Source organism: Simiduia curdlanivorans, from assembly GCF_030409605.1.
Classification (GTDB): Bacteria; Pseudomonadota; Gammaproteobacteria; order Pseudomonadales; family Cellvibrionaceae; genus Simiduia; species Simiduia curdlanivorans.
On sequence record NZ_JAUFQG010000004.1, the window covers coordinates 288,358 to 519,043 of the forward strand.

At 51.7% G+C, this 230,686-nt stretch carries 189 protein-coding genes, 1 tRNA gene and 2 pseudogenes (2 of these 192 running past the window's edge); 82 read left to right on the plus strand and 110 right to left on the minus strand.

The window, feature by feature from the left end:
* Positions 1 to 906: the final stretch of a TonB-dependent receptor gene (locus tag QWY82_RS01550; RefSeq protein ID WP_290259373.1), read on the plus strand. Its footprint begins 1,314 nt before the window's first position; only the last 906 of its 2,220 coding nucleotides appear in the window; its start codon lies off the left edge, out of view; its stop codon occupies positions 904 to 906.
* Between the two features lie 209 nt (positions 907 to 1,115).
* Positions 1,116 to 1,796, plus strand: a complete 681-nt coding sequence (locus QWY82_RS01555) for a Fe2+-dependent dioxygenase (RefSeq protein ID WP_290259374.1) — start codon at positions 1,116 to 1,118, stop codon at positions 1,794 to 1,796.
* Positions 1,797 to 2,266: 470 nt separating this feature from the next.
* On the opposite strand, the gene QWY82_RS01560 is transcribed toward QWY82_RS01555, so the two are convergent.
* On the minus strand, positions 2,267 to 3,220 hold the full coding sequence (locus QWY82_RS01560) for a LysR family transcriptional regulator (RefSeq protein ID WP_290259375.1): 954 nt from the start codon (positions 3,218 to 3,220) through the stop codon (positions 2,267 to 2,269).
* A gap of 169 nt (positions 3,221 to 3,389) precedes the next feature.
* On the opposite strand from QWY82_RS01560, the gene QWY82_RS01565 reads away from it, so the two are divergent.
* From QWY82_RS01565 to QWY82_RS01580, 4 genes are all read left to right on the plus strand, one after another.
* A complete protein-coding gene (locus QWY82_RS01565; protein ID WP_290259376.1) occupies positions 3,390 to 4,577 on the plus strand; it encodes an MFS transporter in 1,188 nt (395 codons plus the stop codon).
* A gap of 64 nt (positions 4,578 to 4,641) precedes the next feature.
* Entirely contained in the window at positions 4,642 to 5,208 is a 567-nt protein-coding gene (locus tag QWY82_RS01570; RefSeq protein WP_290259377.1) for a hypothetical protein, read from the plus strand.
* Positions 5,209 to 5,708: 500 nt separating this feature from the next.
* A complete protein-coding gene (locus QWY82_RS01575) occupies positions 5,709 to 6,089 on the plus strand; it encodes a GreA/GreB family elongation factor (RefSeq protein ID WP_290259378.1) in 381 nt (126 codons plus the stop codon).
* Positions 6,090 to 6,183: 94 nt separating this feature from the next.
* Positions 6,184 to 6,588 (plus strand): GreA/GreB family elongation factor, encoded by a 405-nt coding sequence (locus QWY82_RS01580; protein WP_290259379.1) that lies wholly within the window; start codon positions 6,184 to 6,186, stop codon positions 6,586 to 6,588.
* 57 nt (positions 6,589 to 6,645) lie between these two features.
* Here QWY82_RS01580 and QWY82_RS01585 read toward each other — a convergent pair whose 3' ends face one another.
* From QWY82_RS01585 to QWY82_RS01630, 10 genes are all read right to left on the minus strand, one after another.
* Entirely contained in the window at positions 6,646 to 9,225 is a 2,580-nt protein-coding gene (locus QWY82_RS01585) for a carbohydrate-binding protein (protein WP_290259380.1), read from the minus strand.
* 335 nt (positions 9,226 to 9,560) lie between these two features.
* On the minus strand, positions 9,561 to 11,861 hold the full coding sequence (gene bglX, locus QWY82_RS01590; protein ID WP_290259381.1) for a beta-glucosidase BglX: 2,301 nt from the start codon (positions 11,859 to 11,861) through the stop codon (positions 9,561 to 9,563).
* 163 nt (positions 11,862 to 12,024) lie between these two features.
* Positions 12,025 to 14,583 carry a cellulase family glycosylhydrolase gene (locus tag QWY82_RS01595; RefSeq protein ID WP_290259382.1) on the minus strand — a complete coding sequence of 853 codons (2,559 nt, stop codon included), beginning with the start codon at positions 14,581 to 14,583 and terminating at the stop codon, positions 12,025 to 12,027.
* A 74-nt stretch (positions 14,584 to 14,657) separates the two neighbouring features.
* Entirely contained in the window at positions 14,658 to 17,051 is a 2,394-nt protein-coding gene (locus QWY82_RS01600) for a TonB-dependent receptor (RefSeq protein WP_290259383.1), read from the minus strand.
* A gap of 551 nt (positions 17,052 to 17,602) precedes the next feature.
* Positions 17,603 to 18,799, minus strand: coding sequence for a helix-turn-helix transcriptional regulator (locus QWY82_RS01605; protein ID WP_290259384.1), 1,197 nt, complete (start codon positions 18,797 to 18,799; stop codon positions 17,603 to 17,605).
* Between the two features lie 285 nt (positions 18,800 to 19,084).
* Positions 19,085 to 19,675: an LNS2 domain-containing protein gene (locus QWY82_RS01610; RefSeq protein WP_290259385.1), complete on the minus strand. Its 591-nt coding sequence runs from the start codon at positions 19,673 to 19,675 to the stop codon at positions 19,085 to 19,087.
* Between the two features lie 91 nt (positions 19,676 to 19,766).
* Positions 19,767 to 19,985 carry a DUF6500 family protein gene (locus tag QWY82_RS01615; RefSeq protein ID WP_290259386.1) on the minus strand — a complete coding sequence of 73 codons (219 nt, stop codon included), beginning with the start codon at positions 19,983 to 19,985 and terminating at the stop codon, positions 19,767 to 19,769.
* A gap of 329 nt (positions 19,986 to 20,314) precedes the next feature.
* Positions 20,315 to 22,666 (minus strand): arylsulfatase, encoded by a 2,352-nt coding sequence (locus QWY82_RS01620; protein ID WP_290259387.1) that lies wholly within the window; start codon positions 22,664 to 22,666, stop codon positions 20,315 to 20,317.
* A 302-nt stretch (positions 22,667 to 22,968) separates the two neighbouring features.
* Entirely contained in the window at positions 22,969 to 23,373 is a 405-nt protein-coding gene (locus QWY82_RS01625) for a hypothetical protein (RefSeq protein WP_290259388.1), read from the minus strand.
* A gap of 10 nt (positions 23,374 to 23,383) precedes the next feature.
* Complete coding sequence (locus tag QWY82_RS01630) at positions 23,384 to 24,790, minus strand: S8 family serine peptidase (RefSeq protein ID WP_290259389.1); 1,407 nt, start codon at positions 24,788 to 24,790, stop codon at positions 23,384 to 23,386.
* Positions 24,791 to 25,012: 222 nt separating this feature from the next.
* On the opposite strand from QWY82_RS01630, the gene QWY82_RS01635 reads away from it, so the two are divergent.
* The 4 genes from QWY82_RS01635 to QWY82_RS01650 all read left to right on the plus strand — a co-directional run bounded on the left by QWY82_RS01635 (position 25,013) and on the right by QWY82_RS01650 (position 27,764).
* Positions 25,013 to 25,504: an RNA polymerase sigma factor gene (locus QWY82_RS01635; RefSeq protein ID WP_290259390.1), complete on the plus strand. Its 492-nt coding sequence runs from the start codon at positions 25,013 to 25,015 to the stop codon at positions 25,502 to 25,504.
* Positions 25,501 to 26,277: a hypothetical protein gene (locus QWY82_RS01640; protein ID WP_290259391.1), complete on the plus strand. Its 777-nt coding sequence runs from the start codon at positions 25,501 to 25,503 to the stop codon at positions 26,275 to 26,277. The genes QWY82_RS01635 and QWY82_RS01640 overlap by 4 nt, the downstream gene beginning before the upstream one ends.
* 10 nt (positions 26,278 to 26,287) lie before the next feature.
* Positions 26,288 to 26,797 (plus strand): CC0125/CC1285 family lipoprotein, encoded by a 510-nt coding sequence (locus QWY82_RS01645; RefSeq protein WP_290259392.1) that lies wholly within the window; start codon positions 26,288 to 26,290, stop codon positions 26,795 to 26,797.
* Positions 26,798 to 26,984: 187 nt separating this feature from the next.
* Positions 26,985 to 27,764: a substrate-binding periplasmic protein gene (locus QWY82_RS01650; RefSeq protein WP_290259393.1), complete on the plus strand. Its 780-nt coding sequence runs from the start codon at positions 26,985 to 26,987 to the stop codon at positions 27,762 to 27,764.
* Between the two features lie 479 nt (positions 27,765 to 28,243).
* Here the strand turns inward: QWY82_RS01650 and QWY82_RS01655 are convergent, their stop codons facing one another.
* From QWY82_RS01655 to QWY82_RS01675, 5 genes are all read right to left on the minus strand, one after another.
* Positions 28,244 to 31,207, minus strand: a complete 2,964-nt coding sequence (locus tag QWY82_RS01655; RefSeq protein ID WP_290259395.1) for a TonB-dependent receptor — start codon at positions 31,205 to 31,207, stop codon at positions 28,244 to 28,246.
* Between the two features lie 357 nt (positions 31,208 to 31,564).
* Entirely contained in the window at positions 31,565 to 34,039 is a 2,475-nt protein-coding gene (locus QWY82_RS01660) for a glycoside hydrolase family 2 TIM barrel-domain containing protein (protein ID WP_290259396.1), read from the minus strand.
* 74 nt (positions 34,040 to 34,113) lie between these two features.
* Positions 34,114 to 35,421 (minus strand): alginate lyase family protein, encoded by a 1,308-nt coding sequence (locus tag QWY82_RS01665; RefSeq protein ID WP_290259397.1) that lies wholly within the window; start codon positions 35,419 to 35,421, stop codon positions 34,114 to 34,116.
* A complete protein-coding gene (gene kduD, locus QWY82_RS01670; RefSeq protein WP_290259398.1) occupies positions 35,418 to 36,191 on the minus strand; it encodes a 2-dehydro-3-deoxy-D-gluconate 5-dehydrogenase KduD in 774 nt (257 codons plus the stop codon). The genes QWY82_RS01665 and kduD overlap by 4 nt, the downstream gene beginning before the upstream one ends.
* Positions 36,188 to 37,495, minus strand: a complete 1,308-nt coding sequence (locus tag QWY82_RS01675; RefSeq protein WP_290259399.1) for a glycoside hydrolase family 88/105 protein — start codon at positions 37,493 to 37,495, stop codon at positions 36,188 to 36,190. Before QWY82_RS01675 ends, kduD begins: the two co-directional genes overlap by 4 nt.
* A gap of 174 nt (positions 37,496 to 37,669) precedes the next feature.
* Between QWY82_RS01675 and QWY82_RS01680 the strand changes: the two genes are divergently transcribed.
* Positions 37,670 to 38,965, plus strand: a complete 1,296-nt coding sequence (locus QWY82_RS01680; protein WP_290259400.1) for a DUF4861 family protein — start codon at positions 37,670 to 37,672, stop codon at positions 38,963 to 38,965.
* Positions 38,966 to 38,974: 9 nt separating this feature from the next.
* Entirely contained in the window at positions 38,975 to 39,805 is an 831-nt protein-coding gene (gene kduI, locus QWY82_RS01685; RefSeq protein WP_290259402.1) for a 5-dehydro-4-deoxy-D-glucuronate isomerase, read from the plus strand.
* Between the two features lie 277 nt (positions 39,806 to 40,082).
* Here the strand turns inward: kduI (QWY82_RS01685) and QWY82_RS01690 are convergent, their stop codons facing one another.
* On the minus strand, positions 40,083 to 42,080 hold the full coding sequence (locus QWY82_RS01690; protein WP_290259403.1) for a hypothetical protein: 1,998 nt from the start codon (positions 42,078 to 42,080) through the stop codon (positions 40,083 to 40,085).
* Positions 42,081 to 42,446: 366 nt separating this feature from the next.
* On the opposite strand from QWY82_RS01690, the gene uxuA reads away from it, so the two are divergent.
* The 3 genes from uxuA to QWY82_RS01705 are packed head-to-tail and all read left to right on the plus strand — an operon-like array spanning position 42,447 to position 46,560.
* Complete coding sequence (gene uxuA, locus QWY82_RS01695; RefSeq protein WP_290259405.1) at positions 42,447 to 43,628, plus strand: mannonate dehydratase; 1,182 nt, start codon at positions 42,447 to 42,449, stop codon at positions 43,626 to 43,628.
* Positions 43,629 to 43,673: 45 nt separating this feature from the next.
* Positions 43,674 to 45,062: a glucuronate isomerase gene (uxaC, locus tag QWY82_RS01700; RefSeq protein WP_290259406.1), complete on the plus strand. Its 1,389-nt coding sequence runs from the start codon at positions 43,674 to 43,676 to the stop codon at positions 45,060 to 45,062.
* A gap of 4 nt (positions 45,063 to 45,066) precedes the next feature.
* On the plus strand, positions 45,067 to 46,560 hold the full coding sequence (locus tag QWY82_RS01705) for a mannitol dehydrogenase family protein (protein ID WP_290259407.1): 1,494 nt from the start codon (positions 45,067 to 45,069) through the stop codon (positions 46,558 to 46,560).
* Between the two features lie 232 nt (positions 46,561 to 46,792).
* Here the strand turns inward: QWY82_RS01705 and QWY82_RS01710 are convergent, their stop codons facing one another.
* A complete protein-coding gene (locus QWY82_RS01710) occupies positions 46,793 to 47,500 on the minus strand; it encodes a FadR/GntR family transcriptional regulator (protein WP_290259408.1) in 708 nt (235 codons plus the stop codon).
* A gap of 219 nt (positions 47,501 to 47,719) precedes the next feature.
* Here QWY82_RS01710 and QWY82_RS01715 point away from each other — a divergent pair, with 219 nt between their 5' ends.
* The 4 genes from QWY82_RS01715 to QWY82_RS01730 are packed head-to-tail and all read left to right on the plus strand — an operon-like array spanning position 47,720 to position 51,443.
* Positions 47,720 to 48,640, plus strand: coding sequence for a sugar kinase (locus tag QWY82_RS01715; protein WP_290259409.1), 921 nt, complete (start codon positions 47,720 to 47,722; stop codon positions 48,638 to 48,640).
* Positions 48,630 to 49,640 (plus strand): TRAP transporter substrate-binding protein, encoded by a 1,011-nt coding sequence (locus QWY82_RS01720; RefSeq protein WP_380736119.1) that lies wholly within the window; start codon positions 48,630 to 48,632, stop codon positions 49,638 to 49,640. The genes QWY82_RS01715 and QWY82_RS01720 overlap by 11 nt, the downstream gene beginning before the upstream one ends.
* A complete protein-coding gene (locus QWY82_RS01725) occupies positions 49,633 to 50,136 on the plus strand; it encodes a TRAP transporter small permease (protein WP_290259410.1) in 504 nt (167 codons plus the stop codon). Before QWY82_RS01720 ends, QWY82_RS01725 begins: the two co-directional genes overlap by 8 nt.
* Positions 50,137 to 50,144: 8 nt before the next feature.
* Positions 50,145 to 51,443 carry a TRAP transporter large permease gene (locus QWY82_RS01730; RefSeq protein ID WP_290259411.1) on the plus strand — a complete coding sequence of 433 codons (1,299 nt, stop codon included), beginning with the start codon at positions 50,145 to 50,147 and terminating at the stop codon, positions 51,441 to 51,443.
* A gap of 109 nt (positions 51,444 to 51,552) precedes the next feature.
* Here QWY82_RS01730 and QWY82_RS01735 read toward each other — a convergent pair whose 3' ends face one another.
* Positions 51,553 to 52,524 (minus strand): surface lipoprotein assembly modifier, encoded by a 972-nt coding sequence (locus QWY82_RS01735; protein ID WP_290259412.1) that lies wholly within the window; start codon positions 52,522 to 52,524, stop codon positions 51,553 to 51,555.
* A 126-nt stretch (positions 52,525 to 52,650) separates the two neighbouring features.
* Positions 52,651 to 53,742, minus strand: a complete 1,092-nt coding sequence (locus QWY82_RS01740; RefSeq protein WP_290259413.1) for a hypothetical protein — start codon at positions 53,740 to 53,742, stop codon at positions 52,651 to 52,653.
* Between the two features lie 285 nt (positions 53,743 to 54,027).
* On the opposite strand from QWY82_RS01740, the gene QWY82_RS01745 reads away from it, so the two are divergent.
* Both QWY82_RS01745 and QWY82_RS01750 read left to right on the plus strand, forming a co-directional pair.
* Positions 54,028 to 56,154: a TonB-dependent siderophore receptor gene (locus QWY82_RS01745; protein ID WP_290259415.1), complete on the plus strand. Its 2,127-nt coding sequence runs from the start codon at positions 54,028 to 54,030 to the stop codon at positions 56,152 to 56,154.
* Positions 56,155 to 56,218: 64 nt separating this feature from the next.
* On the plus strand, positions 56,219 to 57,340 hold the full coding sequence (locus tag QWY82_RS01750; protein ID WP_290259416.1) for a PepSY-associated TM helix domain-containing protein: 1,122 nt from the start codon (positions 56,219 to 56,221) through the stop codon (positions 57,338 to 57,340).
* A 157-nt stretch (positions 57,341 to 57,497) separates the two neighbouring features.
* On the opposite strand, the gene QWY82_RS01755 is transcribed toward QWY82_RS01750, so the two are convergent.
* Positions 57,498 to 58,118, minus strand: a complete 621-nt coding sequence (locus tag QWY82_RS01755; RefSeq protein ID WP_290259417.1) for a nitroreductase family protein — start codon at positions 58,116 to 58,118, stop codon at positions 57,498 to 57,500.
* A gap of 182 nt (positions 58,119 to 58,300) precedes the next feature.
* Here QWY82_RS01755 and QWY82_RS01760 point away from each other — a divergent pair, with 182 nt between their 5' ends.
* Entirely contained in the window at positions 58,301 to 59,200 is a 900-nt protein-coding gene (locus QWY82_RS01760) for a LysR family transcriptional regulator (RefSeq protein ID WP_290259418.1), read from the plus strand.
* Between the two features lie 160 nt (positions 59,201 to 59,360).
* Here QWY82_RS01760 and QWY82_RS01765 read toward each other — a convergent pair whose 3' ends face one another.
* Positions 59,361 to 60,695, minus strand: coding sequence for a choice-of-anchor B family protein (locus QWY82_RS01765; protein ID WP_290259419.1), 1,335 nt, complete (start codon positions 60,693 to 60,695; stop codon positions 59,361 to 59,363).
* Between the two features lie 435 nt (positions 60,696 to 61,130).
* Here QWY82_RS01765 and QWY82_RS01770 point away from each other — a divergent pair, with 435 nt between their 5' ends.
* The gene (locus QWY82_RS01770; protein WP_290259420.1) at positions 61,131 to 63,302 is read left to right on the plus strand and encodes a TonB-dependent receptor; all 2,172 of its coding nucleotides are present in this window, start codon (positions 61,131 to 61,133) and stop codon (positions 63,300 to 63,302) included.
* A gap of 184 nt (positions 63,303 to 63,486) precedes the next feature.
* On the opposite strand, the gene QWY82_RS01775 is transcribed toward QWY82_RS01770, so the two are convergent.
* Positions 63,487 to 65,739, minus strand: coding sequence for a zinc metalloprotease (locus QWY82_RS01775; RefSeq protein WP_290259421.1), 2,253 nt, complete (start codon positions 65,737 to 65,739; stop codon positions 63,487 to 63,489).
* A 769-nt stretch (positions 65,740 to 66,508) separates the two neighbouring features.
* Here QWY82_RS01775 and QWY82_RS01780 point away from each other — a divergent pair.
* The 4 genes from QWY82_RS01780 to QWY82_RS01795 are packed head-to-tail and all read left to right on the plus strand — an operon-like array spanning position 66,509 to position 69,856.
* On the plus strand, positions 66,509 to 67,906 hold the full coding sequence (locus QWY82_RS01780; protein ID WP_290259422.1) for a hypothetical protein: 1,398 nt from the start codon (positions 66,509 to 66,511) through the stop codon (positions 67,904 to 67,906).
* Positions 67,907 to 67,934: 28 nt separating this feature from the next.
* On the plus strand, positions 67,935 to 69,011 hold the full coding sequence (locus tag QWY82_RS01785) for a phosphoribosylaminoimidazolesuccinocarboxamide synthase (protein WP_290259424.1): 1,077 nt from the start codon (positions 67,935 to 67,937) through the stop codon (positions 69,009 to 69,011).
* Positions 68,996 to 69,304, plus strand: a complete 309-nt coding sequence (locus tag QWY82_RS01790) for a hypothetical protein (protein WP_290259425.1) — start codon at positions 68,996 to 68,998, stop codon at positions 69,302 to 69,304. Before QWY82_RS01785 ends, QWY82_RS01790 begins: the two co-directional genes overlap by 16 nt.
* Before the next feature lie 24 nt (positions 69,305 to 69,328).
* The gene (locus QWY82_RS01795) at positions 69,329 to 69,856 is read left to right on the plus strand and encodes a P-loop nucleotide/nucleoside kinase family protein (protein WP_290259426.1); all 528 of its coding nucleotides are present in this window, start codon (positions 69,329 to 69,331) and stop codon (positions 69,854 to 69,856) included.
* A 117-nt stretch (positions 69,857 to 69,973) separates the two neighbouring features.
* Here QWY82_RS01795 and QWY82_RS01800 read toward each other — a convergent pair whose 3' ends face one another.
* From QWY82_RS01800 to QWY82_RS01810, 3 genes are read right to left on the minus strand one after another with little or no spacing between them, the layout of a single operon-like run.
* Entirely contained in the window at positions 69,974 to 72,379 is a 2,406-nt protein-coding gene (locus tag QWY82_RS01800) for an ABC transporter permease (protein ID WP_290259427.1), read from the minus strand.
* A gap of 44 nt (positions 72,380 to 72,423) precedes the next feature.
* On the minus strand, positions 72,424 to 73,137 hold the full coding sequence (locus QWY82_RS01805) for an ABC transporter ATP-binding protein (RefSeq protein ID WP_290259428.1): 714 nt from the start codon (positions 73,135 to 73,137) through the stop codon (positions 72,424 to 72,426).
* A 34-nt stretch (positions 73,138 to 73,171) separates the two neighbouring features.
* On the minus strand, positions 73,172 to 74,026 hold the full coding sequence (locus QWY82_RS01810; protein WP_290259429.1) for a DUF2306 domain-containing protein: 855 nt from the start codon (positions 74,024 to 74,026) through the stop codon (positions 73,172 to 73,174).
* 194 nt (positions 74,027 to 74,220) lie between these two features.
* On the opposite strand from QWY82_RS01810, the gene QWY82_RS01815 reads away from it, so the two are divergent.
* The 3 genes from QWY82_RS01815 to QWY82_RS01825 all read left to right on the plus strand — a co-directional run bounded on the left by QWY82_RS01815 (position 74,221) and on the right by QWY82_RS01825 (position 79,093).
* Complete coding sequence (locus QWY82_RS01815; protein ID WP_290259430.1) at positions 74,221 to 75,621, plus strand: sigma-54-dependent transcriptional regulator; 1,401 nt, start codon at positions 74,221 to 74,223, stop codon at positions 75,619 to 75,621.
* Entirely contained in the window at positions 75,611 to 76,981 is a 1,371-nt protein-coding gene (locus QWY82_RS01820) for a sensor histidine kinase (RefSeq protein WP_290259431.1), read from the plus strand. The genes QWY82_RS01815 and QWY82_RS01820 overlap by 11 nt, the downstream gene beginning before the upstream one ends.
* A gap of 717 nt (positions 76,982 to 77,698) precedes the next feature.
* On the plus strand, positions 77,699 to 79,093 hold the full coding sequence (locus tag QWY82_RS01825; protein ID WP_290259432.1) for an alpha/beta fold hydrolase: 1,395 nt from the start codon (positions 77,699 to 77,701) through the stop codon (positions 79,091 to 79,093).
* Between the two features lie 104 nt (positions 79,094 to 79,197).
* Here the strand turns inward: QWY82_RS01825 and QWY82_RS01830 are convergent, their stop codons facing one another.
* Both QWY82_RS01830 and QWY82_RS01835 read right to left on the minus strand, forming a co-directional pair.
* Positions 79,198 to 82,233, minus strand: coding sequence for a BspA family leucine-rich repeat surface protein (locus QWY82_RS01830; protein WP_290259433.1), 3,036 nt, complete (start codon positions 82,231 to 82,233; stop codon positions 79,198 to 79,200).
* A 189-nt stretch (positions 82,234 to 82,422) separates the two neighbouring features.
* Positions 82,423 to 82,581: a hypothetical protein gene (locus QWY82_RS01835; RefSeq protein ID WP_290259434.1), complete on the minus strand. Its 159-nt coding sequence runs from the start codon at positions 82,579 to 82,581 to the stop codon at positions 82,423 to 82,425.
* A gap of 1,252 nt (positions 82,582 to 83,833) precedes the next feature.
* Here QWY82_RS01835 and QWY82_RS01840 point away from each other — a divergent pair.
* From QWY82_RS01840 to QWY82_RS01855, 4 genes are all read left to right on the plus strand, one after another.
* Positions 83,834 to 84,298, plus strand: coding sequence for an RICIN domain-containing protein (locus QWY82_RS01840; RefSeq protein ID WP_290259435.1), 465 nt, complete (start codon positions 83,834 to 83,836; stop codon positions 84,296 to 84,298).
* Positions 84,295 to 85,119 carry a polysaccharide lyase family 7 protein gene (locus tag QWY82_RS01845; protein ID WP_290259436.1) on the plus strand — a complete coding sequence of 275 codons (825 nt, stop codon included), beginning with the start codon at positions 84,295 to 84,297 and terminating at the stop codon, positions 85,117 to 85,119. The genes QWY82_RS01840 and QWY82_RS01845 overlap by 4 nt, the downstream gene beginning before the upstream one ends.
* A gap of 584 nt (positions 85,120 to 85,703) precedes the next feature.
* Positions 85,704 to 86,249, plus strand: a complete 546-nt coding sequence (locus QWY82_RS01850; protein ID WP_290259437.1) for a FadR/GntR family transcriptional regulator — start codon at positions 85,704 to 85,706, stop codon at positions 86,247 to 86,249.
* Between the two features lie 52 nt (positions 86,250 to 86,301).
* Positions 86,302 to 86,424 carry a hypothetical protein gene (locus QWY82_RS01855; RefSeq protein ID WP_290263545.1) on the plus strand — a complete coding sequence of 41 codons (123 nt, stop codon included), beginning with the start codon at positions 86,302 to 86,304 and terminating at the stop codon, positions 86,422 to 86,424.
* A gap of 305 nt (positions 86,425 to 86,729) precedes the next feature.
* On the opposite strand, the gene QWY82_RS01860 is transcribed toward QWY82_RS01855, so the two are convergent.
* Positions 86,730 to 88,211, minus strand: a complete 1,482-nt coding sequence (locus QWY82_RS01860) for a mannitol dehydrogenase family protein (RefSeq protein ID WP_290259438.1) — start codon at positions 88,209 to 88,211, stop codon at positions 86,730 to 86,732.
* On the minus strand, positions 88,211 to 89,626 hold the full coding sequence (gene uxaC / locus QWY82_RS01865) for a glucuronate isomerase (protein WP_290259439.1): 1,416 nt from the start codon (positions 89,624 to 89,626) through the stop codon (positions 88,211 to 88,213). The genes QWY82_RS01860 and uxaC (QWY82_RS01865) overlap by 1 nt, the downstream gene beginning before the upstream one ends.
* Before the next feature lie 311 nt (positions 89,627 to 89,937).
* On the opposite strand from uxaC (QWY82_RS01865), the gene QWY82_RS01870 reads away from it, so the two are divergent.
* Both QWY82_RS01870 and QWY82_RS01875 read left to right on the plus strand, forming a co-directional pair.
* Positions 89,938 to 90,876, plus strand: coding sequence for a sugar kinase (locus QWY82_RS01870; protein ID WP_290259440.1), 939 nt, complete (start codon positions 89,938 to 89,940; stop codon positions 90,874 to 90,876).
* 21 nt (positions 90,877 to 90,897) lie between these two features.
* Entirely contained in the window at positions 90,898 to 91,395 is a 498-nt protein-coding gene (locus QWY82_RS01875) for a YgjV family protein (RefSeq protein ID WP_290259441.1), read from the plus strand.
* A 193-nt stretch (positions 91,396 to 91,588) separates the two neighbouring features.
* On the opposite strand, the gene QWY82_RS01880 is transcribed toward QWY82_RS01875, so the two are convergent.
* The 6 genes from QWY82_RS01880 to QWY82_RS01905 all read right to left on the minus strand — a co-directional run bounded on the left by QWY82_RS01880 (position 91,589) and on the right by QWY82_RS01905 (position 100,423).
* Positions 91,589 to 92,380, minus strand: a complete 792-nt coding sequence (locus QWY82_RS01880; RefSeq protein WP_290259442.1) for a gluconate 5-dehydrogenase — start codon at positions 92,378 to 92,380, stop codon at positions 91,589 to 91,591.
* Positions 92,377 to 93,240, minus strand: coding sequence for a 5-dehydro-4-deoxy-D-glucuronate isomerase (gene kduI / locus QWY82_RS01885; RefSeq protein WP_290259443.1), 864 nt, complete (start codon positions 93,238 to 93,240; stop codon positions 92,377 to 92,379). The genes QWY82_RS01880 and kduI (QWY82_RS01885) overlap by 4 nt, the downstream gene beginning before the upstream one ends.
* A 3-nt stretch (positions 93,241 to 93,243) precedes the next feature.
* Complete coding sequence (locus QWY82_RS01890) at positions 93,244 to 95,673, minus strand: glycoside hydrolase family 88 protein (RefSeq protein WP_290259444.1); 2,430 nt, start codon at positions 95,671 to 95,673, stop codon at positions 93,244 to 93,246.
* A gap of 81 nt (positions 95,674 to 95,754) precedes the next feature.
* On the minus strand, positions 95,755 to 98,424 hold the full coding sequence (locus QWY82_RS01895) for a TonB-dependent receptor (protein WP_290259445.1): 2,670 nt from the start codon (positions 98,422 to 98,424) through the stop codon (positions 95,755 to 95,757).
* A 337-nt stretch (positions 98,425 to 98,761) separates the two neighbouring features.
* On the minus strand, positions 98,762 to 100,150 hold the full coding sequence (locus tag QWY82_RS01900; RefSeq protein ID WP_290259446.1) for a glycoside hydrolase family 28 protein: 1,389 nt from the start codon (positions 100,148 to 100,150) through the stop codon (positions 98,762 to 98,764).
* Positions 100,151 to 100,222: 72 nt separating this feature from the next.
* Complete coding sequence (locus QWY82_RS01905; protein WP_290259447.1) at positions 100,223 to 100,423, minus strand: hypothetical protein; 201 nt, start codon at positions 100,421 to 100,423, stop codon at positions 100,223 to 100,225.
* 262 nt (positions 100,424 to 100,685) lie between these two features.
* Between QWY82_RS01905 and QWY82_RS01910 the strand changes: the two genes are divergently transcribed.
* A complete protein-coding gene (locus tag QWY82_RS01910) occupies positions 100,686 to 102,197 on the plus strand; it encodes a UxaA family hydrolase (RefSeq protein WP_290259448.1) in 1,512 nt (503 codons plus the stop codon).
* Positions 102,198 to 102,241: 44 nt separating this feature from the next.
* Here QWY82_RS01910 and QWY82_RS01915 read toward each other — a convergent pair whose 3' ends face one another.
* Positions 102,242 to 103,252: a pectinesterase family protein gene (locus tag QWY82_RS01915; protein WP_290259449.1), complete on the minus strand. Its 1,011-nt coding sequence runs from the start codon at positions 103,250 to 103,252 to the stop codon at positions 102,242 to 102,244.
* A gap of 113 nt (positions 103,253 to 103,365) precedes the next feature.
* On the opposite strand from QWY82_RS01915, the gene QWY82_RS01920 reads away from it, so the two are divergent.
* Genes QWY82_RS01920 through QWY82_RS01935 form a run of 4 tightly spaced genes read left to right on the plus strand, consistent with a single transcriptional unit; the run spans position 103,366 to position 106,965 of the window.
* Positions 103,366 to 104,340, plus strand: a complete 975-nt coding sequence (locus QWY82_RS01920) for a TRAP transporter substrate-binding protein (RefSeq protein WP_380736116.1) — start codon at positions 103,366 to 103,368, stop codon at positions 104,338 to 104,340.
* Between the two features lie 10 nt (positions 104,341 to 104,350).
* Complete coding sequence (locus QWY82_RS01925; protein ID WP_380736115.1) at positions 104,351 to 104,839, plus strand: TRAP transporter small permease; 489 nt, start codon at positions 104,351 to 104,353, stop codon at positions 104,837 to 104,839.
* An 18-nt stretch (positions 104,840 to 104,857) separates the two neighbouring features.
* The gene (locus QWY82_RS01930; protein WP_290259451.1) at positions 104,858 to 106,156 is read left to right on the plus strand and encodes a TRAP transporter large permease; all 1,299 of its coding nucleotides are present in this window, start codon (positions 104,858 to 104,860) and stop codon (positions 106,154 to 106,156) included.
* A gap of 44 nt (positions 106,157 to 106,200) precedes the next feature.
* Entirely contained in the window at positions 106,201 to 106,965 is a 765-nt protein-coding gene (locus QWY82_RS01935) for a rhamnogalacturonan acetylesterase (RefSeq protein WP_290259452.1), read from the plus strand.
* A 26-nt stretch (positions 106,966 to 106,991) separates the two neighbouring features.
* Here QWY82_RS01935 and QWY82_RS01940 read toward each other — a convergent pair whose 3' ends face one another.
* The 9 genes from QWY82_RS01940 to QWY82_RS01980 form a co-directional block, all read right to left on the minus strand.
* On the minus strand, positions 106,992 to 108,287 hold the full coding sequence (locus QWY82_RS01940) for a pectate lyase family protein (RefSeq protein ID WP_290259454.1): 1,296 nt from the start codon (positions 108,285 to 108,287) through the stop codon (positions 106,992 to 106,994).
* A 184-nt stretch (positions 108,288 to 108,471) separates the two neighbouring features.
* Complete coding sequence (locus tag QWY82_RS01945; RefSeq protein WP_290259455.1) at positions 108,472 to 108,858, minus strand: VOC family protein; 387 nt, start codon at positions 108,856 to 108,858, stop codon at positions 108,472 to 108,474.
* A gap of 23 nt (positions 108,859 to 108,881) precedes the next feature.
* A complete protein-coding gene (pelA, locus tag QWY82_RS01950) occupies positions 108,882 to 110,048 on the minus strand; it encodes a pectate lyase (RefSeq protein WP_290259456.1) in 1,167 nt (388 codons plus the stop codon).
* Positions 110,049 to 110,078: 30 nt separating this feature from the next.
* Positions 110,079 to 111,026 (minus strand): alpha/beta hydrolase, encoded by a 948-nt coding sequence (locus QWY82_RS01955; RefSeq protein ID WP_290259457.1) that lies wholly within the window; start codon positions 111,024 to 111,026, stop codon positions 110,079 to 110,081.
* Positions 111,010 to 111,213 carry a hypothetical protein gene (locus tag QWY82_RS01960; RefSeq protein ID WP_290259458.1) on the minus strand — a complete coding sequence of 68 codons (204 nt, stop codon included), beginning with the start codon at positions 111,211 to 111,213 and terminating at the stop codon, positions 111,010 to 111,012. Before QWY82_RS01960 ends, QWY82_RS01955 begins: the two co-directional genes overlap by 17 nt.
* Before the next feature lie 142 nt (positions 111,214 to 111,355).
* Complete coding sequence (locus QWY82_RS01965; protein ID WP_290259459.1) at positions 111,356 to 113,101, minus strand: pectate lyase family protein; 1,746 nt, start codon at positions 113,099 to 113,101, stop codon at positions 111,356 to 111,358.
* Positions 113,102 to 113,205: 104 nt separating this feature from the next.
* Positions 113,206 to 116,196, minus strand: coding sequence for a TonB-dependent receptor (locus QWY82_RS01970; RefSeq protein WP_290259460.1), 2,991 nt, complete (start codon positions 116,194 to 116,196; stop codon positions 113,206 to 113,208).
* Between the two features lie 54 nt (positions 116,197 to 116,250).
* Positions 116,251 to 118,779 carry a phage tail protein gene (locus QWY82_RS01975; protein ID WP_290259461.1) on the minus strand — a complete coding sequence of 843 codons (2,529 nt, stop codon included), beginning with the start codon at positions 118,777 to 118,779 and terminating at the stop codon, positions 116,251 to 116,253.
* A gap of 95 nt (positions 118,780 to 118,874) precedes the next feature.
* A complete protein-coding gene (locus tag QWY82_RS01980) occupies positions 118,875 to 119,111 on the minus strand; it encodes a hypothetical protein (protein WP_290259462.1) in 237 nt (78 codons plus the stop codon).
* A gap of 503 nt (positions 119,112 to 119,614) precedes the next feature.
* On the opposite strand from QWY82_RS01980, the gene QWY82_RS01985 reads away from it, so the two are divergent.
* Positions 119,615 to 123,283, plus strand: coding sequence for a pectate lyase family protein (locus QWY82_RS01985; protein ID WP_290259463.1), 3,669 nt, complete (start codon positions 119,615 to 119,617; stop codon positions 123,281 to 123,283).
* A 399-nt stretch (positions 123,284 to 123,682) separates the two neighbouring features.
* A complete protein-coding gene (locus tag QWY82_RS01990; RefSeq protein WP_290259464.1) occupies positions 123,683 to 123,853 on the plus strand; it encodes a hypothetical protein in 171 nt (56 codons plus the stop codon).
* 177 nt (positions 123,854 to 124,030) lie between these two features.
* Here the strand turns inward: QWY82_RS01990 and QWY82_RS01995 are convergent, their stop codons facing one another.
* Positions 124,031 to 125,734, minus strand: a complete 1,704-nt coding sequence (locus QWY82_RS01995; protein ID WP_290259465.1) for a protein adenylyltransferase SelO — start codon at positions 125,732 to 125,734, stop codon at positions 124,031 to 124,033.
* Positions 125,735 to 126,415: 681 nt separating this feature from the next.
* Between QWY82_RS01995 and QWY82_RS02000 the strand changes: the two genes are divergently transcribed.
* Complete coding sequence (locus QWY82_RS02000) at positions 126,416 to 127,405, plus strand: transposase (protein WP_290259466.1); 990 nt, start codon at positions 126,416 to 126,418, stop codon at positions 127,403 to 127,405.
* 47 nt (positions 127,406 to 127,452) lie between these two features.
* Here the strand turns inward: QWY82_RS02000 and QWY82_RS02005 are convergent, their stop codons facing one another.
* From QWY82_RS02005 to QWY82_RS02025, 5 genes are all read right to left on the minus strand, one after another.
* Positions 127,453 to 128,361, minus strand: a complete 909-nt coding sequence (locus QWY82_RS02005; RefSeq protein WP_290259467.1) for a competence protein CoiA family protein — start codon at positions 128,359 to 128,361, stop codon at positions 127,453 to 127,455.
* A gap of 148 nt (positions 128,362 to 128,509) precedes the next feature.
* Entirely contained in the window at positions 128,510 to 129,196 is a 687-nt protein-coding gene (locus tag QWY82_RS02010) for a transposase (protein ID WP_290259468.1), read from the minus strand.
* 95 nt (positions 129,197 to 129,291) lie between these two features.
* On the minus strand, positions 129,292 to 129,711 hold the full coding sequence (locus QWY82_RS02015) for an ASCH domain-containing protein (RefSeq protein WP_290259469.1): 420 nt from the start codon (positions 129,709 to 129,711) through the stop codon (positions 129,292 to 129,294).
* Positions 129,704 to 131,809: a GNAT family N-acetyltransferase gene (locus tag QWY82_RS02020; protein WP_290259471.1), complete on the minus strand. Its 2,106-nt coding sequence runs from the start codon at positions 131,807 to 131,809 to the stop codon at positions 129,704 to 129,706. The genes QWY82_RS02015 and QWY82_RS02020 overlap by 8 nt, the downstream gene beginning before the upstream one ends.
* A 977-nt stretch (positions 131,810 to 132,786) precedes the next feature.
* Positions 132,787 to 132,863: transfer RNA gene (locus tag QWY82_RS02025), tRNA-Ile, on the minus strand.
* Positions 132,864 to 133,379: 516 nt separating this feature from the next.
* Between QWY82_RS02025 and QWY82_RS02030 the strand changes: the two genes are divergently transcribed.
* Positions 133,380 to 134,870: an alpha/beta hydrolase gene (locus tag QWY82_RS02030; RefSeq protein WP_290259472.1), complete on the plus strand. Its 1,491-nt coding sequence runs from the start codon at positions 133,380 to 133,382 to the stop codon at positions 134,868 to 134,870.
* Between the two features lie 100 nt (positions 134,871 to 134,970).
* Here QWY82_RS02030 and rpoD read toward each other — a convergent pair whose 3' ends face one another.
* The 4 genes from rpoD to rpsU all read right to left on the minus strand — a co-directional run bounded on the left by rpoD (position 134,971) and on the right by rpsU (position 139,866).
* Positions 134,971 to 136,839, minus strand: coding sequence for an RNA polymerase sigma factor RpoD (rpoD, locus tag QWY82_RS02035; protein WP_290259474.1), 1,869 nt, complete (start codon positions 136,837 to 136,839; stop codon positions 134,971 to 134,973).
* A 108-nt stretch (positions 136,840 to 136,947) separates the two neighbouring features.
* Positions 136,948 to 138,969, minus strand: a complete 2,022-nt coding sequence (dnaG, locus tag QWY82_RS02040; RefSeq protein WP_290259475.1) for a DNA primase — start codon at positions 138,967 to 138,969, stop codon at positions 136,948 to 136,950.
* A gap of 83 nt (positions 138,970 to 139,052) precedes the next feature.
* Entirely contained in the window at positions 139,053 to 139,502 is a 450-nt protein-coding gene (locus QWY82_RS02045; RefSeq protein ID WP_290259476.1) for a GatB/YqeY domain-containing protein, read from the minus strand.
* 148 nt (positions 139,503 to 139,650) lie between these two features.
* Entirely contained in the window at positions 139,651 to 139,866 is a 216-nt protein-coding gene (gene rpsU, locus QWY82_RS02050; RefSeq protein ID WP_290259477.1) for a 30S ribosomal protein S21, read from the minus strand.
* A gap of 220 nt (positions 139,867 to 140,086) precedes the next feature.
* Here rpsU and tsaD point away from each other — a divergent pair, with 220 nt between their 5' ends.
* The 4 genes from tsaD to QWY82_RS02070 all read left to right on the plus strand — a co-directional run bounded on the left by tsaD (position 140,087) and on the right by QWY82_RS02070 (position 142,692).
* Entirely contained in the window at positions 140,087 to 141,145 is a 1,059-nt protein-coding gene (gene tsaD / locus QWY82_RS02055; RefSeq protein ID WP_290259478.1) for a tRNA (adenosine(37)-N6)-threonylcarbamoyltransferase complex transferase subunit TsaD, read from the plus strand.
* Positions 141,138 to 141,509 carry a dihydroneopterin aldolase gene (gene folB, locus QWY82_RS02060; protein ID WP_290259479.1) on the plus strand — a complete coding sequence of 124 codons (372 nt, stop codon included), beginning with the start codon at positions 141,138 to 141,140 and terminating at the stop codon, positions 141,507 to 141,509. Before tsaD ends, folB begins: the two co-directional genes overlap by 8 nt.
* Positions 141,510 to 142,019 carry a 2-amino-4-hydroxy-6-hydroxymethyldihydropteridine diphosphokinase gene (gene folK, locus QWY82_RS02065; RefSeq protein ID WP_290259480.1) on the plus strand — a complete coding sequence of 170 codons (510 nt, stop codon included), beginning with the start codon at positions 141,510 to 141,512 and terminating at the stop codon, positions 142,017 to 142,019.
* 175 nt (positions 142,020 to 142,194) lie between these two features.
* Positions 142,195 to 142,692, plus strand: a complete 498-nt coding sequence (locus QWY82_RS02070; protein WP_290259481.1) for a hypothetical protein — start codon at positions 142,195 to 142,197, stop codon at positions 142,690 to 142,692.
* Positions 142,693 to 142,828: 136 nt separating this feature from the next.
* On the opposite strand, the gene QWY82_RS02075 is transcribed toward QWY82_RS02070, so the two are convergent.
* From QWY82_RS02075 to pomA, 9 genes are all read right to left on the minus strand, one after another.
* Positions 142,829 to 143,392: a PqiC family protein gene (locus tag QWY82_RS02075; RefSeq protein WP_290259482.1), complete on the minus strand. Its 564-nt coding sequence runs from the start codon at positions 143,390 to 143,392 to the stop codon at positions 142,829 to 142,831.
* A 6-nt stretch (positions 143,393 to 143,398) separates the two neighbouring features.
* On the minus strand, positions 143,399 to 144,403 hold the full coding sequence (locus QWY82_RS02080; protein ID WP_290259483.1) for an MlaD/PqiB family protein: 1,005 nt from the start codon (positions 144,401 to 144,403) through the stop codon (positions 143,399 to 143,401).
* Positions 144,400 to 145,167, minus strand: a complete 768-nt coding sequence (locus QWY82_RS02085) for an ABC transporter ATP-binding protein (protein ID WP_290259484.1) — start codon at positions 145,165 to 145,167, stop codon at positions 144,400 to 144,402. The genes QWY82_RS02080 and QWY82_RS02085 overlap by 4 nt, the downstream gene beginning before the upstream one ends.
* Complete coding sequence (locus QWY82_RS02090; RefSeq protein ID WP_290259485.1) at positions 145,167 to 146,300, minus strand: MlaE family ABC transporter permease; 1,134 nt, start codon at positions 146,298 to 146,300, stop codon at positions 145,167 to 145,169. Before QWY82_RS02090 ends, QWY82_RS02085 begins: the two co-directional genes overlap by 1 nt.
* A 94-nt stretch (positions 146,301 to 146,394) precedes the next feature.
* A complete protein-coding gene (locus QWY82_RS02095) occupies positions 146,395 to 147,642 on the minus strand; it encodes a multifunctional CCA addition/repair protein (protein ID WP_290259487.1) in 1,248 nt (415 codons plus the stop codon).
* A 60-nt stretch (positions 147,643 to 147,702) separates the two neighbouring features.
* Positions 147,703 to 148,266 carry an HNH endonuclease gene (locus QWY82_RS02100; RefSeq protein ID WP_290259488.1) on the minus strand — a complete coding sequence of 188 codons (564 nt, stop codon included), beginning with the start codon at positions 148,264 to 148,266 and terminating at the stop codon, positions 147,703 to 147,705.
* Positions 148,267 to 148,637: 371 nt separating this feature from the next.
* Positions 148,638 to 149,255 carry a PilZ domain-containing protein gene (locus QWY82_RS02105; RefSeq protein WP_290259489.1) on the minus strand — a complete coding sequence of 206 codons (618 nt, stop codon included), beginning with the start codon at positions 149,253 to 149,255 and terminating at the stop codon, positions 148,638 to 148,640.
* Positions 149,255 to 150,241: a flagellar motor protein MotB gene (locus QWY82_RS02110; protein ID WP_290259490.1), complete on the minus strand. Its 987-nt coding sequence runs from the start codon at positions 150,239 to 150,241 to the stop codon at positions 149,255 to 149,257. The genes QWY82_RS02105 and QWY82_RS02110 overlap by 1 nt, the downstream gene beginning before the upstream one ends.
* Before the next feature lie 11 nt (positions 150,242 to 150,252).
* A complete protein-coding gene (pomA, locus tag QWY82_RS02115; RefSeq protein ID WP_290259491.1) occupies positions 150,253 to 151,014 on the minus strand; it encodes a flagellar motor protein PomA in 762 nt (253 codons plus the stop codon).
* A gap of 260 nt (positions 151,015 to 151,274) precedes the next feature.
* Between pomA and QWY82_RS02120 the strand changes: the two genes are divergently transcribed.
* The 4 genes from QWY82_RS02120 (at position 151,275) to QWY82_RS02135 (ending at position 155,181) form a co-directional block, all read left to right on the plus strand.
* Entirely contained in the window at positions 151,275 to 151,520 is a 246-nt protein-coding gene (locus QWY82_RS02120) for an exodeoxyribonuclease VII small subunit (RefSeq protein ID WP_290259493.1), read from the plus strand.
* A gap of 2 nt (positions 151,521 to 151,522) precedes the next feature.
* Entirely contained in the window at positions 151,523 to 152,410 is an 888-nt protein-coding gene (locus tag QWY82_RS02125; RefSeq protein WP_290259494.1) for a polyprenyl synthetase family protein, read from the plus strand.
* Between the two features lie 116 nt (positions 152,411 to 152,526).
* Positions 152,527 to 154,428 carry a 1-deoxy-D-xylulose-5-phosphate synthase gene (dxs, locus tag QWY82_RS02130; protein WP_290259495.1) on the plus strand — a complete coding sequence of 634 codons (1,902 nt, stop codon included), beginning with the start codon at positions 152,527 to 152,529 and terminating at the stop codon, positions 154,426 to 154,428.
* Positions 154,429 to 154,461: 33 nt separating this feature from the next.
* Positions 154,462 to 155,181, plus strand: a complete 720-nt coding sequence (locus tag QWY82_RS02135) for a leucine-rich repeat domain-containing protein (RefSeq protein ID WP_290259496.1) — start codon at positions 154,462 to 154,464, stop codon at positions 155,179 to 155,181.
* A 130-nt stretch (positions 155,182 to 155,311) separates the two neighbouring features.
* Here QWY82_RS02135 and ribA read toward each other — a convergent pair whose 3' ends face one another.
* From ribA to nrdR, 10 genes are all read right to left on the minus strand, one after another.
* Positions 155,312 to 155,920 (minus strand): GTP cyclohydrolase II, encoded by a 609-nt coding sequence (gene ribA / locus QWY82_RS02140; protein WP_290259497.1) that lies wholly within the window; start codon positions 155,918 to 155,920, stop codon positions 155,312 to 155,314.
* A 65-nt stretch (positions 155,921 to 155,985) separates the two neighbouring features.
* Complete coding sequence (locus QWY82_RS02145) at positions 155,986 to 156,630, minus strand: retropepsin-like aspartic protease family protein (protein WP_290259498.1); 645 nt, start codon at positions 156,628 to 156,630, stop codon at positions 155,986 to 155,988.
* 11 nt (positions 156,631 to 156,641) lie between these two features.
* Positions 156,642 to 157,136 carry a phosphatidylglycerophosphatase A family protein gene (locus tag QWY82_RS02150; protein WP_380736124.1) on the minus strand — a complete coding sequence of 165 codons (495 nt, stop codon included), beginning with the start codon at positions 157,134 to 157,136 and terminating at the stop codon, positions 156,642 to 156,644.
* Positions 157,117 to 158,088 (minus strand): thiamine-phosphate kinase, encoded by a 972-nt coding sequence (gene thiL / locus QWY82_RS02155; protein WP_290259500.1) that lies wholly within the window; start codon positions 158,086 to 158,088, stop codon positions 157,117 to 157,119. The genes QWY82_RS02150 and thiL overlap by 20 nt, the downstream gene beginning before the upstream one ends.
* 40 nt (positions 158,089 to 158,128) lie before the next feature.
* The gene (gene nusB / locus QWY82_RS02160) at positions 158,129 to 158,581 is read right to left on the minus strand and encodes a transcription antitermination factor NusB (protein ID WP_290259501.1); all 453 of its coding nucleotides are present in this window, start codon (positions 158,579 to 158,581) and stop codon (positions 158,129 to 158,131) included.
* A 3-nt stretch (positions 158,582 to 158,584) separates the two neighbouring features.
* Entirely contained in the window at positions 158,585 to 159,055 is a 471-nt protein-coding gene (gene ribH, locus QWY82_RS02165) for a 6,7-dimethyl-8-ribityllumazine synthase (RefSeq protein ID WP_290259502.1), read from the minus strand.
* Between the two features lie 42 nt (positions 159,056 to 159,097).
* Positions 159,098 to 160,219, minus strand: coding sequence for a bifunctional 3,4-dihydroxy-2-butanone-4-phosphate synthase/GTP cyclohydrolase II (ribBA, locus tag QWY82_RS02170; protein WP_290259503.1), 1,122 nt, complete (start codon positions 160,217 to 160,219; stop codon positions 159,098 to 159,100).
* 13 nt (positions 160,220 to 160,232) lie between these two features.
* Positions 160,233 to 160,904: a riboflavin synthase gene (locus tag QWY82_RS02175; RefSeq protein ID WP_290259504.1), complete on the minus strand. Its 672-nt coding sequence runs from the start codon at positions 160,902 to 160,904 to the stop codon at positions 160,233 to 160,235.
* Between the two features lie 11 nt (positions 160,905 to 160,915).
* Positions 160,916 to 162,067: a bifunctional diaminohydroxyphosphoribosylaminopyrimidine deaminase/5-amino-6-(5-phosphoribosylamino)uracil reductase RibD gene (gene ribD, locus QWY82_RS02180; RefSeq protein ID WP_290259505.1), complete on the minus strand. Its 1,152-nt coding sequence runs from the start codon at positions 162,065 to 162,067 to the stop codon at positions 160,916 to 160,918.
* Between the two features lies 1 nt (position 162,068).
* A complete protein-coding gene (gene nrdR / locus QWY82_RS02185; RefSeq protein WP_290259506.1) occupies positions 162,069 to 162,536 on the minus strand; it encodes a transcriptional regulator NrdR in 468 nt (155 codons plus the stop codon).
* 126 nt (positions 162,537 to 162,662) lie between these two features.
* Between nrdR and QWY82_RS02190 the strand changes: the two genes are divergently transcribed.
* A complete protein-coding gene (locus QWY82_RS02190) occupies positions 162,663 to 164,717 on the plus strand; it encodes an ATP-binding protein (RefSeq protein ID WP_290259507.1) in 2,055 nt (684 codons plus the stop codon).
* Here the strand turns inward: QWY82_RS02190 and QWY82_RS02195 are convergent.
* Positions 164,712 to 166,358, minus strand: coding sequence for an AMP-binding protein (locus tag QWY82_RS02195; RefSeq protein ID WP_290259508.1), 1,647 nt, complete (start codon positions 166,356 to 166,358; stop codon positions 164,712 to 164,714). The genes QWY82_RS02190 and QWY82_RS02195 overlap by 6 nt on opposite strands.
* 191 nt (positions 166,359 to 166,549) lie before the next feature.
* Here QWY82_RS02195 and QWY82_RS02200 point away from each other — a divergent pair, with 191 nt between their 5' ends.
* The 5 genes from QWY82_RS02200 to QWY82_RS02220 all read left to right on the plus strand — a co-directional run bounded on the left by QWY82_RS02200 (position 166,550) and on the right by QWY82_RS02220 (position 170,170).
* Positions 166,550 to 167,332, plus strand: coding sequence for a UDP-2,3-diacylglucosamine diphosphatase (locus tag QWY82_RS02200; RefSeq protein WP_290259509.1), 783 nt, complete (start codon positions 166,550 to 166,552; stop codon positions 167,330 to 167,332).
* Positions 167,333 to 167,491: 159 nt separating this feature from the next.
* The gene (purE, locus tag QWY82_RS02205; protein WP_290259510.1) at positions 167,492 to 167,986 is read left to right on the plus strand and encodes a 5-(carboxyamino)imidazole ribonucleotide mutase; all 495 of its coding nucleotides are present in this window, start codon (positions 167,492 to 167,494) and stop codon (positions 167,984 to 167,986) included.
* Positions 167,986 to 169,077, plus strand: coding sequence for a 5-(carboxyamino)imidazole ribonucleotide synthase (locus QWY82_RS02210; RefSeq protein WP_290259512.1), 1,092 nt, complete (start codon positions 167,986 to 167,988; stop codon positions 169,075 to 169,077). The genes purE and QWY82_RS02210 overlap by 1 nt, the downstream gene beginning before the upstream one ends.
* Positions 169,078 to 169,180: 103 nt before the next feature.
* The gene (locus QWY82_RS02215) at positions 169,181 to 169,621 is read left to right on the plus strand and encodes a thermonuclease family protein (protein ID WP_290259513.1); all 441 of its coding nucleotides are present in this window, start codon (positions 169,181 to 169,183) and stop codon (positions 169,619 to 169,621) included.
* 75 nt (positions 169,622 to 169,696) lie between these two features.
* Positions 169,697 to 170,170: an EVE domain-containing protein gene (locus QWY82_RS02220; protein ID WP_290259514.1), complete on the plus strand. Its 474-nt coding sequence runs from the start codon at positions 169,697 to 169,699 to the stop codon at positions 170,168 to 170,170.
* Positions 170,171 to 170,196: 26 nt separating this feature from the next.
* Here QWY82_RS02220 and QWY82_RS02225 read toward each other — a convergent pair whose 3' ends face one another.
* On the minus strand, positions 170,197 to 170,544 hold the full coding sequence (locus tag QWY82_RS02225; RefSeq protein ID WP_290259515.1) for an Hpt domain-containing protein: 348 nt from the start codon (positions 170,542 to 170,544) through the stop codon (positions 170,197 to 170,199).
* 192 nt (positions 170,545 to 170,736) lie between these two features.
* On the opposite strand from QWY82_RS02225, the gene QWY82_RS02230 reads away from it, so the two are divergent.
* Entirely contained in the window at positions 170,737 to 171,951 is a 1,215-nt protein-coding gene (locus tag QWY82_RS02230; protein ID WP_290259517.1) for an EAL domain-containing response regulator, read from the plus strand.
* A gap of 58 nt (positions 171,952 to 172,009) precedes the next feature.
* On the opposite strand, the gene QWY82_RS02235 is transcribed toward QWY82_RS02230, so the two are convergent.
* From QWY82_RS02235 to bioB, 10 genes are all read right to left on the minus strand, one after another.
* On the minus strand, positions 172,010 to 172,189 hold the full coding sequence (locus tag QWY82_RS02235; protein WP_290259518.1) for a DUF3094 family protein: 180 nt from the start codon (positions 172,187 to 172,189) through the stop codon (positions 172,010 to 172,012).
* 171 nt (positions 172,190 to 172,360) lie between these two features.
* Complete coding sequence (locus QWY82_RS02240) at positions 172,361 to 174,151, minus strand: acyl-CoA dehydrogenase C-terminal domain-containing protein (RefSeq protein WP_290259519.1); 1,791 nt, start codon at positions 174,149 to 174,151, stop codon at positions 172,361 to 172,363.
* A gap of 151 nt (positions 174,152 to 174,302) precedes the next feature.
* Complete coding sequence (locus QWY82_RS02245; protein WP_290259520.1) at positions 174,303 to 175,136, minus strand: putative metalloprotease CJM1_0395 family protein; 834 nt, start codon at positions 175,134 to 175,136, stop codon at positions 174,303 to 174,305.
* A gap of 11 nt (positions 175,137 to 175,147) precedes the next feature.
* A complete protein-coding gene (locus QWY82_RS02250) occupies positions 175,148 to 175,462 on the minus strand; it encodes a hypothetical protein (RefSeq protein WP_290259521.1) in 315 nt (104 codons plus the stop codon).
* A 250-nt stretch (positions 175,463 to 175,712) separates the two neighbouring features.
* Entirely contained in the window at positions 175,713 to 176,396 is a 684-nt protein-coding gene (gene bioD / locus QWY82_RS02255; RefSeq protein ID WP_290259522.1) for a dethiobiotin synthase, read from the minus strand.
* A gap of 28 nt (positions 176,397 to 176,424) precedes the next feature.
* Positions 176,425 to 176,847 (minus strand): arsenate reductase ArsC, encoded by a 423-nt coding sequence (locus QWY82_RS02260; protein ID WP_290259523.1) that lies wholly within the window; start codon positions 176,845 to 176,847, stop codon positions 176,425 to 176,427.
* 78 nt (positions 176,848 to 176,925) lie between these two features.
* Complete coding sequence (bioC, locus tag QWY82_RS02265; protein WP_290259524.1) at positions 176,926 to 177,720, minus strand: malonyl-ACP O-methyltransferase BioC; 795 nt, start codon at positions 177,718 to 177,720, stop codon at positions 176,926 to 176,928.
* Entirely contained in the window at positions 177,710 to 178,507 is a 798-nt protein-coding gene (locus QWY82_RS02270; protein WP_290259525.1) for an alpha/beta fold hydrolase, read from the minus strand. The genes bioC and QWY82_RS02270 overlap by 11 nt, the downstream gene beginning before the upstream one ends.
* Positions 178,508 to 178,511: 4 nt before the next feature.
* Positions 178,512 to 179,684: an 8-amino-7-oxononanoate synthase gene (gene bioF / locus QWY82_RS02275; protein ID WP_290259526.1), complete on the minus strand. Its 1,173-nt coding sequence runs from the start codon at positions 179,682 to 179,684 to the stop codon at positions 178,512 to 178,514.
* Positions 179,685 to 179,695: 11 nt separating this feature from the next.
* Entirely contained in the window at positions 179,696 to 180,754 is a 1,059-nt protein-coding gene (gene bioB, locus QWY82_RS02280) for a biotin synthase BioB (protein WP_290259527.1), read from the minus strand.
* Positions 180,755 to 180,874: 120 nt separating this feature from the next.
* Here bioB and QWY82_RS02285 point away from each other — a divergent pair, with 120 nt between their 5' ends.
* The 9 genes from QWY82_RS02285 to QWY82_RS02325 all read left to right on the plus strand — a co-directional run bounded on the left by QWY82_RS02285 (position 180,875) and on the right by QWY82_RS02325 (position 191,921).
* Positions 180,875 to 181,591, plus strand: coding sequence for a ComF family protein (locus QWY82_RS02285; protein ID WP_290259528.1), 717 nt, complete (start codon positions 180,875 to 180,877; stop codon positions 181,589 to 181,591).
* A gap of 209 nt (positions 181,592 to 181,800) precedes the next feature.
* Positions 181,801 to 182,928, plus strand: a complete 1,128-nt coding sequence (locus QWY82_RS02290; RefSeq protein WP_290259529.1) for a beta-ketoacyl-ACP synthase III — start codon at positions 181,801 to 181,803, stop codon at positions 182,926 to 182,928.
* Positions 182,929 to 183,026: 98 nt separating this feature from the next.
* Positions 183,027 to 184,049 carry a serine/threonine protein kinase gene (locus QWY82_RS02295; RefSeq protein ID WP_380736114.1) on the plus strand — a complete coding sequence of 341 codons (1,023 nt, stop codon included), beginning with the start codon at positions 183,027 to 183,029 and terminating at the stop codon, positions 184,047 to 184,049.
* On the plus strand, positions 184,049 to 184,645 hold the full coding sequence (locus QWY82_RS02300; RefSeq protein WP_290259530.1) for a GNAT family N-acetyltransferase: 597 nt from the start codon (positions 184,049 to 184,051) through the stop codon (positions 184,643 to 184,645). Before QWY82_RS02295 ends, QWY82_RS02300 begins: the two co-directional genes overlap by 1 nt.
* Before the next feature lie 95 nt (positions 184,646 to 184,740).
* The gene (cysE, locus tag QWY82_RS02305; RefSeq protein WP_290259531.1) at positions 184,741 to 185,589 is read left to right on the plus strand and encodes a serine O-acetyltransferase; all 849 of its coding nucleotides are present in this window, start codon (positions 184,741 to 184,743) and stop codon (positions 185,587 to 185,589) included.
* A gap of 194 nt (positions 185,590 to 185,783) precedes the next feature.
* Complete coding sequence (locus tag QWY82_RS02310) at positions 185,784 to 187,562, plus strand: cyclic-di-GMP receptor FimW-related protein (RefSeq protein WP_290259532.1); 1,779 nt, start codon at positions 185,784 to 185,786, stop codon at positions 187,560 to 187,562.
* Between the two features lie 154 nt (positions 187,563 to 187,716).
* On the plus strand, positions 187,717 to 189,813 hold the full coding sequence (locus QWY82_RS02315; protein ID WP_290259533.1) for an EAL domain-containing response regulator: 2,097 nt from the start codon (positions 187,717 to 187,719) through the stop codon (positions 189,811 to 189,813).
* A 4-nt stretch (positions 189,814 to 189,817) separates the two neighbouring features.
* Complete coding sequence (locus QWY82_RS02320) at positions 189,818 to 190,342, plus strand: DUF6436 domain-containing protein (protein ID WP_290259534.1); 525 nt, start codon at positions 189,818 to 189,820, stop codon at positions 190,340 to 190,342.
* 70 nt (positions 190,343 to 190,412) lie between these two features.
* Positions 190,413 to 191,921 (plus strand): methyl-accepting chemotaxis protein, encoded by a 1,509-nt coding sequence (locus tag QWY82_RS02325; RefSeq protein ID WP_290259536.1) that lies wholly within the window; start codon positions 190,413 to 190,415, stop codon positions 191,919 to 191,921.
* Here QWY82_RS02325 and serB read toward each other — a convergent pair.
* A complete protein-coding gene (gene serB / locus QWY82_RS02330) occupies positions 191,905 to 193,053 on the minus strand; it encodes a phosphoserine phosphatase SerB (RefSeq protein WP_290259537.1) in 1,149 nt (382 codons plus the stop codon). The genes QWY82_RS02325 and serB overlap by 17 nt on opposite strands.
* 202 nt (positions 193,054 to 193,255) lie before the next feature.
* On the opposite strand from serB, the gene QWY82_RS02335 reads away from it, so the two are divergent.
* Complete coding sequence (locus QWY82_RS02335) at positions 193,256 to 194,392, plus strand: hypothetical protein (protein ID WP_290259538.1); 1,137 nt, start codon at positions 193,256 to 193,258, stop codon at positions 194,390 to 194,392.
* Positions 194,393 to 194,432: 40 nt separating this feature from the next.
* A complete protein-coding gene (locus QWY82_RS02340; protein WP_290259539.1) occupies positions 194,433 to 195,287 on the plus strand; it encodes an endonuclease/exonuclease/phosphatase family protein in 855 nt (284 codons plus the stop codon).
* Between the two features lie 259 nt (positions 195,288 to 195,546).
* On the opposite strand, the gene QWY82_RS02345 is transcribed toward QWY82_RS02340, so the two are convergent.
* Complete coding sequence (locus tag QWY82_RS02345; protein WP_290259540.1) at positions 195,547 to 196,347, minus strand: DUF2884 family protein; 801 nt, start codon at positions 196,345 to 196,347, stop codon at positions 195,547 to 195,549.
* Positions 196,348 to 196,676: 329 nt separating this feature from the next.
* On the opposite strand from QWY82_RS02345, the gene QWY82_RS02350 reads away from it, so the two are divergent.
* Positions 196,677 to 199,124, plus strand: a complete 2,448-nt coding sequence (locus QWY82_RS02350; protein ID WP_290259541.1) for a two-component system response regulator — start codon at positions 196,677 to 196,679, stop codon at positions 199,122 to 199,124.
* 2 nt (positions 199,125 to 199,126) lie between these two features.
* A complete protein-coding gene (locus tag QWY82_RS02355) occupies positions 199,127 to 200,539 on the plus strand; it encodes a sensor histidine kinase (protein WP_290259542.1) in 1,413 nt (470 codons plus the stop codon).
* Positions 200,540 to 200,639: 100 nt separating this feature from the next.
* On the opposite strand, the gene QWY82_RS02360 is transcribed toward QWY82_RS02355, so the two are convergent.
* On the minus strand, positions 200,640 to 201,623 hold the full coding sequence (locus tag QWY82_RS02360) for an extracellular catalytic domain type 2 short-chain-length polyhydroxyalkanoate depolymerase (RefSeq protein WP_290259543.1): 984 nt from the start codon (positions 201,621 to 201,623) through the stop codon (positions 200,640 to 200,642).
* A gap of 359 nt (positions 201,624 to 201,982) precedes the next feature.
* On the opposite strand from QWY82_RS02360, the gene QWY82_RS02365 reads away from it, so the two are divergent.
* The 6 genes and pseudogenes from QWY82_RS02365 to QWY82_RS02390 all read left to right on the plus strand — a co-directional run bounded on the left by QWY82_RS02365 (position 201,983) and on the right by QWY82_RS02390 (position 209,184).
* Positions 201,983 to 202,360, plus strand: a complete 378-nt coding sequence (locus QWY82_RS02365; RefSeq protein WP_290259544.1) for a MerR family transcriptional regulator — start codon at positions 201,983 to 201,985, stop codon at positions 202,358 to 202,360.
* A gap of 23 nt (positions 202,361 to 202,383) precedes the next feature.
* Positions 202,384 to 203,554: pseudogene (locus QWY82_RS02370) on the plus strand (isovaleryl-CoA dehydrogenase).
* Positions 203,555 to 203,721: 167 nt separating this feature from the next.
* Positions 203,722 to 205,329 (plus strand): carboxyl transferase domain-containing protein, encoded by a 1,608-nt coding sequence (locus QWY82_RS02375; RefSeq protein ID WP_290259545.1) that lies wholly within the window; start codon positions 203,722 to 203,724, stop codon positions 205,327 to 205,329.
* Between the two features lie 15 nt (positions 205,330 to 205,344).
* A complete protein-coding gene (locus QWY82_RS02380; protein ID WP_290259546.1) occupies positions 205,345 to 206,127 on the plus strand; it encodes an enoyl-CoA hydratase/isomerase family protein in 783 nt (260 codons plus the stop codon).
* Positions 206,128 to 206,136: 9 nt separating this feature from the next.
* Positions 206,137 to 208,149, plus strand: a complete 2,013-nt coding sequence (locus tag QWY82_RS02385) for an acetyl/propionyl/methylcrotonyl-CoA carboxylase subunit alpha (protein WP_290259547.1) — start codon at positions 206,137 to 206,139, stop codon at positions 208,147 to 208,149.
* A 117-nt stretch (positions 208,150 to 208,266) separates the two neighbouring features.
* Positions 208,267 to 209,184, plus strand: a complete 918-nt coding sequence (locus QWY82_RS02390; RefSeq protein WP_290259548.1) for a hydroxymethylglutaryl-CoA lyase — start codon at positions 208,267 to 208,269, stop codon at positions 209,182 to 209,184.
* 206 nt (positions 209,185 to 209,390) lie between these two features.
* On the opposite strand, the gene QWY82_RS02395 is transcribed toward QWY82_RS02390, so the two are convergent.
* From QWY82_RS02395 to QWY82_RS02435, 9 genes are all read right to left on the minus strand, one after another.
* Positions 209,391 to 210,710 (minus strand): DUF1552 domain-containing protein, encoded by a 1,320-nt coding sequence (locus tag QWY82_RS02395; protein WP_290259549.1) that lies wholly within the window; start codon positions 210,708 to 210,710, stop codon positions 209,391 to 209,393.
* Positions 210,711 to 210,935: 225 nt separating this feature from the next.
* A complete protein-coding gene (locus QWY82_RS02400) occupies positions 210,936 to 214,298 on the minus strand; it encodes a DUF1592 domain-containing protein (protein ID WP_290259550.1) in 3,363 nt (1,120 codons plus the stop codon).
* A 1-nt stretch (position 214,299) separates the two neighbouring features.
* Positions 214,300 to 215,004: a YceI family protein gene (locus QWY82_RS02405; protein ID WP_290259551.1), complete on the minus strand. Its 705-nt coding sequence runs from the start codon at positions 215,002 to 215,004 to the stop codon at positions 214,300 to 214,302.
* Positions 215,005 to 215,234: 230 nt separating this feature from the next.
* The gene (locus tag QWY82_RS02410; RefSeq protein ID WP_290259552.1) at positions 215,235 to 215,783 is read right to left on the minus strand and encodes a GNAT family N-acetyltransferase; all 549 of its coding nucleotides are present in this window, start codon (positions 215,781 to 215,783) and stop codon (positions 215,235 to 215,237) included.
* 127 nt (positions 215,784 to 215,910) lie between these two features.
* Positions 215,911 to 216,102 (minus strand): DUF3185 family protein, encoded by a 192-nt coding sequence (locus QWY82_RS02415; RefSeq protein ID WP_290259553.1) that lies wholly within the window; start codon positions 216,100 to 216,102, stop codon positions 215,911 to 215,913.
* A gap of 4 nt (positions 216,103 to 216,106) precedes the next feature.
* On the minus strand, positions 216,107 to 216,385 hold the full coding sequence (locus QWY82_RS02420) for a DUF1272 domain-containing protein (protein ID WP_353958672.1): 279 nt from the start codon (positions 216,383 to 216,385) through the stop codon (positions 216,107 to 216,109).
* Positions 216,386 to 216,431: 46 nt separating this feature from the next.
* On the minus strand, positions 216,432 to 216,884 hold the full coding sequence (locus tag QWY82_RS02425; RefSeq protein WP_290259555.1) for a nuclear transport factor 2 family protein: 453 nt from the start codon (positions 216,882 to 216,884) through the stop codon (positions 216,432 to 216,434).
* Positions 216,885 to 216,924: 40 nt separating this feature from the next.
* Positions 216,925 to 217,398, minus strand: a complete 474-nt coding sequence (locus QWY82_RS02430; RefSeq protein WP_290259556.1) for an NfeD family protein — start codon at positions 217,396 to 217,398, stop codon at positions 216,925 to 216,927.
* Positions 217,399 to 217,473: 75 nt separating this feature from the next.
* Positions 217,474 to 218,424 (minus strand): SPFH domain-containing protein, encoded by a 951-nt coding sequence (locus tag QWY82_RS02435; RefSeq protein WP_290259557.1) that lies wholly within the window; start codon positions 218,422 to 218,424, stop codon positions 217,474 to 217,476.
* A 587-nt stretch (positions 218,425 to 219,011) separates the two neighbouring features.
* On the opposite strand from QWY82_RS02435, the gene QWY82_RS02440 reads away from it, so the two are divergent.
* A complete protein-coding gene (locus tag QWY82_RS02440; RefSeq protein ID WP_290259558.1) occupies positions 219,012 to 219,383 on the plus strand; it encodes a hypothetical protein in 372 nt (123 codons plus the stop codon).
* A gap of 998 nt (positions 219,384 to 220,381) precedes the next feature.
* Here the strand turns inward: QWY82_RS02440 and QWY82_RS02445 are convergent.
* From QWY82_RS02445 to QWY82_RS02465, 5 genes are all read right to left on the minus strand, one after another.
* Positions 220,382 to 220,798, minus strand: a complete 417-nt coding sequence (locus QWY82_RS02445; protein ID WP_290259559.1) for a hypothetical protein — start codon at positions 220,796 to 220,798, stop codon at positions 220,382 to 220,384.
* Between the two features lie 381 nt (positions 220,799 to 221,179).
* Entirely contained in the window at positions 221,180 to 221,824 is a 645-nt protein-coding gene (locus tag QWY82_RS02450) for an abortive infection system antitoxin AbiGi family protein (RefSeq protein ID WP_290259560.1), read from the minus strand.
* 586 nt (positions 221,825 to 222,410) lie between these two features.
* Positions 222,411 to 222,752: a hypothetical protein gene (locus QWY82_RS02455; protein WP_290259561.1), complete on the minus strand. Its 342-nt coding sequence runs from the start codon at positions 222,750 to 222,752 to the stop codon at positions 222,411 to 222,413.
* A 74-nt stretch (positions 222,753 to 222,826) separates the two neighbouring features.
* Positions 222,827 to 223,060, minus strand: a complete 234-nt coding sequence (locus tag QWY82_RS02460; protein ID WP_290259562.1) for a hypothetical protein — start codon at positions 223,058 to 223,060, stop codon at positions 222,827 to 222,829.
* Positions 223,057 to 223,434, minus strand: a complete 378-nt coding sequence (locus tag QWY82_RS02465; RefSeq protein ID WP_290259564.1) for a Tse2 family ADP-ribosyltransferase toxin — start codon at positions 223,432 to 223,434, stop codon at positions 223,057 to 223,059. The genes QWY82_RS02460 and QWY82_RS02465 overlap by 4 nt, the downstream gene beginning before the upstream one ends.
* A gap of 185 nt (positions 223,435 to 223,619) precedes the next feature.
* On the opposite strand from QWY82_RS02465, the gene QWY82_RS02470 reads away from it, so the two are divergent.
* Both QWY82_RS02470 and vapC read left to right on the plus strand, forming a co-directional pair.
* Positions 223,620 to 223,814, plus strand: coding sequence for a type II toxin-antitoxin system VapB family antitoxin (locus QWY82_RS02470; RefSeq protein WP_290259565.1), 195 nt, complete (start codon positions 223,620 to 223,622; stop codon positions 223,812 to 223,814).
* Positions 223,811 to 224,212 carry a type II toxin-antitoxin system VapC family toxin gene (gene vapC, locus QWY82_RS02475; RefSeq protein ID WP_290259568.1) on the plus strand — a complete coding sequence of 134 codons (402 nt, stop codon included), beginning with the start codon at positions 223,811 to 223,813 and terminating at the stop codon, positions 224,210 to 224,212. The genes QWY82_RS02470 and vapC overlap by 4 nt, the downstream gene beginning before the upstream one ends.
* 153 nt (positions 224,213 to 224,365) lie before the next feature.
* Here the strand turns inward: vapC and QWY82_RS20020 are convergent.
* From QWY82_RS20020 to QWY82_RS02510, 6 genes and pseudogenes are all read right to left on the minus strand, one after another.
* Positions 224,366 to 225,974 (minus strand): annotated as a pseudogene (locus QWY82_RS20020) (IS1182 family transposase).
* Positions 225,975 to 226,117: 143 nt separating this feature from the next.
* Positions 226,118 to 226,762, minus strand: a complete 645-nt coding sequence (locus QWY82_RS02490; RefSeq protein WP_290259574.1) for a hypothetical protein — start codon at positions 226,760 to 226,762, stop codon at positions 226,118 to 226,120.
* Between the two features lie 796 nt (positions 226,763 to 227,558).
* Entirely contained in the window at positions 227,559 to 227,942 is a 384-nt protein-coding gene (locus tag QWY82_RS02495) for an MmcQ/YjbR family DNA-binding protein (protein ID WP_290259576.1), read from the minus strand.
* Positions 227,943 to 228,227: 285 nt separating this feature from the next.
* Positions 228,228 to 229,304 (minus strand): alpha/beta hydrolase, encoded by a 1,077-nt coding sequence (locus QWY82_RS02500; RefSeq protein WP_290259578.1) that lies wholly within the window; start codon positions 229,302 to 229,304, stop codon positions 228,228 to 228,230.
* A 40-nt stretch (positions 229,305 to 229,344) separates the two neighbouring features.
* The gene (fba, locus tag QWY82_RS02505) at positions 229,345 to 230,409 is read right to left on the minus strand and encodes a class II fructose-bisphosphate aldolase (RefSeq protein WP_290259580.1); all 1,065 of its coding nucleotides are present in this window, start codon (positions 230,407 to 230,409) and stop codon (positions 229,345 to 229,347) included.
* A 262-nt stretch (positions 230,410 to 230,671) separates the two neighbouring features.
* Positions 230,672 to 230,686: the 3' portion of a phosphoglycerate kinase gene (locus tag QWY82_RS02510; protein ID WP_290259581.1), read on the minus strand. It continues 1,149 nt past the right edge of the window; 15 of the gene's 1,164 nt are visible here — the last part of the coding sequence; its start codon lies off the right edge, out of view; the stop codon is at positions 230,672 to 230,674.

Here is a 230,686-nt window from a genome sequence, read left to right on the forward strand (position 1 = left end):
ACCGGCGACACTAAAGCCATTTACCTGTTTGATACGGTGACCCTCAACCCAGAGTGGCAAGTATCGGCGGGCCTGCGTTACGACCGATTCGAAACGGAATATTTCTATCAACTGGACGACGTCAGCGAGCCACAGGTAAAACTCGAAACCAACGATGAAACCCTGAGCTGGAATTTCGGCGTGGTTTACAAGCCGGCGGAAAACGGCAGCATCTACTTCGGCGCAGGCAACTCATTTACCCCCTCGGCAGAAGATCTCACCGCCTCTAGCAACGGTAACGCCGCCAACCTCGACCCAGAAGAAACTCTGAGTTACGAACTGGGCACCAAGTGGGAGCTGATCGACGGCCGGCTCTTTACCAGCGCGGCCATTTTCCGCACCGAAAAAACCAACGCTTTGTCTGATGCCGAAGACGGTATGTTTGACGACGATGACGGTCGCTTCGATACGCTCGATGGCAAACAACGCGTGGATGGTTTGGAGCTAAGTGCGGCAGGGCAAATTACCGAACAACTGTCTATCACCGCCGCCTACACCTATCAACAGAGTGAAGTGGTAGAAGCCACCGGCGACGACGCATCGCAAATCGGCAACGAGCTGCCCAGAACACCAGAGCACTCCTATAGCTTATGGGGCCGCTATGATATCAGCGACGCACTCGCCGTCGGTTTGGGCGCGCAATACATGGGCCAGCGCTACAACAGCTCCGTGCCAGAGAGTCGCGAAATTGCCGACAGCTATTTAATCTTCGACATGATGCTGTCTTACCAAATCAGTAATCAGTGGGGCGTGCAACTAAACGGCTCTAATTTGACCGACGAAGCCTACATAGATCAACTCGGTGGCGGACACTTCATTCCCGGCGAAGGACGCTACTTATCGCTCTCTACTAGCTATACCTTTTAATCGAGCTCAGTAACATCGAGCACTGAATACCGGTAAGCCGTTAGGCGGTTGCCGGTATTCAGCTCAAATATTGAAACTGTGATTCAAATCAGCTTTCGACTCAGTTTTCCAAAACCGTTTGTCGATGCTGTTTGTCGAAATGATTGTCAAAACAGTTCCATCGGCCGGCTCAGCTCGGCCTTTTTCATGTATATGCGGAGATACTTGGCGTGCTTATTACTATCAAAAATGTCCTCAGCAAGGCCCAGGTAGCCGCGGCGCGAAAAATGTTGCTCGACGCCGACTGGACCGACGGCAATGTTACCGCCGGTTATCAAAGTGCCAAAGCCAAACAGAACTTACAGCTGCCAGAAAATTCAGCCACAGCGCGCGAGCTGGGCGATGTTATTCTAGCCGCATTAGCACAAAGCAATCGATTTATGTCCGCCGCACTGCCATTAAAAATATTTCCACCGCTGTTTAATTGCTACCAAGGCGGGCAAAGCTTTGGCACCCATGTGGATAACGCCATTCGCCAAGTGCCGGGCACGCCGGTCAAAGTGCGCACGGATATTTCCATGACTTTATTTTTATCAGAACCCGAGGAATACGATGGCGGCGAGCTCACCATCGAAGACACTTACGGCACCCATAGCGTCAAACTTGGCGCCGGCGACATGGTGCTCTACCCGTCCACAAGCCTGCACCGCGTCACACCCGTCACCCGCGGCCGACGCTTAGCGTCTTTCTTTTGGTTACAGAGCATGATCAGTAGCGATGAAAAACGGGCACTGTTATTTGATATGGATATGGCCATACAAAGCCTGCGCGAAAGCCTAGATGACAGCCAGGAAATTGTGCAATTAACGGGTGTCTACCACAATTTGATTCGCCAATGGGCACAGACCTAAGATGCGTAAACTTGGTGCAAGGTAGAAAATCCAGGCGAAAAATTAACAGCTTAAGAGGTTATGTAAACGCGAATAAACCAGATCCCCTAAAAAAACCAAATACCTAGCCACGCTATAGGTGGCGGTGTCAGCAGCCATTTGCATTAGCGCAATAACACTTCAAGAAGCAGGCGAAGCCCCTTGATAGAGGCGCCAATTACCGGCAGCATATCTTTAAAGACAGCCTGTAAAAGCAGAAAAAAAATATCCGAAACTAGGAAATTAGCAGAATGCGAAAGCAGCCTCAACTGCCAGAGCATTAGATATAGCCGCAGAAAAATTCGTAAAATAGAAGCAGGAAAACAAGCAACAATGAATGTTTTAGCAAGAGTATTCTAGGATTATCTTTCCGTTATTTTTATAATGTTAACGCACACCCAAAAGAATATGAGCTTTAAAAATTAGATTTAAGAAGCGATAAAACCAAAGCGCTATCCAACCAACGCCGGCCACTCTTCCGCCCAGGTACAATGGCTGCTTTCACCTCGTTCAGCAAGCTTTTCAGTTAAAAAATCAATAAATACTCGAACTTTTTTCGGTAAATACTCGCGCTTTGGATAGATAGCGAATACGCCATTGTCTGGCTGAGGTGGTCGATAATATGGATACAGCGACACCAACTCACCGCAATCCAAGCCTTTCTTCGCAAGAAAATGTGGCAACTGCGCAAAGCCTAAACCATCGGTGCACATATAAGCCATGGTTTCACCGTCGTCGGTAATATAGCGGCGCTCTAAATCAACAAATTGGTACTCGCCTTTTTTATCGGGTAAAAATATTGGCTGGAGCTGCTGACTTTGCTTAATTCGAAAGCCAATCCAGCTATGCGTCTTAAAGTCTTCGCTGCAGCTCGGCATACCATAGGCACTAAGATAAATTGGCGAAACACAGGTAAGAAAATCCATTGGGCTCAAACGACGCGCGACTAAACGACTGTCCTTTATGAAGCCGGTACGCAGAGCAATATCAACATTATTTTCAACAATATCAACGTGCAAATCATTAACTTCAAGCTCAAGTTTAATGTCTGGGTAGCATTGACAAAACTCATTTAACAGAGGCTGTAAATATAAGTGTGCATAACAAACTGCCGAACTAATGCGCAAAATGCCACTGGGCGAATCATTCAGCTGCTTCAACTCGTTTTCACAAGAGGATAGATCCTGCATCGCTTTGCGCACCGTGCGGGCGTAGCGCTCACCCGCCGTGGTGATACGCAGCTGGCGAGTCGAGCGCTGAAATAGCGTCAGCCCAAGCTCCACCTCTAAACGACTCACAGCCTTGCTCACGGTAGATGGGTCACTACCGCATAAACGAGCGGCCGCTGAAAAGCTGCCGCCATCACAGGTTGCTAGAAATATTTCTAAAGTACGCAACTTATCCACAACTCCCTCTCCCTTGCACTGCCTAGCTGGCTACATAACCGCAAATATAACAAGAAAGATACATGAATAATATTCATGACTATTTGGTAAATAGCTCTATTTTTCCGATCTAGGCCGAGCAATAACATAGCGTTTTCACTAGACGATGTTTTTGCTGAAGGAAGCCAAGGTGTTTGATCTCTCTGCTGTTAAAAAATTAGAGCCCAATAGCCCGCTGACCTATCTGGGCCTTGCGCTTGTCGCCATGAGTGGCCTGAGTTATATCAACTACTTACCCAGTCTGGTCGCCGCTTTAGCCGGCGGCATGGGTTTTAATGATGTGCAAGCCGGTCAAATTGTCGCCTTAAACGGCTACGGCGGTTTATTCGGCAGCATGCTTGCCATTTTATGGGTGCGTCGCATTCACTGGCGATCAGCCATGATGATCTTACTGCCGTTGCTTGCTGCCGTAGATTTAAGCACTGCATGGTTAACCGAGAGCTATATAGCCATACTGATTTGGCGATTCATCGCAGGAGCGCTCGGCGGGCTATGCGTAGGGATTGGTTTTGCAGCACTTGTTCGCCTACCCAATACCGACCGCGCTTATGGCACCTTGCTCTTTGTGCAATTTTGCCTTGGCTCTCTGGTCATTTACTTTTTTCCAGAACTCGAGCGCGCATCGGGTGCCCATAGTATTTTTTTTGTGATGGCGAGTTTACTCCTTCTGGGTTTAGCCTATCTGGCCTGGCTGCCGGAGCTGGTACACCCAGACAAAATCCAAAACATCGTTCCCTCACAGCAACACAACATTCGTCATAAGCAACTGCTCATGCTGGCCCTTGTGTGCTACCAACTGGCAGCCAGTGCCATTTGGGCTTATGTCGGACTCATTGGCGGCAATGCCAATTTTAGTGACGATCAAATCAGTAGTTATATTGCCAGCACCGGATTACTTGGGTTAATTGGAGCTATGCTGCCGATAATTGCCGGCAATCGCCTTAACCGCTTGCGTTGGTTGGCCACCGGTATCCTGCTTTCAATCATCGCAGCGCTAATACTGACTAGATCACCACTCACCACCACCGTTTATGCTATCGCCATGGCCCTGCTATTTATTGCCTGGCCAGCTGTGCTGGCATTTTTATTGGCGGTGATAGCCGAGATGGATAGCAGCGGCCGACTCGCAACCATTGCTTGGCTGATATCGTCTATCGGCATGGCCTCGGGCCCCATGATGGCCGCCACCCTACTTCAAAAAGGCGACTTTACACTGATGCTTTATGCCTGCGCAGGTTGCTTTGCGCTGAGTTTGACCGCACTCACAATACCCGTGCAAGTTTGTGAAACCGCAAAGTCGCGCCTACAAACGACTTAACCATCAAACATCAACCTACCCACGACTTTTTACACTAGAAAACGCAAACACCGAGACACAAGAAATGATTCGCTACCTATTCAATCAGTCGCTGTTAAGTTTTAAAAATCGCTACGATTACGACATCTCCTACATGCAAGATATATTGCAACACGATCTATCGGCCTTTTTGAAATTTATAGGCTTGCAAATGATGTCGAATCACTCTGCTGGCTTAGCTGCTGAACCAATCTTCGCTGCCAGACTACAAGCCATATTGTGGGACGACTGCGGCCCCTGCACGCAATTAATTGTTAATCTGGCATTGGAGGCCAAAGTGGAATCACACATAGTACGAGCCATTGTTGCGGGCGACCTAGATACACTTCCAGAACCCACAGCCTTGGTGGTGCGCTTTACTCGGTTGGTATTGGCACACGACCCAGAGGCCGATGGATTACGCGAACAAATCATTCACCGATGGGGGCGAAAAGGTTTGATTGCCATCGGTTATGCCATTAGTTCATCGCGAGTTTACCCTGCGCTAAAATATACACTTGGCTACGGCAACGCCTGCAGTTGCATACAAGTCCAGGAGACACAGATAGTACCGAATATAACGACAGTTAAAACAGCAACCCCAATCAAATAAATCAGAATCTTAAAAATACCAGACGGCAGACATAATGAGATGTATTGCTTCCGACTCAAAGAGATCGGAGACGTTAGATTTGACATATACCGAAAGACCGAAATACCGAATCACTACCGCTAGGTTCAAATGTAGTGTCTAGGGGCTCAGCAAAAACTTTGCCTAGCACAGGCCTGGTTTTGCCGCCGTCATCACTCGACCTGTCTATATGCGCTTCTAGATAACGAGCTAAAAACGGCGCTGCCACTGAATTGCCATGAACCACTAGCCACGCTTAACTCAATCCATTGACTTTATATTTTTGTAGGGTAACCTCTAACTTAACGCGACTAACATTGGCTTGATTCCTCAGTGATACATGCATTTCTTCTTTTCTTGATGTGGAGGCTCGCTCCGCTCACCCCCCTACACCGGGTGCTTAACTAGCATCCAGCGCTGTCGCGCACCTCATATTTTTCTTTAAAAAATTTCGTCTAATTTTCAGTAGGCGGGAATCTTTTATGTGCAAAACGTTATCTTTCAGGCTTGCGCGCTTGATGCTCACCCGTGTGCGCCGATTTTACATAAGCACACGCTGGTCGCCAACAAATAGCCCGACAAGCCTGTCTGAAATTATTGATTCGATAGAAATTGCTGGGAGTGCAAATTTTTCGACTATGGAAAAAATAACGCTGAACACCCGAGTCACTATTTTAGATCTACAGGAAAACCAAACGTGCAGCCTTACCCTTGTGGCGCCACCTGCAAGCCAACCTGAGCAGGGCTGCATATCCATACTTTCCATGCTTGGCTCACAACTCATGGGCAAGCGGGAGGGAGACATGGTTGTCATCGCATTCTTTGGCACAACCATGCGCTATCGAATTCTAAAGGTAAATTAACAATACACAACTGGCTGCATAGTCATTCCAATTGGAAATAACATCAAGCCATATAGAAAATCAAACCGCTGACCGAAACTTATGGAGAGCAGACATGAAACAAAGAAAGAACAGCTCGGTGTATTTGAAGAAATCAGATTATCTAAAACTAATAAACCTCCTCAAGGTCGAGTTTAATTCCGATGCCATACGCGCCCTCGAAGATGAAATCGATAGAGCAAAAATTATCGCCGATGATAGTATTGGTACAGATATTGTTTGCATCGATTCACTCGTGACGTTTCTCGACATAGACTCGGAAAAGGAAATTACTGTTCAGTTGGTTATGCCTGCCGATGCTAGCATTGAAAACTCAAAAATTTCAATACTATCTCCCATCGGTAGCGCATTAATCGGTTTAAAAAAGCATGGGTATATTGAATGGCCAATGCCCACGGGGAAAATCAGAAGAATGTGTATTACCGAGGTGGCTCATCAAAATAATGGGATAACTCAGTAGAATGGTGCCGATCAAAGGATCGGCACACGGTACGATCAACCTAAAGCATTCATCGTTCTAGTTATTGACAGCTTCAAAACGCCAGCGTTGATGCGACGCATTCTGCGACGAATCGGTAATAACATTGGCGCCATTTACGCCTGAACCGCCGTTAACTTGCAACACGTCAGCACCATCGCCGGTACGCACAATGTAGCTACCATCGGCTTGCGTCTCCACTTGCCAACGCTGATTTTGATTGCCGAAGCACTGCCATTGATGCACGTTATTAGACCCACTATCGGCATCTAAACAGAGACCACTTTTAACGTTAATCAACTCAAACTGATTCCCGCCCTGGGACTGAGCAAGCCACTGTTGATTCAAACCATCGGAATAATCCCACTGCTGAACGTTGGCGCCATTGGCGTTAGATAAATCGGCAACGTCCAAGGATTTCCCGCTGTTTTCGTTAACAATCACATAAGTACCCGGCGCAAGGTCGAATACGGGTTGCGCGGTTTCAGTGCTGAATTCAAGCCAATTAAGATTGACGCCTCCCGCGCTGAACCTAACACGCAATGAATAACTACCCGCGGCTAAGGTTGTGTTGAATTTTAATGTTTGCCAATTTTGCCAGCCGCCAGTTGAGGAGACATCGACCCCGCCGACGAAATTATTGTCTAACCAAACCTCAGCCCGACCGCCACCACTGTTACTGGCAACCCGCAAACCAACCACAAAAGCAGATGCCTCAGTAACGGCCAGGTCGCCAAAATCCAACCAATCACCGGCATCAGTCCAACCCACGTTTAAGCCGCCTTCGCTGCTGGGCTCAGTTTGAACACCCTGCATAGAACAGTAACTCTCTGCCTCAATTTTTGCTGGCAGATTAGTAAGCAAGCCAACACAAGGAAACTCTGGTTCCGGTTCTGGTTCTGGTTCTGGCTGAGAAATGGCCAGGCCCAAGGACAACCAATTAAGGTTTATACCCGCACTTTCGTAAACTAGGCGAAGTGTTTGCTCGCCTTCGGCAACGGCAATACTAGCCTCCGTGCTTTGGTACACCTGCCAATCACCAGTCACCGGCAAGGTGAGCGTGGCCTGCTTTACCCCATCTAGATAAACACCAACGCGCCCGGGCTGATCATTGACCGCTGCCCGCAATGCAAAGTTAAGATTACCCGCCGCACCTGCCTGCACCTTGTATTCGGTCCAGTCGCCGGTATCTATCCAACCAATATTCTGATTACCGTCCACGTCGCCGGTTTGCTCTTGCTGCACACCAAAGCTGGCACAATAATTTTCCGCTTCGATGCGTGCCGGAAGTAGACTTGCGCTCGCGTCGTCACAAGATGGCAACTCAGGTTCAGGTTCCGGTGCTAGCCCACCGGGCTTCACCGCCTGATAAAAGCCTTCGTGCCAAAGGTGACTGGCATGGCCGTTGACAATATTGTTGCGAGCAAAATTCATCATGCCGTCAAAGGCACCGGCGGGCGGCGTACCGCCTTGGTTGATAAATTGTTTCACCGCCTCGTAGTCACTGTTGGTTGGAATGGTCCACAAGGTTTTATCGTGCGACATTTTTTTGAAAGACCAAGGAAAGTAGCCGGCAAGATTTTGCTTGGCCCAATCGGTAATTGCCTTGAGATTACCCTCATCGGTTTCACCGTATTCACCAATAATCAATGGAATGCCTAGGCGGTTGGTAATTTGTTCTCGCCCTTGGGTTCCAGAAACATGGCCGTAGTGATGAATTTGATACACGAGGTTATGATCCCATTTTGCATTGATTCCACTGGCCGCTTGCACCTGTGGATCTTGCCAATCAATTTTAGTGAGATCTGAACCCCACCAAGAACCTTCGGCCACAATCATGTGATTTTGATCCACTTGGCGAATCGCATTGCGTAACTGCACAAGCGAGCCAAGCAGTTCAAGTTCGCGACCGGGTTGCGGCACCGGTTCGTTAATTAGGTCATAACCCAAAATGACAGGTTCATTCTTATAGTAATTTGCGATATGGCGCCACACCTCGGCCGCTACGGCAATATGATTGCCATCCCAAAATTGCACACTATCGCGCGGTTGGCTAGCGTTAGAATTAACATTGTCGGCATGATCGCCGGGGTTTTGATAACCGGGCGCGGCATGCATATCCAGTAGAATATACATACCTTGCTCGCGACATAGATCGATTAGCTGGTCAAAATATTGAAAGCCGTGATTACTGAGCGCGCCATCATGCCAAAACATATTGTAGTGAAAGGGTACGCGCAGGGTATTAAAACCTAAGCGCTTAAGATCGGCGATGGCATTCTCCTCCACATAATTAAGCCGCCACTCATGCTCAAACTGTCTTGCCTTTTCGGCACTTTGAAATGCGTCTTCAAGGGAGTTTAAAAATTGCGTATGGGTTCGATAGTTAAAGTCACCCATCATGAGGTAACCCTCCCACAACAACCAGTTACCCAAATTAATACCGCTTAAGTAAAGTGGCGCCCCGGTTTCGTCAAGGATTTGCGTGCCATCGGTTTTTACATATTGCGCTGAAGCGGGCAATGCCACTGTCAAACCCAAACCCATAACCAACGCAGAGGCCTTTAAACTTCTGCGCCAATGGGATTTCCATCTTTCTTTCGTATGATTATTTATCATTGCTTTTCTCTTTACATTATTCACTATTATTTTTTTGGCGTAGCGAACCAGGCAAACAAACCTGTAGCCTTCGCTAAACCGCTGTTGCTGTAGGAAAGCTTCCACAACAGGGCGAAACTACGTGAGCAAAGCCCTAGCGTCGTTCGAACTGCGTGTTTTTGGAGTTCGACTGAGGTGTTTCTGAAAAAAAAAGCCCTTCAAGAGTGAAGGGCGCAACGAGGGTATTATCAGCACTGCTGTCCCCCAGTTATGTCGCGGGAGAGTTTGGTACTATCAGTATCTATTAGAGTGACGCTAATAGAGCTAGTTTATTTGAACAGCGTTAGCTAGGGCGATTAATCCGTAAGGGTAAACGATTCCTTTAAGCCAGCCTCGGCATTAGGTGCAATCCACACATCAAACTCACCCGGCTCAGCCAAATATTGCATCTGCGCATTGTGGAAAGCGAGTTGTGATGCCTGCAGGCTAAAAGACACCGTTTTCGACTCGCCCGGCGCCAGCTGTACGCGTTTAAAATCTTTTAATTCGCGCACTGGGCGCGCAACCGTCGCCACCTTATCGCGAATATACAACTGCACCACTTCTTCAATGTCATAGTCGCCGGCATTTGAAACCTTGGCACTAATGTCAAGATTACCCCCGCGCTTAAGTTGCGAATGACTAATCTGTAAATCGCTGTAATTGACCTTGCCGTAGGTCAAACCATAGCCGAAGGGAAACTGCGGTAGGTGACCATAGTCCAATAAATTAGACGAGTTGCCAGGCACATGCTGAAACACGCCCTGTTCAATGTCTTGAATTTTGGTGTAATTATCGTCAGTTGCCGGGCGCCCCGTGGCAAGATGATTGTAATAAATAGGAATCTGGCCGGAGGCCTTTGGCCAGGTAAGCGGTAGCCGACCTTTCGGTGCGTAATCGCCAAATAAAACGTCAACCAAGGCGGGCCCTGCCATAGTACCCGGGTGCCAAGCCATCATCAGCGCGTCGACAATGTTTTCTGCACCTTCTAGGGCGATAGGTCGACCCGCCATGATAACCATCACAATGGGTTTGCCGGTCGTGGCCAGTGCGTCGAGCAGCTGCCGCTGCGCGCCAGGTAAACTGATATCGCCACGGCTATGGCCTTCACCGGATAAAATCGACTCCTCGCCCACCATGTATAGAATGACATCCACATCGGCAATTTGCTTTAGCGTTGTGGCAAATGCTGCGCTGGAAAGATCGCGACTATTTTTTAACGTCGGCGCGAACACAATATTTTCCGAACCACCCAAATACTCTGTTAAGGCGGGCAAAAGGCTGCGGCTATCTTTTTTATCGCCATCGTAGATCCAAGTGCCCAATTGCTCGTGCGGCACATCGGCCAAGGGCCCGACCAAGCCTATTTTCTGCTGCTTTTTCAATGGCAGGGTAGCGGCGCTATTTTTTAGCAGCACAAAAGATTCTCGCGCTGCCGCTCTGGCGGTATCGAGATACTCTTCCGTTAAAAACGCTGGCTGTATTTTTTGCTCGGCGACGCGATTATCGAATAGGCCCAGTGCTAACTTCACTTTGAGCATATGGCGCACGGCTTGATCAATTTGCGCTTCGGTAATTTTTCCCTCGGCCACAAGAGCCGGCAGCTGCTGTTGATAGGTAGCAGTGTGCATCTCGTAATCCACGCCGCCGTCTAGCGCCAGTTGCGCCGCGTGCTTGTCATCGCTTGCTGCGCCATGGGGAATCATTTCTAACACCGCATTCCAATCGCTTACCACGAAACCATCAAAGGCCCACTCTTTGCGCAAGATATCTTTTAATAAAAATTGATTAGCCGTAGCTGGCACGCCGTTGAGTGTGTTGTAGGAACTCATTATGGTGAGCAAGCCTGCGTCGACATTGGCTTTAAAAGGCGGAAGGTAGATATCGCGCAGAAGATTTTCAGGAATGTTAGCCGCGTTGTAATCGCGCCCACCTTCGGCCGCGCCATAACCGGCAAAATGTTTTGCACTCGCGGCCAAGGCATCGGGCCGAGATGGATCATCGGTTTGAAAGCCTTTGGTCATGGCAACACCCAACACCGAGGTGAGGTGCGGGTCTTCACCTAAGGTTTCGGCAATGCGGCCCCAGCGCGGGTCGCGACTAATATCGATCATGGGCGCGAAGGTCCAATTGATGCCAGCACTGGACGCCTCCTTGGCCGCCACCCGTGCACCGGCTTCAACAACCTCTGGGTTCCAGCTCGCTGCCTGGCCGAGCGGAATGGGAAAAATAGTTTTATAGCCGTGAATCACGTCTTGGCCAAATAACAGCGGAATACCTGACGCACTTTCTTGCACCGCCGCGGTTTGTAAATCCGAGAAGGCATTAGGTTGTAATTTATTGAAACTGACGTTGAGAAAGCCCCCAATACGACCGGCTTTCACGTCTACATAGGCCGCCGCAATCGCCGCTTCGGTTTCATAGGTGCCCCAATCGCGCAGCGATAGCTGGCCTATTTTTTGTTCCAGTGTTAGCGATGCGAGAATTTCTTCTACGCGCGGATCAAGCGCTGCACTGGGCGTATTTTGCGGTGCAGGTTTTTCATTGGTGCAAGACGCGCTTAGCAGCGTCGCGGCACTGACGGCTAGTACAGCCAATAGAGCTCTAGCAGTTTTCATTCTCATCTCCCTTGTCAGCCCATGCCTAAAATTTTGCGCAATGGGTTAGCACTCGTGCTTGTGTTAAACCGAGCCACGCCTGACAAATCCATCTACATTAATTACAGATGTGTTCGCGCCCTAAGACGCGAACACTGGTTAGCCGATCTACATATCAGAGCGCTTAGTCGGCGCTGCGAAACTCAATCCAATTTAAGTTCCACTGATTGTCGAGCGAGGTTAAACGCAACTTGGCATTGCCAGCCGGCAAGCTAAGGCTGCGAGTCACCGTGGTGTAGGTTTGCCAACCGCCGGTGTTGGGCACTGTCACTGTGTCTAATACCACACCGTCAAGTTCGACGGAAAAGCGAACATTGCCCACTAAACTGGCTAAGCGGAAATCCACATCAAAATCACCGGCTTCATTTACCTTCACTTCGTATTCGACCCAACGGCCGGTTTCAAAGCTGCCGACGTTGGAGCCACCACCAATATCACCAGCGCCTTCGGTTTTTACTCCTGGGTGCGCGGCGGTATAGTTTTCTGCTTCAATTTTGCTTGGCAGGGTATAGAAAGTAGGACCGCTTGCGGCAATCTCACTGGCATAACCTTCATCGGTGCTATTGAACGCAGCAACATAGTAGTAATAAGTAGTTTCCGGTTGCAGATCAGTATCGCTGTAGCGGGTGTCAGTGACTTCTTCGATAACCGCAAAACCCGAGCGCGGAGCGGTTGAGCGGTAAACGCGATAGCCATCGACATCGCCCGTTGCCGCAGTCCAAGACACATCATTGGCCGTGTCGGATGCCACAACAAGTATGTCGCTTGCCTTGGACGGAATGTTGGTAAAAATTTGCGCCGGTTGCTCTTGTGTTAACGCCGTCATCACCGCTTCGTTGCGCAGGTAATCCATGCTGGCAAAGGCGGCGAAGAAATCTTCGATGGCTTCGATGCTGTCGTTGTTGATATCAACCCGCGGCAGCGCGCGGCCATCCACATCGTTCCACCACTGCGGCTCTTCGGGCACCAGATAAATTTCGGCCCACATGTCGTTGCCACCAGCGCCGTTATCTTTAAACCGGCCCGATAGGGTGTAAGACTGACCACCTTCAACCACCACGGGTTGATAAATTACCGTGTTATGCCCCGCGGCTGCTGTTACCCGTAAACTTGGCGAGCTATCAACGCCGGCCACTTCACCGGCCGCGTAGTTGTAATCGTAATCGTGCGGGTCGCCCCAGATTTGGATTTTGTTCCAGTTCGCATCGGTGCCAAACTCGCCGTTGACAACTATGTTTTCACCCGTGGCATCGTTAGTTAATTGAATGCTGTCGTAGGTAACATCGGTGCCATTAAAGGAACCGGTTTTGATGGCTAAGTACATGGTCTTGTCGCCTTCACCGGCGAAGGGCGTGGTACTGCGCGCGGGAATATCGCAGGCGTTTGCAAAACTGCTTTCCCAGTTATTGCAACTCCAGGTTTGCGCCTTGGCGAGCAATTGATTGCCATTGTTGGTTATCAAGCCCCACTGGCCATTGCCAACACCACCCGATTTAGACGTGGTCTTTAACGACCAAGCGGTAGCCGCCCAGTTAAGTTCATTGTACTTGTCAAAACTGGCGCGGGTAATTTCGCCACCCATGTCGCCGAGGCCGGTCCAGGGTTGCATTTCGCCAACCAATACCGGCGTATAGACGTTGCGCGCAAGTCGCGCCCAATCACACACGCCGCCGGTGCCATCTTCGCCACAGGTAATCCAATCGCGATGTACACCGTAACCAATGTTACCCCAGCCAAACAAACCTGGGTAAAAGTGCATATCAAAGGCGACGTTCTCCATGCCCAAATCGAGTGGATCGCCATAACTGGAGATGCCATCGGCATTGTGACCAGCAAGAATGATGATGTGATCCTGATCGATTTCGCGAATAGCCTTGTACAGCTCTAGCGAAAATTCAGTTAAGGTTTCCGAGTCAGTACCCCAGGGTTCATTCAACAAACCGTAACCGGCCACTGTGGCTTCGCCATTATATTTCTGCGCAATTTGTTGCCACAGCCACACGGTTCTATCGCGATAAACGGCGCTATCCCAGAGTTCATTTTGATCGGCGCAACCGGTGTGTTGCTCTGTACCCTGGCGACCAGCAGCACCGTGCAAGTCCAACACAACGTACATCTCGCGCGCTTTAGCCTTGGCAATTGCCGCATCTAAATAGCTCCAGGCATCGGCGCGCAAGGTTTTTGGATTCTGCTCGTCTTCGATCAGGTCGTAAGGGAAAGGAATGCGAACCACATTAAAGCCAGCTTCTGCCATCGCATCCCAATCGGCATCGGTCAGCCAAGAATCGCGGTGTAATTTAATGATGCGATCTTTTTCATCGGCGCCAAAGCGGTCGGTCAACACCGCTTCCAAAGTGCATTGGTCTGGAATATCGGCTCCTAAGGGATCTTCGCTGGAATCGAACATCCACAACTCCATAGACAACCAGTTGCCCAGGTTAATGCCGCGCAGGGAAACTTTCTGACCCTCCACGTTTTGCCACAGGGTACCCTGCGCCTTGAGTGCGGAATAACTTTCGGTTCCAGCCTTTGGCTCCTCAAAAGCGGGTGGCACCGGCACAATTGGGTTGGGTTTATCGCTGCCACAACCGGGCAGCAGTAATAGCGCGGACAAGGCGACGCAAGTCGGCACAGGTTGAAGGTTTACAATATTTTTTAGGGTGTTTTTCAGTTTGAAGTTCATGTTTTCACCATCGAATTATTAGGTTCGGACGGGCAAGCTCTGCAGCAGAGCTCGCCATCACCACTCGCATTTACTCAGAAGCTCGCACCGAAGCGAACACCCACCGTACGCGGCGCCGAATAGCGGCCAGGGAAGCCAGCGGCGGTATTGTTATCCACCGAAGAGCTCGACTTGGTCATTTCGTCAGTTGCATTATTGACGAACACATCGACATGCCAGTTTTCACCTGAGTCATACATCAAACCTAAATTGACCTTAGTGTGCGCGTCCTGTCCGGCTGGGTTGCCGTAAGCAATACCGGTTTGCTGTACGTTGTTGATCACATTATTAACCGGCGCGCTGTTTTCGTTTTGATCGCGGAAATACACATCATCTAAATAGCGCACATTAATACGCGGTGTCAGCGTGCCCTTGGCCATTTGGAAATCCCAATGGAAGCCAAAGTTGAAATTAAACTCCGGAGATTGGGGCAGGTGATTACCAGCCAAGTCATACAAACCTGTGGGTTCGCCATTTTCATCTAATACCGGCGTGTTGTTGTCGCCATAGCCACCGTTGTCGACGATGTAATCTGTGTAAACCGCATCGAGATAGCCAGCCGAGAAATCAACCACACCGGCATCACCCACCAACCAAGTCAACTCCACCTCCAAGCCGGAAATTTCTGCACCGGCAACGTTGGAGTTAACAATTTGATTTTCCTCTTCGTCGTAACCCGAGCGAATCAAATCGTCGTACTGCATGAAAAATGCGGCGGCATTGAAGCGCACTTTTTCGAAGTCAACTTTATAGCCCACTTCATAGCTGGTGCTGTTCTCTGGGTTAGTGGCAGCGCCACCATCCTGAATAACACCAGCGCGATAACCAGAGCCGACACTGACATAGGCCAGTTGATCATCCCATTCGTAGCTGGCGCGCACTAAATAGGTCACTTGACTATCGTCAACTTCCACGTCGTTGCGTTTATCGGCTTTGCAGCTGCCGCGTGTGCGCTCCAAACCGGTTAAGTCATCGAGGCCGTCTGCACCTTCGGCGCCGGTGCGATTGTTTAAGAAATCTTCGAAGGTGACCAAGGCCGAGCCGCCCAAGGTTGGACGAATATAGCCGTCGCAATCGTCGCCATAATTGCGGCCACCGCGATCGTACTTGAGGTCGTCGGTGTAGCGCAGGCCGCCGGTTAGGGATAGAGCGTCGGTGACGTGATAGGTCAGCTGACCGTAAGCCGCTTGGGACTCAGAGCCACGGGCCGGTTGAATGAAGGTTGCACCGCGGCGATTCAACCAAGGGCCATCGCCATCGAAGTCAAAGCGTATCGCGGTTTCTTCTTCGAAGTAGTAGAGGCCAACGGTCCAGTCGAACATATCGCCAGCGGTGTTTTGCAATTTCAACTCGTGGCTCGCCGCGGTTGAATCTTGGTATTCAGTGCGCGCCTCTTGAAACATAGACAACACGCCGGCATCTTGATCTACCACTTGCTCGCGACTTAAGTTGCTGCCACCGTAAATGTACTCGACATTTATGCCATCGGTAATGTCGTAACTGATTGTCGAGCGCACCACGTCGCTTTGCATATCTAAGGCCACCGGCGAATCGATGAAGGCGCTGTAGTTGCCTTTTTCCACTTCAACTGGGTTTAACAAAACACCGGTGTTACCTTGGTCGGCGAAGGTCTCAAACGACATCAGCCACTGCAAGTTTTCGCTAATATCCCACAGGCCGGTCAAACGCGCCGAGCGCACGTCGGTGTTATTTAATTTCATGCCCACGTTGTCGGCGGTGCGCAGTGTTGTGGGGCCAGACCACTGGCCATCTAAACCGCGCGGATCGGTATCAATTGGCTTTACCCAGCCGTCGTCTTGATCCGAATAGGCTGCCACGCGCACGGAAAATTGCTCGCTAACCGGCAGAGTTACGGCACCCGAAACCTGCTGCCGATTGTAGCTGCCGTAGGTCATTTGGAAGTCGCCTTCCAATTCCTTACCGGGCCGTTTAGTGGTTAGCAACATGGCGCCACCGGTATTGTTGCGGCCAAACAAGGTACCTTGCGGACCGCGCAAAACCTGCACGTTTTCCAAATCGTACATCAGCGCCAACGCGCCCTGCGCACGTGCGGCGAACACGCCATCTACGTAAACGCCAACACCCTGGTCGCCGGTTTCCGTTGGGTTATTGGTGCCCACGCCGCGAATATAAATTTTGATATCGGATTGATCTTCTTGCCCCGACACCACCAAGTTCGGCACAAAACCCGTTAAACCTGTAACGTTTAAGATATCGTTTTCGATCAGCGTTTCCTGGCTCATCGCCGTTACTGCAATGGCGGTGCTTTGCAAAGACGCCGCGCGCCGCTCTGCGGTTACCACAATTTCTTCCAGCCCAACGGACGCTTCTTGCGCCATCGATGACGAGTGCCCAGCCACTGCCAGCAAGCCGGCAATGGCGAGGGAAGTGGGGTGCTTTTTAGACAAGTGCCTAACCATGGAATACCTACCTATTATTAGAATGTGTTTTTGCGTTTCATGCTCGTTGCGATCCGCTTGATTGACTTAAACGCGACCGCTTAGCCCCAGCGACTAACCACCATCACCCATCACTCACCTTGGCAAAGGGCTGATAGTCGGCAGACCCGCTGGAGATCGGCTCTAAACTAAAACGCAAACAAAACCTTGTCGTTCGACCTAAGTTAAAAAGGCGTTCGGCTTATTAAACACGGGTTCTTACGGAATAATTTCGCCGCTGACATAGGTTCGAGTTAAAACGAACGCCAGCCAGCAAGGGCACCATGGTTGGCAAACGCTCACTTGGATGGGGAAGGAGCTGCAAGCTGCAAGCTGCAAGCTGCAAGCTGCAAGCAAGCCTAAAGGCAGAGACTCAGACGCCCAAGCACCAGCTTACAAGTGACCTAAGGCTTGGTTGCCCTTACCTGTTCAGCTAGGGAGCGGGTCCCAACTTGAAGGGGGCGGCGCCGACCTTGCAGCTTGCGGCTTGCGGCCTGCGGCCTGTGGCCTGCGGCTTACAACTAATGATCAAAAATCCCCTTGCCCTGCTTGGCGTTTAGCTCCCGCTGGCTGTCTCGATACTGGCTTGGAGTCATATTTTCCATGCGCTTAAAGAAGGTGTTAAACACAGACTTGGAGTTAAAACCCACCTCATAAAAAATATCGATGATGGACTTATGGTCTTGCGCCGGGTCTGCCAGGCGGATCTTGGCCTGCTCTACCCGGTGCCGATTGACGAACTCATAGAAGTTCATCTTGTAATGAAATTTCAATAGGCCGGATAGCTTGCGTGGGGTGATATCCAAAGCGCTGGCCAGTTTGTCGAGGGTGATATTGGCGATGGCGTATATCTCAGGGTCTTGCATACCCGCCTCCATGCGGGCAATGGCCTCCAGTTCTTCTGGGTCTTCGGCCTCAGCGCCATGAACTTCCGGAGAATCAATCGCTTCAACCGTTTCAAAGCGAGAAAACTTCAACAATACAAGGATATTAATGGCAATAAAGTTCAGGTGATAAGCGCTTACGCCTAAGTCATTGAGCAGGTTCATGTTAAAGTTTTGCTGCCACAGGCCAGCGAGCTTGACCGAGAGCAGCAACGCATCCATACCGTAGAGCAACAGCATGGTCAGCATCATCGCCTTGAGCCACACCAAGTCTTGGCGGTTAATATTGGCCACCGAGTCCTGCAGACGCCGGCCATAGTTCATCACCATCAACAGGCCCACGCAGGCATAAAAAACCCGCAAATATTTACTCGCCGCGTCGAAATAAAGAAACGGCGAAGAGTAGGCAATGTGCTGGGTTTCAATCAGCTGGTAGCGCGAGCTAAAGTCAAGGCTATAAAATGTTATTACCAACAAAAAGGCGTAAAGCGCTAAGGGCAGAAGATGCCAAAGATTTTGCCGGGCTAAGGTAAAGTCTTTATACAGAAGCGAGCGTACAAAGAGATAAAGCAGCGGGCCATCGAGGTAATAGCTGTAGCTACCTAAGAAGAAAAAGTTGGGCGAGATGTCCAGCATCCACAACCTAAACTCTTTGCCCCAGAAAATAAGCTCGTGCAGAGCCATAAAACTATGGCACAGCAAAAAACCCACAAAAAACCAGGTACTCAGCGGTCGATTGGGCTGGCTCAGGCTCAAAATAGCCGCCACCAACAGACACTCAAAACTCAGGAGTATCAACACCACATCGTGAAAATTAAACAGAACTGTATCCATCGCCCCACATCTATTTCTTTATTATTTGGCGATTAGCCTACACCATTTAACGGGTCTACACCAAGATTGGGAGTAGGTTTCGAAGCCGCTAATGCAGCCGTTTTAGGCGCCGTGCTTGGCGCTACCCAACCTGTTAGGACAAGTAGAACAACACCTATACACAGCGACGCCTTATTAAAAGAAGGCTCAGTTAATTGATGTTTTGAAGGCGGCATCTCGCGAGTAGTTGCTCTGGCTTCAACACTGTCGAAAAAGAAGGACACAGCCAGCTCACCTAACAACGCCTCAATTTAAGGCTGGTCTCGCTTGGTTATCTCGAATCCACGTTTCCATCAACGCTCGCTGCCCAGACCAAGTGCTAAAACAGGTCACCCAAACGCCCGGTAAACACGCTTCCTCACCTTGACGCTGCAGTGCAAAGACGGAGCTCGCATCTATACCCACCTGGGCATAGGCCTCGAAATCTGTGGCTGAATCGCCAAAGCCGGCAACAAGCAGCCACCCCCTGTCTTTGTATTGATTCAGTACGCGCGCCTTAAATGCCGCGTGATCACCGCTATCCTCAGTATTTGCTGGCACATGAATGCTGCCCTCCGGAAAGCCGTTGTCAGCTAGCCAGCCAGGAATAGCTCGCTGCAATAGCGCAACCCGAGCACTCAAATAAATAATTTTATAACCGCGCTCGGAAAACAATTGCACTGTACTGGCCGCATCCTCACGCACAGAGAAGACGGCCATAGGTCTTGGCGTTAAGGTGCCGTCAATATCAAACACAACGGCTTTGCTATTAGCATTAGGCGCCTGCTGGATGGGGAAGGATGTCAAAGTACAACCCACGCACAACAGTATGGTTAACAATGAAGTCAAATAATGCATATAGCTACCTTTCGATATCGAAAGCGACTGAAGAATACTTACTAATCAGATGAGAAAAGCAAATTGTCCACTTTTTCAAGGTGAAATTTATTTACATTCCAGCGTCGATCATATCGATAATTTTACGGGCCTTAACAAAATGATCTAGCTTATGGGTTTGTATCCACCAAGTGGCAGCTTCCATAAGTAACTCTGGATCATCGTTTTTATTGGCGAAAAACGCATAGAACGAAACCCCGACGCCCTCACCCTTAGCGGCAATTTTTTTATTGCAAACCGCAACAACCTTCGCTCTCAATTCCTGTCTCATTATCGACCTAATGTAATTAAAGGCTTCAACCAGAATGGGCTCCACTCGGGTTACTGAATCTATTAGAGAAGGCAGGCACTTTGCTACGCCACCTAAGGCGTAGATTAAACCACAATTAATGTCGTATTTAGAGACCGACTGTTTAAGGTAAAATCGAGGCGAATCACGCAACGGCCAAGCAGGTAAAGTGGCTTTGCGGAAAGCAAAAGGACATAGCGAAGGAATTGGCAGGGGCATTTCAATAAAACCTCGCCCCCGAATAAAAAAAGGTGACCCAATTGGGCCACCTTTTATCGGCTTTTTGAAAAAAGCCGGCACTGCTGTTGCGGTTATTTCAGTTCTACGGTGACCTTATTGATCTTGCCGGTAAACTTGGTTTCATCTGGGCCATAGCCGATACCCAGAGCCACAGGGGTTTGGTTGTCTAGGCCCACATCGGCCGTCTCATCGGCCGAGAAAATCATGGGCTGGGTTTTTCCAATTCGCCCTTGCGCCACTTGCTTGCCGTTTACCAACAGCGTTGCCATGCCGCCTTTGCCTAAGCCGTCACCATCGTAGGCAAAGTTCAGCGTTACCGTTGATTTACCCGACGGCAGCGCCTTAGGGCTTTCCACTACAAAGCGCTCAAGGCCTAGCCAGTTGTATTCATAGGCTGGCTTGCCGTCGCGCATGTGCAGAGACCAACCACCGAAACGCCCGCCCTGAACCAAAATGGCACCGGAGGCGCCGGCCTTGGGTATTTCTAATTCAGCGGTGAGGGTTTTAGAGCGATTTTTCACGTTAATAAACGTGTTTTCCATCATCCCTTCCATGCCTTCGTATAAGGTCAATTCTGTGCGCCCGGCCATAAGGTCAGGGCGCCCAGCGAGCGCGGGGTTAACGCGTTCGATGGTGCGGTCGTCAATGGGCAGCACGTTATACTTTTGCGCTTCCTTCATGAACAGCGCCTTCATTTCCTTCAACTTTTCCGGCTGCTCGCTGGCAAGGTTGGTGGCTAGGCTAAAGTCCGCGTTGACGTTGTAAAGATCCCAAGTATCTTCTGCCAGTGGTTTTTGTTTCCCCGTTTGCCAAGGCGCGCGGTGAATGGTGCGAGCAAACCAGCCGTCGTGATAGATAGCGCGGTTACCAAAAATTTCGAAGTACTGGGTGGTGTGGCGATCTTTTGCCGTTGCATCATTAAAGCTGTACACCATGCTGGTGCCTTCGAAGGGTATTTGCGCCGTGCCATTCACCACTTTGGGTTCGGGCAAGTTAGCCGCTTCCATAATGGTGGGGGCCACATCAATCACGTGGCTAAATTGTGTTCTTATGGCATTGCCTTTCTTAATGCCCTTGGGCCAATGAACCACGGTACCGTTGCGCGTGCCGCCGAAGTCAGAGGCGACTTGCTTAGTCCAGGCAAAAGGTGAATCAAACGCCACAGCCCAACCTGCAGACATGTGCGGGAAAGTTTCCTTGCTGCCCCACTTATCCATCAATGGCAGCAGGTCTTCAACTTTTTCCTGCACGCCGTTGAAGTAGGTCATTTCGTTGTACATACCCACCATGCCGCCTTCGGCGCTGGTACCGTTGTCACCGGCTATGTAAAAAATTAGCGTGTTGTCTAGCTCGCCAATTTCCTCAATGGCCGATACCAATCGACCTACGTTGTGATCTGTGTGGCCAACGAAACCGGCAAACACTTCTGCCTGGCGACGAAACAGTTTTTTATGGTCTTCGGGTAGGCTATCCCATGCCGGCAAATCAGCGGGGCGCGCTGGCAGCTTGGTATCTTTCGGAATAATGCCCTCGGCTTTTTGGCGCGCGAAACTGGCCTCGCGTACCTTGTCCCAGCCGGCATCAAACTTGCCGTGGAATTTCTGAATCCACTCTTTCGGTACATGGTGCGGCGCGTGCACGGCACCGGTGGCAAAGTACATAAAGAAAGGTTTGTCTGGCGTCATCGACTGCTGCGCCTTGACCCAATTCACCGCTTGATCGGTCATGTCTTCGGTGAAGTGGTAATCGTCTTTTTTCGGTGGGTTAACTTTCTTCACACCGTCGTAAATAAGCGGCGCCCATTGGTCGGTTTCACCACCAATGAAGCCGTAAAACTTGTCGAAACCCTGGCGTGTTGGCCAGCGATCGAAGGGCCCAGACACGCTGGTTTCCCAAGCGGCGGTTTCGTGCCACTTGCCGAAGGCGGCGGTGCTAAAACCGTTCAAGCGCAACATTTCAGCCAGCGGTGCAACTCTATTGGGAATAGCGCCGGTGTTACCTGGAAAGGCGGTGGCGGTTTCCATGATCGAACCCGCATTGGCGGTGTGGTGGTTGCGGCCAGACTTCAGCGCCACGCGGGTGGGCGAGCAAAGTGCGGTGGTATGGAAGTTGTTGTAGCGCAGGCCAGACTTGGCCAGGCCATTCAAGGTGGGCGTCGGAATGGGGCCGCCAAAAGCACTGGTAGCGCCGAAGCCTAAATCGTCAATCAACACGATCACCACGTTGGGCGCACCCTTGGGCGCGGTCACCTGGAAGCGCGGCGGTGGCGTGGCCTTGCGAACATCGAGTTCGGCGCTAGCCGGGTAAACTGGCTCGGCAATGGGAAGTACGGTGCGGTCTACTGAGTCCGCGGCCACAGTACCCACACACAGGGGCGACAACAGTCCGATGGCAAATAAACCTAGGCGTAAGTGCTTGTTCATCTTTTCTCCTTAAAAATGATCCCTAAAAATACCCACACGCAACTTTAGGATGGTTCGCACAAATGTACCAGTAATAAGTGACAGATTTGTGCTTTCTGTGAAATGAGTAACTCAGAGAGGATGCGTATACTCTGGAAAGCTGCCTGAGGCGGACTTTCTTGCTACCGCCGGTGGTGTTTAAAACATCTTCTAGCGCGGAAGCTTAAGTAATTGGATATCCATCAATGGGCATTCATCTGAACTTTTTTAGCCGCAAGGTGAGGGTAGCCCTGCAAGCTACAAAATAGTAGGTTGCAGGGAACCTATGACGAAGGCGTTGAATGTGTACTTGCTAAGGTTTTGAGGCGGGTATTATATGCAGTTACATAAACAGCATTGTATTCATAACTTGAAATTCGCAACGCTAGATCATCTACATACAAGCCAAAAATACAAAACAGCTGAAAAGGCTGGGCATGATCGTTAAAGAGATAAGTCGCTTCATAAGCTGAAACGCCTAGATACTCACCGTCATACCGCAGAAAGTGCGCATGCCCATCCTGAAAATCCTCCTCCGCATCAGTAAAGCCCCTAGTTAAAGATGCAACAGGATCTTCAGCAGTGTTTATTAACGCTTGGCTTCTATTAACTTCCCAGTAAGCATAGAAAATCACAATAAAGAAGAGCGCTGCGCCTGCGATGATTAAATTTTTATACGAACTCGCCACGAGGTAATCCTCACAAAACCAAACCCGCGCCAAACACCGAATCTCGCCCCGCTTCACCTAAGTCGATGGCTTGTTGCTCTAGTCCCTCGATGGCCTCCGTTAGCGCAGCGCCATTAGCCAGAGCGCAGGCAAGGCGCGCGGTGATGATGGGGGCGGCCATGGAAGTACCGGTTTCCCGGCCGAAGGCTGCGGACTGTTGCGCTGTTTGCGCGCGCGCCGTTACCACCGACACCCCCATGGCCGCGAAGGCGACCTGTTCGCCTTGGTTAGCCCAGCGATAAATATGGCGCTCTTGATCCACCGCCGTCACCGCTAGCACCTGCGGATAGGCGGCTGGGTAAAGCGCTGGCGCTGCCGGCCCCTCGTTGCCCACGGCAGCCACCATGGCGATCTGCTGCTCGGCCAAACGCGCTACAGCCAGCGCCAACAATTGATTCGGCGGCCCGGCCAGCGACAAATTAATCACCCTCACCTGTTCCGTCGCCAGCCAATTTAACGCCCGTAATAAACTCTGGGTGGTGGCGCCTTGGGAATAATCCGAGCGCGCATAGAAAGCGGAGGCGACAAACAATTCCGCCTGCCTAAGCGGCGCCTGCAGGCCCTCGCCACTGCCGATGAGTAAACCGGCAACCGCGGTGCCGTGCGCCGATGGCGCGGTCAGTTGCGCCGGCAAAAAGGATTGACCGGTGATGTTCGCCTGGGCAAAAGCAGGGTGCTCGGTTTGCACCTGTGTGTCCACCATGCCCAGCCGCACCGGCGCAGTGCAAGCCGAGGGCTGATCGCTTTGTCGCTCGGCCGAAGATGCCGCCTCAGTGCGCATGCCCGCCGCGCTTGCCTCGGTTTGGCTGTTAAAAATGTGATTGCGATCCAAGCTCGCCTGCCAAGCCGTGGGCAAGAGTTGCGCTAAGGCGGCGCGGGAATCCAAGGCCTCGTCAACCTGAAAGCGCACCAACGCCAGCCCCAAACCAGGCATGGGTTCGCTCGCCAGCAAGTGAATACCGGGCAGCTTGGCCAACTCGCCTTGCTGCCGCTCCGGCAACCACACCAGCCACTCCCGTGCCACCGCGCGCCAACCGTCCTCCACGATAACCTCTATATGCGCCAACTGGCCGGCGTTATCGAGAATGGGCAAGGCGTTGGGCAATTGAGCGAGGGGATTGTTTAACGCCCGCGCGATGGGGTCGAGCGCGGCCTCGCGCGCCACAGCTTCGGCCACTCGAGCTTCTCGTTGCGCCGCCAGCGCGGCTTCATCGAGCCGGCCGTTAATATCTGCTGCAGCCTCGCTGGCCGCACGCCCGAGCTGGTCAATTTGCCCGGTCACTGTCTGGGTCGCGGGCAATTGGCCATAGCCCGTGGCCGGCACCAGAAGTGCGTAGACTAGCGAACCGGCGATGAGTGCCGTGCGTTTTAGGGTCATGATCGTTATCCTTAGGCCGCCTATAACTAGTCGACGAATTTGGGCCTTAGCCGGTTAACAGCCTACCGATTCTAGAGCTATTGGACTAGAACAATGAAGACCGATGCGAGCCTGACACCAAGCTCTCATTAAGATAACGACCCCGCGCGAAAATTATTCCCTTTTTTTGGAATAAAAACTAAGCCCGCACGTTAACAGGTTGTAACAAGGGGAAACTAACCGATGCACAACGAATTAACAGAACTATTGCCGGCCTTAAGACGCTTTGCCTTCTCCCTCACCGGGCAGATGGCCGACGCTGACGACCTGCTGCAAAACACAGTGGAAAAGCTACTGGCCAAGCCCGCCCCCAACGATGTGCCCTTGGCAAAGTGGGCCTTTCGGGTTTGCCGCAACCAATGGATAGACGACTATCGGGCGCAGAAAACCCGCCACACCGCGGCCCAGTCGCCAGAGCTAACCGAGGGCCAGATTGTCGATGGCGAGCGCGCCATGGAGCAAAAAATGACCCTCGATCGCGTCAACCGTGCCATGGAAACACTGCCCGACGAACAGCGTTCGATTATCGCCTTAGTGTGCCTACAGGGTTTGGCCTACAAAGATGTGGCAGAAATTTTAAGCATTCCCATGGGTACCGTGATGAGCCGACTCGCCCGCGCTAGAGCGGCGCTGGTCAACACCCTGGACACCCCAGCCGAGAGGATTACAGCATGAATATTAACGACGAAACGCTATCGGCATTCTTAGACGCAGAGCTGCCAGAAGCCGAGATGAACACCATCCGCGAGCGCATTGCCGAAGACGAAAGCCTGGCCAATCGGCTAGCCGAGCTGGCCGCCGTAGACAGCCAATTGCAAGCTTGCTATCAACGCATCGACGAGCAACCCATGCCGGCGGCCATCACCGAGATGATTGCGGCGAGCGCCCAACAACAAGCGCAGAAGCAAGAGCAATCAACGCCAAAAACCAGCGCCAAGATTTTTCAGTTTCCACGCTTCGCGCCACAACACTTAGCCATGGCAGCGAGTGTCGCGCTCGCCATTGGCATCGCCATGAACCACTGGCTAGCTCCGGGGCCAAGCGCCGATGCAAACTGGCAAGAGCTGGCGCAAGCACTGGACACCTTGCCCAGTGGCGAAACGCGACAGCTGAAAACCGGTGCCGACCTGACAACCAAAGTGTCGTTCACCAATGGCGACGGGCAATGGTGCCGTCAGTATCAGGCCAGCAACCAAACCGACATTACCCAAGGCATCGCCTGCCGCAATAACCAAGGCTGGCAGTCGGTGGCGGCACTCACAGTCGCCAACACCGAAACCGCAAGCGGCCAAGCATACCAAACGGCGAGTAACGATAAGGCCATCGTAGCGCTGGTTGACGCGATGGCCGTGGGCAGCTTTTTAAACCGCCGGCAAGAAGCCAAGGCAATTGCCGAAGGCTGGGCCAACAACAATCTTATTCAGCAACAACCTGCAACAGACAAGTGAGGATAACACTATGAAAATGTTAATTAGCACCAGCTTGATTTTACTGTCCCTCGTGGGTTGCGCCAGCAACAGCGGTTACAAAGCGGCGAGCGGTAGCGGCTACGGTTACACGGAAACGGAGATCAGCGAAAACCGTTATCGGATCGACTATAAAGACAAAAGCCGTCGCGCCAGCCAGGCAAAAAATTACGCCTTGCTGCGCGCCGCCGAATTAACCTTGGCGCAAGGTTACGATTGGTTTGTGGTAGTGGATCGAGAAACCCAGATAGAAAAATCTGACGACAATATAAGCACCAGCATGACAACCGGTCGCACTGTCACCAAGAGCTGTGGTTTACTCAGCTGCAGCACGCAATCTCACCCGACTACTGAATACGGCGTGGGTATGAACAGTGGCACCGGCAAAGACTTCGCCATCGCCAGCTTAGAAGTGCGCTTGGGCAAAGGTGTTAAACCAGCCACCGGCGACACCTACGACGCGCGCGAAATTAAAGACAGCATGGGTAAAAAAGTAAAATAAAACCGCAAGCCAGCGCTAAAGGACAAAGCAAAACCCATTCATTGCGGAAGCATTCAACGCCTGCTGGCCAAACCTTGGGCTGGCAGGCGTTGCTACAGACCAAGCCAAATAGACAGGCAAGCGGTAATACATAAGGTGTTGTTTATTGAAATACGCAGATAGTCTATGCTTTCAACCTTGGATTTTTATGGATTTTTTAAACTTGGCCGCTCGATCGCTAATCAAAATCTCAGGCACACTGCTACTCCTCGCCTGCTTAAGCCCCCTGAGCGCTCAGGCCAATCAATGCCCCGCCCAACTTAACTCTATACCGCTACAGAACTTCGCCTGTGCCGACCAATGGCTCACAGAGCTGTTCCAAGAGTTAAATTGCCCAATCACTTTTTTACCCATGAAAGTCAGCATGTCGCGCCGCATGCGATTACTGTTAGATGGCCAGGTACAAGTGTTATTAGGTCTCTCGCGTACACCTGAGCGCGAACAACAATTTCAATTCAGCGTGCCGATTGCAACCCATAAACTGAATTTATATGGCCTCAAAGGCTCAACGGTGAGTAGCAGCATCAAACAATGGTGCGACGTCACCATGCGCAGCGCCAAACTCATTCTACCGCCGCGCGGCCACTTTGGCCCAAAGGTCGAGGCGCTAAAGCAGGGCGACCAATGCGCCGCACAACTGATTTACGCACCGCTCGGCACAGAGCAGGCTAGCAAAATGTTGATTGCCGGCCGCGGCGATTTAATTATTGCCTCGGAACATTGGCTAGAGAGCCAGCCACCAGATATCCAAAACGCGATTAAGAAACTCGACATACTGGTTTTGGAAGAGAACACCGAGCTCGCCTTTAAGGGGCTTAATAATGAATTTATCGAGCGCACTAACCACGCCATCGAAGCTAAATTAGCAGCCGGCGCAACACTTTGCGGCCTCGCGCCGCGAAAGGCAGACGCGACATTGCGGGATTAGCTAACAGCTAACAACTAACAGCTAACAGCTAACAGCTAACAGCTAACAGCTAAGCGGTTGGTCTGGCCCGACACTTCGGCCCCCAGCTAACAGCTAAGCGGTTGGTCTGGCCCGACACTTCGGCCCCCAGCTAACAGCTAATTTTGCATTGCTGAAGAGATTAGGTGCGATTGCTTTATGAAAAAAAACTAGGTCTTGGCCCACTGCTGTCCCACAAAAACGACGTGATCATCGTTAGGCTTTAAACCTCACAATAGATGCGGCATTTCGGCGTATAGTTGGACATGAGTTTGGTGCCCGCACTAGCGACACGACGTGAATACATCCATCTAGTCTCAGCACCCGCCCTTTGGGACCGGCCCACAATGACACATTTTTGTCCGATTGCCCGCATATTAACTGACAGGCAAACGACGTTATCAGCAATAAAAATCCCGGCCTTGGCCGGGATTTTTTTATCAACTATCGCCTAAATAAATTTAGAAGAAGTTGTACTTGCCCTGCAGTACGAAGGTGCGACCATCGTAGTGGGTTGCGCGTGGTTGGAACTCGACGTCTTGGTACTCTTCATACAGCGTTTCAGTCAAGTTATAACCTTTCAAAGATACGCTGAAGTGTTTGGTAATGTTGTAGTAGGCGGACATATCCACACGGCCCGCCGCTTTAACATTTTTATTACCTTCACCGTTAAACGTGCCCACGCTTTCTAACTCGTAGTCACTGCGGTAGTTATAGGACAGGCGAATACCGAATGGCCCTTGCTCGTAATAACCAATCACATTGTAAGTATCGTCAGAGATGCCAGGAATTTGCGCATTTAGCGGCGCATCCTGAGAAGTCTTCGAATAGTTCACAATACCGCCAAAGCCATTCCAGGGGTAAGGCAAGAAGTTCAAGTTCTGTTGAATAGAAAGCTCATAACCTTGAACCTTAATTCTCGCATCAATATTCTGCACCTGGCTTACGTTCACTTCGCTACCAGCTGCAATATAGTTAGGGTCTATCGCATCAAAGCTATCGACGCCATCGGTAATACAGCTATCGCCCACTACCGACAAGTTACCCATGTTCAAACCGTAGCTTGATAAAAGGTCTTGATCGCAAGATCCAACAGAGGTGAAGAAATTATCGATATCTTTTCTAAATACGGCGAAGGTTACGGCACTACCTTCACGGTTATACCACTCTAACGAAATATCGTAAGCTTGTGCGGTAAAGGGGTCTACATCCGCACCGGGCAATACCACAGCCGCTTCACCAGTGGTGGTAGTGACCGAGGTAGATGGCGTGGCAGCGCGCACATTTGGCCGAGACATTGTTTCGCTGTAGGCAACCCGCAAGCGCACATCGTCGGTAACATCCATCGCCAAGTTCAGGCTAGGTAAAAAATAATCGTAGGAATTTTTTACGTGGCGATCTTCCGGGTTATTGATATCCGTGGCACCGAATGCATAGAAAGGTGCGCTGGCATCCTGCTCGGAATTGACGTAGCGAACACCCACATTTCCTTGCACGGGCAAATCGGCAACATTAAAGTCTAGGTCGGCCATTAAGTAGGCGGCGCTGGTATTGAGATCGACGTCGTACACCAAACCGGCACTTTGTTGGCCACCGCGCGCAATCAAGCCGCTTGAGGGCACCACAACCGGCAACTCACCGGTTGCTGGATCTGGATTCACCGTGCCTAAGGTTGCCACCGCCGCGCTATTAATTGCGTCTACATCTAGGGCATACCAACCCGAGCCAGCGCCGGCAAAACCACCGATGGTGCCGCCGAAGAAATCGCCTTGCGATGCGTAGGCAGGGTCAATACGCGCAGAGTTCACTAAAATTCCGTTTAAATCGATGCCCGCTGGCGAGTGACGTAAACGGTCAGAGCTTTGCTTATCTTCCGAGTAGCGGTAGCCAAATTGCACGTTAGATAGCACCGGCAATTCGAGTTCGCGTTTGAAATTCACTTCGAAAGCATTCGAGTCAACTTCCAAGGTTTCATAGGTTCCGGTTACCAAGGTGCGCACGTTGCCGCTGCCTTGCCTAACTTCACCGGTGCTGCCAACCGAGTCGAGCACTTGCCAAGTACCCGCTTCTAAATCGAGGTTGTCGTAATCAACCAGGTTGTAAACATAGTCGTCGACATTGCCGTCGCCGGTGTATAAACGGCCAGAAATGCCACTGCTACCAGCGCGGTAGTAAGGCGTGTAAAACAATTCGCTCCAATCATTTTCAGCCGATGAAATAGAAATTAAACCATCCACTGTCCAGGCTTCGCTCACCCACTCGGCATCAAAAATAGCCGCCTGTGATTGCTCTAAGGTATCCCAGATACGCGAGGTATAGCGGTAGTCCACATCGTCGAAATTAATATCGGTAACGGTGTAGATTGGGTCGCCGTTGGTGGTAACAGTGCCGGTATCGCGCGGTGCATTATTGGGCGTAATTTTAGTGCCGCCGCTGCGCGTGCGCATGTCAATTTCTTGCTGGCCGTTTTCATCCATATCGCGTTCGGTATAGAACAAGTTCAAACCTAACGTCAACGCGTCATTGGCTTGCCACTCTAGGCCGCCGGCGAAAGATGTGCGCATACCTTCGTTAATTTCTGAGCCCTGGCGCAACTCACCAGGCATTTTTACCACGGCATTGGCGGGCAAATTATTATCGGCGGCCCAAGTCGCGTAGTTTTCGCCATTACTGCCAATGAAATTGGCATTGGTGGGGATGTTGTCGTAGCGGTTAATTTTTACCGTATCGCGGCGGAAGGTTTGCTCCGACGTTGCCAAGGTTGCGGTAACTGCCAGCGTATCGGTAATCAAATGCTTAGAGCCAGACAAGACTAATTCGCCATCCACTGTGTCGGCCAATTGCTCGCTACGGCCCGAGACAGCAACGCTAAACTTGCCATCTTTTTTATCGAGTGCACGGGCAAGTTTCAAATCGACAACACCGGCAATACCGCCTTCTTGCATAGCGGCTGTTTGGGTTTTAACAACATCGGTGCCGTTAAAAATTGCGGGGTCGTAGGCGCCGAAAGGGTTAGGCGCACCGAAGGCTTTGTCGCTGCGGCTTGGGCTTGCGAAACTCTGACCGTTAGCCGTGGTCAGTACGAAACCCGAGGGCATACCGCGCAAGTTAATGCTGGACTCGCGGCGCTCGCCTTCGCGGTTGAGCTGCACGCCCACAACAGCTTGCAGTGCTTCGCCCATATCCAGCGCTGGCAGGGTGCCGATATCGTCAGCGGAGATACCGTCTACGATGGTCGCCGCATTGCGCTTAACATCGAGCGCGTTATCGAGGTTGCGCTGAAACTGCGCGGTTACCACAATTTCCTCGAGCGCTTCTGCACCTTGCTCTTGGGCTAAGGCGGGTGTTGCGGCGAGCGCAATGAGGGTGCTTAGTAATGTTCGCTTAAAAGCGGGATGCTTATCGTTGTTCCACTGACGATTCATGCTCAGTTCCTCTTAGGGCTATTGTTATGTAATAAATTCTCTCACCGACGACCTTGCGTCAGGCCGCGTTAAGCTCTCCTTTAACGCGATGTGCCATGGTTCACCAAAAATGACTTACTGTCAAGTGGCCTTACCAATTAATTAATAGTTAGTTTTGCGCCTTCCTCAAGGCGCGCTTGAATCAGCGTTATTGGCGCAAAAAGAAGAAAAAGGCTATTAAATACAAAACGTTATGTATTGATATTAGCTAGCTACAGGCAGGCTAATCCGTACCTCAGCAGAGATAGGGGGTCAGGTGGCTGGCTAGCCACCTGACCAGAGGAAGGCAACGAATTTCAGAGTGACCGGGATAAAGAGCTAAGGCCCTGTGCCCGGCAGGCGTATATACACGCCTTTAACATTTTGTGTGCGAAACTCCACCACGGTTTCCGCTCGGCCCGGCTTAAACACAATTTTCCCCATACCGCTGGCCATTTCCAGGGTCGACGAGCCAGTGTATGTGCCTTGATTTTCGAGCAACTGCCCATCGCCTTGCAGCACCGAAAAATAAGCCCGCTCGCTATAATCCACCACGCGACGACCTTGCTTATCCACCGCTTCAGCCACAATTAGCGATTCGCCGTCAGCGCCGGTTTGCGCGCTGAGCACAACGGCCTCAAGACTTCCCGGCGCGCCCACATGGTAAGTTAACGCCATGGCATCGCGCGCAACTTCTTGCTGCTCGTCATCAAAACCAAGCACCTGCAATTGGTTGTCGCCTTCGCGAAACGGTACCAGCCAAACTAAACCATGAGCCGGGTAGTGTCCCGGTTTTCGCTCGAGTGCGCCTAGGCTTTTATCGTTTAGAAACAGTTCGGCCGAATGGGTATTACAAAACACTTTTACCGGCCGCCCCGCGCTTGGGCCGTAACGCACAGCCCAAGTGTGCGACTCGATGTAACACATGGGCGTTGGCGACCAATAGCTGGCGAAAACATAATAGGCATCCTTGGGCGCACCGGCGCGATCAACCAAACCTTTCTGATTAACATAGGGCAGCGGGTTTTCCGGCCGTAGCGGCGTGCCAAAATCTTTAAAGGCCCACTGCGCATTGCCGGCAAAGCCCGGTAGTTTTTCACTCACCGACAAATGCCAATCAAATAAATTCACCATGTAGTTTTCATTCCAGTCGGTGTCTTTAGCAATGCTCGTGACCACTGCCTGATTCATCGCCTCTTCAACCGATACTTGCGCTTGCACCAAGCCCTCTGGCCCAAGCGCCTGTTCCGTGTGCCGGCCACGGTGACTGGAACCACCGTATTCCATGTGCAGGAAACGCGGGTATTGCTGCATCGAATGCTGCAAGGCGGTTTCATATTGACCGAAAGCGCCGCCATACCAACCGGCCCAGATTGACGGTGAAAACGCATCCACCACCTTTGCACCTGGATAATATTTTCGAATCGAGGTCATGCGATCGGGATCTAAACGTTTAGCGAGTGCCTGTAATTTTTCTAGATATGGCAAGATCACCGCGTCATCGCCGCCACCAACAAAATCGCTCTCCCAATAAATTTCATTGCCGAGCGACCAAAAAGCAATACTAGGATGATTCATGTTTTGCAAAATTTGCTGGCGCAATAAACGCTCGGTGTTTTGTTCCCACTCTGCGCCTCCCTTGCCGCCGCGGCACCAGGGCAACTCGTCCCATAGAATCAAACCCAACTCATCGGCGGCGCGATACACTTCGGGGTCTTGCGGGTAGTGGCCGAGGCGGACAAAGTTAACGCCCAAACTTTTCATCTGCTCCATATCGCGCCGGTGCTGCTGGTTACTCATGGCAGCACCAACGCCGGCGTGTTCTTCGTGGCGATGAGTGCCACGCAATAATAAGCGTTGGCCATTAACAAAAAAGCCTTCGTTGTCGCGCATTTCAAACCAGCGGTAACCGAAGCGCTCCTCGCGCTGAAAAATTTCCCGCCCCTGCTCATCAAACAATTGCACGTGTAAGCGGTGCAGCTGGGGTTCAGTCGGCGACCACAAAGCCGGCTTATGCACCGCGGGTAAACTTACCAGCAAACTGTTGGTAAATTCACTCACTGTCTGTTGCTGAGAAATAATTTCTTCGCCTGCTGGCGATACAACGCGCACCCGCAACTCGACACTGACAGGCGCCGGGCGCTGATCGTCAAATACCAGCTCCAGTTCGGTAGTCGCTTGTTCGGCCGATACAGCTGGCGTGCGAATAGAAAGCTGATCGATAAACAGCGGCGGCAATTGCTCTAGCCACACATCGCGGGTAATACCACCGTGGATAAAAAAATCCGCCTTCTGCGAGGGAATTAAATTTGGATTGTAGCGATTACTTACCCGCACCCAAAGCTCGTTGTTGTCGTTAAAGCGCAAACCTTGGCTCAGCTCTATGGCGAAGCCCAGGTAGCCACCAATGTGCTCACCGACTTGCTGACCATTGAGAAAAACCTGAGTTTCCATATTGGCGCCTTCAAAGACCAAGCGATAACGCCCTTGCGCCCCAGCGCGAAAGGTTTTGCGATACCAGCCGGCGCGCCGACTATAGCCGGGCACAGCATCGACTGTGTCGGTGGCATTCCAGGTGTGGGGCAAATTGATGGCCTGCCACTGATCCTCTACTAACTCAGCCGGTGGCGAAGCGGATTCGTCCTGCACAAAATACCAGCCGTCGTTGAACAAGATTTTTGTATTCGCAGCGTCTACCGACTCGACGCTGGCTTTAGTTTCAGTGTCGCCCGAGGTGGAGTTATCACACGCTATTAAGGCAGAACTAAGAGCGAGTACACACAAAATTTTCGACGTGATTTTACCATCTAACATAAAGTCCCCTAACACCAAGCGCCTAAACGCTCTCTAAAAAGAAGCCTAAGCCCGTAAAAAATACGACAGATTCACTAGTAATAGCAGGTCTTGCTTGGCCCGAAGATATCACTAGGCAAGAAGTTATCGCCAGCAAAGTCTGGTTTATTCAAAGCCCGCGCAAAACATTTTTGCGCCAGCGGAAATTGCCAATCCGGCACGGCGATAGGCGCCTCCAACATAATCATGGTGAGCGCGCTCCATTCTAAGCTGGGCTCCTCTCGCCCACCCCATTCGACTTCGCCACGGCGCGCCAAAATATAACGCAAAGCCTTTATCATCTGCGCATTGTCGGCATGCGGATAACGCCATAGATCGCGCTCGACGTGTTTGGCCAATGCCGCAATACCGGCAAAGGCGCGCAAGTTATAGACCGAATACCAATAGGGCCGCGAGCGCGCCAGCTCGTGGGCTTGGGCTCCCGTCGCTGAAATTTGCTTGTCCAAGCGCGTTTCTACTCGGGTTAAGATGGTCTCGGCTGCGGCTTTATCGCCCAGGTGCAAGGCTAAAGCCAACACCTGCAAATCATAAAAAGTGCCGTGGTTATTGTAGGCGCGCTGCTCTTCCAGGCCTAAACTGCTGGTTGTTAACCAGTGGTAAAAATCGGCGAACCATTGATTGACGCCAGCGCGTTCAGCCGGTGAAAAATACTCGGCATCATTTACCAAGCGAAAGGCATCGATGACCTGGGGCAATAGTACGGTATCGATAATGCCGTAGCTTCGGCCCTCGGCCACGCCCGGCACCGCCTGCGAAAAAGCGAGATGCGGATTCATGCGTGTGGCAGGATCTAACATCCACACCTTGATAAAGTGCGCCGCCTGTTGGGCGAAGCGTTTATCTTCGCTGTAATAAAAAGCCAGCGCTAAAACTTCTACGCTGTTAGCAAATTTATTCCATTGCGCTTTCGGCGCACGTGGCTCATCCACCCAGGGATTGCGCCGACCATCTTGCTTAACCCAAGGCAAACCATTCTTGGTGTTGGGGTTGGGCCACCAATAAGGCGCGAGGCTGACATAGTCATTCGGGCTTGATTTTGGCAAGCCTTCCACCTCAACCGTCACGGTTGGCGCACTGATCCCTAACAACTTTTCAGCTTCCACCAATAGATCGTCAACAGCCGCTTCATAAGGCGCCTGCCCCACTTGCCACGCCTGTCGAATATGATTTAATGCGTTGGTATCGAGTCGCAAGGGCGTTTGTGTCGATAGATTTTTCGCTAAAAGATTTTTCGCAAAAGGATTTTGCGCCGCTAGATTTTGCGCTAATAGATCTTGCGCCAATAGGCTTTGACTGAATAACACCCAGACGCCAAACAGCCAAGCCACGTGACGCACTGTCATCGCGCCATCCATCCGCCATCCACCAACATGACGTGGCCATTAACATAGTTGGCCGCATCGGAGGCGAGAAAAATGGCTGCGCCAGCGAGATCCTCGGGCTGGCCCCAGCGACCGGCGGGAATACGGGCGCTAATACTGGCGTTGCGCGCCGCATCCTTGCGCAAATTTTCCGTGTTATCGGTGGCGAAATAACCCGGCGCGATGGCATTCACTTGTAAATTATTTTGCGCCCACTCGTTCGCCAAGGCTTTGGTTAACTGCGCCACGGCTCCTTTACTGGCCGCATAAGCCGGCACCGTAATACCACCGGAAAAACTTAACAGCGACGCAATGTTTATAATTTTGCCGCTGCCTTGGCCGAGCATAATTTTCCCCGCCGCGCGACACATGCGAAACACACCGTTGATATTGGTGTCCATCACCGCGGCCCAATCTTCGTCGGAAAATTCCACCGCCGGCGCGCGGCGAATGGTGCCGGCATTATTCACTAAAATATCCAACCGGCCGGTGAGCGCTTGCACCTCATCGAACAAGGTTTGCACTTGCCCAGCATCGGCTTGATCACAACCGAGCGCCCAAGCAGTAATGCCCTCGTCGTTTAGTTGCGCAACCGTTTCTTGCACGCTGTTGACCGAGGAGCCCACAGCCAACACGCTAGCGCCCGCGCGCCCTAAACCAAGCGCCATGGCTTTGCCTAGGCCCCGGCTGGCGCCGGTAACCATCGCCACTTTGCCGGCCAGGCTAAATTGTTTTGCTAGATAATCGCTCATTGCTGCGCTCCCGTTTGGCTTTCGCTAAAGCGCAGCACTTCTGCCGCAGCCAGTAAAAGTGCACCGGTGCCGTAGAGCTGGGTGTCATCGGCGGTGGCCGAACCCGGCGCGAAGGCGACTTGCTGTACCCACCCTAGTTTGCCATTCGGGTGCACACTGTTTACCAGCGACGCCCAACCTTTTTGCACCGCGTTGCGGTGTTTGTCATCGGTTAAAATGCCTTGGTTTACGCCCCAAGCTAGGGCATAAACCAACAGACCTGTGCCGCTCGATTCCGGCGCTGATACCTGTTCAATTTCAAGTAGCGATGAGGGCCAGCTACCGTCGGCTTGCTGCAGCACAACCAATCGATTCGCCATCGCAGTGAATAGCTCGAGGTAACGGGGTTTGTTGCTGTAATCCTCAGGCAACTCGGCCAGCAACCGCGCAATACCGGCGAGTACCCAGCCGTTGCCTCGGCCCCAATAAATCAACCGGCCCATGCTGTCTTTGCGCTCAAAGTAACGACTGTCGCGCAAATACAATTGCTCTTCCGGGTGATACAAATATTCCGTTGTGGCCCAAAATTCCTTATCCATGAAGGCCAAGTATTTACTGTCGCCGGTCACGCGCGCCAGTTGCGCCCACACGGGCGGCGCCATGAAAATCGCATCGGCCCAACACCAGCGATCGGTACAAGCGGGGTCGACAAAGTTGCGACCGGCCAGTTCGTGCTTGACCTTATTATCGTCATCAAAATACAAGTCACTGGTCAGCGGCGCCGCCAGTACTTGATCGAACACCTGTTGCAAATGCGCAGCTTGATAGGCGTAACCGGAGCGCTCAAACAGGCTGAGATAGACCGCGCCCATGGCGTGATCGTCGGCGTGATAGAGCCTTGGCCCTAGCTGCCATTGATTGGCAGCGGCGTTATTGATAACCGCACCTTCATAGGCCGGTTGCGCACTGGCATCGGCCCATGCCAACAAGCCAATTTGCCAGGTGGCATACATCCAGCCCTGGGGCAAACCGCTGGCGCGGCCTTCACTGCGCATCATATTGCTGCGCAGGTCGTATTGCGCCAGCTGCCAATCGGCCACTTGATTGGCCACGGCTTTGATGGCGGAGGCGTCCAGCGCCGTGGTGTAGGCTTTAGCTTCCGTCCCCGGCGCTTGATAGCTCACCGGTTGCTGCCAATGAATAGGCAAACTGCCCTCCAGGGGTGCCGTGTCGGCAGCCTTGGCATGGCTGTCGCTCGGGGCTTCCCCATTACAGCCAAGTAATAGGCCGGCAAGGCAGGCAAATGTCCAAAGTTTCTCGTTCATGTGACTGGGCTCTTTGTTATTCGTCGTATTGGAACGCGATTAAACGTCAGTAATCGTTAATGCGATTGGCGCGTCTGCTCAATCAGCAGCGCCATGCAATTGGTAATGTGGTAATACCAATTTTTGTAGTGTATATTGGCCTGACCATCATGTCTACACAGGAATTCACTTGCCATGGCCAAACCTTTTAGACCCGCGCTTCGGCCTTCTGCGCTGGCACTGACGCTTCTACTAAGCGCGCCCGCCGCCCTCGCCAACCCCAGTGATGTGTGGCATACACTCAGCTTTGAGGCCCACAACCCCTTAGCCCAAGCGCGGAATCAAGCCCTGGTGTGCATTGACCTGAAACAGATCGAAGGCCTTGACGCGAGCAAGGCGTTACCAAACATTAAAGCCGGCCAACAATGGCTTAAGGTGGGATTGTTTGACTGCGACGGCGATCAGCTAAGCGACAGCCTAGCCGTACATCTCGACTTTGCCGCCAAGGAAACCCAGCAGCTCACAGTGTATTGGCCCAGTAACGGCAGGGCGCAGGCCGCCGCAAATACGCCGCGCAAAACCCAAGCTGAGCTCGCCATGCGCGTCGACGGCGTGGCCAACGCCGAGGGCCAACTGCAAGGCGGTCACTACCTTGCCTTAGATGCCTTAACCTTGCCAAGCCAGCACACCATTGGCGACAAATTATTTAAGTATGAAGGCTTGGGCTGGGAGTCCAGTAAAGTCGCCTACCGCTGGTATTTCGACAACCGCTCCGCCATCGACATCTTTGGAAAGCAAACGCCGGAACTGGTGCTCGATCAAATCGGCCAAGACCATACCGACTATCACAGCCTGAGCCATTGGGGCATGGATGTATTAAAAGTCGGCCCATCCCTAGGCTTGGGCGGCGTGGCCAGTTGGTCGGCGCAGGCGGGCGTGAATGGCGTAAATAGATTCGGCCAAGCCCAGGCGCAAATTCTAAGCGCCGGTGACGCCGCCGGTGTGAAGCTCGATTATCAGCACTGGCAAACCCAAGACGGGGCGGTCAATCTAAGCGCCGAACTGTGGATACAACCCAACAGCACCTTAACCCGCGTCAGCAGCAAAAGCTCTGCCGATTTATCCCACTGGGCCACGGGCATAGTGCGCCACGGCTTGAACACACTTAGCGCAAAAAACACTAAAGGTCTCTGGCGCTACATGGCCACCTGGGGCAAGCAAAGCCTCGCCGACGACAACCTCGGCATGGCGATTTTTTACCGCGCAGCGGACCTGAAAAAATTAACCGAAGACGACTACAACCACCTCGCAATTTTTAACGGTGGCGCAACCAGTCTTTATTATTTAGCCGCCTACTGGCGCCAGTCGGGCATCGATTCAGAAGCCAACTTTCAAGCCGAGCTCGAGGCAGCGCTGGCGCGCCTAAACAACCCTATTGCGGTTAAAAAATTACCCGCTCAATCATCAACTCAGCCTGCGAAAAAACCCTAAGGTGTAACCATGGAATTTTTAAATACCGCCGATCAAGTGCGCTACCAGCGCATGACTAATGCCGAATTGCGCGAGGCCTTCGTTGTAGAAGCCTTGTTTGCGCCAGGCCAACTGCAATTGACCTACACCGATGTGGATCGCGCCATTGTCGGCTCGGCCGTGCCCACCGATTCAAGCCTAACCTTGCCCACCCACAAGGAACTGGCCAGCAACTACTTTTGCGAGCGCCGCGAGCTCGGCATTATCAACATCGGTGGCGCCGGTTTTGTCAGCGTCGATGGCGAAAAGCACAGTATGCACAAGCTCGATAGCCTGTACGTGGCGCGCGGCAGCGAAAGCGTCAGCTTTGCCAGTGACGATGCCGCCAACCCAGCACAATTTTACTGGGTTAGCTACCCAGCCCATCGCGTCACCAAAACCCTTCACATACCACAAAGCAAAGCCAAGCAAGTGGCACTGGGCGATCTCGGCAGCAGCAACGAGCGCGTCATATATCAATCCATTTGCCCCGGTATCGTCGACAGTTGTCAGCTGGTGATGGGTATTACCCAGCTCAACAAAGGCAGCATATGGAACACCAAACCGCCGCACACCCATAAACGCCGCACCGAGGTGTATATGTACTTCGACCTGCCCGACACCGAGCGCGTGTTTCACTTTATGGGCCAACCGCACGAAACCCGCGCACTGGCGCTGGCGCCACGCACCGCCATCGCATCACCCAGCTGGTCCATCCACTCCGGCGCCGGCAGCTGTAATTACAGCTTCATCTGGGCCATGGGTGGGGAAAACCAGCAATTTGACGATATGGACCACCTGACCTTGGCCGAAATAGGCTAACATCAACAACTGGTAATGCCACTTGACCAAAAGCGAATTCAGCGTATAGTGATCTCTGCTCGCTAGACATGTACCAAGCAATACTCTCTCGCCTCGCCCTGCCTTTGCAGGGCTTTTTTTTTGCCAGAAAATACCTTTCATTCGCCAAATTCAAAAGCAAGTAAATGACAAAGCTGGAAGCATGCCGTGCGGCATGTCACCTGGCGTAAAAAACATAAAGTACCAGCGGGTTTATCTAAACCCGCTGGTTAATTGATTAACTCAATAGTTCACTGAATTAATACGCGCGCAACTTTACATAGGCACAAGTGTTATTAGGCGCGAGAGAAAATATTTTTCCCGACAAAGCATTGGACGATGCGTAGTTAGATGTGACAGAGACAGAGCCCGCGCCATCCACCGAGCTAATGCTACCGCGGAAATCACAGCTGCTGTTGGCGTCGCTATCCCATATCTGCAAGGTTTCGCCAGCCAAATCCTGAGTGAAACGGGCACAAGTTCCGGCGGCGATTGTTACTTCCGTGCGCAGATCCCAGCTAATATCCACATAATTGGCACAGCTCGAATCGCCATTATCGCCGCCGTCAGATCCACCATCACCATCACCGCCATCACCGCCATCACCGCCAGTGTAAACCCCCGAAAGCGGCATTTGCCCAGCCACCGCGACGGCATTGTCTTGGGTCCAAGTATCGATAGGTGTGCCGGAAATATTTAGGTGTTTAAAATTAGCGCCGTCCCATGCGAAGGCGTAGCTTAGGTCGGGCGTATCAAAGAGCCCCCAAGGCTGGATGCTGCTACCGGCGCTGAGCGCTTTCGAAAATTGGTTGTTAACAAAAACATTGTTCGGCCCCGTGGGCCCAGACCAGTTAGACGCATGATCGCCAGAGCCGTACCAAATCGGTTGCCAGGTGCCATCGCCAGGCTGACCATTGGTCCAACTGCGATGTTCGAAAGGCACCGCAACGGTATTGTTGCGAATAAGGTTGTTGCGCTCCCATCCGCCGTGCAAGTTGATGTCGCAATCTAGGCTATTGTTTTCCACCAGATTGCCCGTGGCCGACCACTGCAACGTTAAATGGCGCAAGCGGTTTAGGCTATTGCCCTGTATCAGGCTATCAAATAATTTTGAGCCGCGAAAATAACCATTGCCGCCAGCGCCTTTATTCCAAGAACCACTAAATTCGCTGTTGCGGATCGTCATTTGTTTGGCAAACTCAGTCACAATAGGATGCGAGCCCATCATCTCAACCTTGATGTTATCGACCCAGCCGTTCACCGCCCACTTAAAAATAATGCCGTGCAGCGCATCTCTCGGGCATAAATTTTCGTAGCGATGGCCCACGCCGTTAGGGTTTTGCGGGCTAAAATCACCAGCGTTAAATCCTGTACAGGCGGTGCCCTGGGTAGACATGGTTAAGGAAAAATTTCGGAAGCCCACATTGTCGACCGCACTCACCGGCATCACTCGGCTTTTGTAACCGCTGTCATTTTTTAGCGGCACATCGAACTCCAAGGGCTTATCGAGAGTGACCGTATTGTTACTGGTGTTGCGCGCCACCACTTTAAAAATTTGCGTGCGCATATGGCCGGTTTTAATGTGGCTGTTGTCGCGCTTACTCGCCGGCACCTGGCCCTGATTTAAAAATGCCGTGTCGTTTGCCGCCCCCACATAAATCCAACTGCCCACAGAAAATTTTCCGGCGCCACCACTTTCGAGGGTTAGTTGGGTATCGCCCAACTGCGCCGCTTGACCAAAGTCGATACTGTGCTTCCAGTGAAAATTGATACTGCCTTCATAGTTAGGTTCGTTAGCGTGCTTTAAACGGGTCTCCACCCGAAAGGCTGCGAAGCCCGGCCAATACTTTTTATCGAAAGCCGGCGCGCCTTCGCTATCAACGGTATAAGGTTGCCAACTGCGCAGCACAATTTTGGTGCCCTCAGCACCGCTGCCGGCGCCCAGAATAACCACACCCGAGCGGTCCACGTGCACCTCGTCATCGAAATGCAATTCACCTGCGGGCAGCAGTATTGCCACTCGATTGGTGGGCGCATTGTTGAGGGCTATTTGCTGATCGATAATGGCCTGCAAGGCCACGGCATCGTCTTGACCATCGTTGGCGATGACGCCGAAGTTGGCGGCGTTAATGGTTTGGGCAAAGCTGGTGGGTAAATTCGCACCCGATTGATAGCCCGGTGCGGCCAGCGCCATTAAGGGCAAAGCCAAGCTGAGCGCGAGGCCGGTTTGATAAACAAGCGGTTTAACGTTTTTCATTATTGTCATCCACGTATTGTGTGAACGCACGAGCGACCTCGCGCGTAAACGCCGCCTACTACCGCTTTAGCGGCGCGCCTAGCTGGCTGTGCGCAATCACACATAGCCAGACTACACAGGCAAGCTAGTGCAACAAAACTGGCCTTACAACCTTGCCACTCACCCTTTTGGTGCAAAACGCAAGCATTCACCCCAAAATGGAACCGATGAACCATGCCGGCGCGGTGATTTCCACTGTTTTTTCAGCCTCATCGACTTTACTGCTTGCTATTAACGTCACCTTTCGGTTTAATTGGTCTAGTGGTCTTACCAATTTACCTACAGAGTAGCCACCCTAGCCACAGACATTAATAGAGGCGAGCTTTCATGCAAGAAACCTGGCGCTGGTTTGGACCGGACGACGCTATCACCCTAAGGCACATTGCTCAGGCGGGTGCTACCGGCATTGTCTCCGCACTCCACCATATTCCCACAGGCGAGGTCTGGCCCTTGGCTGAGATTCAGGCGCGCAAAGACGAGATTGAACGCGCAGGCCTTACCTGGTCTGTGATTGAGAGCATTCCGGTGCACAACAACATCAAGGCGCGCAGCCACGATTTCCAGCGCATGATCGATAATTATTGCCAATCTATCCGCAACGCAGGTGCGGCTGGCGTTACCACCGTGTGCTACAACTTTATGCCCGTAGTGGATTGGACCCGCACTAATTTAAGTTATTCACTACCCAACCAAAGCCAAGCACTGCGCTTTGAGATGACCGACTTCGCCGCCTACGATGTGTACGTATTACAGCGACTAGGAGCCGAAAAAAGTTATCAGCCAGAGGTATTGGCGAAAGCCAAAGCGCGCATCGATGCCATGAGCGATGTCGAAATTGAATTGCTTGAGCGCAATATCATCGCCGGTTTACCCGGTGGCGAAGGCTCCCATGATCGCGCCAGCGTTAAACAAACACTGCAGCAATTTATCGACTTGGGTAACGACGGTTTCCGGCAAAACTTGTTTGATTTTTTACAGGTAATTATCCCCGTGGCCGAAGAGGCCGGGGTGAAAATGTGCATTCACCCCGATGATCCACCATTCTCATTATTCGGCTTGCCGCGTGTGGTTTCCACCGCCGACGATGCCCGCGCTATTCTCGAAGCTTGCCCCAGCCCGTCTAATGGTCTGACCCTGTGCGCCGGTTCTTATGGTGCCCGGTGCGACAATAACTTGGTGGAGATGGCGCAGGAGTTTGGCCCAGCCATTCACTTTGTGCATTTGCGCAATGTGGTGCGCGAGGCCGACGGCTCCTTTTACGAGTCCGATCACTTGGCTGGCGACAACGACATGGTGGGTTTAATCCATGCACTCTTATCAGAAGAGAATCGCCGGCGCGCCGAAGAAAGTCACTACGCGCCTATTCCCATGCGCCCAGACCACGGCCACCTAATGGCCGACGAAGTAGGCACGCCGGGGGTTAGGCCTGGCTATTCGTACCTAGGTCGTTTGAAGGGTTTGGCCGAGCTACGCGGCGTGATTCACGCCTTGAGTTATCAATTCAAGTAATGCAGCGCCCGTCGCGCGACGGGCCAAATAAATTTAGGAGCAGCCGTGGCGCTTTTACACCCAAATCGTTTATTTTCACCGAATAGCGTCACCCGCGGTATCGCCCGGGAACTTTATCAAACTGTGAAGGATCTGCCGATCATCAGCCCGCACGGCCACACAGATCCCGCTTGGTTCGCGCTCAATGAAAATTTTCCCAATCCTGCGGAACTGATCATTAAGCCAGACCACTATGTGTTTCGCATGCTGTATAGCCAAGGCATCGATCTCACCCAACTGGGTATAGGTGCAGATGTGGAGCCTCAAGCGGTGTGGAAGCTCTTTGCCGATCACTATTATTTATTCCGTGGCACACCGTCGCGCATGTGGCTCGACTTTATATTTGAACAGGCTTTTGGTTTAGATGTTGCCTTAACGCCCGACACGGCAGAGCACTACTATCAGCACATTAATACATTATTGAACCAAGATAGCTTCAAACCGAGAGCGCTATTCGAACGCTTTAACATCGAACTGCTGGCCACCACCGAGTCGCCGCTCGATAATCTTGCGCATCATAAAACCATCATGGACAGCGACTGGAACGGCCGCGTTATTACCGCCTTCCGCCCCGACAACGTGGTTGATCCCGAGCAGCCAAAGTTTGCCGCCAGCATCCAAACCCTAGGTCAAATAACCGGTGAAGACACCAGCAATTACGCAGGCTATTTAAACGCACTGCGCAACCGTCGCGCGTTTTTCAAAGCCCATGGTGCCACGTCTACTGACCACGGCCACCCCACCGCGTTAACTGCAGACCTTGCCCCGGACCTTGCGGAAAAATTGTTTGCCGGCGCCTTAAAAAGCGAGCTAACCCCCCAGCAGGCGGAGTTATTTCGCGCACAAATGCTAACCGAAATGGCGCTGATGAGTTTGGACGACGGGTTGGTGATGCAATTGCACCCAGGTTGCCATCGCAATCACAATAGCGCTGTGCTCGAACGTTTCGGCCGCGATAAGGGCGCCGACTTGCCGGTGCAAACCGAATACGTTGCCGCATTAAAGCCACTGCTCAATAAGCTCGGCAACCATCCTGACTTTAATATAATTGTGTTCACCTTAGATGAAACCAGCTACAGCCGCGAACTCGCGCCGCTAGCCGGCCATTACCCGGCACTCAAACTCGGCCCGGCCTGGTGGTTTCACGATAGCCCAGAAGGTATGCGCCGCTATCGCGAGCAAGTCACCGAAACAGCAGGGTTTTATAACACCGTTGGCTTTAACGACGACACGCGCGCATTTTTATCTATCCCGGCACGTCACGATGTGGCGCGGCGCATGGATTGTAATTTTCTCGCCGGCTGGGTGGCTGATCACCGCTTGCAACTCAATGAAGCGGCCGAGCTCGCCATCGACCTCAGCTACAAGCTCGCTAAAAAAGCCTACAAGTTATAACACCATGAACGACTCGCTAAGTTACGCCACCCTAGACAAACTACCCGCGTCGGTGAAGCGGCCTGGGTATGATCCACATTCGCGCGCAGTTGGTATTGTGCACATGGGTATTGGCAATTTTCACCGCGCTCACCAAGCGGTTTTTATTGACGACCTACTCGGCAAAACCGACGGCGACTGGCGCATTATCGCCGTGAGTTTACGCAGCCCCGCCATGCGCGACAAAATGCGCGAGCAAGATTACCTTTACACGCTAAAAGAAAAGGATGCGGGCCAGGAGCAATTGCGTGTTATCGGCGCTATCGATTCGGTGTTAGTGGCACCAGAAAATCCGAGCGCCGTGATCGACGCGCTGGCAAGCCCCAACACCTATGTGGTCACTATAACCGTGACGGAAAAAGGCTACTGCCTCATTCCCGGCAGCCGCGAACTCGATCTCGACAACCCCGACATTCAAAGCGATATCACCCGCGCCGCCGCACCGAAAACCCTGATCGGTTTTTTATTGGAAGCCAGCCGCGTTCGCCGCGCCAAAGACTTGCCGGGGCTCAATATTTTAAGTTGTGACAACTTACCGGACAACGCGCAACTGCTAAAGCACGGGTTACTCACCGCCGCGCGTTTACAAGATAGCGAGCTGGCGAGTTGGATCGAGACTCACTTAGGTTTTTGCAGCACCATGGTGGATCGCATCGTGCCCGCCACCACGGCGCAACATGTCGATAGCATAAGCCAAGCAACCGGGCTAAGCGACGCCGGCGCACTGCTGAGTGAAACTTTTCGCCAGTGGGTTATCGAAGATAATTTCGTTACCCGCAGCCCAAACTGGCGCTTAGCCGGCGCCTTAGTAGTGGACGATGTTGCGCCTTACGAAGCCATGAAGCTTCGGCTGTTAAACGGCAGCCACTCGGCCTTAGCCTATATGGGGCATCTTTTAGGTTTTGAATTTATTCATCAAGCGGTCGCCGAGCCAGCGCTGAAACAGTTTGTCAGCAATTTGATGCGCCAAGATATGGTGCCCACCTTGGCCAACCTGCAAGACGTGGACCTCGCGCAGTACTGCGACAGTATTCTCGCGCGCTTTGCCAACACAGCCGTACCCTATCGCTGCCAACAAGTCGCGAATGATGGCAGTCAAAAACTGCCCCAACGCATTATCCAACCCCTCAGCCAAGCGCGCGCCGCTGGCAAGTTAGCCATAGGGCCTGCAACTGTGATCGCGGCATGGCTGGCATACCTAGCAAGGAGCTGTAAGCAGGGCGAGGAATTTTCCATCAACGACAGCGGCGCGGAAAAACTTTTACCCATGCTCACAAGGCAACAACTCACCGCACAGTTTCCCAGCCTTGAACACACCCAAGCGCTGCTGACCCACAGCGGATTATTTAGCAAGACATTACTTGATGACACGGCATTGATGACATTGATTCAGACGACCTTCAGCCGAATTTATCGCGAGGGGTTGGCGACAGTGTTGAACGAAAAGGTGATTGGTTGAAGGGATTTGAGAGCTGCAAGCTGCAAGCTGCAAGCTGCAAGCTGCAAGCTGCAAGCTGCAAGCTGCAAGCTGCAAGCTGCAAGACAGGAAGCCTAGTCCGATACTTCTCACCCTACAAGCTTAACGCGTGTAGGGGCGGGCCATCCCGCTTGTAGGGGGCGGCCCCCGCCTTGCAGCTTGTGGCTTGTGGCTTGTGGCTTGTGGCTTGTGGCTTGTGGCTTGTGGCTAATTATCATTCACTCTCTCTGCCAAAATGCGTCGCTGCAGCGGCGGTGGCATTTTCGATGTGATTGCGCATGGCGGCGCGGGCTTTTTCTGGGTTGCGCTGTTCTAGCGCTAAAACGATTTTGCGATGATCATCAATGGAAGGATGCACGCCTTCGCTGCGCAGCCGCTCCATAAATGCCGTACTTAGCTCAGACTGATTTCGCAACTGCCAGAGCCAATCCACAATGCTAATCACCGCGCTGTTTTGCGTGGCCTCGGCAATTATGCGATGGAATTTCCAATCCGCTTGCTCCGAGGCGTCTGGGCGTTTTTCTTCTTCCTGCATTTCTGCCAGGGTTGTTTTTAGCGCGGTGATTTGCTCTTTGCTAATTCTCGCCGCCGCTAGCGCACAAGCCTCGGATTCGACGATAAAGCGAATCTCTAAAATTTCAAAGGGGCCAACACCTTTATCACCTAACTCCAACTGCGGCTGCTGAATCTGCTTCTTGGTCGCGTAGATACCAGAGCCGGTGCGAATTTCGATAACACCGGAAATTTCCAGCGCAATCATGGCCTCGCGAATGGTCGGCCGGCTGACGCCGAGTTTATCGGCGAGCACCCGCTCAGAGGGCAGGCGATCACCCGGTTTTATACTACCATCGGCAATTAAGCCGGATAACTGTTGGGCGACTTTTAAGTACAAACGCTCAGCTTTTACGGTTTGCAATTCCACTGCTTAATGCTCCAGGTCTCATCCGATTAAGGGCGACCATAAAATCTGTCTGACCATCAGTCCCCCTGCAGGGTCTTATACTAGCCAATAACCGCGCAATAGAGAAGTATACCCTTGATTTCTCCATCGGCATCGTCTTATTATGGTCAGGTGGCATGACCAATTAAATCATTGGCATTCACTCTATAATTTTTACACTGACGGTAGATAGAACAACCTATGCAAAGAATACTTGCCATTGGCGAATGTATGATCGAGCTCGCACCCGCGGGCAACCAGCAATTTAGCCTCGGCTATGCCGGCGACACACTCAACACCGCCCTGTATTTGGCACGTTTCGGCGCCCGCGTGGACTATTTTACCGCTCTCGGCACAGATCATTTCAGCAACGCCATGATTGCCCAGTGGCGCGCAGAGGGCCTAGGTACCGAGCACATTTTGCAAGTGCAAAATCGAACCCCGGGGCTGTACTTGATCGAGACAGACGCCGCCGGCGAGCGCAGTTTTCACTACTGGCGCGACCTTGCACCGGCGCGCGAATTGTTTGACCTAGCGCCGCAATTGTTAGAAACCTTTGACACCTTCAATATTATTTATCTCAGCGGTATTACTCTCTCGCTCTATTCCGACTCGGCTCGGGCATTGCTTTTTAAAGCGCTGGCAGACTATCGCGCTAACGGTGGACGAGTCGCCTTCGATATTAATTATCGGCCGCGCAATTGGATCAACCCCGAGCAGGCGAAACACATATTTCACCAAATGATGCAGCGCACCGATATCGCGCTGCCCAGCCTCGACGACGAACAACTCTTGTATGGCGCACACAGCGCAGACCAATGTATCGACCGCTATCGCGCCGCAGGCGCAACAGAAATTGTTGTCAAACAAGGCGTTGCCGGCAGCAGGCTTTACACCCCTGAAGTGCACACAACAATTCCCGTACCCGAAAAAATTTCACCAAAAGATACCACCGCCGCCGGCGACTCGTTCAACGCAGGCTATTTGGCCGCGCGTTTGATACACCAAAGCCCGGAACAATCTGTGTTACAAGGCAGCCGCTGCGCCGCTCTGGTGATACAACACCCAGGCGCCATAGTGCCGCTTCAAGCGTTCAAGGATGCTTTCCCCCATGCAGAATAAAATCATTCCACCATTGTGCTTTGTAGTGCTGCTGTTTACTGGCGCCCTGTTTAGCAGCGGTTGCAGTGAAAGCAACGGTGTTACCACCCTAAGCATGGCGCACAGTCTCGATACTAAACACCCCGTACATTTAGCCATGAAGCAATTAAGCGAAAGCTTGGAAAAAAATTCGGGCGGCACTCTGCGCTTAGAAATTTACCCTTCGGGTCAGTTGGGTAGCGAGCGCGAAGTGATTGAGCTGTTACAAATTGGCAGCTTGGCGATGACCAAAGTGTCTGCCAGTTCACTCGAGGCCTTTGTGCCGTCGATGCAGGTTTTTAGCTTGCCCTATTTATTTAAAGACAATCGTCATTTTTGGCAGGTGCTCAATTCCGATTTAGGTAAAGAACTACTCGAAGCCGGCACACCCTACCGCATTCGCGGCCTAGGTTATTACGACGCCGGCAGCCGCAGCTTTTACGCCACCAACGCAGCCATACATTCACCCGCCGATCTTGCCGGTCAAAAAATTCGCGTCATGAATAGCCAGAGTGCGGTGAATATGGTGCGCGCCATGGGCGGCTCGGCCACGCCGGTTTCCTGGGGCGAGCTGTATACGGCATTGCAGCAGGGCGTGGTCGACGGCGCGGAAAATAACCCACCCAGTTTTTACCTCTCTAAACACTACGAAGTTGCTAAGTTTTATACCCTAGACGAACACACCGCCATTCCCGATGTGGTGGTTATTAGCGAGCGAGTGTGGCAGGGCTTGAATGCCCAACAGCAACAGTGGTTAGCCGATGCCATGGCGGCATCGACCCAATACCAACGCGCACTGTGGCAATCGGCAACCGAAGAAGCGCTCGATGCCGTGCGCCTAGCGGGGGTAAAAATTATTCAGCCCGATAAAAAATTATTTCAAGACAGCGTGAAAAATTACCTAAGCCAACAGACCTCGCTTAGCCCCCTGATCGAACGCATTCAACAACTCGACTCGGCCGAAGAAAATCATCATGAATAAATTTCAGACATTTTGCCGCACACTCGATACCACGCTCGGGCACCTATTAAGCGGCTTATTAGTCTTTCTTGTGGTGGACGTTAGCTGGCAAGTGCTGACCCGCTTTTTACTCAGCCAACCAAGTTCTGTGACTGAAGAGTTGGCGCGTTTTCTGTTGATTTGGATTGGTCTTCTCGGCGCGGTGCACGCCTACCGGGCGCGTTTGCATTTGGGCATTGATCTGTTTACCCGCAAACTCAGCCAACCAGTGCAGGAAAACTTACATCGCCTCGTACATCTAGCCTGTGCCCTTTTCGCCGTGGCTATTTTTATTATAGGTGGCGGCAATTTGATGTTTATGACTTGGTCTTTAGGCCAGAGTTCACCCTCCTTGGGCCTGCCTATGGCTGCGGTGTACAGCGTTTTACCTTTGAGTGGCCTATTGATGTGTCTGTATAGCGCCGAAGCCATCCTGTTAGGCGCCAGCGTTGAGCCTACTGAATCACCAGCGGAATAATCATTATCATGGGCTTAACCACACTCTTACTCATTGCCGTCTTTCTCATCCTATTGCTAATTAATGTGCCCATCGCCATTGCCATTGGCTTAGCCACACTCGCGGCACTGCTCGCCAGTATCGATGCCTTACCGGCGGTAACAACCATTGCCCAGCGCTTAAGCGCCGGCATCGACAGCTTCGCCTTGCTCGCCATTCCGTTTTTTATTTTATCCGGCTATTTAATGGGCCAAGGCGGCATAGCCCGGCGCTTGATTGATTTCGCGCTCGCCATTGTCGGCCGCCTGCCCGGCGGTTTAGCGCTGGTAAATATTATTGCCTGCGCTTTGTTTGGCGCTATTTCGGGTTCGGCAGTCGCCGCCACTTCGGCCATTGGCGGCTTTATGATTCCCGCCATGAATAAAGAGGGCTACCCAAAAGCCTTTAACACGGCGGTAACGGTAACGGCGTCTACCACTGGCATGTTGATTCCACCCAGCAATATTTTAATTGTGTATTCCCTCGCTAGCGGCGGCGTATCCATTGCGGCGCTGTTTATTGCCGGTTATTTGCCCGGCATTTTGGTTGCGCTGCTGTTGATGGCCGCCGCACTTTTTTATGTCAAGCGCATGGGAATTAAACCGCGCGCCAGCGTCGTGCTGGTGTCTCTATCGCAAGGTTTTTTCGGCGCCATTCCAAGTTTGTTACTGATCTTTTTGGTTATCGGCGGCATTATTTTAGGCTGGTTCACCCCCACTGAAGCCGGCGCCATTGCCGTACTTTATTCGCTCCTGTTATCGGTGGGCATTTATCGCGAGATTCGCATCAAAGATTTACCGGAGCTGCTGCGCAAGTCTGTTAACACAACCGCCATTGTGATGCTGCTCATTGGCGCCTCGGCGGCTATGTCTTGGTTGCTGTCTTACGCCACCATTCCACAACAAATTAGCGCCGCACTATTAAGCGTTACCGACAACGAAACAGTTATTTTGTTGATCATTAACCTGCTCTTGCTGGTTATTGGCACCTTTATGGATATGACCCCGGCCGTGTTAATTTTCACACCGATCTTGTTGCCTGTGGCCGAAACCCTAGGCATGTCGCCGCTGCATTTCGGCATTATGATGATTCTAAATCTTTCCATCGGGCTGTGCACACCGCCGGTAGGCAGTGTGCTCTTTGTCGGCTGCAGTATCGGCAAAACCTCCATTGCCGATATGTTAAAACCTATGCTGCCGCTTTATATCGCCATGCTGGTGGCGCTCGCGCTGGTCACCTTGGTGCCGGCCATCAGTGAATGGCTGCCAACGCTACTCGGTCTTATTTAAGTAAAAAGACGCGCGTACTTCCCCATACCCTTTGCACCTTTGCCGGCCTTATCCTCGGATAAGTGCCGGCCTTTTTTTGCCAAGACTAATCGCCTGACCTTCTGCCTCATTAAAACCGAGTCTGCAACTGCACCGAGCTCACGGTTTCCTGGTAGTTGGCGCTGGCCAAGTTTGACTGATAATCGGCGTAATCAATTTTCGCCGCCACGCTGACGTTGGCGTTCAAGCCAAGGGTCCATTTCGCCTCCCAATGCTGTTGCCGGTCGGCGCGATTGTCGACCGCTTCGGTTTCGCCCAGGGCGTTGCTGCTCGGCTCTATCGCAGGGCCTTGATAGTCTCTATCTGAATAGCGCCAACCCAGCTGGGTTTGACTCGCCAAGCCCAAAAAGGTGAACTTGTGCGACCAGCGCGCGCGCAGGTTCACGCCTTCGTAGCTGTAATTATCCAACTGGGCAACTTCGTCATCGCGATCGACACCAAAACTCACGAAGCTGTTGGCTTGATTCATAAACCAGTAGATGTCGCCGCCCCAGATTTTACTATCGGCATCGCGCTCGGGCTGATCGGTAAAGCTCTTATTTTGCTGGGTAAATTGGCCGCGTAGATACACATTTTGGCCGATCAATTTACTGGCGTATAAACGGGTTTGGGCCAACTGTAAAAAATCCTGTTGATCTAAACGCGCCAGCGCAACATCGTGGCTCACCCCCAGGGTTAGGGCGCTGAAATCGTAACTGACTTCCACATTGCCGCGGCTAACATCCAAATCAAACTCATCGAACTCCGTATAGTGTTTGTGGTCGTGAAAAATACCGGCGCGCACATTGAGCTTATCTGTTGCCGCCCAGTGGGTTTTAGCGCCAACATTGATAACGCCCGCCCAATCGCCGGTATTGGTGACCCTATCCAACTCTTTTACGCTGACGTTGCTATCGTATTCCGCGCCTAAGTCGAGCTGTAAATTTAGACTGGGCGTTTGCGCCTGCACGGGAAGGCTCAACAGCAAACTGCCGAGTAGCGCGCCGAAGGCTAAACCCGTTGGCGCATTTTTTGGTTCATATTTTTTGGTTAGCTTGTTCATGGCGACTACCTTTTTAGAACATTAAAGGGCTGTAATAAATTGGGTTTAATGAAAAACGCTGACGGCTAATTTTGGTTGCTAAAAGCGGGGGCGCCAGCGCTCGGCGCCCCTAGGGCTATGCCTCAGTTACAGTTGGCCGGTAATGGCGTCGGTCACCGAGCTGTTCACCGCGGCGGCAACGGCACTGTTAATTTGCTCGTTCACCGATGCGGAGATCTGGTCGTTAACCGCACCAGACACAGCGCTATCGACGGCGGCCTCAACGGTGCCCTGAACTGCGCCTTCAACTGCACCCTTGGCGACACCGGAAACGTCGCCGGCGAGGTTCGCTGCAAGCGCCGAGTCAGCCGCCGAGTTAACCCTGCCATCGAGGTTGGCAGCCAAATCCGGGGCCACAGCACCGGTTGCATTGCCCGATGCATTAGACCTTAGCGCCGATGTCGCTTGCCCAGCTACCTGAGTCGTTTGCTCTGCACCCGCCGCTAGGCCCGTGATTGCCTGCGCCGAGGCATCGCCTTGGGCTGAGCCATTAGCCGCTGTCGAGCCGGCCGCTTGACCTTGCTGGCTCACACCAGCAACGGATTTTTGCGCGCTCAGGGCGGTGCTTTTGCCCGCTTGGCCGGAAGCTGCCAGCGCGTTTTCACCGCTGCCTTCAACCGAGCTCATGCCATCAGCCGCACCGCGCGTATCGGGTGCTGGTGTCTTTGGCGCCGTCGCATTGGCAAGGGCCGAGCCGGTAGCGTTTGCTACAGCGCTCAGGTTGGTCGAGGCCGATGGATTGACCGAAGACGATGGTGCTGAAAGCCCAGAAGTCGCCGCTAGGGTCGCCGCTGAGGTTTGCATGAGCGAACCCGATGCGCCGGCAACCAGACCGCTGGTGTTAACGCTGTGCGCTAGGTCGCTGGCGTGGTTTACCGAGGTTTGCGCCCTGTTGGCAGTGTTGGCCATCAGCGCTTCACCTTTAGGTGCCGACGCTTGCTCAGTTTCCTGAGTGGATTTAGGTGCATCCGCTTTGGCGCTAGCCTTGGTCTCTGCACCGGCACTGGCCTGGCTTTTGGTCTCGGTGGAGGTTTGGTTTTGCGCACCGGAATGCGCCGTTTGGCTGCTCGCTTCGGCGTTCACGTTTACCGACGCTTGCACGCCAACATTTGCACTTTGGCTAAAAGCGGCGGTTGAAATCAGGGTGCAGGCGGTAAAAAGTAATGTGTGCTTAAACATGGGTATATCCTTTTTTGGGTTGATTCACTGAGATAACGACACAGCCAGTGTTTTATTCCCAAAAAAAGTAAAACTCTTTTATCAGCCCGGCCTACAACGCCAGACGCCCACACAAACCCTAAGACTTAGCCCTTTGCCCTTTTGCTTGCGGCTTGTGGCTTGTGGCTTGCGGCTTGCGGCTCGCAGCTCGCAGCTCGCAGCGAAAAACCTTAAGTACAATCATTCTCATTTAGATTTATATTTGGTATCATCGCGCCACTAAATTTGCTGCAACTGGGAATAGCCATGAAAAAACCACTCTCTATCCTCCTATCCAAGGCCCTGTTGGCCGCTACGCCGCTGGCGAGCCCGGTGGTGCTGGCACAAGCTGCCGAGGCCCAATTCAGCGAAGAAATTTCTATTACCGGCATTCGCGAAGACCGCAAAAGCCGTGGCGCCACGGGCTTAGACTTAAGCGCCTTCGAAACGCCCCAGTCGCTCACCATCATCGACGTAGAAACCATCCAAGACTTTGGCTTGGTGGATATCAACTCGCTGCTGAAAATGGCCACCGGTGTCAATGTGGACTCCACCGAAACCGACCGCACCTATTACAACGCGCGCGGCTTCGATATCACCTCCATGCACGTGGACGGCATTGGCATGCCCTTTGGCACCCTGCTGGTGGGCGATAGAGATACAGCCATCTACGACAAGGTTGAAGTCATCCGAGGCTCCAACGGTTTGGTGACCGGCCTAGGCAACCCCTCGGGCACCATCAACTACGTGCGCAAGCGCCCCACCAACGATCTCGATGCTAGCGTGCGCTTGAACCTGGGCGAGTGGAACAATGCACGTGCAGAAGTGGATGTATCCACCCCCTTGACCGATTCCGGCAGTTGGGCAGCGCGCTTTGTGGGTGTTTATCAAGATAAGGAAAGCTGGTTAGACCATTACGGTAATGATCGCCAAGTGGCCTACGTGGTTGTGGATGGTCAATTATCCGACAACCTCACCTTAACCACCGGCTACACCCACCAATCAAACAACAGCGATGGCGTGCTTTGGGGCGCACTACCCATGCTGTACAAGGATGGCACCCAGGCCGATTACGATGTGTCCACTACCACGACCATGGATTGGACCTACTGGAACACCCAAACCGATGAGGCCTTTGTCGAGCTAGGCTGGCAGGTGAGCGACAACTGGCGCCTAGTGACCACCGCCACCTACACCGACTACACCGAAAACTCGGAGATATTCTATATCTACTCCAACACCGGGCTAGATCCAGATACTGGGTTAGGTTTGGTGAGCTACCCCGGCAAATACGACGACGAGCGACAGAACCTGATTCTGGATGCCAGCTTGGTCGGCGACTTCAGCGCCTGGGGCCAACAACATAGCTTGCAGTTGGGTGTCAGTTCGGCGCGTAGCGACTCCGAGTCTTACGCCCACCCGGCACCGGCCAGCGACTTTATTTCCATGCCCGCCTTTCCCGGCTGGCAGGGCAACGAATTGGCTCGCCCCAACTGGGGTGCCGCTTACCAATCGGCCAATGAAGATATTGACCTGAACCGCGTCTATGGCTCGGTGCGCTTGGCGCTGACCGACAAGCTGAACCTATTGCTCGGCGTTAATGCGGTGGATTACACCAACGATGGCATCAGCTACGGTGTGCCAACCAGCTCCACCGAAGACGGCACCAGCCCCTACCTGGGCTTTACCTGGGAGTTGGTCGATGGCCTGAATGCCTACGCCAGCTACAGCGATATTTACCAACCCCAGTATGTCTTGGGCGAGGACCTGCAATCCCTTGGCTCGGCCGAGGGCAAGAGCTACGAGGCAGGCCTGAAAAAAGCCTTTGGCAATAACACCCTAGTGACCTTAGCCCTGTTCCGCACCGAGCAATCCAACTTGCAGGAATTCAAGGAATACGGCGACGGCGACGGCGTCGATGACGATTTTTACGACGATGATTTCGACTTCGCCATCTACCGCGGCATCGACGTAGAGTCCGAAGGCGTCGAGCTGGAAATCGTGGGCGACCTGAGCGACACAGTGAGCATTCAGGCGGGCATTACCCATTTGAGCATGGAAGATCCAGACGGCAACGAGGCGCGCACTTTCATTCCGCGCAATACCGCCAAGCTGTTCTTAACTTGGGACCCATCACAATTGCCAGACCTGAAACTGGGCATGTCTGCGCGCTGGCAAGACAACACCTACTATGGGCCAGAAGGCGCGCGTATTAGCCAAGACAGCTACACACTGCTGGGGGCCTACGCCAACTACCAAGTCACTCACGACCTTAGTATTGGCTTGAACCTCGACAACATCACCGACGAGAAATACTTCAGTTCGGTGAAGTACGATCAGGCTTGGTACGCCGCACCGCGCAGCTACAACCTGTCGGCCAGCTGGCAGTTTTAAGTTTACGCGTTAGTAATACACAACGGGGGCTAAGGCCCCCGCAACTATTTTTACGAGGTACTCCGTGAACAAATCGCTCTTCAAAGTTCACAGCTGGGCCGCACTGCTGGCCTTTATTCCGCTGCTGGTGATCTGCGTCACCGGCAGTTTGCTGGTATTCAAACACGAAATCGACAGCTTGCTGATGCCCGATCAGGTGCGCGTTGAGCCACAGGCGCAACGGCTGCCGCTAGACAGCCTCGCCGCCAACATCAATCAAGCTCAGCCGAACTATGAAATTGTCGGCTGGGTGCTGTACCAAGACCCGGCCCGCGCCGACCAACCCTACGTGATGGAAAAGGGCACCAGCGAGTGGTCCTTCCTGCACCTCAACCCCTATACCGGCACCGTGCTTTCCGCGCCGGTGGCGCACGACCACTATCTCACTGATTGGCTGCTGGAATTACACTACACCTTCCTGCTGGAAGACGCTGGCTTAGTGATTACCAGCGTATTTGCCATTGCACTTTTACTGCTCGGCATTACCGGTATCTATTTGCACCGCAAGTTTTGGAAAAACTTTTTCACCCTGCGCTGGAATAGCCGACTGGTGGTGTACTTTTCCGACCTGCACAAAATGGTCGGCGTGGTTGCCTCGCCCATCCTACTCGTTCTCGCCTTTACCGGCGCTTGGTGGAACATAGCGGGCTTCCTGCACGAGCTGGAAGAGCATGCCGACGGTCACGAGCACCACCTGATGCAAGCGCGCCTATACAGCGATGATCTGTCCTTAGAAAACTTGCGCACGGAGGCGGAATCGAGTGTGGCAGGTTTTACCGCGACTTATATCTCCTTCCCTTGGGAGCCGGGCGCCAACTTTACCTTCTGGGGCGATGTACCCAGCGGCAACTTCCTCACCAGCGAATATTCCAGCACCGTGAGCTTCAACGCCCAAACCGGCGAAAACCTAGGCAGCTACGACATCCGCACGGCCGGCCTGGGCGCCACCATTGTCGATAGCTACCGGCGCCTGCACTTTGGCGACTTCGCCGGTTTGGCGTCAAAAATTATTTGGGCATTACTCGGCTCCGCACCACTAATACTGGCGCTCACCGGCGTCACCTTATGGTGGAAGCGGCGCAAGCAACGGGCGCGCGCGAAGCAGAAAAATTTGGCCACTGGCGCACTCAGCGCCAACCTATCCTAGCGTCGCGCAATTCCGTATGCGCGGCGACCCTGCAGGTGCGGCACGTAAATAAGAGAGGTACTTTTACAAGACTAAGACTAAAAACAAGAGCGGCACTCGGCCGCTTTTGTTGCCATAGTTTTTATTGCGAAGCCCTCGCGCAATCCGCAATCTAGCGTTACACCAGCGCCAGCGCCGAGAATTGATTTTCGAACACCAGCTCACTGAGTGGCAGCTGGCCACCCCGCGGCCAAGCGTCGCCGGCGGCTTTACCCACCGCCACCATCATCACGATGACGTGATCGGCGGGTAAGTTGATCAGCTTGGCCACCGCCTCTTGGTTAAAACCGATCATCGGGCAGCTGTCTAAACCGAGCGACTTGGCCGAGAGCATCATATTCTGTGCGGCAAAGGCGCCAGACCGAATGGCCTCGTCGCGCTGAATCCACTCTCTGCCGCGGTAAAATTCGTCGATCATGCCCAACAAAATGCCGCGCTTTTCCGTGTCGGCACTGGCCCAATAGCGCTCGGGCTCGCGCTCCCACGCCTTCACGTCGGCGACAATCACAAACAGCTCTGAGGCATCGGTGACTTGAACCTGATCCCAAGCAACCGCGCGTATTTCTTTACGCATAGCAGGGTCTGAAATCCGGACAAAGCGCCAGTGTTGCAAATTAAACGACGTGGGCGCGTGAATCGCATCGTCGAGCAGCTGCGTAACCTCCGCCGTGCTCAAACGGTAATTTGGCTCAAACTGTTTTACCGACCGACGCTGTTGAATAAGTTGTTGTAACTGCATGTGATTGACTCCTGTTGATGTCACATATTCTGTGCCCAGCAGTGTCACATCTCACGCTAGCTGCATAAATAACCCACCCTGCAGCAATACTTTTGCGCCAGACGCAGCAATAAACCGTTAGAATACCCGTTTAGCCAGCCAAGGCTGGCTCCTACTCCAAAGCGCAAACAGGGAAGGCCAAGATGTTTGATGCCATGCAACACTTTGTACAGGTGGTCGAAACCGGCTCATTCAGCCTAGCGGCTAAGCGATTAAATAAAAACGCCTCCTCCGTGGCGCGCCAGATAGACAAGCTCGAACAGGAATTGGGCACCGAACTGTTTAGCCGCACCACCCGGCGCTTAGACTTAACCCTGCATGGCCAGAGTTTTTATCAGCAGAGTTTAGACATCCTGAATTCGGTCGACGAAACCCGCCAATCCTTTAAAGCCCTAACCCCCAACATCGAGGGCCAAGTCAGCATCAGCTCGCTCGACTCCTACGGCGACAAAAAAATCATTCCGCTGCTGCCCTTATTTCAAAAAAAATACCCCAACTCCAAAATTGTGGTGAGCCTAGACAACACCATGATTGATTTGCACGAGTCGCCCTTCGATCTCACGGTTCGATACGGCCGGCCGGCGGATTCTAATTTCATTGTGAAGCCGCTGATTCGCAGCCGAGGCATCTTGGTCGCCAGCCCGAGCTATTTAAAGCAACACCCAGCCATAACCCAGCCGGAAGATTTAAAACAGCACAACTGCTTGGCCTTGTTTAAAAATAAACAGCACACCTATTGGCAATTCCAAAAAGCAGATCAAATAAAAAAATTGCGCATAGAAGCCATCTTGTCTGCCTGCGGCGGCAGTGCTGTGATCAAGTGGGCAAAGCAAGATTTAGGCATCACCCTCAACGCGCGCTGGTTCGTGGAGCAGGAGTTAGCAACGGGCGAGCTGGTCGAGGTGCTACCGGATTGGCAAGCCAGCATCAGCGGCCACGAGGAAGCATTGGTTTATTTGATGTGGAAAGCAACCAACGCCCGCCGCCCCGTGGTGCGCGCCATGATAGATTTTTTGGCGGAAAATTTAGCGGAGGTCACCTAGGGAACCTCTAATAACATCAAACGCCCTAGTAAAACTGGCATGTAAAACCACCACTTAAAACCACGCTAAGACCACGCTAAGACCACGAATACAACAAAGTACTAGGGCATCTTTTGGCAATGCCTTTTGATATTTTTGCTGGATTTATGTGGATCTAACGCTACTGCTCGAATTGCGTTTCAGCGCTAGAACAACTGCTATCAGCTGGATAGTCGGTGGCGCCATCGGCATCGTTATCCAGCAAGTCAGAACATTCAGGAATGGCGCTAAGATTTGGCCGAAGAATAAAAAACTCGCCATCGATGTTAGCGGTAATCATCAGGCCGCTATCGAAGAAGGGAAATACACTCCAGACGCCGTCGAACACGGCATTATTATTTTGCGGCCAGGTATCGAAGTAGGCGACTTCGCGCATCTCACCGAGAGCGAGATTACCTTGGCGCAGCACGCGCACCCCGGCGGTGTAGTTGGCCTGAAAAATATGATTACCTTTCACGTACAGATTGTGATCGATGCTATTGGTGGTGTTATTAAACGCGCTAACAAAGGTTGGGTTGGCCAGGTTGCGGGTGTCGAACACGATGGTGCGCGTTTTGATGCCAAAATTTGTTTCATCCAACTCATCGCCCAAGACAAAATAATTGTGGTCATCGGTTAACCAACCCTGATGGGTGTAACCCACTTGGCTGTAGCTGCGTTTGGCGATCAGTTGCGGCGCTGACTTATCGGTAACATCGACAATAGTGAGCGTGTCTTCATTGGCGCCAAAGCAAATTTCCCGGCCGCGGTAATTGCTATCGTCGCCCCAGTAGGTCACGCACTGCACATCGTGGGTGTAACCATCGCCGGCATAACAGCCAGCGAACTTGGGCATGTGAGGCTCATTCATGTCGATCATGTGCAAACCACCACCGCAGGTATTTGAGCCCACCACATAGGCAAAATTGGTATCGTCATTGACCGCAATATTATGGGCGCTGCCGAACTCTTTATAGTGATAAATAGGCGCAATCGTTTCGCCGTCGCTGCGCTCCACCAAGCCTTTGATATGCACCACTTGCATGCCGTGCCCGGCGGCTTCGCTCACCACCACCGCGTGATCATTAATTTGTTTAACATCGCGCCAAGATGAACTGCCCGTTGCCGTAGGTAAAAAGGCGACGAACTCTGGCGCCTCGGGATTGGTCATGCGAATAAACGCCGTGCCGGTGGTCAAGGCTAAAAAGGCGTAGTCATCGCCGTTGATTTGGTCTTGCCAGCCCCAAATGTCCGACGCCTGCACATTAAACTTTAAACCGGAGACTCTATCCACATTCAAACAGGGGTAGTTATCGGCTAGGTTATTAAAACAATCAGCACCGGCTCTCGGTGTTGCCGTTACGTCATTGGAATCCGGCACTGTGGGCATGGGATGATTATGGCCAGCGCTACCACCGCCTCCGCCACAGGCGGAAACCAGCAGGGTGATCATTGAAAAAAGCAGTATCGATTTCATGAGCCAATATTTCCTCAAAACCCGTAAAAAAATCTGCGCTAACGCTAAACGCTCAAGAGCCTTTATTACACTTTTAGCCGATAACGACAAGCCGCGGTTAGCGCCACAGCAAATTTTAAAATTTTATCCTAAGCACTCGCCAACCTCATCCAATCCTACCGGGTTACAAGCTCGGTGAATGTGCAACACCGCTATATTTAGCGCATTTGCATCGCGGCGCCAGAATGCTAGGCCGAGCCTATGGAGTTAGCGATCCACCCTTCTACAGGCCTGGCGCCCCATTTAGACATTTATACATCTATATATACATCTTTAGCCGCTTTATTGCCGACTACCGGCACCACCTTGGCTCTTAAGTTAGCCTATAACCTGATCGAAAAGCGCATTTCTGTTAGGCTGGCAAACCATTTCTATGAGCACGCAAGGAAATATCCAATGGCCCGCCCTCGACTAGATTTAGGTCTTTTGGTTTTCTGTTGCGGCCTCGGTTACGGCCACCTATTAATCGCCGACCCCCTAGCCAAGCATGCGCCAAGCATAGAGACAATCACAGTGACGGCGACGCGCAGTGAACAAGATCTCAGCTCAATCCCGGCCAGCATCAGTATTGTTGACCAAGCACAACTCGACCAAATTTCAGCGGTACATATTAGCGAAGCGCTCGCGACAGTACCGGGGGTGTGGATTACCCGCGGTAACGGCCAAGAACACCTCACCGCGATTCGCTCGCCGGTGTTGACCGGCGCCGGCAGCTGTGGCGCATTTGCGGTCACCGAAGAAGGCGTACCGGTTCGAGCCACCGGCTTTTGCAACGTCAACCAGTTGTTCGACCTGAACTACGAACAAGCCCAACAAATTGACGTGTTGCGCGGCCCAGGCACGGTACTGTTCGGTTCCGATGCCCAACACGGCGTGATTAATGTGATTAGCGCAGCTGCCAGCGACGGGCCAAATCACACCCTGGGTCTAGAGGCCGGCGCCAATGATTACGCGCGTCTGAAGCTAGGCTTTAATCGACAGGAAGGCGAGCACGGCTTGGGCTTGCGGTTCAACGCCGCGCACGACGGCGGCTACAAAGATGACTCGGGCTTTGATCAACAAAAGCTCAGCCTTAGGCACGATTATGCGACCACCCAACTCAAGGCGAGTACGCTCCTGAGCGTGAATAACTTGAACCAGGAAACCGCGGGCTACGTCAGTGGCGCCGATGCTTATAAAGACAAAAGCCGACAACGCGAAAACCCGAACCCAGAAGCCTTCCGGGACTCACAATCTGCACGCCTGCAATCGCGTATCGACATCCCCTTGGGTAATGCGAAACGCCATGCAACAGATCAAACAAATATCGACGCAAATAGCAACCTCAATAACAACGTCAATAACAACGCATCTATCCTGCGCCTAACGCCCTATGCGCGCTACACGGACATGACCTTTATGATGCACTTTTTACCCGGCACACCGGTGGAGCAAAACGGGCATAAAAGTCTCGGCCTGCAAACCCTTTATTTGACCGCGTTATCCGATGACCTAGATCTCACCGCAGGTTTAGATACGGAATACACCCACGCTTGGCTGACACAATCTCAAGTCGGCGGCTTCTCATCTTTTCCGGCCGGAAAGCAATACGATTACACAGTACAGGCATTGCTAGCGGCGGCCTTTACCGCTCTGGAATATCGGATCGACGACGCCACCCTCGTCACCGGCGGCTTGCGCTATGAATACCTGGGTTACGACTACAACAATAAGATGATCAGCGGCGATAGCGCCGAGGACGGCAGCCTTTGCATTAATAATTTTACCGGCGCCGTGGGTTGCCGTTATACGAGGCCGGAGGATAGCAAAGACGCTTTCAAAAACTTTTCCACCAATCTCGCCCTACTGCGCGACCTAACCGAACAACATCGCTTCTTCATTCGCCTAGCCGAGGGCAACCGCGCGCCCCAAGCCACGGAAATGTATCGACTACAAAACGGCCAAATGCACGCAGAACTGCAAGCAGAAGAGATCCTAAGCGCGGAGCTAGGGCTCGGCGGGCAATTCGATAACCTGAGCTACAACATAACGGCCTTTCGCATGGCCAAAGACAATGTCATTTTTCAATCCGCCGACCGACTCAACCTCGGCAATGGAAAAACCGATCACCTCGGCACAGAATACGAACTGCACTGGCAAGTCAGCGAACAATGGCGGCTAAGTTTTTCTGGCACACTTGCCCAGCACCACTACCAATCGAATGTGAGTGCACCGGGTACAAGCAACGAATTAAAAACCAAGGGCAACACCATTGTCTCGGCGCCCAAACATATGCATTCCCTGCGCCTTAACTGGCTGCTCAGCAATGCATCCACCCTAGAGCTCGAATGGCTGGCAATGGGCAGCTACTACACAAACTTGGAAAACACCCATCGCTACGATGGCCACAATTTGGTCAATGCCAGATTTACCCATCGCGTTCACAATGGCCTTAGCTTCGGCCTGCGGGTGAAAAATCTAACCGACAATCGATACGCCGAGCGCGCCGATTTTTCCAGTTTTGACGGCGACCGCTATTTTATCGGCGAACCTAGGTCATTATTCGCTAGTCTCGAACTAACCTATTAATCACTCGGCGCGAACCGCCGAGAAACTGAGGGCAGCTTTTCGCGGGCTTAGCTGTGGCAACAGAAACCAACCCTGATCAAACATCACCCCACCTGAGCAGAGTGATGTTTGTCGCCTTAAAACGTTTATTTACTCAGCTAAAATTCTACAACCAACAACAGGCAGATAAATAAACGCTTCAATTTTAGGCTTTCTTAGCAAATAACTTACGGGTATCTGCTTTTACTTTTTCCATAACATGGTCAGCCACGTTGCGCTTGCTGAGCGTTGTCTCCAAGCTCGTTCTGCACTCTTCTGCGTTCTCCTTGTCGCCTTGGTGCATAAGATCGGCGGCAATGGCTGCCATGGTTTCGTGGTAGCGGATATGGCCGAGGGTTTCGGCAGCCGCCGCACTGTTTTTAAGCAAGGATTTTTTCGTCAGCTGGAAGCCGGATTTTATATCGGCCTTTTGCTTTTTAAACACAAGCTTATCTTTCTTATCCACATCCAACAGTGCGCAGTTCATCATTTGCGGTTGCACCAAGGCCGCGGCCGCGTGAGTAGCCGCATGTAAGGCGCCAAATTTAGCCACCATTTGATGCAGTACATCGTTCGCGTGGGTTAATACATTGGTGCCGCCGAAGGCCAGTGCACGCGCAACGCCATCATCGAAGTAATCTTGCGCCAACACTTGCTCCTCATAACTTTTTGGCGGCATCACCGTTACTGCTAGCTGATTAGACAAAACCATTAAACCTTCGTGCTCTAACATGCACACTACTTCATAGTGGCCCGGCTCGCTAAACAGCCAACCCTCACCACCGGCAAACAATGGCAAGCTGGAGTAAATGGCTTTATCGCTATGCAATATAGAGACGCCGGGTTTGTGGCAGTGGTGCGCGAAGGGCGTCCAGCGCTTGATGTTGCCGTTAGGTTGTTTTACCAGCACCATCAAATGCCCGCCGTCGCTCAACAGCGCCTGATCGAGAATCAAATCCTCGTTGCTGACGTTGTGTAGCTTCAGCTCGAGCGTCACCGGCTCCATAAACTCAAATCGCGTTTGCGGCCTGTTCGCGCGCACCGCTAAATGCAGGTTGCCATTTAATTCGTCTTGGTCTTCCTCGTGCAGGCCATGATTACTGAACCAAGCCTCATTGCCCATCTCGACAAAGCGCGCTGGCGCATGGCGCATAAACAGCAACTCTTCATCGATAAACCGGTAATCGAAGTCGGCAAAAAAGGCACTTTGCCCACCGGCAACCAAGAAGGGGTAGTTCATAAAACTTCTTGCTTCGCTATCCGAGGTCAGCGGCATCCAAGTCGAACCCCAGGGCGCACCAATGTGCTTTTGCCAGGCGTGCGCTAGGTTAAAGGCGTGGCCCATTTCATGCACGGCGGTCCAAAACTTCATGCGATTCACCCAAGCCGCAGGGTTGGCATCGCCCGCAGGTGGATTGGCAATGAAGGAATCGTTAAACATCGCCGTGCCCTGGCGGTGATTGGGGCCTATGTCGTCAAACATGATACCGCCGAGATTAGAGCCGGACTGGTGCCTAGCCGCGAACAGAACCCACATAGCCCACTGAGGTTTATCGGCAAAGCGAGACCAATAAGTTTGCATGGCATCGTGCATTTCCATATCGGTCCACAGGTGATCGGCGCCGGCACCCGCGATCGGTAAGCCACCGCTACCGGGCGATACCGACACGTCAAAACCCGCGCGCTGAAATACCTTTTCTATCGATAAATTTTCCGCTGGCAAACTCGCCGGCCGATTCGGGTGTGCATGGGTGTGTATAGCGGTTACCGCGCTAGTGCCATCCACCACGTCGTACTCAAACTCGACCTTATGATGGTAAAGCGACTTAAAACTAAAAGTGCGCACCAGCGAGGGAGCGCCACCGCCATAGAACTTAACGGTGACTGTTTTAGTACCAAAAAGTACTGGCTTAGCCTGCACATCTACATTGGTATAGGGCAAAAGTGTGGCCTGTCCATCCTTGTGCCAGATGTTTCCCTTCCAGCGATTGGTGGCAATCTTTTTGAGGCTAGCAATCCAATGAGCGCGCTCTCGGTTTAGGCTAAACAGCGTGCCGCTCACCGTGCTTTGCGGAAATCGACCATCGGTATCTAAACGCAATTCTTCTCGCTTAAACGGGAAGAATGGCAAGGCTAGCGCCTCGGTATCTAGGTTATATTCAAACTCATCGGGTTCATCATGGCCAGCCGATAGCGTGGGCACATCAGCATTCGCCACACTCGGGATGGGGTAAGGCCGCTTAATGGGATAGGGAACAGGCTTTACCGTGCCTTTCATTTTCCACTCGTATAAACCACTGACTTGTAGCAGCAGTGGAAAAACAGGAAATGGCTTTAGAGCATCTGCATCCAAATTCTCTAAGCTGGGAAAAACATCGTCTAACGTTTTTGTGCGGCCTGATTCTACGACATGATTCATAGCGCTACTCCTTAGCAAACTTTAGTGGTGCAGCATGCACCTTGTACCAACCAATGCCTGATCATTTTTTGCCTAACCACTCATACCTTTGAAATAGAAAAGCAGACAAGCGTTAACAATCGCAGCAACATACTTCCTCGAAATATCAAAGAAGGTGGCTCGAGTTTAGAACAAAAAAAATGCTAGATATAATATCGTATGGCATGTAGAAAATTTCTTTTTAGCGGGGATAGCTATGTAGCAGGAAGCGACAAACAAATATCACAATGTAGGTATTTAAGTAGGAGGTTATTAGTTAACAACCAAGCAAAACCAACAACAACAAAACAACGACGAAGACCAACGACGAAAAAAGAAAGATAATCACCGCATACTCTAAACCAGTACGAGAGAACCAACCGATAGGAAAAAATTTAACCAAGTTATAGGCCCACACACCCGGCTTTTACACCAAGTAATTCTCACAACAACTTCTGAAAGATTAAATATGAATATCAATCCAACAGACGTTTATCCACCCCCCATTGCCTAGTGAGCTTCAGACGACAAGCTGCAAAAAAACACATATTTTAAAACTGTAACGAGTGCTCCACTGATAAAAAAATTACCTGAAAAATTTTAGCCATAGGCTAGGGTTGTTATCTAAGCATACAGCCAACACGACCAACGGCTATTGCGCGGCCAGAAGTACACGGGAAGTAAAATTCGGAACAATTATTAGACGACTAATTCAGATCAAAAACTCAGACCAAAAAGGAAAGCGGCGACAATGGAAAACTTAGCGCGCCAGATGACAGATAGCGAGGCAAGGCACTTGATGACTCGAGAGCGCCCAGCAGCCCAATCGCCTTTCACCGCCTTCGCTCATATTGTTCTCCCCGCTCGCTGGCTTGGCGATAGCGACAAAACCATTAGCTTTGCCTTTCTAGAACAAGACCTTGCGCTAGCCGCGTTTCAACTCACACCGCGCCAAGCCATCGCGCTCGGCCTGCAAAATCCAAGAGTGATCTCACCTAACGCTGTGCGGCTTTCGAGCTTGTTTCACCCGCTTTTTTTCCGCGCTGCCATACACAATCTAAAGCCTACTGAGTTGGTCGCCCCGCACAGCGCCAAGACTCCTGCGTCCCTAGCCCTGACAGTAAATGCCGCCGACAACATTTGCTCACCCGAGTACTGGTTGCAGTCAACGATGTTTCTCGCCGGCGTTACCTTAGGAGCGGCGATCATTCAAAACCGTTGGTCTGAGGGCACTATCGACAGCAAGTTATCGCGGCTTTGGTACGCGGGCGTTTTCGCTCAAACCCAACCACACACAGCGCTCGCCGCCCTCGACTTGTGCGGCGCGGTAACCGAGCTGGTCGAGCAACGGCGGCTAGGCCTCAGCAGCTTAGAAACCTTCCTTCGTCTGAAGCACCTTTTCTCCCAGATTATCAGGCTGTTATCCGCTAACGTAAGTCACACCACAAGCCTGATGTCTGCCGCCAAGCTCGACCCCAAGCAAGCGAAAAAGTTTGGTTTTATCGACCAGCTCAGACACTTATTAAAGGATCAGATAAAAGCCATTATCGTGTACGGCTCATCCATCAATAGCGATACCTTTTCTGATTATGACCTAGTTGTAGTGGTCAAAGACGAAGTTGAATGCCTGAGAAAACTCGCGGGGAAAAGCCCCACCCATCAAGGTATTGAACTCAATATCGGCATCTACAACCCAGAGAACTTCTTTAACTACCAGCTATTATCTGGCGACAATCTACCAAGCCATGGCCTGTGTGTTTTTGGCGCTGTTGCAACGCCGATAAAACCCAGAAACGAACTCATTGTTAGGAACTTTAGCTTCGGTTTTATCCGCATGCGCCAGTTGATTGGCATGGCTAGCTTTGCCGCCGACAATCCGCTGCACCAAGAAGACGACGACAAACGAAATCTATATCAGTATTTCGTAAAAATACCGCTCAATGTTATTCGCGGCATTCAAGGCGCGCTGGAACAGCCGCTCAGTAAAGAAGCGGTCGTTCAATTGTGCATCGACAAATTTGGCTTTGATGTCCAATACCAAACCCAGCGCTGCTTCAGCGGTGAAGCTAGCCAAGCTATAGCATCGGCCGCGTGGACCACCCAAGCGGTGTTAGAAGAATACAACAAACGTTTGGATGTATACCGGTAAGGACTTACAGAAACTCATGGAGGTAGACATGTCGATAACCATTGGATACAAACAAATGCCAGATAAAGACAACATTTTGGCACTTAAAAATGCCTTGGCAGCGCTACACATTATTCTCCAGCCCGTGGCCGTCACCACGCCGGTGGAGCAGCGACCTTTCGGTCAACCCTTACTAACCTTAAAGCACAAGCCGATTCCCGAATATCACGCCGGAAAATATACCGTTTATTTGCTCGACACCAGCATGTCGGCGGTCGAACAAGTGATACGGCTGCTGCACTTTAACTTTGACGCCCTACCACTGGTGGCCGAAGGCGAAAGTAAGATCATCCGCAAGCTGACTGGAAACCTGGTGATTGAGAAATTTAAGCCCTCGGTGTATTCCTTTTCCAAAAATCGCTATGGCGATGTGGCCGGAACCGATATTTTACGGGCGCGCTTTTCCGCGGAAGTGTTTCGCCGAATGCAACTTTCAGACAACTCGGCTTTAAGGCGCAACGCCTTTGTCGCACTCATCGAACGCGGGGACGAGGTTTACACCGCGCAGCGCTTGGTTGAAAACAGCAATATAGAGGTGCGCGTGAAGCGCTATCACATAGGCTCGCCACTACATCGCTACCTCTACACCGAGAACTACGGTAGCACCCAAGCCTGTGGCTCAATTACGCGCTGGTCGCGGTTCGATCAACCGCTGGTGTGCTTTGATTGGCGTCACCCACTAACGGATGATCAGGGCAAGCGGCTCGCCGACGAGCCCATATCCGACGATTACGCCAGTGTCTGGCTACACGATATGCCATCCGCAAAGGCGTTGGCCCGCTCGAGCTTTCTATTTTTAGAGGATTTATTTCATGACGCTGGGCTACAGCTCATCGACATTTGTTATTTTGTCGATAAAAGCGGCCATATTCTCTATGGCGAAATCAGCCCAGACTGTATGCGTGTGCGCGAGATCAATCAGGATTTTGACCGCGTAGACGCCTACGATAAAGATCTTTGGCGGGAGGGGAAATCTGCCCTTACCCTAAAGCAACGGTACGAAGCACTTTATTATCGTGCTTTTCTTCGCGAAAAAAGTCAGGAGGATGTATGCAACAATTATTAACAGTTAAAAACAAATCTCTGAAAATGTCACCGAGTGGCATCATCACCTTACCCGTGTCAGCACGACGCTGCCTAGGCATGAAAAAGGCCACCAGTGAATTGGTTTACCTGCAGGTAAAAGACAAGCAGATTCTTTTCTCAAACAGCGGCAAAGGCGCAAAAGTGAAAGTTTCACCTAAGGGCAATATCACGCTGGCAGACGAGGCGAAAAGGGTATTGGATGAGAGTAAAGAGCGACACTATTGGCTAGAAATAAACGACACCAGCCACAGTGTTGTGCTACACCCCTTCTAGTTATTAACGGGATGGCGAGCGCCTATGCAACACAAACCATGGATTTTAGCTGTGGATGGTCACGACGGTACGGGTAAAACCACCCTAACCCGCCGCTTAGCACAGGCACTCGACGCTGAATATGTCCGGCCCTATGGAGACCCCTACGGGCCGGCATTGTTAGAAGCCGCAGAAGCAAAAAATTTTACCGCGGTAATGGGTATTGCAGACCAAGCCTACCGGCAGGTATTGGCGCAATACGGTGAAAGCCCCATCTTAGTATTTGATCGCCTATGGATTACCCTATTCACGCTGTTACCCGAGGCCGACCATCATCTTTGGCCACATCGCCCTGCCACCGCTATTTGTTGGATTGACCTACACACAACACTCGAGCGCTTAGCCCAGAGAGACGAGCAAACCTACCCCAATAGTTGGCACAAAAGGTATGTGGATCGCTACCTAGAGCTCGGAAAAAAATACGACTGCACAATTATCAACACGCAAGAAAATGACGAGGAACAGGCCCTCGCGCTGCTGGTTGCTTGGGCCAAAGACGTCATGGCGCGCTAACAATAATTCGCCCAACTAGCGCTCGCCTTAAGAACACGCCTTAAGAACACGTTTTAATAGCACCCTTATAGGCTATGCCTGGATTTAATTCGACCTATATTACCCATGTGCGCCCCATCAAACCTTTTGCAGGCCTCGCCCCGCTGAGCGATTGGCAACTATCAATGCCTGGAGCGCCAAAACGAAGGCGGCAATAGCTAAAGCAGCAAAGCCGGAAAGCACAGTCACCAACCCAGGGTGCGCAAGCTGTTCCGGAAAAAATTGCAGATAGATATGCGAAGAAACATAGGCAAGCGGCAGCGCCAACAGCAGCGAGCTTAGTACCGGCAGGGTAAAAGGGCGCGCCAGCAGCAAAACCAAATCCACCCAGCGTGCACCGAATACTTTGCGCAACGCCAATTCTTGTTCGCGCTGACGCGCTGCAAATACCACCAAGCCCAACAACCCTATAATCGCGAGAAGTGCTGCTATTGCCGCGAACACGCTAATCACTTTGCCTATCATTGTGGGGATTTTAAAGAACCGATTAAAATAGTGATCTAAAGGCTGAACGCTTATGGGGTAGCTTGGGAAATACTGCCGCCAGAGCAGATGTACATTCTTCAGATCCCGCTCGGTTATTGGTGCGCTAAATTTAACCGCCCAATAATTATACGGCTGCCTATTTATAGCGAAAGCGATGGGGCGCTTACGCATATGAACGCCCAAAAAATATTGAGTCGGCATGACACCAACCACAACATAGTCGCGCAGCCGACCATCGACTCTAGCTTGGTAACGATGGCCTAAGGCATGGTCAACATCACTTACACCCAGCAGTTCGGCTGCCATCTGATTAATAATCACAGGTAAAAAATTGTCATCAAGATACTGTTGCACCTGCCCATCATCCAGCTTATCCAGCAGGGGCATTTGATAAAATGAGAAAAAGTTAGGCGCCACCTGCCCCAACAAAAGCTCCACCTCAGCGTTCGGTAAAAAACTGGAGCCACCCACGCGCAAATAGGGCACACTCTCAGAGCCACTGGTCGCCTCCAGCCCTGGTATTTTCTCGAGTGCTTGCTGAAATGCCGCCAGCTTTGGCTGCAATATTGGCGCTGTCATGTCAGACAATATCAATACCCGATCGCGGATGAACACATCACTCACGCGCTGCAAATGGTTGTTTTGTAACACCACTACCGCAACCAACGCCAAAATATAGGTGGCGATAGAAAATTGCCCTGCCACCAATAATTGACGCAGCCAAGGAACCCGACCGCGGCCCAATAGGGTGCTACCGGCCAAGCCTCTACGCAGCGCGTCACTGGCGCCGTAATTAGCCGCTTGCATAGCTGGATAGATGCCAGCGCCTAGGCCGAGTAAAACAACTAAACACACTAATTCCGGTACGAAACTAACATACTCGATGGTAATGGATTTGCCACTCCAGGCGTTAAACAGCGGTACAAGTATCTCTACTAAAGCAAATGCCAGCCAAGTGGCAACCGCCACCAGCATCACACTTTCCAACAACAATTGGCGCACCAATTGATAAGGTTTAGCGCCAAATGCTTTGCGCAACCCCCATTCCCTAGCGCGGCCTGCGTGTTGCAAGCTGGCGAGGCTAGCATAATTCAAGGCCGCCGCTAAAAGCACCAGCAAGCCCATTAGCGTCAGCGTTTCATTGACCGGAAAACCGAGCGAGTCCCACACTTGGGTGTGATGATCTTGCAGGGGGCGAATATTGAGAGCAGAAATATAGGCTCGCTCTTGGGCGCTGGCATAGCGTTCAGCAATCGCATTCACCGCCCGGCGTAGCGCCTTTAAATCAGCTCCCTCGGGCAGCAACAAGTAGGTGAGATCCGTTGGCTCCAGTGACTCCCATTCGCCAGCCGCGGTGAATTCAGACATGGCTATCAACGTCGATAACGAGGTAAAGCTCGTAAGCTCAACATCCGGCATCAATGAGGAATTGAAATGGCTATCAACCGCTACATCTTCAAATACGGCGACCACACGCAGGGGCCAACGCTGATCGAGTAACACCGTTAATCCCACCGCGTTGCTGGTACCGAATAATGTTCGGGCACTACTCGCGGTTAATGCCAGCGTAAAGGGCTGAGATAACGCAACCGGGCTGCCATAGAGATAGGTAAAATCAAATAAGTCGGTAAAGCCCTCGTCGACGAAACGCAGGCCAAGGTGAAAAGCACCCCTGGCTGAATGTACTTTGCGGCGTTCAAACTTACTGCGCACCGCCCGTAAAATACCCGGCACCTGCGCTTGAAATAGTGGCCCGTAAGCCAAGCGCACATTCGGGTATTGGCTAATGGGTTCACCCGAGCTAGGCGAAAACTGGCTACCCACGGTGACAATTTGATCGCGTTTGGCAAACATGTGATCGTGATTAACTTCATAGCGCACAAATAAAACGCTAAACATAAATACCGTGAGGCCAACCCCTAAGCCGAGCAGATTAATCGCGCTAAAGAAGCGATGTTTGCGCAAATTGCGCAGCGCCAAGCGGGCATTAAGTAACATAAGTCACGCGACTATCGACGCTGTTATAGACAGGCGGCAAGAGACTAACCTAACGTCCGCGTGGGTAAACGAGTGCCATCGGTCACTAGTGCGCCATCGTATAAATGCACAATGCGATTAGCATAATCGGCGTGTAGGGCCGAGTGAGTCACCATCACCAGCGTGCTGCCTTGGCGATTGAGATTCTGCAGCATGGCCATCACTTCAGCTCCTTGGGTGCTATCGAGATTGCCCGTAGGTTCATCGGCAAGAATCAAAGACTGGCCACCCACTAGCGCTCGGGCAATTGCCACCCGCTGTTGCTGGCCACCGGAAAGTTGGCTTGGGTAGTGATCGGCTCGGTGCGCCAGCGCCACCTGATCCATCGCGCTCAGCACCTGTTGCTTACGTGTTTTCGCATCGAACTTTCGATACAGTAACGCCAGCTCAATATTTTCCGCCACCGTCAACTCATCGATAAGATTAAAGTTTTGGAAAATAAAACCTATATGTTGTTTGCGCAAATCGCTGAGTGCTGATTCGCTCTGGTTCAACACCTCGCGGCCCATAAATTGATAAGCGCCAGCACTCGGCCGATCGATCAAGCCGAGAATATTAAGCAGGGTAGTTTTTCCGCAACCCGATGGCCCCATGATTGCCACAAACTCACCCGTGTGTACCGTTAAATCAATAGCATTCAACGCCTGGGTGCGCAGGCTAGATGTGTAGTAGGCCTTATCGACTTGGGTTAAGGATAACAGCGCATCAAAATCAGCCATGCAGCGACTCTCTCTTGCAATTGAAGGGCTAAGGTTACAACACTTTCGGCAACCACATGGCAACCGTTGCCGCGCCAACCCCGGCTAAGGTCAATAGAATGCACAGCATGACTGTAAAAGCCATGGCACAAGTAGCAACACCAGTGCCCTTTGCCTTGACCCACTGAAACAACTCCAACAAAAACAAGGGCACCAAATACTGTGCAAAAACCAGCGTATAGGGAAATGGCCCGGTAAAATCCTCGAAGTTAACACCCGCACCACCGGTTAAGACCATCCACAACATAAAGGTGATACGGAAAAACCAAACCGCGCTAACTACCATAAATAACCGCAGCGCCCAGCGCTGGTGCTCGGCCAAACGGCGCTGCATGGCGCAGTAGATCGTTAGCCCGGCAAAGCCGATAATTAATAGGGCGTTAAGGCTGATGCCCCATTGCATCACCACGCCACCGACTGTGCCGCGCCCCCACACCAAGATCAACCCTGCGACGCTGGTGACAACAGCACCGACAATATAGACGCGGCCATTAATGCGGTGAAACTTAGGCCAATGCGAGCGCACTGCCGGCATCAACTGCAAGGAGCCGCCCACCAACACAATCACCGCCAGCGCAATATGCGCCAGCATCGCCATATTGCCGAGCCAGTCACCCGCCACATAGGCGTTTTTATTTTCCACACTCCACCCAGCCAAACCGTTTTCGAGCAACATGCCGCCGTAATGCAGCACCACATAAGCAACGAAAATCCACTGACCTAAAAAGGCAACAGCAAACCAGGCACGCCCTGCGTTACTGAGCAATTTCCGCTGCCACAGTGCAGGGCTTTTCGTCGCGGTGGACGCCTCGGGCATTGCGTTTTGATCCAATACAACCTCTGACAACATGGCCAATCTCCATCCTCGTGAGTCTTAAGGCACTTATTGCAAGCCGCGGGCCAATCCATAAGCTATTGTTTTTTAAAGGTAAATTTACGTCAGCTTAGATGCATCGCGCAATTGTGTTCGAAAACGAACAGCCAAAGCTGTGTTATGCCAAGGGAACTTGTACGATACCGGACACCTAGGGAGGATTTAGCGCCGTGAATAACACCAGCATATTGGTCGTCGACGACGATCAAGACATTCTCACCGCGGCTAGGCTGCTGCTTAAACGCCAGGTGGGCAAGGTCATCACCACCGACCGCCCCGCGCAAATTCCGGACTTGCTCGCCACCCATCAATTCGATGCAATTTTATTGGATATGAATTTTTCACCCGGTGAAAGCAGTGGCAAACAAGGGTTTATCTGGCTCAAAAAAATTCTAGCCCTAGACCCCAATGCGGTGGTGATCATGATTACCGCTCACGGCGACATCAACACCGCCGTGCAAGCCGTTAAAGACGGCGCGACGGATTTTATTGCCAAGCCCTGGCAGAACGAAAAAGTGATTGCCACTCTGTCTGCAGCCGTGCGCCTGCATCAAAGTTTGAGTGAGGCGAGTCAATACAAACAAAGTCATCGCGCACTAGTGCAGGCCCAGCAAACCCATGACCAAATGCTCGGCCAATCAGCGGGCATGACTCGACTAAGATCGTTGATTAATCGAGTTGCACCAACCGATGCCAATGTCTTAATTTTAGGCGAGAACGGCACCGGCAAAGAGCTGGTTGCGCGCGCTTTGCATCAACAAAGCCTACGCGCCCAGCAAATATTTATGGCCGTAGATTTAGGTGCTGTAGCCGAAAACTTATTTGAGTCTGAACTATTCGGGCACAAGAAAGGTGCTTTTACCGGCGCTCATACAGACCGCATTGGCCGCCTCGTTGCTGCGCAGGGCGGTACCTTGTTTTTAGACGAGATTGGCAATCTGCCCTTACCCTTGCAGGCCAAGCTATTAACGGTTCTGGAAAAGCGCGAGGTGACCCCAGTCGGTGGTAACACGCCTATCGCCATTGATGTTCGGGTTATTTCAGCCACCAACCTCAGCCACAGCGACTTGGCCAACGAGACAAAGTTTCGACAGGATCTGTTTTTTCGACTCAACACCGTTGAGATTACCGTGCCGCCGCTGCGCCAGCGCGCAGACGACATTCCCTTACTGGCTGAACACTATGCGCAACTTTATGCACGTAAATATCGTAAGCATAATCGCAATCTCTCGGATCAAGCAAAGGCGCTAGCCCAGCGACAAGCATGGCCTGGCAATGTACGCGCCTTGCGCCACGCCATTGAGCGCGCAGTCATTTTAGCGGAAGGGCAATTCCTCGAGGCGGCTGATTTACAACTCGCTGAAGCAAGCCACCCGCAGGCTAACGCGATACCCGACGCGCCAGAGACAATGGCGCTACCAATGGACGAAGATTTAGATCTCGAACGCATGGAGCAAAAGCTGGTGCAGAAGGCGCTGAGTAAGCATCACTACAATATTAGTCAGGCAGCGAAGGCGCTAGGGTTAACCCGTGCCGCCCTCTATCGAAGGATGGAAAAATATGGCCTCTAACGAACAGAGCGCTACCTTTTTACCTCTTAACGTCAAGCTAAGAGTAACGCTACTCGCACTCACGCTGTGGCTAGCGCTGTGGCTTTGGCAATTGCCGGGTTATTGGGGCGCAACCTTATTCGCCTTAGCGTTAAGCCTTTGGCAAATTTGGCGACTCGAGCAATCTATCAATCAAGAGCGCCAACGCTTTCAACAATTTCTCGTGGCACTCAAGCAAGGCAACAGCAACAATTTTATTTCCCAAGATAGCACCCTATCCGACGAGCTGCTCGAAGCCTATCAACAGGTGAGCCAAGCGCTGAACGCACAAAAAACCGATCAAGCCACACAACTTCGCTATTATCAAACCTTAGTAGAAACCAGCCCTGTGCCTCTCTTTTCCCTAGCTGAGGACAACCACCTCCGCTTGCACAACCACGCCGCGCGACAACTATTGCCCAACCTAACGCGCAGCCAAGAACTAAAACAATTCGGCCTCCCGTTCGCCACAAGTATCACCGCGTTGCAGCCCGGTCAACGCCAGCTGCTGCTGTTTGATGATGGCACGGAACAGCGACAACTGATGGCCCAAATGACATGCCTAAATATCGGCCAAGAATCGGAAAAGCTCTTCAGCTTGCTCGACATTCAGCGCGAACTGGAAGCGGCACAGTTACAGGCTTGGCAAGATCTCGTGCGCGTGCTCACCCACGAAATGATGAACAGCATTACCCCCATCGCCTCGCTAGCAAAAAGCGCACACGACTTAGTGCAACACATGCAGGCGACTACGCCCACACCCAACGAAGATTTACACGACTTGCAGGATGCCACCAATACGGTCGCCCGGCGCGCCGACGGCTTAATGGAGTTTGTCCAGCGCTACCGAAGCCTCACCCTTTTGCCGGAACCTAAAATTCAAACATTTAGCGTGCTGAATTTATTTCAGCGCTGCCTATCGATTATTCAACCAACGCTCAATGTAAAAAACACAACCTGCACCATACAGTGCCAACCAGAAAATTTAACGCTAGCAGCAGATCCACACTTACTCGAACAAGTCATTATCAATTTGCTACGCAATGCCCAGCAAGCGCTAGACCAAAACAACACCCAATCCGGCGCCATTCGCATGCAGGCGAGCATCAATAACAAGCGCGAGATTGCGCTAACCATTTGCGATAACGGCCCGGGGTTTGAAAGCACAAGATTGAGCGATATCTTCCTGCCTTTTTACACGACTAAACCACAAGGTGCAGGAATTGGCCTAGCCTTAGCACGACAAATCATGACCGTGCATGGCGGCAGTATTACGGCGAACAACGCCGCCGAAGGCGGCGCGAGGTTCACACTCATCTTTAATCGCCAAACATGCGCCTAACGATTAACGACACTCATTTTATGACACACCGGCAGATTCAGGATATAACAAGTCAGTTTGATGCCGAAGACAGGTCAGCGGGCAATCAATTTAGCAGTCAATGCATTAGCCACCAGAATGATATTTCTATACTTTCCATTGGAAAAACAAAATTGATACCAAAAGATAACCAAAGGCGGTAAAACTGTACTCAGTTATAGCCACGCGCAGGTATAAGATCTGTCTAATTGTCAATATCTGGTAAGGTAATTTTTAGAGACCAAATAGCGCAACAACAGAAAGGTACTGTAAACTTCGCCCGGCCAACTTAACACTGCACTCCCTCATGCTATATCGTAACCGAGAACTTAATTCGGTCGGAGCTGGTAAATCAGACGAACCCCCCTTAAATCAAAAGTTAACACCTATTTCGATAACCTGTGCCGACACTAGGCTGAGCATAAACAACGGAAGGATAGAGTTCACTGTGAACAGCAACAAAGTGACGAGCGCTACAACAACGACAGACAGGGGCTCGTAAAAATGAGCATCACCCTAAAAACCCTGGGCGAGTTTCAACTGCAGAGAGACAACAAAGAAATAGTGCTGCCAAAATCGAAGCGCGCTAGAGCCCTACTCGCATTTCTCGCCATTACTGCCAGACCTCACAGACGCGACCGATTGTGCGAGGTTTTTTGGGACATCCCTAATGATCCTAGAGGCGCCTTGCGTTGGTCATTGAGTAAAATTCGCCCTCTGATAAATGACGTTGCAACAGAAAGATTGATCGCCGATAGAGAGCGTGTAGCCCTACTAACCTCAGACATTGAAATTGACATACATAGAATAAATGAGGCTATTGAAAATAAAGATTTATCCGCTGACGAGCTCGAGAAAATTCTTAATCTATTAGAAGAGCCATTTCTAATTGGCATAGACCTTCCAGACCAAAGCATTTTTCAACGCTGGCTCGAGTCAGAGCGCCATGAAATTAACAAGATGTATTGCAGAGTTATCGCCAAGCTATCGCTACATGCGAGCCTTACGCAAATAGAGAAATTGAAATGGCAAAAGATTTGGCTAGACAAGGACCCCTATAACACGAAGGCCGCTAGGGTATTATTAAATCAATTAAAGTCATTGAATGAACTATCTGCCTTCGAAAAGACCTCTGAAGAGTTAGCAACCAGGTTCAGGAATGCAGGAATCTGCTGGCCAATTAAGAACAGCCAAAGCATAGAAAACACCACGGACGAAGAAAGTCAAAAACCATCCACGCATGAAATCCTAAGCCGTCAGAAAATTAAATTTTGCTCAACCCAAGACGGCGTTCGTATAGCCTATGCCTCAGTTGGAGAGGGTTATCCCATTGTAAAAGCGGCAAACTGGCTTAGCCATTTAGAACACGACTGGGACGCGCCTATTTGGAGTCCGCTTTTTCGCGATCTAGCAACTGACCACCATTTTCTACGTTATGACGAACGCGGCAATGGATTATCTGACTGGGATGTAAAAGACATTTCATTCAACGCCTTTGTAGAAGACCTCGAAACGGTCGTCGCCACCAGCAAACTCGAAAAATTTGCCCTATTGGGAATATCGCAAGGCGCCTCAGTATCCATTGAATACGCCATCAAACACCCTGAGAAAGTAAGCCATCTCATTCTTTTTGGTGGCTATGCAGCTGGCTGGCGCATTGATTCCAGTGAAGAACAGATGCGAGAAAGAGAAGCCATTTTAACTCTGACGGAAGTTGGCTGGGGGCAAAGTAACCCAGCCTATCGGCAAATTTTCTCATCAACCTTTCTGCCAAACGCCAAGAAGTCAGAGCTGGACTGGTTTAATGAATTCCAGCGCTTAACGACATCGCCTGAAAACGCAGTTCGATTTTTATCGGCATTTGGCGACATTGATGTACGTGAACAATTAGCAAAAATTTCGGTGCCAACACTGGTAATTCACTCCCTTGGCGATCAACGCATTCCTGTTAGCGTTGGCCGAGATATTGCCTCTCGCATTCCAAATGCCGAGTTCGTAGGGCTTGAGAGCGAGGGGCACCTACTGCTTGGTAGAGAGCCCGCTGCAAAGATATTTGTCGACACAATTAGAGAGTTTATAGCGAAGAATAGCTAGGGAACCTCTGAATAACATAGGAGCTGAACTACAACTGGCTGCCACTCAATGCTTATCAGAGCAACAGCCAGCTAAGAACTCAACACCGTAATTTCATGTAGATATTAGGGTGCAGGTGTCACTTGTCCACCATCAGTGATCACCCAGCCGAAGTCGTTAACGAGCTTATCCTTAGCCGCTTGTGATTCCGGTGAAAGAGTAGTGCTGCCCGCACTAAATTTAACACCAGCAACAAGTGACTCTAACTGGCTCCAAGCCGTTAGTATTGCGTCGTAGTTTGGTGTAGAAAGCGCTCCAGCAGCAAACATGTCCTCCATGTTGCGGACCTTTGATACATTCCATTGGCTGATATCTTGATCAAATGTATCGGTCTGTCTAAACATTCTGGACATATTGGTAGCGTTTGATACATCCCAACCCCCGATATTCGCGTTGAACGCATTTGCATCGAAGAACATATCGCTCATATCCAATACTTTGGATACATTCCAATTGCCAATATCTTGATTGAATACCCTATTTTCTCTGAACATCTTTTGCATATTGATCACATTTGAAACGTTCCACGCGCCAATATCCTGATTAAACAGAGCGGTATTTTCAAACATACTTGTCATAAATTGGACGCCCGATACATCCCAAGCACCTATGTCTTGATTAAACCCATCAGCATTTTCAAACATGGAACTCATGCTTCTGACTTTTGATACGTTCCAACTGCCAATGTCCTGGTTAAATTTTGACGCATTCCTGAACATTGAATTCATGCTAGTGACGCTCGATACATCCCAGTTACTGATATCTTGATTAAATGAGCCGTTGGAAAAAGCTGCCGCCATATTTTCTACATTCGACACATTCCAATTGCTGACATCTACATCAAATTTGTCCGCACCGTTAAATATCGAAGAAATATCCGTCACCGTTGAAACATCCCAGTTGTTCATCTCACCCGACAAGTTGTCGGCGTTAGTGAACATAGACGCCATACTCTTTACAAATGTGAGATCTGGGCTTTCAAGATCATTGATAACGAGATTGACGCAGTTGAAAAACGCCTGTTTCATAGACAACCAAGAGCGCTGACCCCACTGCTCTACAGCGAGCAGTTTTGGCGAATCAGTAAGACTGGCATCGAAAGTGTTGATAAAAAATGGCTGTGGAAATTTGCCGGTAATTGAAACCACGTATTCTCCGGCGACAGCATAGGTATGGGTAATATCGGCGGTGATATTGTTATCAACATTCCCATCCCCCCAGTCCACGCTAAAGTCATAATCAAAATCTGGCGAAACTTTGATGGTAATTTGATCATTCGCGCTGGCACCAGGGTTATCGGTTTTCCAGCGAGTAATAAAAGGGGTTTCTTGCAAAATGGTGATGTCGATAGTTGAGCTGGTGCTGCCTATCTTGTTGGTGGTGGTAATGTTGGCTTGTGTAGACGCTTGCGCAACCACTGGGGTGCCTACAATCTCACAGCTACTGCCATCGCTTGTCACCTGAACGCTCAAGCCTGCCGGTAAGTCGCTGGATGTGCATTGATCAGCGTTACCACCATTGTTATTTATCGGAAATATCACTTCATTTTTGGTGTAGGCAGTCATTGATACTGCTTCAAGCTCGGCTAGTACGAGCAGCCCGCCATCCTCGATAGTCCAACCAAATGCATCGGTTAGTAGGTTGCGGGCATCTTGTGCTTCTGCGCTGAACTGTGCGGAACCAGCCCCGAAATTAACATTTGGCTGAACGCCCTGCGCTGCCCATCCGATAAGCAATGAGTTGTAGTTCTCAAGGGATAGCACATTGCCTTCGAGCATTTCCGACATGTTCGTTACGCTTGAAATATCCCAGCCACCGATATTTTGGTCAAAGCTAGTAGCATTTCTGAACATAGATTCCATATTCAAAGCGCTGGATACATTCCAAATTTCGATATTCTGATTAAAGTCATCGGTGAAGGCGAACATGCTAGAAAAGTCTGTGACACGCGATACATCCCATTGGTTGATTTCAGCGTTGAATCTTTTTGCGTCTGAGAACATGCCCTGCATGTTTTCCACATTCGATACGTTCCAGGCACTGATGTCAGCATTGAAGCTGCTAGCTCCCGCGAACATACGGCGCATGTTTGTCACATTCGATACGTTCCAAGCGCTGATGTCTGCATTGAAGCTCCTCGCACCGAGGAACATACCGCTCATGTTTGTCACATTCGATACGTTCCAGGCGCTGAGGTCGCCGTTAAAGCCATTTACCCAAAGGAACATGTCACTCATATCACTGACGTGGGATACATCCCAGTCGCTAATGTCACTGTTGAAATCGCTTGCGCCAAAGAACATCATTCTCATGCTCTCAACACGAGAAAAATCGGGTAGCTGAGTGTCGTTGATCACCAAATTTTCACAAAATAGGAATGCTTGTTCCATCGAAAGCCATGGGCGGTTGCCCCACTGCTCCACAGAGAGAAGCTTACTCGAGTCGGATAAAAGAACCTCCTCCTCTCCATCAAACGTAAAAAAGGGTTGTGGAAAATTTCCGGTGATAGCGACAGTGTATTCACCTGGCGTGGCGTAAGTGTGGGTAATATCGCCGGTTACATTCTCATCAGTGTTGCCGTCGCCCCAGTCAACGGTATAGTTGTAGCTGAACGCTGGTGACGTAGACAGGGTGATTTGATTATCTTCACTTACCCCAAAAGGATTATCGGTCTTCCACTTGGTGATAAAGGCGGTGGCCTCATCTATTTGTATAGTGCCCGACGCTGTCGAAGTACCACTGGCATTTGTCGCGGTAACGCTAAAATTTGTGGCAGCTTGTGCGAGGCTTGCTATACCGCTGAGTTCGCAGGTGCTGGCGTTTGCAGATAGGGCCACAGTAATATCCTGGGGCAAACCTTCCGCACTACACGCCGTAAGCTCACCGCCACCGGTATTTGTAAACGAGATAGAATCAACAAGCGCATTAGCGACAAAAACTTGCGTAGCCAAATCAGCAAGCGCTGGCGCAGCCAACGCAGGCGGGGGAGTTACGGCAGGCCCATCGCCACCATTACCTCCGCCTCCACCGCCTCCACAGGCAGCGACAACCATAACTAAGAACAAAATTCCTATATGCCTAAATGACCTTACGTATTTCATAGATACTCCTGTAACAGTTTTCTGTGTTTAACTTTTTAAATTGCTAAATTTATTTAAATTTTTTATTGGCTCATGAATTTTGGTGATCTATCTATCAAAATTAGCTGCAAGGTCTTTCGAAAAATATACCTTCACCCTATACCTAAGCTTTGTAATTACTGTGATGTTTTAACTGCAAGACATCAATTTTTAACGGGTAGTAGTGTTAGACATAGACAAGCCTGCACAAATACCCCAACGAGTCTTTGAATCAAAAACCGTAACGCGCATCACGGCCATTGACGACTGTTTAAAGTTCCACGGGTGATACCCGCCATAGCCTTCTACCAGAGATTTAAAACTCGACATAGAATTTTCCTGATCAAGTCCGGGGTAAATAAATGTTCGCTCTATAACAACTACGGAGAACAGATAAAAAAAGTTGCACCAGATCACACGCTTTAAAACAGAAGCAACGATTAACTGGCGAACTAGCGCGTTGATCGCAGCTCAGCTTCAGACATTACATGCAGACGATCTAGGCGTTTGCATTCAGGAAACCCCTGCCTTGCACCCTAATCTGATCCGCCCCGGCGATACTCCGACAGCCTGTAATTTTGGCCCCAACATAATCCCATTCACTCACCTACCTAGATGGCTAATCTGGATTGGCCGCAATACTCGTGCACAGCCTAAGCCACTAGCGTGTGCGTAAGCGTGGTAATTACCGTGGTTTTTTTTGTGTGAATAGGCTGCTAAGTATCGAACCATTGGTGGTTAGCAGCGGAAACAGAAGCGAGCAGAAAAGAGGTGAAGAGATAAAGACAGAGATCACTGCAAAACTAACCCTGCGACCCGAACAATCTAAACAAACTAGGCAATGCCCGTCGTGCCGCAATATAAACAAGCATTTTTGTTAAATAGATGTGACGCTAACACTCGATACCGAGCCCTGACGATGATCACCCATGTTTTGCCACACAACATTCCGCCCTTGGACTTAGTCGCTTAACCTAAACACCTAAATCCTCTGCGCTGCCTAGAAACCCTATCTGATAGAAATTAATCGCCCCCAAGAAGCACAACAAACAATCTATCAGACACAATAAAACTAAAAGGCGAGCCAATCTGGTACGGTAGAATCATTTACTGTTTAGCCAACATCCTGAGCAATGCAAAGAACACTAGAAATATGAGCTATAACGCATTGTTATCTAAAGAATTAATTCAAAGCCCCATAAAAAACCCCAATAAAATTGGTTAACCAATTTTATTGGCAACGTGAATTATTTGCATCTCCCGCAAAACAAAACTACTATCGAAACCAATGCGAAACAATATTGGGCGCCCAAAAAAAATAAGCCATGCGCCGAAGGCACACCACACTCAATGGTGCGTATCCCCTATTTCAGAGGTACCTGATGTCCCGCACACCCGGCCAGTGGGCGGATAGGATGAAAGCCGAGGTAAACACGGCCGCTGTCTAATAATCACAACGCATGCGCGCTAGCGTTTAGCGCCGCTGCACAAAGAGCAAAAAATAATGAAAATAATCAAACCCACAGCAATGACCCCAACCACCCACTCTGGCATCGCCAGTCACTAAGCAGGGAGACTCGATATGAACTATAAAAATTTATTCGCCCTGTTGGCCATTTCAGCCTTCGCATCAACGGCAAATGCAGCAACATTTGTGATTGAAAAATACGGTACTGGCTTCTCCATCGACGGCAACGGTGGCGCAATTCAAGGCCAACAAATCTATCTATGGGGCACCAATACAAGCAACGTAAATCAGAAATGGGTGCAACTCGATCGTGGCGATGGCTACTACGCCTACAAGAAAGAAGGCACCAACTTGTGCTGGGATGGCGGCAACGGCGGCTCGAAGCGTCAGGCGATCACATTGCAAACCTGCGATACCAATAACTACAACCAACATTTTTCTAAGGTGAAGATTTATGCCGGCACCGAAGTTTATCGCATTAAAAAGCGCGGCGTATCTTACTCTTTGGACTGGACGGCAATAATGGCGCAGCTAGTCGTCAGGCCATCTACCTCTGGAATTCGTCTGATAGCAACGTGAATCAGCATTGGGAATTTAAATCCGTGGCAGACAGCGGCAGCTCGGGCGGTGGATCTGGATCAGGCGGTGGTTCAACCGGCACGGCAGAAATCCCTTCCGACCTTATGGATAACTGCAACCAATGGAAGATTACCTACCCAAGCGGCGTTGAAGACAAAACTCTTTGCGGTGAATACAACAACGAATACTTCTTCGTTAACGACAATCGCGACGGTATAGTGTTTAAGGCGCCCATCAGAAGCAACAACGGTTCAACGCCAAACTCAGATTACATCCGCTCCGAGTTGCGCGAACGCACCACCACCGGCAGTTCTGATATTTACTGGACCACTAGCGGCACCCACGTTGTTTACGTTAAGCAGGCGATCACTCATTTGCCTATCGTAAAACCCCATTTGGTTGCCACTCAAATCCACGGCAACAAAAGTGATGGTATCGACGACGCCATGGTGCTCCGCCTGGAGAACAAACACTTGTTCCTGAGCTTCAACGGTGGCGTGTTGCGCAGCGACCTAACTATTAAGACCAACTATAACTTAGGCACCAAGCACGAAGTGATTTTCGAGGTAATCAACGGTAAGCACTACGTTTACTACAGCGAAGATGGCAAATTGGAAGCGGCCTACAAAGCGGGTAACGCGAGCAGTTATTTGGTAAAAGATGGTTCAAACACCTATGTGATGAACCGCAATTACGATCAATCCTATTTCAAAATAGGTAACTACACCCAAAGCAATGCCGAAAAAGAAGGCAGCCAGACTGGCAACGCCAATAACTACGGCGAAGTGGTTGTGTATGACTTCTGGGTGGAACACAAATAAGTTGAGCAGTAGCTAAGCTCTCTAAAGACCACACAAAAGCGCGAACAGCGCCCAGCCTAACAACTGGGCGCTTTTTCGTTTGGTAAAGATATCGCTCTGAAAGGTGTATTAGTTACAGCTAGATCAGGTAACTCTTGAGATACTCATCAGTTGCCGCTCACACCGCCCACCTCTTAACCATGCTCGCCTAGGTTACGACAGGGTTAGCTTTGTGCAGCCCAACGCGCTCAACCCCTCTCCCGCTACAATAGATTTATGTCCGCAACATCGCTGAAATCATTGCTGAGGCGTTGGTTAAGCCACTGCTCATTATTCCAATTCAATAGCCCCCCCAACCATCATGACGACTGCTCTCTCGCCTCGTTGCCATCGCCTTAAGCTAGCGCCTATTAACTTATCATTACCAATTCGACTAAAAAAAAAGCCGGCGGCCTTACCAAACTACATAATTGGACATACAATTTTTCCAGTGACTTCTGTTCAGCGGATTGGGCATCCGTTACACTAAGGCCGGAAACTCAACTAAGGAAAATTCATGAGCCTGAACGCCGACAGCCGCCTCTATCAACAGGTTGCAGAGCAGCTTGCCGAAGCTATCACCCGCGGCGACTTCCCTCACCACGCGCCTACCCGTTGGGCACAGTCGCCTACCCGCTGAGCGCAAGTTGGCAGAGCGCTTTAATGTCAGCCGCCCAACGCTGCGCGAAGCGGTCATATCCTTAGAAATTGCTGGCTACGTAGAAGTTAAAGGTGGCTCAGGTGTCTACATCACGGGTCAGGGTGGCGGCGTTAAAGCGTCGGAAAAAGATGTAGGTGCGCTCGAGGTACTTGAAGCACGCATATTATTCGAGTCTGAAGCGGCGGGCTTAGCAGCCAAACATATCACCCCAGAAGAGCTCGCTGAATTGGAGCAAACACTGCAAGAGCTAGTGCTAGAAAGCGACGAGGAAACGCCCGAAGAAAGTGCCGATCGGCGCTTCCACCTCACCATTGCCAAAGCCTGTAAAAACGCGGCCATTGAATCCACCATCGAGCACCTCTGGCGCTTGCGCAATAACTCACCGCTACCCGAGGCTATTATCAGTCAGGGTCAGGCAGGCCGGAGCCAAAACACGCATCAAAGCCCATAAAGATATTTTCAATGCGCTTAAAGCTCAAGATTCTGAAAAGGCCAAAGCTGCAATGCGCAACCATTTAACTCATGTGGTTGAACAATTACTAGAGGCCTCCGAAGCGCAAGCCGTTGAAGAAGCTAAACAAAAAAGCGCCACCAATCGCGCTCGCCTAAAAATGCTAGGTGGCTGAGCGAAATACCGCACAGAAACCAGCCCACAAAAAAGCCAGCACTGCGCTCACTGCTGTCCCACAAAAACGATATGACCATCGTTAGGCTTTAAGCCTCACAATAGATGCGACATCTCGGCGTATACTTGGACATGAGTTTGGTGCCCGCACTAGCAACACGACGTGAATACATCCATGTAGTCTCAACACCCGCTTCCATGCGGGTGACGGTCGCTAGTACGGGCACCAAACTCTCCCCGCGACATAACTGTGGGACAGCAGTGAGCACTGCGCTGGCTTTTTTTTGTGAAATTCTAATGCCACAGTTACTTGCCTAGAAGCCTACCTAAACAAACCGTAACGCCATCTACCGCCAAGTGTTCTAGCTGCTCGGCCAACGCCATACTTAAGCGCTCATTATCCACTAAGTCAACATCAAAAATTTGCTCTAAGCGCAAAAATCCTTGGACCAATTTTGGATAGTTTTTGTCGTATTGACGATACAAATCCCGCAACTCCAGCGCCAACGGATCTTGCACATCAATAACCTGCCCCTGCTCATCATAGCCACGAACATAGCGAATCCAATTGGCCAACGCAAAAACCAGCCAGGTAATTTCGCCACCACTCGCCAGCTGGCTGCGCAAGGTATTCAGCCAACGCTGGGGAATTTTTTGGCTGCCATCCATGGCAATTTGCCATGTTTTATGCCGCAGTGCTGAATTGGAAAAGCGCGCCAATAACTGGGATTGATAAGCATCGATATCAAAATCTAAGGGTACATAAACACTAGGAAGAACCTCAGATTTCCAAAAGTCCTGTACCGCAGCAACGAAATTTTCTTGTGCTACAACTTGAGCTATGTACTGGTAACCCGCCAAAAATCCCGCATAGGCAAGTAAAGAGTGGGCACCATTAAGGAAGCGTAATTTGATCTCTTCATAGGCAGTAACGTCAGATACCATCTGTACGCCAACCTTTTCAAAGGCCGGCCGACCGGCAATAAAATTATCTTCGATAACCCACTGACTAAAAGGCTCGGTAACCACTAAACCCTCGTCGCGGCAGGCCAAGGTCTGCGCGGCAAAGAGTCGGTCTTCCTCGGTGGTTGCAGGCACTATCCTATCAATCATCGAGCAAGGAAAACTGACACTTTTTTCTATCCAAACAGCCAAGGCAGGGTCGACCCGCTGAGAAAACTGCAACAATACTTTTTTTAACACCCGACCATTGTTAGGTAAGTTATCGCAACTCAACAACGTGAGACCGGTGAAACCCGCCGCTTTTCGACGCTGCAATCCTCGGCACAACCACCCCAACAAAGTTTTAGGTATGGCGTTGGGCTGAAGATCGGCGGTTACGTCTCGGTGATTAATCAGTAAGTTTCCGGTAGCCGGATCATGGCAATAGCCCTTTTCGGTAACAGTTAAGGTCACTATTTTGATACTGGGATTAGCCAAGGTATCAAGCAACTCCTCCGACTGCTCCGCGGCATACAACACATTGAGTACGGAACCTATCACTCTGGTTTGAAGCCTTGCGCTATCGCGCACGAGCACAGTGTATAAACCATCCTGGGGGTTGAGCTGCTCAGCTACCGATTTACTGCGTAAACTGCTGCCAACAATGCCCCAGTCACCGCCCTCTAAGGCCAATACATCATCGACATACACCGCTTGATGAGCTCGGTGAAAAGCCCCCGTACCAATATGTAAAATACCTGCCTTCACCTGCGAGCGATCATACTGCGGCAGAATAATATCTGCCGGCAAGCGCTTAAGTTGTTGTTGATTCAGTCGATGATTCATCAGAGTTTATAGGCCTTCTTAGCAAAATTGTAAGCCAAATCCGCAGCTAACTCGAAGGCCTCTTCTTCTTCAAGTCGGTGATCACTGACCAATTCGGCGAGAAAGCTACAATCCATGCGACGCGCCACATCGTGACGCGCTGGTATCGATAAAAAAGCCCGAGTATCATCATTAAACCCGACCGTATTATAAAAGCCTGCAGTCTCTGTAACTTGCTGACGAAACCTACGCATACCCTCAGGGCTATCGTGAAACCACCAAGATGGGCCAAGCTTAAGCGACGGATAGTGGCCCGCCAATGGCGCTAGCTCGCGCGAATAATTGGTCTCATCTAAGGTAAATAAAATAATATTTAAATCTGGATGGTTGCCAAACTTATCCAACAAGGGCTTCAGTGCGCGAACATATTCTGTCTGCGATGGAATATCGGCACCTTTATCCCTACCCCAGCGCGCAAACAACTGTTGATTATGATTGCGGAAAGCACCGGGGTGAATCTGCATAACCAAACCATCTTCAATACTCATAGCCGCCATTTCCGTGAGCATTTGCCCGCGAAATGTCTCTGCCTCAGCAGCACTAAAAGCACCAGCCATGATCTTGTTAAACAGCGCTTCGGCATCAGCATCTGATAAATTGCTGGTGCTGGCTGTAGGGTGTCCGTGATCAGTTGAGGTTGCACCCATGTCCTTAAAAAAGGCTCGGCGCTTGCGCAGTGCGCTTAGATATCCCGCATAGGTGCGGGTGTTTTCATCGGTGAGCTCACCTAAATATGCCACATTACTGTGAAAACCTTCGAATTCGGGATCGAGTACATTGTCCGGCCTAAACGCCGTAATAACCCGCCCTTTCCAGCCGCTCTCTACAATAGCTTTGTGGTGACGCAAATCATTGAGCGGCGATTCGGTGGTGGCAATTAATTCAATGTTAAAGCGCTCAAACAGCGCGCGCGGACGAAAGGCGTCACTTTTAAGCGCCGCATCAATATGGCTGTAATAAAGTTCCGCGGTCTCGCCATCCAGCGCCACATCCAAACCAAACACCTCGACAAACACATGATCCAACCACATGCGCGACGGCGTTCCGCGAAACAAATAATAATGCTCGGCAAAAATCTGCCAGATTTTTCGCGGGTCAGTTTCAACAGGGGTGCCATCCTGAGTAGGAATACCTAAGTCTTCTAGCGCCACGCCCTGACTATAGAGCATGCGGAATACGTAGTGATCCGGAGTAATCAGCAACTCAGCAGGGTTACCAAAAGCTAGATTCTCTGCAAACCAAGACGGATCAGTATGACCATGAGGACTCAGAATAGGGAGCTTCGCCACAGACTGATACAAACGTCGCGCGATTGCCCGCGTTTGTTCGTTGGCTGGAAAAAGCCTATCGGGGTTAAGTCTCAATGCCTTGGCCATATCAGTGGTTCCATCTTTAGTTTCATCAGGTTCGAAATTTACATCGAGGTTGGAATTTGGCCAGACCAAATTTTTCAACTATTCGATAACGTCAAATAGGCAACCTTTTTTGAAAAAAGCCCTCCGTTTCCGGAGGGTGAAAGGTGCAAATTTATGCCGGCGATATTTCTCGGACAGTGACGAGAGAGGCCGCAAGCTTCCGATTAAGAAGCATACTAATGAAAAATATCGCCAATTGGCATGACCAATATAGTTTCAAATGGTAAGCTTGTTGTCAACCTTTGGTAAGTCATAATGTTTGCGAGGTAGACATGTACGGTATTGCCGCTATTGGCGAAGTGATGATTGAACTGGCGCCAGCCCCCCAAGACCTTAAGCGCCTAGCCTATGCTGGCGACACCTACAACACGGCTATTTACCTAGCCCGCGCAGGTGCCCCCACTAGCTATGTCACCCACCTAGGGCAAGACAGCCACAGCGACGCCATACTCGCTGAGCTAAGCCAAGAGCAGGTGGCAACCAACCTGATTAAACGTGAGCCAACACGCCAACCAGGCCTTTACATTATTCACAATCGACCGGATGGCGAGCGCGAGTTTGCCTATTGGCGAGACCATTCAGCCGCGCGCCTGCTCTTTAACAATTGCGACCCAGATCCCAGCTTGCTCGACATGCAGATGATTTACCTAAGCGGCATCAGCATTGCCATCATTAGCCCCGAGGCCCGCGAGCGGTTGCACAGGTTCCTCAGCCACTACCAGCAAAAAGGCGGTAAAGTGGTTTTCGACTCTAACTTCAGACCCAGACTTTGGCCCGACTTGGGAACGGCTCAAGCCACAACGGAGCGGTTTTTGAAACTAGCTGATATCGCGCTGCTCACACTGGAAGATGAGCAAGCGCTATGGAATGAGCAGGACCAAGATGTGACTATGGCGCGGCTACTTACTTACGCGCTACCGGAACTGGTGGTAAAACGCGGCGCGCTGCCCGCCTTAGTGGTACACGAGAACACCTTGAACGCGGTAGATGTCTGCCAAGTTAAAACCGTAATAGACACCACCGCCGCCGGCGACTCCTTCAATGCCGGCTATTTAGCCGCACGCTATCGAGGCCTAGGGCCGGAACTCGCCGTAAGCGAGGGCGCGCGCTGTGCTGCAGCCGTCATTCAGCATCGCGGTGCAATCGTGCCACTATTAGATTACCAAGCCAGTCTCGCTGCATTAGAACGCCACAGCCAAAACGAAAGCTGATAGGCAGGAAAATAATCTAATATGTTAATCGCACAAATCTTGGGGCTGCTCAGCTTCGCACTGGGCATTGCCTGTTTTTATCAACAACAGGATCTTCGACTAAAGCAACTCATGGTATTGCTGAATATCAACAATGCGATCCATTTTTTCCTTTTAGGCGGAATTACCGCCTGTTTAAGCTCTCTAATTTCAGCGCTGCGCAATGCATTAGCGATAAAATTTCATTCGGCATGGCTGGCTGCACTTTTTATCGCAATAACCTTAGCCCTTGGCGTGCCCTTGATCACTCACCCCGCCGACTGGCTGCCCTTAGTGGGTGGCTGCATCGGTAGTTATGCAGTATTTTGTTGCACCGGCATAAAACTAAGAGTCGTTTTTTTACTAGGCGCACTCTGCTGGCTGCTCAATAATATTTGGCTCGGTTCAATTGGTGGCAGCCTATTAGAAGCCATGCTGCTTATCACCAATATGCGTACAATCTATTTGCTACGCAATCAAGCAGCCCTGGTTAATACATAAAAAAACGCCCCTAGTGGGGCGAAAGAGCAATGTAAACCACTGAGCAAAAGAAAATTATTAGACAAGCGCCAATATCTGCCGCCATCGAGCAAGGACCAGCGCAAATACTTGAAACACAACTGCCATTTCGCGCATCTACAATCTCGCCTCAACAACGACGATGAATAGATCAGCAACCTATTTGATTACCGCTTTAAACTTCATTTGCTGGCCGGCCGATGGTGGCCAGGATGCCGCCATCGACATAAAGAATTTGACCACTGATGAAGTCTGAGGCGTTTGACGATAGAAAAACCGCAGCGCCTTGCAGATCTTCCGGATCACCCCAGCGGCCTGCTGGGGTACGGCTCACAATAAAATCATTGAAAGGGTTGCCGTCAACGCGAATGGGCGCAGTTTGACTGGTGGCAAAATAGCCTGGGCCAATGCCATTGACCTGCACATTGTGCTTGGCCCATTCGGTAGCCATATTGCGGGTTAGCATTTTCAAACCGCCTTTAGCCGCCGCATAGGCGCCAACCGAATTTCGCCCCAACTCACTCATCATCGAACAGATATTAATAACCTTGCCAGCGCCACGCTGAATCATGCCTGGCACCACGGCCTTGGAAACAATAAAGACACTGGTAAGATCGGTGTTGATCACTTGGTTCCAATCAACCAAAGCCATATCCAGTAGCGGCGTGCGCTTAATGATGCCTGCGTTATTGACCAGTATGTCGATAGGGGCAATTGTCTGGTTAATTTTCTCTATGGCATCGGCGACTTGCTGCTCGTCGGTCACATCAAACAAAAAACCATCAGCCACGATACCGGCGGCGCGATACTGCACCAGGGCTGCATCTAACTTTTCCTGCGAGGATGCGCCATTGATAACCAGCCGAGCGCCTGCTTTTCCTAAGCCCATGGCCATCGCCATACCGAGCCCGTGAGTCGCGCCGGTTACCAGCGCTAACTTTCCCTCTAGGCTGAATAAAGAGTTCACGCTTGCTCTCCATTTTGCGCCAACATGGCCGGCGTTAAATGATCCATGTCGCTGTAGTCAAGATTCTCACCGGCCATACCCCAAATGAAAATATAATTACTGGTGCCTGCGCCCGAGTGAATGGACCAAGGCGGCGAGACAGCAGCCTGTTCATTAGCCAACCACAAGTGACGAGTCTCATTTGCGGGGCCCATAAAGTGACACACGGCTTGATCTTCTGGCACTTCAAAATAGAAATAGACTTCCATGCGACGGCTATGAGTATGGCACGGCATGGTATTCCAAACGCTGCCCGGCTTGAGCTCTGTCATGCCCATTTGCAACTGGCAGGTTGGCAACACACTGTTAACCAACAGTTTGTTAATAGCGCGCTCATTGCTGCTTGCCAGGGCGCCCATTTGCACCACGTCGGCATCGGCTCGGCTAACTTTTCTAGTGGGATAAGCATGATGCGCTGGGGTTGAGTTTAAATAGAATTTAGCCGGCGCTTGCGCTGAATCCGATATGAACAGTACAGATTGTGCACCGCTACCAACATAGAGCGCCTCTTTGTAGGCCATCGGATAGCGTTCACCATCCACCTCTACCACACCAGCGCCACCGACATTAATAACACCCAGCTCACGCCTATCTAAAAATGCTTTAGCTTTTAGCAACTCAGGAGACGTGAGAGCAACAGACTCACTAACCGGCATGACGCCGCCCACGAGAAAGCGATCGTAATGGGTGTAGGTCAAGGCTAAGTGATCGGGTTTAAATAAGTCTTTGACTAAAAAATGGCGGCGCAATTTCGCCATATCGTAAGACTTGTAATCATCTTGATGAACCGCAAAGCGTTCATCACAGGACATGCTAGACATTTTTTACCTCGAAAGTAATTTACTAATTTGTACGCTAGCCATAAGAAAAGGCGCCATGCCTTTAATATCGTCGGCAACAATGGGCTCGCTCTGATAATAGTGATAGCTGCCATCGCGACCGAAGCCGAGGCCAGCAACCTGACAAATACCATTTAAATGTACATCGCCATCGGGATCGAGGCTAACAAATTCCCGCACAATACCCCGATAACCGTCCATCATGGCGACCTTATAAGTCTCGGGTAGCAGGCCTAGATTAATCCCCTTAGCCAAGGCGTAAACGAACATGGACGATGCCGATGCCTCTAAATAGTTACCCGTGGCATTTGGCATATCCGTAATTTGATACCACACGCCAGATTCATCTTGATAGCGTACCAACACAACGGCCAACTCAGTTAATTGCTGCTGTAAAATGGCGCGTAATTCGCGCTGATCTTCAGGCAGTATTTCCAACACATCAACCAAGGCCATGGCATACCAACCCATGCCTCGGCTCCAATGATATTTAGATAGACCAGTCTCTGGGTCAGCCCAATTTTGCACGGCTTTTTCATCCCAAGCGTGAAACAGCAAGCCACTTGGGGCACTTAACTTTTCTTTTGCCACTTCAAACTCATGCACGGCTTCGGCAAAGCTTTCGCCCTGTTCAAATTGTTTACTGTACTCGGCCAAGAAGGGCATACCCATATACACGCCATCAAGCCACAACTGAAAGGGGTAACGCTGCTTATGCCAGAAGGCACCATTGGTGGTTTTCGGGTGATGTGAAAGTTGATCGCGCAAGAGGCCTGCGGCGAGCTTATATTTTTCTTCACCCGTGCGCTGATAGAGTCGCAGTAGCATTTTCCCAGCGTTAATATCGTCGATATTAAAGACATCTTTACGATAGCTAGAAATATTGCCTTGCTCATCGATGAATGAACTGATGGTTTGCTCGGCAAGAGCGGAAAATTTTGGATCTGCACCGGCGCGACTTAAATCATCAAAGGCTTGCATGAGTAAACCCGTAGTGTACTCCCAGCGCGCCGGCCTATCGCGCTCTGGGTCCCAGCCGCCATTGCGCAAGTCTTTTGCTTTGGTTCGGTACTCGGTATCGGCCATGCGCTCGGCAATATCCAACACCGACTCAGCACTCGGCTGATCTAAGCGCAAGCTAGCACTCAATTGACTATCGATCGAAACACGCAGCTTTAAGGTAAGCTTTTCAGCCTCGCGCTCAAGTAACGTTTTAAAACCCTGTTCGGTTTTGATACCGTCAGGTTCACCCGACCAAGCCGCTAAGAAATAATAATCTAGGGTGCCACTGGGCGATTTCATGACTGACACCCAGTTGTGCGCATCCTCAGTTTGATCTGTTCTTAAGCCCTGCTTGAACAGTAAACCCATACCGAGATTGTCGCCCGCAAGACTTTGCTTACCCCAAGTACCAACATGGGCATAGGCGTGCCCGGTCAGATTATCGTCGCTCGACAGAAAAACTGTTTCAGGTGCTTTACCAAGCCCAATAGCTAAAGGCTCAATCGGCTCATTTGCCTGCAGTTGCACATGCACTAAACGACTGCCCGCCTGCATGGTAAAGACAGCACGCAAATCGACGCGCTTATCGGCAACAGCCCATGCGCCATAATCAATAGCAAAAGACGATACCAAAGGTCCATTTTGCAAAATTGTAACTGCGCGGGAATCGGCATGAGCAACGCGCTCTACTCTGTCCCCGTGCCAGTAGCCAAAACCACCCATGCCGAGTGACTCACCCACCTTCAAAATATCTAGGCCCCAATCGGCTGCATGGTGGTAGGACTCAAAGCCGTCCAATCCCACTTTCTGCAACGCGAGAGCCGGCTGACTCTTGCCAAAAATGTCGAAGCCATTGCGCCAATCGAGGTAAATCCGGTAGCCAACCTTATCGGACTCAATTCCCGGCCCTTCATAGCGAATATATTCTGAGTGGTCCGTGTGCTCTATCGGCGCTATTAGCTTGTCGACATTAACAAACTGGCCGCCGATGTATTTTTTCTCTTGCCAAGCACCGCCCTGCTTTATAGAGATCTCAGCCTGGGTACGCGAGGCTAAGCTCATGTTTGAAGGCTGCGCCTTAACCGCCAAAACCATTTTTTCAGCGGCCGCTAAATCAACCAGCGCCACGAGATGATCAATATTGCCATCGCCGTCGCCATCGACCAACTGAGACGGAACTTCGTCGCTCTCGAGCCACACAGATAAGGGCGCCTCTAATGTGCCAAGGCGCTCAAGCGGCAGCCATACTAACTCATCGTTGCGTTCAAACTCAGAGGGATTACTGAGCTTTACGGTCGCCACAACATCAGCAGACGGCTTTACCAATTGAGGAAGAGTCTCTTTCGTTTGTGTATCAACATCACAACCGAGTGTAAGCAAGGTTATCGAGAACAGCAGTAGAAAATTTTTCATACATTTACTTTCAATTAATCTCATAAAAATAAAGGCACATCCCTGTGCCTCCAATTCATCGATCAAACTATGCGTCGCAACTTAGAAAGAGTAAGCAGCGCCTAAATAGTATTGACGACCAGTATGGTGGTAAACAGAACTACGCTCTGATGAATCCACAAACTGGCTGTTGTACTCATCAGTTAAGTTAATCGCCTCGAAGGTGAGCTTCAGGTTATCGGAAAGGTTATAGTGCGCGGCCAAATCGATATTGGCTGTACCCTTAGTCCCCTCTAGGTCATTACCCGCGCTACCGCTCGGCACTGCCGTTAAATAATCGTCGCGATAAGAATAGGAAATACGTGCGCCCATTTTATCGGTTTCAAAGTAACCGGTAATGTTGTAGGTGTTGCGAGATAGGCCGAGCAAATCATTCTTAATGATATCGCCATTGCCGTCGGTACCATACTCCACTTCTGAATCTACGAAAGTATAGTTAGTAATAACACCGAAACTATCGCCAATCGGCTGCTGCCAGATCATTTCAAAGCCGTTCAAATCACCGCCGTTACCATTAGCTTTTTTACTAACAGTCCAAAGGTCATCTTCGGTGAAGTTTAAACTAGGATCGAGAATCGAAACTGGCAAGCCAGTAGAATCCCATGTCTGGCCGGCTTCAGTGGTGCTGATAATAAAAGAGTCTATTTTCTTGCGGAACAAGGCCAATGAAATCAACGCGTCATCAGCGAAGTACCATTCAACACCTAAGTCAAAGGTATCCGCACGGAAGGGATCTAGATCTGGGTTGCCAAATTTTACGTTGCCGTTGAACTGATCAACCGAACCGCCTGGCGTCAAGTTACCCAAATCTGGGCGAGCCATCACTTTTGCATAGGAGAAGCGCAGGTTAATGTCTTCAGTAACAGCGAGTACCGCATTTAATGAAGGTAGCGTATCGGTGTACTCCCGGTTCACTTCTACTTCTACTAAATCGCTACCGACTTTTGTATAACCGGTGCTGGTAACGTCAGTAGTCACCTGGCGCACACCAATATTGCCACGCAGTGGCATACCGGATATTTCACTATCCCAAGACGCTTGAACGTAGAAACCCGTATCCGTTTCCTCAACCGAGCGATCGTCTTGGTCGCGCAATTGCGCAGGCAAGTTATACAAATCGACGGCCGCTGCTGCTTTGCTTACATCAGGCGTCAGCCAAATTATGTTACTGCCTTCTGCTAAACTGGTTAGGCTGAACAAGCCGTCCACTGGTTGGTTGCCACCGATGGCCGATAGCTTGGTATCGCGGCGCGCTTCGGTCACATCAAAGGTATATTCCTTAACTGACACACCACCTTTAACACTCCAAGTATCCGTTAAATCATACTCGAGGTTTATCGAGACATTTTCGAAACTGTTGTCGGTCTGATTTGGCCTATCCCGCACCTCAGTAAACATGAAGTTGTCGCCATCGGTGAGGTCAAATGTACCCCAATCTAAATCAAGGAATTCACTGTCGCTGCGCGCATCATAGGTGAAAGGCCCACTTTGATTAACCGCATCGAAAATGATAGTGGTTTGCACCGGGTTTTCGAACTTAGATTCTGAACGACCAATTAAGCCGTCAATGCGCAATTTGTCATTGAATTCATGACTGGCGGTCAAAGACAGTTGTTGGAATTTAGTATTGAGCTTGTCAAATCTATGCTCAATACGGGTATCGACGTTATCCAACTGCATATAGGTTAATGTGTTGTTTGCGTCTATTGCATAATCCAACACATCCATTTCGTTGGCATTGCCACTTTCTTTGATACTTACTTCGACAAATTCTTCGTCGCGCGTCGCATCAAACTCAGAGCCTAGGTAATCTAAAGAAAACTCAGTGCTATCGGTAGGACGCCATTGCAAGGTGCCGGTAAATCCGGTGCGCTCTTGCTCGTGCGTCAATTTACCGTAGCGTGGAATACGTGGGTAGATTCCGCCATTCACGGTATCGAACTCGGCCTGATCCGCACAGCCGGAACAACTGGCGAAATCCCGCTCGCTAGACCAACGCACCGCACTGAAACCCTCTTCCAAGATATTGCGCTTAGAGTAAGAGTAGGTGGCGCCCCAACCAAAAGTGTCGGCGTCATTTTTTCCTGCCACCAAAATGGAACCACGCGGATCGGTTTCTTCTGCTAGGTCGTTGTAACCCAATTGACCCGATACTGCCACGGTCAATGAATCTTTGTAATCCAGCGGCTTGGCAGTAGATAGATCGATCACCGCACCTAGCGAACCCTCATCCAAATCGGCTGATGACGTCTTGTTAACCGCCATAGAGCTAAATAATTCAGAGGCGAAGGTATTAAAATCAAAGGCACGACTGCGGTTTGCGCCACCTGATGAGTCAGTGCCGCCTGTTGTTGACATTGCCTCCATGCCGTTAATGCGTACACGAGTAAACTGTGGACCCAAACCACGCACTGACACATTGCGACCCTCACCGGCATCGCGGGAAATAGCCACACCCGGGATACGCTGCAGAGATTCAGCCAAGTTTAAGTCAGGAAAATCGGCGATATCCTCGGCCAAGATCACATCGCGCGAACCGACGGCATCGCGCTTTTGATCCAATGCCCTCGCCAGACTTTCGCGGTAACTGGCGGTTACTACAACCTCTTCTAGCATCTCGCCATCCTGAGCTAGAGCAAAGGGCGCGAAGGCTGGTGTCGCCATGGCCACGGCACACACCAGTGGCTTGAGTTTGAAATTTAACACTCTCATTGTCATCTCCCGAATCTTTATGCTTTTTATGTATTCAGTGAAGGATAAGGCCTTCAAATTATCATTAGGGACCTAGTTGCCATTACCAAGCGGTAACGCGAATCATACTGACATACCAATATTACCAAATCAACCACTTCTAGCTTCCAATTGGTAATACCAAAACAATTTTTCGAACTAACCGGAAATAAACCAAAGTCCGCCGAGCTTAAATAGAAGGGTGAGGTAGGCAACAGCAAAGAAAGTTTAGCGCCCTAAGGCGCCACATACCGCAGGCAGATCAACGACCACTCGCCCGGCAGGAAAATAAAAGCTATATAAAACAGCGAGTTAACAACTAACGACGCACATTCTCTAGCGTCAACTGAGGCGCGTATTCAATGACATCAGCACCGGAAACATGCTCAAAACTGGAGTTCCGAACGGTGATAGCGCCCACGGGGTTGTTTTTAAAGCCGCGCAAATGAAACACCCGCTCGGCCTGTTTGCACTCCACATTCTCAATCACAAGATCATTTACCTGCGGCAAAAACTGGCCTTTGTCGCCCTCTTCGTAGAAAAAATTGACCACTAAAGCCTCTTGGACTTGACCAATTTTGACGTTACGGACCCGCACATGCTCAATCACACCACCGCGTCGCGCATTGGTTTTAAAGCGAAAGGCACGCTCTAAATGCGGGCTATTCATGGTGCAGTCTTCCATAAAAATATTGCGTGCACCGCCGGAGATTTCACTGCCGATCACTAAGCCGCCGTGGCCGTCGCGCATAGCGCAATTGCGAATCAGCACATTCTGAATCGGCACGCCAATACGCCTGCCATCTTCATTGCGCCCAGACTTTAGTGCAATGCAGTCGTCGCCCGTGTCGAACAAACAATCTTCTATTAATACCAAATTACAACTTTCCGGGTCGCAACCATCATTATTAGGACCATGACTGGTACAGGTGATACCCCGCACAGTGACACTTTCGCACAGAACAGGGTTGACCAGCCAAAACGGCGAGCGAACAATGCTAACACCCTCAATTAAAACTCGCGTACAAGCATAGGGTTGCACAAAAGCTGGGCGCAAAAACGACCCGTCCGCGTACAACCTTTCGGCCACGGGCACACCGCGCAACACGTCTTCTTGCAACCTATCTCGGGCCGGCTTTTGGTCTTCGCCTGGAATTAAATCCCAATGCTGCTCACTGTGCTTGCCCTTCCAAGGCCACCAGGTTTGATCGTCGGCGCCGCCATCCAGAATACCGGCACCGGTGATTGCGATATTGTCTTGCTTATAGGCATAGATCAGGGGCGAGTAGCCCATGATCTCCATCCCCTCCCAACGGGTAAGCACGGCCGGCAGGTATTTTTTCGGGTCGGTGAAAAAGTGAATTTTTGAACCGGCGGCCACATGTAGGTTCACATTCGACAGCAGATGTATTGCGCCGGAGCGATACACACCTTCAGATAACAATACGCGCCCGCCACCCGCAGCATGGCAATGGGCGATAGCCCGATTAATCGCCAAGCTACTATCGCTTTCGCCATCGGCACGCGCACCAAAATCTTCAACCGAAAAATCTCTATCTGGAAATTCCGTTACTTGGATACTGGCTTCAATTAATGCAGCCCTCGCCCAATCATCTGCCGGCACCGTTTTGTTATCGGTCGCACAACCTGTGCCGGTTAATACGAACGCTCCTACCGGTAAGGTTTTTAGAAATTCTCGACGTTGCATTCAACCCAGCCCTATTAAAAATGTCGTTAGCGATAACCCGCAATTAAAAAGCAAACGGCCGGAAACCGGCCATCAACCTACACTACCCAAGAGTGCAGTTAAAAATTGTAGTGCATGCCCACCTAATACATGGGACTGCAACCCTTCCTGATACAACCCATTGCCACCCAACATTGCCGCGGACATCGCAGCCATACCTAATGCCGAGGCGGCAATATCCAGCACTTGTGGCTGAAGCAGGCATTTGGAGCAACCTGCTTCATTATTTTTCAATGAGTGCGCGATGCATCGAATAGTCACCCAATACATACCAAATTTCAACAGTTTGGTATTACCAATTTTAAAAATAATCTACCAAACGCAGAAAATAAGACGGTAAGTGCTTGATCTATAAAGAAAATTTTAGATGATCAAGAAAAAGCAAAGTTATTAATAGCAGAGGAAATCAGAAGAAATGTCGACTTCCTCCATTGTGGTAATACCAATAAAACCATATTCTTAAGCCTATTGGCTAACAACCCGCGAAATGTGAATTATGAAAACCTTACGCCTGCACCCGCACGACAATTTATTGGTAGCGCTCGACGCGCTGCCTAAGGGCCTCGAACTAGATAAGGGCCTAAGGGCCTGCACAGACATTCCAAAAATGCACAAAGTGGCGAGCAAGGGCATCGCTGCCGGCGAGCAGATACTCAAGTATGGCCAGGTTATTGGTCAGGCCACACAGAGCATTGCCGCGGGCGAGCACATCCACACCCACAACTGCGCCATGGGCAACTTCGAGCGCGACTTTGCCTTTTGTAGCCAGACCCGCCCAACCCAATTCGTGCCGCCTGCGGCCAAGCGCCAATTTCAGGGCTACCATCGCCCCAGCGGTAAAGTTGGCACGCGCAATTTTATCGCCCTGGTCACCACGGTTAATTGCTCGGCCACCGCCGCACGGCATATTGCCGAGCAGGCGCGCATTGGCCAACTACTTGATGGCTTTGACAATATCGACGGCATAGTACCTTTGGTGCACAGCTCCGGCTGCGGCATGAACCCCAACAGCCGGGGCGGCCACATTCTTGCACGCACCCTAGCAGGCTACGCCGTACACCCGAACTTCGGCGGCGTGATTACTCTCGGCTTAGGCTGCGAAGCGATGCAACTGACGGAGCTAATGCGCAACTATGGCTTGGTAGAATCCGAATTTTTCCGCGCCTACAACATTCAGGATGTAGACGGCACGGCGAAAGCCATAGACCACGGCCTGGGTATCATTCGCGAGATGCTGCCTAGGGTGAACGCGGTGAAACGCCAGGCCGCCGATGCCAGTCATCTCACCCTCGCCGTGCAATGCGGCGGCAGCGATGCCTTTTCCGGAATTACCGCCAACCCCTCTTTGGGTAAAGCGGCCGACACCCTCGTGGCTCAAGGAGGCACCGTGATTTATTCGGAAACCCCGGAAATTTACGGCGCCGAGCACCTGCTAACCCAGCGCGCCGAGACGCCAGAGAGCGCCCAAGCCATCGTCGATTTAATCAGCTGGTGGGAAAACTACACACTGATGAACGGGGTGGAACTAAACAACAACCCCTCGCCCGGCAACAAGGCCGGCGGCTTGACCACCATCCTCGAGAAATCCTTAGGCGCTATGGCGAAGGCCGGCTCCACTAACTTGCGCGCGGTGTATCAATACGCTGAACAGGTTAAAGAGAAAGGCATGGTGTTTATGGACAGCCCGGGCTTCGACCCTGTGTCTGTTACCGGCCAAGTGGCCTCGGGCGCCAATGTGGTGTGCTTCACCACCGGCCGCGGCTCGGCCTTCGGCCACAAACCCGTGCCGAGTTTAAAGCTTGCCAGCAACACGGCGCTGTACGAGCGCATGACCGGTGACATAGACATCAATTGTGGCAAAGCTATCGAGGGTGGCAGCTTAGAGGCCTCGGGCGAAGAGATTTTTGACACCATTTTGCGCGTCGCTTCGGGCGAGCGCACCAAGAGTGAACTGCTTGGCTATGGCGACAACGAATTCACCCCCTGGCCCATGGGCGCTGTGGTTTAACCCGCGCCCAGCCAAGGCTAAGGCGCCCGCCTTAGCCATCATCTTCAGTGCTTGTTTAGCGGCCAAAGGGCCGCTTTTTTTCGCCATGCGGCCAAGTCCGCCTCAGGGTCCCAGCGACCATCAAACGCCCATTTGGCGCTCACTTCGACGGCGGGCATATTGTCTTGCGCCCAGGTCGGGATGGGCGAGCCATCGATCATTTGCGCGCCCCGAAAATAGCTGCGCTCACCCCAGCGGTTGGGCCTATCGCGCGCCGGTTCTTCGGGGTAGGTTTTACGAAATATCGGCTGATCAGCGAGGCTTGGCGCGAAGCGAGGGTTCACTAACCAAAACTGAGCATCGTAGTGACGCCGACCCAGCTGAAAGCCCGGCTCGCCATCAAAGCTGGAGTCTACCACCACCAATTTTTGGCGCTCATCTCGCTCGCCGTCGTGCCACAAGGCGTAGCGAGCGCCGCGGGTATAGAAGCGACTGTTGGTGATATAGGCCCAACCGCGCGGGCACACCATGTCCACATAACCTTCGAAATAACAATTGCTGTGGTAGTACATACCCTCGTCTTTATCCCACAAACTGAGGGTGTCGGCGCCGCCGGCTACCAAGCGGCAATTGTCGGTAATGATGCGCGTGCCTCGCAACAGACGCACCGCAAACTGGTGATCGTTATTGCCGGTTTCAAAACCGTAGCGATTTTCCACCGCAAGATCGAGCAGGGCTATGTCGCTGGCCGCGATGTTGACCGCCGCCGCACCCCAGTCAGTGCCGGTCTTGGCCACCCAATGCTCGCGTAATTTCGCCACACTGATGATGGTTTGTGTGGGGCCTGCGCCGACCAGCGCCAGCTGATCGCGGGTGATGTACACAGTTTCTTGATAGCGCCCAGCGGCAATGTGAATAATCACCTGCCCCGCCACCGCCTCAGCCGCATCAATCGCCGCTTGAATGGTGCGAAATTGCGCTTGGGGCCCCACCGCGAAATGCGTTTGCGCCTGCACCTGAAAGACCCACAACCCCACTAAACTAATTGCCACACGGCACAAAAAGCACCTACCCATAGACTCGTCCTCGCCGTTGCACCAATCTCAAACAGGATGTTAGTATAGCCATTTGGTCTTACCAATAAAGATAATTTTGTAAGACCACAATACTAACAATAATGGAGTGCAGCATGTACCGACTTTTAGCCCTAATGGCCGCGCTTTGCGCCATCGGTGGCCTTCTGGGCTGCAAAGCCAACAGCGATAAGGTGGTTTTGAAGCTCGGCCACACACTTGACGCCGGCCACCCCGTGCACAGAGCCATGCTGGTGATGAACGAACGCTTGGTGGAAATCTCCGGCGGCACCATGCGGATAGATCTCTACCCCAGTGGCCAACTGGGCTCTGAGCGGGAAATGATGGAGCTGTTACAAATCGGTAGCCTCGCCATGACCAAGGTGTCTACCAGCCCCATGGAAAACTTTGTCCCTGAAATGAAAATTTTCAGCCTGCCCTATGTATTCCGCGATCAAGACCATTTTTGGCGCATGCTGGAAAGCGACTTAGGTCAAAACCTACTGGTTGCGGGTGAAAAAGTTCGGTTGCGCGGCTTAGTCTATTACGACGCCGGCAGCCGCAGCTTTTACACCACGAATAAAGCTATCCATGCACCTGACGATCTCAAAAGCTTAAAGATCCGAGTGCAAAAAAGCCAAACCTCGGTCGCCATGATAGACGCCTTGGGTGGCTCGGCCACACCGATTTCATGGGGCGAGCTCTACACCGCACTGCAACAAGGTGTGGTGGATGGCGCCGAGAATAATCCACCCAGCTTCTACCGCTCCAAACATTATGAAGTGAGCAAATACTACACCTTAGATGAACACACCTACGTACCCGATATGCTCATCATCAGCGCACATATTTGGCATAACTTAACGCAACAGCAACAGCAGTGGTTGCAACAAGCGGCCGATGAATCCGTCGCCGTACAGCGCCGACTCTGGGCTCAGGATACCGCCGAGGCGCTGCGCGAAGTAGAAGCCGCTGGGGTGCAAATTATCTACCCCGACAAGACGCTGTTTGCCGATAAAGTGCAACACATGCACACCGAACTCAAGGGCAGCTCCCTTGAAGTACTGCTCAACAAAATTCATTCGCTGTAAGGGGTGACATGTGAAGAACGCCTTAAAAATAATTGACGCAAGTTTGTACCTTGCGCTGGCACTTTTAATGACCGCTATCGTGTTAGACGTGAGCTGGCAGGTGATCACGCGCTTCGTGATGACCAAGCCCAGCTCCTTCACAGAAGAACTCGCCGGCTTCTTATTGATTTGGATTGGTATCTTAGGCGCTGCTTACGCTTTTCGATTAAAAGCACATCTCGGGCTAGACCTAGTGACCGCTAAATTGACCGGCAGGCGCGCGCAAGTGATCGAAATTATTGGCTGGGCCGTGTGCTTCTTATTCAGCGCCGCCGTGATGGTGTACGGCGGCTTACGCCTTGTTCTATTAACCCTAGAGCTGAATCAAGTTTCCGCCGCTTTGGGCGTGAAGATGGGTTATGTCTATTGCGCCGTACCACTGAGCGGCCTGCTGATTTGTTTATACAGCCTCGTTTTTATTGCCGAAGCCTTTGGCCACCGCCAAAGCCAGCCCACTTAATTTCGAACCGAGAAGATCATGGAACTCACTGTACTGGTATTACTTATTAGCTTCGTTGTCTTACTGTTTATCAACGTGCCGATTTCTATTTGCATTGGTGTGGCTACTTTGCTAACCATGCTTTTTACCATCGATGGCGGCCCGGCCGTCACCACTATTGCCCAGCGCATGGCCGGTGGCATTGAAAGTTTTTCCCTACTCGCCATTCCGTTTTTTATTCTCTCGGGCATGCTGATGGGGCAAGGCGGTATTGCGCGGCGCTTGATCAATTTCGCCAAAGTCCTTATCGGCATGCTGCCCGGTGGATTGGCCTATGTGAACGTTGTCGCTTGCGCTTTGTTTGGCGCTATTTCAGGTTCGGCGGTAGCGGCAACCAGTGCCATTGGCGGCTTCATGATCCCCATTATGAACAAAGAGGGTTACGACAAAGGTTTTAATGCCGCCGTAACAGTCGCCTCCTCTACCTCGGGCATGCTGATTCCGCCCTCCAATATTCTTATTGTGTATTCATTGGCCAGCGGCGGTGTTTCCATAGCCGCACTGTTTATTGCTGGTTATGTACCGGGTATTTTAATTGCGCTCTCACTCATGGCCGTGTGTGGTATTTGGGCGAAAATCAAAGGCTATCCTGTGGGCGAGCGCACCAGCTTCAAAGACAGCGTGAAAATTGCCTTCGACGCCATTCCGAGCTTATTTCTCATTTTTCTTATTATCGGCGGTATTGTTGGCGGCTACTTCACCGCCACCGAGGCCAGCGCTATTGCAGTGCTCTATTCCTTCGCCCTATCAGTTTTGATATATCGCGAGGTGAAAATCATCCAAGTGCCCGACATATTGGTGAAATCTGCGGTCACAACAGCCATCGTCATGTTTCTAATTGGCACCTCCACCGCAATGTCGTGGATTTTATCCTACGAAAATATTCCCCAATCGATCAGCGATGCCATGATGGCCTTAAGCGACAACCCCATCATTATATTACTCACCATTAATTTGATTTTACTGGCCGTAGGTATCTTCATGGATATGACACCGGCGGTATTAATTTTTACGCCCATCTTCCTGCCCGTGGTTACCGCCCTAGGCATGTCGCCTTTGCACTTCGGTATTATGATGGTGCTGAATTTATGTATCGGCCTGTGTACGCCACCGGTGGGTAGTGTGCTCTTTGTGGGTGCGAGTATCGCCAAAATCAGTATCGCTAAACTCATTAAGCCACTGCTACCTATGTATGCGGCGATGTTTTTGGTTTTACTGCTGGTTACTTTTATTCCAGCACTATCCGAGTTTTTACCCAAGGCTTTCGGCCTTTACTAAGCGTTAAACAATGATGACGCGCCGGTTTTAATGGAGATAACATCATGAAAAAAATTAAGTTTCGCTGGCTTTTAGCCCTCGCGTTTTTCCTCCTACCATTAACCGGTACGGCTAATCCGATGACGCTACACATGGCCGGCGACTCGACCATGGCCGAGAAAGACGTTAAAGATTACCCAGAAACCGGTTGGGGCCAACCCTTTAGCGTCTTTTTTGACGAGCAAGTGCGGGTGATCAACTACGCTAAAAATGGCCGCAGCACGCGCACTTTTATTGGCGAAGGGCGCTGGCAAACACTCATTGACGCCGTAGCGCCCGGTGACTATGTGTTTATCCAGTTTGGCCATAACGATGAATCCAAGAACAAGCAAGATCGCTACACCTCACCCGAGCAGTTTTATAATAACCTCGCGAATTTCGTACAAGATACCCGAGCCAAAAAAGCCATACCTATCCTGTTAACGCCCGTTACACGACGCTATTTTAATGGCAGCGAGATAAAAGAAACTCACGCGCAATACTCAGCGCTTACCCGTAAACTGGCACTTGAAGAGAAGGTTGTGCTTATCGACATGGACACCCTGACACGCGCTCATTTCAGCGCCCAGGGCGATGAAGCCTCCAAGCTACGCTTTATGCATTTAGCCCCCGGCTTACACCCGAACTACCCCAAAGGCGTTACCGATGACACCCACTTCAATGAGCTGGGCGCACGCGAAGCGGCACAATTGGTGCTGCAAGATTTAAAGCGCCAGGGTCATCCACTCGCACAGCGCTTGCGCGCGCCCGATCCCAAGCATTTACAATAGTGCCGCACAACGGCACTGCTTAGGTTTTAGTGTTCGAGGCTAGGTAGACGTTCAAAGCTCGACAACCATGCGTCAATGTTATCGGTTGGCACGTCTAGCTTTCGATAGCGGGTTGGGTATTGAGGGTAGCCACCCACCTCAGTTTGGCTGTCGATAATTTTTCCTGTGCGATTCACTACCGACGCAATAATGCGCTGGTCTATTGGGTCCCTATCCCAGGGCCTTGCTCCCACAGACTTTAGCAAGTGAAATTCCACATCAGATACTGGCATTACTTCTAAGCCAACTGGCCACACTGGCGGTTTTGTTAATAGATTAATTTGCCCCTGCGCTGGCGGCATGGCTTTTTCGTCCAAGTTGAGCACTTGGTTGTCGTGCAAAAACACATCGCCTTGATAAGCAACCAAGGGTAAATCTGAATAGCTGCTCTGTCCGTACAGCAATCGATTGCCAACCACTGCCAGGCGCGGATTTTTTGGCGTAAATGCAGACTGCTGATATTCCTCGCTGATGAACCCCACTTGCACGGCCGCGTTACCCAAGTCGTACATAAGGTTGTTTACCACCACACCGGATGTGTGACCTTTAAAATACGGATTGCGCCTATCGTTATGCGCAAAAAGATTACCAATAACTGCAACCTCCTGAATAAAATCGTGAACTAATAATCCCTTCGAATGCTTGCCCTTTTTGTGCGTGGCAGCATCCAAGGCTTCGGCAATAATGGAATGGCTAAAGGTAATGCGCTTCGCCGTAAAATCGTGGCCTTTGTCGCGCGGGCCGGAGGCCGATAAGTTTTCATCCACGGCCCAAGAGATAGAACAATGATCGATGTGCACATCGTGCGCCAAGGCGCCCGATACTGAAATGCCATCTGGGTCCCATCCGGATCGCGCCGGCTCATGATTATCGCCAGGCCGCACGGCAATATGCCGGATGCGGACGTTATGGGTTTTTACCGAAATGCCACCGCGAATCAAGGTAACACCCGGTGAAGGTGCAGTCTCGCCCGCAACAGTGACGAAAGGCGATTCAACCACGAGGGTACTTTTTTTCAGATCGATAACACCGCCCACCTCAAACACAATGATGCGCGGATAAGATTGCGCTAGCGCCCAGCGCAATGATCCAGCGCCGTCACCGTTGGTGTTGGTAACTTTTATCACTTGGCCGCCGGCGCCGCCAGGTGTATCCATGCCAAAGCCGCGCACCGACGCCAAGTTGAGATCGGCGGCGCAGGCGCTGTGGCCAAACAGAATCAGACCGAATACAATTTTTACCACAACCCAGCTTCGCAAAATTTTAGCTAAAGATTCAGACATTGACATGGCACTCTCTCTACTGGTGCGGAAAGAAAGAATACCTGTCTCTCTCAGGACCGTCGCCGCCAAGGATGGCGGCGCAGAGCTACATGGATGTATTCATGCGTGTCCTGATAGGGACAGGTTTTCTTTCCAAGCACCTTGTTAGTAAGGTGGGCGATAGCTGCGAAAATAAATGTGCCGCTCACGACAACATGGGCATGCCGCGTTTACACAATTGAATGGAAAAGCCCCACGGGTCTTTTAACATTTTCAAATGCGAACCATCCTTGAGTTTTACGTCGTCCACTTCGCGCGCACCGACGCCAATTAAACGTTGTGCATCCAACTCCGGATCGGTAGAAACAAAAGCAAGATGAACCAACAACGGGTCCATCCCTTGGTAATCGGGCACTTGATCGGCAGGGTTACAATATATTTCAATCATCACTTGCCCTGAACTATCGGCTAAAAAGTGAGTGTGTGGCGCCTGCGTGAATTTATGTTTTACGGTAAAGTTCAAATGCTCACAGTACCAAGCCGCGATGGCGATTGGATCGAGCACATTAAATGCAAAATGTTCTATTTTCATAATTAAGTCGGTGAACTAGCACCTTACTCCGGTGTTTGAATATGTGCAGTCTTCCATTGCTGGAATTTGGTCAAGGCCTTGCTTGCGCCGGTAGAATACCAAGCATAGCCTTGTCGGCGCTCCAAACTAATGCGCTCGATTTGATCGTAAACTTGGCCATCGCGATCACCAAAAATAGGTTCTCCAGTGCTCAAACTGTAGAAACGCGACCACAGGGGTTTGGCTTGTTCATCGTCCACCAGTTTGCCCAGCTGCCTATCGTAACGCTTGCCGACAATACGCTTTGCATCCAACCAGGCAGCTGCATCACTGACCGCCTGCACAACTACATCAGGCGGCGACGGTAGCGTCATTAAGAACAACATTATTTCTGCGCTTTCCTGAGAAGACAAAGCCGGCATCTCATAGGCTCTAGCCTGTGCTGGTTTTAAACTGAATGCGTCGTGCTGCGCGCCCCAACCCAAAAATGTTTTACCGGGTTCGAAAAAATATTGCGTCATTAAAATGCAGTTGACGCCCTTCAGCAGCGATGCTTGAGCGATTTGTTGATTTTCCTGATCCAGCCATGGGTAGGCGCTCTGCGCAACCGATAACAACAGCTCAAGAATGTTGACCATGGACTTGTCGTTGTAGGTTATATGATTGTGATAGCCGCCATCCAAAGGAAAACTTTGCGGCCAACAACCCTGTGGCATTTGCGCTTTGATAATAAGGTCAAGCCCGCGCTTAAAACTGGTCGCGTATCGTTCATCGCCCGTTGCCGCAAAAGCTTTAGCCAATACACGCATTTGTGTTGTTGTAGCGTAATTATCAAAGGTGGGTTGGTAATTTTTTTCCACCCCCCAAGCCTCACCTCTACGCCTGGGGCGCTGCCCCATATCGACCCGCTTGGACCAACCACCGGAGGGGGTTTGAAAACTGAGAATAATATCGGCAATGGCTTTGCCTTCCTCCGTCTTGAATGCCGCTTCGGGCAACTCCGGGTCAAAGCCAAAACGCTCAGCCTTCGGTGGCTTAGATACTTTTCTATTTTGTTCCAACTCTTTAGCTAGCGCTTTTTGATCTTTGCGCTTTAATGCACTGGAGAGCTCGAAGTAGGCCTGCCACTGGGCATTTATGTCTTGCTCGGGCTGAGCAAAGCAGGGATGAATCCAGGTGCATAACAGCACAACAGAGAAGATAATTTTCATCGTTAGAACTACTGTATTTAGCGTAAGAAATTAACGCTCGTCAGGTGGCACGGGTTCAGCCAATGCCGACAAACGGGCTTGTAAAAATTGCTCTATAACCGCCACGGTTGCACTGGCCCAGGGCTCAAACAGCCAAAAACTGTGCGGCGCTTGTTTGAACTCATGCCGACGATTAACCACCCCCAAGGCCGTGAGCTTATCTTGCATAGCCTCCACGCCGGCGCTAAACCTCGCCTCGCCGCTAGTAATAAATAACATAGGCGGGGCATGTTTATTAACAGCATTAATGGGCGACGCTTGGCGCCATATTTCGGGAATGGCTTCATAGCGACCACCGAGCCAAGCACTAGCTGCCGTGACCTCGCGCGCGGGATCGTTTTCGAAGGCTAGCGCTAACGGCGTCGTAAAATCCGATAGGCCATCGACATTGATAATGCCCTGCACCGGCCATTGCAATCCAACCAACGACGCCAACTGCCCACCGGCAGAACCGCCCGCGATAAATAGCGCGCGAGTATTAATGCCCAATTCTGCGGCGCGCGCTTGCATAAATTCAAGCGCGGTAATTAAATCATCCCTTGCGGCGGGATAGGGCGCCTGTGGCGATAATCGATACGACACTGTGATCGCGACGTAACCCCGATTTGCAAGAGCGTAGGCAATGGGCTGCCAAAGTGTGCGCTCGCCCGAATTCCAACCGCCACCGTGCACCAACAATATCGCTGGCCTAGGCAACTGATCAGGTAAGCGATAGACATCCATGGCCAGCTGATGGCTGTGGTTATGGTTATGGCTATGGTTTTGGCTATAGTTCCAACAGCTTTTTTGCACATTACCTTGGTGTGGCGCGTAAGGTGCGGCTTGCGGAAAACGTGCTTGGATTTTGGCCAAGGTTGATTGCACACTATATTCAGCGCCGGCATGCATTGTCAGCAGCGCCAAAACCAGAAGTAACAGCCGTCTACTGATCGAGTACATAGGCATTTGCTTGATAATCCGCTTTACTTGCATCGTTCACGTGCTTCGGTAACGACCTTGCAGTTGTATCGGGTGCTACAGCAACCCCGGCAAATTCCAGCTGAATATCATCAGTACTGGCCCACAGGCCGAGCGCTAACATTATTAGCCCACAAAACAAAAATTTTGCTCGCTCTTTACCCTGCATAGATTCACCGCCAATGCATTGCCTCTCAAGCCAAAAACCTCCCAACAATTCACTCTATCGCGCTAGTTTTTGAATGCTCATCCGATACCCTATTGCTAATACAGCGCTAAAGGAACAGCGCCGCTATCGCTAACACCAACTTTTAAGGCGCCAGTTCAATCAAAAAATCATCGACCTGAATGGTACCGCCACCTTCAGTGCGCAAGGTAATAAACGAGGTGCTAGAAGCCAACTTTCCGCTAATAACGTAGGTTTGCCCGGCCACGAGATCACCCAGCGCAACATCGTGAAAACGCGACGCGCCACCCCAGATGGAATTACTACTCGACGCCGTGTTGTTATCGACAAATAGCTGAAACTTTTTTGTCATATCGCCGGCAACACTGATCACGGTAAAACTCACGGTGTATGCCGCCGACAAATCGAACACGCCGGTTGTCGCCGTATCGCCAGCGCTAGTGCTTACTCCTGGTGTTGTATTGCCAATACTGACCCGCGCACCGGTTAAACTGAGTGCTCCGCTCGCAAGCGTTGCCGTGCCTGTGACTTTATAATTCATCGCGACACCCGCACCGGGGCCGCCCGAAACATCTCGGTAGCTGTTGCTAAAAAACGTCTCCGTATCGGGTGCAAAGTTTTCACCGTAAGGCAAAGCAACGTCTTCGATGATAACTTCTTCAGGCACCGGCACCTGATCAATCGGCGTCACGGGTGCAGGAATGTCCAACGCAGACTGATCAATTTTTCCAACGCCGGCATTGGCAATGATTTTCGCCTTTAAATTTTCAACTGAGTCGAGACTATAGGTGTAAGGCACGCGATAGCTCGATGTTGAGCTGCCACTTTGGGCAGTGATATCTGTGCCATTGTCAGACGTCCAGGTCACACCATCGCCCATCACATTGCCGGCGATATTCCAATAACCCACCATAGGCGAATAAAACGACACGATAGGGTTATGGGTGTTTTCAAAAATATTGTTTTCTACCAACATTTCGGCGCCCTGCCGGGTGTTCACGGCTGAAGAATCAATATTATTAAAATAGTTGTTGTATACATGGCCTTTACCGTGCCTATACAAAGGAACGCGCGCCGACAGATTTTCAAATCGGTTGTGATGGAAGGTGACTAGGCGATCGGTGTCGGGGTTGGTGTCATTTTCCGTATGCCCATGCAGAGAGGTCTTCCACGCATCGTGTAAATAATTATTAGAAATGGTGACCAATCTCGCGCCGTTTTTGGTATCAATCAAGCCATCGTAATAGTCTTTATCCACATTGAGTGAATTATACAATTCGCAATGATCAATCCAAATATGGCTCGTTGTGCTGCCGTCGTCATCACCTTCGATACCAATGGCATCGCGCTCTTGCCCCGGCCAGGCTTCGTGAAAGGTAAGATTCTGTACAATGACATTATTGGCGCGGCGAATAATTAAACCGATGCCGTCGAATTCGCCGTTAGTCCCCACGCCAATGAGCGAGACATTGTTCATATCCTTAATCGCAATATCGAGATTGGTGCCGCCATTGTTGAAGGGCGTAATCACGCCGTCGATATAGAGCGTAATGGGTTGCCCTGCCGCTTTAGCCTCGTCTAATTTCGCCTGTAAATCTAAACCATTATTGACGGTATACACCAAGCCATTGGCACCGCCGGTCAGGTCGTAGTTAAAACCGGCAAATCCGCCGTCGGTCAATGTAACGGGTGTTGGTGTTGGTGTTGGTGTTGGCGTTGGCGTTGGCGTCGGCGTCGGTGTTGGTGTCGGCGTTGGCGTCGGTGTGGCAGGCTGATCACTTGAACCAGAGCTGCCGCCGCCGCAGGCGGTGAGGCCTAGGCTTAACAGCAACGCAAGCGCAATGGGGCGCGCAATCGTGGATTCACGCATGGAATATCTCCGAGTAAAAGGCCCGGCAAAGATCATTGCCGGGCGCTGTTGTTAGTGGCGTGCTGGTGCCGTGTTAGCGGCCAATTACCAGACTTCAGATCCGATCAGAAATCTAGGTTGACGCCAACCTGGTAGCCGCGGCCGTATTGTTCGACGTTGAACAACATTTTGCCGCCGGCATCCGGGTCGCCTTCGAAGTAGTAGCTGTCTTGGGCACCCGTCAGATTGATGGCATCAAAGTAAACCCTAACGCCCTGAGCGACTTTCCAAGTAGCCTTGAAATCCAGGGTGGTGCTCGCGGCTTGGTATACGTCGGCCCAGGCTTGGCAATTCTGGGTGTAACCCAAGCCCAGATCAGCGGCCAGATCGTCGGCAGTACAAGCGCCGATACGTTTGAGAATGTCGCCGGTATAGTTGGCAATGAGGCGCGCCGACACTGTGTCGTTTTCCCAACCCAAGGTCAGGTTACCGGCCGTGTTGGCAGTTTCCGGCAGACGAATGCTGTCCACCCGCACTGTGTCTCCCACATCGCCGTCGCTGTCCTGCAGGGTTAGGTTGGCCTGCAAAAACAGGTTGTCGAGCCAGCGACCCACGCTGTGATCTTCCCAACGTCCATCCAGATACTGGGTGTAGCTCAGCTCGGCACCGTACACATGGGCCGACTCACCGTTTAAGAAGGTGCGTACATTGGTGAGTGTGGTATCGGGCAGAATGGTGAACTGAGTCACCTGATCGAGTGGCAACTCAAAGGGCAGGTCGGTGCCGATGTTCAGGTCGACGCCGTTGGCATCCACAATAAAGTCCTTGATGTCTTTGTAGAACAACGCCGCCTGCAGGAAGTTGTCATCGCCATACCAGGACAGTGACAGATCGATGTTGGTGGCTTTCATGGGCTCCAGCGACGGGTTGCCGATGCGCGCGGCATTGTCGGATGACAGCACAAACCACTCGGCCTGATAATCCACGTCGCCATTGGTGGAACCTATCTGGTTCGGGTCATCGCTACAGGTCAGGGTGCCGGTGTAGGCTGGATCTGTGTTGCACAGCTCAACCCGGTCGGTGATTTCAAAATAAGCGCGGCTCTTGCCGAAGTCCGGCCGACTAAAGCTGGTCCAGATGGCCGCCCGCGCCAGCAGTTGGTCACTCAGCTCGTGCCGGTAGTGCAAAGCCGGCAGGAAGTTGCTGTAGTCGTTTTTAACATCGTCCAAGGGCAGGGCAATGTCGAGCGACTCTAGGCCTTGGGAATCCTCGTTGCGGTCATTGCGCATGGCCATGTAGCCGGTGGAATCAAACCAAGTGCGCTCGTAGCGGGCGCCGGCAATCAAGGTGCCGCCTTCGACAACCTGAAATTCAGCCATCAAGTAGGCCGCTGCCGAGTCTTCGTTGAGCTCGTAATCCAGCCTGACGGAGTCGATTTCATTTTCGTCCGGGTCGTAGTTATCGCCAATGGCGCGAGTGCTGGCGATCAATCGCTCCGCTTCCGACCGAGTAATAATGTAGTGGTCGAAGTCGGCATTTTCCGGCCGGTAGGTGTCGAATTCGCCCAGCCGTGCGCCGGCCAGTGCCACACACTCTAAGTCGCCGTTACAACCAGCTACGGCACGATCACCCGGCACAATGCTGGCGCGGTTGCGGTCGCTGGTGCGGTTGCGCTGCTGGCCGCGGACGCCAAATTTAACGTAGTTAAGCAAGCCGCCGTCGGTCCAGTCGCGGCGCAGATTCAGGGTGAACTGGTCCACCGCATCTTCGCGCAGGCTCTGCTCCAGAAACAGGTTGTCGTAGCCCAAATTAGGCTGCATGGCCTGGCCATATTGGTAGCCGTTGGGGTTCGAAATAGCGCCGCTGCTAATGCTGCCGGTGTCGATTAGCTCGGTCAGCTGGGTGCCGGAAATAATTTGGCCGTTGATGAAATCCTCACCGTACTGGCCCAGCGAAGACAACTCGCGCAACCGGAACTGCACGCGCCGGCCATCGGGTTTGTCGTCCTCGCTGCGCGACATCACTAGGTCATAGTCCACCCACCAGCCATCGGCCAAACCGTTTTCACCGCCGATAGTGAAGGTGTTGGTGGTGACTTCGGACTGCTGGATAAAGTACTGCTGTTGCAGGTCAACACTGTCTAGACCAAAAGTCTGCTCGGCTTCGTTCAGGTACAGTTTGCTGGTGCTGCTGTCTAGGTTGTAGCGATAGTATTCGCGCAGGGCGATATCGTCATCGGCGTAGCTGGTGTGGTTTAACCGCACATGGTAACGGTTGTCTGCGTCGGGCTGATATTCAAGGTTCAGCAAACCCGTCATGCGTTCGCGCTCGGCGTTTTCCTGGAAGTTGGTAAATTCCCAGGGAATCAGAATGCGGTTCTGGCCATCATCGCCGTACACCGGCAGCGTGGTGTCGTGGTGTTTGGTCTGGTAGCCCTGAGTGATGCGGTTTTCCCAAGACGCGGTATAGGCCAGGCCCACAGTGTTATCCATGAACAGGTTGGTACCTTGGACAGTGATTTTGGGCGAGTGGTCCTCGGCCTGCTCACTGTAGTAATCCTGCAGGGTTAGCTTGAAGCTGTCCTTGCCGCGATCGAGCGCCGACAGGGTTCGGACATTGATCATGCCGCCGATGGCATCCAAATTCATGTCCGGGGTTAGGGACTTGTTCACCTCGATGGACTGCAGTACATCGGAGGGCAAGCTATCTAGGGAAAAGGCGCGATCTTCTAGGTCGCCGCTACTGCCGCCACCGGCATTGGCCAGCGAACCGCCGTCCATTTGCACGCTCACCATGCCTGGGCCTAGGCCGCGCAGGCTAACAAACTTGCCCTCGCCCTCGCCTCGCTGCAGGGTGATGCCGGGCATGCGCTGCAACAGTTCGGCCACGTTTTGGGCAGAGAAGTTACCGGCGTCGTCCTGGGTAACCACGGAACTGAAGTTGTCCTTATTGCGTTCGGCTTCGCGGGCATTTTCATCGGCCGCGCGCACGCCCTCTACCACCACTTCTTCTAAGCCTTGGCCGGCCATGTCTTCGCTTTGCTGCGCCATTGCCTGGGCGCTGATTAGCGCCACCGCCAACGGCAGTAATTTCATGGATGTATTCAGGATTTTCATGATGCTCTGTTCACCTCTGGAATTATTGTTGGCGCGGCCGAGCCGCGCGCTTTATTACTGGAGCTCGACTTTAACGTTGTCGATAGTGATGGGCGCCGTTACGCCGCTGTCGCAGCGCAGCTGTATAAAGGACATGGCGGTGCCCACGCTACTGGCGATAGACACAGTGCCGGTGGCGCCGTCGTCGTCGGCAATGGTGGCCACGGTTTTCTCAAATATTTTTGAGCTGCCGCCGTGCTGCGAGCTGGACGAGCTCGAGGTGTTGTTATCCACATACACCTGGCATTTGCCGGTGCTGGCGCCGTCGTTGCCATTAGCCGTCACATCAAAGCTGATCACGTAGGGCTGACTTAAATCCAGGTCGCCCTGAGGCACTGAGCCGGCACTGGTGGCCGCGCCCGGATTGCTGTCGCCAATACTAAAGCGCGCATTGTTGATGCTCAGCTGACCGCCAGCCAGAGTGATGCGCGAACCGCTGCCGGTGACGTTATAAAAGGCCTTGCTAGCATCGCTGCTGATGGCCTTGTAACCCGCCGTAAAAAAGTCACTGGTGCTGCCGTCGCCATCAGTGGCGGCATCAAAGCTTTCATTAAGGATCGCCGCCGACCCACCGGCACCCGCGTAAAAGCCCAGCTCGCCGATGCTGGCTGGCAGCTCGCCCACCAGGTCGTCGGCGCTCATGGCCGCCACGGCCGCATCGTTGGACCACAACAACCAGTCCACCTTGGCAAAGTAGCCACTGGAGGCATCCTCGCCAATGCGTAATCGGTTGGCGCCACCACCGCCGGTGCGACCGGTACCCAGCACCGCTAGGTCGCCCATCGTGGCACCGCTGAGTTGCTCGGAAATATTGACGCCGTCGCGGTAGACACTAGCGCTGATATTCTTGCCATCCACCACGCTCACGTCAGTCGGGTCTGTGACGATGTAGTTGATCTGGTAGACGTGGTAGTCGTCGGCCATGGTCAGGTCGGCCTCGGCGTTAGCGGTGCCATCCTGGAAGCGCTCCAACTGAAAGCGGCCGTCGGCACCTTGGTCGGGCCGCAGCAGGATTTTTACCCGCGCATCACTAGGGGCGTTAAAGGCGGTTTCCACTTCCAGACCACGGGCCGGGCTGGCAGATACATCTACCCGCGCCAGCAGGGTGAAGTACTGCGGATAACCGTCGGCATCGGCCACCACGCCGGTGATATCGCCCTTGCTGCGGGCGCCACTGTCTGCGCTGGTATCCAGTGTTGCAGTGCCGTCGTTGTTGGCGCTGAACAAGATGTCGGTGTCGGCGTAAGTTAGGCTGCCGGTGCTATTGGCTTTCAGCACCAGCGCGCCGCTGCTTTCGGGGCTGATGCAGCCGTCGTACACACTCCAAGCAATACTGCCGGTGATGTCACCGGGGGTAGTCACCACGCAACCGAGCGGCGCCACCGGCGTGGCCGAGGCGGCCGCGCTCCAGTCGCTGCTGCCGGCCGAATTGTTGGCGCGCAGGAAGGTAAAGTATTCGGTGCCATTGGCTAGGCTTTCCAGCACCACTGGGGAGCTGACATCGAGCATCTGGGTGGCGGTGCTGATGTCATTGCTGGTACCCCAGGCCAGGTCGTAACTGCCCACGCCCACACCGGTGCTCCAGCTGACAGTAATCTGCCCGTCGCCAGCATTGAGTGTGGGGGCATCCGGCACCGCGGGCGGGGTGGCTGGGGTAAACACACCACATTCCGGTAGATCAGCCTGGCCATTTTCAGTCTGCGGCTCCACCAGCAGGTCATCGATGATGACAGTACTGCCGCCCTCTACCCGCAACTGCAGGAAGGAAGTGGCATTGCCCACCAACACCGGGCGAATATCTACCGGCGTCGCACCAGGCTCGAGCGTAACATTGCCAGGCACGTTGATTTCCACCCGCTTGCCGGCCACCAGTTGATTCACCGGCACGTTAAAAATGCGCGAGCCGGCGCTGCCACCACCCCAGTAGGATTTGCTTTCGCTAGAGCTGTTGTTGTCTACAAACACCTGCATATTGCGGCTGCCGCTAGCTTCTTTGACGCAGAAAGAAATACGGTAGTCGGTGCTCAGGTTCAGCTCACCCCAGGTGCCGGTGACGTCGCCGCTGGTGCTGTCTTTTTTGGGGTCGGTGCCGTCGAGTTCGGGCCGGGTTTGGCCCAAACTGAAGCGGCCGGTATTGAGCAACAAAGACGGGTTACCGGCGTCGCTCACTATGCCCAACTGCTCTAGGTTGACCGCCGTGCCCAGCGCAGGGTCGTCACCTTCAAAGAAGCAACAGGTGGGATAGTAGAACGACGGCTGGCTGTCGTCGGGGTTATCAGTGCTGAGGGCTTTGTAATCACTACTGAAGAAACTGATGGTATCGGCTTCGCCGAAACCGACGAACAGGCCGTCGCCGAAGTCTTCGCTCAGAATGACAGGGGGGACTGGCACTTCGCCGCCGTTGTCACCGCCATCCACGGTGCTGGGTGGTGGCACGGGCAACACGTCGCCCTCGCTTTGATGGTCGCTGCCACTGCCGCCACCGCAGGCGGTTAAGCACGTGAGCAGGATCAGGGATGCCGCGGTCGGGAGCCTGGAATTCATTGCGTGTCCTCGTGAACGTTTTTATTGTCTTCAGCCTGCGCCAGCTATTCGGCACAAGCTTACCACTTTGGACTGCCATGATAACCATATTGGCTTTACCAATTCAAGACTTGTTCACCCGCATTTTTCTCATCCGCTGGCACCGTTAATTTTATATTGCGCTCGCTCTGGTCAAACCGGTGCAGTACCAGGCTTCGCCAATTGCCCAGCCCTAAAGCGCTGGGCCAGCCAAACAACACGGCGGACAACCCCATCAACTCATTGATATTTATAGATATTTCTAAAAGTTTCGGCCAAGAGACCGATACCCAGAGACCGAACAAATGGGGCAATTAGGGCTTTCATATCGCCGAAGTCAGCTATTTTTCCGGTAAAAGCAGGTCATTTAACACTAAAGGCTTGAGGTCGTTATGCGCCATAAAACCGATATTTACCACAGCCAGGAAGCGTTATTAAGTGCCTGGATCGGCATATAAATACGGTAGTTTCAGCCACTTTTTACGTAAATATAGACAAGCGTCGCAATATAAATCACCCACAAGAAGACCTAACAAGTTTACAGCCAGAAAATAACGCACTAACATGGTCTTACCACTGGTCTTACCAAATTAATACCAAAAAATACCATTTTTGGGCAAGGCCGATGGCAGGTGATTGTAGGCGCCTGAGGTAACGCACCTTTGTCACAGCACGCAAGAAGCAGGCAAGCCATGCAAGGTTCTAGCGCATGGTCTTAACAGCTTTTCTTTTAATCCGTGAACGCTGAGGCGGGCGGTTAGTGGGGTTTGTGAATCAACCCTGCCTCGACAAATCACAATAATAATAGGTTCAAAACATGAGAGCTTTTTCCCCTAAATCATTACTTCCTCTGGCTATAGCATCGGCAAGCTTAGGCTTGGCCCTGCCCTGCTCAGCCGCACTAGAGGGCTACGCCACACTCAACGGCGGCACCACCGGCGGCGCGGGTGGACAAGTGGTGTATGCAAGTACCGGCGCCGAGATAAACGCTGCTATGTGTAGCCGCGCGGCCGACGACACACCACTCATTATTTACGTAACCGGCACCATCAATCACGGCAACACCAGCAAGAGCTCGGGTTCTTGCGACACCACCGGCGAAGAGATTCAATTTAAAGGCGTGAGCAATATCTCGTTGATCGGCGTAGGTAGCGCCGCGGTTTTTGATCAGATTGGCATCCACTTACGCGATACCTCGAATATTATCTTGCAAAATTTACACATAAAAAATGTGAAAAAATCCGGCTCGCCCACGTCCAATGGTGGCGATGCCATCGGCATGGAAACCGACGTATTTAATGTCTGGGTAGATCACTGCACGCTCGAAGCTTCCGGCGGCGAGAGCGACGGCTACGATTCATTGCTCGACATGAAAGCCACCACCCAATACGTCACCGTTTCTTACACCCATTACCGCAATTCGGGTCGCGGTGGCCTGATGGGCTCAAGCGACAGCGACGCCGATAATACCTTCGTCACTTTTCACCATAATTTTTACGAGAACATGGACTCGCGCTTGCCGTTGTTACGGCACGGCACGGCCCACTCCTACAACAACTATTACGACGGCATAAACAAATCCGGCTTGAACCCGCGCATGGGTGGCAAGATAAAAGTAGAAAACAGTTATTTTGAAAATGCCCACAATCCCATCGGCACTTTTTACACTACCGACATGGGCTTTTGGGACTTAAGCGGTAACTACTTTGATGAAAATACCGTGGTATGGGAACAGAGTGACAGCGACAAATGGTTCCCAGCTGGCCCAAACCCAGTGTCCACCACATCCATCAGCATTCCCTATAGCTACACCTTAGATGCCGTGGCGTGCGTACCCGATATTGTTCGCAACACTGTAGGCGCAGGCACAGGCTTGCTCGAATCGGCGGGTGCGTGTGAAGTAACTCCGACCCCTACACCAACGCCGACTCCTACGCCGACTCCTACGCCAACGCCAACTCCTACGCCAACGCCAACCCCAACGCCAGGTGGCAGCCCCATCGGCAGCAACTTGAGTATCGGCGCGGGTTCAGACGGGTCGAGCAAAGCCAGTGGCTCCAGCTACGGCAATGTGCGCGATGGCGACCTCTCTAGCTACTGGGCACCCAGCGGTTCAACAGGGCGCATATCCATTAAATGGTCCAGCACCACAACCGTGGGCGCGGTTAACATCGTCGAACATGCCAGCGCTGTCGGCAACCTCGGCGCCTGGGAGCTAGTCAACAACGACAATGGCGAGCTACTAGCCACGGGCACCGGCCCAGGTCTTGTTAGTTTCAACACGGTGAATTTGGATAAAATTAATCTCAACATTTTAAGCTCTAACCTTACCCCTGCGATTGCAGAGTTAGAGACCTATGTAGGGATAAATGCAGCGCCGACGCCGACGCCGACGCCAACTCCGACTCCGACTCCGACTCCGACGCCGACGCCAACTCCGACTCCGACTCCGACTCCGACGCCAACACCGGTACCCGACACCACCTTTACCGTGCAGGAAAATGCTGCCGGCTTCTGTGCGGTTGAAGGCGCAGTGGAAAACGAGCATGCCGGCTACAACGGTAGCGGTTACGCCAACTCCACCAATGCCACCGACGCCGGCATTGATTACGAAATCTATGCGCCGCAAGCGGGCTACTACCAACTCAATGTGCGCTACGCCAATGGCGCCAGCGACCGACCCGCGCGGATTCTGGTCAACGGCCAGGAGCAAGGTAATCTTGGCTTTACCGGTACCGGCAGCTGGACCAGCTGGTCCGACACCGGCAACCTGGTACTGGCACTGAATGGCGGCGAGCAAAGCCTGCGCATCGAAGCGGAAACCAGTGGCGGCCTGGCCAACATCGATCAGGTCAGCATTACCGGCTTGGCGCCGGCAGCGGGCGATTGTGCGGCGGGCGACAGCACCAACGGCGGAACGCCGGTTGAGCCCACCGATCCGATTGATCCTACCGATCCCACCGATCCCACCGATCCGGTTGATCCTACTGAACCCACTGATCCCACCGATCCAGTTGATCCTACTGAACCCACTGATCCCACCGATCCTGACAATGGCGGCATTCCGCCCATTGGAGACGGCGGCGATCCGGCCTGCGCCGATTTACTGACCAATCCCAGCATGAACTGGCGCGAGTCTTCTCAGCTACAAACGGATCAAGAAATCGTGGCCTGCTTATCTGAGTCCCTCGGCAAACCAGTGGGCTTTGGCAGCAAGGCAACCGGCGGCTACAACCCCCTGGGCAATAGCAAACTGGTGGTGATAACCAAAGGCGGTTCGGTTTCACCGGAGCAGCAAATTTTCGATGCGATAAGTTCTGCTAAACACAACTGGGTGGTGTTTGATAAAGACGACTTCGCCAATGAAACCACGATCGGCATGTATAAATTGGGTTGCTCAGATCCCGATGTACTGTCTGCCTTAGGTGGCGCCACTGTCGAAGAATGTCAGAACCCTGCGCTTTGGTGCAGTAATCACGGCGTCAGCAGCAATAGTTGCGAAGACACCTTCTTTAATGATCGCCTCAACGACTCAGATCTCGATGCGCTCAAACTCAAAATGGTCAACTCCAACACCACCATTGATGGCCGCGGCAGCAACGCCTTATTCCAATTTAGCGGTTTCAAAATTGGTTCGGATTCCAGCGGTGCGTCAACCCACATGAGCGAGAACGTGATCATCACCAACAACCGCTTTGCCGGCGTTGGCCATACCGAGGACCACAATCTCGATCCCGATATGATTCGCTCAACCGGTGAGTCGCACGATATCTGGATTCATCAAAACACCTTTGAGAACACCGGTGACTCAGCCTTCGATGTCAAAGTGGGCGCCTACAACCTCACCGTTTCGTTCAACAAACTCATCGATGTGAAGCGCGCGGCATTACATGGTTCAAGTGATAGCCGAACCATCAATGCGCAAATCACCTCAACCATCCACAACAATTTGTTTGTCACCAACGACAACCTAGTTACCGACAAAAGCATGGATACCTTGCGTCGCGTACCACTCATGCGCCGCGGGCAATCCCACATGTTCAACAATGTGTTTTACGGCTACCGCAAAGACTTGTTGAGCGTTCGCGTAGGTGGCCGCATTGCGTTTGAAGACAATATGTTCTTGAACACGGCCAACAACGCCAAAGGCGATGACCTCGACTACTGGATTGAAAGCCTACTGCGCGACTTCCGCGAGGGTGGGCTGAAAATAACCGGCAGCTCGGTTTGGTACTCGAACACCTCGTGTCAGCTGCAAGGTTCACCGGGTGATTTAACGGCGTCCCACGGCAGCACACCGGATATGTTTGCAACCTACGATGGCACATCCAAAAACTTAATCAACGCCAACCGCTTCAGCGCTGGCAGCGATTTAGCAGACTATGTGTTTGCCACTGCCGGCAAAGGTGGAGTAACGCCTTACAACTCCAGCTATTCACAAGGTCGCAGCACTATTATCAACAACGCACCATCGACCTGTAAGTAACGCGTTTGACCCAGGGCTTTTTCCCGCCCAAGAAGCTTTGCCCCGATCCTAGATCGGGGCTTTTTTATGCGCGGTATTTTAATTGGCGCGTTAGCTGAAACTACTGCTCACGGCTTTCCACCGATGGCGTTACAGCAAAAATCTAAAACACCAAATTAAGTTATGCAGATGTGCTATCGCGGCTGCAAGATAGGCTGGTTGGGTTTATACCCAAAACCTAGCGATTCGATAAAATGTACTCAGGCTTGGTGATGCATGGGCATTACGATTTTTCTGCACCGCCCTAGAAATCCAACCCCCGGGCGAGATGAAAGCCTCCTCACCCAAGTAGTAGAAGCGCAAAAGTAAGCCGAGGCCAATCACATCAAGCGGCAGGAAGAAACCCAATCCACCCGCTCGATGCACAACAGCGCCAAAGCCATGGAAGGCAACCCGGTGTTATTGCGATTGAAGGAACTGGAAGTGCTGGAGAAAATCGCCGCACGCATCAGTAACTTGAACGTCTACGGCGGCTTAGATGGGGTGATGAATGATCTGGTAAAACTGACGGGTGATAAAGCTAGGCCTTGATTGAAGGCGCAGATTTTTCTGCGCCTTTTTTTATTTTTCGTAAGAACACAGGCGTGAGAAGTTAGAGGCCGTTGATTTATGATTAACACGAGCGCAGAAAAAACTTGAAGAACAATACGATGATTGACGCGTCTTAATTTTTATCTGACCCAAAAAATTGTCTCCTGGCAGGTCCAATCAAGAAGAACAACTATAATGAGATACCCCACCGGCTTTAAAAAGCGCCTGTGGTCTTAGTCTATAGTATTTATCTTCCACTTCTTTTGATTGTTCATCAAAAGGTTGGCTTAACACTTCCTGCAACTCTCGAACAAGCGTGTAATCATTTCCCATCGCTAGCTGGTAGGCTGGTGCAACAAGCCACTCTCGCCAAACGTATTTAGGATTAACCTGTTTCATCTGCTGTGAGCGCTCTTCAATATTCTGGCCTGGACAGACATGTGACTTCCATTTGTCTAGCCACCGAGACCAGTGCTCCTCTAGTGAATCTGTCGCATCCTTATAGAAGCTCTTTTTAAGTGGCTCAATATTATCCGGAATGTTCGAGAGCTCCCGAAAGAAGATGGTGTAATCGACAGAGGTTTGCTCCATTAGTGTCATAAGATCACGAAACAACTCAGTGTTAAACGTGTTCAGCCCAAGTTTAGCTGCCCACATCGTTTCCAGTTTTAACGCCATCTCCGAAGAAAAACCTTGTCGAATTTCGTCGAATTTCTCTAGAGATTCCGGATGGGATTCAAGTAAAGGCCGCAGTGCGGTCCAAAACATGTGAAAGTTTGTTTCGGCCGCGGCGGGCTGGTTGAAGTAAGAAAAATGTTGCCCACCACCGGTCCACGGCTGGTAACTCGGGTCGAAGAGTTCGCAGAATCCAAAGGGCCCGTAGTCGAGAGTAAAGCCGCCACCCGCGCAATTGTCGCTATTAAAATTGCCCTGGCAATAGCCGACGCGCAGCCAGTTGGCTACTAGGGATGTTAAGCGGGAACGGAATTCGGCTGCCAACGCCACCACCTTCTCCGCAGTCGACAATTTGTCGTCAATCACATCCTTATACTCGCGCTCGATTAAATGCAATGCAATCATCTCCAACTCTTCCATCGCTTTTGGATGCTCACCCTTACGGGCTCGGCGTCCAAAGAGTTCGAGTTGACCGACACGCAAGAAAGAAGGTGCGACACGCGTCGAAATAGCAACGGGTTCCGACACCATAATATCGGGATCTGTGGAGAGTGATCCTTCTGAGTACCAAGGGCGATTTACCGACTCTGTTTTTGATACGTACAAACACAGAGATCTGGACGTCGGTATGCCCAGCGCGTACATGTGCTCTTGTGCCAGAAATTCACGAACACTCGAGCGCAAGACAGCACGCCCATCCCCACCACGGCAGTAAGGGGTGCGACCACCGCCTTTCAATTGCATCTCCCAACGTTGGCCACAGATAACAGCTTCTAGCACCGACACCGCGCGACCATCACCATACCCATTGCCTGTCTGGAATGGGCACTGCTGAATATACTCGGTTCCATAAATAGAAAGCGCATAGCCTGTGGCCCAACCAATTTTACGCATGGGCGCAGGAACGTGAGAAAGATCACCGGAGAACAACCGGCGAAAATCATCCGTTTGTGCCAAGCTATCGTCGAGATGTAGTTCGCGGAAGAATACTTTGCTGTGTGCGACGTAATCGGAATCAGCAATGGGTGTTGGTTTGACGGGTACGTAATGCCCCGTGAAAACTTGGCGAGGTCTGTAATCTTCCCCATCAACTGTCGCATCGGGATCACGGTTGAGGGTATTCATCAGTGAATAGTCTGCCAAGCTGGCGAGATCTTCCAGCCTGGTCACGGCTGTAGAGGTTTCATCAAGCTGTTGTTTTGTCATAGAAAATCACTAAACCTTATCTTGCCTATTACAACTCAATTGATAAAGCTGAAGTATAAGCCCAATGATAGGCTTTATTGTATTAAGTCGGTGTAAGAAATGCCGGGTTGGCTATGGGGCGGTAACCCCAAATCTGCTTCTACAGGGCAAGAGCTCAGATATTCCTGCACCCCGTTGACCGGAGCTGACTAATAGGTGACCCCAATAAATTATGCACCACTATCTTTTACACTTTCTGGCGCGATAACAGCTAAAAATACCGTAAAGTACAAACGAAACAGACCACAACATTGCGGAGTAGAAAAATAGACTCCCTACCCGCTCAGCAGAGAACAAAGTGATGGCAACCATTGACAGACCGCCAATAATCCATCCATTTTCTAAAATCGACTTGAGCATATTAGCCATATTATCAATCCTTAATTTCGAAGATTTTGGGTCAGCGAAGATTGGGGGTCATTGTAAGAACTATCTTCTCGGCTTTCGGCCTCTGTTTTTCCGGTAATGACGCGCCGACCGGTTAGCGCCTCAATTTCCTGCTTGAAGCGAGCTTGTCCAAAAAATGACAGCCACACTAATAAAATATAACCACCAATCACAATACAATTCATGCTAATTGACGGTGGGCGCCACGCTATTTTACGCGTATAACTAATTCAAAACCGCCACCGGTGATCAGGGATGACTAAACCGCGCAAACAACTTATCGATGCCGATACTACGCCTTTCTACCATATCGTGTCTCGCTGTGTACGCCGTAGCTTTCTCTGCGGCAGAGATGCACAGGGTAATAATTTCGAACATCGACGCCAATGGATTGAAGACAAAATCCTCGCCCTGCCCCATATTTTCGCCATCCACGTATGCGCCTATGCTGTGATGTCGAATCACTACCATCTGGTTCTGGAAATTGACGCTGAGCAAGCTGAAACCTGGACGACAGAAGACGTTATTCAGCGCTGGCACCGACTGTTTAATGGCAATCTATTCAGCCAAAGATTTGTACGGGGCGAAGCCTTAGCAGCCGCAGAGCGCGAGGCGCTTGATAGTTGCGTTGCTGTCTGGCGTAGCCGGCTGGCAAATATCAGCTGGTTTATGCGCCAAATCAACGAACCCATTGCCCGCGACGCCAATGCAGAAGACAACTGTACCGGCCGCTTCTGGGAGGGCAGGTTTAAATCTCAGGCTCTACTTGATGAAAAAGCGCTAGCTGCGTGCATGGCCTATGTCGATCTTAACCCCGTGCGTGCCAAGATGGCAAAAACACCGGAGCAATCGGATTACACCAGCGCTAAACGCCGCATCAACAAAGCCAAAAGCGCGCACAACCCAAACCACAAGCAACAACAGCCGAAATCACTGCGAGCGTTTGTGGGCAACCCACGGCAAGATATGCCGGCTGGCTTACCGTTTAAGTTAACCGACTATTTAGAATTGTTAGACTGGACGGGTAAACAAGTGCGTGCCAATAAACGTGGCGCAATCGCTGCAGAATTGCCGCCTATACTCACCTGGCTCAACATAGACCCAAAACACTGGCTCTACAGCGCCACACAGTTTGAGAGTCGATTTAAGGGTTTAGTGGGCGGCGCTTACAAACTAAAACAAGCCTGTCAAAAACTGGGCTATCAACGCACTCCGGGCTTAGGTAGCTGTCAATTACTTAGCTGAGCCGAACAACACACCCACACACGTTAAAATTGCCACCGGCAGGATTTCTATCGAGCCAAATTTGGCATTTTGGCGCATAAAAATTCTATTGAGATACCGCTTCGGATTTTCCTATCTCCGGCTTGGTTTTTTTGATCAAGTTGCGTCGATTTCTTAAATCGGGTTTTAACGTGGATGTCCCAGTAATTTCTACCTTTCCATTCGTGTTTGCATTTTGGGCAAGATAGTTTGCCAGTCACTAGCTCTTGATCTCTTTTGGCTAACGATTCATTAAAATTTCGCATCTGGCGACTGGTTATAAACGCTGGCCTTAGATTATTCTCCTTAATTAATAGCTGCTGTTTTGCACTATTAAGTTTGGGGTGATAAAGCCATTCTTTTCCTGCATCGCCGCTTTCAAAAAATTGTGTAATCGTTTCAGTGAATGTGCGCTTTGAGGGACTGTTAAAATAAGCATCTTCGATGTGATCAAGATGAATAGCTAAAACCCCATTTTCTGGTGGCAGAGTATCAAGGTCGCTGACATTTTCCCGATGCCTAAAATAGAGGTGAAGTTTATGGGCACCCAGGCTGAGTGTAATGTGTAGTGGACTTAGCTCATCAACCACGAAGTTTGTAACCGACTGGCTTTTTGTGACAACTTCTGTCGCACCATGGAGCCCCTGTAGGATGAAATCAGGGGTTTTGATAGCGTTGATTAATCCTTCTAAAAATAGCTGCCGAATAAATACCTTCGCTGAGCTGTAGAAGGATACGTCACAAACACGCACGGCTTTACGTTGTGAATGTGGGTTATGGGCAAAATGCCAAGCTTTCAGATCGCCCTGCTTAGCGACCACATCGATTTCACAGCTTTGGCATACGCAGCCGCAGTCTGCGCCATTGGCAACATCCGCTACATCTACTCGTTTACCGGTTGCTATATCTATAGCAATTGGAATAAGCACATTGTCCATTTTCGGCTAAGCCCACGATTTTCCACTGCGTAAGTAGCCCACATGCCGCGAGATTAATCAATAGTGTACAGAGGCTTGGATGTCTTCCGAACTGTAATATGAGATTTGGGGTAGGAGATTTGGGAGAGATTTGGGGTCGATGTAAGAACTACCTTCTCGGCTTTGGGCCTCTTTTTTCGGGAGTGACGCGCCGACCGGTTAGCGCCTCAATTTCCTGCTTGAAGCGGTCATTGCCTAATGCCATGCCTTTGTTTAGTGCCGTTCTTAGTTCGTTCATCTCATGCATGTCTTGCTGAGTCGTAAATAAATTTCGATAGGCCTCTGCCCTTGCTTTCAAGGTGGAGCCCAATCGTTGATAGACCTCGTGTGGCGTCCACAATTTTACCCTGCGGCCCAATCCATTAGCGTGGAAACTCGACCACCGATAGCCTGCCGGATGCTCGACCATACCAGCCCTTACAGGGTTTAATTCGATATAGGGCAAACACGAAAGAAAGTACTGTTCGGCACTCACCACGCAAGACTTAAAGCGACCTTCCCACAGCGTTCCTGTCCTGCGGTAAGTGTAATTGAAGTGACGAACATAATGTCGACCAAGCGCTTGCATCAACTGAGAAACACCGGCGGATGTTTCTGGGGTAACCAGCAAATGGACGTGGTTGGTCATAAACACCCAGCCATGAATCGCCATTCGGTACTTCTTTGCATATTCCTCTAACCAATGCGCATACGCGGCGAAATCATCTTCACTGCCAAAACACGCCCGTCGATTATTGCCACGCTGAATAATATGTTGCGGAATGTTGGGTAAACACAGTCGAGGCAGGCGAGCCATAGATCTTCCTTGATCATTGGTTTCTGTTTCAAACTACGATAGAGGATAGCGCTTTACTGTCATGATTTGGGTTTTTACTCTGAGCCCAAATCTCGTCAAGCATAAAACGCCGAGTATAGAGCTCTATCGGGGTTAAGCCGAGAAAAGAACTGGGGTGGCTGAAAATTCTCCTCGTACTTACGCAAAGTATCCAAGCAAATATCCCTCTCCAAAGGCTGGATATTTCTCAAACCAATGGCCGCCACTAGCTCTCTATCTTTAGTGTATTCATCGAATTCTTTTTTCGGTATGCAAATATTCTTACCGTACTTCTTCCAAATCGCCTTTGGAGGTAAAACCTCCACAAAGTCGATTTCTGTTGATAGCTTTATTTTTCCTACAGGAAGAGTTGTGTAGATCCATAAGCGAGAACCGGAAGGCAAATTAATACTTCTTGTCCTCAACTCTACAGTTTTATTTCCAGACAAAATATTTTCTACGTGCCGAGGCCTAATCGATATTATTGCATCATTCATCAAAGGTTTCTCTTATCAGGACTTTTAGCTGGTCTAGATTTATTCTCTCCGGGGAAACCAGGTTTGCCTTACTAATCAACCCCAGCTCTTTTGCTCTTGAAAAAGATATTCTTCGGTCGAACTCCAAGAAATTATCAAAGGTAAATACATGAAGCTTACCATTTTTATCAGCGAGACTCGTCAAGTCATCACGAGACAGAACACCTTGCCTATCTACTTTAATAGTTGCTTCATCAATGCTTATAACATCGGAATATGTGATTCTGGAGAAGCCAATTATTTCTTGAATACTTTTATAGCCAGACACATAAAAGGCGACAATCCCTCCCTTCTTAAACAGCGATGCCTTACTTGGCGAACGGAAGTATGCTTTTTCAAGCAGGAGGGCTTGTTCGTGACTAGACAATAGAGACAATTGGTTGGTTACATTTCCAATCAATCCATTTGCATAGTTTTCTCGAATGGGCACCAAAATGCAGCCTCTGTCGGGATTAAGAATAAACCTTGGGCCAATAAGCGACTCAAATTTAAACCATGAGAACGCTTCGACTCTATTGTTTTTGTCTGTAATACAAACACCTGTATTTATCAGCTCTTTTTTTGAAGGAAGCTTTTCCGGTATAGATAAACCGCAAAATAATTTTATATCCTTATAGAAGCGCTCCCAGTTCTTGGCATCTAAAAACTGGTTGATTATAATTTTCACAAAATGATCACCGCTTCTAAAAAAACCTTTCTTTCGTAAAGTTTCCTCTGTTAAGTCTTGACCCTTTCCAACATATAGATCTAAGCGATACGGGAAGCCACTTTTATACCTTAGTGCGGTTTCTAGAAAGTGGTCGATAGCCGCGACCGATTGAGGGCAGTTTTCATCTATGTACAAAGCTGCCAGTGCACTACTTGTACCTTTTGTCGGTTTATGAAAAAAATACACTCCGAATAAACGGTCATCTAATCGAGCTTCGTAGACATTCACTGACTCTCTGACAGGGGAGCTAGTATCTAGCAATTTAGTTATAGCACTTGGTGTTGTATACCCACACAAAAACCCTTTTATCTCTTCTGTCACATTAGAAATCGAGAACGAGAAATCTGTATTTAAAGGGACTTCTATATTCAAGGCTATACCGTCATCCAAAACTAATTCATCCGGCGAAAGTATTAACACGCCGTATTTGTCCTTAATATCATTACAAGCTCTCAGCAAGGCTTTTTCACGCGTAATAAATCCACCTATGCCTGCCGAAATGCAATATGCCAGATGTATAAGGTCTGACTCATCATTCTGTGCAGACTTCCTAGTAGATGTTCTTAAAGGAAAGACAATATCTCTAAGCGGTTCAGCAATGCTTGTAACATCAGCATCAGTGCTAACCTCGGGAAATACAGCGGCCAATCTAAGAACGGGGTCATCAGAATAACTGGCTGACTGACGCTCTAATTCTTTTTTAAACTCAGGCGTTACACAAATCGAAAATCCACCTTGAAAACCGACCTGCATAATTTTTACGACTTTCTTATACCCTGGGCGCGCTTTGAAGACATCCAGCAGTAGGTTCAAATCTAAAGCATAGACTGGACGCTCTAGCACAGGACCTATTGGCTCAATTCCAGTTGATTCATTGGTTAAGCCTGATAAAAGGTCATTATCTTCTAAGGAGTGACCCCTGATATTGATTGTGCGTTTTGTAGTATGACCACCTTTAACTTGCTGATATATCGAAAATCCAACCTGCTCCCAGAAATTATTGGCTGGCAAATCAGAAGCGACTCTGGCTGAAATGGAGTGGTAATGCTTTTCTCTTGCATGGTTTTTCAAGGCACTGATTAACCGCTTCCCAACACCTTGTCCTTTTACAGATGGGCAGGCGTATATCTGAAAAACCTTGAGGGTTGGCATTGTGCCACCAAACATTAGATAGCCCTTCAGCTCATTGGAATTATTAATTGCCACCCACAACTGCCCCTTAGATGCCATCTGCTCATAGACAGAAGAAGAGAGAAAACCAAAAGCCCCCTTATTTTTATCCGCTATCTCGGCTACTTGGCGCACATAAACTGAGACTTGATCAAATTGCTTTAAAATGGCGTAATCCATTACGGTCCCCAGTCGATAACTAGTTTGGTAAAACTGCAGTGATTTCGTCCGTTTTGAGACTTAGAGTTTCTAGCCTTGCGGCTAACATATATACAGATTAACTCCCCCAAGGTGGTATCTTTTTCGCTTTTCGGCGATACCTTATGAGAAGAATAGCAAGGAGCCTTTGGCGGAGTCATTTACAGCTGCCGCCCATGCTAATCGAGTTATTTTGACTGCTAATCTACCACTTGTCATGTAGTTAAACTAATCATCTTGTGCCTATTCTCGATTACATTGATTTGGTGAGTACGAAGAGCGAGCCAGCAGCTTTGGTGAGGATTTATTTGGCTGATGGATTATTAAACGCCATGAGTCTCAGGTTGATTTAACAAGAGTTTTTCGACTTTACTAGGTAAGAGTGTTGCTTTTGAAGAACTCACCACGCGCAGCCCCGACAGGCTAGCAAGAAAGATGGGGCCTGGTGCTTGTTCTCGCACGTCCTGTGCTCGGCCTTCGGCCGCTAACGCGCACCAAATCATTCTAGATGATTTGTCTGACGGGTGCGAAGTGACTTGCTTCGAGTAAATAAATGGTGGGGTTTCTCGAACCTGAGCTCTGGACCTGCCAGAACATGAAACAAGAGATGAGTCGGTCCGACGTGTGCGGAGTGACTAACTTCTAGTAGAAATGGTGGGCCTTCCGGGACTGGAACCCAGGACCTGCCCGGACATGAAACAGAGAGATGAGTCGGTCCGACGTGTGCGGAGTGACTTACTTCGAGTAAATAAATGGTGGGATTTCTGGGGCTCGAGTTGTCTAGGACCTGCCCGAACATGAAACAAGAGATGAGTCGGTCCGACGTGTGCGGAGTGACTTGCTTCGAGTAAAGAAATGGTGGGCCTTCCGGGACTCGAGTTGTCTAGGACCTGCCCGAACATGAAACAAGAGATGAGTCGGTCCGACGTGTGCGGAAAAACTAACTTCGAGTAAATAAATGGTGGGCCTTCCGGGACTCGAACCCAGGACCTGCCGATTATGAGTCGGATGCTCTAACCAACTGAGCTAAAGGCCCAAAAACTTGACCTTTTCCGTTGTGGCGGCGTCGCGTGCTCGTAAATTTCAGTCACATAGTTGATCTATGCTCCTTCAATTTACTGCGCGGCTCCTTGCCACAACGCAAAATTTCTGCGTTTTTGCTTGCTGATCTTTTGTCGTGTGACGATCCTGCTCACCCGTAAATTTCAGTCACATAGTTGATCTATGCTTCTTCAATTTACTGCGCGGCTTCTTGCCACAACGCAAAATTTCTGCGTTTTTGCTTGCTAATCTTTTGTTGCGTGCGACCGCCACGGATGGCGGAAGTGTCGTAACTGTTGCAACATTGTTACGACCGCGGCTCCTTGCCGGTCAACAAAATCTCTGCGTTTTGTCTTGCTGATTTATGTTGCGCTGCTTTGTGGCGGGCAGCATATCCCAGCTTTTACACCCCGCTAACGCAAAGGCGCTTTCGAGGGGGCGCCATTATAGCTATGCTGGGCGGCTTTGACTACTCTCGTAAATGCTTGATTCGCAAAGGAGATGCAAGCCGGTGACATTATCTGCATTGAAGCTATTGAAGGGCTTGGGCGCGCGCCTGGGTTGGTGTTTATTTGGCTTTCTAGCGGGCATGTTAGTGATTGTTTACCTCTGGTCGCAAACCCGCCCGGCATTGTCTTTTTGGCACGATGATTCAGCCCGTTACACCAAATTGACAGAGCTACCCAACCTAAGCGAAACATCCTGGCAGGCTTACCTCGCCCACGAGCAAACGCAATTTATCGCCCTAAGCGAGCTGCTGACCAAGAAGGTTGAGATGGGCAAGGCGCCCACCGCACCCTGGCACCGGTTTAGCCCCACCGGCGCCGCCAACCCTGCGCTTTACCCCATTAACGGCAACCGCTCCTATTGGCTCAAGCCAGACCAGCCGGCGCGCTTTAAGGCGGTATTGATCCACGGCTTGTCCGACTCGCCCTACAGTTTGCGCGCCATCGGCGAAGATTTGCGCCGCCATGGCGGCGAGGTATTCGGGCTGCGGGTGCCGGGCCACGGCTTATTGCCCGGGCATTTACTGGATACGCGCTGGGAGGACGCGCGCGCGGCGGTGACTATGGCGGTTAGAGCCGCCGCCGACGATAATCCGCACAACTTACCCCTGCTACTCGTGGGCTACTCCAACGGCGCGGCACTGTCGGTCGACTACGCCCTGCAAGCGCTAGAGGATGACACACTGCGGCAGGCCAATGGCTTGGTTCTTATCTCGCCTGCGCTCAAACTCTCTCCACTGGCCGGCTTTGCCAAACTGCAGCGCTGGTTAGGCAAGCTGCCGGGCCTGAACAATTTGGCTTGGGTGGATATTTACCCTGAGTACGATCCGTTTAAATTTAATTCGTTTCCCGTCAATGCCGGGCAACAAATTTACGAGCTGACGCGCTCGATTCACGAGCGGCTGAGCAACCAAAGTGTGGCGCAAAGATTAACCGACTTTCCGCCCATGCTGGTGTTTCAATCCGTGGTGGATGCAACCGTAGACCCAAGCGCGCCCATTCACGACCTGCTGCTAAAGCTGCCGCAAAACCAGCATCAATTGGTGCTGTTTGATGTCAATCATCAAGCGCAAGCTCAGGGCTATTTAAAGCAGCAACACCAACAGCTGCTGGCACAACTGAACAGCCGGCCACTGCCTTTTAACTACACCCTGGTAGCCAACCCAGACAGCGAACTTGCGGTAAACGCCCTCACTCGTTCAGCCAATAGCTTGGAGGCGAGCCAAGAGATGTTGGCGCTGAGCTGGCCGCGCAATGTTTATTCACTGTCTCACGTGGCTTTACCGATTCGGCCCACAGATTTGGTTTACGGCAATCAGCGCGCCGTAGATTCGAAGCTGCATTTGGGTAGCGGTGGCGGGCTGGGCGAGCGCGGTGCGTTTATTGTGTCTATGGAACAATTAAACCGCCTGCGCTACAACCCCTTCTACCCCTACTTGCAACAACGCATTAATGATTTCGCCGATAGCCTCGGCGCGAATCAACATCCGAACTAAAACCCGAAGATAAAAAAAGGCGCCTATTGTTAGGCGCCTTTTTTATTGACTCGCAATTTATTGACTCGCATCAACGGCGAATAAACACCGACTTGCAGCCTTACTCGTCTAGGAAGCTACGCAAGTGATCAGAGCGCGATGGATGACGCAATTTGCGCAACGCCTTGGCTTCGATCTGACGAATACGCTCGCGCGTGACGTCGAATTGCTTGCCCACTTCTTCGAGGGTGTGATCGGTGTTCATGTCGATACCGAAACGCATACGCAACACTTTCGCTTCGCGTGCGGTTAAGCCCGACAACACATCGCGCGTGGCTTCGATCAAGCCCTCAACGGTGGCTGAATCTACCGGCGAGGTGATGGTGTTATCTTCGATGAAATCACCCAAATGCGAATCTTCATCGTCGCCGATCGGCGTTTCCATGGAGATGGGCTCTTTGGCAATTTTCAGCACTTTGCGCACTTTGTCTTCTGGCATGTCCATGCGCTCGCCCAATTCTTCCGGCGTGGGCTCGCGGCCCATTTCCTGCAGCATTTGACGAGATACACGGTTGAGCTTGTTGATGGTCTCAATCATGTGTACCGGAATACGAATGGTGCGCGCCTGATCGGCGATGGAGCGGGTAATCGCCTGACGAATCCACCAAGTGGCGTAAGTTGAAAACTTATAACCGCGACGGTATTCGAACTTGTCTACCGCTTTCATCAAACCAATGTTGCCTTCCTGAATTAAATCCAAGAATTGCAAACCGCGGTTGGTATATTTTTTCGCGATGGAAATTACCAAACGCAAGTTCGCTTCAACCATTTCCTTCTTGGCGCGACGGGCGCGCGCTTCACCGATCGACATGCGACGGTTAATTTCTTTAATGGCCGACAGCTCTAAACTGGCTTCCGCTTCAATTTGCTGAAGCTTGCGCTGGCTGCGTAAAATTTCCGGCTCTACGGCCTTCAACGCATCGGCATAGTCGCGCTTCTTCTTAACAATATCCGCTACCCAATCTTCATTGGTTTCAGCGCCGGGAAACTCTTTGATAAAGGTTTTCCGTGGCATGCCGGCGGTGCGCACGCACAAGTACATGATGGCGCGCTCTTCGGCACGCACGCGATCCAACATGCCGCGCACGCGCGCATACAGAGGATCGAACTGACGTGGGGGCAATTTGAAGAATTTGAAAATCTCGCCCACTTCATCCACTAGCTTGTCTGTGGACTTGTGATTGCGGCCGTTTTTCGCCACGGATTTTTCGTACTTGGCTAAGGCTTCGCGCAGGGCATCGAAACGCTGGCGCGCTTCTTCTGGGTCTACGCCGCCTTCGTTGCTATCTTCATCATCGGAAGAATCGCTATCGTCGTCATCGTCGTCATCGTCGTCATTGCTTTCGGCGGCAGCGGCAGCGGCGTCTTCGCGGCGCTGGGCTTGCTCGGCGGCGGTGGGCACTTCGTCGGCGGGGTCTAACCAGCCGGCGATCACGTCCACCATGCGGCGCTCTTCTTTGGCGATCAGGTCGTATTCGTTAATCACTTGCTCTACCGCACCGGGCCAGCAGGCCAACGAGTGCATCAGCTCGCGAATACCTTCTTCGATACGCTTGGCAATGGCGATTTCGCCTTCGCGCGTGAGCAGCTCAACGGTACCCATTTCGCGCATGTACATGCGCACGGGGTCGGTGGTGCGACCGGCTTCTGTCTCTACGGCGGCCAAGGCTGCGGCGGCTTCGGCGGCGGCAATTTCATCGGCCGAGCTATCGCCGTCGGTCATCAACAGGGTATCGGCATCGGGTGCGGTTTCGAACACCTTGATACCCATGTCGTTGATCATCTGAATGATGTCTTCAACCTGATCTGGATCGGAAATATCCTCGGGTAAGTGGTCATTCACTTCGGAATAGGTGAGGTAACCCTGTTCCTTACCGCGAGCAATCAGCTCTTTAATTCGCGATTGCTGCTGTTTGCCAATATCAACCATTCTAAACCCTGTGTATTACCAGATGAGGTGGGGGGAACGCAAAGCCGCGCATTATAACGCTATATGGGGATCAGGAGCCAGAATCCAAGCTCATTCTTCGCGCTAGATTCAGGCTTTTTTCGCTAACAAAAGGCGTAATTGCTCACGTTCTTCGGCACTGAGGCTTTTTAAGCCCTGCAATTTCGCCTTCTCGATCAAGGGCAAATCTGCCTGCAATTGCAGCCGACGCCGCAGCTCTTTAAAAATATCCGCCAGCTCCTGGCCGCGCAGCTCAGCATTTTGATCGTTGGCCGCAACACTGGTAAACAAGTGCATGCCCGCCAACTGGCCCATTTTCACCTCGGCCTCGTGGCCGTGGGCGCCGCGCCAATGGCCCAACACCTGGCCAATGCTGACCACCGGCCGGGCCGCCAAATAGCTCACCAACTCGCGCAAAAGCGGTAAATCCGGATCTTCCAGCCCGGCCAGCTGCGCCAGTTCGCGCTCGGCTTCAGCAACCAGCTCAGTGTGGTAGAGCAACAGCGCGGTAGCCAATTTTGCCGGGGTAAAACCGATACTTTTCGACGAGCGCGCAAATAACTGCGGCTGACGGGGCAGCGACGCCTCGGCGCCATCCCAGTGCTCGTAGCCATCGGGCGGATAATGATCGTCCGCCGCTTGCTGGGCCCAAACCTCTTCGTAACCTAGGTCGTGATAGTTAGGGTCTTCTTGGTCAATGGCGGCCGGCACGGCGTCGCTATCGCTATCGACAGAACCCGCAGTCGTTGGCCGGTTTCCTGGCGACTGTGTGGGTCTAGGCTCAGGCCGAGGCGCTGGCTCGGGTGGCTGCTCGGCCAGCTCGAGTAAGGTCTCCTTATCGAGCCCGGTGCGCTTGGCTAACTGCTGAAACATCAGCTCGCGATAGACACCCTTGGGCAGCTGATAAATCAACGGCGCCGCCAGCTTACTTAGCCGGGCGCGGTGCTCCATGCGTTTTAAATCGAGGCCATCGGATACCGCGTCAAACAAATAGTCTTCCAGCGGAATGGCGCGGTCGCGGATCAAGCCTTCGAATTTCTCCGGGCCGATTTGGCGCACCAAGGTATCTGGGTCTTCGCCGTCGGGCAGGAACAAAAACCGCACCTGCCAGCCGTCTTGCATCACCGGCAAAGACACTTCTAATGCCCGGCGTGCGGCGCGCCGGCCTGCCTCATCGCCGTCGAAGCAAAACACCACTTCGCTGGTGTATTTAAAGGCTAAACGCAAATGCTCTTCGCCGCTCGCCGTACCCAAGGTGGCAACGCCATAGCGCAGGCCAAACTGGGCCAAGGCCACCACGTCCATATAGCCTTCAACTACCAACAGCCGAGGTATTTCCTTGTAGGCTTGGCGCGCTTCGTACAAGCCGTACAGCTCTTTACCCTTGTGAAAAACCGGCGTCTCGGGCGAGTTTAAATATTTGGGTTTGGCGTTATCGAGCACCCGACCACCGAAGCCAATAACGCGGCCGCGCAAATCGCGAATGGGGAACATGACGCGCTCGCGAAAGCGGTCGTACAATTTCTTTTCCTGCTCGTGCGCGATCAACATGCCGGCCTCGATCAAGAGCTTTTTATCCTCTTCCGTTTCACCCAGGGCTTTAAGCAGGTTATCCCAGCCGGGCGGCGCAAAGCCAATACCGAAATTTTTCGCTACCTCGCCGGTTAGACCACGGGTTTTCAGGTAGTTGACCACTTGCTGCCGGTTCTTGTGCTCGCGCAGCTGGGTTTGGAAGTGCTCGCTGGACTTCTCCAGCAAGGTGTACAGGCTCTTGCGCACTTCGGCTTTTTTGACTTGCTCGGGGCTGCGCTGCTCGCGCGGCACTTCCAAACCCGCCAAATGCGCCAAGGACTCCACTGCTTGGGGAAAGTCCAGGCGCTCGTAATCCATGATAAAACCCACGGCATTGCCGCTGGCACCACAACCGAAGCAGTAGAAAAACTGTTTGTCTTGGCTAACGGTAAAAGACGGGGTTTTTTCGTCGTGGAAGGGGCAACAGGCGCTGTAGTTTTTGCCGGTTTTTTTCAGCTTAACGCGGCTATCCACAAGACTGACGATGTCGATGCGATCGAGCAGGTCATCAACGAAGTCTTGGGGGATTAAACCAGCCATAACCGTCTGAGCACCAGAGAGTGTTTAGGAGTGAGCCGGAAGTGTAACGGGGTGAGACGCCAGGGACAATCGAACTGTTGCGCTTAACCCAGCTTGGCTTTGAGCAGCTTGCTGACATCGCCCATGTCGGCGCGGCCAGCGGCCTGCGGCTTGATCAGCGCCATGGCTTTACCCATATCGCGCATAGATTCGGCGCCGCTATCGGCAATCGCTTTAGTGACCATGGCATCCAACTCTTCCGCGCTCAACTGGGTGGGCAGAAAATCTTGAATAACCAGCATTTCGGCTTTTTCCACATCGGCCAAATCGGCGCGGCCGGCGGCCTCAAACTGGCTAATGGAGTCGCGACGCTGCTTGAGCATCTTATCCATCACCGCTAGGGCGCGGTCATCATCTACTTCGATGCGCTCATCAACTTCGATACGCTTAAATTCCGCCAGTATGAGGCGAATAGCGGCAAGACGCTCTTTTTCACGGGCGCGCATGGCGTCCTTCATAGCATCGCTGATTCGAGTTCTGAGTTCAGTAGACATGGCTAACACCTAACGTGGTAACAAACCTAAGTTAACTACCTGTGGAAGAGCAAGAAAGCACAATTTAACAGACTAGAAACGACTAACGGCCGGAGCTTGGAATTCCGGCCGCGCAGTCAGATCTGAGCAATAGCTTTAGGCAGCTAACTCAGTACATCCGCTGAAATTTACGGTTTTCGCGAGACATCTTCTTGGCGTGACGCTTAACAGCGGCAGCAGCTTCGCGCTTACGTACAGTGGTGGGCTTCTCGTAAAACTCACGACGACGAACTTCGGCCAAAATGCCGGCTTTTTCACATGAACGCTTGAAACGACGCAATGCTACGTCAAAGGGCTCGTTTTCTTTCAACTTTACTGAAGGCATTTCATTACCTGACTGTTTTAAATTCTCTACCCAAACTGCATCTTACAGACGGGTTTCCAAGGGGCGCAGATTCTATACAGTTCACTGACTAACATCAAGCCTCGGATGTGCGTCAATTTCGACCTACAACAATAGCGGACTAAAATGAGGACTATGCTGGTATCTGACCGGCGGCGACTTTATCATGCCGCTCCAACCTACTACATCATTTTTTTAGCCCATGCGTGTACTTGGCATAGAAACATCCTGCGACGAAACCGGCATCGCCCTTTACGACACAGATAAAGGCCTGCTGGCCGACGCTCTGTATAGCCAAATCGCCGTGCACAGCGAATACGGCGGCGTAGTGCCGGAGCTGGCCTCGCGCGACCACGTGCGCAAGACCCTACCGCTGATAGAGGAAGTGCTGAACAAAGCCGGGCTGGCGAAAACAGACCTAGATGCCATCGCCTACACCTCCGGCCCCGGCTTAATAGGCGCGTTAATGGTGGGCGCCGCCGTGGGCCGATCCATGGCCTACGCCCTGGGCATACCCGCCGTGGGCGTGCACCACATGGAGGGTCATTTACTGGCGCCCATGCTGGAAGACAATCCTCCGGCCTTTCCCTTCGTGGCACTGCTGGTTTCCGGCGGCCATACTCAGCTGGTAAAAGTAGAAGGTATTGGCCGCTATGAATTGCTGGGCGAATCGCTCGACGATGCCGCCGGCGAAGCCTTCGACAAGGCCGCCAAGATGATGGATCTAGATTACCCCGGCGGCCCGCATATTGCGCGTATTGCCGAGCGCGGCACTAAAGGCCGATTCACTTTCCCGCGCCCGATGACCGACAGACCGGGTTTAGATTTCAGCTTTAGCGGGTTGAAGACCTTTACCCTCAATACCGTGACAGAACACGCCGAAGCCAATGGCTTACCAAGCGATCAAACCTGCGCCGATATCGCCTTGGCATTTCAGGAGGCCGTGGTGGCAACCCTGGTGATTAAATGCCGGCGCGCGCTAAAGCAAACTGGCTACAAACGCCTGGTCATTGCCGGCGGCGTGTCGGCCAACAAATCCCTGCGCGAGCAACTCGAAGCGCAGCTGGCCAAAATCAACGCCTCCGTCTTCTATGCGCGCAAAGAGTTTTGCACCGACAACGGCGCCATGATTGCCTACGCCGGCGCTCAGCGTTTATTGGCCGGCGAAACCGCAGACCTCGCTATCAACGTGACGCCGCGCTGGCCAATGGATAGCCTCAAGCCAATCCCTAACCAAAACGCGGCCAAGCACCATGAGTGATCGCATCTTCATCGAAGGCCTTTGGGTTGAAACGGTAATAGGCGTGTACGACTGGGAGCGCAGCATTAAGCAGCGCTTATTCTTCGATCTCGTTTTGGCTACGGATATCCGCCCGGCCGCTGCCGCTGACGACATCGACAAGACCTTAAACTATAAAACCTTGAGCGACCGGGTGATTGAATTCAGCGAATCCAAATCCCATCAGCTGATTGAGACCTTGGCCGAGCAAGTGGCCGAATTAATTCAGACAGAGTTTAAGGTTAGCTGGCTGTCACTTAAGCTTTCCAAGCCCGGCGCGCTGCCGAGAGCTAAGAATGTAGCGGTTTATATCGAACGCGGAAATTTGCGCGAGCCGACAACCTAAATGACCGACATTTTCTTAGGCTTAGGCAGCAATACCGACAAGCATAGAAATTTATGCGCCGGCCTAGACGCTCTAGCGTTAAGCTTTGGCGAATTAAAAATTTCCTCTGTGTACGAAAGCCTGCCCGTGGGCTTTGACGGGCGAAACTTTTACAACTTGGTGGTGGCTGCAAAAACCGAACTCACACTCGAAGATCTCTCGCGTCGGTTAAAGCAAATAGAAGACGCCAACGGCCGCCTGCGCGACGGCCCGAAATTCAGCCCGCGCACCCTCGATATCGACATTCTCACCTATGGCGCGGTGACCGGAAAATTCGGCGACATCGAATTGCCTCGCGATGAAATTCTTTTCAATGCTTTTGTCTTAAAACCCCTAGCCGAAATTGCACCCGACGCCCTGCTCCCTGGCACCCAAACCCGCTATGCCACACTGTGGCAAAACGCCTCGATCGAGCAACAACTTTGGCCGGTCAGCTTCATCTGGCAGGGGCGAGAGTTAACGCAAAGCTAAGGAACCTCTGAATAACTCTGATGCCGCCAGCCCTTGACCCACATCAAGGCTTAGCGCTGGCACTGTGCTATGGTAATGATCAACCTTCGCTAAACGGCGGGCCAATATACGGCTGCGCCAAGCCGACAATTGCAAGCCTAGAGTGACACACCAGCAACCAGCACAGGAGCATGAAATGAACGAGCACCTCAAGAAAGAAATTGAGTCTAGTATCGAAAAAATGCGTGCGATAAAAGCCTCAACCCTGGAAGCGGCAAGCCGCGCAGAAAGCAAAGCCAAGAGTTTCTGGCACGACACGGAACAACAACTCAACCATATTGAAGCGAAACTCACCTCGGCAAAAGCTTCATTAAACACCAGTACCGACGAAGCCATACTACAAGCGCACCTAGCCGCCATGGAGGCCAGCGAACACTGGGGGCGGATAAAAGACACCGTCGAGTCAACGCTGCTGCACAGCAAACAAGCAGCTAAAACAGAACTGGATTACACGGTGCTGAAGGCTCATTTAGCCAAGATGGACGCGCAAAAATTTCTCGAAGAAGACGGCAAAGCGTTTATCAAGAAATTCAATCAATCGCGAGAAAATGTGTCGAAAGAAGTATCCAGTGCGATTGCCCTGATGGGCAAAAACATGGATAAAGTAGCCAGCCATATGCGCCGCGATGTATAGCAACCTACCAAAACATAACTCTGCTTAGCCAAAGCCGCATCGCGATGCATCACCCGCTCGCGATGCGAAACCAACACAGTATTTATTTACAGGCATCATGCCGAAACAGAGGGACCGATTAAAACTAGATAAAACCCTATAGCGCCTTATCGACATCTTCGGCTAACAGCGACAGTAATTGATTCAAGCCATCCACCAAACCTTCAGAATCCGGCTTAGCGCTAACCTGTTTGTTGAAATGATGATATGTCATAGCGCCATCGGCGCCGGCCACGACCACAACCCAAGTTGCCTGCAAGCCCACCGTTTCCGCAGCACGGAAAATATTATGAATTTGTACCCGCACACTTTTCTCGGGTTTACTGTCTTGGCGCCAGGGAAAGTAAACAAAGGCGCGTGCGGGGTTCTGGGCCGTCAATTTCATGCCCAAGGTTCGCGCCACACCTTTTTCTAAAGGCTCGGCCCAAACATGCCCGGTTGCAACATGAATCGCGCCATCTTGGCCCTGATAAACCAATTGAGGGCGATTTAAAAAGCCAGCCAATTCGATTGGACCAATGCCAACTAACACGTTAACTTCAGCCTCAGGCGCCGGCGCCAGCCACTGGCTATCGCCCAACAAGTAAAATGTTTTCGGCGCAACGCTTTTACAAGAACTAAGCGCGACACAAGCAAGTAAAAGTATAAAAACAGTTTTCATGGGCAATCAATCCTCGGCATTTTCGCGCCCGCGCCAAATAGCATCGGGGTTTTGATCTAAAGTTTCCGACAGGGTTTGCAGCGCGCGCGCCGCGCGGCGAACATCGTCGAGCGCCGCACCCATTTTATTAACCGTTTGACCATCCTCGGAAAAGGTGTAGGCCATTTGGCTAGCCGCAGTTTCGACACTGACCAAGCTGTTATTCAAGCGCGATAAACTGGCATTTAACGAGCCCACTATTTCAGGGGCGCTATTGTTGAGTTGACCAATTAACTGGTCAGCTTGGGCTAAGGTTGCGGATAAATCACGCCTCAACGCCGCCACCTCTCCATCCAATCCATTGGCGGCATGTTCGATGGCACTCAGCGTGCTATTGGCGCTAACTAAGGTGCGCTCAATCTCACCCGAGGCCAAGAGCCCATTCACCCGCGCGACCATTTGGTTTAAGTTGCTAACCAGATCCTCCAGATTTATATTTTGAAACTTCTTCGAGATCTGCTCAAACTCTGTCGCCATGGTGGGAATTTCCACCAATGCCTTTTGGTAACCGTAGCGCTTCATTGGGGACTCAGGGTGAAAATCCAGTTCAACATAGAGCAACCCAGTTAGAAAGCTTTGGTAATTTAACTGCGCCCGCAAGCCGTTATCTACAGCTTCCGTTAGAAATTCTTCACTCGCCGCTAGACCGCTGCTACTGATGCGCTTCAGCAGTAAATCCGCCACTACGGTGGTTACCGCTGCCTGACTGGCACCTTCATCGCCACCGCTGTGTTTGGATAAACTTTGAAAATTTATTTGAATATCAGATATCTCGCCGAGCACCACGCCTTTCAGTTTAATAGGCGCGCCTATTTGTAAGCCCTGAACCGAGCCTTCGAAATACATAATGACACTTTGCTTCTTGGCAAACAGCCGCCCGCCGGAGAAAAAAAGTAGAGCCAGAAATGTTAGCAACAGGGCGCCGAAGATAAAGGCTCCTATTGCAAAAGAAAGGTTTTTATTTGCCGTCATTGGCTGACAACCTCTGCACTAGTTTGGCGATTGAGAAAATTTCTAACTTTGATGGACTGGCTAGATTCCGCCAACACCTTTGGATCACCGCTATCTAACATCGTTTTCGACTCGCTATCGAGAAAAATACAGTGTGTGCCAATGGTCAAAATACTCGGCAATTCGTGCGACACGATAATCACCGTGGAATCCAAAGCGCCGCACACCTGAACAATCAGCTCGTCTAGGCGCATAGAGCTAATAGGGTCTAACCCCGCTGAGGGCTCATCGAAAAATAGCAATTTTGGGTCTAAGGCGATAGCCCGCGCCAACCCCGCGCGCTTATGCATGCCGCCCGACAGCTCAGAGGGATAAAAGGCTTCAAAACCCGCCAAGCCCACTAACGCCAATTTATAGGCAACGGCCTCTTTAATTTGTGCGCCCGTCAACTTAGTGTACAGCTGCATGGGCAAGGCCACATTTTCCGCCAGCGTCATACTGGAAAACAAGGCGCCGGTTTGAAAGGTAATACCCCAATTTTTCAATAAAGCCAATTGCTGCTCGTGATCGGAGCCATAAAAGGCAACCCCCTCGTAGCAGACATCGCCTTGCGAAGGCGGCAGCAAACCGATCATGGATTTTAACAGCGTGGTTTTGCCACAACCGCTACCACCCACCACAAAAAACACATCATTTTTATTAACGTTGAAATTCAAGTCTTTTTGAACTGGGCGCGCACCGTAGCCAATACTGAGGTTGCGAACTTCTATAAAGGGCCTTGTCATCAGATCCCCAACTTGTCGTAAATGATGTTAAACGCGGCATCCGCCACAACCAGATAGACAATCGCGCTGACCACGGCATTGGTGGTCGCAAGCCCCACGGCGGTTGAGTTTCTGCCGCAGCGAATACCGGCGTGACAACCGGCCATGGCAATTAGCACACCGAACACCAAACTTTTCAGTAAGCCGGTTGAAATATCTAGCCAATCTACCGCTTGCTGAGTTTGCAATATGTATTGGGTATAGCTGACATCCATACTGGTGGTAATGAGCGCGCCTCCTAACATACCGATGGTATTGGCATAGATGGTGAGCAAGGGCATGGTTAAAATTAACGCTAAAAGCCGTGGCAAGACTAAAAACTCCAAGCTCGACACGCCCATTACTTTTAGCGCGTCAATCTCTTCGTTAACTTGCATGGTGCCTAATTGCGCGGCATAAGCAGCGCCGGTTCTACCGGCCATGATCACGGCTGTCATTAACGCGCCCATCTCCCGCACCATACCGAGCGAGACCAAGTCGGCTACGTACACTTGGGCGCCGAGTTGGCGCAATTGAATAGCACCTAAATACGCCAAAATCATGCCGACCAAGAGGCTGATTAGGGTAACAATGGGTAAAGCTTTTGGACCAGACTCGCGAATAAAATAGAGAATATCGCTAGCGCGTGTATTAGCACCACCGGAGGCCCACTTAACACACGCTAAACACACATCACCGACGAAAATAAAATGCTCTTTAACGCTTTGCCCATGTTCCGTTAGCCAGTGTCGTAATTTCGCCCGCCAGCCAATAACAACCGGATTATGAGGTTGTTCGTATTCCGGAACATCCAGTGCCAACTTCAGCAGCTGCACTAAGGCGGGCGCAGATTGAGTATAGTGAAATGAAATATTTTTCTTGTTACAGCGGCGGGCAAGCTGCAACAACGCGATAGCCAAGCTGGAATCCCAGCGGCCCAGCTCAGCGGTATTGAGGCTTAAGGATGTGCAGCCGGGCGGTAACAAGGCGCACAGCTGCCCGCCTTCGGGCGCTTCGCCCAAATGCCAATCGCCACGAATAGAGAGGATTAGCTCATGCTGTTGAGCGCCAGTACGAAATTCCGCGTACGAGGCAATCACTGTGGTTTCAGACAAGTCTTTAACACCTGAGGTAGTTCCATTTTGTACTCAGCCTAAGCCAAGCCTATCAGCTAAGCGGTATAGGTCGTTAAATATTTCTTACCCCTTGTTACTGACTTGCGGCGGGCCACTCATCTTTCAGTTTGGCAATCGCTGCGATTCGCGCGTGATTGATACCGTCGCCCAAGGCCTTGCCGGTTAAGCCCTGCGCCATCAACTTATCGGGTTTTACCGCCAAACAAGCCGCTAGTGCCGCGGCTAGATATTCCGCTTGCGGGTAGGGCGCGGCTTCAAAGCCAGTTCGCCCGCGCGCGTCAGCTTTACAAGCGGCGACAAACAAGGGCAGGCGCTCGGGTCGACGCAGTGCATCTAAAGCTTGCAGCATTTTAAGCACGGTGGCCGGCTTCAACTCGAATAAGCGATGACAATTAAGATGTTGCCCAGTAACCGCTAGCGCTAAATCGCGGTGCTCTTTGGGCACACCTAACCGCGCGCACACCGCTTTAACGAGAGGTATACCTCGATGCTCATGGGCAATGTGCCTAGGCAATTCGTCAACTGGCGTGACGCCCTTGCCCAAGTCGTGCACCAACGCCGCAAACCGCACGCGCGTATCGGCATCCGTTGCGGTTAACAAAACCGCTTGTTGCAAGGTCAGCAAGGTGTGAACACCGGTATCAATTTCCGGGTGATATTCGGCCCGCTGCGGCACCCCCCACAGACAATCTAACTCGGGCATTAGGCGCGCTAAGGCGCCGCACGCGCGCAGCACTTCGATAAATATTTCGGGATTGGGTTCGGCCAGCGCCCGCTGCATTTCCTTCCATACCCGCTCGGCTACTAGGTGATCCACCTCTCCGGCATCGACCATGGATTGCATAAGCGCTTGGGTTTCTGGCGCCACCACAAAGCCCAATTGATGGTAGCGCGCAGCGAAACGCGCGATGCGCAATATGCGCACTGGATCTTCGGCAAAAGCGGGGGATACGTGGCGCAACATTCTATTTTCAATATCCTGCCTGCCACCATAGGGGTCGATAAATTCACCCTCGGTATTTTTGGCGATGGCATTGATGGTGAGATCGCGACGAATCAGGTCTTCCTCGAGACTTACACTGACGTCGGTGTGAAAGGTAAAGCCCGTATAACCGCGCCCAGACTTTCGCTCTGTGCGCGCCAGCGCGTATTCTTCGCGCGTCGTGCCGTGTAGAAAAACCGGAAAATCTTTACCCACTGGGGTGAAGCCCTCGGCGAGCATTTGCTCTGGCGTTGCGCCAACCACCACCCAATCGCGCTCGTGAAAGGGGAAGCCCAACAATTCATCGCGCACGGCGCCGCCAACGAGATACACGTCCACCTTAGAACCTACCGAATTTTTGTGACAAAAGATGCCCTAAGGATACCCTATCCGGCGCCGTTACAACCAACGACAGTTATTGGAAAACTGCGGCCGCAGGTATTCCATTTGGTCGCCGCGTATGCGGTCGCTATTTACCAAGGCGAGATACTCGGCATTGTTAGGCCGATAAGGCAAAGCAATGAGGCTCATCTGAATCTCATCCAAGAGAAAATTACTTTTGTGTTGGTTGCAGCGCTTGCACGCTGCCACAACATTTTCCCAGCGATCCAAACCGCCGCGGCTGGTGGGCTGCACATGATCGCGCGACAAATTGATAAAGCTGAAAGACTTTCCGCAATACAAGCAGCGATAGTCATCGCGCCGAAACAGCGCTCGATTGGTCAGCGGTGGCCGATTGCGCACGGGCGCTAATCGACCGCCACCGCAGGCCAGAATTGACGGCAACTGAATGCGACTGGTTAAGCCAGTGAGCCGGGATTCGCCACCCACCACGCGCTTAACCACGCCGCCCAAACTCCAGGTCACCAAATCTCTCGCGTACAGACACACCGCCTCCTGCCAACCGATCCATTCAATGGGCTGGCCGGACAGATTAAGTCGAAGAATACGTGCTTCAGGCATTGGGTCTCTCCATGAACAACGGACGAAATTCATCGGCGCTATGGCTAGCTAGGTAAAAAGCTACGGCGCTAGCGCGAAAGAGATATGACAAAAACAGGAAAGATCGAACAAAAAAGACGATAAAGTGGTATTTAAAAGCGAGAAAGTTACCGGCTACTAAGAAAAGCAGCACAAGGTCGTCACATGAGCGCCTGGTAACAATGAAGGCGAAGCCCTCCTCTTCTGGTTAGGCATTTAGTTCGAGTGTATAAAATTCATACAGATCGTCAAGCACTTTTTCCGGCTTCGCCGGCTGCTCGCCTCAGCGGAGCGAGGGTTAACGCGTAACCGCTCAAGCCTGTCGCCCGGCACAAAGCGACAGCCTAAGCACACTATTTAGTTGCCGGCTTTGGTATACCAAGCGCCAGCGCCGCTTGCAGCTCTGATTGTTCCTCGAGCTCAACCATCAGCCGATGGTCACGCAACTGCGAGCCTTGGCGCTTAACAATGTGCTGAATTAGAACCTCCTGATCGTGGGGGCTAAGTGCAATAAAGTTTGTCCGCAAATAATAGCCACCGTCAACCGGTTCACAGTCGAGCACCTTGCCGTAGGTGACGATATGATTGCCCTCCGGCCGTAAAATCAAATCGAGACTCAACACCTTGCCGGCGGCAATTAATTCTTCAGTGATAAAAGCCATGCCACAGGCACTGATGTTGACCTCGCGCACGCGATGCGCAACATCCCTAACCAATCGACTATCGAGCTCTAACTGCGCAATAACACAGTTAATTTTGTTATTTAGGGTGGTAAATAATTCCGTCATCACCGGCGACGACAACTGCGGCAATAGCTGATCGATAGCATTCTCATAGCGAGACAGTAAACTCAGCGTATCCACCGGTTGTGGATCGTGCTCTTGCCGCGTTCTCGCCTCCTCTTCGGTCAGCACGCGGTAAGCCACCCCCACCTTGTCATTAATGCGAAAAAAACGTCGGCGCTCGGGCATCAGAACACCTCGCTCGGGTCGAGATCAAAGAGATACTCTGGGTCCAAATTTAAATCGCGCAAAATATCTTGCCCCTCTTCTTTCAAGACTTCCAGATCGGCCTTGTCGATATCCGAATCCACACCCTGCTGAATCACAATTTCCACCCGGCGATTGCGCGCCCGGTTTTCGCCGCTGTCGTTCGCCACCAAAGGTTTAGTATCGGCAAAACCCGAGACCTGAAACCGACGCGGATTGATTTCATTGCCGCGCATCAGCTCCGACGCCACAGATACCGCCCGGCTCGAAGAAAGCTCCCAGTTGGAGCGAAAGCGCGCCGTGGCGATAGGCACGTTATCGGTATGCCCTTGCACTTCAATCTTGCCGGGCTTAGACCTTAGCACGGCGCGAATTTCTTCCATGACATCGGCGTATTCACCCACTAAATCAGCTGAGCCCGAGCGGAACGAACCCTTTTCTCGAATGCGAATAATAATTTTCCGGCCCTGGGTTTCAATTTCAATTTCACCGGCAATAATTTGTGACTGCAGCGCCTGAGCCAGCTCGACGGCATCGTTTTCAGTTTGCTGAATCAACTCTTCGAGCTTTTCTCTTATGCGCGCTTTAATACCCGCTTCCGTGGCTTGCTCGCCCTGCTCGACGTCGTATTCTTCGTTGCACTGAACCTCCAAACTCATCTCGGTAATGTCTTGGGTTTTTTGCCATATCTCGTTAATTGGTGTTGGGTTTGGCGTGCCGGGGCTAAACTCCTGCGCGATGATGCTGGTGCCCTTGGGCACGTCATCCACATTGAGTTTATTTTGCACGCCAAAGGCCTGCGCCATGGAGCCAGCTAAACGCTTAAACTTCATGGCATCCATTTCAGAAAAAGATAACAACAGCACAAAGAAACACATCAACAGTGCCATTAAATCTGCGAAGGTGCCCATATACGCGGGCAAGCCCGGCGGTGGACATTTACAGTCGTGCTCTTCCTCGTCAGCCACAGGTTTACTCCTTAACCCGCATCTGCCGCTTCGCGCTTACCTTCGGGAAGGTAGGTGCGCAACATGGAATCGATAACCCGTGGGTTTTGACCGCCCTGAATCGCCAAGAGCGCATCCAGCACCAAGCTCTTGATCATGGCCTCTTCACCGGCGCGCAATTTCAGTTTGTCGGCCATGGGGCCAAAAATACCGTTTGCCATAATCGCGCCATAGAGCGTCGTCAGCAGCGCTACCGCCATGGCTGGGCCAATGGATTTTGGGTCATCCATGTTCGACAACATGGCCACCAACCCCACCAAGGTGCCGATCATGCCCATGGCCGGCGCCGTTTCTGCCATAGCCGCAAAAATCTTGGCGCCATACTCATGTCGCTCGATGGCCAGGGCTTTGTCTTTAGACAAGAGCGCCTTCACTACCTCGGGGTCGTGACCGTCAACCAACAGCTGAATACCCTTCTGCAAAAACGAGTTACTCACCTCTTTGCCTTCTAGAGAGAGTAAGCCGCCCTTTCTGGCGGCATCGGCAAGTTCGACGATTTCGGCGATCAAATCCACCGGATCGGTACTTTTAAACAGGAAGCTTTTCGCCATGATTTTCACGGCAGAGAGGTAATGAGATAAACCAAATTTGATCATTACCGCAAAAATCGACCCACCCACCACAATGACAAAGGAGGGCGCATCGGCAAACATACCTAAATTACCCGCCATCAACATGGCGGTCAAAATCAAACCAATGGTCCCCAAAAGGCCAATGAGCGTGGCTAAATCCACAGAAAACTCCTTACTTGCTTATCGATATCCGCAGCCATTGCCGGTTTTCTTCTTACTTATCGTCCAAAGCCACTCAAACTGAACCCTGCGACTACCGTATTAGTTTAGTTAGGAAACTGGGATTAGCTTGGAAATCAGTACAAAGAATTTTCGCTTTTAGATACAGCGCACCTTCGCGATTGACCGATCCGAAGCCCTCGTATAGGGTGGCGGCTTCAACGAATACCGCACATTTCTGCCCAGATACAGGACGCTTAGCCATGGCCAGCCGCAAAAAACCACAAGACTTCGAACAGTCCCTGGCCGCACTCGAAGCGTTAGTTGCCAAAATGGAAAAGGGCGACCTCAGCCTCGAAGACTCCTTGAAGGCCTTTGAGGAAGGCGTACAACTCACGCGCGAATGCCAAGCGCGGCTGCAGGCCGCCGAGCAAAGAGTACAAGTGCTATTGGCGCAAAATGGTGACGTGCGCTACGAAAATCTCGATGGCAGCGAGCAAGAAGACTGATCATGGAAGTAACGCTCAATGCCTTCAGCCAGCGGGTTAAACGCGATGTCGACGCTCGCCTAGCACAAGCCTTAGACCAGCTGGCCGGCTCTGGCGCGCAGCTGAAGGCGGCCATGCATTACAGCCTAACTAACGGCGGCAAGCGCGTGCGCCCGCTGCTGGTTTACGCCAGCGCCCAAGCCATTAGGCCGGGCATGCAAGAGGGCCTCGAATGGATAGCCGCCGCGCTCGAATCTATTCACGCCTACAGTTTAGTGCACGACGACTTACCCGCCATGGACGACGACGATTTACGGCGCGGTAAACCCACTACCCATATCGCCTTTGACGAAGCCAGCGCGATTTTAGCCGGCGATGCCCTGCAAGCCTTTGCCTTTGAGCTGTTAGCGCTTGCACCCTTGGCGGCCGAGCTGAAAGTTCAATTAATCACTCACCTAGCCCGTGCATCTGGCGCCCAGGGCATGGTGCTGGGCCAGGCCATCGATCTAGCCGCGGTCAATCAACAACTCGACCTGCAGCAGTTGGAGCGCATGCATCGGCACAAAACCGGCGCACTTATCTCGGCCGCGGTGACCATGGGCGCGCTGGCCGCCGGCGCCAATGCCGAACAATGCTTGGCGCTGGAACACTACGCCGAGGCGATTGGCCTCGCCTTTCAGGTGCAAGACGACATACTCGACGTCACCTCAGACACCGAAACCTTAGGCAAACAACAAGGAGCTGATAGCAGCCACAATAAGCCAACCTATGTGTCGCTACTAGGGTTAGACGGGGCAAAAGCCAAGGCGCAGGCGTTGCATAGCGACGCCCATCAAGCGCTCGCCCAACTTGGCCCCGCTGCCGATACACTCCGGCAATTAGCGGACTATATCGTCGAGCGCAAAGCCTGATGGGGCGACCGGATTGCCCGCGCCCCCAATTTCCCCAATTGGCGCTAGTCATTTAACCACTGGCGCCCTAAAATGGCCGGTTCAAGCCTCAAGCTAGCCAGTGCCGACATTCAGTTATGTTTAACGAAATTCCCCGCCAGCGCCCAGAAACACCGCTCCTAGACAGCATTGCGCTGCCTGAAGATTTGCGCTTGCTGGATGTCGATCAACTGCAAGATGTAGCGCAACAACTGCGCCACTACCTGCTCTACTGCGTCGGGCAAACGGGCGGCCACTTCGGCGCCGGCTTAGGTGTGGTCGAACTTACCGTGGCACTGCACTACGTGTACAACACCCCCGCCGACAAAATCATTTGGGATGTGGGCCACCAAACCTACCCGCACAAAATTCTCACTGGCCGGCGCGAAGCCATGTTGAGCATGCGCCAAAAAGACGGCCTGGCAGGCTTCCCCAAGCGCAGTGAAAGCGAGTACGACACCTTTGGCGTGGGCCATTCAAGCACGTCAATTTCCGCTGCCTTAGGCATGGCCTTAGGCCATGAAATGGCCGGCCTCGACAATAAAACCGTGGCTATCATTGGCGACGGCGCCATGACCGCCGGTATGGCCTTCGAGGCACTGAATCACGCCGCGCACACCGAAACCGACATGTTGGTTATTCTAAATGACAACAATATGTCTATTTCCAAGAACGTCGGCGGTTTAGCCACCTACTTCTCGCGCATCTGGGCCAGTAAATCCTACAACGCCCTGCGCGAAGGCAGCCGCAAAGTGCTGTCGAAAATTCCCGCTGCCTGGGAGCTAGCGCGCAAGACCGAAGAGCATATGAAGGGCATGGTGTCGCCCGGCACGCTATTCGAAGAACTGGGCTTCAACTACGTTGGCCCCATCGATGGCCACGATACCGCAGGCCTGGTGCGCTACCTCACTAATTTGCGCGATATCAAAGGCCCTAAGCTACTGCATATCATTACCCAGAAGGGCAAAGGCTTTGCGCCTGCAGAGGCCGATCCGGTTGGCTACCATGCGCTCAACAAAATTGAGCCCAAACAACCGGTACAAGATGTCGCCAGCAGCAAGCAAAAATATCAAACAATATTCGGCGACTGGTTGTGCCAACAAGCCGCGGTGGATGAGCGCTTGGTGGCGATCACACCCGCCATGTGCGAAGGCTCCGGCATGGTGGATTTTGCTCGACAATTTCCCGAGCGCTTCCACGATGTCGCCATCGCCGAGCAACACGCCGTCACGCTAGCAGCCGGTCTTGCCTGCGAAGGGCAAAAACCGGTGGTGGCGATTTACTCGACCTTTTTGCAGCGCGCCTACGACCAACTGGTACACGATGTCGCCATTCAAAACCTCGATGTCACCTTCGGCATAGACAGAGCGGGCCTAGTCGGCGAAGACGGCCCCACCCATGCCGGCAGTTTCGACTTAAGTTTTTTGCGCTGCATTCCCAATATGATAATCGCCGCGCCGTCAGACGAGGCCGAGTGCCATCAACTGCTGTGCAGTGCCTATCAATTTAAGGGCCCAGCCGCAGTGCGCTACCCGCGCGGCACTGGCATAGGCGCGACCATCACCACCGAGCTGCAGCCACTACCGGTTGGCGTCGGCCGTCGGGTCAGGGAAGGCAAACACATTGCCATCCTGTGCTTCGGCACGCTGCTGGCGAACGGGGAAAAAGCCAGTGCCCAGTTAAATGCCACCCTGTGCGATATGCGCTGGGTTAAACCCTTGGACGAGGCGCTGATTCTCGACTTGGTTAAACAGCATGAACTCATCGTGACGCTAGAGGAAAATGCTGTCGCCGGCGGCGCTGGCTCGGCGGTCAGCGAGTTTTTGAATAGCCAAGGCATTAGTGTGCCGGTATTGCAGCTGGGCTTACCAGATAGCTATATCGATCACGCCAAACAATCGCAAATGCTCGCGGCAGCGGGCCTCGACCCGGAAAGCATCGTCGCCCGCATTCAGACCCGCATGGCATCCCTCGCACTGAGACCCGCGGTCAACGCCTAAATTTCCCACTGACTCTGCAACCAAGGACAGCGCATGCAGAAAAGCTCAGCCTATGTTTTTATTGCCACCGCCGCCGCGGTGTTCGCCCTTGGCAAATGCGCCAGTGGTCCGGCGCCGTCGCAACAAGTTGCCGAGTCGGAAGCCACACTGCGCTACGCAGAAATCAAAGCTGCACGCGACGCTAACCGACTAAACTCAGCCGAGCTCGAGGCATCGATCCAACACTTAGATCAACTCGGGCTCACCGATCAGGCGCTGTATCGTTGCGTTAGAGAAAGTGTTGAGTACGCGCTGGCCCACACCGGCGGCAAAGTCATTACCCAGCCCACCGACATCGAACAACTTGACTGCGCCGGGCGCGGTATTTTTCGCCTCAACGGCCTTGAGCATTTTAAAAAATTAACCAACATCGATTTATCGGGTAATAAAATTACCAGCCTCGAACCCTTGAGCCAATTGCACGACGTAGAAAAGTTAGATATCGAGAGCAACCAAGTCACCAGTATTTGGTCTATTCTCGGCATGGACAAACTCACCACGTTAAAGCTCACCGGCAACCCAGTGGGCGACCTCAATCATGTGAACGGGTTTAATAGCCTCGATACCCTTAAATTTAAATTGAGTAACAAAGACCGGTGTGATTATTTGGTGAGCATTAAAGAAGCGCTTACTTACAGCAAGGCCTCGCTGGCGATCCCCAGCCGCTGTGTGGACGAATTCGGCGAGCCGGCGCGGCTCTCTGATTTTGAGTAAGCGCAGTTGACAGGAAAATGCGTTAACAGGTTACAGGACAGGCAAAGGCCCAACTCAGGTGACGGCCGTTTGCTTTTGTTGGTCGCTCTTGCTTGTCCTGTAAGCTGTAAACTGTAAACTCACTTTCCTGTTAACTTTCTTCATCCGCCTCGTCAGACAATATGTGACCCAACTTACCCTTTTTAGTTTGTAAGTATTTTGCGTTGTGCGGGTTGCGTCCGGTTTGATGGGCTATGCGCTCCACCACCGGCAGGCCAATATCTTTCATCGCTTTCACTTTGCGCGGGTTATTGGTCATCAAGCGAATTTTTTGAATTTGCAGTTGTTCGATCATCGGTTTGAGGATGGAGTAATCGCGCATATCTGCGCCAAAACCTAAGGCCTCATTGGCCTCCACCGTATCGGCGCCGCAATCTTGCAATTTGTAAGCTCGAATTTTATTGAGCAAACCGATGCCGCGGCCTTCCTGACGCAAATAGAAAATCACGCCCCGGCCGGCGATGGCAATTTTATGCATTGCGGCCTGCAGTTGTGCACCGCAATCACAGCGCAAACTAAACAACGCATCACCGGTTAAGCACTCGGAGTGAATACGCGCCAACACCGGCTCTTCACCGCGCACGTCGCCCATGGTGAGTACCACATGCTCTTTGTTATTTGCACTGTCTTCAAAACCATGCATTTCAAACGTGCCCCACGGGGTGGGCAAGCGGGAAGACTCTACGTATCGAATTGTCACTTAAAAACCTCTAAATTACGGTGACCTACTGCGTCAATGCGCTCAGCTTTTAAAATTTAAAAAACTTAAAAGCGCGACCGAATGACTAGTACGCCCTGCTCGCGGTCGATATCGACCTTATCGAGAAAACTATTACCCAATAACACCATCTCTGGAAAATCACCCGCCAGCACCACAGCAGAAACTTGATTAACCAACACGTTACCAACGCTGACTGAATCCAAATTCACCTGCCAAGACTTTATTTTTCCGCCCGCCGTTGTCGCCATACCCACCAAACCTTGGCGATACTGCAGACCTAATGACTGGGCATGGCGTTCACTCATGGCAACCGAGGTTGCACCTGTATCCACCAGCATATCCACAGGCCGGCCATTGATTTGTCCCTTGGCCCAATAGTGGCCACCCTTACCGGTATTAATTCTTACTAAGGCTTTTTCCGGTGCCGCAAATAACGCGCCTATCTTGCGGTTCAGCGTTAATTCCTGTTGCTGGCCTCGGTAGGAAATAACGACACTCTTGCTATTAGCGGCGATCACCTGAACGCCCTCGGGGCTTGTGGCGCCAACTTTCAGCAACTGCCGCTTACCATTGATATCGAGCAACGCACTGCCTTTAAATAAAGCGCTGACCTGAATATCCACCTTGCCACTCGCCATCAGCGCACTAGGTAGAGACAAACTGATACAGAGCAGAAACAATCTGATCATGCGCCAAGGCTTCACGACACACTGATTACGGTTAGCTGAATCACCAGCAACGCCATCAAACCGGCTAACACATCATCCAACATGACGCCGAAACCGCCCTTCACTTTTTTATCTGCCCAGCCAATGGGCCAAGGCTTCCAAATATCGAACAGGCGAAACAAAACAAACCCGTATAACACCCAAATAAATCCTTTAGGTGCAAACAACATGGCTAGCCAATAGCCAACGAACTCATCCCAGACAATGGCGCCGTGATCGCTTACACCTAAATATTTGCCGGCGTAATCGCACAGATAGATACCAACCAAGGCCGCTAACAAAAGCGTAGCGACATAACCCGCTAGAGGCAGCTGTTGGAGCAGTAAATACAACGGCACAGCCATGAGGGTACCGGCCGTTCCCGGTGCTTTAGGCGCCAAACCACTGCCAAAACCCAGGGCTAAAAAAAGACGCGGGTTGGCAATTAACGCGCTAAAAGACGGTAGGCTAATTGGCGCCGTCAAAATGACTGTAACCTCGACGCTTGGGCTCGAACACCTCACCCTCGATGTAGCACACCACTTCGCTGCCCTTAACAATTTCACCAATGGCCGTGGCGTGTAATTTACCGCTGCTAATTAACTGCTCGATCTTCGCCAGTCGCGCTTGCGGCACGGTAAAGCAAAGCTGGTAGTCGTCGCCACCGGCCAGAGCCCAGTCGGCAATTTGCTCGGCCGTGGCCACTTTATTCAACGCCGTGGAAACTGGTACTCGCTCAATATCAATTTTTGCGCCCACGCCACTTTCTTCACAGATGTGACCAAGGTCGGCTAACAAACCATCCGACACGTCGATACCACAGGTGGAAATATCGCGCAGCAGTTTGGCATCTTTAATGCGCGGTAACGGCCGATAATAATGCGACATGAAATAACTGAAGGCGGATTTACCAACGGTCAACTCCTGACGAATAACCGCTAACGCCGCCGCCGCATCGCCGAGATTACCGGTAACATAAACCACGTCGCCAACGCGCGCATTGGATCGCATCAACGCATGTTCAGCCTCTACCGCACCGTGCACTTGGATGGTAATAGCCAGTGGCCCACGCGTCGTATCGCCGCCCACAAGCGCAATATTAAATTCATCGGCAACGGTGAACAGCCCCTTGGCAAAACCTTCGAGCCAACGTTCATCCACCGAGGGTAGTGTTAGACCCAAAGTGAACCAAAGTGGCTCCGCCGCCATCGCTGCTAAATCACTGAGATTTACCCGCAGCGCGCGCTCGGCAATTAACTCGGGGTCGGCGTTGCGCGGAAAGTGAATGCCGCCCACCAAGGTGTCCATAGACACGGCGAGCAGCTTATTCTCTGGCGCGCTCAACAGCGCACAATCATCGCCAACGCCCATGTTGACACCGAAGGCACGGGCCGACTGATAAAAGTACCGCTTGATGAGTTCAAATTCACTCAACGCCATAACAAATCCTCAAAATTTTCGCTAAATCCTTTTATAGTCGTTAGCGCGCTTGACCGCGCTCCGCTTTAACTTCGATTGCACGAAGGTGGGTAGCCGCTTGATCTAATACGCCGTTGATAAATTTGTGTGCGTCAGTGGCGCCAAACTTTTTCGCTAAGGCGACACCTTCGTTAATCACCACTTTATAGGGCACATCCAAACGGTACTTCAACTCGTAAGTCGATAAGCGCAACAGCGCCTGGGTAATGGGATCTAACTCTTGCAAATTGCGCCCCTGCAAATAGGGCTCAAACGCGGCCTCAATGGCGTCTAACTTGGCCGGCACTTGATGCAATAACTCTTGAAAATAAGGCACGTCAACTTTCGCCATGTCGTTATCGGTGCGAAACTCGGCTTCGATAGCGTTGAGCGAACTGCTCGCCATTTGCCATTGATACAAACCTTGCATGGCATAGTGGCGCGCCTGGCGACGCGCCGATGCGGAAACTGTCATAACTTATACCTTGGCCAACAAAGAGACCATTTCCAACGCTGTTAAGGTGGCTTCGACACCTTTATTACCTGCTTTCGTACCTGAGCGCTCAATAGCCTGCTCGATGGAATCAACCGTCAGCACACCGAAAGTCACCGGTACGCCACTGGCCATAGACGCCTGCGCCAAGCCCTTAGTGCACTCGCCGGCCACGTATTCAAAGTGGGGTGTGCCGCCGCGAATAACCGCGCCCAAAGCGATGATGGCATCAAATTTTTTCGTGTTTGCTAACTTCTGCGCCACCAGTGGAAATTCAAATGCGCCCGGCGCGTAGTAGATAGTAATGTCTTCGTCTTTAATACCGTGACGACGCAGCGTATCGAGCGCACCGTCTTTTAAACTCTCAACCACAAAACTATTCCAACGGCTTACGATGAGTGCGTACTTGCCTTGGCACTGGGCGAAGTCGCCTTCGATAACTTTAATATTGCTCATGGTCTTTCCTATTCACACTTTTCAAAAATTAATTTTTACGGTTCAGTCGGGGCAAGAAAGCCGGTCGACAACTTCTAAATCAAAACCAGAAATTGCCGAGAACTTTAACGGCGCCGACATTAAGTTCATTTTTCGCACGCCCAAGTCGCGCAAAATTTGCGCGCCGGTGCCCACTTGTTTATAGACCGCGTCTTGACTTAATTGCCGCTGACGGCCAGACAACATCCAATCGATATTATCGGCAATGTCTTGCGGCGTTTCGGTGTGACAAATCAACACCACTACACCGCGGCCTTCTTTTTCCACGGCGCGCAAGGCGGCGTGAAATGTCCAGGGTGTATACTCGCTGTCCGAGGGGCGCTGAATAGTTAACAAATCGCGCGCGTTGTCTTGTACGTGCACGCGCACTAGCGTTGGCTCCTCGCCCTTGACGTCGCCCTTCGACAAAGCAAAGTGCAATTCTTGGCGCGCGATATCGCGGTAAGTGCGCAAATCAAATTCGCCGAAGGCGGTTTTTACGCTGCGCGTGCTTAAACACTCAACGGTCTTTTCTTTCACCGAGCGGTAGTGAATTAAATCGGCAATGGTGCCAATTTTTAAATCGTGTTGTTTGGCAAATATTTCCAGGTCGGGGCGTCTGGCCATGGTGCCGTCTTCATTCATGATTTCGACAATTACCGCCGCCGGCTCAAAACCTGCTAAGCGGGCCAAATCGCAACCGGCTTCCGTATGACCGGCGCGACTTAATACGCCACCCGGCTGCGCCATCAATGGAAAGATATGGCCAGGCTGAACAATGTCTTCGGGCTTGGCGTCGCGCTGGACGGCGGCGCGCACTGTGCGGGCGCGATCTGCTGCCGAAATACCGGTGCTAACACCGGTAGCGGCTTCAATCGACAAGGTGAAATTAGTCGAGTGTTGAGCACGATTGTGGCCGGCGCCCACCATCAAGGGCAAATCTAACTGGCGGCAGCGCTTTTCCGTCAGTGTTAAACAAATTAACCCGCGCGCATGCTTGGCCATGAAATTAATGTCTTCCGGGCGAATCTGATCGGCGGCGATGACCAGATCGCCTTCGTTTTCCCGGTCCTCATCATCCATCAAGATAACCATTTTACCTTGACGAATATCGTCGATGAGTTCTTCTACGGTATTGAGTTCCATAATGCTTCCTGTTTCATTGACCACGGTTAAAACCGTTTTCAGTCAAAAATGCCATGGAGAGGCTGCCGGACTTCTTTGCAGGTTCGGCCGCTTTATCTCCTAAGAGTAGTCGCTCGAGGTAACGCGCTAGCAGATCTACTTCCAAATTTACTTGGGTGCCTGCTTTATAGGTGCCCATCACCGTCTTCTCAAGGGTGTGGGGCACGATATTCAATTCAAACTCGGCGCCATCGACGGCGTTAACCGTGAGGCTGGTGCCATCGACTGTGATGGAGCCTTTATGGGATATGTACTTGGCCAAATGCTTGGGCGCGCGAATGCGAAAGCGCTCGGAGCGACCATCGCCGTGCCGGCTCAGCACTTCGCCAACACCATCGACATGACCGCTCACCAAGTGCCCGCCTAAACGCGTTGTAGGCGTCAGGGCCTTTTCGAGATTTACCGGCATGCCACTAGCCCAGCTGGCGAGGGTGGTATTGTCGAGCGTCTCAACGCTGACGTCGGCCCAATAGCCGTCGCCGGGTAACGCCACCACAGTGAGACATACGCCATTGGTGGCAATAGAATCACCCAAGTGTACATCGCCGAGATTTAGCCCCCGGGTTTTTACCCGCAGGCGCAAGTCACCGCCTTTGGCTTGTGCGGTGGCTATTTCACCGACGGCTTCAATAATTCCTGTAAACATTGTGCTACCCGTTAACTCACGTGTGCGACCGCGGCAGGTCTGGCGGTGATTCGCCAATCTGACCCCACGGCGCGAATATCGACTATTTCTAACCGTCGCTGCTCGGCCATTTGATCGAGCGGCAATTGCAACAGCGGGCGCGCTGAGGAGCCCATAATGGTCGGCGCCATATACACGATAAGCTCATCCACTAAGCCTGCCGCCATAAAACTGCCCGCTAGGCGGCTGCCCGCCTCCACCAAGACCTCGTTGCACTCGCGCCGCACCAATTCTTCCAGCAGTAACGTCAAATCCAAACCGTCGCTCTGCTGCATGGGCAAGGCCCAGCTCTGCACCGGCACGGCACTGCCGGCATAGGTTTGCGGATTGTTTTGCACCAGCAACACCGCGCCGCCAGCGCTTAGTAGGCGACTCGACTGCGGCATGCGATTGCGCCTATCGAGCACCACCCGCAAGGGCTGCCGCGCCGCCGCTTTGGCGGCCAAATCGGCCGGCAAGCCTAAATCTTTGGCGCGCACGGTCAGTGCCGCATCGTCGTGTAAGACCGTGTCGATGCCAGTAATGATGGCACAGCTGGCGGCGCGCAAACGCTGCACATCGGCGCGCGCCTCGGTGCCGGTTATCCATTGCGATTCGCCGCTGGCCATAGCCGTGCGGCCATCGAGGCTCATGGCGAGCTTTACTCTCACCCAAGGCAAGCCAGATTCCATGCGCTTGATAAAGCCAGGATTCAGCGCCCTAGCCTGAGCCTCCATGACTGGGCCGACAACCTCAACACCGGCCGCCGCCAAGCGCTTCAGCCCGCTACCGGCAACCTTTGGATTAGGGTCTTGCATACCATAGACCAGACGCGCAATGCCGGCATCAATCAGCGCTTGGCTGCAGGGGCCAGTGCGGCCTTGATGATTACAAGGTTCAAGGGTGACGTAAGCGGTTAAACCTGCGCTGCTTAAACCCTGCTGCGCCAGCGCCGCTAGGGCATTCACTTCGGCGTGGCCGCTGCCGGCCTGCTCGTGCCAGCCCTCGGCCACGATTTCTGGGCCAGCCTCGCGCGCAGCCACCAGCACGCAGCCAACCCGTGGGTTGGGCTGGGTGGTGTAGCGACCATAGTCAGCGAGTTGTATAGCGCGCGCCATAAAGCGTGCGTGATCGGCACTGCTCACACTATTCTCCGGCGCGCGGGCTACGCTCTAGGCGCTCGATTTCATCGCGAAATTCGCTAATGTCTTGGAACTGGCGATACACCGAGGCGAAGCGCACATAGGCCACTTCATCGAGGCTGCGCAGCTTTTCCATGACTTTTTCACCGAGTAAACGCGATGGTACTTCCCGCTCGCCCGTGGCCTGCAGCGCGTGTTTGATTTGATTGAGTGCGGATTCGATATCTTCCATCGACACCGGGCGCTTCTCCAGCGCGCGCAACAAGCCCGCCCTCAACTTTATTTCGTCGAAAGGCTCGCGCGTGCCATCTTGTTTGATAATGCGCGGCATGAGCAGTTCGGCCACTTCATAGGTGGTGAAGCGCTCGCGACAGGATAGGCATTCACGACGACGGCGCACCTGATCGCCTTCGGCGACCAAACGAGAGTCGATGACTTTGGTGTCATCGGCGCTGCAAAAAGGGCAATGCATAGCGTCAATCCAGCAATAATGTGGCGCGCATCTTACCACGCGCAGCCCCAGAGGCACTAAATTGACAGCAAATACGGCCTGAAAAGTGAGGCTATACTGGGATTTTCACCCCTGATACCAGCACGTATGAGCAAAAGCCCAGCAAATCTAATCGCCAACTTAAAGGATTTCTTGCCCGGTTATATCTACCGCTGCAGGGCCGACGCCGATTTTACCTTATTGGAAAGCAATGGTCAGATCGAAGCCGTTACCGGCTATCAGGCCACAGACTTTCTCGACGGCACCTGTAGTTTTATTAGCATCATCCACCCAGACGATCTGATCTTGGTCAACCAGCGCATCAAACAAGCCCTCGCCGACCACACCAACTTTCAAATTGAATACCGCATTATCGACAAATTCGGCCAGGTTCGATGGGTGTGGGAGACCGGCTGCACACTCGGCAATGGCGAGATTTACGGCTTTATTAGCGATCAGCTACCCGGCTTGGGGCGTCAGCACCGGCTCAATGACGCGCAGCGTCGAGTGGTGGCCGTGGCCAGCTCGGGTGCCGTTTCCGCGGGCGACGAAAAAGCCGTGGCCGAGGCTATTTGCCAACACTGTACCCAGTGGCTAGGCGTTGAGCGCACCAGTGTCTGGCTGTTCGACGACAGCCAAACCCGGCTTGACCTAGTGACCTTACACCTCAAATCCAGCAACCAATATTGCACCGGTCCATCGCTCAAACGCGAACAATACCCCGCCTACTTCGACGCCCTAATCACCGGCCGCGCTATCGATGCCAGCGACGCGGCAACCGACCCAAGAACGTCGGAGTTCGCCCAGGGGTATCTGGATGTATTAGGTATAGATGCCATGCTCGATGCTGCGATTCGCAACGGCGACCAGATCATCGGTGTGGTCTGCTGCGAAGCCGTGGGCGAGCACCGACAGTGGAGCCTCGACGATATTAATTTTGTCGCCGAATTGGCCGATCAGTTCTCTCAAACCCTGAGCAATAAAGAGCGTTTAAAAGCCCGCTATCTCGCCATTAAGGCGCAGGCCGCGAACGATGCCAAAAGCCGCTTTCTCGCTACCATCAGCCACGAAATTCGCACCCCGCTCAACGGTGTACTCGGCATGGCTGAGCTGCTGATCGACTCGCCGCTAAACGCAGAGCAGCAAGACATTGTTGCAACACTACAAAGCTCTGGACAGCTACTTTTATCGGTGATCAACGATGTGTTGGATTACTCAAAAATTGAAGCGGGAAAATTTGAGATAGTGTCCTCGCCGGTCGATTTAAAACGCTTGCTACGACAAATGACGTCACTGTTTCAGTACGCAGCCCAACAAAAAAATCTGGACTTAATCGTTGAAATTGAAACCGAGCTACCGCCGCTGTTGCTAGATGCGAGCCGGCTACAGCAGGTCATCGCCAACCTGCTTAGCAACGCCATAAAATTCTCTCAGCGCGGCAAAATTGCGCTGCGCCAATCCGCTAGCGACAACACGCTGATGGTCGACGTGATAGACCAAGGCTGCGGTATTAGCGACGATCTCAAGGCGCGGCTGTTTCAACCCTTCGAACAGGAAATTCGCGACCATCAACAGGAAAAAACTCAGGGCACAGGCCTCGGGCTCGCCATATCCAAGCGTATTGTCGAAGCCATGGGTGGCAACATTTTGGTGACCAGCAGCCTCGGAGCCGGCTCTACCTTCCACATCCAACTGCCGCTCACGCCAGCACCGACAATTGCGCCTAGCACCCACGCGACTGCTCCCATAATTGCACTGGAAAAACCTCTAAACGCACTCTGCGTTTGGGTGGCGGAAGACAATTTAGTGAATCAACGGGTTATCGAAGGTCTGCTCAAACGGCTAGGCATTGAACCCGCAGTTTTTGCCAACGGGCAGCTACTGCTAGATGCCTTGGCGCAAGCGGAGGCACTACCGGATATTATTCTGATGGATTGTGAAATGCCGGTACTGGATGGCTTGAGCGCCACCCGGCAAATTAAAAGCAATGCCAACTGGATTGGCATTCCAATTATCGCACTCACCGCACACGCACTTACCGACTATCGCGATAAAACCAGAGCCGCCGGCATGGACGGCTATTTAACCAAACCCATTCAGCCCGAAACGCTCAAGTCGGCGCTGGAAACGACGCGCGCAGCAGTAAGCAGGCAAGGTTTATAACAGCGAATCTTCAAACTGCACCGCCCGATCGGCCATTTTATCGAGCAGATAAACAAAGCGCTCCTCGATAACGCCGCGTTTAATTTTTAAGGTTGGCGTCAACAAACCATTCTCGATAGTCCAAGGCTCTTGCATCACTATAAAGCCGGCCAATTTTTCATGGGATTCCAGCTCGGCATTAAATTCAGCTAAAGATTGTTCGAGCGAATGTGCCAGTTCCTCTCTAGGCGCGGCACGCCCCGCGTCGGTCAACACCACCAAGGCAACCGGTGCCGGACGGCCAACCCCCATCACGCAAGATTGCTCGACCCAGTGATTGCGTGCAATTAAGTTTTCAATGGGCGCTGGCGCCACATATTTTCCCTTTGCGGTTTTAAATTGCTCCTTCAAACGGCCGACAATTTTGTAGGCGCCATCAGCCGTTTGCGTGCCGCGATCGCCGGTTTTAAACCAGCCGTCAACGAAGGACTCCGCCGTTGCCTCTGGGTTGTTGTAGTACTGGGTAAACACCGCCTCGCCGCGAATTTGCACCTCGTCGTTTTCGCCCAAACGCATCTCCACACAAGCCACCGGCACGCCAATGGTGCCGATGCGTTTTTCGCTATAGGGCAAATTAGAGCAAGACATACCCGCCGTTTCGGTCATGCCCCAGCCCTCGGCAATGGGCATGCCTAAGCGCGCGTACCAGTGCAACATATCCGGCGCAATAGGCGCGGAGCCAGAACCAAATACCCGACACTTATCTAAGCCTAAACCGGCGCGAACTTTTCTCGCCACCAACTTACCGAGCAAAGGAATGCGCAATAAGCGCTGTAATTTTTGATCTGGCATCTTGGCTAAAATGCCGACCTGAAACTTGGTCCACAGACGGGGCACAGAGATGAAAAACGTCGGCCGCGCATGCTTTACATCGTCGACAAAGGTTGCCAAAGACTCGACGAAAAAAATTTCCACGCCGGAGTAGAGTGACATCAATTCGAGCACACAGCGCTCGGTGATATGCGCCAGCGGTAGATAAGACATGCAGCGATCGGTCACCTGCCACGTCACTTGCGCTGCCGAGGTATAGCTCGACGAGGCCACATTGCGGCAGGTTAACACCACACCTTTGGGGCGGCCGGTCGAGCCAGAGGTGTAAACCAAGGTAAAAATGTCATCGGGCTGCTGGGTCGGCAACTGGCCGAGCGGCTCATAGGTGTCCAACCAAGTTTGCCAGTGCGCAGTGGCATCGGCCGTTGGATAGGGAAAAGCAATGCGCAAAACCGACGCAGGTATAGCGTTATTGGCTGGCATACAATCGTCTAGCTTACCTAAAAAAACCGCGCGAGCAGCGCTGTGCTCTAACACATAGGCAATGGTGTCTTCGCCCGCCGTAGAATAAATAGGCACGCTCACCATACCGGCCATCATGATGGCGAGGTCGGCAACAAACCACTCGGCAGAATTTTTCGCAAGAATGGCTACTTTATCGCCGGGCTGAAACTGACTGATCAGTCCTGCGGCAATTCTGCGCGCCTGGCTATCCACATCCGCCCAAGTCCACTGCGTCCACTGGCGCTCGATCGGCTGGTTCAAATAGATTCTGTTGGGGTGCTCGGCAACCCGGGCCGTGAATTGCGCTAGCGGTAAGAGATATTCCATAAGCTCGCCTGACAGTGATTATTTTTATTTATGCATCGCCAAATGTGCCATAGATAGCCGATAAAACAAACCAACAAACGATTGCCTGCGCCACAAGGGCGCTAAAAATTTCATCTTTTTGCCACAAAAGTGCGACACAACGGTCATTTTTGTCGCACACCATACAGCTCATCCACTGTGGAAAATTAAAGATGACTAAGCAGTTTCGCACGTTATTTTTATCCGACATTCACTTGGGCTCTCGACACTGTAACGCAAGGTTATTACTCGAGACCCTTAGCAAGGTCAAAGCCGACACGATTTACTTGCTCGGCGACATTGTCGACCTTTGGGAGCTCAAGAAAAACCACCACTGGCACAGCACCCACACCGCTGTGCTTAATCACTTTAAAAACCTCGCCCAACAAGGGGTTCGCATCGTCTACGTGCCAGGCAATCACGACGCACCTTTGCGCCAGCACTGTGGAGTTTTCCCACCCGGCATAGAAATATGCCGAGAGACCGAGCACCGCACCAAGCGCAACCAGCGGCTACTGTTAATACACGGCGATTGTTTCGATAACGCCTTGTACTGCGCACCTTGGCTCTACTGGCTCGGCGATCGAGCCTACGACCTGCTGCTTTACATCAATCGCCACTACGCGCGCCTGAGCTTTTGGCGCGGCAAGCCTTATCGATCGCTCGCGGGATTCGTCAAACAGCGCTTTCACAAAAGCCAACAACTGCTGCAAACCTATCGCCAACTGGCACTACAACACGCCCAAGACCGAGGCTTCGACGGCATTGTCTGCGGCCACATTCACCACCCGGAACTCTTTCACCAAGCCAAGCACAGCTACGCTAACTGCGGCGACTGGATAGAGAGCTACACCCTGCTGGCGGAAGACCAAGCGGGCAATCTGCACCTGCTCGACGCCAGTCAGCTTAACCAAGCCGACGAGCGCGCCGACGAGGCCTTGGCGCAAGTTGCCTAAGCCGGAAGCCTAGCGGCAAGTTAACAGGTAAGGGCGGGGTAAATTGCTGATCAAAAAAACGGCAATACCGCCGTAAATGTCGTGCCTTTCGCAAAACTCATAGGTACAATGCGTCCCTTTTTCTCGACCACTCTACGTGAACAGAACTGGGGAGTAAGTATGAAGCCGCTCATTGGTATTATTATGGGTTCCACCTCCGATTGGGACACCATGAGCCACGCCGCTGACACCTTGACCAAATTGGGCATTCCCCATGAAGTCGAAGTAGTGTCTGCCCACCGCACCCCAGACAAGCTATTTGCCTATGCCGAAGCCGCCGAAGCGCGCGGCCTAGAAGCCATTATCGCCGGCGCCGGCGGCGCTGCACATTTGCCCGGCATGGTGGCCGCCAAAACACCACTACCGGTGCTCGGCGTTCCGGTGCAATCAAAAGCGCTCAATGGCATGGACTCTCTGCTCTCTATTGTGCAAATGCCCGCTGGCATTCCGGTCGGTACCTTGGCCATTGGCCGAGCTGGTGCCACCAATGCCGCGCTCCTGGCCGCTGCCATGCTCGGCAACAAGTACCCCGAATACCGGAAAGCCGTGGTTGCCTTCCGCCAGGCGCAAACCGACACAGTATTAGCAAAAGCGGACCCTCGGGAGCACAACTGATGAAGATTGGCGTTTTAGGTGGCGGACAACTGGCGCGCATGATCGCACTTGCAGGCGTGCCTCTGGGCTATTCCTTCGTGGTGCTCGATCCCTCTAGCGACGCCTGCGCCACCGAAGCCGCCGACTTGATTCAAGGTGCCTATGACGACACAGCCGCGCTGGATAAGCTAGCAGCCGTGGCGGATGTGATCACCTACGAATTTGAAAACGTGCCGCAAGCCAGCGCCCGCTACCTAGCCACGAAACGCCCGGTTTACCCCGCCGCCGATGTGCTTCATGTGGCGCAAGATCGGCTCAACGAAAAAACCTTGTTTACCCAGCTCGGCATCCAAACACCACCCTATGCGGCCGTAAACTCGCTCATCGAACTGCAGGACGCGGTTAACAGCATCGGCCTACCCGCGGTATTAAAGACGCGCACTCAAGGCTACGACGGCAAGGGCCAGGCAGTGATTAAAACCCAGGCCGAAATGGCTAACGCCTGGGCCAGCATTGGCGAGGTACCGGCTATCCTCGAAGGGTTTATCGCCTTCGATCGAGAGATTTCTATGATCGCTGTGCGCAATACAGCGGGGGAGATTCGCTATTACCCTGTGTCAGAAAATCAACATGCCGACGGCATCTTGCGCGTCGCAAGGGCTAAACCCGGCGATGCCATTACACCTATCGCGCAGCGTTACACGCACAAGCTGCTAGAACACCTAGATTACGTGGGCGTTATCGCAGTGGAATATTTCCAGCGCGGAGAGCAGCTGCTGGCCAACGAATTCGCACCGAGGGTACACAACTCCGGCCACTGGACCATCGAAGGCGCCGAGTGCAGCCAGTTCGAAAACCACGTGCGCGCCGTTGCCAACCAGCCACTGGGCAACACCGCCGCGCTTGGCCACGCCGCCATGGTCAACCTGATTGGCGACCTACCCAGCCAAGCCGAAGTGATGACAATTGCCGATACCCACCCCCATTTTTACGGCAAAGCACCAAGACCTGGGCGCAAAGTTGCACACGTGGGGATTAGATCACAATCAGCGCAGGCACTTGAGGCTACAATCGCGCAGGTGAATAAACTTAAAGGCGCAACAGGCGCTTAAAGCCCACCCACACAACCCACCTTGATAGCGATGGCACTCACCATCGCTAGCCGCTTAAATATACTTCAACTTCCGCAGGGACGCATTCAACCAAGAGAGTGACATGCGCGTCTTTTTGTTCGTTTTATTTGTTCTATTTCTATGCGTTAGCCTAGGTGCGAACGCCAAAACTCGGCAATATGGCAATGCCAGCGTCAGCGAAATTGTCAGTATTTACGATGGCGACACCTTCACGGTAAACATTGACGAGTGGCCCTCGATTGTCGGCCAGCGCATTAGTGTTCGCATTGCCGGCATCGACACACCAGAAATGCGCGGCCGCTGCGAAGAGGAAAAAACCAAGGCGCGGCAAGCCAAGCAATTTACCGTTGCTGCGCTACGCAACGCCAGCCGCATCGAGCTCAAAAACCTGCAACGGGATAAATATTTTCGCCTGTTGTCAGATGTTTATATAGACGGCGAAAATTTAGCGCAACAACTATTAAACCAAGGCTTTGCTGTACCTTACAGCGGCTACACGAAAATTAATTGGTGCAATTACTAAAATCTAGCCACGGTTAATAACAGCGACTAGTGTTAACAGAGCAACCGGTGTTCAACAAAAACAGGCAAACCTAAATTGAACTATTGGCTTTTCAAAACCGAACCCGACGACATCAGCCTGGACGATATAAAAGCGGCTAAGACAAAAGGCCTGCGCTGGGACGGGATTCGCAATTTTCAGGCGCGAAATTTCTTGCGCGATCAACTCGCCGTCGGCGACGGTGTGTTTATCTATCACAGCCAATGCAAAACCGTGGGCATTGTTGGCACGGCAGAAGTCACGCGCGCGGCCTATGCCGACCCGGCGCAATTCGATAAAGACAGCAAGTATTTTGACGCCAAGGCGACAACTGACGTGCCACGCTGGTTTTGCGTTGACATTCGCTACACAGGAACACTTAAAAAGCCGTTACTCTTAAGCCAGCTAAAAGCCGACCCGAGATTGAGCGATATGGTTTTAATCAAACAAGGTCGACTGTCGATACAACCGGTAACACAGCAAGAGTGGCGCTATCTTCACACCTTAGCGCAAACTGAAACCGAGTCCTAGGCACACAAGTTTAGATGCGCTCGTGTTTAGGCACGCTCCAGAGCCGCAACAAAATCTGCCACCCGGCGTATTTCGGGCTCCAACCTGGGTAGCAGCTGATCGATGATAGCTTGCTGACCATTGCGGCCGGCGGACTCCAAGCCAGCGCAGATATCCGCGAGGGGATGAGCGCCAATTGTGCGCGCCGAAGATTTCAATTTGTGCGCCACAGCGCCAATGGCGACGGGGTCTTGCGCCGCCTGAAACTCTTGCAGGTAGGTGATGGTCACGGCACAAAACTCATCCAAGATTCCCAGCCTGAGCTCCAAATCATCGCCGAATAAGGCCTCTAAAACCGCCATATCCAAGGGCAATTTGCCGTTCGCTTGAGTCATTTGTAAGCCACCCTCACCAGATTTCGCACCATGAATATGAGCACTGCCAGCTCACCGTCTGCACACCCGCAAGCCCCATCAGCCGGCCAAGAGTAACACGAATATTGCCATTGTTTGCTCGGCAATTTGGCACTCCAAGGATTTACCGTCCATACTCCTTTGACCCCCGCGCCCTAGGTATTAGCAGGTTTTATGACCGTCGAAGAGCTGAAACAACTCACCTGCCTTATTGTCGATGACGATAGCTTTATGCTCAGCACGCTTTCGCTCGTGCTGAAGCAATTTGGCCTTAAGCAGGTATTCCAAGCCGACAACGCCCAAGATGCGCTCAAGCTGATCGCCAACCGCAACAACCACATCGACATCGTGGTTAGCGACCTGAACATGCCGGAAATGGATGGCATTCAACTGCTCAGGCACCTAGGCGCACTCGGCGTAAACCTAGGCGTTATTCTAGTCAGCGGCGAAGACCCTCGGCTGCTGGAGTCAGTGCAAAATCTCGGCAAACAATACCAGCTCAGGGTACTGGGCAGCATTTCGAAACCGGTAAAAAAAGATTTGCTCTTACAATACCTACTCGACTTTAGGCGCGAGGTAAAACCATCGCCTCAAGGCCCCGCAACTATGGTGTTTGCCGACGAGCTGCAAGCGGCCATCATCAGCGAACTGATAGAAGTTTGGTACCAACCGCAAATTGATGTCGCCACCTTTCAACTGGTCGGCATAGAGGCCCTAGCGCGCTGGCAGCACCCAGAAAAAGGCTTCATACCGCCCAATATTTTCATTGGCATTGCCGAGAAATACGGCATGATTCAGCAACTTACCGATAGCGTACTGAAACAGAGCATCAAGCAGATTAGCGAATGGAATAAAATGGGTTTTGACATTTCCCTGTCGGTGAACTTTTCCGCGTCTGGGCTTTGCCATTTAGACATACCTGAAGTGCTACACAGCACCTTGCGCAACTCCGGCCTCAGACCAGATCACCTCACCATCGAAGTCACAGAAAGCGCGCTACCAAAAGACACTAGCGCCACCCTCGACATTCTAACTCGCCTGAGATTGAAGGGCTTCGGCCTATCTATCGATGACTTTGGCACGGGCTTTTCGTCCCTCGAACAGCTGCGCCTGATACCCTTTACCGAACTCAAAATTGACCGCTCCTTTGTGCACCACGCCTCCGACAACAAAGCCAGCCAAGCGATTTTAGAATCGAGTATTTCCCTCGCCAAGCGGCTCGCTATTCACTGCGTTGCCGAAGGTGTTGAAACCCAGGAAGATTGGGATTTAGTGGCGAGTTTGGGTTGCGATATTGTGCAGGGCTATTTTATTGCCAAACCCATGCCTGCCGCCGAGTTTGTGCCTTGGGTAAGGCAATACAGCAAAAAACACCGCGCTAAAAGCTAAGGAACCTCTGAATAACTCTGGTACCGCTCTGCGTGACCTGTAGCTATTCAGAGGTTCCCTAAACCGCACCTTGCTGCCAGGCGAGGTAAAAACTGATCACACTGAGCACCGTTAAAGTCAGCAAAATAATGCCCAACAATAGCCAGGGCCGAAAAGGCGCTCGCTCGGTATCGTTGTAGCCAGAGTGAATAACCGAATCAACTTTAGCCTGATCGTCAGGGGAAAGACGGGATGTCATGGCCTATTAAACCTGTGTAGAAATTAAACTCAGTCTAAATTGCCAGAATAACGCAGCAATTACTAGCCACAATACCCGCGCTCTGCTTGAACTTGCTTTTGTAAACGCCGACCGCGCCAATATCAAGGCAAAAAAAGGGGGCTTTCGCCCCCGTCAAATTCACAGTTGGAATTAAAACTGATCGGCTTTCAAGGCCATCATGCTGTCGCCACCCGCCAAAACTTGCTCAGTTAAGGCGCGAGTTTGGGGCAGTAAACGCTGGAAAAAGAAGCGCGCGGTGGTGATTTTGGCGCTGTAAAAATCCGCATCGGCACCGCTTGTTTTCGCACCGGCAACCGCCACCATGCGCGCCCACATATAGGCGTAACTGACAAAGCCAAATAAATGCAAATAATCCACCGCCGCCGCACCCACAGCCACTTTGTCGCCGCCCTTGGCACGGGCAATAACCGCGTCGGTGACCTGCTGTAAATTGGCCACTTGATCGCTCAAGGCCATGGCGAATTCACCCACGGCACCGTCTTTATGCTGGACAATAAAGGCTTCAATTTCGGCAATATATTCGCGCACAAACTCGCCGCCATTCATCACTGTTTTGCGACCCATCAAGTCCATGGCCTGAATGCCATTAGTACCTTCGTAAATTTGGGTAATGCGGATGTCGCGCACTAATTGCTCTTGACCCCACTCGCGAATAAAACCGTGGCCACCAAACACCTGCTGGCCGTGAATGGCAGACTCCAAACTCTTGTCAGTAATAAAGGCTTTCACCACCGGCGTCAGCAGCGCGACCATATTGCCGGCCTTGGTTTTTTGCGCTTCGTCGTCGCTGTACTTACTGATGTCTAACCACATGGCGGCATAGGTGGAAAAGGCGCGACCGGCTTCGTTCAGCGCGCGCTGAATCATCAGCATGCGACGCACATCTGGGTGCACAATAATCGGGTCGGCGGCTTTTTCCGGTTGCTGCGCACCGGAAGGTGAACGGCTTTGCAATCGGTCTTTGGCGTAGGCCACGGCATTTTGGTAGGACGCTTCACTGGCGCCCAAACCTTGGATGCCCACGCCAACCCGCTCGTAATTCATCATGGTAAACATGCAAGCGAGGCCTTGGTTTAATTCGCCCACCAACCAGCCTTTGGCGCCGTCGAAATTCATCACACAAGTCGCCGAGGCTTTAATACCCATTTTCTTTTCGATGGAACCACAGCTAACGTGATTTGCCTCGGCCAATGAACCGTCGTCATTGACCAATATTTTTGGCACCAAAAATAGCGAAATGCCCTTTGGCCCCGCGGGCGCATCGGGTAATTTAGCCAACACCAAGTGAATGATATTTTCGGCCATATCGTGCTCGCCCCAAGTGATAAAGATCTTGGTGCCAGTGACATTGTATGAGCCGTCATCATTGGGCTCGGCCTTAGTGCGAATGATGCCTAAATCGGTACCGGCATGGGGCTCGGTTAAATCCATGGCGCCAGCCCAAGTACCGGCATACATATTTGGCAGGTACTTTTCTTTCAGCGCTTGGCTGGCATGGTAATCAATAGATACACAGGCACCGGCATTCAGCATCGGCGACAGACCGAAGGACATGCACGCGCCCTGAATCATTTCCTCGAATTGTGCGACTAACATTTTGGGCATACCCATGCCGCCAAATTCGGGGTTGCCGCCCAAGCCAAACCAACCGCCGTCCGACAGCAGCTGGTACATTTCTTTAAAACCGTGCGGTGTGGTCACCTGACCATCGACCCACTCACAGCCTTGCTCATCGGCCTCGCGGTTTAACGGCGCTAAGCTGGCGCTGGCAATCTTCCCCGCCTCTTCGAGAATGGCGTCGGCTGTCTCAGCATCTACGGTTTCCGCCAAGCGCGGCATGGATGCCCACAGCTCGCTCACGTTAAATACTTCATTGAGGACAAAACGCATATCGCGCAATGGGGCCTGAAACTCTGCCATCGTCATTCTCCAAGTGATAGTTAGCTTGCTCACTCAAGCCTAGCTCCAAACGGGGAGCAGGCCAAACCACAAACTATGTTTAAAACAAACGTTTGAACGATACTTGGGGCGCAACCAACAGTCAAGGGGAAGGAAAATCTAAATAGGGGAATTAAACGGTTTGATCGAGCAACTCGCCCGGGCTGCGCGTTGCTGGTTGCACGCCAATCTTAATAAGCTTTTGATTGAGGTCGACATTGCGCTGACGCTCATTTTCACGCTGGGCCAAGACTGCCTGACGCTCTTCCCGCTCGGCCTTTGCCGCCTCGCGCTGTTCGGCTTCCGCGGCGCGCTGCTCCTGACTCTCAGCTCTCGCCTGCTCTTCTAAGCGCTGACTATCCAATTCTTGGGAGCGAATATCAGCTCGCGCCTGCTCGGCCATGCGCGCCGCTTTAGCGGCAATTAAACGATCTTGAGAAGATGGATCTGCCGGTGCCAGTGCCGCCGCTTGAATCTGTTCGGCTTTGCGCAAGGTTGCCCGCGGGTCGCCAGACACAGACGCCAAGTTCACCGAAACCTCGCCTGAAACAGCATAAGCCACACCATCTGGGCCGCGCACAAAGTTCAATTGCGGCGCACCGGTATGCTGACCACCCACCGCCGCGTGGGCGCGCTCATGGGCGCGCACCTCTCTATCCCGCGCGGCTAGCTGCTCTATTTGGCGCTGCTCAGACTGCTCTTTGTTTTGCTCGTAATGGCTCTGCTCTTCCGCCATATCGCCACTGGTCGCGCGCGCGCCCGAACTCTGGCGCTCTTGCTTGCCCAACACTTGGTCGCGATGGGTATCGTCTTCACCGGTGCGATTTTCCGAGCGCGCCGTTTCAGCACTCTCCTCAACGGCCTTAAAGCTAGACTCTTTGCTATCTTGCCCCTCTTCACCCACGGGCTGGCGCCCGAAGGGGTTAAAGGGTGAAATCATATTGGCAAAGCTGGGTGGTATATTCATGGCGACGACCCTCAGGCCTTCACATCCAACAAGCTGCCTAGGGTTTCATCGGCGGTTTTCACGATTTGCGCAGACGCGTTGAATAACTGCTCTTGCCGACGTAAATTAATCAACGGCTCAACCACATCTTGGGATGATTCCACTTTCTGATCACTCGGCTGCGCTTGTCCCGCCTGGGTTGGGTCAGCGGGATTGGCCTGACTTGTCGGCTCGATGTTTAAGCGCGCGATATCATTGGCCGAGCGCTGAATCTCCTGCTGGCTCTTCTGTAAACCCTGTAGCCCCTGATTTAACAAGGAGGTCGATGAACTGCTATTCACTTGCATGGGTTACCTCGCTTTCCAGTACTGCCTTGAAAATGGGTGTGCGCAACGAACTTTCATCTACTAACGACTTAACTGCTATCTATTAACTATTAAGCATTAACCATCAAACACGCACTAAGACACACTTACGCACAATTCTACCAAACCATTGATCAATAAACAGACAATAAGCGGCAGTATCCTGCCACCTTTAATACTATTTTGGCGCTGAAAGTGAGTATTTAATAACCAGATGAACTAGCAAAGACCGCTACAACCCCAGCGATGCTAGATCAAACAACCCAGCCACCTGCTCGGGATCAGGCCTCGATAAGTGTGGCACAACAGCCAACAGAGGCGCGGGTAAGCGCTGTTGCAAGCTGGCCAGGTTTTCCTCAAACACCGCCATGTCAGCTTGAACCGTATTGGCCACCCAGCCCGCCACCGCTAAACCATCGCGCACGATGGCCTCAAAGGTTAATAGGGCATGATTGATACAACCCAACTTCATGCCTACCACCAATATCACCGGCTGATTTAATTCCCGCGCCAAATCGGCAAGGGTTTCAACGCCATTAAGCGGCACGCGCCAACCGCCGGCGCCCTCGATAAGAGTAAGATCGGCGCGTTCGTAGATAACACCGCGACAGAGGCCAAGCAGACGATTAACCCGCAACTCTCGGCCCGCTTGCGCCGCGGCAATATGCGGCGCAATGGCCGGCACTAGTGCGACAGGATTCACCTGCTCATAGGCTAAGGGCTTGGTGCATTGCGCCAACAGGGCGAGCGCATCTTCGTTGCGTAAGCCCTGCGAGGTCTCTTCACAGCCAGCGGCAACGGGCTTAACCGCCGCGGTCGACAAGCCGGCGCGCTTGGCCGCGGCGAGCAAACCACAGGCGATTAAGGTTTTGCCGGCGTCGGTATCGGTTCCGGTGACAAAAAAAGTTTTCGACATAAATTGCTATCCTATTTTTGTTCGATGGCTATTCACACAGCTGGCACCACTGGCGCACCCGATGTTTAATTTGATCGCGAATAGTGCGCGTAGCGGCAAGGCGATCAACAGCGATACCGGCAAGTGCGGAAGGATCGGCAAATGACCAATGCAAGCGCTGCACACCGGCAGAAAATTGTGGGCAGCGCTCGGCACTGGCCTCATCGCACACTGTTATCGCGACATCTGGTTCACCAAAGGCGAGCAAATGATCCGCGACGCTGCGGCATGGCTGCTGACTAATATCTACTCCCTCCTCAGCCATAACGCTGACGACCAAAGGATTTAATTTTCCCGGCTCGATACCGGCGCTAAAGGCGCGCAAGTAATGAGCGCCAAAATACTTGGCGTAGGCCTCGGCCATCTGGCTGCGCGCGCTGTTATGAATACAAACAAAAAGTACGGTTTTCATTGAAGCTTCCTCGATAAGCGCTAGAGCTAGCGTTTAGCCTTGGAGCGACAACCCATCGAGTTGTTACAAGGGCGCGATCTAACCGGGCTTATGTAACAGCAGCCAATAAATTTCATAGGTGGCAGGCAGGCCATCTGGCTGACGATACAATTCATAGCTGGCGCGCAATTTTTTTAATTTTTCTCGCCCCGTTAAGCCGGGCGCACGGGCGCGATTAACGTTGTGCGCACCAATCGCTTTTAGCTCGTGGGTGAGCTCGCGCAAAGCATCATAGCGCATGATTTTTTCAGCACTGATCCAACACCGTTCCCGCAGGCCCGCTTGCGCCGCCGCGGCGCGGACCTTGTCGCCGTGAATAAATTGATTGACGTGGGTGAAGCCATCCACGCGCTGCCAGCTATCGCGTAATTCAAACAAGGTATTAGGCCCCAAAGTTGCTAGGGCGATCAGGCCGCCGGGGTATAAGGTGCGATGTATCTCGGCAAAAAAGGCCGGTAAGTCTTCACTCCACTGCAGCGCCAAGCTTGAAAAAAATAGATTGATGCTAGCATCGGCGAAGGGTAAGCACTCCATGTCGGCGCCCACCCAAGTGAGCGACTTTTCGTGCCGAGCGCGCGCGTAGTGCAACATGCCTTGCGCCAAATCCAACCCACACACCAACGCTTGCGGATAAGCTAGCTGTAATTTTTCGGAAAAAAAGCCAGTGCCCGAACCGATATCCACCACCGTTTGCGGCGCCACATTGGACGGCAGCAAATTAAAAAGTTCAGTGCCAATATCTCGCTGCAATTGCGCCGCTGAATCATAGCTTGGTGCCGCACGGCTAAAGGACTCCGCCACCGCCAACTTACTGCGCTGAACCTTAACAGTCATGGAGAAAGCTCTTTAGCGCTTTAGCAACCCATGCCGGTTGAATCAATAAATGGCCGTGACTCGCCTGCGTTAAACGCGCACACCTTAGGGTCGATTTATCGGCCAGCGCCTGCGCCATTGCGATGGGCACTAGGGCATCTTGGTCAGATAGCAGCAGCAAAACCGGGCGGTCGAATTCCGCTTGGGTATGATCGAGCAGCTGGAGCGACTGCAGCGCGAAATACCAATTCAACCTTAGCTGCGAGTCAAAGCGCGACAAAGCGCCCGGCAACAATTTTCGCAATGTCAGCGCCTCGGCATCACCGGCCGCGACCAAGCGTGAAAAAGTGTTCAAGGTTTTATCCGGTGCCGACAAAAAACTTTGTAAGAATTCAGAAAAATGTTCCGCCGGCATGGCCGAAGGCCAAGCCGCATTGGCGCAAAATTGCAGATTTGTTGCGACGCACATTGCCGCTTTAACGCTAGGGTGGCGCTGCAGTAACCGCATGGCTAACTGCCCACCGAGCGACCAGCCGAGCAAGTACACAGGGCCATTATTCGCTGCGGCCTCCACTTGCCAGTCCAGCAGCAATAAGGTTTGCGCCAGCCAAGCCTCGGCAGAGTCGACATTCAAGCGCGCCGAGGCACCGAAGCCCGGCAAGTCCAGCAGCCACACATTGTATTCACGGTGTAAATAGGGCACCAGTGGCAGCCAGCAGCGATGATCAAAACCCCAGCCGTGCAGCAGCAACAAGGTACCGCGCGCAGACTGAGTGGCAGCAATTTTTTTAACGAAGAGTTGGCTCACGGCGTCATTCAGCACAATCAGTTTTACGAACAAGCTGCGACAAGGCATCGAGCAAGCGATCGACCTGCGCCTCGGTATGCGCCGCACTTAACGTTACGCGCAAACGGGCGCTGCCCGCGGCCACAGTGGGTGGACGAATGGCCGTAACTAAGATGCCTTGAGCCGCCAGTTGCGACGACCAAGCCAAGGCTGTTTCCGCATCGCCAACCATTATCGGTTGAATGGGCGTGGATGATGCCATGAGCGGCAAGCCCAACTGCTCGACGCCTGCGCGAAAGCGCTGAATTAATGCGCGCAATTTTTCCCGCCGCCAATGTTCCGTTTGCAAAAGCTGCAAGCTCACGCGCGAGGCCGCGGCAACCGCCGGCGGCAGTGCCGTGGTGTAAATATAAGTGCGGGCTAATTGAATTAAGGTTTCGATTAAGGCATCGCTGCCAGCGATAAAAGCCCCGAAAGTGCCGAAGGATTTTCCCAGCGTGCCCATGAGCACGGGCAATTGATCTTGGTTTAAATTAAAATGTTCGGCGACACCGCCGCCGTTTTTGCCTAAAACGCCAAAGCCATGGGCATCGTCCACCATCAACCAGGCTCGATGTTGATCACAGATGCGCGCCAATTCATGCACCGGCGCGAGATCGCCGTCCATGCTGAACACGCCATCCACCACCACCAACTTTTTCTGCGCCTCAGCCGCGGCTAGTTTGCGCTCTAATTGAGCCACATCGTTGTGCAGAAAGCGTTGAAATTTTGCCCCCGAAGACAGACCGCCGTCGAGTAGCGAAGCGTGATTTAATTTATCTTCAAAAATACTGTCGCCGGCACCCACCAGTGCATTAATTACGCCTAGATTGGCCATAAAACCTGTGGAAAACAACAAGGTCCGATCGCGCCCGGTAAAAGCGGCCAGCTCTTGCTCAAGCGCATGATGTTCACGGGAGTGACCACAGACCAGATGCGACGCGCCGCTGCCGACGCCATAGTGTTTAGCGGCCGCTACAAACGCCTCAACCACCTGCGGGTGATTGGCTAAGCCCAAATAATCATTGGAACAAAAGGCCAAAAAATTTTGCCCATCGATGGTCACTTCCGGCGCCTGCGCGCTTTGCAATTCGCGCCGGCTACGGTACAAATGTTGCGCGCGGCGCTGGCTCAGCTGCTCATCCAACCATTGCTTCATGGCGAATAAATTTACTTGGCGGCGTCGTAGAAAAACTGATCGTTGTGGTTGTCTTCCAAGGCTTTAAATACCGCCGCTTCCTGCTCGGCCTCATCTTGGTGAATTTCGTAAGACTCTTGATGAATACCCAAGCGCTTAAACAGCAAGCGATCTTTGCTCGCCTCTGGATTGGGCGTGGTGAGTAATTTTTCGCCGTAGAAAATCGAGTTAGCACCGGCCAAGTAAGCCATGGCTTGCATCTGCTCGTTCATTTCTTCTCGGCCAGCGGATAGGCGCACGTGGGACTTAGGCATTAAAATACGCGCCACTGCGATGGTGCGAATAAAGTCGAAGGGATCGAGATCGGCCTGCTCGGCCAGCGGCGTGCCTTGCACTTTCACCAGCATATTCACCGGCACCGACTCTGGGTGTTCGGCCATATTGGCCAACTGTATCAGCAAGCCGGCGCGATCTGACTCCTCTTCGCCCATACCGACAATGCCACCGCAGCAGACCTTCATGCCGGCCTTGCGCACATTGGCCAAGGTTTCCAAGCGGTCTTGGTAGGTGCGTGTGGTAATAATGTCGCCGTAAAATTCGGGCGAGGTATCTAAATTGTGGTTGTAGTAATCCAGCCCCGCCTCGGCCAAGCCCTTGGCTTGGTGTTCATCGAGCATGCCTAAGGTCATACAGGTTTCCAGGCCTAATTTTTTTACCCCTTTCACCATATCGGTCACGTAGGGCATATCTTTGCCCTTAGGCGAGCGCCAGGCCGCTCCCATGCAGAATCGCGTGGCGCCACTGGCCTTCGCCGCTTTCGCCTCTTCGATGACTTTCTCCACCTTCATCAGCTTTTCGCGCTCGAGGCCGGTGTCGTAGCGCGCCGACTGGGGGCAGTAGGCACAGTCTTCTGGACAGGCGCCGGTCTTGATAGAACAAAGTGTGCTGACCTGCACTTGGTTCGGATCGAAACAACTGCGGTGCACGGTTTGCGCTTGGTACATCAGGTCGGCGAAGGGTAGGTTAAATAAACCCAACACTTCTTCGCGGGTCCAATCGTGACGGATGGTGATATTGGCCTGAGCACTCATGATCTATTCTCTATGGTAAGTCGGCGATGGCGACCCTCAAGCGAGGGTTTGGACAAAGGGCGCATTTTCTCGCTCAGCTCATTTAGCTGTCAACCTAAAAATGGATTTTGGTTAACTAATATGAAAGGACGCTTCCAACCCCTGCGCTGGCTGACTCAGCTAAGCCATTATTTGCCCGGCCGCTGCCTGCTCTGCGATTGCCCCTTCGACGATGGCGCGGCGCTATTCTGTTCTGCCTGCTTAGACGACCTACCGGTGAATGATTGCGCTTGTTACCAATGCGCACTGCCACTGGCCACTCCCGGCTATTGCGCCGCCTGCCTAGATCAACCGCCAAGTTTCGACAAAACCGTGGCACCCTTTCGCTACCAGGCGCCGCTGGCAACACTCATTAACCGCTGGAAACACCAGGGCGATAGTCGGCCACTGAATACCCTGATCGATAGCCTAAGGAACCAGCTATTGCAGGAATACCAACAGACTGACTGGCCCGATCTTTTGCTGCCCGTGCCCCTGCCATGGCGGCGCCGACTGGTGCGCGGCTTCAATCAAACCGAGCAAATGAGCAAGCTGCTAAGCCGGCACTTAAACATTCCGAGCAATCATCAGCTGTTGCGCGCCAAGGGCGGCGAGCACAGTCAGCAGGGCCTGAATCGCAAGCAGCGGCTAGGCAATTTGGCCGGTCGCTTTACGCTGAGGGAAAAGGTGACAGCCGAGCACGTGGCGCTGGTCGACGACGTCATGACCACCGGCGCAACCGCGTCTTATTTAGCGAAATTACTGCAAGATGCCGGCGTAAAGCGGGTAGATGTCTGGCTGATCGCGCGCACACCTTGACTTAGCAGTCACCCTTGCAGCGGTAAAATTGACCAGAATACCAAGTATTTACGACCATTAAGGCCGGATGTTTCCAGCCCGCGGCTGGACGGCACCGGCTGCATCAGCGACAATTTTCAGTCTTGTCGATGTTGCAGGCGGCAGCCCCTGCGATTTCTTGCCAGTGACGGCAAACATCATTATTCAGCCCTTTTTGTACAGGCATCTATATGAGCAACCCCACCATTGTGATTAGCGGCAGCGGCCTTTGGACGCCCCCAAACAGCATCTCGAACGAGGAGTTAGTAACCGCTTACAACGGCTGGGCAGACCAATTCAACGCCCAGAATGCCACCGCTATCGAGGCCGGCGAGATTGCCGCCAAGCCTCATTCAAGCGCCGAGTTCATCGAAAAAGCCTCGGGTATCAAAAGCCGCTATGTCTACGCCAAAGAAGGCATCTGCGACATTAACCGCATGACACCAAGCATCCCCGCGCGCGCCGATGACGAGTTGAGCCATCAAGCTGAAATGGCCCTAGCGGCGGCGAAAGATGCACTCAAAGCGGCCAACAAAAAGCCTGAAGATATCGACGCCGTGATAGTGTCTTGCGCCTACACCCAGCGCTCTTACCCAGCCATAGCCATCGAAGTGCAAGCGGCGCTGGGCATTCAAGGTTTCGGTTTCGACATGTTAGTGGCCTGCTCTGCCGCCACCTTTGGCTTACATCGCGCCTACGACTCGGTCGCCTCTGGCTCGGCCCGCGCGGTGCTGGTGATCAACCCAGAGCTAACCTCGCCGCAACTCAACTTCACCGACCGCGACAGCCATTTTATTTTCGGCGACGTGGCCACCGCCATGGTGATCGAGCGCGCCGAGACCTGCACCAGCGAACACAGCTTCGAGATACTAAACATTAAAGCCGTGACCAGCTTTTCCAATAACATTCGCTCAAACTTTGGCTATACCGCACGCGCGCACGATACCGAGCCCTTCGGCGTAGACAATCTGTTCCACCAAGAGGGCCGCAAGGTTTTCAAAGAAGTTTGCCCAATGGCCGCCGACCACATCAGCAGTCAGCTGGAGGGCCTTGGCTTAACCAATAGCGATGTGCGCCGCTGGTGGCTGCATCAGGCCAATATCAACATGAATAACCTGATCGTGAAAAAATTGCTCGGCCGCGACGCCAGCGCCGACGAAGCCCCCATCGTGCTCGATCGCTATGCCAACACCGCATCGGCCGGCTCACTGATCGCCTTTAATTTGCACCACAAAGACCTCAAAGCGGGCGACACTGGCGTACTCTGCTCTTTTGGTGCAGGCTACTCCATTGGCAGCTTGGTGCTGCGTAAGCGCTAAGCCAAACTGAGTTGCAACTCAAACCGGGTGCATACAGAGGGAGCTAAGCTCCCTTTTTTGTTTTTGTTAATACACACCATTTATATTTAGGCGCGCACTTGGCAAATATCGCTTTATCCAATGACGACGACACACCCATTGTGGCCACCAACCACCCCTACGCGGCGCTAACGCCCGATGCGGTGATGGATGCCGTAGAAAGTACTGGCTTGCTCACCGATGCCCGAGTATTTGCCCTCAACAGCTATGAAAACCGCGTCTACCAAGTGGGTATAGAGGGTGGCACCCCCATCATTGCCAAGTTTTACCGGCCCGAGCGCTGGAGCCGCGACCAAATTTTAGAAGAGCACAGCTTTACTCAAGAATTGGCCGACGCCGGCTTGTCGGTGGTGCCGCCCATGATCGACCCGCTCACCGGTAGCTTGCATCGGTTTGGCGACTTCGATTTTGCCCTGTTCAAGCGCCAAGGTGGCCACGCGCCCGAGCTGGAAAACTTCGACCACCTGCAGGCCATCGGCAGAGCTATGGGGCGCTTGCACGCCGTGGGCAAGGCCAAACCTTTTAGCCACCGCCCGAGCCTAAGCATCGACAGTTTCGGCCACCAAAGCGTCGATTTTCTCACCCATAACTTTATCCCCAAGCCGCTACTGCCGGCTTATACCAGCTTGTGTAAAGACTTGCTCGAGCGGATTGAAAGCGCCTTCCAGCGCCTGCCAGCCAAAAGCCTACGCCTGCACGGCGACTGCCACCCTGGCAATATTTTGTGGCGCGACGACACGCCCCACCTGGTCGACTTCGACGATGCCCGCACTGGCCCCGCGGTGCAAGATATCTGGATGCTGCTCTCGGGCGAGCGCCAACAACAACTGGCCCAACTGTCGGAAATCATCGAAGGCTATGAGATATTTTGCGATTTCGACCCGGCCGAACTCGGCCTCATTGAGAGCCTGCGCTGCCTGCGCATCATGCACTACAGCGCCTGGCTGGCACGGCGCTGGCAAGATCCCGCGTTCCCAAAAACCTTTCCGTGGTTTAATACCGAGCGCTACTGGGCCGAACACATACTAGAATTACGCGAGCAGATGTCGGCGCTGCAAGAGGAACCATTAAGGTTGTTTTGATGATTATTGAAGCGGCTAAGCCAGAAGATTGCGACGCCTTAGTGCCCTTAATTTTTAGCTCCGGGCCAGTGACCTTTGACTATGTATTTCTCAACGCAGCTGAAGACTTCTTGCACGCAACGCTGCCCAAAACCTCGAGCAGCTTCAGCTATTGCGCCCACTGGGTCGCGCGCGAAACGGAAACCCGTAACGCCTGCGCCAGCATCAGTTTATACACCCGCGCCGAGCACGATGCCCGCCACAACGGCAATATAGGCGCCCTGCTCAGTTGGGGCGGCTGGCGCTCGCCGCTGATTATCGTCAAGGGTTTGAAAGTTGAGGCGCTCATTCCGCCACCGCCGCCCGGCACCTTACACATTGCTCACCTCGGCGTAGCGCCCACTATGCGCAGCCAAGGTTTGGGAGTGGAATTAATTCGCTATGCGGAAACCAAGGCGCGGGCGCAAAATATTCACTCGCTGAGTCTGGATGTCTCGGCCCAAAATCCGAGGGCACAGGCGCTCTATGAACGCTTAGGCTTTGTGGTAAAACACACCAATATCAGCAAGATCAATGTGCTAGCCGATCACCACTATATGGAAAAGCCGCTCGACTAAAACGGCGCCCACTGCGCAATTTTTAAGACCAGCATTTCCCTATCCTTTAGCAGCGAGCCATAATAGGCATTTGCGGCACAACGAAAGGAACTGCTATGAGCCCCATCTCTGCGGCCAAACACAGATCAAATGATGCAGGTCAGCTCACCGACCCCGTCTGGTATCACATTCGCAAGCAGACCCAAAGCCAAGCCATTGAAGAGCCAATTTTGGCCTCTTTTCTGCACGCCACCGTGCTCAATCACGACAGTTTCGAAGGCGCCCTCAGCTTTCATTTAGCCAACAAGTTAGACAGCCCAATGGCACCGGCGATGATGGTGCGCGAAGTCATTACCGAAGCCATGCAAGCCGACCCCAGTATTGCCCAAGCGGCGCGCGCCGACCTAAACGCCATCGACACCCGCGATTCAGCTTGCTGTTCTTTGGCCGCACCCTTTCTCTACTTTAAGGGCTTTCACGCACTTCAGTGCCACCGCATTGCACACTGGCTCTGGACCCATCAACGGCAATCCTTAGCCCTGTTCCTGCAAAACCGGAGTTCTCAAGTCTTTGCCGTAGACATTCACCCAGCCGCACGCATAGGTAAGGGCATCATGCTCGACCACGCCACGGGTATCGTTATCGGCGAAACCGCGGTGGTAGAGGACAACGTGTCAATCATGCAATCGGTGACCTTGGGCGGCACCGGCAAAGCCTCGGGCGACAGGCATCCAAAAGTTCGCCAAGGCGTATTAATCAGTGCCGGGGCAACAGTGCTGGGAAATATTGAGATTGGCGAAGGCGCTAAAGTGGGCGCCGGCAGCGTGGTACTGAAGTCCGTCGATCCGCACACCACCGTCGCCGGCGTTCCCGCTGTGCTGGTTGGGCGCTGCTTAACGGATCAACCAGCGCTCGACATGAACCACGAGCTGGCCTGTCAGGGCGAATGTCCGGACAAAAACTAATCAATCATTCGGGTTTAGCACTATCGTTCAGCTATTTTTGGCCTGTATACTAGCGATTGTCGACGAATGTGCTCAAGACAGATGAGATAAATACAGAAAGACACATATAAACCTAGAAATACCACATAAAGAGATTAGGCGGATCTTCGCACTCCTCCCTATACTTCTCTCATGGACGAATATAAGCAGCACTCATGAGTTTTGACGAGACCCTAACACAATTGCTTGGACGGCTGACGCTGCCGCCCCAGAACCTTAACATCTTAAGTTTCTGCCACAGCACCAAGGCTGCGCCCGTTAAAATTTGGGCGGAATCGCTGCCTGCTACCCGTATCAGTTTTAGCAGTGTGCAGCTCTATACCGCGCTGCCGGAAATCGCGCGCCTAAGCACCGACCCGCTCACTCGGCTCGACATGCTTGAAAGTGTTCGACCTTATGTTCAGCAATGCATCCAAGGCTTGGGCAGAAACTTTCTCAACCAACCCATCATTTTGCCGGAAGGCGCCGTTAAAACCGCCATTGTTGCCCAAGCACTGCAAAAACATATTACCAATGGCTACATAGTGGTCGCGCGCGATCTGGCATTACAAAACCCCAAGGGCGCCGCACTGCAACAGTTAGACTTAGCCTTACATCGCGCCATAAACGGCCTAGCCTACATGTTGATGCGCGGTTACCAGCTCTATACGCCGGTGCCCAATGGCGTCTGGCTTGAACTGCATACCTTGTTTGCCATTGCCGAGCTGATGCAGCGCAGCGACCAACTGGTGCCGGACTCGCGCCTTGAGTACGTGCCAGCGACCACCATACGGCAAGCCTATTTAAGGCCACTGCTATTAGCCTGCGCGCGTCCCAATCAGTTGCGCCAACAAGAAGTTCAGCAAACCTTCGAAGCGCTGGAATTGTGGACCCCCTTTAGTTACATCAAAACCGGCACGCAGGAAAATCGGCTGTTTGCGGTGGATAGCCAAGACGACATTCAACCGGTGTATAAAAGCCGACTAAATCCGAAAAATCCAAGCGCGGTTTTTGAACTGGATCTCGAGGAGTTGGTCACCGGTTTAAAACGGCAGCTAGAGCTAAAAGACGAAGACAACGCCATCGTGCGCATCCCCTCGGTCATACCCACGCAATTGATCGAGCATCTGTGCAGCTGTTGGACGGTGATGCGCCAGCGCTCCTTCGAACGCAGACTGACCCAAGGCGAGCTGCAAGTGACCGTGGGTCTGACCAACTTGCACTACCACTGCGCCAATGAAGTTGAGTTTCACGATTTTCTTGCCCACCTAGCACAGAAATTAGAATTCCAGGCCAAGCCCACGCCAGAGCAGTCTGACCCTTGGGCGAACACAGTCCCGGGCGGCGCCTTTGGCGCACTACCCACGGTAGACTTCTCAGAAGACTGGGACGAAGAGCCGGAGCAAGAGGGTCAAATTGCGCCTGCCCACAACATCAAAATTATCGATACAAGCCCTGGCGGCTACTGTTTAAATTGGAACGTGGATTCAAACGAAAAATTACGCGCCGGCGATATCGTGGGCGTGCGCGAACCCGGCCGTATTAAATGGGCTGTCGGCGCCGTGCGCTGGATCAGACAATCGGGCGGGCTAACCCAACTCGGCCTACAAGTTATCGCGCCGCAAGCACAAGCCACAGCGCTCTCTATGGTACAACGCACCGGTGAAAACTCGCCCTTTATGCGCGCGCTACGTATTCAAGCATTGAAATCGGTGAACCAGCCCTCATCCCTTATTACCGACAGTTTGCCGTTTGTTGAATACTGCAAAGTCAGGGCGCGCGATGGCGATGGCCAGGTGCGACTACAACTCACCAAACGTTTATTTGCCACTGGCTCATTCAGTCAATTTACCTACCGCATCATCGATGCAGGCGGCGGTAAAAGCGATGCCGGCAAGAAAAGATCGGCCGAAAGCGAGCAGGAAGACTACTCTTCAGTATGGAAAGACAATTAGTTTGCAAGCGGCAAAGTAGGTTTTCGGGAACCAGCACACAGTTCGCTGTAAAGTACCAAAACTTCTCGAGCTCCTTTGTTGAGACAGGCTCCGGATTACGTAATATGGCTGGCTTGGCGACAACAGCCTCAATAATACGAATTGATAAGACTCTATGACCCCCAACGATACGATTCGACTACTGATACTCAATGACAGCCGCGCCGAAGCAGAGCGGCTGATCAGTATGCTCAATAATGCCGGGCGCAATACCCGTGCTCAACATGTCGATAGCGAAGAGGCACTGGTCAAATTATTACAGGAACACACTTGGGAGCTAGCCATTGCCGAGGCCGACTCGGAAAACTTTCCCCCCGCCAACGCCGTGCGCCAAATTAAGCGCCTGAACAAAGATATTCCGGTCATTTTACAAACAGAAACAGAAGGCACCCACGCCATCGTCGACGGCATTCGCCTCGGCGCCGTCGACGTCGTGCGCATGGACGAAGACCAACATCTTTTGCAAGTAATCACCCGAGAACTAGAAAACCGCGAACATCGCCAGTCGCGCCGCAAAGCCGATCGCAAATTTAAAGAAGCTGAGCGACGCAGCCAGCAACTACTCGATAGCTCGCGCGATGCCGTGGCCTATGTCCAAGACGGCATGTTCTTGTACGTCAATCAGAGTTTTTCAGAACGCTTTGGTTACGAAGATCCCGATGACGTGCTGTGTATGCCAACCGTCGATTTGGTTGCGAAAAAAGATCAGAATCAAATCAAGCAATTCCTTAAAGACTTCACCTTAAAAGGTGACGAGGCCGAATCCACCGACATGGTGTTCGCCGGCATTAGCCAATCGGGCAAACCCGTACAAGTTAAGTTCGAGGTCGTGCACGCGATATTCGATGAGGAGCCCTGCATTCAGCTGGTTGCCCGTGCGAGCCAAGTCAACAATGCTGAACTCGAAGCCAAGCTCACGGAGATGAAGCAAAAAGATGTGCAAACAGGTTTGTACAATCGCCCCTTCTTTATGCAGAAGCTCGAGGCCGCCGTCGATAAGGCCGCAGAAGGTGATGCCGGCTTCACCCTGACTTACATCGAAGCTGACGCTTTTTTTGATCGCGTTGAATCGGTGCATGGCGTTAGCGTCGCCGACACAGTCATTAAAGATCTATCTAATATATTGGCTAAACACTGCAGCGATAAAGAATTGCTCGCCCGCTTTAACGACGACACCTTCGTGCTGCTCTCTCCGGGCACCAGCTCAGACAAACTCGTGTTGCGAGCAAAACGCATTTGCGCGGAAGTGGCCGAAAAAGTATTTGATGTCAACGGCACCACACTGCAATTAACCGTTACCGCTGGACTTTCGGTCATTTCCGAAACCAGTAAAGATGCCGAGTCGGTGGTCGATCAAGCATTACAAGCGATCGAAGAGTTGCGCAAGAAAGGCAAAGATGGCAACGGCAACGATGCCCAGCTCTATGAACCGAAACACGACACACTAGAAGACGGCCAAGACATTACCAAAGCCATTCAGCGCGCAGTCGACAACAACCGCTTTAAGTTGCTGTTCCAACCCATAATTAGCTTGCGCGGCAATGAAAATGAATTGTATGAAGTACTGCTGCGCATGGTCGACGAAAGTGGCAATGACATAGCGCCGGCAAAATTTATTGAAGCAGCGGAAAATATCGGCGCCACCACAAAAATTGATCGCTGGGTTATTCTTGAGTCGATAAAGATGTTGTCTGAACACAGAGCCAAGGGCAACAACACCAGCTTGGTCATCAATTTAAGCCGCCACTCGCTCACCGATGACAGCTTACTACCTTGGCTAGGTGTCGCCTTTAAGGCCGCCAAACTACCTTCCGACGCGCTGCTATTCCAAGTTCGCGAAATTGATGTCACCAACCATATGAACGCTGCCAAAGCGTTTTGCGCCGGCTTAGAAAAGCTAAAAACGTCGCTGTGCATTTCCAATTTTGGCTGTGCCATGAACCACTTCAACACGCTAAAACATGTACCGGCTCAATTTATAAAAATCGACGGTAGCTTCACCCAAGACGTGCAAAACAGTAGCGAGGATGCAACCTCGTTAACCAACATGATCAAAGAGTTACACAAACTCGAGAAGGTTACCGTAGTGCCGTTTGTGGAAAACGCCAACGTTTTATCTACCCTGTGGCAGAGCGGCGTTCACTATATTCAAGGTCACTACCTGCAGGGCCCAACAGAAGGCATGAATTACGATTTCAGCATGGACGGCTAACGCCGTGCCGCTGAGCCCGCGCGCCAAATATTGGCTCGTTAGTTTCATCATCACCCTATGGTTGAGCCTATCCGCCGGCGCTTTTTGGTACTACCAATGGCGCTGGAGCGAGCAATTTTCCTCGCAAGAACAGCTTGCACTCTTCGACGGCACCGAGTTTTCCGAACTGCTCACCCAAGCCAGTGTGCCGGGTAGCATTTCGGTCATCCATCTAGGTCGCGACGGCTGCTTTTGCAATCGCTTTAACGAACCTCATCGCCAAGCCATTAAAGACAAATACCAACCACTGGGTGTTGCCTTCGGCACATTAACACTGCCGCCCGCGCTCGACCTTGCCACACCCGCTGTTGCGCTCATTAGCGCACAGGGTCAGCTCGCTTATTTCGGGCCCTACAGCGACAGTCTGCTATGCTCATTGGGAGATGGGCTGGTTGAACCCCTCCTGGATCAACTACTACTCGGTTACTTACCAGAGGTCATTCACACCACGGGTGTTGGTTGCTTCTGCACTAAAAAAACTGAGCTTTAACAGAAGATTCAGCATCCGGGAATAGGGCAGCTCTGGGCCAGCCAATGGCAAACGCGCAGGATATGTACTTATGCAAAATGAATCCCCACTGACCTCCTATTACCAACGGGCAGACAAAGCATTACTTGCAACATTGTATGGCTGCCTGCTACTCGGCCTAGCGTTGGCAAGCATCTACGACCTCTGGCTGTTGGCGCTTATCGTTGGCGGCACCACCGCGGGTGCAGCAACCTTAGTGTGCCAACTTATGCCAGGCACAATGATCAGCCGCCTCACCATGGCTGGCGCCTTCGTGGTAATGGCAGCACTGCACATTCATCTAGCCCACGGGATGATCGAAGCGCATTTTATTATTTTCGTTTTACTCGCCCTACTCGCCTATTATCGAGACTGGATTCCTATTGTGGCAATGGCGGGCGGCATCGCTGTGCACCACCTAGCCTTTTATGCGATGCAACAAAGCGGCGGCAGCATTTGGGTTCTGGATGCCGATAACCGAAGCTGGGGCATCATTTTTTTACATGCGTTCTATGTTGTGATTGAAGCGGCATTTTTGGTGTGGATGAGCGTCGATCTGAAAGCGGAAGCAGAGATTACCTTCGATTTAAAAAATACTGCATCGGCAATTACCGATGGCGAGAAAATCAATTTGACGCAACGCTGTCAGAATGATCAACACGAATTAACCGGCAACTTTAATCGCTTCATTGAAAACCTAGATCAACTCGTCGCTGGTGCCCGACAAAGCAGCGGCACTATCGCCCAAGGCGGCCAACAGCTCGATAATCTAACGGCAGTTTTACAAGAGCGCTCGAATCAACAACAACAACGAATAGGCGTTATCGCCAACGCTAGCGGTGAGATGTCTGCCTCTATCAAAGCTGTTGCCGAAAACGCACACGAAGCAGCAGAAAACGCAAAGCGTGCCGACAAGGATGCACAAGAGGGGCAGCAATGCAGTCAAGACACTCACTCGGCAATTACAGAGCTAGAACGACAAGTCAATACGGCGGTACAGGTGATTACCGAATTAGCTGGCGAAACCACCAATATCGGATCAATGCTCGACGTTATTCGCGGCATTGCTGAGCAAACTAACTTACTCGCTCTTAACGCCGCCATTGAGGCCGCTCGCGCCGGCGAACAAGGACGCGGCTTTGCCGTGGTAGCCGATGAAGTGCGCACTCTCGCTTCGCGCACGCAACAATCCACTGAAGAAATTCAAGGTATGATTCAACGCTTGCAAAAAGGCAGCAAAGCCACCGTCGATGCCATGGCTGCCAGCCAACAAGGTGTCGGCGTTTGCGTGACCAATATCGACCGGACATCTCGCTTGTTATCCAGCATTGCCAACGCCATCACTCAAATTGCTAACATGAACCAAGGCATAGCAAGTGCAACAGCGACACAATCGAACGCCATCGTCGACATCGAGCAAAATGCGGCCAAAATCAAATCCGACTCGGACGCCAACGTCAGCGAAATTGGCTCGCTGGTAAGCACAGCTCAGGCGCTAAAACAGGCCGCACAAAATATCGATCAGCAAATAGCTCGGTTTGCCGTTAACGAGCATCCATAATGTCGTCGTCATCCAAGCCGAGTAAATAACATAGCGCATCTAAACCTAGCTGGCTGATAGCGTAGTCTGCCGACGCGCGCACCAGCGGTTTTGCGTGAATAGCCACACCTAAGCCGGCCAAGCCAAGCATGGGTAAATCGTTGGCGCCGTCGCCCACGGCAATAACCTGCGCCATGTTCAAACCGCGCTTAGCCGCTAACATTTGAATTAGCTCCGCCTTGCGCTTGCCGTCCACCACGGTACCGGTGACGCGGCCAGTGACTTTGCCATCAATTATTTCCAATTCGTTGGCGTGAATTTCATCGATACCCAAGCGCTGTTGTACATACTGGGCAAAATACACAAAGCCGCCGGACAAAATTGCGGTGTGAAAACCGCGCGCTTTTAAGGTGTTAATCAACACTTGCGCACCGTCCATGAATTCTAGTTTATGGGCGATGCCCGCCAACACGGTTTCCGGCAAACCATTCAATAGCGCCATGCGCTTGGTAAAACTCTCGATGAAATCAATGTCACCGCGCATGGCCGATGCGGTTATCGCCGCCACCTGCTCGCCAATGCCGGCTTCGCGCGCCAACTCATCGATGCATTCGGCCTTAATCAACGTTGAATCCATGTCGAAGCAAATCAGCCCGGCTTGCTTGGCAAAGTCGGCGCGCGGCTGCAGGCTAATATCGATACCTAAATTGTCGGCCAATTCGAGCAAACTGACCCGCGCGAGTTTTAAATCCGTGGTGCCAGTCAGGCGCAACTGCCAGGCCTTGCGGGGTCTATCACTCGCATGAGACAAGCTGCGCGATGTTTGCAGTTGCAAACCAAGAGTCGCTAATTTAGCCAACACGGCATTTAAATGGCGCGGCCTTAAATCTGTCGCCATTAAGGTCATCACGTAATCACACGCCGGAGAAGCGCTATCGCTCACCTGCACCTGAACATCGGGGAGTAACTCGGCAATAGACTCCTGTATAGCCCTTGCATCTACCGGCGCATCGCACCGCGCAGTAATAACGAAACCCTCTACACCCGGCCGTACCGCCAATTCGTGCCATGACAAAGGCAGCTGATCCAGTTGACTAAGCACCTGGACGAGGGTTGGGTTGTTTTTATAGCTGGTCAACACGAGCGATGCCATGACAGACAATACCTATTCAGAGAGGTGTTCCGGTTAGAGGGGTTCTGACCGGTGTTGGTGCCTGAATAGTGAGCCACAACCACGGCCGCTTGGGCGCGTCAGTGCCGGCAATATTCAGATTGCGGCGGCATTATATAGTTTTCACCTCACTTTAGGCTAAACTAACCGGCCTTTTGCGGTTGCCCAGCAACAATCGAACCCTATGACCAAGCAAAACAATAATATGGATCAGCAACCAGAGCAGGCGCCATCAGCCCTCTCGCGGCGTTTAAATGCGTTGCTGAGGCGCAACCACCCCTTTGCGTTTACCGCAGCCTTGGCGCTCTTAATGTTGCTCACCTGCGGCTGGCAATTGCACCGTTACCTGGATCAACAGCTAAACAACGTCGCCCAGCGCTACGGCCAAGCCATGGCCAACATGGCGGCAGAACAAGCTGAGCCCGCTATGCTCAATCAAGATCGCGTGAGTCTGACCGCGCTCTTGGCCGACATCGGCGAAAACCTCAATGTCGCCGGCGCCACCATTCACGATGTGGAAAACCGCCTGCTGGTGCAGAATGGCAGCCTGAACGCACTGCAGCCAAGCAGTAAATTATTACAATTTTCCGCTCCTATCGTCTTGCAAGACAGTGTCGCCGGGTATGTCACTGTGGCGATAGACGCCACCGAAGCGCTCGATAACCGCTACCGGCTATACGGCCGGATACTGCTTACCGGCCTCGCGTTACTGGCACTGGCGGGCACGGCCGCCATGCTCTATCGGCAAGAGAATCCGAGCCAATCGACGCCTGAACCGCAATTGAAACCGGTGCTGCCGAGCAATATTCGCAAGGTAAAACTGACCCTCGATCTACTCAACTTAGAGCAGCTTCACACCGAGCTAAACGCCGAGGCGTTCAAGCGCCTGCTATCAAAATTCGAATCCCAGCTGCAGGGCGTGATGTCGCTCTATGGCGGCGAAAGCCTAGGTCTACAGAACCATCAATTGACCCTCGTGTTTGCCGATGAAGTGCGATCCGAGGCCAGCCTGAAAGCGATTTGCAGTGCCGAGCTATTACATGCTCTGAGTGAAAAAAGTGATTTAGCCATTCAACTCGGCGCCCGCATTCTGCCCTTTGAAGCCAGCGCAAATTTGCGCTCGCAATACACTCGGCAACTCAAACCGGGGGGCATGAGAGCAACCATTATTTCGGTTAAGCTACTCGACGAAGCGCTCACCGAGCGCTGCCAATTTACCGCCAGAGCAGATCAACGCAGTGCACGGGTCGAACAAATGTTACCGCCCTACCGAAAACTGCTAGACAATCAACTCAGCCAATTAGCCAGTATTGTTGCTTAACAAAACGTTCAAAAAAAGCTGTGCAGGCAGCCGCCGGCTTTTGAGCTGGCAGCCAGCACTGGTATTGTGGGCGCTGGTATTTGCACCTACTGCTTTCCCACAGACCATCCAACCTGAACTCACATTAGTCACGCTCAACTTAGCGCACGGGCGAGGTACGAATTTTAGCCAATTGCTAATATCAAATGACCGGTTTTTACCCAACATTGAAACTATCGGCGCTAAATTAGTACCGCTAAACCCAGATATCGTGGCACTTCAAGAAGCCGACGCTGCGTCCGCGTGGAGTGGCAATTTTAACCATGTGGAAAAATTAGCCTTAGATTTAGGTTTGCCAAACATCGTGCACGGGTTACATGTGAACACTTGGGGAGTGAAATACGGTACCGCATTGATCACAAGGCTATCACTGTCTAACCAACGAGTGCACAACTTTGCTAGCAGCTGGCCAACACCAGCCAAAGGTTTCACCTTAGCCACCGTCGTTTGGCAGCCCAGCAGCGAGCACGCCCCGAAAGAAGTTAACGTGATTAGCTTACATCTAGACTTCTCGCGCCAGTCGGTTCGCTACAGTCAACTTAACGAACTGGTTAGCCGGCTCGGTGAGGCGAAGAAACCGATCATTACTATGGGTGACTTTAATAGCGAAGAGGCTGCCCTGCATTACTTACACAAGCAATTAAAACAAAATGGCATTGAACTAACAGCCTTCGACGCCAGCAGTAAACTGCTCAACACCTACGGCGAACGCCGTCTCGATTGGATTTTAATTTCCGATGAAATGACCTTTAGCCACTACCAAGTGCTCGATGAAAGGCTATCCGACCACCGCGCTGTGCTAGCAAAAATACGCTGGCAAAAATCACCAGCGTTAATTAAAGGCACCTCTGAATAACGCTGGTACCTCTCTGGCTTGCAGCAATTTTTGTGAGCGCGGCGCAGCTTCGAAGACATACCGGGATCTGTTGAGAAGTTGCAACAAAGCGCACGGAAATTGCTGCAAGCCCCGAAGGGCGTGGCCTGGAGGCGTCATCCGCGGCGTTGGAATTCTTGCTAAGGACTAAGGCCATTAACTGCGAATCCCGCCTTGCGGCTAACAGCTCCAGGACGCTCAGAGTGGTACCGGAGTTATTCAGAGGTGCCTAAAGAGTAAATTACTCAGCGGCGCGCAGCGCCATAATTTGATAGTGTGCCAAGGCTGGTACTGAGGCGCGCAAGCGGCTTTCTAAAGTTTCAATGTTGCGCGCCTTGGTACACAACTGCTCGCCTCTGCGCTCTAAGTTTTCAGCTTCGCCATCCATATTTTTATCGATGCTTTCGCCAAGGGTTTCCATCTTTTCCCCGAAGGCTTCCATACGCGACTCGAAACTGCCCTCGCCAGAAAAAAGCGCACTGCCCAAGAGCGACCAAATACTGCCCATGGACGCCGCAACGGCGTCTTCAATGGCCTGTTCAAACTCTTCGTCGAAGGCTTCATCCACCGCATCAATGCCCTCTGATTTAACCTCGTAGGTGCCATCGTGGCTGCTTACGCGCTCGGCTAATTTTACCTGCGCTTTTTCAAGCGAGGTGCGAATGGCGCTAGAGGCCTCACTGTTTTCACCAAAGGCCGCGGCAAAGGCTTCGCCCAAGACCTTGCCAACCATCTCTAAAACATCGCCCACGAAGGCCACCAAACCCGGCACAAACGCCTGCAAGCCCTGAGCATAGTTGGCCGCTAACTGTTTTTGCTCGGCATTTAGCGCAAGCGCTTTACCGTCGATACTGATATCGCCGCTGGGGCTGATAAGATAAGCCTTTTTGTTCTGAGTACTGGCAATACCTTCGGGCGCCACCGAAAAATCTTCGGCGAAACTTACCTTGCATTCATCCAAACCTAAATGAACGTCCGCCTGCACCGGCAGCCACGTCATTATTCCTACCAACATCAATGCCGATATTGTTATTAAGCGCATGATCTCTCCCTTTCTCAGCCAGTCAACAATCAAAGTGTGTGAGAAAAACACACTTCATGGCGTAAAGACAGGGCAACGCGGTGAAGCGCTATGAATAGCCGGCAAACAACCAGAAGCAACCTTTTTGCACACCGACGCTGCTCGTATTTGAGCGCTTGGATAAAGCTGGAAGCGCTCCATTTACGCCTCATTAATATCAAGATTGAGATCCACACCCAGAACAATTGCTTAAAGTACCGCTGCGGCCTTTGATTGGTCTAGACTGAGGATCGATGCAGGAAATCTCGAATCCCGAGACGAGCTGGGGACCTCACCAAAAGGAGTTTGCGATGCACGGGCAAAAGGTACTTATCGTCGAAGATGAAAACATCGTCGCACTTGATCTGAAACTACGACTCGAAAAACTTGGTTACGACGTAGTAGGTACCGCCGCCACAGCCGAGAAGGCATTGCGATTATTTAACACCCAGCAGCCAAATGTGGTACTGATGGACATTCACATCAGGGGTGATACGGATGGCATCGAAACCGCCAACCAGATCAAGCAACATGCTGATATTCCAGTCATTTTTCTCACAGCCTACGCCGACGATGACACACTCAGCCGGGCGGGTAAGACCCATCCTTACGGCTATCTACTCAAGCCCTTTTCCGAACTCGAACTGCACACCTCCATACAGGTCGCGCTGGAAAGGCATTGTGCCGATGTACGCCTGCGCAAGAGCGAGATTCACATGCGCCTAGCGCTCGAAGCCGCACGTCTAATGACGTGGGAAACCGACAGCCACCGCGATGAAGTGATCATGGGCTACACGCCAAATGGGGAACTCGTTCCGATTCGGGATTGGCTAGAATTGATCGGTAATGCCATGCCTAAGGATCGTATCCAGATCAATCAAGCCCTTACTCGACTGCGTCGGGTGGCAGGCGCCGAGATGTTACAAGAGTTTGAATACCAGCCTGAAAGCGGCAGCACGCGCTGGTTCACCCTAATCGGCAAGAGCTTTAACAGTGCGCCTACGCAGGAGCTTCGGGTCGTCGGGATCATTCAAGATATCACCGAAAAGCGACAAATTCAGGAGCAGTTAAAGCAAGCTGCCATGGCCTTTCGCAGCAGTGCCGACGCCATCGTTGTGCTGGACCGTCAACGCCGCGTTATCAGTGTCAATGAAGCATTTAGCCGCATTACTGGGTTCGAAACCGATAGGGTATCCCAGCAAGAACTGGCCCTTCTATCGGAGCAGGAGCTGGGAAGCTCCAACTACCAAGCGCTTTGGCGCGAGGTGACTGAACACGGAATTTGGCAGGGCGAATACACCTGCCACAATAGCAAAAATCAATTAATTCATATCCGAATTAACATCGGCACAGTGCAGGATGTTTCCGACCCTATCGGTAAATATGTCTTGGTTATCTCCGATCTCACCTCGATGCGCGAAGTCCAAGAGCAACTGTCGCGCGCATCACAATTCGACCCAATCACTGACCTACCAAACCGCAGCATGCTAATGGCGCGTCTCGATCAGGCCTTGATGCACGCAAAACATGGCAATAGGCAGATCGGCCTGATCTGTCTGGATCTAGACCACTTTAAACGCATCAACGACACCATGGGTCACCGCACTGGCGACAGTCTATTGCGAATAGTTGCGGAACGCTTAAGCCATGCCCTCGGAGCCACGGCCACCCTGTATCGTGTTGGCGGCGATGAATTCATTGTGCTTATCGAGTCTGTGCGCTCGGTGCAGCAACTCCAGCTTCTGGCGCAAAAAATGCTCGACCGACTGCAACAGCCATTGGAACTATTGGGCACAGAAGTCGTGCCCTCGGCGAGTATGGGCATTGCCCTATCCCCACAACATAGCCAAAACCGAGATGATCTGATCAAAATGGCCGACGCCGCCATGTTTGCGGCCAAGAATTTAGGTCGTAACAGGTTCGCGCTGTATCAGCCGGCAATGACCATCGACACACGTAACTTCCTAGATCTTGAACAGGCCTTGCGCAAAGCGCTCAAGAAGGAAGAGTTTATTCTGCACTATCAACCTCAATACTCCGTCGATGATGGGCACCTAACAGGCCTTGAAGCCCTTTTGCGCTGGCAGCATCCTGTGCGCGGACTTATCTCAGCTGCTGAAATTATCCCAATTGCGGAAAGTAGCAAACTAATCGTTGAGCTGGGCGGCTGGGTATTCGAGCAGGCCTGCCGACAATTGCGCCTGTGGCTGGATGCTGGCGTCGATCCAGTTCGCTTGGCCGTCAATGTATCCGTCAGGCAGCTGCAGGATCTGCACTTCGTCAATGTTATCGAGCGCACACTCACGCACTTTCAGGTGCCAGCACAGCACCTCGAGATAGAGGTGACCGAGTCCTGCCTACAAGATAATGAAATCTGCTTGAAAAACCTAAGGAAGATCGAACAAATGGGTCTAGCTATCGCGATTGACGACTTCGGGACAGGTTTTTCCTGTCTAAGCTCACTCAAAAAATTGCCTATCCATTATTTGAAAATCGATCGTTCCTTCGTGATCGATCTACCCAAGGACGAGAATGACGCGGCTATTGCCACCGCCATCATTGCATTAGGCCATCAAATGAACTTAAAAATCATCGCCGAAGGTATCGAGACGCAAGCTCAAGCTGACTTCCTACGGGTGGCTGGCTGCGATCATTTTCAGGGTTACTTGTTCGGTCGCCCTATGCCGGCAACGGAGGCGTTGCAACTCATGCGCAAGCGTCAACCCGACGACCCCAATAGCCACAGCGGAAGAGGTTAACCATGCACGAACAAGACGCCGGAATCACCATTAACCTGAGTGCCGGCTCACACCAAGACGATGTTATGCGTCTAGCGGTAGAAGCTTCGCCCAACGGCATGGTAATGATTGATATCGAGGGCCGTATTGTGCTCGTGAATAGCGCCGTTGAAAGCCTATTTGGTCATCCACGCGAGGCGCTGATAGGCCAGCCCATTGAGCAACTCGTACCTGAACGTTATCGCAGCCAGCACCCTCACCTCAGACAACAATTTTTTACCCAGCCACAGTCCCGCGCCATGGGTCATGGGCGGGAGCTTTACGGCCTGCACCGCGACGGCACAGAGTTTCCAGTGGAGATCGGCCTGAATCCGATCAATACCGCTGAAGGTGTACTCGTGCTTGCCGCTATCGTCGACATAACCGAACGACGTAGAGCCCAAGAAATGATAAGGCTGGCAGTGGAGGCGGCCCCCAATGGTATGTTGATGACCGATGCCGAAGGCAAGATTACACTGGTCAACAGTATGGCAGAAATACAGTTCGGCTATGCTCGCGAGGAGCTCATCGGCAGGGATATCACCCTGCTTGTGCCCGACCGATTCAAAGCCAACCACCCAGGTTTACGGCACAATTATTATACTCACCCCGTCTCCCGCGCCATGGGTAAGGGCCGGGATCTCTACGCCCGACACAGAAATGGTTCGGAATTTCCGGTAGAAATTGGTCTAAATCCGATCAAGACGCTGCAGGGGATGATGATTCTTGCTTCAGTGGTGGACATCACCGAGCGCAAGCGACAGGAAGAGAGCCTAAAGGCCACATTGCGAGAAAAGGAGGTGATGCTGTCTGAAATACACCACCGGGTCAAAAACAACCTACAAATCATCGACAGCCTAATCGCTATGCAACTCGGCACAATGAAGGACTCGAAGGCAATTTCCTTATTACTGGACAGCCAGAGCCGGATAAAATCGATGGCTATGATTCACCAAACGCTCTATCAGTCGCACGATTTTTCGCGCGTCGACATCGCCAAAGTAACGCGCCAGTTGGTCGACAATCTCGCCCAATCCTACGGGGTCAATAACAATTCAGGCATACGACTCAGCACCGAGATCGACGACATATTTCTAACTATCGATGTCAGTATTCCGCTGGGCCTTATCATCAACGAACTTGTGTCAAATGCGATGAAACACGCCTTCCCGAAAAATCGCACAGGCACGATAGACGTGGCGCTGAAGCGGATAGACGACAGTCAAATTCGGCTCTCGGTTGTCGACAATGGCATCGGTATAGCCCATAAACTGCAGGGCCAGCCAAGCGAATCTCTCGGTTTACGACTGGTTGAATCGCTGACAGATCAACTCGACGGAAGTCTTGAAATCAAACCTGAAGCACCAACTCGTTTTGATATCCAGTTTCCCGGTTAACTTGCGAGCTTCAGAAATATCTATCCGATCCTATCAATTGAATAAGATATCGCCCCTGTTTAGCGCCCAAATTAAGACCCTGCGCTAACGCAAATCAAACTCAGAGCGAGAGCTGCTCAATCATCGTTTTAACCGCCTTAATTTGCGCGCCATCTTTGCTGGTGTAATCAGCGCCGGTGTAACCCCACCAGTCCCAGCAGGCTTTTGGGTTTAATGGCGCAAACAAACTCTTGCGGGTTTGCGGGTAAAGCACCACCAAATTATTGGCGTCGGCCCAGCGGTTGAAGCCGGCCTCGCGCGCATAGGCGTCGCCAATAGCGTCGGCATTTTGCTGACAACCGTGAAAGCTCACGTGCAATTGGCAAGATTCACCCTTAGCGCATTGCGCTGGGATATAAATAAAACCCTCATCGGCGAGGCCGCCCGCCGATTCGCCGCCCAATTCCTGTTGGTCAAAGCTATGCAATTCGCCTGAAACATCATCTTTGGGCGCCTTCAACTCGCCTAACAAATGGGTCAGCATGGCACCCGCAGCGTCGTAGTTGCAGCGCCCCAAATAAGGCGCTTCAGATTTGTCGCAATCACTGCCAGCCGCAACGGTGGGCAGCGTATGGTGGAAGGCTTTGTCGTTCAGATAAATCAAGTCAGTGGCGTCGACCCAAGCGGCATATTGCGCGTGTAATTGGTCGGACACTCGTGCCGAAACCTTGGTATCCAAACTGCCGTGCAACAGCCAAACGCGATCGCCCCGCAGCCCAGTTAAGGCATCAATTTTTCCCGCCTTCGCCAGCGCTTCGGCTTTGCTTTGTAACACAGCTAAATCCACCGCCGGCTCGGCTTTATCCACGCAGCTTTGCAACGCCTGCCCTAAATCATTTTGCGCGCAATACCAGGGCCCGGCGGCGACGATTGCCGCACCGTCGACGAGGCTTGAGTGCGCCAGATGAAATTGTGTAGCCATGTAACCGCCGGAGGAAATACCGGATACGGTGATTTGCGACTCGAGTTTTAGCGCCGGTAATTCGGCTTGCGCAGACAGGCTACTAACAAAGCCAATGGCGGCTAATACAATAAAACGGCTCATCCACTTATCCCCTATTGAATGCCCGAGCCTAACCTAAAGAATGAGCGTTAGGCTATGCGCCTTTGGTCTGATGGCGGTTTAGGGCGCGGCCATCCGCCTAGCAAACAGACCTATCTTGCACGAGGCCGAGCGCGCAGGGCTATTCTCCAATAGCCCGCCAGTACAGACCTGACTTCGGGATTAATCGCCTCCTTTATTCCTCCTTTATTGCCCACAGTTGTTAACAGATAGCTGTTTAGATCAATGCTTACCTTTACGTTAACGTAAACTTTGGCTAGAGTAATGGGCTGTTTACGTCTGTATAGCGGCCGGCAGCCGACCGGTGCGCAAAAGCGAGCAAAAGGACGAGTAAAAGCCCCATGAGCGACACCTTTACCATCTCAGACTTGGCGCGCGAGTTCGACATCACCACGCGCACCATTCGCTTTTATGAAGATAAGGGCCTGCTCAGCCCCGCCCGCAAGGGTCAAACTCGGCTCTATACCCCAGCCGACCGGGTCAAGCTAAAACTCATTCTGCGCGGCAAGCGCCTCGGCCTGAGCTTGGAAGACAGCGGCGAAATCATCGGCATGTACAACCCTGGCTCAGACAACGCCAGCCAATTGACCCGCCTCATCGGCAAAATCCAAGAGCGCCGGCAAGCGCTCGAAGCCCAGAAACGCGATATCGACATCATGCTGGCCGAGCTCGATGAAGCCGAGCAACGCTGCCAGCAATCCCTTAACTCGAAACAATAATCCAGCCTTAGCGAGGACACCCCATGAGCTTTCCCTACCCCACTCTGAATTTCGGCCTCGGCGAAGACGTCGACATGCTGCGCGATAGCGTTTACCAGTTCAGCCAAGGCGAGCTGGCGCCGCGCGCCGCACAAATCGACAGCGACAATGAATTCCCCATGGATATGTGGAAAAAGTTTGGCGACATGGGCCTGCTCGGCATGACCGTTAAGGAAGAATACGGCGGCACCGACATGGGCTACTTGGCACACGTGGTCGCCATGGAAGAAATTTCCCGCGCCTCGGCTTCCGTCGGTTTGTCCTACGGCGCCCATTCGAATTTGTGCGTCAACCAAATTCACAAAAAACGGCACCGAAGCCCAGAAGCAAAAATACTTGCCCAAGTTGTGTAGCGGCGAACACATTGGCGCGCTCGCCATGAGCGAGCCCAACGCCGGCAGCGACGTGGTATCGATGAAGTTGCGCGCCGAAAAGAAAGGCGATCACTATGTGCTAAACGGCAACAAGATGTGGATCACCAACGGCCCAGATGCCCACACCTATGTGATCTACGCCAAAACGGATATCAACGCCGGCTCCAAAGGCATGACCGCGTTTATCGTCGAGCGCGATTACAAAGGTTTTTCTCGCCACCAAAAACTCGACAAATTGGGCATGCGCGGCTCGAACACCTGTGAGCTGGTATTTCAAGATTGCGAAGTGCCGGCGGAAAATATTTTAGGCGGCGAAGGTCGCGGTGTGGCTGTGTTGATGAGCGGTTTAGATTACGAGCGCACCGTGCTTTCCGGCGGCCCCACCGGCATCATGAGTGCCTGTATGGATATCGTGGTGCCCTACGTACACGACAGAAAACAGTTCAACCAAAGCATCGGCCAATTTCAATTGGTGCAAGGCAAGCTCGCCGATATGTACGCCGGCATGAACGCCTCTAAATCTTATTTATACAATGTGGCTAAAGCCTGTGATCGCGGTGAAGAATCACGCAAAGACGCCGCCGCGGTGATTTTATACACCGCCGAGATGGCAACCAAAATGGCGCTCGATGCTATCCAACTGTTAGGTGGTAACGGCTACATCAACGAGTTCGCCACCGGCCGTTTATTGCGCGACGCCAAGCTGTACGAAATCGGTGCCGGCACCAGCGAAATTCGCCGCATGTTAATCGGCCGCGAATTATTTAATGAAACGAAATAAAAAAGTAAACAGCTTACAGGATACAGTTAAGCGGATGGCCGCCCCCAGGAAAAGCGGACATCAAAGGCGCAGCAGAATGCCGCTGGCTTGACCTTCCTGGGGGCGGCCATCCGCTTAGCTGTCACCTGTAAACTGCTTATCGCGACCGACAAAGGAGCGTTCCTGCTATGCCCATTTTAAAAACGCAGATAAATCCGCGCGCGGAAGATTTCATCGCCAATGCCGAACACTTACAGGCGCAGGTGGATGACTTGCAAAAAACTTTGCTTTCCATTCACCAAGGCGGCGGCGAGAAGGCGCAGGCTCGGCACGTGGAGCGCGGAAAATTATTGGCGCGCGACCGCATCGATGCTCTGCTCGACCCCGGCTCGCCGTTTTTAGAGTTGTCGGCGCTGGCGGCATTCAATGTTTATGACGATGTGGTTCCCGCCGCTGGCGTCATCACCGGTATTGGTCGGGTTAACGGCCAGGAGTGCATCATTGTTGCTAACGATGCCACGGTAAAAGGTGGTTCCTATTATCCGCTATCGGTTAAGAAACATTTACGCGCGCAAACCATTGCCGATCAAAATAATTTGCCCTGTATTTATTTAGTAGATTCCGGTGGTGCAAATTTGCCGCGCCAAGACGATGTATTTCCCGATCGCGAGCACTTCGGCCGCATCTTTTTTAATCAGGCTAACATGTCGGCTAAAGGCATAGCGCAAATTGCCGCAGTGATGGGCTCCTGTACCGCCGGCGGCGCCTATGTGCCGGCAATGGCCGATGAATCCATTATCGTCAAAGAGCAAGGCACCATCTTTTTAGGTGGCCCGCCACTGGTAAAAGCCGCCACTGGCGAGGTGGTATCGGCCGAAGATTTAGGCGGTGCCGATGTGCACTGTCGCACCTCCGGCGTGGCCGACCACTTTGCCCAAAACGATCATCACGCACTGCAACTCGTGCGCAATGCCGTGGGCCGGTTAAACCGCAAAAAGCCGCAGCAGTTAGATGTGCGCGATGCGGTCGAACCTTTGTACGACGCGAAAGAAATTTACGGCGTTATACCGAAAGACACGCGCAAACCCTACGACGTGCGCGAGATTATCGCCCGCGTTGTCGACGGTTCAGAATTCGACGAGTTCAAAGCCCTCTATGGCACAACCTTGGTGTGTGGCTTCGCCCGGATTTACGGTTACCCTGTGGGCATAGTGGCTAACAACGGCATTCTATTTAGCGAGTCGGCACAAAAAGGCGCGCACTTTGTCGAGCTGTGCGCGCAGCGGAAAATTCCACTGGTCTTTTTACAGAATATCACCGGCTTTATGGTCGGTCGCCAATACGAAGCCGGCGGTATTGCCAAGCACGGCGCCAAGATGGTCACCGCCGTGGCCTGCGCCCAAGTGCCGAAACTCACCGTCTTAATTGGCGGATCATTCGGCGCCGGCAACTACGGCATGTGTGGCCGCGCTTACGATCCCCGGTTTTTATTCATGTGGCCTAACGCGCGTATTTCCGTCATGGGCGGCGAGCAAGCCGCAGGCGTACTGGCGCAAATCAAGAAAGACCAAATGGAAAAAACCGGCGACAGCTGGACAGCCGAGGAAGAAGCAGCCTTTAAACAGCCGGTTATCGATACCTACGAAGCGCAGGGCCACCCCTACTACGCCTCGGCGCGACTTTGGGATGACGGCGTGATCGACCCCGCCGATACCCGTCGAGTGCTCGGCTTAGCGCTTTCCGCCAGCCTTAATAAATCCATCGACGACACACGCTTTGGCGTGTTCCGCATGTAATAGGTGGAGCCGACAATGACTATTGATTACCAAAAAGATACCCGTGGTGTTGTAACAGTCACCATGAACCAGCCAGAAAAACACAACGCTTTCGACGACAGCGTGATTGAACAGTTGCAAGCAGCCTTCGATAAAGCGCGAGAGGATAAAAGTGTTCGCGCTTTAGTATTGGCGGCCGAGGGAAAATCTTTTTCCGCCGGTGCCGACCTCGCGTGGATGCAACGCATGGCGAGCTATAGCTTGGCAGAAAATCGCCGCGACGCCGACGCGCTGGCCAAGATGTTATTCACGTTAAATCATTTACCTTTTCCCACACTGGCAAAAGTACAGGGCGCAGCTTTTGGTGGCGCCGTGGGCTTAGTGAGCTGTTGTGATCTAGCCTTTGCCTCCACGCGCGCAAGTTTTTGCTTGAGCGAAGTGAAGATCGGCTTAATACCGGCCACCATCAGCCCCTACGTAATAACAGCCATGGGCGAGCGCGCCGCGCGCCGCTATTTTTTAACGGCTGAACGATTTGATGCAGAAAAAGCCAAGGCGATAGGTCTAGTCAGTGAAGTGGTAGATGAGAATGAATTAAATCAAGCCATCGAAGCGGCCATCGGTAATTTATTGAACAACAGCCCAGCGGCCTTAAGCGCCGCCAAGCAATTGGTGTTCGATGTTGCCAACCGCCCCATCAACCAAACGTTAATTGATGACACCAGCGCGCGCATTGCCGCCATTCGTGTTTCACAGGAGGGGCAGGAAGGCTTGCAAGCTTTCCTGCAAAAACGCAAACCTCAGTGGCAGGCTTCTTAGGGAGATAACATGTTCAGTAAAATATTAATTGCCAATCGCGGTGAAATTGCCTGTCGCGTTATTCGCACAGCGCGCAAGCTCGGCATTAGAACTGTCGCCGTTTACTCGGATGCCGACCGCCACAGCTTGCACGTGGCCATGGCCGACGAAGCCATTCACATAGGCCCAGCACCCTCGCGCGAAAGTTATCTATGCGGCGACAAAATTCTCGCTGCGGCGCTGAAAACGAAAGCGGAAGCCATTCACCCTGGCTACGGATTTTTATCGGAAAACGCCGGTTTTGCTAAAGCCTGTGCCGAACAAGGCGTGGTATTTATCGGCCCGCCTTTAGGCGCCATTGAAGCCATGGGCTCGAAGTCTGCCGCCAAAACCATTATGGAAAAAGCAGGCGTGCCTTTGGTACCCGGCTATCACGGCGACGACCAGTCGCCGGCGCTCATCAAAAAACACGCCAACGCCATGGGCTACCCCGTCTTACTCAAAGCCGCCGCCGGCGGTGGTGGCAAGGGTATGCGTCAGGTCTGGTCGGAAGCTGAATTCGATGAAGCCTTAAACGCCGCCAAGCGCGAAGCCATGAACGCCTTTGGCGACGACAAAATGTTGGTGGAAAAATATCTCACCCAACCGCGCCACGTAGAAATTCAAGTTTTTTGCGACAATCACAGCAACGGCGTTTACCTGTTCGAACGCGATTGCAGCGTTCAGCGCCGACACCAAAAAGTAGTAGAAGAAGCACCGGCACCGGGCATGGACCCAGCATTGCGCTCGGCCATGGGCGAAGCCGCACTCACCGCCGCGCAAGCCATTAGTTACGCTGGCGCAGGCACGGTTGAGTTTCTGTTAGACCACGACGGCTCATTTTATTTCATGGAGATGAACACCCGCCTGCAAGTGGAACATCCGGTCACCGAAATGATCACCCACCAAGATTTGGTGGAGTGGCAATTGCGTGTCGCCGCCGATGAAATTTTACCGCTCAGCCAAGATCAACTGCGCATAGACGGCCACTCATTCGAAACGCGTATCTACGCCGAAGATCCAGACAAGGATTTTTTACCCGTCACCGGCACCCTGTCCTATTTAGAAACACCGCTAGAAACGCCACACGTGCGGGTAGAAACCGGTGTACGTCAGGGCGATGAGGTAAGTGTGTATTACGACCCGATGATCGCAAAACTGGTGGTCTGGGGCCGGGATCGCGACAGCGCCCTACGGCGCTTGCAACAAGCGCTGAGCGAGTATCGTATTGGCGGCATGACCACCAACCTATCCTTCTTGTATAACTTAATCAGCACCGAACCCTTTCGCGCCGCCGATTTAGATACTGGCTTTATCGAGAAGCACCAGTCGTTAATTTTTAAGAAGGATGGTGAACTGCTGGAGCAATACTTGCCGTTTGCGGCGCTGTATTTAGCACTTGCACAAACACAAGCGGCACTGGCCGCCGCCGCTCATGTGGATGCAAACTCGCCATGGAATCGCGCCGATGCCTGGCGCGTGCACGGCAGTCGGCAGCACAAGTTTTCTATACGAGTGCACAGCGTCGAGCACCTGCTCATCGTCGATCAACAAGGCGACGGCCCCAGCAGCCGCTACTTAGTTTCTCACAATGGCCAAACCCGAACCTTACAGGGCAACTTGGTCGGCAATCATTTAATTGCCGATATGGATGGCCACCGGCAGAAACTGCAAGTGACCGAAGATAACAATCACATTAGCCTGTTCTGTAATAACCACGTACTGAATTTCTCGCGCCAGCTGCCAGACATCGCCGACCAGGCCGACATGCAGCACGCCGGCGGCCTCACCGCGCCGATGAATGGCACGCTAGTGACCCAACTGGTTAAAGTCGGGCAGCCCGTCGAGGCCGGCACGCCCTTACTTGTGATGGAGGCGATGAAAATGGAACACACCATTAAAGCGCCAGCCGCGGGTCAAGTTAAACAATTCTTTTTCGCCGCTGGAGAATTAGTAGACGGTGGTGCGTTGCTGGTGGATTTTGAAAAGAAGGAAAATGAGTAGAAGGCTGCAAGCTGCAAGCTGCAAGCTGCAAGCTGCAAGCTGCAAGCTGCAAGCTGCAAGCTGCAAGCTGCAAGCTGCAAGCTGCAAAATTAATGCTGATAGTGGAAAAATTGTCTAATGAACTTTCCAAGTTCCGTAAAAATTGTCGAAGTGGGCCCGCGCGACGGGCTGCAGAATGAGAAGCAACCTATCGCCGTCGCCGATAAGGTGGCGCTGGTCAACGCGCTCAGCAATGCCGGGTTGAAATTTATTGAGGCCGGTAGTTTTGTGAACCCTAAATGGGTTCCGCAAATGGCCGGTAGCGAGGAAGTGTTTGCAGGCATCGCGCGAAAAGCCGGGGTTAGCTACGCCGCGCTCACCCCAAATATGGTGGGTTTTGAACGGGCTATTGCAGCGGGCGCCGATGAAGTTGCTATATTTGCGGCGGCGTCTGAAGCCTTTAGCCAGAAAAATATTAATTGCTCTATCGAAGAGAGTATCGAACGCTTCGCACCTATTTTAACTGCCGCAAGGGCGCAAAATATTCCCGTGCGCGGCTACGTATCCTGCATCGCTGGTTGCCCCTATGAAGGTGACATTGCACCAAGCAAGGTAGCCGAGGTATCCGACATTCTATTTCAAGCCGGCTGCTATGAAATTTCCTTAGGCGACACTATTGGAACCGGTACGCCCGCCAACATTGAACGCGTCATCGAGCTAACCAACAAGAAAGTGCCGCTCGAAAAGCTCGCGCTACACGCGCACGATACCTATGGCCAAGCCATCGCCAATATTTATCGCGCGTTTCAAATGGGCGTATCGGTTTTCGATAGCTCCGTGGCCGGCCTAGGCGGCTGCCCCTACGCGAAAGGTGCGTCGGGCAATGTCGCCACCGAAGATGTCATCTACTTGTTAAATGGCTTGGGAATCGCACACGGTGTGGATCTACAAGCGGTGATTACTGCAGGTAAAAATATTTGCGCAAGCCTCGGGCGCGTAAGCCAGTCGAAAGTGGCTCGCGCGCTTAGCAGCGAAAAACCCGGCAATTGCACCTAACAGCTATCAATATAGTAGACAGCAGAAAGGGCCAATCTACTTATTTGTTGGGTGGGTCAGAATAAAAATAAAAGCGCCAGCCCGCTATTTCTATAACGGGCTGGCAAAGGACACAACTCACTGAAGCAAAACGGACAGACCTAGTTTAGCGCGTAAACGTTTAGGCCCGAATCTAATTCTAAAAAGAAAACCTAAGCGCAACAAACCTAAACGTTAGTAAAGAGATTCGGAATAGACGATGTATTGCCACCATAGGGCACTTCCACACCAGCGGCGCGCCCAATGGTGGCCCATACCCGCTGCATATCCACAGCTTTACCCATCGCCCAATGGCTACGCTCGCCGATATCATATAAATCCATAAACCGACCACCGTTGTGTTTTAACAACCCGGAAGCGCCACCGATTAAGGTTACCGGCACATCTTGCATATGCTCGGGTGCGCCATCGGCCATTTCACTGGTTAGAACCACTAGCGTGTGATCGAGCAAACTGTCACCGCTGACATCTGGGTCGGGCATCGCGCTTAATCGATCGAGTAAATATTTCACTTGTTTCATGTACCAAGCGCGCGAGTCGCGCCACTCGGTAACGCTGCCATAGCGATGCGCGCAATCATGCGGGTTTCGCGTAGAAGAAACCGATTTGATTGCCACCGGATCGGCACTGCGACCAATCTGAACTGTCGCCACGCGCGATGAGCCACAGCTCAAACCGCCGGCGACAATGTTGCAATGGGCGCGTGTTACTTCGTCGCGGTAATCTGCCGAAGTAGACACCAACCCTTCAGCTGGCGAGGCAGAACTCGGGTCGCAAGCATCGGCCACCGGCACAGAAGCATCCATATCCATTACCACTTGCTCAACTGCATCCAAGTGCGTATCGAGCTTGGCTTTTTCCGCGTTGCCCAAGCGCGAGCGCAGGGCTTGAATACGATTATTGGCGTTATCAAAAATGTGACTGCGCGACGTGCTGGTTGAACCCGTTGGCGCCGAGCTGCCGTACACCTGGTTAAATAATTGATAGGGATTAATTTCCGGCACAACCATAGAACCGTTTTCATAGGAAACATTCCAGGCTGCACCCACCGTCGCATGTGGTCCGGCATAAATGCGCTTCAGCAGAGCATTGGAACCGCGCAATTGATCCCCTAACAATAAGTCGATGGAGGTTTTACTGGCGTTTGAATCGCGCAGGATGGTGGTCCAAGCATTGTGGCCACCGGTGCCAGAACCGACTATAAGACCTTTCAAAAAAACCGCTTGGTTTTTATAAGCGCTTAAGTGGTTCGACATCTCATTGAGCTGAAAATTGCCAGTATCTTTCGCGCCACCCGCTTCAGGAAACCACAAGCCTTTGTTGTAGCCACCATAGGGATCTACGCCAAAGCCATCGGGAATCACCGCAAACACCACTTTTAATTTTGGGCTGCCAGCGGCAAAGGCCAAATTGCTGAAGCCCGCCATGGACAGCGGCGCTGCGGCAGAACCCGCTAAAAGGGATTGTAAAAAACGACGTCTATTCATGGTGATACTAACCTTAATTCAACTCTGGCTTACGTCGTCTTTTGCGCACCTGTGTGAACACAATTTGAGACTTCATATAGCTTGAAAATTTATATAGTTTGAAACTGTAGATAGACGCTTAGTTTACCGAGCGAGGAAAGGAAAACTATTGCCCACAGGGCCTAAGCCACATGGCCAGTACAACACTGGCCATCTGCTTTCGCGTGAAAAATTACCCAGCAGGTTTTAGCGATCAACCCGGAATTGAAACGCCGTTGAGGTTAACGTGCTTTTCACTAACGCCTTAATATTGCCGCTGGCAATAAATGCATCGGCTTGCTCGTCGCCCACCGCGATCACAGCCGCGTCCACACGATGACCGGCACTGTAGCGGTAATAGCTATCGGCAAAACACGCTTTCGCTTCGCTTGATTGGGCAAGGAAACTGGTCAGCTCGCGCGCATCGTTGAAGTAAGTCAGCTCGTTATCGCCGTCGTTGCTGCGCAAGATACCGGAGGCATTAATGGCCAGCTCCACACTGGGCGCGTTGTAGGCGATTTCTGTGCTGCGATAGCGGCCGGTTTGGTCGAAATTTTCCAAGGCAGAACCTGGTTCGTTCATCAATTTATGGCACTGCCAACATTGCCCTTCGCTCGCATCTGGCCCGGTGATGACATTCCAGCGCTCGCGGGTCGTAATCGCATGCTCGGGCATTTCGATGGTGGCGGGATCGATGCCGACGGGCACCCCCATGTCGTGACACAATAAGTTTTCGCGAATCATCTTGCCGCGCTTTACCAGCGAAGTAGCGGCAAAATCTGAGTTCATAATTTGCGTGAAGCCTTGGTGCAGCAATCCGCCGCGCTGATCAGAGGTAGCCACCTTCGTAAAGCTGCTGCCGGTCACGCCAACAATCCCATAGTGACTAGCTAGGGTACCGTTCACAAAGGAGTAGCCAGGATTAAACAGTTCGGCAAAACTGCCCGAACCTTCGCTAAGCAAAAATGCTACGGCGCGCTCTTGTTCGCCTTCCATCGCTGCTATCAAGGCGCTAGATAGATTGGTTTTCTCCGATGGCAAACCGTCGGTGTGGGTGTAGTAGCGAATAAAGTCGACAAAGTGTTGGGCAAAGCGCGCGTCGGCCATCATCGCTTCGGCTTTCGCGCCTATAGCGTCTGAGGTTTGCAAACTATTGCTGCGCGCCGCGGCTAGTAGCGCTGCGTCTGGCGTTGTGCCCCAAAGCTGATACGACAGCGCCGTAGCCACTTCATAACTGGTAAGCACGTAGGCCTGCTCATCGGCGCTCCACTCACCTAACTCAGAGCGGTATAGAAAGTCTGGTGCCAACAGCATGCTGGCCAGCCAATCGCGCGCGCCGTAGCTGTTGTAAAACTGCACTTGGGTTGCTTGCTCCGCTGCGGTAAGCGAACGGCGCCAAAGTTTTTCTGCCGCGTTTGCCAACTGTGCGTCGGTACAGGCGCTAGCGGAACAACCGAGTTTGGTTAAGTTGGCGCTGGCCGCTATCTGCTCGGCCAGTTGCATGTATCGGCTGGCACCGGCGTAGTTAACCAAGCCTTTGGCTGATTGAGTTGGGTATTTAAAATCGTCGTCGTGATGGGCCTTAGGCAACACATCGTCGGCCAACAACACGCCGGTGAGATCAAACACGGTGTTTTTAAATTCGTAAGGTGTGAGCAAACGAATACCGCGCACGCCTCGCCCGATAGCGGCTTCAGCCACTTCGCCCTGATACAGGTTCTCGCGAATGTAGGCGGCAACGTGCACGGCGCAATCGTCGACACAATTGCCGCTGCCACCCAAGGGCATATTGGCGCTGATGTAGCTCGCCAAGGCCGCTTGCGAACGCTGGTTGCTGATAATTTCACGGCCGGTATTGCCATCTGTACCATGGCAGTTACTGCAACCTTGATCGCGGTAAAATTGCGCGCCTAAAGTGGCATCGGGCTCTATCTCAGTTTCAGTTTCTGTATCGGTGCCATCGCCAGTTTCGGTGCCGCCACCTGAATCCGAGCCATTGTCGGAATCAGATCCCGAGCCGTCGCCTGAGTCACCACCTGAGCCATTACCCGAACCATTAGCCGAACCATTGTCAGCGCCATCACCTGAGCCGCCACCATTGTCAGAACCGGTATAAATGTTCGCAACTATGTAGGCCGCCACAGCATCGGCGCAATCGCCAACACAAGCCGACGCATTGCCGAAGGGCATATTCTGATCCACATAATCTGCCAATGCCGATTGGCTCATGGGGCGATCAAGCAGCGACACCAACTCGGTGCCGTCGGCGCCGTGGCATGCCTGGCATTCTTTCTCTTGATAGAGTTGAGCCCCTGTCGAGGTTAAATCTGTGCCACCATCGGGAATTTCGTCGGGCGTCTCGTCGATACCTAAGTCTGCCGCGCTAACGCTAATGCTTACCTCGGGCGAAAGCGCCGAAGGGCTATCGCCATTTACCGCCAATACGCGCAGTGCCAAGGTTTGGGCGCTATCTAAAGCAATACTGTGCTGCTGACTATTGGCAGGCAGCTCGGCCTCGGTTTTCCAATAACCGCCATCGCGCTGGCTTTGTACCAGGTAGGCAGTTTCGTTCACGCTCATATCGGCCCATTGCAACAGCAGCGACGCGGTTTGGGCATTAAATTCAACTCGGCTACTTAAAGGCTGGGCTGGCGTCGCAGCCCACGCATCGCGCTCACCCGGTTGAAGCTGCCAGCGGGTGTCTAGATACACGGGCACTTGATTGCCAATACTGGCAAGGCCGGCGATGTCACGCAGCATTTCAATGCCTTGCGCCATAGCAAAGTTAGCCGCATCTAGTAGGAGGGGGCCATCGGAGAAAGCGCGAATTTCCTTGGCGCTAATACGCCACAAGGTTATGGGCGCGGAGACGTTTTGGCTAACGCCGTGCAGTTTTATCTGCGCATCGAGCGTCAGCGATTGCAGCTCGCCTATCGCCAAGCCCGCAAGAAAGTTTGCGCCTAAGTTAGCGCTCACCTGCAAACTGGGTAGCAAATTTGTTTCAAACAGCAGGTCGCGCAAGCGCTGGTCGCGAATTTCAATGCCGGTATCCACGCTAGCCAAAGGTACGCTAAAGCGCAGCTCGCCAGTGCTAGTGAGGTCGCCCGACATCTCGGTGAAATGTTGGTTCTCAGACACGTGTTCTTTTTTCGTGGTCACAAAATGCAAGTTTGATTTTGCGGAATCTAAAATCCACTCAACGGCATGAGACTGGCCAACCTCTTCAGGGGTTGGGGTAGGTGTCGGCGTCGGCGTCGGCACAGGTGTAGGTGTCGGTGTCGGCACAGGGGTAGGTGTAGGCGTTGGTGTCGGCTGAGTCCCATTATCGCAACTCGCCGTCGACCAAGCTTCCTGCCACGCCAAGCCATCGGCCGGCGCATAGTAAAAACTCGATGTAGACGAACACCAGCCAGCCACACGACAAGTGTAGGTTTGATTTTTATAGGTAACTAGATCACCTATTTGATAACTGTTGCCAGCGCGATAAGGTTGGGCATTTTGGCAATCCACCGCCCACGCAGATTGGCTTACGGCCAGTGCGATTGCACCCATTAAAAGTAGCTTTTTCATATTATTGCCCCTCCTCGACGCGTTCAAAAATCAGCTGAACGCTCACCGGCACGGTTGCACCTATGGAGGTCAAACTCGCTAAACGCTTGAGTTCGTCGAAACCTGCGCCCATGGAAAAGTCCAAACCATTAACTAAAACCGGTGCCAAGGTGCGAACCAGAATACGTTTGTCGCTCAGCCGCGCCATGCGCAAGCTCACAGGTAGCTGCGCCGACACGCCGTGTAAATCTAAGGTCAAATTACCGGTCAGCTCGCGCTCGGCACCCACGGCCAGATTTTCCACCAGATCGTAATTAATCTTGATTTCAGCACTGGCCCTAGCAAAGGTTGCGGTTTCAAACAGCACATCTTTCATGCGCTGATCGCGCACGGCATTGAGGGTGTCAACGCTGCTGAGATCAACTTCAATAACACTTCGCCCATCGCTATAAACGCTACCTGACAGGGCATTGAAATGCGCCTTCTCACTCACGTGGTGCTTTTTGGTGGTAACAAAGAAAAGCGAAGACTGTTCGTTATTCAGCGCCCACTGACGCGTCACTTGGCTGTGATCAACTTGGCCGCTATCGCCCGTGTCGATCGGGTTGTTGGTACCCGGTGCAGGGTCTTCTTTCGGGCGAGAATCACCGCCACCACAAGCCGCCAAAACGGTCGCAAAAGTTAACGCCAGTAGCGCACGAGAGAGTAATTTTATAAGACAGAACACGCTAATTGCCCTTGGTAAATTGACCCGAGCACTCTACGGCAAGCACGCGCACACGCCCATTCACACCATGACCTAAGCCATATGGGCTAGATGGGGCTTTTGATATTAAAAAGTTGGGGGGGGGCAAGCTGCAATCCGGATGGCTCGGTCCGACGCTTCGGGCCCCTGCAAGCTGCAAGCCGGATGGCCGGCCCCTGCAAGCTGCAAGCAAATTATGGAATCGTGGAGGTTTAACGCAACTGACGCTGATAGAAAACAACTTGCTGGTCACCTAGCGGATCGCGATGCAAATCTGTTTTCACATAGATCATACCCAGCTTTTTCATAACGCTTATAGACCCGGCGTTATCGGGTAACGCAAGCGCCGATAACACCTTAACACTTGGCTGTTCGCTCAATGCGTTAGCAAGCTGCAGCGCAGCTTCGGTACAGTAACCCTTACCCCAGCTAGCGCGCAAAAAACGCCAACCCAGCTCTAGGTTATCCCATTCAGGCTCGTCGGTAAAAAAGCCCTTAGGACGCACTAAAACCCAACCAATAAATTGATCGGTTTCTGTCACGCACACCTTCCACAAACCCCAACCCTTCTCTGGGTTACGGTAGCTCTGCATGCGCGGCACCATTACCCTATTAATTGTCTCGCGGGAGTTGGGTTTGCCGCCATTAATGTACTTCATCACCTCGGGGTCTTGATCTAATTCAAACAACAGCTCAGCATCATCCGCATCCATAAGGGAATAAGATAGGCGAGCGGAAGCGGCGATGGCTAACTCGGGCATGATTTACATTCCGTTACGCGTTCAGTGTTGATTTGGGGAGGGATGCAAGCTGCAAGACGGGTAGTTTGTTCCAACACGTCGCCCCCCTGCAAGCCTGAAAAACTAACGTTGTTTCGATCCTAGGCTGCTACTTAATTCTTAAGATCCCCACAAGAATACAAATAACACCACCCACCATACCGGCCCAGGCTTCGAAAGGAGCCTCACCATTAATCGCGCGGGTTATCTGTGACGTGGCGGAATCATAAACATCGTAACCCCAAGCACCCAATGCAACGCCCACCACAATTAATACAACACCGATGACTTTCTTATTCATAGTTTTAATCTCTTGGTTTAAAAATGCGCTTGCTAGACGCCGGATTGAATTTTAACGCTTCAACCGGCCTTATCGGTCGCTGAACAAGATTGCCGCCACAATTCGGGCAGACATATTTAAACTTACTGTCAGCACAAGATTTGCAAAACGTGCATTCGAAGGTGCAGATCATCGCTTCTTTTGAGTCAGGCGGTAGATCTCGATCGCATGCTTCGCAATTGGGTCTTAGTTCTAACACAAGCAACCCTCCAGTTTTTCGCTGTTGCGAGAAAATTAGTGCCACTTAACATTTGTAGGATTAACATCTAGCAGGGTTAACATTTTAAAAACTATCGATTGTCGCGATGACCGTAACTTAGCACGCGTGTAATTTGCCACTTATCACCGGTATTTTTCCATACCATTACAAACTCAGCCTTGCCTTCACAGACCTTTGTTTTGGTTTGACAAAAGATATGCTCGCCCTTGGTAATTGCACCGAAATCTTTTATCGGGCTAACGTTAAAACTTGCTGCCACCAGTTGGCGCGTGTAATTACCGCAGGCATATTGACTCGTGTTCGCAATCATTGTCTCGCGATCCCACGTAACGCCACCAGTATCGTGATAAAACTCAACGTCAGCTGAAAAGTAGCCTGCGTGCTCCTGCAACTTTTCTGAATTTTCACAATGGTTAAAAGATTCAAATACTGCAGTATCTAGCTGTAGCAACTCTTCAAACAAGGGTAGGGCACGGATCACCAAACTCTCTTCCGCTAACACAGGCAGTGCAAATGTGACCATTAGGATTGCCAGGACGCTGCTCGCGCGCTGGCGTATTAAGCTAAACAAGCGGCTTCACCTTAAACACGCCCACCTCTACCGAACTCACCGTTACGGTTTGCCCAGCGCTAATTTGTTGCACACCAGATCTTGGGTCTAACACCACTTTCCAGCTCACGCCGGAATACTGTATTTGGCCAGGTACCAGCGGGCTAAGATCTGTCGCTAGCACAAACTCGTAACCCACCAGATCGCTACTGTTATCTTTCTCTGCGACGGCTTTGCCTTGCAACTTCTTTAACGGTTGCCACAAAATTGCCGTCACAACTGCTGCGCTAATACCGGTCATCGAAATACCGGCAATCCACGTTTCGGGCAACACGCCTACCAGCATTAACACGCCCGTTATCAAAGCTCCCAGCCCAGCGAATAAAAACACGCCGGCGGCAAAGCCCAGCAACACTTCCAGTGCGAGTAGCGCGACACCCACAACCAACCAAAATTCAGTTTGATGATTCACGATATAGTCGAGCATGGCAAACCTCGATTGTTAATATTTCTAAAAAACTGATCTGGAGCTCTAAGCAAGAGCCCCACTCAATATTAGCAACTACGACGCTTTATTAGTCGTATTTAGCGTTCCAATAATTGTCATCGCTTCAGCCACCACCGACGCGGGGCTGCTATTGCCATCGGGCAATAGAACAACCGTAGACTCCCGCGCAATCTGTTTCTTCGCCTCAATCGCCTTAACCGCTAAATCCAGCTGAATCGCTTTCTGACCTTCCGGCGTAGCAGCGACCTTGCCCACGGTATCCAGGGCATTAGCTTGTGCTTCTGCAACGGCAACAATCGCTTGCGCCTCACCTTCGGCACGCAAAATTTGCTCGGCCTTATCTGCCTCAGCTGCAAGCACCTGCGCCTGCTTTGCACCTTCTGCGACGTTGATAGCAGACTGGCGATGGCCCTCAGATTCTAAAATCGTCGCGCGCTTTTCACGCTCCGCTTTCATCTGCCGCTCCATCGCATCTAAGATGGTGCGCGGTGGTTGAATATCTTTAATTTCATAACGTAACACCTGTACGCCCCAGGGCTCAGATGCCACATTAATCGAATTCACAATATTAATGTTTAAACTTTCCCGCTCTTCAAAAGTCTTATCTAAATCAATTTTGCCGATTTCACTACGCATCGTGGTTTGTGCCAACTGGGTAACCGCGTAGACATAGTTGTCAACACCATAAGACGCCTTATAAGGGTCCAATACTTTCAGGTATAAAACACCGTCGACAATCAAAGAAATGTTGTCTTTGGTAATAGCCGCTTGGCTAGGTACATCGTAGGCATGTTCTTTCAGTGACTGGTTATAGGCCACTTTATCCATAAAGGGGATAAGTCCATTTAAACCTGCCACCATCGTTTTCTGATAACGACCGAAACGCTCAACCACATAGGCACGATTTTGCGGTACAAATTTTATAGAGGACTTTAAAACAATGAACACGAGCACAGCGAGCGCCGTCCAAAAGTTAAAAATCACATCCATGAGCGTAATAGACATAGCAATTTCCTTGTTGTAAAACAAAAAATAGCGGCAGCCACCCAGCATAGCTGGCTGTGCCACAATTCAAGCATGCTAACACTTCTGTGCCTGGCTAAATAGTATTCAGGGGCTGCAAGGCGGGGGGCTGCAATCCGGATGGCTCGGTCCGACGCTTCGGGCCCCTGCAATCCGGATGGCCGGCCCCTGCAAGCTGCAAGCTGCAAGCTGCAAGCTGCAAGCTGCAAGCTGCAAGCTGCAAGCTGCAAGCTGCAAGCAATTATGGTGCGCGTAAATATTTAGCGCCCAAGAACTATTTTTGTTTTTGCTTGAGGCTTGAGGCTTGAGGCTTGAGGCTTGAGGCTTCTAGCGTGGCGAGGTTTTGACTCAAGAAAATAGCAATACTCTCCTACACTCTGGATAAACACATTTTCGCCCACCTCAATCATAGAGACTCTGCTAATATAACTACCATTATTTCTCCACCCGCGCCTATACCACCAATCTGCTAGATCCGCACTTTGATATATAGCGCCGTTACTGCAGAATTCCATAAATTCAGTAACGCCTTTGTGCAACTAAGCGCAACACAGAACCAGGAAGAACCGATGTTTGTATACCTACTCGTCGCCTGTGACGGCCTTGATGAAAGCCAAGAAAAAAAGCTAAAGAAGCAACTGCCCGAGCTGCGAGCAGCCTTGCAGACTTACGCGCATGCCAATACCGCAAACCAAGTCATGCTCATCGATCAATGCAACAGCGAAGATTGCGCAGACTGGCAATTAGGCATTAGTCAACCCATCGGCAAGAACGCCCACTTAAAATTTCCCGTGGATCTATTTAACAACCTCGCCAAGCAACATGGTATCGACTGCGAGATAGGTACACTAGAAAATAACGAACGCGACCCAGTGAGCTACTTTGGCAAATCCGAAGGACGTGGGGATGTGTATTTACTGGCGGAGTATTTGGGGCTGTAAGACTGGGCGCTATCTATTGATGACCGACAACAAATTTTTCCTCACCAGGCACCCAATTTTTTGTATTTCTCTACTGCCCGAATGCCTGCAACAGTCGAGAGCGCCGCGAGTCGGATGCTTGCGCTTGATTCTTATGATGACCTCCTCCCTAAAGCATTCGGAGAATACCTTCGAAACTTGAATCGCCACACAAAAGTTCAACAGAAGGAGATCATCACCTGATAATTCCATACAAAATCCCACAAATATTATTGCGGCACCAACCTATGCACCAAGTTGATGCAGGCCTGAACTATGGATACCGATGCTAACATCGGCTACCATAGAAGAAAGCTCAAATATCTCGCCTGATTTTTTGTTATGTGTTTCTGATGGATACGAAGCACTTAAATTTATTCGATTCTTATCACTCTTTTTGCGAAAGGCATTAAGACCAATGCCATAGATATCCATATCAGTAGTAAATAGCTCGAAATCTCATGTGGGATATCGATACCAATAGATCTCATTATTATCGCCACAACCATCAAAACACCAAAACACCAAAACACCAAAACACCAAAACACCAAAACTAATTATCAACGAACCGGCAAAATACTTTAATAATTTCATACTACATTCTTAGCCCAACAATAGATTTACACAGTCATGGTAGAACCCCCCGCTATCGAGGCGCGCCATACAGATCCGGACGTGCAGAATTACCGCATCCAGCTCTTCAATAATATCATTGCACGCGTACTACACAGACGCCCTTAGACCAATCGATGGGCGATCGGGGTTTGCACAAACGCTGATTGGAACGCCTAAGCATATCCTTCAAACCTTTCCACGTGAAGCTGTTGTGCTGACGTCCTCGATTGAGTTATATATAAAGACTCGCTAGCAAATGGTCAAATATTCTACGACATAACGCCTGCAACAAACGCGAGCGTAGCGAGTCGAGGGCGCCAGCCCGTTTTGGTTGCGTTTGTTATACTAGCCACGCGCCTTTGAATTAAATTTGCTCAAACTTAGCGACTAATGATGCAGCTTGTTCGGCATCTGTATCATCTGCTCCCGGCTTGACTATTTCACACGAAGTTTCATAGGTTTTACCAGGCTCTAGATTTACAGCTATGGATGGGTGCCCATACGCATTGCCACTATCACACAAGAGTACCAATAAGTATTCACCAGGTCGTAGATATAATTTATTCATCCGGTCTGCATATGCAGCCATTTGAACAATTTTATTTCCATCTATATCGTAAACGCTGTGAATCCAGGGGAAGAATTTTCCACTAAAAAAACCTATTTTTTTCGTTTTTATAAAAGAAAGCTCACCAGAGTCAATCTCAGACTGTTCAAATTTAGGCTGTAGATTTGTACAAGCAGTTAGGCAAATAGAAAGCATTATTAATATTTTATTCATCTTATTTCCTTGCAGGTATAACGCCGCAATTTGGGGCAACCGAAGCAACGCGTAGGTTGTCCCAAAGATTGCCTTGTTAATGTAGCGAACTACGGTGCCCCGACAAAGCGCGTTGCGAAGCGGGAGCGTAGCCACAACTACTTAAATTTACCCGCAAGAATGCCACACGCGATGACACTGCGGAACTACAATTTGTACGGGGGAGAAACTGCGATTTGGACGCGGCACACTCCCTGATGCCGATTTCTAAAGCTTGCTCAATGTTTCTTACGAGTACAAAAGCTCGCCCAAAAAGCAGAGCACATTAACGCCGGTGGCAAGGGCGAGCGAAAGCGAGTCCTGCGGCGATAGCCGCGAATTGGCCACCCTTGTTAGCAATTTCTATATGTCCGCTCTAAGTTCTGACAATACCACTATTTTTGTGACCAACAGCTTTAAATCGTTATGACTAAATTTTCCCATTTTGGCATTTATAAAATCCACAATTGGCGTTACATCTTCTTCATTTTCAACTAATACATAACGAACATCAGATGGTTCAAATTGCAATGAGCCGCTTTTTGTCGATTCGTTGTGATATTCTAGGCCACCAGTTCTAGAGATGTCATCAGGGTGAAGGCCTCCCGTTGATATATCAACATACCTCCACTCACACTCTTCATAGAAGTCCTTTTCAACTTCATTTTCACCCATCATCATTTTCCCTGAAAGCGGCTTTGTAAACGCGAGCGTAGTCAAAGCGTCCATTTTACCTTCTATGCTTTCTAGATCAGGATTCTGCAACATCCGCGCTAATGAGACTGAGGCATAGGAATATTCAGATACATACATTAGTGGATTTAAACCATTCGCTATGCCCCACTCGCGAGTCATTCCTATGCCATAGCGACCATAGAACTCTGTATGGTTATTTAGCTTAGGCAACGATATATCACAAAAACAAACCATTGCATTTAGAAAGAAGCTTTCTTTGCTGCACCAACTAATATCCTCATAACAGAACCTTGGCCAAAAACCATTTTCCATTATTAGGAACAACGTTTCTAAGTTCTTGGTGAAATGAAACAGACTCTTTGTTCTCATGCTTAGCAGATACTCTTCTTGCTAACGCCTCAAACAGGGGCACGCGTTAGCGTGTCCCAGCCGCAGGCTCTTGCTGGTTTGAATTGTTAAGTCTTTATCCATCTGTTGATCGGGTATCTACGTGCCACAATACATCACATGCTTTGCAATAGTGATATATAGGATCTCCACCATTCACGTATTCATCTACTGGCTTTGGGATGGATGCGTTGCAACTAGGGCATTTGAATTCTACTTTTCTTAACCAAGACAACACGAAAAGTAAAAGAAACACAACGCAAAAATATAGAATCTTAATAGGTGTTTCCACCGAGCTTTCATTGTCAAATATATCGAAATAGAACCCAGCAGCAACCCATAAACCCAAAACAACGAGAGTGTACGCATTAAAAAACCTAGTGTGTTGTTTCGGAACTCGTACTTTAGGCATCTCTTCGCTCATAGACTTAACGCCCGCCACATTGGCGAGCAACGATTAGTTGCGAGTCCAGCCGCACAGCGGCGAATTGGTGGCGTTTGTTATGCGGGCCTACCATGGCTTATAAACCGCAAGTTCAACCTCATTACTTAAATTTAATACAGCGTAGCCTGAAGGAAATTTTTGTGTTCCCCGCATACGGAAGTTTCTGTACGTTGCGCCATTACTCTTAAAAATTTTCAACTCCTTTAGGTTTTCTTGAGCGCATTCATGGTCGTAATCATTAAAATCGCGCTCAATCTGAGTGAAGTTTACTTCCTCAGTCAAGACTATATTTGAAGTATCACGCACCTTCCAGCCAACACAATAATCTAATTGCGGGACTTCATCGCCAAATACACAACCGCCAAGAATAAATCCGATAAAAACTAAAATTAACAGGACTATTCTCATATCTGCCTTTCTGCATAACGCCTAAAGCAACCGCGCGCGCTGTTTGCGCGTCGGTTTGCCTTTACTTGTTAACTTCATAGCAGTTCGCGTGAAAAATTAACTATGTTTGCACCGAATTGTTCTACTGCTCTTTCTTTGAGCGGTTTTAAAAGCAGCCTAACCTCAATTAAGTCATTGCCTACATCTGCGATTTCATCTTCATCTTTCGAAGATTCGCAAATATCCGACATTCTTTTCTCCATTTCCGTCAATGCTTCAAGAATTATTTTTATCTCTGACTCTACTAAATTTAACTGAAAGCCTTTCATACCACTTTACCTTCCTTATTAAAGACTCTTGTTGCTTTAAGCGCCATTTCTTCTAGAAGCCCTTTGAATTTGTCTACTGGCATGTTCTGTGTGGGAGATATGCAATAGTGATGAGGTTTATCATGCACCATTTTCAGACCAATGGGAGGCTTTGTATTTGGCGGGAATCTCCAAACCCAACCGGTCATCGGGGATTCATTTATTCCTTCCTTATCAAAGACACTTATACCCTTGCCATTGGCAATAATCACTCGAATTCCATTTATCTCTGTTGTATCAATGTCTTTTGGCCGAACATTCGATAATTTTGGACTTGTGGAATTACCGAGCCTGAAAAGCTCTTCTGGGACTATGAAAAATTCCTTTGGGAACATGATGATCTCCTTTTCATGATTAGAAGTTAACGCCGCGGTAAGCTGCGGCCATGTAGTTGATTGGTGTTGCGGTAGCGTAGCGGCCACCGCATAAACCAAGCGACGGAATAGCCGTCAGCTTGACCGCTTTGTTACATGCAGCCATAATGTGTATTCGGAAGGCAGAAAATACACACGAGGTTAATATGCGCACCAACATAGTAATTGATGACACCCTGATGGATGAAGCGCTCAGATTTAGCGGCCTAGCCACCAAACGAGAGGCTGTTGAAGAGGGCCTTAAGGTGTTGATTAGATTGAAAAAACAGGAAAGCGTCAAGGGCTTTCGAGGCAAGTTGAAATGGGAGGGTGATTTAGACGCCATGAGGACTAATAAGTGATCCTGGTTGATTCGTCAGTTTGGATAGACTATTTCAATGGCCACCCGACCAAAGCCAGTGAGCACCTAGATAGTCTCCTAGGTACCGAACATTTAATTGTGGGGGACCTAGTCCTCACCGAAGTCCTTCAGGGCTTTAAGCGCAAAAAGGACTTTGATACTGCAAAACGATTGCTAATGTCGTTTGACGTAAGGGAACTATCGAGCGTTTCTCTTGCGATCAAAAGCGCTGAAAACTTTAGAGCTTTAAGAGCGAAAGGCGTTACCGTACGAAAAACCATTGACGTCATCATTGCAACATTCTGCATAGAGCATCAGGTTAGCTTGCTTCAAGCAGATAAAGACTTCCTTCCCTTTCAAGATCACCTAGGACTTCGCCTTCTCCCCAGCGCCATGTAACGAGGCTGTAGAAAAACGTTCTTAGGAAAACACTTATCCACAACCTACTCCTTGATATTTTCACTGATCATAAATCAATCAGCGCCGTTTTACATAACTTTTCTTATGCGTACTTTTTTGATTTTTAGGCGTAGTTATTGTGGATAACTCCCTTTACCAACCTATTGAGCTGTGTTTCATGAGTTTTTCGATGTTATGCACCATACTATATAAGCGCCACTGACCTTGAACCTTCTCTTTTCCGCGCAAAGAGAATCGATTTAGCCCTTTGTTTGTGCCTATATTCGCAAACACAGGCTCGACGACAGACATCCGATGGCCATAAACTTGTTTGCCATACTGACTATCCACACGCTTTTGCATCCAGTAGGTTGCGGATTTGTGCGTGTTTACGGTAAATGATACTTGGCGACCGTTTCCTTCACGGGTATCGGCTGATGATGGGTTGCGCATGCACTGGGTTTTTAGTGGGCAACGACGGCAATCCGTTAATTTTCCCTCAAAGAATAACTTCAGTTTCCCGCTGGGCTCCTGCGTCTCGTTGCGTAGCCACATCGCATTGCCTGCAGGGCAAATACAGGTCTTGCTTCTTTTATTAAGCCTGAATTCACTAGCGGGGATTACCTGCTTGATTCCTTTAGCAGTATCTTGATGGCGCTTGCCGTGCTTTTCCTTTTGCTTTTTAAACTTAGGGTCGCGAGAGCGGAACTGATTATCAGGTATGTAGGCATTGATACCATCTGCCTTTAGGTATTCATAATTTGCTTCATTGGCAAACCCGGTATCGGCAGTAACAATAATTTGTTCCGCCAATATATCTTCACTGATACCGGTTCTTTTATAGCGTCCTTTTATACCTTCGAGAATTGGCTTTAACGTATGGTGTTCCTGGCCCTCACCGAACGCTTGCGCTTCCACGATTATTTGATGTTTTTTATCCACGGCGGCAACGCCGTTGTAGCCTTGAATCGTGCCCTTACTGGTCAGCATTTTTCCCGATTCGCTATCGGTGATATTGCTCTTAATCTCCTTTGGTCTTTTGCCCTGCCCCATGAGCCACATGGACGTGGTGAATGCAGATTTATCAGGAGTTCGAATCTGCCCGTGGGGCTGCTGTCTTTAGGAAGTTCTGTATCCTCTTGGCGTGTTGCGCTAGGGTATCGATGCTTTGCTCCAGCTGCTCTTTGCGTTCACGCTCTCTGGGCTTGCGCTTATCTAGGCGCTTATGCTCTTTCATGCACTGTTTTATTTGGCGCTGAATCTTATACTGCTTAGCCTCTAGCTCATCCAAGGTACCAGAGTGTTCCTTCGCCGCATTGGATGACATTTTACAGCCGTCAATCGCAATCAACTCATGCCCTAACAAGCCTTGCTCTTCGCACACCAATAATATTTCTTCGAACACGGCCTCAATGGCATCAGGATAGCTGCTGATAAAGCTAGCAATGCTTGTCCAGTGCGGAACTGTATCGCACGACAAGGCTTTGAAAATAATATTGTTCTCGCATTCCCACTGAATATCACGGCTTGAGTGCACACCTTTGTAATAAGCAAACAAAATGACCTTCAAAAGGATCGCGGGATCATAGGCTGTACGGCCACCGCCGTCGTTTTTGTACTTTTCGTGAAATGCAGAAAGATTAATATGATCTTCGATCAGGTGATGAAGTGTGAATTCGAAGGTATTGGGGCGTAGCTGATCTTTGAAGTTGACCACAACCATGGCGGTTTGATCGTAGGAATACTTTTTGAAGTTTGGCATAGGAAAAAGTCCCTTTAGCGATGCCGAATTTTATCAAAAAACGTCGATTTTTGGGAGTTTTTCTACAGCCTCAACGCCCACATAAAAGGCGGAGCGTCAGCGACGTCCAGCGCAACGAAGTGAAGCGGTTTTTAATGTGCTTGTTAGGCTGTAGTTTCATGTAGACCAGCATTGATGCCCGCAAGCACGCCAATAATGATAAATATAGCCGCCATATAAAGGTAATAGCTTTTAAAATAACTAAATTTCCCTTGCTCAAACTGCTGTTCACCAAATTTTGATGCAATGAATTTAGGGGCAGTTATGAAAATCGGATAGCACGTTACTGTAAAAACGGCCATTAAAGGGTAAATCGGTGGTTCTGAGTATCCGTACCAGCCCCATATTAAGAGGGGGAGAATAATGGCTATTAAACAGTAAACCACAAAGTTTGGAGAACTATTACTATTGTATTTTAAGTTTATTTCTCGAAATGCAACAGCATGGCCCATGCAAAGAATTCTCATTCCAACTGCAATGCAAATGGACGACATTGTTGCTACGTGAATTTCCATTTGCGAATAGCTAAACCCAACCTTTTCTGCTATTTGAGATACTGGTAGGACAAAGTAATTATGGTAGAAGTTTATGGCGTCAAGGATAAAGCCTTGCCATTCAATTATTAAGGAGGAGATAGAAGTGATGGAGCTTAGCGTAAAGAAAAATCCCAGCACCATCAAAACTCTAGCGAGAGGACTACTATCGCTAAATGACTTTCTAAATTCTGATATCTCGTTATCTAGGTTCATGATGATTTTAGGAGGGCCTAACGCCGTGGTTTGGGGCGGCGCAGCGACAGCGTAGCCGTCCCGCACCGCGTTTTTTGCGGTGCTTACAACACCACCTTGTTATTTGCCGCCGGTTTGCACCTGCTACAACGCACTTAGCGGAGCAACGCGAAGCCAGAGGCTGATTATTTGGGTAAGAATACCTTACCTGAACACTTTTGAAACCCACTTAGGGCAAACCACGAACCAGGCATGCAACACGCCTTGCGCGGTGAACCAACTATTAGCACAGGGAAATAAACTGCGGACTTTGATGCAGCACATTCCTTGATGCTGGCATGCCGACTTACTGGCACACTTTTGAATAACTTACTGAACCCAAAACAAACTTAAAAAAGGTAAGGCGAAATAACATTTTAATTCTGTGCCGGCTCGGTTTGCTCGCTGGCGTCTAAATCAACATCTACAAGCTGTTGATTTACCTATTTAAATTTGTCGAATCATAGCATGGGCGAAACAAAACGTGTGCGCTTGGTAGCTAGAACACGTGGTCTCAGTATCCTTTTTTCTAGGTTCGTAACTTATTGTTTTACATAGGGTTATTTTTTACGGTGGGTGGAAACCGTGCCGGCACGGTTTGTTTTCGAGCCAATATTCTTGCGAGATTAAGATTATCTGTATAAAAACACATTGAAATGCCAACAGGACGCTTATGGATGGATAGCTCTTTTTTGAGCCAATTTGAGTGGGAAAACACACCTTCCGTTAGCAAGAGAAGGGTTCATTCGGGCTTATAACTGAAGTCTTCCAATTGTGGCTAGACAAGAAAACGTCCACCCTTCTTCAACGCCTCCCTTTCCGACTTCTTCAACCCCGCGACAATTAACTCATAGGAGTCATCCGCCAACTGACACACCAGCGGCCAAGGCACGGAGCCATCTAGGCAAACAGAGTTCCAGTGTTTTTTATTCATGTGGTAACCGGGTTTTACCGCGGGGTACTCGGCTCTTAAGAGCTCCGCTTGAAAGGGGTCGCATTTTAAGTTGATGAACATAGGGGCTTCTTTCCACGCCAGCAACGCGAACATTTTTCCGCACACGCGATAGACAATAACATCCGGCCCGAAGGGCATATCATCGGTCGCTGCCACATGGTCGAGTAGCAAAGTTTGAATTTTTTCTAAACTAATCTGCTCAGTCATGACCCCCTCCGCTTATTTTCAATCCAGTTTTCGCATCTGTTTTATTTTTACTCTTGCTATGGCTTGCAGCTGCGGGGGCCGGCCATCCGGCTTGCTGCTTGCGGCTTGCGGCTTGCGGCTTGCGGCTTGCGGCTTGCGGCTTGCGGCTTGCGGCTTGCGGCTTGCGGCTTGCGGCTTGCGGCTTGCGGCTTGCGGCTTGCGGCTTGCGGCTTGCGGCTTGCGGCTTGCGGCTTTTATTTTTCGCCTTTCCTGTCAACTGTCAACTTCTTTGTAGACTGTCAACCCCTACCCCTTCCCACTATTTTTCAAAAACGCCGCCGCCGTAGACATATACTGATCCCGCACACTTTCCGTTTCGTTGATCAACTGATGCCGCGCATTGCCTAGCCACAGCAAGCTCATGTTGCGCAGTTTCTGTTCTAACACCGGAATATTAAATCGCCAATCGACAGTGGTATCTTCTTTGCCCTGTACGATTAACGTGGGCACAGAGAGGCTTTTATTATCGCTTTCGGTCAACTGACGCAACCAGGCTTTCATGGCGGTAACCCAGCGCACCGAGAGAATATGGCTTTGCAGTGGATCGTGACGCAGAAAGGCCAGAAAATTTTCGTCGTGGGAATTGAGGGCGAATTCGCGCCTTAATTGGGTGACGAAGGGCTTCAAGAGTAAATGTAAATACTGACCCGAACGCCAACCGCGCGGGCGCACTAAAGGCGCCAACAGTACTTGTGCATCAAAATCATCAGCTTCAATACTGGCTTGTTTTTTATCGAGTTGATTTTTCAACAATACCGCACAGCCAGTACTTTGCGCGAAGGCGAGTTTAGGGCCGGTGAGCTGTAAACTTTTACTCGCCTCGAGCACGGTATCCAAGGCCAAGCTGTAGGTTTGGAAGTCATCGATCACGGCGGGCTCGCCGCCCGATAAACCATGACCGGGTAGATCAAAGGTGATCACGGCGTAGTTATTTTCAAGGCCAAAGGCAATGGCATTGGCAAACAGCCCCACGTGATCATAGTAACCATGCAACACATATAAACTGGCTACTGGATTTTCCGGTAGCCAGTAGTGCACGGCCAGCTCTACGAGTTCTTGTTTGCCCTTAGGGAAATTTCTTTCCTTTCGTGTGGGGCGCTCAGGTAAGGGTAGAAAGCCAAAACCGTGAAAGGCTTGGGTATTGAATCTGTCTAAGCCGTAGAATTTTTCATACTGGGCTTCGGCGCTGGATTTTTCGCGGGCGCTATCTTGCGCATAATTAAAATAGAGGGGGTTGCGCTGGTTCAACAACGCGTCAATGGCTTGGCGGGTAAAACCCGCGCCAATATCAATAGTTTTTTTTATTCTTTTTATAGGTTTCATCAATAAAAACGGCAGCCGCAGCTGCCGTTACACCCCAACTTTAATTAACTTTGGGATCTAAGCTACCACTTTCGTAGCGCTTGTACATAGCTTCCAGATCAATAGCTTTAATCTTAGAGGCTTGACCCGCGGTGCCAAAAGCTTGGTAACGATCGATACAGATATCGCGCATCGCTTCGGTGGTTTTGGCGAGGAATTTACGTGGGTCAAATTCTTTGGGGTTTTCGGCCAAGAATTTACGCACCGCACCGGTCGACGATAAACGTAAATCGGTATCGATATTAACTTTGCGCACGCCGTACTTGATACCTTCACAAATTTGTTCGATAGGCACACCGTAGGTTTCCGGAATCGCACCACCGAATTCATTGATGATTTTCAGCCACTCTTGCGGCACCGAAGACGAACCGTGCATCACTAAATGCGTATTGGGAATGCGCGCGTGAATTGCTTTGATGCGATCAATCGCCAGAATGTCACCTGTGGGTGGACGGGTGAATTTGTAAGCGCCGTGCGAGGTGCCACAAGCGATGGCCAGTGCATCCACTTTGGTGGCGCGCACAAACTCGGCCGCTTCTTCTGGGTCGGTTAGCATTTGCTCGTGGGTGAGCTTACAGTCGGCGCCAATGCCATCTTCTTCGCCGGCATCGCCAGTTTCCAGAGAGCCTAAGCAACCCAATTCACCTTCAACCGATACACCGCAGGCGTGAGCCATGGCCACGGCTTGCTGGGTAACTTTTACGTTGTAGTCGTAATCGGCCGGGGTTTTGCCATCTTCTTTCAAAGAGCCGTCCATCATTACCGAGGAAAAGCCCAGTTGAATAGAGCGCTGACACACCGCCGGCGAGGTGCCGTGGTCTTGGTGCATACACACGGGAATATGGGGAAATTCCTCAATGGCGGCCAAGATCATATGGCGCAAGAAAGGCGCACCCGCGTATTTGCGCGCACCGGCCGAGGCCTGCACAATCACCGGCGAATCGGTTTTGTCGGCCGCTTCCATAATGGCGCGCATTTGCTCGAGGTTATTTACGTTGAACGCCGGCACACCGTAATTGTGTTCGGCGGCGTGATCCAGCAGCTGACGCAAGCTAATCAAAGCCATGAGGGTATCCTTCTCTTTTCTCTTGCAGGCCTAGTGGTATAAGCCCGCTCTCGTTTAAGTGTAGTGCCGGTTTTCCGGTCTGTTCTACGGGGGGGCGCTCTGTGGCGCTTAGATCAATTTTGTTGTTGGCTATTCTAGCACTTTAGCCGGTAACACAGGCGCACATTCCTGCCCTGCCAGCGCTGTCATTGTGTAACTTGGCCGGCAGCGCTAGCAGAGATTTTTACCCTGCCAGCGCTGTCATGCTGTTTTCGAGGGGCAATTAGCCCTTGGCCCG

Excerpts from the sequence above, each read along its gene's own strand:
- QWY82_RS01855 (WP_290263545.1), top strand. The coding sequence starts at position 86,302 with ATGCGCAACCATTTAACTCATGTGGTTGAACAATTACTAGAGGCCTCC.
- QWY82_RS01605 (WP_290259384.1), bottom strand. The coding sequence starts at position 18,799 with ATGGATACAGTTCTGTTTAATTTTCACGATGTGGTGTTGATACTCCTG.
- QWY82_RS01985 (WP_290259463.1), top strand. The coding sequence starts at position 119,615 with ATGAGAGCTTTTTCCCCTAAATCATTACTTCCTCTGGCTATAGCATCG.
- ribH (WP_290259502.1), bottom strand. The coding sequence starts at position 159,055 with ATGAGCAATATTAAAGTTATCGAAGGCGACTTCGCCCAGTGCCAAGGC.
- QWY82_RS01795 (WP_290259426.1), top strand. The coding sequence starts at position 69,329 with ATGCAACACAAACCATGGATTTTAGCTGTGGATGGTCACGACGGTACG.
- QWY82_RS01940 (WP_290259454.1), bottom strand. The coding sequence starts at position 108,287 with ATGTCTGAATCTTTAGCTAAAATTTTGCGAAGCTGGGTTGTGGTAAAA.
- QWY82_RS01765 (WP_290259419.1), bottom strand. The coding sequence starts at position 60,695 with ATGAAATCGATACTGCTTTTTTCAATGATCACCCTGCTGGTTTCCGCC.
- QWY82_RS02390 (WP_290259548.1), top strand. The coding sequence starts at position 208,267 with ATGAACTTTCCAAGTTCCGTAAAAATTGTCGAAGTGGGCCCGCGCGAC.
- kduI (WP_290259402.1), top strand. The coding sequence starts at position 38,975 with ATGGAATTTTTAAATACCGCCGATCAAGTGCGCTACCAGCGCATGACT.
- QWY82_RS01945 (WP_290259455.1), bottom strand. The coding sequence starts at position 108,858 with ATGAAAATAGAACATTTTGCATTTAATGTGCTCGATCCAATCGCCATC.
- QWY82_RS01895 (WP_290259445.1), bottom strand. The coding sequence starts at position 98,424 with ATGAGAGTGTTAAATTTCAAACTCAAGCCACTGGTGTGTGCCGTGGCC.
- serB (WP_290259537.1), bottom strand. The coding sequence starts at position 193,053 with ATGGCATCGCTCGTGTTGACCAGCTATAAAAACAACCCAACCCTCGTC.
- QWY82_RS02400 (WP_290259550.1), bottom strand. The coding sequence starts at position 214,298 with ATGAAAAAGCTACTTTTAATGGGTGCAATCGCACTGGCCGTAAGCCAA.
- QWY82_RS02360 (WP_290259543.1), bottom strand. The coding sequence starts at position 201,623 with ATGAGCCGTTTTATTGTATTAGCCGCCATTGGCTTTGTTAGTAGCCTG.
- QWY82_RS02440 (WP_290259558.1), top strand. The coding sequence starts at position 219,012 with ATGTTTGTATACCTACTCGTCGCCTGTGACGGCCTTGATGAAAGCCAA.
- QWY82_RS01595 (WP_290259382.1), bottom strand. The coding sequence starts at position 14,583 with ATGAACTTCAAACTGAAAAACACCCTAAAAAATATTGTAAACCTTCAA.
- QWY82_RS02190 (WP_290259507.1), top strand. The coding sequence starts at position 162,663 with ATGAGCAAAAGCCCAGCAAATCTAATCGCCAACTTAAAGGATTTCTTG.
- QWY82_RS01935 (WP_290259452.1), top strand. The coding sequence starts at position 106,201 with ATGAAAAAAATTAAGTTTCGCTGGCTTTTAGCCCTCGCGTTTTTCCTC.
- QWY82_RS01630 (WP_290259389.1), bottom strand. The coding sequence starts at position 24,790 with ATGACCCTAAAACGCACGGCACTCATCGCCGGTTCGCTAGTCTACGCA.
- QWY82_RS02070 (WP_290259481.1), top strand. The coding sequence starts at position 142,195 with ATGAACGAGCACCTCAAGAAAGAAATTGAGTCTAGTATCGAAAAAATG.
- QWY82_RS02175 (WP_290259504.1), bottom strand. The coding sequence starts at position 160,904 with ATGTTTACAGGAATTATTGAAGCCGTCGGTGAAATAGCCACCGCACAA.
- QWY82_RS02385 (WP_290259547.1), top strand. The coding sequence starts at position 206,137 with ATGTTCAGTAAAATATTAATTGCCAATCGCGGTGAAATTGCCTGTCGC.
- bioF (WP_290259526.1), bottom strand. The coding sequence starts at position 179,684 with ATGAAGCAATGGTTGGATGAGCAGCTGAGCCAGCGCCGCGCGCAACAT.
- QWY82_RS02300 (WP_290259530.1), top strand. The coding sequence starts at position 184,049 with ATGATTATTGAAGCGGCTAAGCCAGAAGATTGCGACGCCTTAGTGCCC.
- QWY82_RS02135 (WP_290259496.1), top strand. The coding sequence starts at position 154,462 with ATGCAGAAAAGCTCAGCCTATGTTTTTATTGCCACCGCCGCCGCGGTG.
- QWY82_RS02470 (WP_290259565.1), top strand. The coding sequence starts at position 223,620 with ATGCGCACCAACATAGTAATTGATGACACCCTGATGGATGAAGCGCTC.
- QWY82_RS02455 (WP_290259561.1), bottom strand. The coding sequence starts at position 222,752 with ATGAGAATAGTCCTGTTAATTTTAGTTTTTATCGGATTTATTCTTGGC.
- QWY82_RS01970 (WP_290259460.1), bottom strand. The coding sequence starts at position 116,196 with ATGAAAATCCTGAATACATCCATGAAATTACTGCCGTTGGCGGTGGCG.
- QWY82_RS02210 (WP_290259512.1), top strand. The coding sequence starts at position 167,986 with ATGAAGATTGGCGTTTTAGGTGGCGGACAACTGGCGCGCATGATCGCA.
- QWY82_RS02020 (WP_290259471.1), bottom strand. The coding sequence starts at position 131,809 with ATGGATTACGCCATTTTAAAGCAATTTGATCAAGTCTCAGTTTATGTG.
- QWY82_RS01570 (WP_290259377.1), top strand. The coding sequence starts at position 4,642 with ATGATTCGCTACCTATTCAATCAGTCGCTGTTAAGTTTTAAAAATCGC.
- QWY82_RS01930 (WP_290259451.1), top strand. The coding sequence starts at position 104,858 with ATGGAACTCACTGTACTGGTATTACTTATTAGCTTCGTTGTCTTACTG.
- QWY82_RS02380 (WP_290259546.1), top strand. The coding sequence starts at position 205,345 with ATGACTATTGATTACCAAAAAGATACCCGTGGTGTTGTAACAGTCACC.
- QWY82_RS01870 (WP_290259440.1), top strand. The coding sequence starts at position 89,938 with ATGTACGGTATTGCCGCTATTGGCGAAGTGATGATTGAACTGGCGCCA.
- QWY82_RS02315 (WP_290259533.1), top strand. The coding sequence starts at position 187,717 with ATGACCCCCAACGATACGATTCGACTACTGATACTCAATGACAGCCGC.
- cysE (WP_290259531.1), top strand. The coding sequence starts at position 184,741 with ATGAGCCCCATCTCTGCGGCCAAACACAGATCAAATGATGCAGGTCAG.
- QWY82_RS02490 (WP_290259574.1), bottom strand. The coding sequence starts at position 226,762 with ATGAACCTAGATAACGAGATATCAGAATTTAGAAAGTCATTTAGCGAT.
- fba (WP_290259580.1), bottom strand. The coding sequence starts at position 230,409 with ATGGCTTTGATTAGCTTGCGTCAGCTGCTGGATCACGCCGCCGAACAC.
- QWY82_RS01760 (WP_290259418.1), top strand. The coding sequence starts at position 58,301 with ATGTTTGATGCCATGCAACACTTTGTACAGGTGGTCGAAACCGGCTCA.
- QWY82_RS01690 (WP_290259403.1), bottom strand. The coding sequence starts at position 42,080 with ATGAAAAACGTTAAACCGCTTGTTTATCAAACCGGCCTCGCGCTCAGC.
- QWY82_RS01965 (WP_290259459.1), bottom strand. The coding sequence starts at position 113,101 with ATGCGTGAATCCACGATTGCGCGCCCCATTGCGCTTGCGTTGCTGTTA.
- QWY82_RS01915 (WP_290259449.1), bottom strand. The coding sequence starts at position 103,252 with ATGGGTAGGTGCTTTTTGTGCCGTGTGGCAATTAGTTTAGTGGGGTTG.
- uxuA (WP_290259405.1), top strand. The coding sequence starts at position 42,447 with ATGCAAGAAACCTGGCGCTGGTTTGGACCGGACGACGCTATCACCCTA.
- QWY82_RS01780 (WP_290259422.1), top strand. The coding sequence starts at position 66,509 with ATGGAAAACTTAGCGCGCCAGATGACAGATAGCGAGGCAAGGCACTTG.
- QWY82_RS02010 (WP_290259468.1), bottom strand. The coding sequence starts at position 129,196 with ATGGCTCGCCTGCCTCGACTGTGTTTACCCAACATTCCGCAACATATT.
- QWY82_RS02260 (WP_290259523.1), bottom strand. The coding sequence starts at position 176,847 with ATGAAAACCGTACTTTTTGTTTGTATTCATAACAGCGCGCGCAGCCAG.
- QWY82_RS01585 (WP_290259380.1), bottom strand. The coding sequence starts at position 9,225 with ATGATAAATAATCATACGAAAGAAAGATGGAAATCCCATTGGCGCAGA.
- bioB (WP_290259527.1), bottom strand. The coding sequence starts at position 180,754 with ATGAGTGCTCAGGCCAATATCACCATCCGTCACGATTGGACCCGCGAA.
- QWY82_RS02335 (WP_290259538.1), top strand. The coding sequence starts at position 193,256 with ATGACCAAGCAAAACAATAATATGGATCAGCAACCAGAGCAGGCGCCA.
- QWY82_RS02445 (WP_290259559.1), bottom strand. The coding sequence starts at position 220,798 with ATGAATAAAATATTAATAATGCTTTCTATTTGCCTAACTGCTTGTACA.
- QWY82_RS01675 (WP_290259399.1), bottom strand. The coding sequence starts at position 37,495 with ATGAACGAGAAACTTTGGACATTTGCCTGCCTTGCCGGCCTATTACTT.
- QWY82_RS01840 (WP_290259435.1), top strand. The coding sequence starts at position 83,834 with ATGAACTATAAAAATTTATTCGCCCTGTTGGCCATTTCAGCCTTCGCA.
- dxs (WP_290259495.1), top strand. The coding sequence starts at position 152,527 with ATGTTTAACGAAATTCCCCGCCAGCGCCCAGAAACACCGCTCCTAGAC.
- QWY82_RS01650 (WP_290259393.1), top strand. The coding sequence starts at position 26,985 with ATGGATTTTTTAAACTTGGCCGCTCGATCGCTAATCAAAATCTCAGGC.
- QWY82_RS02415 (WP_290259553.1), bottom strand. The coding sequence starts at position 216,102 with ATGAATAAGAAAGTCATCGGTGTTGTATTAATTGTGGTGGGCGTTGCA.
- QWY82_RS01725 (WP_290259410.1), top strand. The coding sequence starts at position 49,633 with ATGAATAAATTTCAGACATTTTGCCGCACACTCGATACCACGCTCGGG.
- QWY82_RS01785 (WP_290259424.1), top strand. The coding sequence starts at position 67,935 with ATGTCGATAACCATTGGATACAAACAAATGCCAGATAAAGACAACATT.
- kduI (WP_290259443.1), bottom strand. The coding sequence starts at position 93,240 with ATGTCTAGCATGTCCTGTGATGAACGCTTTGCGGTTCATCAAGATGAT.
- QWY82_RS02125 (WP_290259494.1), top strand. The coding sequence starts at position 151,523 with ATGGAAGTAACGCTCAATGCCTTCAGCCAGCGGGTTAAACGCGATGTC.
- QWY82_RS01720 (WP_380736119.1), top strand. The coding sequence starts at position 48,630 with ATGCAGAATAAAATCATTCCACCATTGTGCTTTGTAGTGCTGCTGTTT.
- QWY82_RS02500 (WP_290259578.1), bottom strand. The coding sequence starts at position 229,304 with ATGAAACCTATAAAAAGAATAAAAAAAACTATTGATATTGGCGCGGGT.
- QWY82_RS02450 (WP_290259560.1), bottom strand. The coding sequence starts at position 221,824 with ATGGAAAATGGTTTTTGGCCAAGGTTCTGTTATGAGGATATTAGTTGG.
- dnaG (WP_290259475.1), bottom strand. The coding sequence starts at position 138,969 with ATGGCTGGTTTAATCCCCCAAGACTTCGTTGATGACCTGCTCGATCGC.
- QWY82_RS02240 (WP_290259519.1), bottom strand. The coding sequence starts at position 174,151 with ATGGCAGAGTTTCAGGCCCCATTGCGCGATATGCGTTTTGTCCTCAAT.
- QWY82_RS02410 (WP_290259552.1), bottom strand. The coding sequence starts at position 215,783 with ATGCCCGAGTTAGCCATCGCCGCTTCCGCTCGCCTATCTTATTCCCTT.
- bioD (WP_290259522.1), bottom strand. The coding sequence starts at position 176,396 with ATGTCGAAAACTTTTTTTGTCACCGGAACCGATACCGACGCCGGCAAA.
- QWY82_RS02085 (WP_290259484.1), bottom strand. The coding sequence starts at position 145,167 with ATGACAAGGCCCTTTATAGAAGTTCGCAACCTCAGTATTGGCTACGGT.
- QWY82_RS02430 (WP_290259556.1), bottom strand. The coding sequence starts at position 217,398 with ATGCTCGACTATATCGTGAATCATCAAACTGAATTTTGGTTGGTTGTG.
- QWY82_RS02495 (WP_290259576.1), bottom strand. The coding sequence starts at position 227,942 with ATGACTGAGCAGATTAGTTTAGAAAAAATTCAAACTTTGCTACTCGAC.
- QWY82_RS01820 (WP_290259431.1), top strand. The coding sequence starts at position 75,611 with ATGGCCTCTAACGAACAGAGCGCTACCTTTTTACCTCTTAACGTCAAG.
- QWY82_RS01920 (WP_380736116.1), top strand. The coding sequence starts at position 103,366 with ATGTACCGACTTTTAGCCCTAATGGCCGCGCTTTGCGCCATCGGTGGC.
- QWY82_RS02465 (WP_290259564.1), bottom strand. The coding sequence starts at position 223,434 with ATGTTCCCAAAGGAATTTTTCATAGTCCCAGAAGAGCTTTTCAGGCTC.
- folK (WP_290259480.1), top strand. The coding sequence starts at position 141,510 with ATGACCGACATTTTCTTAGGCTTAGGCAGCAATACCGACAAGCATAGA.
- tsaD (WP_290259478.1), top strand. The coding sequence starts at position 140,087 with ATGCGTGTACTTGGCATAGAAACATCCTGCGACGAAACCGGCATCGCC.
- QWY82_RS01655 (WP_290259395.1), bottom strand. The coding sequence starts at position 31,207 with ATGAATCGTCAGTGGAACAACGATAAGCATCCCGCTTTTAAGCGAACA.
- QWY82_RS01790 (WP_290259425.1), top strand. The coding sequence starts at position 68,996 with ATGCAACAATTATTAACAGTTAAAAACAAATCTCTGAAAATGTCACCG.
- QWY82_RS02395 (WP_290259549.1), bottom strand. The coding sequence starts at position 210,710 with ATGAATAGACGTCGTTTTTTACAATCCCTTTTAGCGGGTTCTGCCGCA.
- QWY82_RS01580 (WP_290259379.1), top strand. The coding sequence starts at position 6,184 with ATGAAACAAAGAAAGAACAGCTCGGTGTATTTGAAGAAATCAGATTAT.
- QWY82_RS02285 (WP_290259528.1), top strand. The coding sequence starts at position 180,875 with ATGAAAGGACGCTTCCAACCCCTGCGCTGGCTGACTCAGCTAAGCCAT.
- QWY82_RS02005 (WP_290259467.1), bottom strand. The coding sequence starts at position 128,361 with ATGGACAATGTGCTTATTCCAATTGCTATAGATATAGCAACCGGTAAA.
- purE (WP_290259510.1), top strand. The coding sequence starts at position 167,492 with ATGAAGCCGCTCATTGGTATTATTATGGGTTCCACCTCCGATTGGGAC.
- QWY82_RS01575 (WP_290259378.1), top strand. The coding sequence starts at position 5,709 with ATGTGCAAAACGTTATCTTTCAGGCTTGCGCGCTTGATGCTCACCCGT.
- QWY82_RS01645 (WP_290259392.1), top strand. The coding sequence starts at position 26,288 with ATGAAAATGTTAATTAGCACCAGCTTGATTTTACTGTCCCTCGTGGGT.
- rpsU (WP_290259477.1), bottom strand. The coding sequence starts at position 139,866 with ATGCCTTCAGTAAAGTTGAAAGAAAACGAGCCCTTTGACGTAGCATTG.
- QWY82_RS02200 (WP_290259509.1), top strand. The coding sequence starts at position 166,550 with ATGACTAAGCAGTTTCGCACGTTATTTTTATCCGACATTCACTTGGGC.
- uxaC (WP_290259439.1), bottom strand. The coding sequence starts at position 89,626 with ATGGCCAAGGCATTGAGACTTAACCCCGATAGGCTTTTTCCAGCCAAC.
- QWY82_RS01715 (WP_290259409.1), top strand. The coding sequence starts at position 47,720 with ATGCAAAGAATACTTGCCATTGGCGAATGTATGATCGAGCTCGCACCC.
- QWY82_RS02235 (WP_290259518.1), bottom strand. The coding sequence starts at position 172,189 with ATGACATCCCGTCTTTCCCCTGACGATCAGGCTAAAGTTGATTCGGTT.
- ribBA (WP_290259503.1), bottom strand. The coding sequence starts at position 160,219 with ATGGAACTCAATACCGTAGAAGAACTCATCGACGATATTCGTCAAGGT.
- QWY82_RS01860 (WP_290259438.1), bottom strand. The coding sequence starts at position 88,211 with ATGAATCATCGACTGAATCAACAACAACTTAAGCGCTTGCCGGCAGAT.
- QWY82_RS02045 (WP_290259476.1), bottom strand. The coding sequence starts at position 139,502 with ATGTCTACTGAACTCAGAACTCGAATCAGCGATGCTATGAAGGACGCC.
- QWY82_RS02000 (WP_290259466.1), top strand. The coding sequence starts at position 126,416 with ATGACTAAACCGCGCAAACAACTTATCGATGCCGATACTACGCCTTTC.
- QWY82_RS02145 (WP_290259498.1), bottom strand. The coding sequence starts at position 156,630 with ATGATCAGATTGTTTCTGCTCTGTATCAGTTTGTCTCTACCTAGTGCG.
- QWY82_RS02230 (WP_290259517.1), top strand. The coding sequence starts at position 170,737 with ATGACCGTCGAAGAGCTGAAACAACTCACCTGCCTTATTGTCGATGAC.
- QWY82_RS02425 (WP_290259555.1), bottom strand. The coding sequence starts at position 216,884 with ATGGTCACATTTGCACTGCCTGTGTTAGCGGAAGAGAGTTTGGTGATC.
- QWY82_RS01755 (WP_290259417.1), bottom strand. The coding sequence starts at position 58,118 with ATGCAGTTACAACAACTTATTCAACAGCGTCGGTCGGTAAAACAGTTT.
- QWY82_RS01615 (WP_290259386.1), bottom strand. The coding sequence starts at position 19,985 with ATGAGACAGGAATTGAGAGCGAAGGTTGTTGCGGTTTGCAATAAAAAA.
- QWY82_RS02290 (WP_290259529.1), top strand. The coding sequence starts at position 181,801 with ATGAGCAACCCCACCATTGTGATTAGCGGCAGCGGCCTTTGGACGCCC.
- kduD (WP_290259398.1), bottom strand. The coding sequence starts at position 36,191 with ATGAGCGATTATCTAGCAAAACAATTTAGCCTGGCCGGCAAAGTGGCG.
- QWY82_RS01740 (WP_290259413.1), bottom strand. The coding sequence starts at position 53,742 with ATGTTTAAGCACACATTACTTTTTACCGCCTGCACCCTGATTTCAACC.
- QWY82_RS01875 (WP_290259441.1), top strand. The coding sequence starts at position 90,898 with ATGTTAATCGCACAAATCTTGGGGCTGCTCAGCTTCGCACTGGGCATT.
- QWY82_RS01775 (WP_290259421.1), bottom strand. The coding sequence starts at position 65,739 with ATGAATCATGTCGTAGAATCAGGCCGCACAAAAACGTTAGACGATGTT.
- QWY82_RS01610 (WP_290259385.1), bottom strand. The coding sequence starts at position 19,675 with ATGCATTATTTGACTTCATTGTTAACCATACTGTTGTGCGTGGGTTGT.
- QWY82_RS02460 (WP_290259562.1), bottom strand. The coding sequence starts at position 223,060 with ATGAAAGGCTTTCAGTTAAATTTAGTAGAGTCAGAGATAAAAATAATT.
- QWY82_RS01635 (WP_290259390.1), top strand. The coding sequence starts at position 25,013 with ATGCACAACGAATTAACAGAACTATTGCCGGCCTTAAGACGCTTTGCC.
- QWY82_RS02355 (WP_290259542.1), top strand. The coding sequence starts at position 199,127 with ATGCACGAACAAGACGCCGGAATCACCATTAACCTGAGTGCCGGCTCA.
- thiL (WP_290259500.1), bottom strand. The coding sequence starts at position 158,088 with ATGGCGTTGAGTGAATTTGAACTCATCAAGCGGTACTTTTATCAGTCG.
- bioC (WP_290259524.1), bottom strand. The coding sequence starts at position 177,720 with ATGACTGTTAAGGTTCAGCGCAGTAAGTTGGCGGTGGCGGAGTCCTTT.
- QWY82_RS01835 (WP_290259434.1), bottom strand. The coding sequence starts at position 82,581 with ATGTCGAGTTTTAAATCTCTGGTAGAAGGCTATGGCGGGTATCACCCG.
- rpoD (WP_290259474.1), bottom strand. The coding sequence starts at position 136,839 with ATGGTTGATATTGGCAAACAGCAGCAATCGCGAATTAAAGAGCTGATT.
- QWY82_RS01955 (WP_290259457.1), bottom strand. The coding sequence starts at position 111,026 with ATGTACTCGATCAGTAGACGGCTGTTACTTCTGGTTTTGGCGCTGCTG.
- QWY82_RS01810 (WP_290259429.1), bottom strand. The coding sequence starts at position 74,026 with ATGTTGTCAGAGGTTGTATTGGATCAAAACGCAATGCCCGAGGCGTCC.
- QWY82_RS01660 (WP_290259396.1), bottom strand. The coding sequence starts at position 34,039 with ATGTTAGATGGTAAAATCACGTCGAAAATTTTGTGTGTACTCGCTCTT.
- QWY82_RS01960 (WP_290259458.1), bottom strand. The coding sequence starts at position 111,213 with ATGCAGGGTAAAGAGCGAGCAAAATTTTTGTTTTGTGGGCTAATAATG.
- QWY82_RS02080 (WP_290259483.1), bottom strand. The coding sequence starts at position 144,403 with ATGACGGCAAATAAAAACCTTTCTTTTGCAATAGGAGCCTTTATCTTC.
- QWY82_RS02435 (WP_290259557.1), bottom strand. The coding sequence starts at position 218,424 with ATGTCTATTACGCTCATGGATGTGATTTTTAACTTTTGGACGGCGCTC.
- QWY82_RS02375 (WP_290259545.1), top strand. The coding sequence starts at position 203,722 with ATGCCCATTTTAAAAACGCAGATAAATCCGCGCGCGGAAGATTTCATC.
- QWY82_RS02345 (WP_290259540.1), bottom strand. The coding sequence starts at position 196,347 with ATGCGCTTAATAACAATATCGGCATTGATGTTGGTAGGAATAATGACG.
- QWY82_RS02195 (WP_290259508.1), bottom strand. The coding sequence starts at position 166,358 with ATGGAATATCTCTTACCGCTAGCGCAATTCACGGCCCGGGTTGCCGAG.
- QWY82_RS02350 (WP_290259541.1), top strand. The coding sequence starts at position 196,677 with ATGCACGGGCAAAAGGTACTTATCGTCGAAGATGAAAACATCGTCGCA.
- bglX (WP_290259381.1), bottom strand. The coding sequence starts at position 11,861 with ATGAAAACTGCTAGAGCTCTATTGGCTGTACTAGCCGTCAGTGCCGCG.
- QWY82_RS02075 (WP_290259482.1), bottom strand. The coding sequence starts at position 143,392 with ATGAAAACTGTTTTTATACTTTTACTTGCTTGTGTCGCGCTTAGTTCT.
- nrdR (WP_290259506.1), bottom strand. The coding sequence starts at position 162,536 with ATGCATTGCCCTTTTTGCAGCGCCGATGACACCAAAGTCATCGACTCT.
- pelA (WP_290259456.1), bottom strand. The coding sequence starts at position 110,048 with ATGAAAATTATCTTCTCTGTTGTGCTGTTATGCACCTGGATTCATCCC.
- QWY82_RS01705 (WP_290259407.1), top strand. The coding sequence starts at position 45,067 with ATGAACGACTCGCTAAGTTACGCCACCCTAGACAAACTACCCGCGTCG.
- QWY82_RS01995 (WP_290259465.1), bottom strand. The coding sequence starts at position 125,734 with ATGACAAAACAACAGCTTGATGAAACCTCTACAGCCGTGACCAGGCTG.
- QWY82_RS02100 (WP_290259488.1), bottom strand. The coding sequence starts at position 148,266 with ATGCCTGAAGCACGTATTCTTCGACTTAATCTGTCCGGCCAGCCCATT.
- nusB (WP_290259501.1), bottom strand. The coding sequence starts at position 158,581 with ATGACAGTTTCCGCATCGGCGCGTCGCCAGGCGCGCCACTATGCCATG.
- QWY82_RS02310 (WP_290259532.1), top strand. The coding sequence starts at position 185,784 with ATGAGTTTTGACGAGACCCTAACACAATTGCTTGGACGGCTGACGCTG.
- QWY82_RS02105 (WP_290259489.1), bottom strand. The coding sequence starts at position 149,255 with ATGCCCGAGCGCCGACGTTTTTTTCGCATTAATGACAAGGTGGGGGTG.
- QWY82_RS01680 (WP_290259400.1), top strand. The coding sequence starts at position 37,670 with ATGGCCAAACCTTTTAGACCCGCGCTTCGGCCTTCTGCGCTGGCACTG.
- QWY82_RS01665 (WP_290259397.1), bottom strand. The coding sequence starts at position 35,421 with ATGACAGTGCGTCACGTGGCTTGGCTGTTTGGCGTCTGGGTGTTATTC.
- QWY82_RS01800 (WP_290259427.1), bottom strand. The coding sequence starts at position 72,379 with ATGTTACTTAATGCCCGCTTGGCGCTGCGCAATTTGCGCAAACATCGC.
- QWY82_RS01640 (WP_290259391.1), top strand. The coding sequence starts at position 25,501 with ATGAATATTAACGACGAAACGCTATCGGCATTCTTAGACGCAGAGCTG.
- QWY82_RS01805 (WP_290259428.1), bottom strand. The coding sequence starts at position 73,137 with ATGGCTGATTTTGATGCGCTGTTATCCTTAACCCAAGTCGATAAGGCC.
- QWY82_RS01830 (WP_290259433.1), bottom strand. The coding sequence starts at position 82,233 with ATGAAATACGTAAGGTCATTTAGGCATATAGGAATTTTGTTCTTAGTT.
- QWY82_RS02215 (WP_290259513.1), top strand. The coding sequence starts at position 169,181 with ATGCGCGTCTTTTTGTTCGTTTTATTTGTTCTATTTCTATGCGTTAGC.
- QWY82_RS01730 (WP_290259411.1), top strand. The coding sequence starts at position 50,145 with ATGGGCTTAACCACACTCTTACTCATTGCCGTCTTTCTCATCCTATTG.
- QWY82_RS01770 (WP_290259420.1), top strand. The coding sequence starts at position 61,131 with ATGGCCCGCCCTCGACTAGATTTAGGTCTTTTGGTTTTCTGTTGCGGC.
- QWY82_RS01735 (WP_290259412.1), bottom strand. The coding sequence starts at position 52,524 with ATGAACAAGCTAACCAAAAAATATGAACCAAAAAATGCGCCAACGGGT.
- QWY82_RS01900 (WP_290259446.1), bottom strand. The coding sequence starts at position 100,150 with ATGCAACGTCGAGAATTTCTAAAAACCTTACCGGTAGGAGCGTTCGTA.
- QWY82_RS01745 (WP_290259415.1), top strand. The coding sequence starts at position 54,028 with ATGAAAAAACCACTCTCTATCCTCCTATCCAAGGCCCTGTTGGCCGCT.
- folB (WP_290259479.1), top strand. The coding sequence starts at position 141,138 with ATGAGTGATCGCATCTTCATCGAAGGCCTTTGGGTTGAAACGGTAATA.
- QWY82_RS01990 (WP_290259464.1), top strand. The coding sequence starts at position 123,683 with ATGCACAACAGCGCCAAAGCCATGGAAGGCAACCCGGTGTTATTGCGA.
- QWY82_RS01975 (WP_290259461.1), bottom strand. The coding sequence starts at position 118,779 with ATGAATTCCAGGCTCCCGACCGCGGCATCCCTGATCCTGCTCACGTGC.
- QWY82_RS02325 (WP_290259536.1), top strand. The coding sequence starts at position 190,413 with ATGCAAAATGAATCCCCACTGACCTCCTATTACCAACGGGCAGACAAA.
- QWY82_RS02120 (WP_290259493.1), top strand. The coding sequence starts at position 151,275 with ATGGCCAGCCGCAAAAAACCACAAGACTTCGAACAGTCCCTGGCCGCA.
- QWY82_RS01620 (WP_290259387.1), bottom strand. The coding sequence starts at position 22,666 with ATGAACAAGCACTTACGCCTAGGTTTATTTGCCATCGGACTGTTGTCG.
- QWY82_RS02365 (WP_290259544.1), top strand. The coding sequence starts at position 201,983 with ATGAGCGACACCTTTACCATCTCAGACTTGGCGCGCGAGTTCGACATC.
- QWY82_RS01890 (WP_290259444.1), bottom strand. The coding sequence starts at position 95,673 with ATGAAAAATTTTCTACTGCTGTTCTCGATAACCTTGCTTACACTCGGT.
- QWY82_RS02225 (WP_290259515.1), bottom strand. The coding sequence starts at position 170,544 with ATGACTCAAGCGAACGGCAAATTGCCCTTGGATATGGCGGTTTTAGAG.
- QWY82_RS02015 (WP_290259469.1), bottom strand. The coding sequence starts at position 129,711 with ATGAATGATGCAATAATATCGATTAGGCCTCGGCACGTAGAAAATATT.
- QWY82_RS02250 (WP_290259521.1), bottom strand. The coding sequence starts at position 175,462 with ATGCAAGTGAATAGCAGTTCATCGACCTCCTTGTTAAATCAGGGGCTA.
- QWY82_RS01910 (WP_290259448.1), top strand. The coding sequence starts at position 100,686 with ATGAAAACCTTACGCCTGCACCCGCACGACAATTTATTGGTAGCGCTC.
- QWY82_RS02245 (WP_290259520.1), bottom strand. The coding sequence starts at position 175,136 with ATGAATATACCACCCAGCTTTGCCAATATGATTTCACCCTTTAACCCC.